The organism is Cryptosporangium phraense, from assembly GCF_006912135.1.
Taxonomy (GTDB): Bacteria; Actinomycetota; Actinomycetes; order Mycobacteriales; family Cryptosporangiaceae; genus Cryptosporangium; species Cryptosporangium phraense.
Window position 1 is genome coordinate 1 of the sequence record NZ_VIRS01000010.1, and the last position, 222,707, is coordinate 222,707.

General features: G+C 72.6%; 223 protein-coding genes, 1 tRNA gene and 5 pseudogenes (1 of these 229 running past the window's edge). 122 read left to right on the forward strand and 107 right to left on the reverse strand.

Annotated elements, in window-relative coordinates:
• Nucleotides 1–953 (forward strand): annotated as a pseudogene (locus tag FL583_RS15645) (IS3 family transposase); the annotation flags it as partial.
• 443 nt (nt 954–1,396) lie between these two features.
• On the opposite strand, the gene FL583_RS15650 reads toward FL583_RS15645, so the two are convergent.
• Nucleotides 1,397–3,811, reverse strand: coding sequence for an excinuclease ABC subunit UvrA (locus tag FL583_RS15650; protein WP_142705385.1), 2,415 nt, complete (start codon nt 3,809–3,811; stop codon nt 1,397–1,399).
• Between the two features lie 10 nt (nt 3,812–3,821).
• Nucleotides 3,822–4,430 (reverse strand): VanZ family protein, encoded by a 609-nt coding sequence (locus FL583_RS15655; protein ID WP_170323669.1) that lies wholly within the window; start codon nt 4,428–4,430, stop codon nt 3,822–3,824.
• A 143-nt stretch (nt 4,431–4,573) separates the two neighbouring features.
• Here FL583_RS15655 and FL583_RS40930 point away from each other — a divergent pair, with 143 nt between their 5' ends.
• The 6 genes and pseudogenes from FL583_RS40930 to FL583_RS15675 form a co-directional block, all read left to right on the forward strand.
• Complete coding sequence (locus tag FL583_RS40930; RefSeq protein ID WP_205752171.1) at nt 4,574–4,807, forward strand: hypothetical protein; 234 nt, start codon at nt 4,574–4,576, stop codon at nt 4,805–4,807.
• The gene (locus tag FL583_RS15660; protein WP_205752172.1) at nt 4,801–6,282 is read left to right on the forward strand and encodes an amidohydrolase family protein; all 1,482 of its coding nucleotides are present in this window, start codon (nt 4,801–4,803) and stop codon (nt 6,280–6,282) included. The genes FL583_RS40930 and FL583_RS15660 overlap by 7 nt, the downstream gene beginning before the upstream one ends.
• Before the next feature lie 62 nt (nt 6,283–6,344).
• Nucleotides 6,345–7,670, forward strand: a complete 1,326-nt coding sequence (gabT, locus tag FL583_RS15665) for a 4-aminobutyrate--2-oxoglutarate transaminase (RefSeq protein WP_142705387.1) — start codon at nt 6,345–6,347, stop codon at nt 7,668–7,670.
• A 46-nt stretch (nt 7,671–7,716) separates the two neighbouring features.
• Nucleotides 7,717–8,220, forward strand: coding sequence for a MarR family winged helix-turn-helix transcriptional regulator (locus tag FL583_RS15670; protein ID WP_142705388.1), 504 nt, complete (start codon nt 7,717–7,719; stop codon nt 8,218–8,220).
• 42 nt (nt 8,221–8,262) lie between these two features.
• Nucleotides 8,263–8,418, forward strand: a complete 156-nt coding sequence (locus tag FL583_RS42940) for a hypothetical protein (protein ID WP_170323667.1) — start codon at nt 8,263–8,265, stop codon at nt 8,416–8,418.
• Nucleotides 8,376–8,720 (forward strand): annotated as a pseudogene (locus FL583_RS15675) (transposase); the annotation flags it as partial. The gene FL583_RS42940 and the pseudogene FL583_RS15675, both read left to right, overlap by 43 nt.
• On the opposite strand, the gene FL583_RS42945 reads toward FL583_RS15675, so the two are convergent.
• Nucleotides 8,621–8,830: a hypothetical protein gene (locus tag FL583_RS42945; protein WP_420843151.1), complete on the reverse strand. Its 210-nt coding sequence runs from the start codon at nt 8,828–8,830 to the stop codon at nt 8,621–8,623. The pseudogene FL583_RS15675 and the gene FL583_RS42945 overlap by 100 nt on opposite strands.
• A gap of 40 nt (nt 8,831–8,870) precedes the next feature.
• Between FL583_RS42945 and FL583_RS15680 the strand changes: the two are divergent.
• Nucleotides 8,871–9,401: pseudogene (locus FL583_RS15680) on the forward strand (transposase); the annotation flags it as partial.
• Nucleotides 9,402–9,510: 109 nt separating this feature from the next.
• Here FL583_RS15680 and FL583_RS15685 read toward each other — a convergent pair.
• Both FL583_RS15685 and FL583_RS15690 read right to left on the reverse strand, forming a co-directional pair.
• Nucleotides 9,511–10,788 carry a cytochrome P450 gene (locus FL583_RS15685; RefSeq protein ID WP_142705389.1) on the reverse strand — a complete coding sequence of 426 codons (1,278 nt, stop codon included), beginning with the start codon at nt 10,786–10,788 and terminating at the stop codon, nt 9,511–9,513.
• A 12-nt stretch (nt 10,789–10,800) separates the two neighbouring features.
• Entirely contained in the window at nt 10,801–12,141 is a 1,341-nt protein-coding gene (locus FL583_RS15690; RefSeq protein ID WP_142705390.1) for a glutamine synthetase family protein, read from the reverse strand.
• 119 nt (nt 12,142–12,260) lie between these two features.
• Between FL583_RS15690 and FL583_RS15695 the strand changes: the two genes are divergently transcribed.
• Nucleotides 12,261–13,052 carry an acetoacetate decarboxylase family protein gene (locus FL583_RS15695; protein ID WP_142705391.1) on the forward strand — a complete coding sequence of 264 codons (792 nt, stop codon included), beginning with the start codon at nt 12,261–12,263 and terminating at the stop codon, nt 13,050–13,052.
• Here the strand turns inward: FL583_RS15695 and FL583_RS15700 are convergent.
• Genes FL583_RS15700 through FL583_RS15715 form a run of 4 tightly spaced genes read right to left on the reverse strand, consistent with a single transcriptional unit; the run spans nt 13,004 to nt 17,012 of the window.
• Nucleotides 13,004–13,711, reverse strand: a complete 708-nt coding sequence (locus tag FL583_RS15700; protein WP_142705392.1) for a gamma-glutamyl-gamma-aminobutyrate hydrolase family protein — start codon at nt 13,709–13,711, stop codon at nt 13,004–13,006. The two genes, FL583_RS15695 and FL583_RS15700, sit on opposite strands and share 49 nt — an antisense overlap.
• Before the next feature lie 13 nt (nt 13,712–13,724).
• Nucleotides 13,725–14,582: a fumarylacetoacetate hydrolase family protein gene (locus FL583_RS15705; RefSeq protein WP_142705393.1), complete on the reverse strand. Its 858-nt coding sequence runs from the start codon at nt 14,580–14,582 to the stop codon at nt 13,725–13,727.
• Between the two features lie 11 nt (nt 14,583–14,593).
• On the reverse strand, nt 14,594–15,547 hold the full coding sequence (locus FL583_RS15710) for a DODA-type extradiol aromatic ring-opening family dioxygenase (RefSeq protein WP_142705394.1): 954 nt from the start codon (nt 15,545–15,547) through the stop codon (nt 14,594–14,596).
• Nucleotides 15,540–17,012: an aldehyde dehydrogenase gene (locus FL583_RS15715; protein WP_142705395.1), complete on the reverse strand. Its 1,473-nt coding sequence runs from the start codon at nt 17,010–17,012 to the stop codon at nt 15,540–15,542. Before FL583_RS15715 ends, FL583_RS15710 begins: the two co-directional genes overlap by 8 nt.
• Nucleotides 17,013–17,187: 175 nt before the next feature.
• On the opposite strand from FL583_RS15715, the gene FL583_RS15720 reads away from it, so the two are divergent.
• From FL583_RS15720 to FL583_RS15730, 3 genes are read left to right on the forward strand one after another with little or no spacing between them, the layout of a single operon-like run.
• Nucleotides 17,188–18,717, forward strand: a complete 1,530-nt coding sequence (locus FL583_RS15720; RefSeq protein ID WP_142705396.1) for an APC family permease — start codon at nt 17,188–17,190, stop codon at nt 18,715–18,717.
• Nucleotides 18,718–18,752: 35 nt separating this feature from the next.
• Nucleotides 18,753–19,079, forward strand: a complete 327-nt coding sequence (locus FL583_RS15725; protein WP_205752173.1) for an RNA polymerase sigma factor — start codon at nt 18,753–18,755, stop codon at nt 19,077–19,079.
• Between the two features lie 10 nt (nt 19,080–19,089).
• Nucleotides 19,090–19,872 (forward strand): hypothetical protein, encoded by a 783-nt coding sequence (locus FL583_RS15730; protein ID WP_142705397.1) that lies wholly within the window; start codon nt 19,090–19,092, stop codon nt 19,870–19,872.
• Between the two features lie 4 nt (nt 19,873–19,876).
• Here FL583_RS15730 and FL583_RS40140 read toward each other — a convergent pair whose 3' ends face one another.
• Nucleotides 19,877–20,314 carry a hypothetical protein gene (locus tag FL583_RS40140; protein ID WP_170323671.1) on the reverse strand — a complete coding sequence of 146 codons (438 nt, stop codon included), beginning with the start codon at nt 20,312–20,314 and terminating at the stop codon, nt 19,877–19,879.
• A gap of 92 nt (nt 20,315–20,406) precedes the next feature.
• Here FL583_RS40140 and FL583_RS15740 point away from each other — a divergent pair, with 92 nt between their 5' ends.
• Both FL583_RS15740 and FL583_RS15745 read left to right on the forward strand, forming a co-directional pair.
• Nucleotides 20,407–21,456 carry an LLM class flavin-dependent oxidoreductase gene (locus tag FL583_RS15740; RefSeq protein ID WP_142705399.1) on the forward strand — a complete coding sequence of 350 codons (1,050 nt, stop codon included), beginning with the start codon at nt 20,407–20,409 and terminating at the stop codon, nt 21,454–21,456.
• On the forward strand, nt 21,453–22,085 hold the full coding sequence (locus tag FL583_RS15745; protein WP_142705400.1) for a cysteine hydrolase family protein: 633 nt from the start codon (nt 21,453–21,455) through the stop codon (nt 22,083–22,085). The genes FL583_RS15740 and FL583_RS15745 overlap by 4 nt, the downstream gene beginning before the upstream one ends.
• Here the strand turns inward: FL583_RS15745 and FL583_RS15750 are convergent.
• Together FL583_RS15750 and FL583_RS15755 are read right to left on the reverse strand one after the other, a co-directional pair.
• Nucleotides 21,989–22,576 carry a GNAT family N-acetyltransferase gene (locus tag FL583_RS15750; RefSeq protein WP_142705401.1) on the reverse strand — a complete coding sequence of 196 codons (588 nt, stop codon included), beginning with the start codon at nt 22,574–22,576 and terminating at the stop codon, nt 21,989–21,991. The genes FL583_RS15745 and FL583_RS15750 overlap by 97 nt on opposite strands.
• 50 nt (nt 22,577–22,626) lie before the next feature.
• Entirely contained in the window at nt 22,627–23,226 is a 600-nt protein-coding gene (locus tag FL583_RS15755; protein ID WP_142705402.1) for a lysoplasmalogenase, read from the reverse strand.
• A 64-nt stretch (nt 23,227–23,290) separates the two neighbouring features.
• Here FL583_RS15755 and FL583_RS15760 point away from each other — a divergent pair, with 64 nt between their 5' ends.
• On the forward strand, nt 23,291–25,582 hold the full coding sequence (locus FL583_RS15760) for a putative bifunctional diguanylate cyclase/phosphodiesterase (RefSeq protein ID WP_205752174.1): 2,292 nt from the start codon (nt 23,291–23,293) through the stop codon (nt 25,580–25,582).
• Between the two features lie 64 nt (nt 25,583–25,646).
• Entirely contained in the window at nt 25,647–27,308 is a 1,662-nt protein-coding gene (locus FL583_RS15765) for an acyl-CoA synthetase (RefSeq protein WP_142705404.1), read from the forward strand.
• Here the strand turns inward: FL583_RS15765 and FL583_RS15770 are convergent.
• Entirely contained in the window at nt 27,283–28,332 is a 1,050-nt protein-coding gene (locus FL583_RS15770) for an FAD-dependent oxidoreductase (protein WP_142705405.1), read from the reverse strand. The genes FL583_RS15765 and FL583_RS15770 overlap by 26 nt on opposite strands.
• An 86-nt stretch (nt 28,333–28,418) precedes the next feature.
• Between FL583_RS15770 and FL583_RS15775 the strand changes: the two genes are divergently transcribed.
• A complete protein-coding gene (locus FL583_RS15775) occupies nt 28,419–29,630 on the forward strand; it encodes an acetyl-CoA C-acetyltransferase (protein ID WP_142705406.1) in 1,212 nt (403 codons plus the stop codon).
• Complete coding sequence (locus tag FL583_RS15780) at nt 29,630–30,844, forward strand: CoA transferase (RefSeq protein WP_142705407.1); 1,215 nt, start codon at nt 29,630–29,632, stop codon at nt 30,842–30,844. The genes FL583_RS15775 and FL583_RS15780 overlap by 1 nt, the downstream gene beginning before the upstream one ends.
• On the opposite strand, the gene FL583_RS15785 is transcribed toward FL583_RS15780, so the two are convergent.
• The gene (locus tag FL583_RS15785; protein WP_142705602.1) at nt 30,841–31,962 is read right to left on the reverse strand and encodes an aminotransferase class I/II-fold pyridoxal phosphate-dependent enzyme; all 1,122 of its coding nucleotides are present in this window, start codon (nt 31,960–31,962) and stop codon (nt 30,841–30,843) included. The two genes, FL583_RS15780 and FL583_RS15785, sit on opposite strands and share 4 nt — an antisense overlap.
• Before the next feature lie 207 nt (nt 31,963–32,169).
• On the opposite strand from FL583_RS15785, the gene FL583_RS15790 reads away from it, so the two are divergent.
• From FL583_RS15790 to FL583_RS15800, 3 genes are read left to right on the forward strand one after another with little or no spacing between them, the layout of a single operon-like run.
• Nucleotides 32,170–32,577, forward strand: coding sequence for a YciI family protein (locus tag FL583_RS15790; protein ID WP_142705408.1), 408 nt, complete (start codon nt 32,170–32,172; stop codon nt 32,575–32,577).
• Nucleotides 32,570–33,709 (forward strand): RNA polymerase sigma factor, encoded by a 1,140-nt coding sequence (locus FL583_RS15795; RefSeq protein WP_142705409.1) that lies wholly within the window; start codon nt 32,570–32,572, stop codon nt 33,707–33,709. The genes FL583_RS15790 and FL583_RS15795 overlap by 8 nt, the downstream gene beginning before the upstream one ends.
• Nucleotides 33,710–33,729: 20 nt before the next feature.
• On the forward strand, nt 33,730–34,794 hold the full coding sequence (locus tag FL583_RS15800) for a phosphotransferase family protein (protein ID WP_142705410.1): 1,065 nt from the start codon (nt 33,730–33,732) through the stop codon (nt 34,792–34,794).
• Nucleotides 34,795–34,798: 4 nt separating this feature from the next.
• Here the strand turns inward: FL583_RS15800 and FL583_RS15805 are convergent, their stop codons facing one another.
• From FL583_RS15805 to FL583_RS15815, 3 genes are read right to left on the reverse strand one after another with little or no spacing between them, the layout of a single operon-like run.
• Entirely contained in the window at nt 34,799–35,458 is a 660-nt protein-coding gene (locus FL583_RS15805; protein WP_142705411.1) for a methionine ABC transporter permease, read from the reverse strand.
• Nucleotides 35,451–36,443, reverse strand: a complete 993-nt coding sequence (locus FL583_RS15810) for a methionine ABC transporter ATP-binding protein (protein WP_142705412.1) — start codon at nt 36,441–36,443, stop codon at nt 35,451–35,453. The genes FL583_RS15805 and FL583_RS15810 overlap by 8 nt, the downstream gene beginning before the upstream one ends.
• Complete coding sequence (locus FL583_RS15815; RefSeq protein ID WP_142705413.1) at nt 36,440–37,387, reverse strand: MetQ/NlpA family ABC transporter substrate-binding protein; 948 nt, start codon at nt 37,385–37,387, stop codon at nt 36,440–36,442. The genes FL583_RS15810 and FL583_RS15815 overlap by 4 nt, the downstream gene beginning before the upstream one ends.
• A 198-nt stretch (nt 37,388–37,585) precedes the next feature.
• Here FL583_RS15815 and FL583_RS15820 point away from each other — a divergent pair, with 198 nt between their 5' ends.
• From FL583_RS15820 to FL583_RS15865, 10 genes are all read left to right on the forward strand, one after another.
• A complete protein-coding gene (locus tag FL583_RS15820) occupies nt 37,586–38,977 on the forward strand; it encodes a DNA-binding protein (protein WP_142705414.1) in 1,392 nt (463 codons plus the stop codon).
• On the forward strand, nt 38,977–41,142 hold the full coding sequence (gene katG / locus FL583_RS15825) for a catalase/peroxidase HPI (protein ID WP_142705415.1): 2,166 nt from the start codon (nt 38,977–38,979) through the stop codon (nt 41,140–41,142). The genes FL583_RS15820 and katG overlap by 1 nt, the downstream gene beginning before the upstream one ends.
• Before the next feature lie 184 nt (nt 41,143–41,326).
• Nucleotides 41,327–41,788, forward strand: coding sequence for an MSMEG_3727 family PQQ-associated protein (locus tag FL583_RS15830; protein WP_142705416.1), 462 nt, complete (start codon nt 41,327–41,329; stop codon nt 41,786–41,788).
• A gap of 9 nt (nt 41,789–41,797) precedes the next feature.
• The gene (locus FL583_RS15835; RefSeq protein WP_142705417.1) at nt 41,798–43,492 is read left to right on the forward strand and encodes a PQQ-dependent dehydrogenase, methanol/ethanol family; all 1,695 of its coding nucleotides are present in this window, start codon (nt 41,798–41,800) and stop codon (nt 43,490–43,492) included.
• Nucleotides 43,493–43,514: 22 nt separating this feature from the next.
• Entirely contained in the window at nt 43,515–43,595 is an 81-nt protein-coding gene (gene pqqA, locus FL583_RS42950; RefSeq protein WP_420843149.1) for a pyrroloquinoline quinone precursor peptide PqqA, read from the forward strand.
• Nucleotide 43,596: 1 nt separating this feature from the next.
• Nucleotides 43,597–44,409: a pyrroloquinoline quinone biosynthesis protein PqqB gene (pqqB, locus tag FL583_RS15845; protein WP_142705418.1), complete on the forward strand. Its 813-nt coding sequence runs from the start codon at nt 43,597–43,599 to the stop codon at nt 44,407–44,409.
• On the forward strand, nt 44,406–45,107 hold the full coding sequence (gene pqqC, locus FL583_RS15850; RefSeq protein ID WP_142705419.1) for a pyrroloquinoline-quinone synthase PqqC: 702 nt from the start codon (nt 44,406–44,408) through the stop codon (nt 45,105–45,107). The genes pqqB and pqqC overlap by 4 nt, the downstream gene beginning before the upstream one ends.
• Nucleotides 45,104–45,364 carry a pyrroloquinoline quinone biosynthesis peptide chaperone PqqD gene (pqqD, locus tag FL583_RS15855; RefSeq protein ID WP_205752175.1) on the forward strand — a complete coding sequence of 87 codons (261 nt, stop codon included), beginning with the start codon at nt 45,104–45,106 and terminating at the stop codon, nt 45,362–45,364. The genes pqqC and pqqD overlap by 4 nt, the downstream gene beginning before the upstream one ends.
• Entirely contained in the window at nt 45,357–46,427 is a 1,071-nt protein-coding gene (pqqE, locus tag FL583_RS15860) for a pyrroloquinoline quinone biosynthesis protein PqqE (protein WP_142705421.1), read from the forward strand. Before pqqD ends, pqqE begins: the two co-directional genes overlap by 8 nt.
• Nucleotides 46,424–47,536 (forward strand): sodium:calcium antiporter, encoded by a 1,113-nt coding sequence (locus tag FL583_RS15865; RefSeq protein WP_142705422.1) that lies wholly within the window; start codon nt 46,424–46,426, stop codon nt 47,534–47,536. The genes pqqE and FL583_RS15865 overlap by 4 nt, the downstream gene beginning before the upstream one ends.
• On the opposite strand, the gene FL583_RS15870 is transcribed toward FL583_RS15865, so the two are convergent.
• The 4 genes from FL583_RS15870 to FL583_RS40145 form a co-directional block, all read right to left on the reverse strand.
• A complete protein-coding gene (locus tag FL583_RS15870; protein WP_276611618.1) occupies nt 47,533–48,957 on the reverse strand; it encodes an IS4 family transposase in 1,425 nt (474 codons plus the stop codon). The genes FL583_RS15865 and FL583_RS15870 overlap by 4 nt on opposite strands.
• 175 nt (nt 48,958–49,132) lie before the next feature.
• Nucleotides 49,133–49,990 (reverse strand): LLM class F420-dependent oxidoreductase, encoded by an 858-nt coding sequence (locus FL583_RS15875; RefSeq protein WP_142705423.1) that lies wholly within the window; start codon nt 49,988–49,990, stop codon nt 49,133–49,135.
• Nucleotides 49,991–50,051: 61 nt separating this feature from the next.
• Nucleotides 50,052–50,435 (reverse strand): TIGR03618 family F420-dependent PPOX class oxidoreductase, encoded by a 384-nt coding sequence (locus tag FL583_RS15880; RefSeq protein WP_142705424.1) that lies wholly within the window; start codon nt 50,433–50,435, stop codon nt 50,052–50,054.
• Between the two features lie 54 nt (nt 50,436–50,489).
• Nucleotides 50,490–50,840: a hypothetical protein gene (locus FL583_RS40145; protein ID WP_170323672.1), complete on the reverse strand. Its 351-nt coding sequence runs from the start codon at nt 50,838–50,840 to the stop codon at nt 50,490–50,492.
• A 125-nt stretch (nt 50,841–50,965) separates the two neighbouring features.
• Here FL583_RS40145 and FL583_RS15885 point away from each other — a divergent pair, with 125 nt between their 5' ends.
• Nucleotides 50,966–51,763, forward strand: coding sequence for an alpha/beta fold hydrolase (locus tag FL583_RS15885; RefSeq protein ID WP_170323673.1), 798 nt, complete (start codon nt 50,966–50,968; stop codon nt 51,761–51,763).
• Here FL583_RS15885 and FL583_RS15890 read toward each other — a convergent pair.
• Nucleotides 51,685–53,070 carry a GH1 family beta-glucosidase gene (locus FL583_RS15890; protein WP_142705426.1) on the reverse strand — a complete coding sequence of 462 codons (1,386 nt, stop codon included), beginning with the start codon at nt 53,068–53,070 and terminating at the stop codon, nt 51,685–51,687. The two genes, FL583_RS15885 and FL583_RS15890, sit on opposite strands and share 79 nt — an antisense overlap.
• A gap of 106 nt (nt 53,071–53,176) precedes the next feature.
• Here FL583_RS15890 and FL583_RS15895 point away from each other — a divergent pair, with 106 nt between their 5' ends.
• Nucleotides 53,177–53,620, forward strand: a complete 444-nt coding sequence (locus FL583_RS15895) for an NUDIX domain-containing protein (RefSeq protein WP_170323674.1) — start codon at nt 53,177–53,179, stop codon at nt 53,618–53,620.
• 344 nt (nt 53,621–53,964) lie between these two features.
• On the opposite strand, the gene FL583_RS15900 is transcribed toward FL583_RS15895, so the two are convergent.
• Nucleotides 53,965–54,651, reverse strand: a complete 687-nt coding sequence (locus FL583_RS15900; protein WP_142705428.1) for a VC0807 family protein — start codon at nt 54,649–54,651, stop codon at nt 53,965–53,967.
• A gap of 39 nt (nt 54,652–54,690) precedes the next feature.
• On the opposite strand from FL583_RS15900, the gene FL583_RS15905 reads away from it, so the two are divergent.
• The gene (locus FL583_RS15905) at nt 54,691–55,485 is read left to right on the forward strand and encodes a PaaX family transcriptional regulator C-terminal domain-containing protein (protein ID WP_142705429.1); all 795 of its coding nucleotides are present in this window, start codon (nt 54,691–54,693) and stop codon (nt 55,483–55,485) included.
• On the opposite strand, the gene FL583_RS15910 is transcribed toward FL583_RS15905, so the two are convergent.
• From FL583_RS15910 to FL583_RS15920, 3 genes are all read right to left on the reverse strand, one after another.
• Nucleotides 55,482–56,813, reverse strand: a complete 1,332-nt coding sequence (locus FL583_RS15910; protein WP_205752177.1) for an ABC transporter substrate-binding protein — start codon at nt 56,811–56,813, stop codon at nt 55,482–55,484. The genes FL583_RS15905 and FL583_RS15910 overlap by 4 nt on opposite strands.
• 81 nt (nt 56,814–56,894) lie before the next feature.
• The gene (locus tag FL583_RS15915) at nt 56,895–57,566 is read right to left on the reverse strand and encodes an EthD domain-containing protein (protein ID WP_142705430.1); all 672 of its coding nucleotides are present in this window, start codon (nt 57,564–57,566) and stop codon (nt 56,895–56,897) included.
• A 76-nt stretch (nt 57,567–57,642) separates the two neighbouring features.
• A complete protein-coding gene (locus FL583_RS15920) occupies nt 57,643–58,818 on the reverse strand; it encodes an FAD-dependent monooxygenase (RefSeq protein ID WP_142705431.1) in 1,176 nt (391 codons plus the stop codon).
• Between the two features lie 66 nt (nt 58,819–58,884).
• Between FL583_RS15920 and FL583_RS15925 the strand changes: the two genes are divergently transcribed.
• The gene (locus tag FL583_RS15925) at nt 58,885–59,358 is read left to right on the forward strand and encodes a MarR family winged helix-turn-helix transcriptional regulator (protein ID WP_142705432.1); all 474 of its coding nucleotides are present in this window, start codon (nt 58,885–58,887) and stop codon (nt 59,356–59,358) included.
• On the opposite strand, the gene FL583_RS15930 is transcribed toward FL583_RS15925, so the two are convergent.
• Nucleotides 59,337–60,224: a LysR family transcriptional regulator gene (locus tag FL583_RS15930; protein ID WP_142705433.1), complete on the reverse strand. Its 888-nt coding sequence runs from the start codon at nt 60,222–60,224 to the stop codon at nt 59,337–59,339. The two genes, FL583_RS15925 and FL583_RS15930, sit on opposite strands and share 22 nt — an antisense overlap.
• A gap of 81 nt (nt 60,225–60,305) precedes the next feature.
• Between FL583_RS15930 and FL583_RS15935 the strand changes: the two genes are divergently transcribed.
• Genes FL583_RS15935 through FL583_RS15945 form a run of 3 tightly spaced genes read left to right on the forward strand, consistent with a single transcriptional unit; the run spans nt 60,306 to nt 64,144 of the window.
• The gene (locus tag FL583_RS15935; protein WP_142705434.1) at nt 60,306–61,766 is read left to right on the forward strand and encodes an NAD-dependent succinate-semialdehyde dehydrogenase; all 1,461 of its coding nucleotides are present in this window, start codon (nt 60,306–60,308) and stop codon (nt 61,764–61,766) included.
• Nucleotides 61,767–61,774: 8 nt separating this feature from the next.
• Nucleotides 61,775–63,166, forward strand: coding sequence for an FAD-dependent monooxygenase (locus tag FL583_RS15940; protein WP_142705435.1), 1,392 nt, complete (start codon nt 61,775–61,777; stop codon nt 63,164–63,166).
• A gap of 18 nt (nt 63,167–63,184) precedes the next feature.
• Nucleotides 63,185–64,144: an NADPH:quinone oxidoreductase family protein gene (locus FL583_RS15945; protein WP_142705436.1), complete on the forward strand. Its 960-nt coding sequence runs from the start codon at nt 63,185–63,187 to the stop codon at nt 64,142–64,144.
• Here FL583_RS15945 and FL583_RS15950 read toward each other — a convergent pair.
• Nucleotides 64,113–65,201, reverse strand: a complete 1,089-nt coding sequence (locus FL583_RS15950) for a PucR family transcriptional regulator (RefSeq protein WP_142705437.1) — start codon at nt 65,199–65,201, stop codon at nt 64,113–64,115. The two genes, FL583_RS15945 and FL583_RS15950, sit on opposite strands and share 32 nt — an antisense overlap.
• A gap of 108 nt (nt 65,202–65,309) precedes the next feature.
• Between FL583_RS15950 and FL583_RS15955 the strand changes: the two genes are divergently transcribed.
• Nucleotides 65,310–65,765, forward strand: coding sequence for a VOC family protein (locus FL583_RS15955; protein ID WP_142705438.1), 456 nt, complete (start codon nt 65,310–65,312; stop codon nt 65,763–65,765).
• On the opposite strand, the gene FL583_RS15960 is transcribed toward FL583_RS15955, so the two are convergent.
• The 3 genes from FL583_RS15960 to FL583_RS41665 form a co-directional block, all read right to left on the reverse strand.
• Nucleotides 65,762–67,237, reverse strand: coding sequence for a carboxylesterase/lipase family protein (locus FL583_RS15960; protein WP_142705439.1), 1,476 nt, complete (start codon nt 67,235–67,237; stop codon nt 65,762–65,764). The genes FL583_RS15955 and FL583_RS15960 overlap by 4 nt on opposite strands.
• 112 nt (nt 67,238–67,349) lie before the next feature.
• Nucleotides 67,350–67,637: a winged helix-turn-helix domain-containing protein gene (locus tag FL583_RS41660; protein WP_240746704.1), complete on the reverse strand. Its 288-nt coding sequence runs from the start codon at nt 67,635–67,637 to the stop codon at nt 67,350–67,352.
• A gap of 62 nt (nt 67,638–67,699) precedes the next feature.
• Nucleotides 67,700–68,161, reverse strand: coding sequence for a hypothetical protein (locus tag FL583_RS41665; protein ID WP_142705441.1), 462 nt, complete (start codon nt 68,159–68,161; stop codon nt 67,700–67,702).
• A 141-nt stretch (nt 68,162–68,302) separates the two neighbouring features.
• Here FL583_RS41665 and FL583_RS15975 point away from each other — a divergent pair, with 141 nt between their 5' ends.
• From FL583_RS15975 to FL583_RS16015, 9 genes are all read left to right on the forward strand, one after another.
• Nucleotides 68,303–68,650 (forward strand): hypothetical protein, encoded by a 348-nt coding sequence (locus tag FL583_RS15975; protein WP_142705442.1) that lies wholly within the window; start codon nt 68,303–68,305, stop codon nt 68,648–68,650.
• 51 nt (nt 68,651–68,701) lie between these two features.
• Nucleotides 68,702–68,995: a GlsB/YeaQ/YmgE family stress response membrane protein gene (locus tag FL583_RS15980; protein WP_142705443.1), complete on the forward strand. Its 294-nt coding sequence runs from the start codon at nt 68,702–68,704 to the stop codon at nt 68,993–68,995.
• Between the two features lie 55 nt (nt 68,996–69,050).
• Complete coding sequence (locus FL583_RS15985; RefSeq protein WP_142705444.1) at nt 69,051–69,920, forward strand: AAA family ATPase; 870 nt, start codon at nt 69,051–69,053, stop codon at nt 69,918–69,920.
• Entirely contained in the window at nt 69,917–71,059 is a 1,143-nt protein-coding gene (locus FL583_RS15990) for a vWA domain-containing protein (RefSeq protein WP_142705445.1), read from the forward strand. Before FL583_RS15985 ends, FL583_RS15990 begins: the two co-directional genes overlap by 4 nt.
• A 72-nt stretch (nt 71,060–71,131) precedes the next feature.
• Nucleotides 71,132–72,367, forward strand: a complete 1,236-nt coding sequence (locus FL583_RS15995) for a helix-turn-helix domain-containing protein (protein ID WP_142705446.1) — start codon at nt 71,132–71,134, stop codon at nt 72,365–72,367.
• A gap of 62 nt (nt 72,368–72,429) precedes the next feature.
• Entirely contained in the window at nt 72,430–72,900 is a 471-nt protein-coding gene (locus tag FL583_RS16000) for a (2Fe-2S)-binding protein (protein ID WP_142705447.1), read from the forward strand.
• Entirely contained in the window at nt 72,897–75,359 is a 2,463-nt protein-coding gene (locus FL583_RS16005; protein ID WP_142705448.1) for a xanthine dehydrogenase family protein molybdopterin-binding subunit, read from the forward strand. The genes FL583_RS16000 and FL583_RS16005 overlap by 4 nt, the downstream gene beginning before the upstream one ends.
• On the forward strand, nt 75,356–76,198 hold the full coding sequence (locus FL583_RS16010; protein ID WP_142705449.1) for an FAD binding domain-containing protein: 843 nt from the start codon (nt 75,356–75,358) through the stop codon (nt 76,196–76,198). Before FL583_RS16005 ends, FL583_RS16010 begins: the two co-directional genes overlap by 4 nt.
• 4 nt (nt 76,199–76,202) lie before the next feature.
• A complete protein-coding gene (locus tag FL583_RS16015) occupies nt 76,203–76,946 on the forward strand; it encodes an SRPBCC family protein (protein ID WP_142705450.1) in 744 nt (247 codons plus the stop codon).
• Nucleotides 76,947–76,973: 27 nt separating this feature from the next.
• Here the strand turns inward: FL583_RS16015 and FL583_RS16020 are convergent, their stop codons facing one another.
• The gene (locus FL583_RS16020) at nt 76,974–77,708 is read right to left on the reverse strand and encodes a LacI family DNA-binding transcriptional regulator (protein ID WP_170323675.1); all 735 of its coding nucleotides are present in this window, start codon (nt 77,706–77,708) and stop codon (nt 76,974–76,976) included.
• Nucleotides 77,709–77,744: 36 nt separating this feature from the next.
• Between FL583_RS16020 and FL583_RS16025 the strand changes: the two genes are divergently transcribed.
• Together FL583_RS16025 and FL583_RS16030 are read left to right on the forward strand one after the other, a co-directional pair.
• Entirely contained in the window at nt 77,745–78,986 is a 1,242-nt protein-coding gene (locus FL583_RS16025; RefSeq protein ID WP_170323676.1) for a multidrug effflux MFS transporter, read from the forward strand.
• On the forward strand, nt 78,983–79,399 hold the full coding sequence (locus FL583_RS16030) for a rhodanese-like domain-containing protein (protein ID WP_142705453.1): 417 nt from the start codon (nt 78,983–78,985) through the stop codon (nt 79,397–79,399). Before FL583_RS16025 ends, FL583_RS16030 begins: the two co-directional genes overlap by 4 nt.
• Before the next feature lie 11 nt (nt 79,400–79,410).
• Here FL583_RS16030 and FL583_RS16035 read toward each other — a convergent pair whose 3' ends face one another.
• The 5 genes from FL583_RS16035 to FL583_RS16055 form a co-directional block, all read right to left on the reverse strand.
• Nucleotides 79,411–79,647: a hypothetical protein gene (locus FL583_RS16035; protein WP_142705454.1), complete on the reverse strand. Its 237-nt coding sequence runs from the start codon at nt 79,645–79,647 to the stop codon at nt 79,411–79,413.
• Between the two features lie 64 nt (nt 79,648–79,711).
• On the reverse strand, nt 79,712–81,508 hold the full coding sequence (gene selB / locus FL583_RS16040) for a selenocysteine-specific translation elongation factor (RefSeq protein ID WP_142705455.1): 1,797 nt from the start codon (nt 81,506–81,508) through the stop codon (nt 79,712–79,714).
• The gene (gene selA / locus FL583_RS16045) at nt 81,496–82,800 is read right to left on the reverse strand and encodes an L-seryl-tRNA(Sec) selenium transferase (RefSeq protein ID WP_142705456.1); all 1,305 of its coding nucleotides are present in this window, start codon (nt 82,798–82,800) and stop codon (nt 81,496–81,498) included. Before selA ends, selB begins: the two co-directional genes overlap by 13 nt.
• Nucleotides 82,801–82,877: 77 nt before the next feature.
• Nucleotides 82,878–82,970: transfer RNA gene (locus FL583_RS16050), tRNA-Sec, on the reverse strand.
• Between the two features lie 18 nt (nt 82,971–82,988).
• Nucleotides 82,989–83,669: an NADPH-dependent F420 reductase gene (locus tag FL583_RS16055; protein ID WP_142705457.1), complete on the reverse strand. Its 681-nt coding sequence runs from the start codon at nt 83,667–83,669 to the stop codon at nt 82,989–82,991.
• Nucleotides 83,670–83,718: 49 nt separating this feature from the next.
• Here FL583_RS16055 and selD point away from each other — a divergent pair, with 49 nt between their 5' ends.
• The gene (gene selD / locus FL583_RS16060) at nt 83,719–84,708 is read left to right on the forward strand and encodes a selenide, water dikinase SelD (RefSeq protein ID WP_142705458.1); all 990 of its coding nucleotides are present in this window, start codon (nt 83,719–83,721) and stop codon (nt 84,706–84,708) included.
• On the opposite strand, the gene nrfD is transcribed toward selD, so the two are convergent.
• The 5 genes from nrfD to FL583_RS16085 all read right to left on the reverse strand — a co-directional run bounded on the left by nrfD (nt 84,667) and on the right by FL583_RS16085 (nt 91,458).
• Nucleotides 84,667–85,653: an NrfD/PsrC family molybdoenzyme membrane anchor subunit gene (gene nrfD, locus FL583_RS16065; RefSeq protein ID WP_205752179.1), complete on the reverse strand. Its 987-nt coding sequence runs from the start codon at nt 85,651–85,653 to the stop codon at nt 84,667–84,669. The genes selD and nrfD overlap by 42 nt on opposite strands.
• 65 nt (nt 85,654–85,718) lie before the next feature.
• The gene (locus FL583_RS16070) at nt 85,719–86,726 is read right to left on the reverse strand and encodes a 4Fe-4S dicluster domain-containing protein (protein ID WP_142705460.1); all 1,008 of its coding nucleotides are present in this window, start codon (nt 86,724–86,726) and stop codon (nt 85,719–85,721) included.
• Nucleotides 86,723–90,013, reverse strand: a complete 3,291-nt coding sequence (gene fdh / locus FL583_RS16075; protein WP_142705461.1) for a formate dehydrogenase — start codon at nt 90,011–90,013, stop codon at nt 86,723–86,725. Before fdh ends, FL583_RS16070 begins: the two co-directional genes overlap by 4 nt.
• An 84-nt stretch (nt 90,014–90,097) precedes the next feature.
• A complete protein-coding gene (locus FL583_RS16080; protein ID WP_142705462.1) occupies nt 90,098–90,850 on the reverse strand; it encodes an SDR family NAD(P)-dependent oxidoreductase in 753 nt (250 codons plus the stop codon).
• Between the two features lie 11 nt (nt 90,851–90,861).
• Nucleotides 90,862–91,458: a TetR/AcrR family transcriptional regulator gene (locus FL583_RS16085; RefSeq protein ID WP_142705463.1), complete on the reverse strand. Its 597-nt coding sequence runs from the start codon at nt 91,456–91,458 to the stop codon at nt 90,862–90,864.
• A 106-nt stretch (nt 91,459–91,564) separates the two neighbouring features.
• On the opposite strand from FL583_RS16085, the gene FL583_RS16090 reads away from it, so the two are divergent.
• The gene (locus FL583_RS16090; protein WP_142705464.1) at nt 91,565–93,178 is read left to right on the forward strand and encodes a methyl-accepting chemotaxis protein; all 1,614 of its coding nucleotides are present in this window, start codon (nt 91,565–91,567) and stop codon (nt 93,176–93,178) included.
• Here the strand turns inward: FL583_RS16090 and FL583_RS16095 are convergent, their stop codons facing one another.
• Nucleotides 93,179–93,997 carry a mycofactocin-coupled SDR family oxidoreductase gene (locus FL583_RS16095; protein WP_142705465.1) on the reverse strand — a complete coding sequence of 273 codons (819 nt, stop codon included), beginning with the start codon at nt 93,995–93,997 and terminating at the stop codon, nt 93,179–93,181.
• Between the two features lie 113 nt (nt 93,998–94,110).
• Between FL583_RS16095 and FL583_RS16100 the strand changes: the two genes are divergently transcribed.
• Both FL583_RS16100 and FL583_RS16105 read left to right on the forward strand, forming a co-directional pair.
• Complete coding sequence (locus FL583_RS16100; RefSeq protein ID WP_170323678.1) at nt 94,111–94,986, forward strand: SMP-30/gluconolactonase/LRE family protein; 876 nt, start codon at nt 94,111–94,113, stop codon at nt 94,984–94,986.
• Between the two features lie 40 nt (nt 94,987–95,026).
• The gene (locus FL583_RS16105) at nt 95,027–95,719 is read left to right on the forward strand and encodes a hypothetical protein (protein ID WP_142705466.1); all 693 of its coding nucleotides are present in this window, start codon (nt 95,027–95,029) and stop codon (nt 95,717–95,719) included.
• Between the two features lie 198 nt (nt 95,720–95,917).
• Here the strand turns inward: FL583_RS16105 and FL583_RS16110 are convergent.
• Nucleotides 95,918–96,253 (reverse strand): annotated as a pseudogene (locus FL583_RS16110) (TetR/AcrR family transcriptional regulator); the annotation flags it as partial.
• Nucleotides 96,254–96,270: 17 nt separating this feature from the next.
• Here FL583_RS16110 and FL583_RS16115 point away from each other — a divergent pair.
• From FL583_RS16115 to FL583_RS16130, 4 genes are all read left to right on the forward strand, one after another.
• Complete coding sequence (locus FL583_RS16115) at nt 96,271–96,924, forward strand: 4a-hydroxytetrahydrobiopterin dehydratase (protein ID WP_142705468.1); 654 nt, start codon at nt 96,271–96,273, stop codon at nt 96,922–96,924.
• 20 nt (nt 96,925–96,944) lie between these two features.
• Entirely contained in the window at nt 96,945–97,676 is a 732-nt protein-coding gene (locus FL583_RS16120; protein ID WP_142705469.1) for an XRE family transcriptional regulator, read from the forward strand.
• A 16-nt stretch (nt 97,677–97,692) separates the two neighbouring features.
• The gene (locus FL583_RS16125; protein WP_142705470.1) at nt 97,693–98,280 is read left to right on the forward strand and encodes an ankyrin repeat domain-containing protein; all 588 of its coding nucleotides are present in this window, start codon (nt 97,693–97,695) and stop codon (nt 98,278–98,280) included.
• Nucleotides 98,281–98,481: 201 nt separating this feature from the next.
• Nucleotides 98,482–99,531: an LD-carboxypeptidase gene (locus tag FL583_RS16130; protein ID WP_142705471.1), complete on the forward strand. Its 1,050-nt coding sequence runs from the start codon at nt 98,482–98,484 to the stop codon at nt 99,529–99,531.
• On the opposite strand, the gene FL583_RS16135 is transcribed toward FL583_RS16130, so the two are convergent.
• Nucleotides 99,522–99,890, reverse strand: a complete 369-nt coding sequence (locus tag FL583_RS16135) for a winged helix-turn-helix transcriptional regulator (protein ID WP_142705607.1) — start codon at nt 99,888–99,890, stop codon at nt 99,522–99,524. The two genes, FL583_RS16130 and FL583_RS16135, sit on opposite strands and share 10 nt — an antisense overlap.
• A 56-nt stretch (nt 99,891–99,946) precedes the next feature.
• On the opposite strand from FL583_RS16135, the gene FL583_RS16140 reads away from it, so the two are divergent.
• Together FL583_RS16140 and FL583_RS16145 are read left to right on the forward strand one after the other, a co-directional pair.
• A complete protein-coding gene (locus FL583_RS16140) occupies nt 99,947–100,543 on the forward strand; it encodes an NADPH-dependent F420 reductase (RefSeq protein WP_142705472.1) in 597 nt (198 codons plus the stop codon).
• Nucleotides 100,544–100,647: 104 nt separating this feature from the next.
• A complete protein-coding gene (locus tag FL583_RS16145; protein ID WP_142705473.1) occupies nt 100,648–101,592 on the forward strand; it encodes an alpha/beta hydrolase in 945 nt (314 codons plus the stop codon).
• A gap of 173 nt (nt 101,593–101,765) precedes the next feature.
• Here the strand turns inward: FL583_RS16145 and FL583_RS16150 are convergent, their stop codons facing one another.
• A complete protein-coding gene (locus FL583_RS16150) occupies nt 101,766–102,242 on the reverse strand; it encodes a universal stress protein (RefSeq protein WP_142705475.1) in 477 nt (158 codons plus the stop codon).
• On the reverse strand, nt 102,242–102,679 hold the full coding sequence (locus FL583_RS16155; RefSeq protein ID WP_142705476.1) for a MarR family winged helix-turn-helix transcriptional regulator: 438 nt from the start codon (nt 102,677–102,679) through the stop codon (nt 102,242–102,244). Before FL583_RS16155 ends, FL583_RS16150 begins: the two co-directional genes overlap by 1 nt.
• 76 nt (nt 102,680–102,755) lie before the next feature.
• On the opposite strand from FL583_RS16155, the gene FL583_RS16160 reads away from it, so the two are divergent.
• The 3 genes from FL583_RS16160 to FL583_RS16170 are packed head-to-tail and all read left to right on the forward strand — an operon-like array spanning nt 102,756 to nt 105,995.
• Nucleotides 102,756–104,045: an MFS transporter gene (locus FL583_RS16160; protein WP_142705477.1), complete on the forward strand. Its 1,290-nt coding sequence runs from the start codon at nt 102,756–102,758 to the stop codon at nt 104,043–104,045.
• Nucleotides 104,046–104,104: 59 nt separating this feature from the next.
• Nucleotides 104,105–105,064: a 5-dehydro-2-deoxygluconokinase gene (gene iolC / locus FL583_RS16165; RefSeq protein WP_142705478.1), complete on the forward strand. Its 960-nt coding sequence runs from the start codon at nt 104,105–104,107 to the stop codon at nt 105,062–105,064.
• Nucleotides 105,057–105,995: a Cgl0159 family (beta/alpha)8-fold protein gene (locus tag FL583_RS16170; protein WP_240746706.1), complete on the forward strand. Its 939-nt coding sequence runs from the start codon at nt 105,057–105,059 to the stop codon at nt 105,993–105,995. The genes iolC and FL583_RS16170 overlap by 8 nt, the downstream gene beginning before the upstream one ends.
• Here the strand turns inward: FL583_RS16170 and FL583_RS16175 are convergent.
• Nucleotides 105,932–106,492 (reverse strand): SRPBCC family protein, encoded by a 561-nt coding sequence (locus tag FL583_RS16175; RefSeq protein WP_142705479.1) that lies wholly within the window; start codon nt 106,490–106,492, stop codon nt 105,932–105,934. The two genes, FL583_RS16170 and FL583_RS16175, sit on opposite strands and share 64 nt — an antisense overlap.
• A gap of 50 nt (nt 106,493–106,542) precedes the next feature.
• On the opposite strand from FL583_RS16175, the gene FL583_RS16180 reads away from it, so the two are divergent.
• The 3 genes from FL583_RS16180 to FL583_RS40155 are packed head-to-tail and all read left to right on the forward strand — an operon-like array spanning nt 106,543 to nt 107,791.
• Nucleotides 106,543–107,103 (forward strand): TetR/AcrR family transcriptional regulator, encoded by a 561-nt coding sequence (locus FL583_RS16180; RefSeq protein ID WP_142705480.1) that lies wholly within the window; start codon nt 106,543–106,545, stop codon nt 107,101–107,103.
• Complete coding sequence (locus tag FL583_RS16185; RefSeq protein WP_142705481.1) at nt 107,100–107,576, forward strand: DUF3237 family protein; 477 nt, start codon at nt 107,100–107,102, stop codon at nt 107,574–107,576. Before FL583_RS16180 ends, FL583_RS16185 begins: the two co-directional genes overlap by 4 nt.
• Nucleotides 107,577–107,626: 50 nt before the next feature.
• Nucleotides 107,627–107,791, forward strand: a complete 165-nt coding sequence (locus FL583_RS40155; protein WP_170323679.1) for a hypothetical protein — start codon at nt 107,627–107,629, stop codon at nt 107,789–107,791.
• On the opposite strand, the gene FL583_RS16190 is transcribed toward FL583_RS40155, so the two are convergent.
• Nucleotides 107,788–108,573 carry a MerR family transcriptional regulator gene (locus FL583_RS16190; protein WP_205752182.1) on the reverse strand — a complete coding sequence of 262 codons (786 nt, stop codon included), beginning with the start codon at nt 108,571–108,573 and terminating at the stop codon, nt 107,788–107,790. The two genes, FL583_RS40155 and FL583_RS16190, sit on opposite strands and share 4 nt — an antisense overlap.
• 13 nt (nt 108,574–108,586) lie before the next feature.
• Nucleotides 108,587–109,927, reverse strand: a complete 1,341-nt coding sequence (locus FL583_RS16195) for a serine hydrolase domain-containing protein (RefSeq protein WP_142705482.1) — start codon at nt 109,925–109,927, stop codon at nt 108,587–108,589.
• A 49-nt stretch (nt 109,928–109,976) separates the two neighbouring features.
• Between FL583_RS16195 and FL583_RS16200 the strand changes: the two genes are divergently transcribed.
• Entirely contained in the window at nt 109,977–110,378 is a 402-nt protein-coding gene (locus FL583_RS16200) for an acyl-CoA thioesterase (RefSeq protein WP_142705483.1), read from the forward strand.
• Between the two features lie 2 nt (nt 110,379–110,380).
• On the opposite strand, the gene FL583_RS16205 is transcribed toward FL583_RS16200, so the two are convergent.
• From FL583_RS16205 to FL583_RS16220, 4 genes and pseudogenes are all read right to left on the reverse strand, one after another.
• Nucleotides 110,381–110,899: a TrmH family RNA methyltransferase gene (locus tag FL583_RS16205; RefSeq protein ID WP_142705484.1), complete on the reverse strand. Its 519-nt coding sequence runs from the start codon at nt 110,897–110,899 to the stop codon at nt 110,381–110,383.
• Nucleotides 110,900–110,988: 89 nt separating this feature from the next.
• Nucleotides 110,989–111,514, reverse strand: a pseudogene (locus FL583_RS42955) (threonine aldolase family protein); the annotation flags it as partial.
• A gap of 169 nt (nt 111,515–111,683) precedes the next feature.
• Entirely contained in the window at nt 111,684–113,171 is a 1,488-nt protein-coding gene (locus FL583_RS16215) for a GGDEF domain-containing protein (RefSeq protein WP_142705485.1), read from the reverse strand.
• Between the two features lie 58 nt (nt 113,172–113,229).
• Complete coding sequence (locus FL583_RS16220; RefSeq protein ID WP_142705486.1) at nt 113,230–114,441, reverse strand: SpoIID/LytB domain-containing protein; 1,212 nt, start codon at nt 114,439–114,441, stop codon at nt 113,230–113,232.
• 215 nt (nt 114,442–114,656) lie between these two features.
• On the opposite strand from FL583_RS16220, the gene FL583_RS16225 reads away from it, so the two are divergent.
• Entirely contained in the window at nt 114,657–115,430 is a 774-nt protein-coding gene (locus FL583_RS16225; RefSeq protein ID WP_142705487.1) for an SGNH/GDSL hydrolase family protein, read from the forward strand.
• 8 nt (nt 115,431–115,438) lie between these two features.
• Here the strand turns inward: FL583_RS16225 and FL583_RS16230 are convergent, their stop codons facing one another.
• The 4 genes from FL583_RS16230 to FL583_RS16245 are packed head-to-tail and all read right to left on the reverse strand — an operon-like array spanning nt 115,439 to nt 119,870.
• Complete coding sequence (locus FL583_RS16230) at nt 115,439–115,894, reverse strand: hypothetical protein (protein ID WP_142705488.1); 456 nt, start codon at nt 115,892–115,894, stop codon at nt 115,439–115,441.
• Entirely contained in the window at nt 115,891–119,190 is a 3,300-nt protein-coding gene (lysX, locus tag FL583_RS16235) for a bifunctional lysylphosphatidylglycerol synthetase/lysine--tRNA ligase LysX (protein WP_142705489.1), read from the reverse strand. The genes FL583_RS16230 and lysX overlap by 4 nt, the downstream gene beginning before the upstream one ends.
• The gene (locus FL583_RS16240; protein WP_142705491.1) at nt 119,187–119,387 is read right to left on the reverse strand and encodes a hypothetical protein; all 201 of its coding nucleotides are present in this window, start codon (nt 119,385–119,387) and stop codon (nt 119,187–119,189) included. Before FL583_RS16240 ends, lysX begins: the two co-directional genes overlap by 4 nt.
• Nucleotides 119,388–119,441: 54 nt before the next feature.
• On the reverse strand, nt 119,442–119,870 hold the full coding sequence (locus FL583_RS16245) for a LysR substrate-binding domain-containing protein (RefSeq protein ID WP_142705492.1): 429 nt from the start codon (nt 119,868–119,870) through the stop codon (nt 119,442–119,444).
• On the opposite strand from FL583_RS16245, the gene FL583_RS16250 reads away from it, so the two are divergent.
• The 4 genes from FL583_RS16250 (at nt 119,862) to FL583_RS16265 (ending at nt 121,560) form a co-directional block, all read left to right on the forward strand.
• Nucleotides 119,862–120,251, forward strand: a complete 390-nt coding sequence (locus FL583_RS16250; RefSeq protein WP_142705493.1) for a CTP synthase — start codon at nt 119,862–119,864, stop codon at nt 120,249–120,251. The genes FL583_RS16245 and FL583_RS16250 overlap by 9 nt on opposite strands.
• 9 nt (nt 120,252–120,260) lie before the next feature.
• On the forward strand, nt 120,261–120,692 hold the full coding sequence (locus FL583_RS16255) for an iron chaperone (protein ID WP_142705495.1): 432 nt from the start codon (nt 120,261–120,263) through the stop codon (nt 120,690–120,692).
• A 33-nt stretch (nt 120,693–120,725) separates the two neighbouring features.
• Nucleotides 120,726–121,019 carry a DUF1330 domain-containing protein gene (locus tag FL583_RS16260; RefSeq protein WP_142705496.1) on the forward strand — a complete coding sequence of 98 codons (294 nt, stop codon included), beginning with the start codon at nt 120,726–120,728 and terminating at the stop codon, nt 121,017–121,019.
• A 79-nt stretch (nt 121,020–121,098) separates the two neighbouring features.
• Nucleotides 121,099–121,560: an RICIN domain-containing protein gene (locus FL583_RS16265; RefSeq protein ID WP_142705498.1), complete on the forward strand. Its 462-nt coding sequence runs from the start codon at nt 121,099–121,101 to the stop codon at nt 121,558–121,560.
• Here the strand turns inward: FL583_RS16265 and FL583_RS16270 are convergent.
• Nucleotides 121,557–122,219, reverse strand: a complete 663-nt coding sequence (locus FL583_RS16270; protein ID WP_142705500.1) for a response regulator — start codon at nt 122,217–122,219, stop codon at nt 121,557–121,559. The two genes, FL583_RS16265 and FL583_RS16270, sit on opposite strands and share 4 nt — an antisense overlap.
• Nucleotides 122,216–123,796 (reverse strand): ATP-binding protein, encoded by a 1,581-nt coding sequence (locus FL583_RS16275; RefSeq protein WP_142705501.1) that lies wholly within the window; start codon nt 123,794–123,796, stop codon nt 122,216–122,218. The genes FL583_RS16270 and FL583_RS16275 overlap by 4 nt, the downstream gene beginning before the upstream one ends.
• Nucleotides 123,797–123,929: 133 nt before the next feature.
• Here FL583_RS16275 and FL583_RS16280 point away from each other — a divergent pair, with 133 nt between their 5' ends.
• The 4 genes from FL583_RS16280 (at nt 123,930) to FL583_RS16295 (ending at nt 127,454) form a co-directional block, all read left to right on the forward strand.
• Nucleotides 123,930–124,745, forward strand: coding sequence for an ABC transporter ATP-binding protein (locus tag FL583_RS16280; RefSeq protein ID WP_142705502.1), 816 nt, complete (start codon nt 123,930–123,932; stop codon nt 124,743–124,745).
• Between the two features lie 130 nt (nt 124,746–124,875).
• Entirely contained in the window at nt 124,876–125,685 is an 810-nt protein-coding gene (locus FL583_RS16285) for an ABC transporter permease (protein ID WP_205752204.1), read from the forward strand.
• An 11-nt stretch (nt 125,686–125,696) separates the two neighbouring features.
• Entirely contained in the window at nt 125,697–126,719 is a 1,023-nt protein-coding gene (locus FL583_RS16290) for an ABC transporter substrate-binding protein (RefSeq protein ID WP_142705503.1), read from the forward strand.
• Nucleotides 126,720–127,001: 282 nt separating this feature from the next.
• Nucleotides 127,002–127,454 (forward strand): SHOCT domain-containing protein, encoded by a 453-nt coding sequence (locus FL583_RS16295; RefSeq protein ID WP_142705504.1) that lies wholly within the window; start codon nt 127,002–127,004, stop codon nt 127,452–127,454.
• Nucleotides 127,455–127,474: 20 nt separating this feature from the next.
• Here FL583_RS16295 and FL583_RS16300 read toward each other — a convergent pair whose 3' ends face one another.
• Nucleotides 127,475–128,653 carry a sugar efflux transporter gene (locus FL583_RS16300; protein WP_205752183.1) on the reverse strand — a complete coding sequence of 393 codons (1,179 nt, stop codon included), beginning with the start codon at nt 128,651–128,653 and terminating at the stop codon, nt 127,475–127,477.
• Between the two features lie 159 nt (nt 128,654–128,812).
• On the opposite strand from FL583_RS16300, the gene FL583_RS16305 reads away from it, so the two are divergent.
• Together FL583_RS16305 and FL583_RS16310 are read left to right on the forward strand one after the other, a co-directional pair.
• Entirely contained in the window at nt 128,813–129,535 is a 723-nt protein-coding gene (locus tag FL583_RS16305) for an STAS domain-containing protein (protein WP_142705505.1), read from the forward strand.
• A 52-nt stretch (nt 129,536–129,587) separates the two neighbouring features.
• Entirely contained in the window at nt 129,588–130,565 is a 978-nt protein-coding gene (locus FL583_RS16310) for a chemotaxis protein CheB (protein WP_142705506.1), read from the forward strand.
• Here the strand turns inward: FL583_RS16310 and FL583_RS16315 are convergent.
• Nucleotides 130,562–130,945, reverse strand: coding sequence for an STAS domain-containing protein (locus FL583_RS16315; protein ID WP_170323680.1), 384 nt, complete (start codon nt 130,943–130,945; stop codon nt 130,562–130,564). The two genes, FL583_RS16310 and FL583_RS16315, sit on opposite strands and share 4 nt — an antisense overlap.
• Before the next feature lie 131 nt (nt 130,946–131,076).
• Here FL583_RS16315 and FL583_RS16320 point away from each other — a divergent pair, with 131 nt between their 5' ends.
• Nucleotides 131,077–131,469 carry an ATP-binding protein gene (locus FL583_RS16320; protein ID WP_142705508.1) on the forward strand — a complete coding sequence of 131 codons (393 nt, stop codon included), beginning with the start codon at nt 131,077–131,079 and terminating at the stop codon, nt 131,467–131,469.
• Between the two features lies 1 nt (nt 131,470).
• Here the strand turns inward: FL583_RS16320 and FL583_RS16325 are convergent, their stop codons facing one another.
• A complete protein-coding gene (locus FL583_RS16325; RefSeq protein ID WP_142705509.1) occupies nt 131,471–133,744 on the reverse strand; it encodes a putative bifunctional diguanylate cyclase/phosphodiesterase in 2,274 nt (757 codons plus the stop codon).
• A gap of 134 nt (nt 133,745–133,878) precedes the next feature.
• Here FL583_RS16325 and FL583_RS16330 point away from each other — a divergent pair, with 134 nt between their 5' ends.
• The gene (locus tag FL583_RS16330; protein WP_142705510.1) at nt 133,879–134,514 is read left to right on the forward strand and encodes a hypothetical protein; all 636 of its coding nucleotides are present in this window, start codon (nt 133,879–133,881) and stop codon (nt 134,512–134,514) included.
• A gap of 79 nt (nt 134,515–134,593) precedes the next feature.
• On the opposite strand, the gene FL583_RS16335 is transcribed toward FL583_RS16330, so the two are convergent.
• Genes FL583_RS16335 through arr form a run of 3 tightly spaced genes read right to left on the reverse strand, consistent with a single transcriptional unit; the run spans nt 134,594 to nt 137,645 of the window.
• Nucleotides 134,594–136,150: an alkaline phosphatase D family protein gene (locus tag FL583_RS16335; protein ID WP_142705511.1), complete on the reverse strand. Its 1,557-nt coding sequence runs from the start codon at nt 136,148–136,150 to the stop codon at nt 134,594–134,596.
• A 53-nt stretch (nt 136,151–136,203) separates the two neighbouring features.
• The gene (locus FL583_RS16340; protein ID WP_142705512.1) at nt 136,204–137,154 is read right to left on the reverse strand and encodes a phosphotransferase; all 951 of its coding nucleotides are present in this window, start codon (nt 137,152–137,154) and stop codon (nt 136,204–136,206) included.
• A 41-nt stretch (nt 137,155–137,195) separates the two neighbouring features.
• Nucleotides 137,196–137,645 carry an NAD(+)--rifampin ADP-ribosyltransferase gene (gene arr, locus FL583_RS16345; RefSeq protein ID WP_142705513.1) on the reverse strand — a complete coding sequence of 150 codons (450 nt, stop codon included), beginning with the start codon at nt 137,643–137,645 and terminating at the stop codon, nt 137,196–137,198.
• A gap of 20 nt (nt 137,646–137,665) precedes the next feature.
• Here arr and FL583_RS16350 point away from each other — a divergent pair, with 20 nt between their 5' ends.
• Complete coding sequence (locus FL583_RS16350) at nt 137,666–138,139, forward strand: HIT family protein (protein ID WP_142705514.1); 474 nt, start codon at nt 137,666–137,668, stop codon at nt 138,137–138,139.
• Here FL583_RS16350 and FL583_RS16355 read toward each other — a convergent pair.
• The 4 genes from FL583_RS16355 to FL583_RS16370 all read right to left on the reverse strand — a co-directional run bounded on the left by FL583_RS16355 (nt 138,118) and on the right by FL583_RS16370 (nt 140,709).
• A complete protein-coding gene (locus FL583_RS16355; RefSeq protein WP_142705515.1) occupies nt 138,118–138,693 on the reverse strand; it encodes a dihydrofolate reductase family protein in 576 nt (191 codons plus the stop codon). The genes FL583_RS16350 and FL583_RS16355 overlap by 22 nt on opposite strands.
• A gap of 51 nt (nt 138,694–138,744) precedes the next feature.
• Nucleotides 138,745–139,803, reverse strand: a complete 1,059-nt coding sequence (locus FL583_RS16360; RefSeq protein ID WP_142705516.1) for a hypothetical protein — start codon at nt 139,801–139,803, stop codon at nt 138,745–138,747.
• On the reverse strand, nt 139,800–140,321 hold the full coding sequence (locus FL583_RS16365; protein WP_142705517.1) for a SigE family RNA polymerase sigma factor: 522 nt from the start codon (nt 140,319–140,321) through the stop codon (nt 139,800–139,802). The genes FL583_RS16360 and FL583_RS16365 overlap by 4 nt, the downstream gene beginning before the upstream one ends.
• 64 nt (nt 140,322–140,385) lie before the next feature.
• The gene (locus FL583_RS16370) at nt 140,386–140,709 is read right to left on the reverse strand and encodes a hypothetical protein (protein WP_142705518.1); all 324 of its coding nucleotides are present in this window, start codon (nt 140,707–140,709) and stop codon (nt 140,386–140,388) included.
• On the opposite strand from FL583_RS16370, the gene FL583_RS16375 reads away from it, so the two are divergent.
• Together FL583_RS16375 and FL583_RS16380 are read left to right on the forward strand one after the other, a co-directional pair.
• Nucleotides 140,708–141,568 (forward strand): helix-turn-helix domain-containing protein, encoded by an 861-nt coding sequence (locus FL583_RS16375; RefSeq protein WP_142705519.1) that lies wholly within the window; start codon nt 140,708–140,710, stop codon nt 141,566–141,568. The two genes, FL583_RS16370 and FL583_RS16375, sit on opposite strands and share 2 nt — an antisense overlap.
• Before the next feature lie 67 nt (nt 141,569–141,635).
• Nucleotides 141,636–142,217, forward strand: coding sequence for a dihydrofolate reductase family protein (locus FL583_RS16380; RefSeq protein ID WP_142705520.1), 582 nt, complete (start codon nt 141,636–141,638; stop codon nt 142,215–142,217).
• Here FL583_RS16380 and FL583_RS16385 read toward each other — a convergent pair whose 3' ends face one another.
• Nucleotides 142,218–142,535, reverse strand: a complete 318-nt coding sequence (locus FL583_RS16385; RefSeq protein WP_142705521.1) for an ArsR/SmtB family transcription factor — start codon at nt 142,533–142,535, stop codon at nt 142,218–142,220. It lies immediately after the preceding gene.
• Between the two features lie 54 nt (nt 142,536–142,589).
• Between FL583_RS16385 and FL583_RS16390 the strand changes: the two genes are divergently transcribed.
• The gene (locus tag FL583_RS16390; protein WP_142705522.1) at nt 142,590–143,756 is read left to right on the forward strand and encodes an MFS transporter; all 1,167 of its coding nucleotides are present in this window, start codon (nt 142,590–142,592) and stop codon (nt 143,754–143,756) included.
• A gap of 430 nt (nt 143,757–144,186) precedes the next feature.
• Complete coding sequence (locus tag FL583_RS16395; RefSeq protein ID WP_142705523.1) at nt 144,187–144,753, forward strand: hypothetical protein; 567 nt, start codon at nt 144,187–144,189, stop codon at nt 144,751–144,753.
• A 70-nt stretch (nt 144,754–144,823) separates the two neighbouring features.
• On the opposite strand, the gene FL583_RS16400 is transcribed toward FL583_RS16395, so the two are convergent.
• The gene (locus tag FL583_RS16400; protein WP_142705524.1) at nt 144,824–145,243 is read right to left on the reverse strand and encodes a PPOX class F420-dependent oxidoreductase; all 420 of its coding nucleotides are present in this window, start codon (nt 145,241–145,243) and stop codon (nt 144,824–144,826) included.
• A 22-nt stretch (nt 145,244–145,265) separates the two neighbouring features.
• Between FL583_RS16400 and FL583_RS16405 the strand changes: the two genes are divergently transcribed.
• Complete coding sequence (locus FL583_RS16405) at nt 145,266–146,135, forward strand: alpha/beta fold hydrolase (protein ID WP_142705525.1); 870 nt, start codon at nt 145,266–145,268, stop codon at nt 146,133–146,135.
• Nucleotides 146,132–147,193: an LLM class flavin-dependent oxidoreductase gene (locus FL583_RS16410; protein WP_142705526.1), complete on the forward strand. Its 1,062-nt coding sequence runs from the start codon at nt 146,132–146,134 to the stop codon at nt 147,191–147,193. Before FL583_RS16405 ends, FL583_RS16410 begins: the two co-directional genes overlap by 4 nt.
• Here FL583_RS16410 and FL583_RS16415 read toward each other — a convergent pair.
• The 11 genes from FL583_RS16415 to FL583_RS16465 form a co-directional block, all read right to left on the reverse strand.
• A complete protein-coding gene (locus FL583_RS16415) occupies nt 147,159–148,151 on the reverse strand; it encodes a transporter substrate-binding domain-containing protein (protein WP_142705527.1) in 993 nt (330 codons plus the stop codon). The two genes, FL583_RS16410 and FL583_RS16415, sit on opposite strands and share 35 nt — an antisense overlap.
• A 29-nt stretch (nt 148,152–148,180) precedes the next feature.
• Complete coding sequence (locus FL583_RS16420) at nt 148,181–148,960, reverse strand: amino acid ABC transporter ATP-binding protein (RefSeq protein WP_142705528.1); 780 nt, start codon at nt 148,958–148,960, stop codon at nt 148,181–148,183.
• Nucleotides 148,957–149,847 carry an amino acid ABC transporter permease gene (locus FL583_RS16425; RefSeq protein ID WP_142705529.1) on the reverse strand — a complete coding sequence of 297 codons (891 nt, stop codon included), beginning with the start codon at nt 149,845–149,847 and terminating at the stop codon, nt 148,957–148,959. The genes FL583_RS16420 and FL583_RS16425 overlap by 4 nt, the downstream gene beginning before the upstream one ends.
• Nucleotides 149,848–149,930: 83 nt before the next feature.
• Complete coding sequence (gap, locus tag FL583_RS16430; RefSeq protein ID WP_142705530.1) at nt 149,931–150,926, reverse strand: type I glyceraldehyde-3-phosphate dehydrogenase; 996 nt, start codon at nt 150,924–150,926, stop codon at nt 149,931–149,933.
• A gap of 491 nt (nt 150,927–151,417) precedes the next feature.
• Entirely contained in the window at nt 151,418–152,368 is a 951-nt protein-coding gene (locus FL583_RS16435) for a GlxA family transcriptional regulator (RefSeq protein WP_142705531.1), read from the reverse strand.
• Nucleotides 152,369–152,400: 32 nt separating this feature from the next.
• A complete protein-coding gene (locus FL583_RS16440; protein ID WP_142705532.1) occupies nt 152,401–153,981 on the reverse strand; it encodes a Na+/H+ antiporter in 1,581 nt (526 codons plus the stop codon).
• A 19-nt stretch (nt 153,982–154,000) separates the two neighbouring features.
• A complete protein-coding gene (atzF, locus tag FL583_RS16445; RefSeq protein WP_142705533.1) occupies nt 154,001–155,671 on the reverse strand; it encodes an allophanate hydrolase in 1,671 nt (556 codons plus the stop codon).
• On the reverse strand, nt 155,668–159,204 hold the full coding sequence (gene uca / locus FL583_RS16450) for an urea carboxylase (RefSeq protein WP_142705534.1): 3,537 nt from the start codon (nt 159,202–159,204) through the stop codon (nt 155,668–155,670). The genes atzF and uca overlap by 4 nt, the downstream gene beginning before the upstream one ends.
• Complete coding sequence (locus tag FL583_RS16455) at nt 159,201–159,827, reverse strand: urea amidolyase associated protein UAAP2 (RefSeq protein ID WP_142705535.1); 627 nt, start codon at nt 159,825–159,827, stop codon at nt 159,201–159,203. The genes uca and FL583_RS16455 overlap by 4 nt, the downstream gene beginning before the upstream one ends.
• A complete protein-coding gene (locus tag FL583_RS16460; RefSeq protein WP_142705536.1) occupies nt 159,824–160,645 on the reverse strand; it encodes an urea amidolyase associated protein UAAP1 in 822 nt (273 codons plus the stop codon). Before FL583_RS16460 ends, FL583_RS16455 begins: the two co-directional genes overlap by 4 nt.
• A 151-nt stretch (nt 160,646–160,796) precedes the next feature.
• Entirely contained in the window at nt 160,797–161,465 is a 669-nt protein-coding gene (locus FL583_RS16465) for a TetR/AcrR family transcriptional regulator (protein WP_142705537.1), read from the reverse strand.
• A 130-nt stretch (nt 161,466–161,595) separates the two neighbouring features.
• Between FL583_RS16465 and FL583_RS16470 the strand changes: the two genes are divergently transcribed.
• Nucleotides 161,596–163,146 (forward strand): APC family permease, encoded by a 1,551-nt coding sequence (locus tag FL583_RS16470; protein ID WP_205752185.1) that lies wholly within the window; start codon nt 161,596–161,598, stop codon nt 163,144–163,146.
• Here the strand turns inward: FL583_RS16470 and FL583_RS16475 are convergent.
• Nucleotides 163,143–163,520 carry a peptidoglycan-binding domain-containing protein gene (locus FL583_RS16475; RefSeq protein WP_142705539.1) on the reverse strand — a complete coding sequence of 126 codons (378 nt, stop codon included), beginning with the start codon at nt 163,518–163,520 and terminating at the stop codon, nt 163,143–163,145. The two genes, FL583_RS16470 and FL583_RS16475, sit on opposite strands and share 4 nt — an antisense overlap.
• 87 nt (nt 163,521–163,607) lie before the next feature.
• Nucleotides 163,608–164,162 (reverse strand): dihydrofolate reductase family protein, encoded by a 555-nt coding sequence (locus FL583_RS16480; RefSeq protein WP_142705540.1) that lies wholly within the window; start codon nt 164,160–164,162, stop codon nt 163,608–163,610.
• A 72-nt stretch (nt 164,163–164,234) separates the two neighbouring features.
• Between FL583_RS16480 and FL583_RS16485 the strand changes: the two genes are divergently transcribed.
• On the forward strand, nt 164,235–165,143 hold the full coding sequence (locus FL583_RS16485; RefSeq protein ID WP_142705541.1) for a sigma-70 family RNA polymerase sigma factor: 909 nt from the start codon (nt 164,235–164,237) through the stop codon (nt 165,141–165,143).
• Between the two features lie 817 nt (nt 165,144–165,960).
• Here FL583_RS16485 and FL583_RS16490 read toward each other — a convergent pair.
• Nucleotides 165,961–166,395 carry a YbhB/YbcL family Raf kinase inhibitor-like protein gene (locus FL583_RS16490; RefSeq protein ID WP_142705612.1) on the reverse strand — a complete coding sequence of 145 codons (435 nt, stop codon included), beginning with the start codon at nt 166,393–166,395 and terminating at the stop codon, nt 165,961–165,963.
• Nucleotides 166,396–166,536: 141 nt separating this feature from the next.
• Between FL583_RS16490 and FL583_RS16495 the strand changes: the two genes are divergently transcribed.
• Nucleotides 166,537–167,160, forward strand: coding sequence for a GntR family transcriptional regulator (locus FL583_RS16495; protein ID WP_142705542.1), 624 nt, complete (start codon nt 166,537–166,539; stop codon nt 167,158–167,160).
• Between the two features lie 31 nt (nt 167,161–167,191).
• Here the strand turns inward: FL583_RS16495 and FL583_RS16500 are convergent, their stop codons facing one another.
• The 3 genes from FL583_RS16500 to FL583_RS16510 are packed head-to-tail and all read right to left on the reverse strand — an operon-like array spanning nt 167,192 to nt 170,635.
• Nucleotides 167,192–167,875 carry a response regulator gene (locus FL583_RS16500; protein WP_205752186.1) on the reverse strand — a complete coding sequence of 228 codons (684 nt, stop codon included), beginning with the start codon at nt 167,873–167,875 and terminating at the stop codon, nt 167,192–167,194.
• The gene (locus tag FL583_RS16505) at nt 167,872–169,941 is read right to left on the reverse strand and encodes a sensor histidine kinase (protein ID WP_142705543.1); all 2,070 of its coding nucleotides are present in this window, start codon (nt 169,939–169,941) and stop codon (nt 167,872–167,874) included. Before FL583_RS16505 ends, FL583_RS16500 begins: the two co-directional genes overlap by 4 nt.
• Before the next feature lie 34 nt (nt 169,942–169,975).
• A complete protein-coding gene (locus FL583_RS16510) occupies nt 169,976–170,635 on the reverse strand; it encodes a hypothetical protein (RefSeq protein WP_142705544.1) in 660 nt (219 codons plus the stop codon).
• Between the two features lie 136 nt (nt 170,636–170,771).
• Here FL583_RS16510 and FL583_RS16515 point away from each other — a divergent pair, with 136 nt between their 5' ends.
• The 5 genes from FL583_RS16515 (at nt 170,772) to FL583_RS16535 (ending at nt 175,314) form a co-directional block, all read left to right on the forward strand.
• Complete coding sequence (locus FL583_RS16515; RefSeq protein WP_170323681.1) at nt 170,772–171,653, forward strand: LysR family transcriptional regulator; 882 nt, start codon at nt 170,772–170,774, stop codon at nt 171,651–171,653.
• 67 nt (nt 171,654–171,720) lie between these two features.
• Nucleotides 171,721–172,206: an MBL fold metallo-hydrolase gene (locus FL583_RS16520; RefSeq protein WP_205752187.1), complete on the forward strand. Its 486-nt coding sequence runs from the start codon at nt 171,721–171,723 to the stop codon at nt 172,204–172,206.
• Nucleotides 172,207–172,416: 210 nt separating this feature from the next.
• Nucleotides 172,417–173,706, forward strand: a complete 1,290-nt coding sequence (locus tag FL583_RS16525) for an ABC transporter substrate-binding protein (RefSeq protein ID WP_205752188.1) — start codon at nt 172,417–172,419, stop codon at nt 173,704–173,706.
• Entirely contained in the window at nt 173,703–174,521 is an 819-nt protein-coding gene (locus tag FL583_RS16530; RefSeq protein WP_142705546.1) for a carbohydrate ABC transporter permease, read from the forward strand. Before FL583_RS16525 ends, FL583_RS16530 begins: the two co-directional genes overlap by 4 nt.
• Nucleotides 174,514–175,314, forward strand: coding sequence for a carbohydrate ABC transporter permease (locus FL583_RS16535; RefSeq protein ID WP_142705547.1), 801 nt, complete (start codon nt 174,514–174,516; stop codon nt 175,312–175,314). Before FL583_RS16530 ends, FL583_RS16535 begins: the two co-directional genes overlap by 8 nt.
• A 3-nt stretch (nt 175,315–175,317) precedes the next feature.
• Here FL583_RS16535 and FL583_RS16540 read toward each other — a convergent pair whose 3' ends face one another.
• Nucleotides 175,318–176,628, reverse strand: a complete 1,311-nt coding sequence (locus FL583_RS16540; RefSeq protein WP_142705548.1) for a citrate synthase — start codon at nt 176,626–176,628, stop codon at nt 175,318–175,320.
• 236 nt (nt 176,629–176,864) lie between these two features.
• Nucleotides 176,865–177,602: an SDR family oxidoreductase gene (locus FL583_RS16545; protein ID WP_142705549.1), complete on the reverse strand. Its 738-nt coding sequence runs from the start codon at nt 177,600–177,602 to the stop codon at nt 176,865–176,867.
• A gap of 88 nt (nt 177,603–177,690) precedes the next feature.
• Between FL583_RS16545 and FL583_RS16550 the strand changes: the two genes are divergently transcribed.
• Nucleotides 177,691–179,289 (forward strand): diguanylate cyclase domain-containing protein, encoded by a 1,599-nt coding sequence (locus FL583_RS16550; protein ID WP_142705550.1) that lies wholly within the window; start codon nt 177,691–177,693, stop codon nt 179,287–179,289.
• Here the strand turns inward: FL583_RS16550 and FL583_RS16555 are convergent.
• Nucleotides 179,274–179,684: an RDD family protein gene (locus FL583_RS16555; protein WP_170323682.1), complete on the reverse strand. Its 411-nt coding sequence runs from the start codon at nt 179,682–179,684 to the stop codon at nt 179,274–179,276. The genes FL583_RS16550 and FL583_RS16555 overlap by 16 nt on opposite strands.
• A gap of 70 nt (nt 179,685–179,754) precedes the next feature.
• On the opposite strand from FL583_RS16555, the gene FL583_RS16560 reads away from it, so the two are divergent.
• The 5 genes from FL583_RS16560 to FL583_RS16580 all read left to right on the forward strand — a co-directional run bounded on the left by FL583_RS16560 (nt 179,755) and on the right by FL583_RS16580 (nt 183,812).
• Nucleotides 179,755–181,521, forward strand: coding sequence for a thiamine pyrophosphate-dependent enzyme (locus tag FL583_RS16560; protein ID WP_142705552.1), 1,767 nt, complete (start codon nt 179,755–179,757; stop codon nt 181,519–181,521).
• Nucleotides 181,522–181,557: 36 nt separating this feature from the next.
• Nucleotides 181,558–181,998, forward strand: coding sequence for a DUF4126 domain-containing protein (locus tag FL583_RS16565; protein WP_142705553.1), 441 nt, complete (start codon nt 181,558–181,560; stop codon nt 181,996–181,998).
• Between the two features lie 130 nt (nt 181,999–182,128).
• Nucleotides 182,129–182,401: a hypothetical protein gene (locus tag FL583_RS16570; RefSeq protein WP_142705554.1), complete on the forward strand. Its 273-nt coding sequence runs from the start codon at nt 182,129–182,131 to the stop codon at nt 182,399–182,401.
• Complete coding sequence (locus tag FL583_RS16575) at nt 182,398–183,171, forward strand: class I SAM-dependent methyltransferase (RefSeq protein ID WP_142705555.1); 774 nt, start codon at nt 182,398–182,400, stop codon at nt 183,169–183,171. The genes FL583_RS16570 and FL583_RS16575 overlap by 4 nt, the downstream gene beginning before the upstream one ends.
• Nucleotides 183,168–183,812 (forward strand): nucleoside/nucleotide kinase family protein, encoded by a 645-nt coding sequence (locus tag FL583_RS16580; protein WP_205752189.1) that lies wholly within the window; start codon nt 183,168–183,170, stop codon nt 183,810–183,812. The genes FL583_RS16575 and FL583_RS16580 overlap by 4 nt, the downstream gene beginning before the upstream one ends.
• Here FL583_RS16580 and FL583_RS16585 read toward each other — a convergent pair.
• Nucleotides 183,793–184,215, reverse strand: a complete 423-nt coding sequence (locus FL583_RS16585; RefSeq protein ID WP_142705556.1) for a TOBE domain-containing protein — start codon at nt 184,213–184,215, stop codon at nt 183,793–183,795. The genes FL583_RS16580 and FL583_RS16585 overlap by 20 nt on opposite strands.
• A gap of 119 nt (nt 184,216–184,334) precedes the next feature.
• On the opposite strand from FL583_RS16585, the gene FL583_RS16590 reads away from it, so the two are divergent.
• The 4 genes from FL583_RS16590 (at nt 184,335) to FL583_RS16605 (ending at nt 189,211) form a co-directional block, all read left to right on the forward strand.
• Nucleotides 184,335–187,184, forward strand: a complete 2,850-nt coding sequence (locus tag FL583_RS16590) for a glycoside hydrolase family 2 TIM barrel-domain containing protein (RefSeq protein WP_142705557.1) — start codon at nt 184,335–184,337, stop codon at nt 187,182–187,184.
• Complete coding sequence (locus FL583_RS16595; protein WP_142705558.1) at nt 187,181–188,068, forward strand: TIGR03854 family LLM class F420-dependent oxidoreductase; 888 nt, start codon at nt 187,181–187,183, stop codon at nt 188,066–188,068. Before FL583_RS16590 ends, FL583_RS16595 begins: the two co-directional genes overlap by 4 nt.
• A gap of 85 nt (nt 188,069–188,153) precedes the next feature.
• Complete coding sequence (locus FL583_RS16600) at nt 188,154–188,390, forward strand: hypothetical protein (protein WP_142705559.1); 237 nt, start codon at nt 188,154–188,156, stop codon at nt 188,388–188,390.
• A 50-nt stretch (nt 188,391–188,440) separates the two neighbouring features.
• Nucleotides 188,441–189,211 (forward strand): response regulator transcription factor, encoded by a 771-nt coding sequence (locus tag FL583_RS16605; protein WP_142705560.1) that lies wholly within the window; start codon nt 188,441–188,443, stop codon nt 189,209–189,211.
• A gap of 19 nt (nt 189,212–189,230) precedes the next feature.
• Here FL583_RS16605 and FL583_RS16610 read toward each other — a convergent pair whose 3' ends face one another.
• Together FL583_RS16610 and FL583_RS16615 are read right to left on the reverse strand one after the other, a co-directional pair.
• Nucleotides 189,231–189,884, reverse strand: a complete 654-nt coding sequence (locus FL583_RS16610; protein WP_142705561.1) for a hypothetical protein — start codon at nt 189,882–189,884, stop codon at nt 189,231–189,233.
• Between the two features lie 86 nt (nt 189,885–189,970).
• A complete protein-coding gene (locus FL583_RS16615; RefSeq protein WP_142705562.1) occupies nt 189,971–191,674 on the reverse strand; it encodes an IlvD/Edd family dehydratase in 1,704 nt (567 codons plus the stop codon).
• A 104-nt stretch (nt 191,675–191,778) separates the two neighbouring features.
• On the opposite strand from FL583_RS16615, the gene FL583_RS16620 reads away from it, so the two are divergent.
• Nucleotides 191,779–192,780, forward strand: a complete 1,002-nt coding sequence (locus tag FL583_RS16620) for a zinc-dependent alcohol dehydrogenase (RefSeq protein ID WP_142705563.1) — start codon at nt 191,779–191,781, stop codon at nt 192,778–192,780.
• Here the strand turns inward: FL583_RS16620 and FL583_RS16625 are convergent.
• Together FL583_RS16625 and FL583_RS16630 are read right to left on the reverse strand one after the other, a co-directional pair.
• On the reverse strand, nt 192,777–193,346 hold the full coding sequence (locus FL583_RS16625) for a carboxymuconolactone decarboxylase family protein (RefSeq protein ID WP_142705564.1): 570 nt from the start codon (nt 193,344–193,346) through the stop codon (nt 192,777–192,779). The two genes, FL583_RS16620 and FL583_RS16625, sit on opposite strands and share 4 nt — an antisense overlap.
• A complete protein-coding gene (locus FL583_RS16630) occupies nt 193,343–194,041 on the reverse strand; it encodes a FadR/GntR family transcriptional regulator (protein WP_142705565.1) in 699 nt (232 codons plus the stop codon). Before FL583_RS16630 ends, FL583_RS16625 begins: the two co-directional genes overlap by 4 nt.
• 145 nt (nt 194,042–194,186) lie before the next feature.
• Between FL583_RS16630 and FL583_RS16635 the strand changes: the two genes are divergently transcribed.
• The 7 genes from FL583_RS16635 to FL583_RS16665 are packed head-to-tail and all read left to right on the forward strand — an operon-like array spanning nt 194,187 to nt 203,016.
• Entirely contained in the window at nt 194,187–195,473 is a 1,287-nt protein-coding gene (locus FL583_RS16635) for an enolase C-terminal domain-like protein (protein WP_240746712.1), read from the forward strand.
• Between the two features lie 36 nt (nt 195,474–195,509).
• On the forward strand, nt 195,510–196,556 hold the full coding sequence (locus FL583_RS16640; protein ID WP_142705566.1) for a sugar ABC transporter substrate-binding protein: 1,047 nt from the start codon (nt 195,510–195,512) through the stop codon (nt 196,554–196,556).
• Nucleotides 196,546–198,024, forward strand: a complete 1,479-nt coding sequence (locus FL583_RS16645; protein WP_142705567.1) for a sugar ABC transporter ATP-binding protein — start codon at nt 196,546–196,548, stop codon at nt 198,022–198,024. The genes FL583_RS16640 and FL583_RS16645 overlap by 11 nt, the downstream gene beginning before the upstream one ends.
• The gene (locus FL583_RS16650) at nt 198,017–199,156 is read left to right on the forward strand and encodes an ABC transporter permease (RefSeq protein ID WP_142705568.1); all 1,140 of its coding nucleotides are present in this window, start codon (nt 198,017–198,019) and stop codon (nt 199,154–199,156) included. The genes FL583_RS16645 and FL583_RS16650 overlap by 8 nt, the downstream gene beginning before the upstream one ends.
• Nucleotides 199,153–200,052 carry an aldo/keto reductase gene (locus tag FL583_RS16655; RefSeq protein ID WP_142705569.1) on the forward strand — a complete coding sequence of 300 codons (900 nt, stop codon included), beginning with the start codon at nt 199,153–199,155 and terminating at the stop codon, nt 200,050–200,052. Before FL583_RS16650 ends, FL583_RS16655 begins: the two co-directional genes overlap by 4 nt.
• The gene (locus tag FL583_RS16660; RefSeq protein WP_142705570.1) at nt 200,049–200,873 is read left to right on the forward strand and encodes an amidohydrolase family protein; all 825 of its coding nucleotides are present in this window, start codon (nt 200,049–200,051) and stop codon (nt 200,871–200,873) included. The genes FL583_RS16655 and FL583_RS16660 overlap by 4 nt, the downstream gene beginning before the upstream one ends.
• Nucleotides 200,874–200,883: 10 nt before the next feature.
• A complete protein-coding gene (locus tag FL583_RS16665) occupies nt 200,884–203,016 on the forward strand; it encodes an acyl-CoA dehydrogenase family protein (protein WP_142705571.1) in 2,133 nt (710 codons plus the stop codon).
• On the opposite strand, the gene FL583_RS16670 is transcribed toward FL583_RS16665, so the two are convergent.
• On the reverse strand, nt 203,006–204,775 hold the full coding sequence (locus FL583_RS16670) for an FtsX-like permease family protein (protein WP_142705572.1): 1,770 nt from the start codon (nt 204,773–204,775) through the stop codon (nt 203,006–203,008). The two genes, FL583_RS16665 and FL583_RS16670, sit on opposite strands and share 11 nt — an antisense overlap.
• 64 nt (nt 204,776–204,839) lie before the next feature.
• Between FL583_RS16670 and FL583_RS16675 the strand changes: the two genes are divergently transcribed.
• Nucleotides 204,840–206,588 (forward strand): sensor histidine kinase, encoded by a 1,749-nt coding sequence (locus tag FL583_RS16675; protein WP_142705573.1) that lies wholly within the window; start codon nt 204,840–204,842, stop codon nt 206,586–206,588.
• A gap of 46 nt (nt 206,589–206,634) precedes the next feature.
• Here FL583_RS16675 and FL583_RS16680 read toward each other — a convergent pair whose 3' ends face one another.
• The 6 genes from FL583_RS16680 to FL583_RS16705 form a co-directional block, all read right to left on the reverse strand.
• Entirely contained in the window at nt 206,635–207,276 is a 642-nt protein-coding gene (locus tag FL583_RS16680) for a response regulator transcription factor (protein WP_142705617.1), read from the reverse strand.
• Nucleotides 207,277–207,278: 2 nt separating this feature from the next.
• Nucleotides 207,279–208,550 carry a sensor histidine kinase gene (locus FL583_RS16685; RefSeq protein ID WP_142705574.1) on the reverse strand — a complete coding sequence of 424 codons (1,272 nt, stop codon included), beginning with the start codon at nt 208,548–208,550 and terminating at the stop codon, nt 207,279–207,281.
• A gap of 42 nt (nt 208,551–208,592) precedes the next feature.
• Nucleotides 208,593–209,315, reverse strand: a complete 723-nt coding sequence (locus tag FL583_RS16690; protein WP_142705575.1) for an aminoglycoside phosphotransferase family protein — start codon at nt 209,313–209,315, stop codon at nt 208,593–208,595.
• 26 nt (nt 209,316–209,341) lie between these two features.
• Nucleotides 209,342–210,592: an endonuclease/exonuclease/phosphatase family protein gene (locus FL583_RS16695; protein WP_142705576.1), complete on the reverse strand. Its 1,251-nt coding sequence runs from the start codon at nt 210,590–210,592 to the stop codon at nt 209,342–209,344.
• Nucleotides 210,593–210,722: 130 nt separating this feature from the next.
• On the reverse strand, nt 210,723–211,388 hold the full coding sequence (locus FL583_RS16700) for a hypothetical protein (protein ID WP_142705577.1): 666 nt from the start codon (nt 211,386–211,388) through the stop codon (nt 210,723–210,725).
• Between the two features lie 57 nt (nt 211,389–211,445).
• Complete coding sequence (locus FL583_RS16705) at nt 211,446–213,809, reverse strand: HelD family protein (RefSeq protein ID WP_205752191.1); 2,364 nt, start codon at nt 213,807–213,809, stop codon at nt 211,446–211,448.
• A 134-nt stretch (nt 213,810–213,943) separates the two neighbouring features.
• Here FL583_RS16705 and FL583_RS16710 point away from each other — a divergent pair, with 134 nt between their 5' ends.
• The 7 genes from FL583_RS16710 to FL583_RS16740 all read left to right on the forward strand — a co-directional run bounded on the left by FL583_RS16710 (nt 213,944) and on the right by FL583_RS16740 (nt 219,942).
• Nucleotides 213,944–214,705: a MerR family transcriptional regulator gene (locus FL583_RS16710; RefSeq protein ID WP_142705578.1), complete on the forward strand. Its 762-nt coding sequence runs from the start codon at nt 213,944–213,946 to the stop codon at nt 214,703–214,705.
• Nucleotides 214,702–215,424, forward strand: a complete 723-nt coding sequence (locus FL583_RS16715; protein ID WP_205752192.1) for a hypothetical protein — start codon at nt 214,702–214,704, stop codon at nt 215,422–215,424. Before FL583_RS16710 ends, FL583_RS16715 begins: the two co-directional genes overlap by 4 nt.
• The gene (locus tag FL583_RS40940; protein ID WP_205752193.1) at nt 215,421–215,765 is read left to right on the forward strand and encodes a GatB/YqeY domain-containing protein; all 345 of its coding nucleotides are present in this window, start codon (nt 215,421–215,423) and stop codon (nt 215,763–215,765) included. Before FL583_RS16715 ends, FL583_RS40940 begins: the two co-directional genes overlap by 4 nt.
• The gene (locus FL583_RS16725; RefSeq protein ID WP_205752194.1) at nt 215,765–216,601 is read left to right on the forward strand and encodes a DUF3626 domain-containing protein; all 837 of its coding nucleotides are present in this window, start codon (nt 215,765–215,767) and stop codon (nt 216,599–216,601) included. Before FL583_RS40940 ends, FL583_RS16725 begins: the two co-directional genes overlap by 1 nt.
• A gap of 112 nt (nt 216,602–216,713) precedes the next feature.
• Nucleotides 216,714–217,724, forward strand: a complete 1,011-nt coding sequence (locus FL583_RS16730) for a glycosyltransferase family 2 protein (protein WP_205752195.1) — start codon at nt 216,714–216,716, stop codon at nt 217,722–217,724.
• On the forward strand, nt 217,721–219,193 hold the full coding sequence (locus FL583_RS16735) for an O-antigen ligase family protein (RefSeq protein WP_142705581.1): 1,473 nt from the start codon (nt 217,721–217,723) through the stop codon (nt 219,191–219,193). The genes FL583_RS16730 and FL583_RS16735 overlap by 4 nt, the downstream gene beginning before the upstream one ends.
• Nucleotides 219,194–219,291: 98 nt before the next feature.
• Entirely contained in the window at nt 219,292–219,942 is a 651-nt protein-coding gene (locus tag FL583_RS16740) for an IS982 family transposase (protein WP_142705582.1), read from the forward strand.
• A 17-nt stretch (nt 219,943–219,959) separates the two neighbouring features.
• Here FL583_RS16740 and FL583_RS16745 read toward each other — a convergent pair whose 3' ends face one another.
• On the reverse strand, nt 219,960–221,030 hold the full coding sequence (locus tag FL583_RS16745) for a radical SAM protein (protein ID WP_205752196.1): 1,071 nt from the start codon (nt 221,028–221,030) through the stop codon (nt 219,960–219,962).
• Complete coding sequence (locus FL583_RS16750) at nt 220,994–221,827, reverse strand: isocitrate lyase/PEP mutase family protein (RefSeq protein WP_240746714.1); 834 nt, start codon at nt 221,825–221,827, stop codon at nt 220,994–220,996. Before FL583_RS16750 ends, FL583_RS16745 begins: the two co-directional genes overlap by 37 nt.
• Before the next feature lie 125 nt (nt 221,828–221,952).
• On the opposite strand from FL583_RS16750, the gene FL583_RS16755 reads away from it, so the two are divergent.
• Entirely contained in the window at nt 221,953–222,432 is a 480-nt protein-coding gene (locus FL583_RS16755) for a MaoC/PaaZ C-terminal domain-containing protein (RefSeq protein ID WP_142705584.1), read from the forward strand.
• A gap of 211 nt (nt 222,433–222,643) precedes the next feature.
• Here FL583_RS16755 and FL583_RS16760 read toward each other — a convergent pair whose 3' ends face one another.
• On the reverse strand, nt 222,644–222,707 hold the 3' portion of the coding sequence (locus FL583_RS16760; protein WP_142705585.1) for a winged helix-turn-helix transcriptional regulator. It continues 383 nt past the right edge of the window; only the last 64 of its 447 coding nucleotides appear in the window; its start codon lies off the right edge, out of view; its stop codon occupies nt 222,644–222,646.

A 222,707-nucleotide genomic window follows, 5' to 3' on the forward strand; every position in this document is an offset into this window, starting at 1 on the left:
GAACGCGACATTCTGCGCAAGGCGGCCCGGTATTTCGCCGGGGAGACGCGCTGGTGACCCGCTTCCAGTTCGTCGACGACCACTCTCAGCACCACAGTGTGAAGCGGTTGTGCCAGGTCATCGGCCTGAACCGGTCGAGTTTCTACTACTGGAAGGCCACCGCGGGTGATCGGGCTCGCCGGGACGCGGCCGACCTGCTTTTGGCCGGGCGGATCCGGGCGGTCCACGCCGAGCACGACACGACCTACGGGGCGCCCCGGATCACCGCCGAGCTGCGCGATCAGGGCACCCGGGTCAATCACGAGCGGGTCGCGCGGGTGATGACCCGGTTCGGTGTCCGCGGGCTGCGGCTGCGCCGCCGGACCCGCACGACGACGATCCCGGACCCGGCCGCGCCGAAGGCCCCGGATCTGATCGGCCGGAACTTCACCGCGGCGGCACCGAATCAGCGTTACGTCGGTGACATCACCTACCTGCCGATCGGCGACCGCGGGTTCCTCTACCTCGCCACCGTCATCGACCTGCACTCCCGCCGCCTGGCCGGATGGGCCATCGCCGATCACATGCGCACCGAACTGGTCCTGGACGCTCTCGAGGCCGCGCGGCGCACCCGAGGCAGCCTGGCCGGAGCGATTCTGCACGTGGACCACGGAGCCCAGTACACGTCCCGGAGCTTCGCCGACGCCTGCGCCGCGGCCGGCGTCAAGCTGTCGATGAGCGCGGTCGGCAGCTCCGCCGACAACGCCGCAGCCGAATCCTTCAATGCCACGCTGAAACGCGAAACCCTGCAAGGACGACGCGTCTTCGCCGACGCCCGCGACGCACGACTGACCTGTTTCCGCTGGCTACACCGCTACAACACCGTCCGACGCCACTCCCGGCTCGGACACCGAGCCCCGATCACCTACGAACACACCCAAACAACCTCGGATAGATTGACCCCGGCCGCATAAATCCCGTGTCCAGGATCAGGGGTCAAGCCCCCCTGAGGCCGGCCTCGTAACTGGTTCGGACGGTCGCGGTGGGGTTGTGCAGGTACGCGATGGCTCGGGCGGCGTGTGCGACGCCGGTGCCGCGGCGAAAGCAGTCGCGGAGGATCGTCCGGTTCTTTATCCGGGCGTGGGGTGCGGGCCGCGGTAGGCGCCGTCGGCGACGACCAACTGAGCGTGAGCAGGCGGCGCGAGCCGGTCGAGGATGCGGTGCACGGCGGCATGTTTGGTCCCGAACAGCGGCGCGACGTCGGCGCGTCGCCAGGGTGGTGCGGTGCTACGCGGCCAGGGGCAGGCGCCACGGCCGCCCGGGTCGTCCGTCCGCCACTACGTCACCGCCCCGCCGGGCACCGTCGTGACCAGACCCCGGAACTGCCGCTCGGAACAGCCGGGGTCTCGAACGAGCCCTAGCCGAAGCGGGACGCTAGCCACGGGCCGGTCACGCTGGACGGATCGGCGGCCACTTCCGCCGGCGTCCCCCGCGCCACGATGCGTCCCCCGTCCGGGCCGCCGGTCGGGCCCAGGTCCAGCACGTGATCGGCCGCGGCCAGGACGTCCAGATCGTGGTCGATGACGACGACGGTCGCGCCGTCGTCCAGGAGGCGGTCGAAGACCGCGACCAGCGTGCGGATGTCGACCGGGTGCAGGCCGGTCGAGGGCTCGTCGAAGACGTAGAGGACGTTCCGCTGGCTGCTGCGCAGGCGCGCCGCGATCCGCAGGCGCTGCGACTCGCCGCCCGACAGCGACGGGGTCGGCTCGCCCAGCCGCAGGTAGTCCAGGCCGACGTCGGCGATCGGCCGCAGTGGCCGGACGACCGCGGGCACGTCCCCGAAGTGGGAAAGTGCCTCCCGGACGGTCAGGTCGAGCACGTCGGCGATCGTCAGCCCGTCCACCCGCACGGCCAGCGTCGCCTCGTTGTACCGGGCGCCGTGGCAGGTCGGACAGTCCACGTTGATGTCGGGCAGGTACTGGACGTCCAGATCGATCGAACCTAGGCCCCGACAGGTGGGGCACTGGCCGTCCTTCGTGTTGAACGAGAAGTGACCGGCCGACCGGCCGGACGCGGCCGCGAAGACCGCGCGGATCGCGTCGAACGCACCCGAGTACGTGCTCGGCGTCGACCGGGCGTTCAACCCGATCGGGGTCGCGTCGATCTCCACCACCTGCCGGATCGACCCCAGGTCCACCGATCGGACGTGCGCGGGCGGCCGTGAACCGGCCAGCTGCGCCCGGGCGGCCGGAACCAGGCTGTCGAGCACGAGCGCGGTCTTCCCGGCCCCGGACGGACCGGCGACCCCGGTGAGGCGGCCGACCGGGAACTCCGCGGTGACGTCCCGCAGGTTGTACAACTCGCGGACGCTGACCGTTATCCACTCGTCCGGCGACGGCCGGGGCTTACGGTGGACTGCCGGTTCCCCGGCCAGGTACGGCCCGATGATCGACGTGCGGTTCTTCCGGAGCTGCGCCGGCGTGCCCTCGGCGACGACGGTCCCGCCCAGGCGGCCCGCGCCCGGGCCCATCTCGATGATCCAGTCGGCCCCGGCGACGAGGTCCAGATCGTGCTCGACCATCACCACCGAGTTGCCGTTCGCGGCCAGCGCGGCGATCGTCCGGCGCAGCCCCTCGACGTTGCTCGGGTGCAGGCCGACCGACGGCTCGTCCAGGACGTACAGCATGCCGGTGGTGCTGGCCCGCACGGTCGACGTCAGCTCGATCCGCTGCCGCTCGCCGGTCGAGAGCGTGGCCCCGGCGCGGTCGAGGCCGAGGTACCCGAGACCGAGATCCAGCAGCGGGGCGATCGCGCGGGTCAGCTCGTCGACCAGGCCGGTCGTCAGCCGGGAGAGCTCGGCCGGCAGCAACGGCGGGAGCTCCTCGGCGAACGCGCGCAGGGACTCCAGGTCGAGCGCGCTGATCTCGGCCAGGTTGCGCCCGGCCAGGTGCGAGCGCAGCGCCTCCGGCCGCAGCCGGGTGCCGTGGCAGACCGAGCACGTCTGCGCGTCCAGATACTTGCTGTTCCCGGACTTCGTCGCGGCCGTGATCGCGTTGTCGTACAGGACCTTGAGCTGCACCGGCCGGCCGTTCTTGCCCGAGACCGTGACCGTCTGGCGCACGGGTTCCCCGTGCAGCACGAGGTCCTTCTCCGCGTCGGTCAGCGTCGCGTAGGGAACGTCCAGACGGACGCCGAGCTCGCCGGCCGCGTACAGGCTCAGACGACGCCCGCCGACGTTCCAGGGCAGCACCGCACCCTCGGCGATCGTCTTGCCCGGGTCGGGCACCAGCGCGGCCGGGTCGACCTCGAACCGGGTCCCGATGCCCTCGCAGGCCGGGCAGGCGCCGTACGAGTTGAACGCGAACGACTCCGCGCCCGGCATCTCGAACCGGGCGCCGCAGGTCGGGCAGGTGATCTCCATCGCCTGGGTCGCGATCGACGGCGGGACGCCGTGGCCGTTCGGGCAGGTGTGGGTGCCCAGCCGCGACATCGTCAGCCGGAGCACGTTGAGGACCTCGCTCATCGTGCCGACCGTGCTCCGCGGGCCGGGAACCGGCGGACGCTGGCGCAGCGCGAGCGCCGGGGGCAGATGGTCGATGCGGTCGGCGTCCGGGCGCTGGGCCTGGGTGAGCCGGCGCCTGCTGTACGTGCTCAGGCCCTCGAGGAAGCGGTGCAGGCCCTCGGCGTATAGCGTGCCCATGGCGAGGGAGGTCTTGCCCGAGCCGGACACGCCGGCGATCGCGACGACCCGCCACAGGGGGACGTCGACGTCGAGGTCGCGCAGGGTGTTGTGGCGGACGCCGCGGGCCTCGATGGCCTGGGGGAGCTGCATGGTTACCGGTCTAGCCGGTGCGGGCCACCGCTGCCGTGGCGGACGTCACACTGCCGGAGCACTCCCACCAGCGGCGGGACGCGGCCGCGGCCAGCGCGGCGCCGACCGCGTTGAGCAGCACGTCGTCGATCGAGGAGACGCGGTCCAGCCGCAGGACGTACTGCGCGGTCTCGATGACGATCGAGCAGCCGGCCGCCAGCGCCAGAATCCGCGGCACCGACGCCAGCGCCCGGAACCGCATCGGCGCGAAGAACCCGAGAGCCGCCAGCACCAGCAGGTTGCCCCCGATCTGGCCCACCGCCGCCGACGACTCCGCGATCGCGATCAGGTCCCGGAACGGCACCAGGCTCACCCGTCCGGGCTCGGCCCCGGCCCGGTAGCCCGGCAGCAGCGTCACCCACACGAACGGCACGGTCCCGTAGACCATCCCGACGTCGGCCAACGCCACCGGAAGACCCCGGCGGCGCCCGATCGCCCACACCAGCACCGCAGCCAGCGGAAACGCCAGCGCGGTCAGCATCACCACCCCGGCCACCGAACCGAACCAGGTGTGCCACCCTCCGTGGATCAGTCCTTCCCAGGGCGACGTCCGGAGCGGGGGCTGTGGTGCGCGGTCCATCCGTCCAGCCAAACGCGCCGGCCGTTGCGCGCGCGTATCCCGTTTTCGATACGCCCGCGATATGTCCGGCCGACCGAGCCGACCGCCCGATCTTCGTCCGGACGACCCAATACACCCCGGTGCTCCGGAACTACTGTCCAGGAATGAGCCAGACCGAGCGCGTGCTGTCGGCCGTCGCGGTCGACGATCCGCGGATCCCGAGCCGGATCTGCGGTCTGCTGGTGCAGCGGGCCGTGCCGGTCACCCGCATCGAGCTCCGCCGCGAGGTGAACACCTGGGCGATCCGGCTCGTCGTCCGCGTCGCCGGGGACGCCGAGGCCCGGCTCGTCGCCGAGCGCCTCAACCGCCTCGTCGGCGTAGTGGAGGTCTCGTGCTGAGCGCCGATCTGGTGCTGCGCGGCGGACGGGTGATCGACCCCGAGACCGGGCTCGACGCGCCCCGCGACGTCGGCATCCGCGGTGACCGCATCGTCGCGGTCACCCAGGACCCGCTGGACGGACGCCGGGTCGTCGACGTCGCCGGGCTGGTCGTCGCGCCCGGTTTCGTCGACCTGCACAGTCACGGCCAGGCCCTGGCCGAGTGCCGTCTGCAGGCGCTCGACGGCGTCACCACCGCGCTCGAGCTGGAGGCGGGCGCCGCGCCGGTGGCGCACGCCTACCGCCGGTCGGCCGAGGAGGGGAGGCCGATCAACTACGGGTTCTCGGCCTCCTGGGCCGCGGCCCGCATGCACGTCGTCGGCGGCGGTCCGCTCTCCGGCTGGCCGTTGGAGCAGATCAGTGCCCGGCTGGGCGCGGACGCCTGGCGGGCGCCGGCGACGCCGGCGCAGACCGACCGCCTGCTCGCGGTCCTGGAACACGAGCTGGCCGACGGCGCGCTCGGCATCGGCCTGCTGATCGGCTACGCCCCGGCCACCGACCCGGCCGAGTACGTGCGCGTCGCCGAGCTGGCGGCGCGCGCCGGAGCACCGACGTTCACCCACGCCCGCCCGCTGGCCGAGCAGGACCCCGGCGTCGCGGTCGACGGAGCCGACGAGATCACCCGGGTCGCGGCCGAGACCGGCGCCCACATGCACTACTGCCACATCAACTCGACGTCGGCCCGGCACCTCGACCGGGTGCAGGCGCTCGTCGAGAAGGTGCGGGCCGAGGGTGCGCGGGTGACGACCGAGGCCTACCCCTACGGCGCCGGGATGACCGCGATCGGCGCGGACTACTTCGCCCCCGACCGGCTGCACGTCCTCGGGGCGACCGGCACCCCGTCCGACGTCGTCTACGTCCGGACGGGCGAGACCGTCGCCTCGGTCGAGCGGCTCGCCGAGCTCCGCGCCGCGGACCCCGGCGGCCTCGCGTTCATCAAGACGTTCGACGAGGACGGCGCGCCGGACCGGCTGGCCGGGCTCGTCGGTCTGCCGGGAGCGGTCGTCGCGTCGGACGCGGTGCCGCTGGTCTGCGAGCCCGGACACGTCTTCGACCCGGCTTCCTGGCCGCTGCCGGATTTCGTCCGGACTCACCCGCGGGGCGCGGGGACGTTCGCCCGCACGCTCCGGATCGCCCGCGAGACCGGCGCGCTCTCGTTGCCCGACGCGATCGCCCGGTGCAGTCTCGAGCCGGCCCGCATCGTCGAGCGGGCCGCGCCCGCCCTGCGCCGGAAGGGCCGGGTACAGGTGGGCTGCGACGCCGACCTGGTCGTGTTCGACCCCTCGGCAGTCACCGACAACGCCACCTACGCGGACACCGTGCGTCCGTCGAGCGGGTTCGCTTGGGTGCTGGTCAACGGGGTGCCCGTGGTGGCCGACGGGGAGCTGGTGCAGTCGGCCCGGCCCGGCCGGGCGATCCGGCGCGATGCCCGATAGGCATGGAGAACATGAAATCCAGGCATTGGACAGCATAGGCGCCGACTCCCCAGGCTGAGAACATGACGACCCCTCTGCCGCAGAGCCGCCACCTCGCCACCGCCGTGCCCGGCCCCCGCTCACAGGAGCTGATGGCCCGCAAGTCCGGCGCCGTCGCCTCCGGCGTCGGCACCACGATGCCGGTGTTCGCGGTCCGCGCGTCCGGCGGCATCGTCGAGGACGTCGACGGCAACCGGTTCATCGACCTCGGCTCCGGCATCGCGGTCACGACCGTCGGCAACAGCGCGCCCCGGGTGGTCGAGGCGGTCACCGCGCAGGCCGCCGCGTTCACCCACACCTGCTTCATGGTGACGCCCTACGAGGGCTACGTCGACGTCGCCGAGGCGCTGAACCGGCTGACGCCGGGGGACCATCCGAAGCGGACCGCGCTGTTCAACTCGGGCGCGGAGGCGGTGGAGAACGCGGTGAAGATCGCGCGGTCGTTCACCAAGCGCCCGGCGGTCGTCGCGTTCGACCACGGCTACCACGGCCGGACCAACCTCACGATGGCCCTGACCGCCAAGAACATGCCGTACAAGCAGGGGTTCGGGCCGTTCGCGCCGGAGATCTACCGGGCGCCGCTCTCGTACCCGTTCCGCGACGGCGGCCTCGACGGGCCGGCCGCCGCCCGGCGCGCGCTGGACATGATCGAGAAGCAGATCGGGGCCTCGAACCTGGCCGCGCTGGTGATCGAGCCGATCCAGGGCGAGGGCGGCTTCGTGGAGCCCGCGCCGGGATTCCTGCCCGCGCTGGCGTCCTGGTGCCGGGACAACGGCGTCGTGTTCGTCGCCGACGAGGTGCAGACCGGCTTCGCCCGCACCGGCGACCTGTTCGCGTGCGCGCACGAGGGAGTGGTTCCCGACCTGATCGTCACGGCCAAGGGCATCGCCGGCGGTCTGCCGCTGTCCGCGGTCACCGGCCGCGCCGAGATCATGGACGCGCCCCACTCCGGTGGCCTCGGCGGCACCTACGGTGGAAACCCGCTCGCCTGCGCGGCCGCGCTCGCCGCGATCGCGACGATCGAGGAGGACGGCCTCGTCGGCCGCGCCCGCGACATCGAACGCCTGATGAAAGCGCGCCTGTCCAAGCTCCAGTCCGACGACGCCCGGCTGGGCGACGTCCGCGGGCGGGGCGCGATGATCGCGGTGGAGCTCGTCGAGCCGGGGACGACGGCACCGGACGCCGGGCTGGCCCGCCGGGTCGCGGCCGCCGCGCACCAGGCCGGCGTGATCGTCCTGACCTGCGGCACCGACGGCAACGTGCTCCGGTTCCTCCCGCCGCTGACGATCTCCGACGAGCTGCTGGAAGACGCCTTGGACGTCCTGGCCGACGCGTTCGCCGCCGCGTAGTCGTCCCGGCTCCGCGCCGTAGAATCAGGTCGGCGAAAGGGGTTCGATGACGGGATCGCACACGCTGCGGGCGACGGAGCAGGCCGTCGAGGAGCGGCTGGCCGGAATGTCGCTGGACACCAGCGCGATGTGGGCGGTCTCCAACATCTACCGCGCCACCACCGCGATCCGCAACCACCTCGAGCAGACCGTCCTGCGTGACACCGGGCTCACCTGGACCGGGTTCGTCGTGCTGTGGGTCGTCTGGATCTGGGGCGAGATCGAGACCGCGCAGGCCGCGGCCGAGGCCGGCATCTCCAAGGGGACGCTGACCGGCGTCGTCAAGACGCTGGAGTCCTACCGGCACATCAAGCGGACCCGCCACGAGACCGACAAGCGCCGGGTGGTGCTGTCGATGAGCCCGTCCGGCCGCAAGCTGATGGAGGGCCTCTTCCCGGCGTTCAACCGGGAGGAGGCGTTCGTCGTCCGAGGGCTCTCCGACGACCGGCGCAAGGAGCTCGCCGACTCGCTGCGCACGATCGTCGAGGAGCTGGAGCAGCCCAAGGCGTGACTCGTCATCCCGGCCGGTGCTGGTCGTTGGCGCGGTGTGGTGGTGTTGTCCGCGTCGCGGTCGGGCTTGTCGGAGCGGCAGTTCCGGCGTCCGGTCACGACGGTGGCCCGGCGGGGCGGTGACGTAGTGGTGGACGGACGACCCGGGCGGCCGTGGTGCCTGCCCCTGGCCGACCGGGCCCTGCCGGTCGCGGTGTAGCACCGCACCACCCTGACGATGCGCCGACGTCGCGCCGCTGTTCGGGATCAAACAGGCCGCCGCGCACCGCATCCTCGACCGGCTCGCGCCGCCTGCTCACGGCCCTTTTAGAGACCGGCCGGAACCCACCTGAGACAGTCCTCATCGTCGACGGCACCCTCGTCCCGGTCCGCGACCAGGCCATCGCCGCCCGGTCGAAGAACTACCGGTACTCGGTGAACATGCGGATCGTCCTCGACGCCGACACCCGGTTGGTCGTCGCCGCCAGCGACCCACGGCCGGGCAACCGCAACGACCGCACCGTCTCCGACGACTCCGGTGCCGCGTGGGCGACCCGCGGCGCGACCGTCACCGCCGACGGCGCCCCCCGCGCCCCCCGCACTGCATTGGCGTGGTCATCCCGCACCGCCACAACCGCTCCTACCGCGGCGTCCGCGCCCGCAACGAACAAGATGACCGCGACATTGGGTGACGTGACCCCGAGGAAGAAGCAGCCCGAACTGACCGCTGAGGCGCAGGCCGCGGCGGAGCGGGTCCGGCTGGCCCAGGAGCAGGGCCTGTCGTCAACGGGCCCGGACGGGCTGCTCAAAGCGCTCACCAAGACCGTCCTGGAGACGGCGCTGAACGAGGAGATGACCGAGCACCTCGGGCATGCGAAGGGTGGCCCGCCCGCGCAGCCGGGCGGGAACGTGCGCAATGGGAGCCGGCCGAAGTCGGTGCTGACGGAGAACACCGGCGAGGTCGAGATCGACGTGCCGCGCGACCGGGCCGGTCGTTCGAGCCGCAGATCGTGAACGAGCGCCAGCGCTGGTTGTGGGGGGTGGACGAGGTGGTGCTGTCGCTCTATGCCAAGGGTCTGACGACCGGTGAGATCACGGCGCATTTCGTGGAGATCTGCGGTGTTCATCGACGCCATCGTGGTGAAGGTCCGCGACGGTCAGGTCGCCAACCGGCCGTTCTCCGCCGCGATCGGCGTCACGTTGTCCGCACCACCTTCCGCCTGGCCGCCCGGGCAGTACTGGGACGAACTCGAACGCAAGTATCCGGCCCACCGCCGGAATCACGTTGGTGAAACAGTCCCCGAGGCAGGCCTCAGGCGGGCGTGATCCGCACCGGGAACTTCTTGATGCCGTTGACGAAGTTGCTGCGGATCCGCGTCACGTCGCCGGTCGGTTCGATCGAGCCGAGCCGAGGGAGCAGCTCCTCGAACATCAGCCGGATCTCCATCCGGGCCAGGTTGTTGCCCATGCACAGGTGCGGGCTGCCCTTGCCGAACGTCATGTGGTCGACGTTCGTCCGGGTGACGTCGATCGCGTAGGGGTTCTCGAAGACGTCCTCGTCGCGGTTGCCGGACGCGAACCACATGACGACCTTGTCGCCGGCCGCGATCTGCTTGCCGCCCAGCTCCAGGTCCCGGGTCGCGGTCCGCCGGAAGTGGTACACCGGCGACGCCCAGCGCAGCAGCTCCTCGACGGCGTTCTTCATCAGGTCGGGCCGCTCGGTCAGCAGGCGCAGCTGCGACGGCTGCTCCATCAGCCCGAGCATCGAGTTGCTGATCGCGTGCCGGGTGGTCTCGTTGCCGGCGATGACCAGCAGCGAGAAGTAGTTGTTGAAGTCCTGCTGGGAGAGCGGGATGCCGTCGTCCGGGAGCCGGTTGGCCAGGATCGTGATCAGGTCGGTGCCGGAGCCGCCGACCCGGTCGGCGCGCAGCCGGTTGCCGTAGTCCCAGACGTCCTGGACGGTCGGCGACCGGAACGGCAGGTGCCGGTACTTCTCCGACTCGGCGGTGTCGGCCCGCACCGTCGCGTAGTCCGGGTCGGTGTTCGCGACCATCTCGTTGCCCCAGGCGATCAGCTGCGGGGTGTCCTCGGCCGGGACGTCGAGCAGCCGGGCCAGCACCTGGATCGGGAAGTCGGCGCTGATCTCGGTCACGAAGTCGATCTCGCCGTCGTGGGCCGCCGCCGTCGCGAACGCCCGGTCGACGGTGTTCTTCGTGAGCTGACGCAGGAACGCCTCGTAGTTGCGCATCAGGTTCCGGGGCGTGAACTCGCGCTGGATCAGCTTGCGCAGCACCCGGTGGCGGCCGCCGTCCATCTCCAGGATCGAGCGCCGGAAGTCGCGCAGGTCGTCGTCGACGTCCTCCAGGCCGACGAACTGGGTCGACGTGAACGACTCGACGTCCCGGCCGACCGCCCAGATGTCGGCGTACCGGGTGACCGCCCAGAACCCGGTGCCGTCCTTCTCGTCGGTCCAGTGCACCGGGTCCTCGGCGCGCAGGGTGTCGAACTGCGAGTAGCCGCGCAGGTCGGCGAAGCCGTCGATGTCGGAGAGGTCGACGTCGCTCAGCGGGACCGGGGCGTGACGGGGCATCGGGGGAGCTCCTCAGATGTGGTACGTGTACTCCTGGAATTCCCAGTCGGTGATCCAGGTGCGGAAGCGCTCGATCTCGTCGCGCTTGTAGGCCAGGAACACGTCGACGAACGGCTTTCCGAGCAGGCCGGCGAACTCGGCGTCGGCCTCCAGCGCGTCCAGCGCCTCGCCCAGGCTCCGCGGCAGCGTGGCCGAGCGTGCGGGGTCGTAGCCGTAGCCGACCAGGGCGTCCGGCGGCTCGATCCGGTTGCGGATGCCCAGCAGCGCGCCGGCCAGCATCCCGGCGATGGCCAGGTACGAGTTGGCGCTGGCGTCACCCAGCCGCAGCTCGAGCCGGGACGCGGCCCCGCGCTCCGGCGGGATGCGCACCATCGCGCTGCGGTTGTCGAGGCCCCAGTCGATCAGCCAGGGGGCCAGCGTGTCCGGGCCGAAGCGCTTGTACGAGTTGATCGTGGGGTTGGCGACCGCGGCGATGGCCGGGGCGTGCTTCAGGATCCCGCCGATCGCGTGGTGGGCGACCGCCGACAGCCCGTCCGGGGAGGACGGATCGTCGAACGAACCGTCGGCCAGCGAGAAGTGCAGGTGGTACCCGGAGCCGCCCTCGTCGTTGAACGGCTTCGGCATGAACGTCGCCAGGTGGCCGTTGCGGCGGGCCAGCTCCTTGACCGCGTCCTTGAAGCGGTGGGCCCGGTCGGCCGCGTCCAGCGCGCCGCCGTGCCAGAGGTTGATCTCGAACTGGCCGGACGAGAACTCGTGGTTGGCCGCCACCACGTCGATGCCGTAGTCGCCGAGCTGGCGCAGCGACTGGAGCAGCACGTTCTCCGGGTCGCCCTTGCGGCCGGCCGTGTAGACGTTGCCGGTCCCCTCGCCGTAGCGCTTCCAGCCCGACGGTGACGCCGCCGACTCGGTAAGCAGGTAGAACTCGAGCTCCGGGCCGACGATCGGCGTCGCCGCCTCGGCCTCGAACTGCTCGCACAGGCTGCGTAACACCTGGCGCGGGCTTTCGGCGGCGGGTGTCCCGTCCGGATTGAAGACGTCGGCGATGCAGTGCGCGACGCCGGGCTCCCAGGGCAGCGGACGCAGCGTCGACAGGTCGGGGAACGCGACGACGTCGGGCAGGCCGGCCGAGAGGCCGCCCTCGAAGTCGACGACCCCGCCGCGCGGGGTCGTGCCGTAGACCGAGCGGCAGAACGCGACGCCGCCGCCGACCGTCCGGGAGAAGTGGTCGACCAAGAGGTCGCGACCGCGGTCGACTCCGATCAGGTCGGCGTAGCCGAGCCGGACGACGTCGATGCCGTCGGCGGTGAGCCGGTCCTGCGCGGGCCGCAGCCCCGAGGTGTCGAAGTGCGCCACGCCGCATCCTCCGGTTCGTTTGGGCCCGAACATTATCCGCGGGCGTCCAGGCTGACAAGACTTTCCAAGCGGGTCGCCACCGCATATCGTACGGATCCAAACGACATGAGGAGGGGCGAATGCCCGCGATGAACGGCTTCCTCTACCCCCGGAGCGCGTCCGGTGTCGCGTCGCTCGTCCCGTCCCCGCCGTGGTTCTACTCCGGCGACCTGCTGACGGTGGAGTACCGCACCGACCCGGCCAACGTCGAGGCGCTGCTGCCCGAGCCGCTGGAGCTCGCGCCCGAGGACCCTGGGGCGGTCGCGTTCATCTGGGCCGACTGGCAGTCGTGCTCGACGAGCCGGGAGGAGCTGCTCGACCCGGCCCGGGCCCAGTACAAGGAGGCGTTCGTCGTCGTCCGGTGTTCGTTCCGGGGCGTGACGTACTCGCGGTGCGTGTTCATCTGGGTCGACAAGGACTTCGCGATCGGCCGGGGCCTGCACCAGGGCTACCCGAAGAAGCTCGGCTCGATGTGGCAGACCCGGCCGCACCCGTTCGCGCAGGCCGCTCCGCGGATCGGGCCGGGCGGGACGTTCGGGGCCACGCTCGCCTCCTACGACCGGCGCCTGGCCGAGGCGGTCGTGACGCTGCGGGAGGAGTCGGAGACCAACGGCTTCGTCAACGGCCACCCGATGGCGCACCACCGCATCCTTCCCGACATCGCCGGGCACGGTGACGCGTTCAGCGAGCTGATCTCGTCCGGCGCGAGCGGGTTCCAGGGTGGGCCGGCCTGGACCGGCGACGCCGAGTTGCGGCTGTTCGAGGCCCCGACCGAGGAGGTCGCGCGGCTCGAGGTCGGCGAGATCATCGGGGGGTATTTCCGTCAGGTCGGCGTCGAGTGGAACGGGGGAGCGACGCTGGCCCGGCTGTGACTCACGAACTCGTGGAACACCGAGGCGTCGGTGTTCCAGAGGTCCTCGGGGTGCCACTGGAGGCCGAGGAACCAGCCGGGTAGATCGTCGATCTCGACGGCCTCGATGACGCCGTCCTCCGAGTGGGCGACCGCGCGCATCCCGTCGCCGAGGCGGTCGATGCACTGGTGGTGGAAGCAGGACACGTCGACGGTCGGGCCGGCCAGCGCGTGCAGCCTGGAGTCTCTCGCGATCGAGACCCGGTGACGGCGGTGGCGGTGGTGGGGGTCCATGTCCTGGACGATCCGGCCGCCCCGGGCCGCGTTCACGACCTGCAGGCCTCGGCAGATGGCCAGGAGCGGCGAGCCGGTGGCCAGGCAGTGCCGGGCGACCGCGAGGTCGAACGCGTCCTGCTCTTCGTCGACGTCGTAGAGGCTCGGGTGCGGGTGCTGGCCGGTCCAGTGGGCGGCCAGGTCGCCACCTCCTGGTAATAACACGCCCTGAGCCCAGGCTACGCGTTCAGGCACGTCCCCCGGCGCCGACGGGTGCATGGTCAGCGGTTCGCCGCCGGCCGCGAACACCGCCTCGGCCAGGGCCCGGGCGGTGACCTCGGCTTCGTACCGCAGGGCCGACGTCTTCGCGGCGAAGCGGCCCGGGATGGCGATCAGCGGTCTGCGCATCCGTGATCCGTCTTCACGAGCCGGCCGGCTGGGGCTTGCGGATGCCGCGGAACTCCCAGTCGCCGCCCTGGGCGGTGGAGAGGACCTCCTCGGACTCGCTCGGCTGGGCCCCGACGTCGGTGCGGATCGAGGTCGGCCCGCTCACGACGTGGTTGCGCAGCGTGCCGAGCCCTTCGACCTCGACCGCGACGACGTCCCCCGGGTACACCGTGCGCGAGATCGCCGGGGTGCCCGAGAGCAGCAGGTCGCCGGGCTGCAGCGTGATCGTCCGGGCGATGTCGGCGACCAGGTAGTGCATGTCCCACTGCATCTCGTCGGTGGTGCCGTCCTGTTTGACCTCGCCGTTGACCAGGGTGCGGATGCGCTTGCCGTGGAAGTCCCAGCCCTCGACGACGCCCGGGCCGATCGGGCACAACGTGTCGGCGCCCTTGACGCGCAGCATCGAGCCGGCGTCGGTGTCGCGGAAGTCGTGCAGCCCGAAGTCGTTGGCGACCGTGTACCCGCGGATGTAGTCGCCGGCCTCGGCCGGGGCGATGTTCCGGGCGGTCCGGCCGATGACGATCGCGATCTCGCCCTCGTAGTTGAGCCATTTGCAGCCCTCGGGGCGCACCACCGCGGCCTCGTGCGCGTTCAGCGCCGACACCGGCTTGTGGAAGTACGTCGGTGCGGGCGGGAGCGTCGTCTGCAGCTCCCGCACCCGGCTGAGGTAGTTCAGGTGGACGCACACGATCTTCGACGGGACGACCGGTGGGAGGTGCTGCGCATCGGCGACCGCCACGGTCCGGCCGTCGCCGGCCACCAGCACTTCCCCGGCGCGGACGACGTCGACCGGGTTACCGTCGAGCAGGATGCGGCGGGTCTCTCGGGTCACGGGGCAGCTCCTCAGCCGGCGGCCGGCAGGTCGGGACCGCCGGTCTGGCGGACGAAGTCGGGATCGGTCGGGGTGGCCTTGGACGGCGGGAAACCCTCGGCCGGGCGGTCGAACCAGAGGTGCACCTGACCGGTGCCGACCGAGTTCTCGTACTCGCCGAACCGGCGGCCCGGTGCCGTGCAACGCTCCTCGCCGATCGCCCCGATCATCATCTGGTAGTGCATGAACTTCGCCTCCGGGCGGAAGCGGAGGAACTCCGGCATCGTATCGATGACGGCCCGGTGGTCACCGGCCTGCAACCACTCGATCCGCTCGAGGTCGGCGGCCAGCGCCCCGGGGGAGTGGATGTGCTCGCGGCCGGCCGCCTCGTGGTCGCGGAGCTGGCGCAGCGGCCAGAACGTGTGCGACATCGCGCCCGAGGCGATCAGCACGACCTTGCGGTCGGACTCGGCGATCGCCTCGCCGAGCGCCCGGCCGAGCCGGTACGAATCCTCGCCGTCGGCGGTCTGGCAGACGCCGATCGAGATCCAGCGCTTGTCGGGCAGGCCCTGGCCGAGGAACTCCCACAGGTTCGTGGTCGCGTAGAAGATCGGGAGCTGGTGGTCGTCGATCGCGGTGATCCAGGTGGAGTGCTCGTCGGCCTTACCCGCGATCGCGTGCGCCAGCGAGGGGTCGCCGGGGAAGTCGTACGGCCGACGCTGCATGCCGCGGGGGAGCTCCTCCGAGGTGAACAGTCCGCTGCGCCGGTCCTGCGCGGTGACGACGAACTCGACCGTGGTGGCCCAGTGGGAGTCGAGGACGACGACCGTGTCGTAGTCGAGCGTGTCGAACACTTCCCGCCGTAGCTGGTGCAGGCCTTCCACGAGGCTGGATTCCCGTCCGTGGTTCAGCTCGCGCCGGGTCTCTTCCGGCAGCACGATCGTGGGGACGTGGGCCAGCAGGCCGGCGCCGACTACCTCACCCATGGGTCGAGTCCTTCCAGCCGACGGGGCTGAACACGCTGTTCTTGACGTCGCAGTAGAAGTCGAACGACCAGGGGCCGCCCTCGCGTCCGATGCCGGACCGGCCGTTGCCCCCGAACGGGGCCTCGAGGTCGCGGACGAAGAAGCAGTTCACCCAGACGGTGCCCGCGTTCAATCGATGGGATACCCGCTCGGCGCGGGACCTGTCGCCGGTGACCAGCGTGGCCGCCAGACCGAAGCGGGTGTCGTTGGCGCGCTCGACGGCCTCGGGCTCGTCGGCGAACGTCTCGATCGTGACGACCGGGCCGAAGACCTCCTCGGTGCGGATCTCCTCGCCGGGATCGGTGAGTACCGTCGGGCGGTAGTAGAGGCCGCCGAGTTCCTCGTTGGGTCCGCCGCCGAGCTTCACCGTGGCGCCGTCCGCGATCGCGCGGCGGACGAACCCGTCGATCCGCTCGAAGTGCCGTCGGGAGACGAGCGCGGACTGGTCGGTCCGTTCGTCGCGGGGGTCGCCCTGCCGCAAGGCCGCGGCCTTCTCCACCAGGCGTGCGGTGAACTCGTCGGCGATCGACGCCTGGACCAGCATCCGGGCCGCCTTCAGGCAGACCTGGCCGGCGTTGTCGAACTGCTCGACCGCGATGTCGACGGCCAGGTCGAGGTCGGCGTCCTCGAACACCAGCAGCGGGGACTTGCCGCCGAGCTCGAACGAGAGCGGGACGATGTTCGGCGCGGCCGCGCGGGCGATGACCCCGGCGGTGGGGACCGAGCCGGTGAACGCGATCCGGTCGACGTCCTCGTGTGCGGTGAGCGGCGCGCCGGCGTCCGCACCTGTGCCCTGCACGACGTTGAAGACCCCGGCCGGGACGCCGGCCTCGTGCAGGACGTCGGCGAGCAGGCTCGCGGTGAGCGGGGCCCACTCCGGCGGCTTGAGGACCACGGTGTCGCCGGCGGCCAGAGCCGGCCCGATCCGCCAGGTGGCCAGCATCAGCGGCGCGTTCCAGGGGGTGATGATCGCGACGACGCCGGCCGGGTCGTAGGTGATCCGTTCGCGGTGGTTGCGCACCGACAGGTCGGGGTGGCCGAGCTGCTTCTCGGCGTAGTCGGCGAACGCCCGGAAGTTCAGCGCGACCCGGGGCATGACCCCGCGCCGGTGGCTGCGGATCAGCGAACCGTTGTCAAGGGTCTCGACCCGGGACAGGTCCTCGATGCGGGCCTCGATGCCGTCGGCGGCACGCCGGAGGATCGCGCTGCGCTCGGCGACCGGCAGCGCCGCCCAGGCCGGGAACGCGGCCCGCGCGGCCGCGACCGCCGCGTCGACATCGTCCGGCCCGCCGGCCGCGACCCGGGCGATCTCCTGCTCGTCGATCGGGGAGACGTCCGCGAAGGTGCGGTCCGACGGGACGCGCCGGCCGCCGATCCAGTGGCGCAGATCGACGCGGACGCCGTCGACCGTGGCGAAGTGGTCCATCGCTGCCCTCCGGGTCGTTTGGTCCCAAACGTAATGCGCGGGCGTGTGCACGGGCAAGAGTCCGAATGATTTGCCGCTGACCTATCGACAAGTCATTCGGCCCCGAATATCTTCTTGTCGCCCAGGTCACATTCGCGGCCGCTGAGCTCCGTGCGTCCGAGGCAGAGAGGCTTCCATGAGCGCTGAACGGACTACCTCGAGAACTCCGGCCGGTTCCGATCAACTTGCGCCGAACCGGCTGGGCATTGCCGGAATTGTCTTCTTCGTTGTCGCGGCGGCGGCGCCTCTGGTCGGCATGACCGGCGCGGTGCCGGTCGCCATCGTGCTCGGCAACGGCGCGGCCGCGCCGGGGGCGTATCTGGTGGCCGGGCTCGTGCTGCTGGTGTTCAGCGTCGGCTACTCGGCGATGAGCCACCGGGTGACGAACACCGGCGCGTTCTTCGCGTTCGTCGGCCGGGGGCTGGGCATCGTCCCCGGGGTCGGGACCGCGTTCGTGTCGTTGCTGGCTTACATCGCGGTGCAGCTGGCCATCTTCGGGTTCTTCGGGGCGGTCGCCCACGAGCAGCTGAAGGCGCACCTCTCGATCGACCTCCCGTGGTGGGCCTGGACGCTGCTGGCCTGGGCCGTCGTGCTGACGTTGTCCCTGCTCCAGGTCGACATCGGAGCGAAGGTGCTCGGCGTGCTGATGGGCGTCGAGGTGCTGTCGCTGCTGCTCGTCGCCGTGGTCGTGCTGGTGCGGGGCGGCGGGCCGGACGGGCTCGGGTTCGCGGACTCGTTCTCGCCCGCGAAGATCTTCAGCGGCGGGTTCGGCGGCTCGGCCGGGATCGCGCTGGCGTTCGCGTTCGCGTCCTACATCGGGTTCGAGGCCACCGCGATCTACGCCGAGGAGACCAAGGACCCGAAGCGGGCGGTTCCGCGGGCCACCTACACCGCGGTCGCGCTGATCGCCGTGCTGTTCGCGCTGACGTCGTGGGCCGTCGTCAGCGGCGTCGGCAGCGCGCACGTCGTCGACGAGGTTGCGAAGCGGTCGTCGATCGACGGGACGCCGCTGGCCGACCCGGCTCAGGTGCTGTTCTCGGTCGCCGAGCAGTACGTCGGCGGGTGGCTCTCGACGCTGCTGAGCTGGCTGGTGCTGAGCAGCCTGTTCGCCGGGTTGTTGGCGTTCCAGAACAGCGCGGCCCGGTACTTCTTCGCGATGGGGCGGGCCGGTGCACTGCCCCGGGCTCTCGACCGGGTCAACGGGCGGGGCGCGCCGGTGCTCGGCTCGATCGCGACGTCGGTGATCACCTTCGTCGTCATCGGGCTGTTCGCGCTGACCGGGAAGGACCCGGTGCTGAACCTGTTCAACTGGTTCAGTGGGCTCGCGGTGCTGGCGATCGTGCTGGTCGAGATCTTGGTGTCCTGCGCGGTGATCGTCCACTTCCGGCGGGAGCCGGCCGGGGGTGCGACCGTGTGGCAGACCGTCGTCGCGCCGGTCGCCGCGATCGTCGGCTTGGCGCTGGCCGGGTACCTGATCATGGCCCGGTTCGGGCTGCTGGCCGGCACGAGCTCGAACCCGGACGATGCGCTGACGGTGTTCTCGCTGTCGGCCACCGGCTGGACGCTGGTGCTCGCGCCGTTCGTCGTGCTGGTGGTCGGGTTGGTGCTGGGAGCGGTGCGTCGGAGCGCCGAGAACGAGGGCGCGGTCGCCGACCTGGTGAGCTGAGAAACACTTCACCCGGTGCCGGACAGGTAGGGAGTGTGGAACGACTGCAGCGTGAACAGTTCCGAGCGTTCTACGCCGACGCCTACGCCCCCGTCCTGCGTTTCGTGCAGCGCCGGGTGCCTGCTTCGCAGGCCGAGGACATCGTCGCCGACGCGTTCCTGATCGCCTGGCGCCGTTTCGACGACGCACCCCCGCAGGCCGACGATCGACGGGCCTGGCTGTTCGGCGTCGCGCGGAACTGCCTGCTGAACGTCAACCGGGGCCAGGAGCCCAGATCCTCGGCATCACCCCGACCGCCTATCGCCTGCGATTACTCCGTGCCCGACGCGCGCTCCGCCGGCACCTCGACGCCACTCCGGTGAGGACACGACCATGACCGAGACCAGGGACCTCCTGCGCCTGCTCGACCCGGCCGACGCCGAGCTCTCCGTCGACCAGCACCAGCGCGCGGCCGCGTCGCTGGAGCGGATCCTGGCGGAGCCGGTGACCCAGCCGCGGCGGAGCCGGAGGCTGCTGGCGGCGGCCGCCGCCGCCTGCGCGCTGGCCGCCGGAGCCGTCACGTTCTTCCACACCGGCGACGACGGTCAGGCCTACGCCTCCTGGACGCCCGCGCCCCGGCCGCTGACCCACGACGAGGCCGGCCGGCTGGGTTCGCAGTGCCGGCGCTGGCTGCGCGGCAGCATGCTCGACGCCCGGCGGGCCCACCTGGCGCTGGCCGAGCGGCGCGGGGAGTTCGTCGTGCTGCTCTACCGCACCGACGTCCCGGACATGTCCGGCGACTGCCTGCTGCGCAACCCGGCCGGCACCGACGACGTCGACCTGATCGGGGCCGGCGCCACCGGCAGCGACGCCCCGGCCCGGCCGGCCCCGCTCGGCGCGCTCGTCGAGGGCGGGTTCAGCCAGTTCCACGAGGCGTCGGTCACCGACGGGGCGGTGGGCCGCGACGTGACCGGGGTGACCGTGCACGCCGGGAAGTTCACGGTCGAGGCCACCGTGCACGACGGCCGGCACGCGGCCTGGTGGCCCGGCCCGGCGTTCGACAGCACCGAACCGCCGGAGAGCGGCCAGTGGGCGCCGACGTCGATCGTGCACTACGACCTCACGCTGACCGACGGCACCGTCCGCCGGGACGTCCACCCGGTGCGCCCGGGCTGAGCGCTCACCAGGCCCGGAACGTCGGCGGCCCGTCCCCGGCCCGGTGCAGGACGTCGAACACCTGCCGGGCCTGTTCGCGGTTCCGGCGGCGCAGCGCGCGCCGCAGCCCGGTGACCGGCCCCAGCATCCGCAGCACCAGCGGCAGCCGCTCGACGACGAACGTCGAGGAGAACACGGTCGTGGTGTCGCCGGCGTCGGTCGCCTCGAGTATCCAGCGGCCTTCCAGGCGCGCCGGAATCAGGTGGTACAGGTAGACCCGCCCGGCCGCGGTACGCAGCTCCAGACGGTGCGACGTCCCGCCCACCTTCTCGTACCGCTGCACCAGCAGGTGCCCGTACGCCGCGGTGATCGTCGTGCGCTGCGGCCACGCATCGGACAGCGTCGCGTCGAGATCGACCCCGGTCACCGGCGTGAACAACGTCGTGGAAAGGCGGAGGCGCATACCCGTCCCGGTCGGTACTGATGGGGCGGCTGCGACGCTGCGGCCTGAACGCTGGAAGCATACGGATCACCCCGTACGGTTGGATGAGCGCCGTGGCTACCAAGGAATACGGGATCTTCCTCCCGATCGGCAGCGGCGGATGGATGCTCTCCACCACCGCTCCGCATCCCGAGGCGACCTACGCGTACAACAAGCGCGCCGCGCTGCACGCCGAGTCGATCGGGCTGGACTTCGTCATGACGATGGCGAAGTGGCGCGGCTTCGGCGGCAGCACCGACCACTGGGGCGAGAGCCTCGAGTCGATGACGATGATGTCCGCGCTGGCCGAGGCCACCGAGCGGGTCAAGATCTGGGCGACCGTGCACGCGAACGTCCACAACCCCGGCATCGCGGCGAAGATGTTCACGACCCTGCAGCAGATCTCCGGCGGCCGGGCCGGCATGAACATCGTCAACGGCGCCTACGCGGCCGAGTTCGAGCAGTTCGGGCTGTGGAGCGACCTGTCCAAAGAGGACCGCTACCGGATGACCGCGGAGTGGACCGACGCCGTCCTCCGGCTCTGGTCCTCCGACCGCGTCACGCTCGACGGTGAGTTCTACACGCTGAAGGACGCCGAGTCCCGGCCCCACCCGGCCACCCGGCCCACGCTGATCAGCGCCGGTCAGTCCCCGGCCGGCCGCGCCTTCCAGGCGAAATACGCCGACGGCGCGTTCCTCTCGGCGAACACGCTGGAGGAGATGCGCGACTTCTCCCGGGACGTCCACCAGAAGGCGACGGACGCCGGACGGGACGTGAAGACGTACTCGATGCTGATGGTCGTCCAGGAGGAGACCGACGCCGAGGCGGCGGAGAAGGTCCGGCAGTGGGGCGAGGGACTCGACCGGGAGGCGCTCGCGACGATGCAGGCGTCCTGGGGTTTTCCGCCCGACCGGGCGCGCGCATGGGCCGAGGGAGCCACCGGGGAGGCCGCGTTCCAGTCACCGTACGTGAGCGGATCGGCCGAGACGGTCGTCGCGCACATCCGGCGGATCGTCGGCGAGGCCGAGCTCGACGGGCTGATGCTGATCTTCCCGGAGTACGACCGGGACATCCTCCGGTTCGGCGAGACCGTGCTGCCCCGCCTCCGTGAGCTGGACCGATGAGCGACCGCAGGCGCGCCGCGCTGGCCGGCCTGGGCCCGGCGCTGCTGGTCGTCGACGTGCAACGGTCGTTCGGGGATCCGGCGTTCCTCGCCGGTCACGGTCTGTCGCCGGCCGCGTCCGCCGCGGTCGAGGCCGCGGTCACCACCACCAAGACCTTGGTGGACGCTGCGCGGGCGCGCGACGTTCCGGTGGTCTGGATCGGGCTCGGGACGGATCCGGCGACGCCGTGGCGGGCCAGCCTGTGGCTGCGCACCGGCGACCCGGACGCGCCCTACGGCCCCGACGAGCCGTGCCTGATCGGGACGCCGGGCGCGGAGTGGTACCGGGTCGCGCCCGCGCCCGGCGAGACCGTGGTCACCAAGCGGGGCTACAGCGGGTTCCTCGGGACCGGCCTGGAGTCCCGGCTGCGCGACGCCGGGATCGGCTGGGTCGCGGTCGCCGGCCTGACCACCGAATGCTGCGTGGCCGCCACCGCGACCGACGCGTTCCAGCTCGGCTGGCCGGTGCTGCTGCCGACCGACGCGGTCGCCGCCTACGACCCGGGCATGCACGAGGCCGCGCTGGCCCAACTAGCCCTCAACGTCGCTGTCCCCACGACGGCCGAGGACCTGACCGCCCTCTGGGGGTAGCCGGAGGCGACGACCCACCGAACCTCACCGTCGGCCAGTTCCGGCGCGCCCCCGAGGCCGCGGAGCAGCTTGCGGGCCCGGACGTTGTCCGGCGCGATCCACGCCACCACCCCGGCGAACCGCAACTGCCCGGCCACCCCGACCAGATACCGCGCGAGCGCCCGCCCGACCCCCGCGTTCTGCCAGTCGTCGCGCAGGAGCAGCGACACCTCGGCCATCCCGGTCGCGGTCACCCGCAGGAGCGTCGCGAAACCGATCACCGCGTCGCGCTCGTCCGGCCCGGCCAGCACGAACGTCCGGCCGCGGGCCGGGTCGACCATCCGTCGCCATTCGCGGTCGAGCAGCGCGCCGCGCCCGGCCGCGTAGCGGCTGATCAGGGTCCGGGGCGAGCAGCGGCCGTGCATTTCGTTGACCGCGGTCAGGTCGTCCGCGGTCGCCGCGCGCACCACGACCGGCACGCCGGACGCGGTCCGGATGATGCGTGAACTCATGCCTCCACGGTGAGCCGCCGGGGTCGGCCGGACGACCCGCTCCCGAACGCCTAGAACGTTCTCGTCCGAACATTCGTTCGTCCGACCCACCCGGTGACGATCAGGTACAGCGCGGCGCTGTACGTCGCCATGACCAGCACGTCCCGGCCGGGGAACCCGGCGTCGGCGGCCCCGAGACCGATCAGCAGGTCGGAGACGAGGAAGAGCGCGCCGCCGGCCGCGGTCCGCCGGGACACCCCGGCGGCGGTGGCCGCCATCGCGCTCAGCGCGAGGCTGTAGACGGCGACCGGGACCGCCAGGTCGCCGAGCCGGTCCCACAGCAGCACGTTGGCCACGACCCAGACCACCGCGTACCCCACGAACGGACGAGGCCGCGCCCACGGCGCGAACGCGACGATCAGGCACACCTGGGTACCCAGGAAGAACCCCATTCCGACGAGAAACGCCAGGTCATCGTCGACCAGGAGCGCGATGTCGCCGGCGGTCGCGAAGGCCAGCGCGGCCGTGACCAGGTCGGGGCGGCCCCGGCGGAGCGCGTACCCGGCCAGCAGCGGCGCGAGCAGCGGCTTGGCCACCCACTGCAGAGCGGTCCAGCCGAGCGCGACCGCGACCAGTTCGACGACCGCGACCACGGCGAACAGCGTCAGCATCGACGGACCCTATCCGGCGCCCGAGGCACTCAGGGCCGGGTTCCGGATGCCGATCGGGACAGATGTGACCCGAGTGCTCGCGGACGAGCGCACCGGCTCCGCGCCCTCGGACCGGCCGGAGCCGGTCCCGAGCGGCACCCGGACCGCCGCCTGGGTCCTCGCCGGCGCCTCGGTGGCGGTGCTGGCCGTGCTGATCGCGGGCCCGCCGGTGCTCCGCGACCCGCTGGGTCTGGCCGGCTCGCTGACCGGCATGGCCGCGGTCGGGTACGGCACGTTCCGGGTCGCGATCCCGGCCGACCGGGCGCCCTGGAGGCTGATGTGCGTCGCCGCCGTGCTGTTCCTGGCCGGGCTCGTCACCCGGGCCGTGGTGCCGGGCGCGGCGGTGTCCCCGCCGACGACCGCGGCGCTGGTCCCGGACGCGTTCGTCGTCCCCGGCTACCTGGTCACCGCGTCCGCGTTCGCCGGGCTGCTCAACCGGCGGCGGGCGAACCGCGACGACCCGGCCTGGGTCGACGCGGTGCTCGTCGGCGTCGCGTCGATGTTCCTGGCCTGGACGTTCCTGGTCGAGCCGTCGCTCGACCAGACCGGCCTGCCGGTCATCCGCCTGGCCAACTCGTTCTTCCCGGTCATCGACGTCGTGCTGATCGTCCTGGTGGCCCAGCTCGCGCTGGCCGGCGGCGTCCGCGCGCCCGCGCTGTGGTTGCTGATCCTCGGCGCGGTCAGCCTGTTCACCGGCGACTTCCTCTACGCGGTCCGCGACGGCGGCCTCGCCGGGGTCCCGCTCGCCTACATCAACGCGCTCTTCACGAGCGCGTACCTGCTGTTCGGCGCGGCCACCCTGCACCCCTCCATGCGGACGTTGACCGAGCCGCAGCCGATCGTCGTCCAGCCGCTCTCGAAGGCCCGGACCGTGCTGATCGGGCTCGTCCTGCTGATCCCGGCGATCGTGATGTCGGTGGGGCCGGCCGGTGGCCTGCTCGGCACGGTCGTCCGGACCGTGCTGTGCGCGCTGCTGGTGCTGGCCGTGCTGTTCCGGGTGGTCCGGTCGAACAACTCCCGGGTCCGGGCCGAGGACGCGATCCGCCGCCGGGCCACCCACGACGCGCTCACCGACCTGCCCAACCGGGAGCTGCTCACCGACACCGTCGCGGCCTGGGGCGACCGCGCGGTCGCCGAGGGGCACGAGATCAGCCTGCTCTTCCTCGACCTCGACCGGTTCAAGCTGGTCAACGACCACTGGGGCCACGGGGTCGGCGACGAGCTGCTCTGCGCGGTCGCCGGACGCCTGTCCGCGCACGTCCGCGGCCACGACCTGGTCTGCCGGATCGGTGGGGACGAGTTCGTCGTCGCGCTGGCCGGCCCGTCGAACGAGGTCCTGGCCGAGGCGGCCGCCGGACGGGTGCTGGACCTGTTCGCCCGGCCGTTCCCGCTCTCGGTCGGCGACGTCGTGGTGTCCGCGTCGATCGGCGTGGCCAGCGCCGCGAGCAGCACCGAGGCGCTGGAGCTGATCCGGGACGCCGACACCGCGATGTACCAGGCCAAGGCGACCGGCCGGAATCGGTACGCCCGGTTCGACACCGAGATGCGCGACGAGGTCCGCGACCGGACGACGCTGGAGCAGGCCCTGCGCGGTGCCCTGGAGCGCGGCGAGCTCTACGCGACCTACCAGCCGATCATCGACCTGAAGACCGGCGAGCTCGACGGCTTCGAGACGCTGATGCGCTGGCAGCACCCCACGCTGGGGGCGGTCTCGCCGCTGCGGTTCATCCCGATCGCCGAGGAGACCGGGCTGATCGTCGGGGCCGGGGCCTGGCTGCTGCGCGAGGCCGCGGCGCAGCTGGCGATCTGGCGCGCGGCCGGGCCACCCCGGCTGCACATCTCGGTGAACGTGTCGGTACGTCAGCTGCGAGACCGCCAGCTGGTCGGAATCGTCCGGGACGTCCTGGCCGAGACCGGGCTGCCGCCCGAGGCGCTCTGGCTGGAGATCACCGAGTCCGGGGTCATGGAGGACCTGGAGACCGCGCTGGCCACGCTCGACGCGCTCCGCGCGCTCGGCGTCACGCTGGCCGTCGACGACTTCGGCACCGGGTACTCGTCGCTCAGCTACCTCAACCGGCTGCCGGTCGGCATCGTCAAGCTCGACCGCTCGTTCGTGTCCGACGTCGGAGCCCACGGCGCCAACGAGTCGATCGTCCGGGCCGTGCTGGCGATGGCGCGGGCCCTCGACCTGCGGGTGGTGGCCGAGGGGGTCGAGACCGCGGTCCAGCGCGACTGGCTGCGTGACCAGGGCTGCGACCTGGTGCAGGGCTGGCTCTACGGCAAACCGCTCCCCGCGTCGGACATCGCCATCGGCTGACGCCGAATCCACCCCGCGCGAATCTTTGTTCACTTAGGATCACGGCACGACGCGAGGAGACGCCGTGGTCACCTTCACCTTGTCGCAGGTCTTCCGGACGGCGGCCGCCGCCGTCCCCGACACCGAGGCCATCGTGTGGCGGGACCGCCGCCTCACCTACCGGAGCGTGGACGAGCGCGCCGACGGCTTCGCCCACTACCTGGCCGGGCGCGGACTCGGGGCCCGGCGCGAACGGGCCGAGCTCCAGGGCCACGAGTCGGGCCAGGACCACGTCGGCCTCTACCTCCGTAACAGCCCGGAGTACATCGAGGCGATGGTCGGCGCCCACCGGGCCCGGTGCGCGCCGTTCAACGTCAACTACCGGTACGTGGCCGAGGAGCTGCTCTACCTGCTCACCGATGCGCACGCCCGGGTGCTCGTGTACCACGCCGAGTTCGCGCCCAGCCTGGCCGCGGTCCGCGACCGGTTACCCGCGCTCGAGGTGCTGATCCAGGTCGCGGACGACAGCGACCACGACCTGCTCGACGGCGCCGTCGACTACGAGACCGTCGTCGCGACGCCCCCGCCCGGCCCGATGCCGACGCCCTCTGGCGACGACCTGCTGATCCTCTACACCGGCGGAACGACCGGGATGCCGAAGGGCGTCCTCTGGCGGCAGGACGACATCTACGTCGCGGCGATGGGCGGCACCCCGTTCGGCTCGACCGAGCCGTACCCGTCCTACGACGCGATCGCCGCCGCCGCGGCCGCGAACCCGGGCGGGCAGCGGGTGCTGATGATCCCGCCGTTCATCCACGGCGCCGCCCAGTGGAGCGCGTTCTACACGTTCACCAACGGCGGCACGGTGTTCCTGCTCGACGACGTCCGGCACCTCGACGCGGCGGCGGCCCTGCGCCTGATCGTCGACGAGCGGGTCGCGTCGATCCCGGTGCTCGGCGACGCGGTCGTGCTGCCGGTCGTCGAAGAGATCGAACGGGCGATCGACGACGGCCGGCCGTACGACCTGAGCAGCCTCGCGGCGATCTCCAACGGCGGCGCACCGCTCTCTCCGGGCATGCGGGAGCGACTGATGCGCGTGCTGCCGGACCTGCTCCTGCTCGACGCCGGGGGCGCGTCGGAGACCGGCATCCAGATGAGCGCGCTCTCGGCGCGCGAGGCGATGACCGAGGCCGGGGTGTTCGACGCGCACGAGCAGACCGCGGTCATCGACGACACGCTCGGCCGGGTCCTCGACGAGGGCGACGGCTGGCTGGCCCGGCGGGGGCGGATCCCGCTCGGCTACCTCGGCGACCCGGACAAGACCGCCCGCACGTTCCCGGTCGTGGCCGGTGAGCGCTGGTCACTGCCCGGCGACCGCGCCACGCGGCTGCCCGACGGGCGGGTCCGGCTGCTCGGCCGGGACAGCGCGACGATCAACACCGGCGGTGAGAAGGTCTTCGCCGAGGAGGTCGAGCGGGCGATGCTCGCGCACCCGGCCGTCCGGGACGTGATCGTCTCGAGTCGGCCGTCCGATCGGTGGGGGAGCGAGGTCGTCGCGATCGTCGAGCTGAACCCGGAGGAGGACGCGACCGACGCCGACCTGGTCGCCGAGGCCGCGCGTCACATCGCCCGCTACAAGCTGCCGAAGGCCGTGGTCCGGGTGCCGGAGATCGTCCGGTCCCCGTCCGGGAAGGCCGACTACCGGTGGGCGAAGAACCTGGTCAGGCCGCGAGATCCGGCGCGCTGAGGTACTTCGAGAGCGCCACCGCGGCGTCGCGGCCGGCCCGGTTCGCGCCGACCGTCGACTGGGACGGTCCGAAACCGATCAGGTGGACGCGCGGCTCGCCGGCGACCTGGGTGCCCTCGATGCGGATGCCGCCGAGCTCGTTGCGCAGGCCGAGCGGGTCCAGGTGCGGGAGCGCGGCCTTGAAGCCGGTGGCCCAGAGGATCGTGTCCAGGGCCGTGAACGTGCCGTCGGCCTCGCGCACGCCGGTCGGCTCGATCGCGGTGAACATCGGGCGCCGGTCCAGCGCACCGCGGGCCCGGGCCGCCAGCGCGTACGGCGTCCAGGCCAGGCCCGTGTAGGAGACGACGCTGCCGGTCGGCCTGCCGGCCTCGGCGTCCGCGGTGACCTTGGCGATCGTCTGACGCCCGGCCTCCGGGTCGAACTCGCCGGCCCGGAAGACCGGCTCGCGCCGGGTGTACCAGAACGTCGTGGCGACCCGGCTGATCTCCTCGAGCTGCTGCACGGCCGAGATCCCGCCCCCGACGACGGCGACGTTCCGGCCGGCGAAGTCGTCGAGTCGGACGTAGTCGGAGGTGTGGAGCTGGCGGCCGGTGAACGTCTCCTGGCCGGGGTAGTGCGGGCGGACGGGGTTGGTCCAGGTGCCGGTCGCGTTGATGACCGCGCGGGTGCGCCAACGGCCGCCGGTGGACTCGACGAGCAGGTCCCGCCCGTCCTCGCGGACCGCCGTGACGGTCACCGGGCGGACGATCGGCAGGTCGTTGGCCTGCTCGAACGCGGCGAAGTAGCGGGGCACCGCGGTGCGGCTCGGCTCGTCCGGGTCGATCGGCGGCTGGGGGAAGCCGGGCAGGTCGAAGATCCCGTTGACGGTCGCCATGCGCAGCGACTCCCAGCGGTGCCGCCACGCACCACCGGCGGCCGGCTCGGCGTCGAGCACGACGAAGTCGACGCCCCGACGCTTCAGGTGGTAGCCCGCCGACAGCCCGGCCTGACCACCGCCGATCACCACGACGTCCGTTCGTTCCACGTTGCCGAAACAACGCCGGAGCGGGCGTATTCCGGGCCCGTTACTGTCGGGAGGATCGGGCCGACCCGGACGAGAGGACACGATCGATGCGTGATGCGGTCATCTGCGAGCCGCTGCGGACTCCGGTGGGCGGGTTCGGCGGCGCCCTGCGGGACGTCCCGCCGCACGAACTGGCCGCGACCGTCATCCGCGCGCTGATCGACCGCACCGGCCTGCCGCCCGAGGCGGTCGACGACGTCCTGCTGGGCAACTGCTACCCGACGATGGACGCGCCGGCGATCGGCCGGGTCGCCGCGCTGGACGCCGGGCTGCCGGTGACCGCGTCCGGGCTGCAGATCGACCGGCGGTGCGGGTCGGGCCTGCAGGCCGTGCTGTACGCGGCGATGCAGGTGCAGTCGGGCGCGTCGGACGTGGTGCTGGCCGGCGGGGCCGAGTCGATGTCGAACGCGCCGTTCTACTCGACCGCGATGCGCTGGGGTGTGAAGGGCGGCCCGGGCGTGCTGCTGAAGGACGCGCTGGCCGCCGGGCGGGTCACCGCGGGCGGTGTCAACTTCCCGGTGCCGGGCGGGATGCTGGAGACGGCCGAGAACCTGCGCCGCGACTACGCGATCCCGCGGGCCGAGCAGGACGAGTACGCGGTGCGCAGTCATCAGCGCGCGGCCGCCGCCGCGGCGTCGGGAGTGTTCGCGGAGGAGATCGTGCCGGTCACCGTCCGCGGCCGGAAGGCCGACGTCGTCGTGGACGCGGACGAGCACATCCGGCCGGACTCGTCGGTCTCGAAGCTGGCGACGCTGCGGCCGGTGCTGGGCCGCGACGACCCCGACGCGACCGTGACCGCGGGCAACGCGTCCGGGCAGAACGACGGGGCCGCGCTCTGCATCGTGACCTCGCCGGAGACGGCGGCCTCGTACGGTCTGACGCCGCTGGTACGGCTGGTGTCCTGGGGCGTCGCCGGGGTGGCGCCGAAGACGATGGGCATCGGGCCGGTGCCGGCCGTGGCCAAGGCGCTGGGCCTGGCCGGGCTCGCGCTCAAGGACCTCGACCTGATCGAGCTGAACGAGGCGTTCGCCTCCCAGGTGCTGGCCTGCACCCGGGAGTGGGGCTTCACGGTTTCGGATTTCGAGCGTCTGAACGTGCACGGCTCCGGCATCTCGCTGGGGCACCCGGTCGGGGCGACCGGCGGCCGGATCCTGGCCACGCTGAGCCGCGAGATGGTCCGCCGCGACGCCCGTTACGGTCTGGAGACCATGTGTATCGGCGGTGGCCAGGGCCTCGCCGCGGTGTTCGAGAGGGTCTGATGCTTCCGCTGTCCGGCTTGCACGTCGTCGACCTGTGCACGTACGTCGCCGGGCCGTCGGCCTGCATGACGCTGGCCCAGCTCGGAGCGGACGTCGTCCGCGTCGATCCGATCGGCGGCGCGACCGACACCCGGCGGCTGCCGCTCGCGCCCGGCGGGCGGAGCCTCTACTGGGCCGGCCTCAACCGGGGCAAACGCTCGATCGAGGTCGACCTGCGCAGCGAGGCCGGGCGGGACGTCGTCCGGGGGCTGCTGGCGGTGCCCGGTGACGGGCACGGGATCCTGGTCACGAACGCGGTCGGCCAGGCCTGGCTGCGCCACGCGGCGCTGCTGGAGGTCCGGCCCGACCTCATCCAGGTGCAGATCGGTGGGCGCGCGGACGGGCGCCCGGCCGTCGACTACACGGTCAACTGCGAGGTCGGGCTGCCCTGGGTCACCGGCCCGGTCGACGCGAGCGCGCCGGTCAACCACGTGCTGCCGGCCTGGGACCTGATCACCGGTGCGCACGCGGCCCTCGCCGTCGTGTCGGCCGAGCGGCTGCGCCGCGCGACCGGTGCGCCGCAGCTCGTCGAGATCAACTTGGCCGACGTCGCGGTCGCGACGATGGCGCACCTGGGTTTCGTGGCCGACGTGGTCGTGAACGGCTCGCAGCGGCTCCGCGAGGGCAACTACCTCTACGGCAGCTACGGCTGCGATTTCCCCACCGCGGACGCCCGGCGAGTCATGGTCGTCGCGCTGACGAACCGGCACTGGAACAACCTGATCCGGCTGACCGGCACCGAGGACGTGCTGGCGGCGATGGAGAAGGCACTCGGCGTCGACTTCGCGGCCGAGGAGGCCCGGTACCGGTACCGGGACGTGATCTCGGCGCTGCTGCGGCCGTGGTTCGAGCAGCGCACGCACGCCGACGTCGTGGCCGCGCTGGAGGGTGCGCACATTCTGTGGGGCGACTACCGGACGATCGAGGAGATGACCCGGTCGGGGGACGGGCTGCTGGCGACGAGTGGGCTGTTCACCGAGGTGGACGACCCGGCACTGGGCCGGTACCCGGTGCCGCTGCCGGTGGCACGCCCGTCCGGGTGGGCGCCGCCGGTGCCCGGGCCGGCGCCGGCCGTGGGCGCGGACACCGGAAACGTGCTGAGCGACTGGCTGGGGCTCTCCGGCTCCGAGGCGGCCGGGCTCGCCGAGACCGGCGCCGTCCGCCTCCCGGTCTAGGAGCGCTTGGCGAGGAACGGGGCCAGGCGGGTGAGGGCCTCTTCGATCGGGGCGGTGGCGCCGGCGAAGGAGAGGCGGACGTAGCGGTGACCGTCGACCGGGTCGAAGTCCACGCCCGGCGCGATCGCCACGCCGGTCTCGCCGAGCAGCTCGTACGTCAGCCGCATCGAGTCGTCGGTCAGGTGACCGACGTCCGCATAGACGTAGAAGGCGCCGTCGGCGGGGGCGAGGCGGTCGATGCCCAGCGCGGGGAGGCCGTCGAGCAGCAGCGAGCGGTTGAGCGCGTAGCGCTCGACGTGCGAGTCGGCCTCGGCGTACGACTCCGGGGTGAACGCGGCGACGGCCGCGTACTGGGGGAGCGCGGGCGGGCAGATCGTCAGGTTGCCGGTCAGCCGGTCGACCGCCCGGCGCAACCCCTCGGGCACCAGCAGCCAGCCGAGCCGCCACCCGGTCATCGAGAAGTACTTCGAGAACGAGTTGACGACGATCGCCTCGCGGGAGGTCTCCCAGGCGCACGCGGTCGCCGGGGCGCCCGGATAGCTCAGCCCGTGGTAGATCTCGTCGCTGACCAGGCGGATCCCGCGCTCCTCGCAGAGGGCGGCGAGCGCGGCGAGCTCGGCCGGGTCGACGACCGTGCCGGTCGGGTTGGCCGGGCTGGCGACGATCAGGCCCTGGACGGGCTGCTCCAGCGCCTCGATCATCGCGACGGTCGGCTGGAACCGGGTCTCGGGCCCGCACGGCAGCTCGACGACCTCGCAGCCCAGCGCGGTCAGGATGTTGCGGTAGCAGGGGTAGCCCGGGCGGGCCATCGCGACGCGGTCACCGGCGTCGAAGGCGGCCAGGAACGCGAGCAGGAAGCCGCCGGACCCGGCCGTCGTGACGACGACGTCGTGCGGCTGGACCGGGACGTCGTAGGTGCGCCGGTAGTGCTCGGCGATGCCCTCGCGCAGCTCCGGGATGCCGAGCGCGACCGTGTACCCGAGCACCTCGCTCTCCAGCGCTTTCGCGGCGGCGGCGCGGACCGGGGCCGGCGCGGGAGTGGACGGCTGGCCGGCCGAGAGGTTGATCAGGTCGCCCCGGGTCTGCTGGCGCTCGGCCGCGGCGGCCCAGATGTCCATGACGTGGAACGGCTCGATGCCCGAGCGCAGCGACGGGCCGTTCACCGCCGGACCCCCGTCAGCGCTGGATCGAGGGGTCCACCCGGCCGGAGGAAGAGTGTCACGAGTTCAGGGGCCACGCCCCCCAGTACATCACCGCAGAATGTCGAGAACGCGGGCGTGGCTCCGTCCCGGGGAAGAACGACACCGACCAGGGAGGAAACCACGATGGCGAAATACCTGCTGCTCAAGCACTACCGCGGAGCTCCGGCGCCGGTCAACGACGTCCCGATGGACCAGTGGACACCGGAGGAGGTCACCGCCCACGTGCGGTTCATGAAGGAGTGGGAGGCCCGGGCCCAGGCCGCGGGCGAGTTCGTGGACGTCGGCGTGCTGGCCCCGGAGGGGACGTTCGTCCGGTACGACGGCGAGGGCCGTCCGCCGGTCACCGACGGGCCGTTCGCCGAGACGAAGGACCTGATCGCGGGCTTCTACGTGATCGACGTCGACTCCTACGCACGGGCACTGGAGCTGGCCGGTGACCTGTCGGCCGCGCCGGGCCAGGGCGGCGAGCCGATCCACGAGTGGCTCGAGCTGCGCCCCTACTACGGGGCGCCCACCACCATCAATGAATGAGGCACTGCTCCGGGAGCTCACGCCGAGCGTCCTCGGGGTCCTCGTCCGCCGCGGAGCCGACTTCGCGGCGGCCGAGGACGCCGTGCAGGACGCGCTGGTGGAAGCGGTCCGGTCCTGGCCGTCCGACCCACCGCGCGACCCCAAGGGCTGGCTGGTCACCGTCGCCTGGCGGAGGTTCCTCGACGCGGCCCGGTCGGACGCGGCCCGCCGCCGACGTGAATTCCCGCCCGAGGAGCCGCCGCCGGTGCCGGAGACCGACGACACGCTGCAGCTCTACTTCCTGTGCGCGCACCCGTCGCTGACCCCGTCGTCGGCGGTCGCGCTCACGCTCCGCGCGGTCGGCGGGCTGACCACCCGCCAGATCGCCCAGGCCTACCTGGTGCCCGAGGCGACGATGGCCCAGCGCATCAGCCGGGCCAAGCGCACGGTCTCCGCGGTGCGGTTCGACCGGCCCGGCGACGTCGGGACCGTGCTGCGGGTGCTGTACCTGGTGTTCAACGAGGGCTACTCGGGTGACGTCGACCTGGCCGCCGAGGCGATCCGGCTCACCCGGGCGCTGCGGCGCGCGGTCGACCACCCCGAGGTCGACGGGCTGCTCGCGCTGATGCTGCTCCACCACGCCCGGCGCGCGGCCCGGACGACGTCCGACGGGTCGTTGGTGCCGCTGGCCGCGCAGGATCGCGCGCGGTGGGACACCGCGCTGATCGCCGAGGGGGTCGAGATCCTGCAGGGCGCGCTGACCTCCGACCGGCTGGGGGAGTTCCAGGCCCAGGCCGCGATCGCGGCCCTGCACGCCGACGCGCCCACCGCCGAGGAGACCGACTGGGTGCAGATCGTCGAGTGGTACGACGAGCTCACCCGGCTGACCGACAGTCCGGTCGTCCGCCTCAACCGCGCGGTCGCGGTCGGTGAGGCCGACGGTCCCCGCGCCGGTCTGGCCGCGCTCGCCCAGGTGGACGCCACCGTGCCGCGATTCGCGGCGGTGGAGGCGCATCTCCGCGAGCGCTCCGGCGACCTGACGACGGCGGCCAGGCTGTACGCCGAGGCGGCGGCCAAGGCCCCCAACCTCCCGGAACGCGACCACCTCCTCCGTCAGGCCGCCCGCCTGAACAATCGCCGACCGGACGGGTAACTCGCTGGTAACCTGACGCGATGACCCAGGCCGCCGCGGCGCCGGTCGCCGTCGTCAGCGACTATCTCGCGACCGAACTCGGCGACCCGGCCTGGCGCGACTGCGAGATCACGCTCATCGCCGGGGGCCGCTCCAACCTCACGTTCCTCGTCACTTCGGCCGCGGGCGAGGTCGTGCTGCGCCGGCCGCCGATGTCGAGCGTGCTGCCCACCGCGCACGACATGGCCCGCGAGCACACGGTGATCAGCCGGCTCGGCGAGGGCCGCTCGCCGGTGCCGGTCCCGCGCACCCGGCTGTTCTGCGCCGACGAGTCGGTGCTCGGGGCGCCGTTCTACGTGATGGACCGGGTGCCCGGGTACGTCGTCACCGACACGCTGCCGGCCGGCTACGCCGAGCGTCCCGAGGAACGGGAAGCGATCGGCCACGCGGTGATCGACGTGCTCGCCGACCTGCACGGCGTCGACCCGGCCGCGGTCGGCCTGGGCGAGTACGGCCGCCCGGACGGATACCTCGAGCGCCAGCTCCGGCGCTGGACCAAGCAGTGGGCCGCCACCCGGCTCCCCGATGACCCGGCCGCCGACGACCTCGACGCGCTGGCCCACCGGCTGGCCGAGACCCGCCCGCACGGCGAGAGCGGCCCCATCGTCCACGGCGACTACCGGATCGGCAACATGATCCTCGACCCCGACCGCCCGGGCCGGGTCGCGGCGCTGCTGGACTGGGAGATGTCGACGCTGGGCGATCCGCTGGCCGACGTCGGCATGCTGCTCATCTACTGGCAGGAGAGCCCGACCGGCGATCCCTGGGCCGCGACCACCCGGTCGGCGCCGTCGGTCACCGCCCTCGACGGGTTCCCCGGCCGTCGCGCGATCGTGCAGCGGTACGCGGAGCGGACCGGCCGGTCGCTGGACCACCTCGACTGGTACCTGGGATTCGCATCGTTCAAGCTCGCGGTCGTGGCCGCGGGCGTCGCGGCCCGCGGCCGGGCCGGCGCGATGATCGGCGACGGGTTCGTCGAAGCCGCCGAGATGGTCGGCCCGCTCGTGGCCGCGGGCGCCCGGGTACTGCGCCACGGCCTCGACTGACGGGTCACCGACGGAGCGCCCGCCGCGCGAGCCAGTTCCCGAGGAACTGACCCGCCTGCACGATGACGACGATCGTCGCGACCGTGAGGTAGACGACCGGCCAGTTGTACCGCTGCGAGCCGTAGGTGATCGCGAAGTCGCCCAGCCCGCCGCCGCCGAACAGCCCGGCCTGCGCGGACATGTCGACGATCGCGATGAAGATGAACGTGTACCCGAGGATCAGCGGCCCGAGTGCCTCCGGGATCAGCACGGTCACCAGGATCCCGATCGGACGTGCTCCCGCGGCCCGGGCCGCCTCGACGACGCCGGGGTCCACGGTCAGCAGGTTCTGCTCGACGATCCGGCTGATCGCGAACGCCGCCGACAACGACAGCGCGAACGTGACCGCGTTGGTGCCGATCGTCGTCCCGATCGTGTGGAGCATCAGCGGCTGGATCGCGGTGATGAAGATGACGAACGGCACCGGCCGGACGACGTTCACCGCGATGTTCAGCCCGACGAACACCGGACGGTTGCTCAGCAGGTTCCCGGGCCGCGTCCCGTACAGCAGCATCCCGAGCACCAGCCCGAGCAGTCCACCGACGAACAGCGAGATGCTGACGATGTAGAACGTCTGCCAGATCGCCTCGCGGTAGACCGGCAGGTTGTCGAGGAACTCACTCATCGTTGACCTCGATTCCCTCGGCTTTCAACGCCGCCAGCGCCGCGTCGACGTCGCCGCCGGTGAGCTCGAACGTGATGCTCCCGACCGACCTCTCCTGCAACTCGCTGATCCCGCCGAACACCACCTCGGCCGCCACCCCGTGTTCCAGGAACGTCCGGGCCAGCCCGGCCTGGTCGCGGACCCGGACCGTGACCAGCCGCCCGGGGTGACGCACCCGCAGCCGGGCCAGCGTCTCGGGCGACGGCCGGTCGCGCAGCGCGGTGCGGACGAACTGCGCGGCCGCGTCGGTCGAGGGCTGCGCGAACACGTCGTACGCGCTGCCGGTCTCGACCACCCGCCCGGAGTCGAGCACCGCCACCCGGTCGGCGACCGACCGGATGACGTCGAGCTCGTGGGTGATGAGCACGATCGTGACGCCGAGGTCGCGATTGACCCGGCGCAACAGGGCCAGCACCTCGCCGGTGGTCTCCGGGTCGAGCGCGCTGGTCGCCTCGTCGGCCAGCAGCAGCGACGGCTCGGTGGCCAGCGCCCGGGCGACGCCGACCCGCTGTTTCTGTCCGCCGGAGAGCTTCTCCGGGTAGTCGTGGGCGCGGTCGAGCAGCCCGACGAAGTCGAGCAGCCGGGCCACCCGCCGGTCGCGTTCGGGCTGCCGCACGCCCGCGACCTTCAGCGGATAGGCCACGTTTCCGGCCACGGTCCGCGACCGGAACAGGTTGAACTGCTGGAAGATCATCCCGATGTCGCGCCGGACCTCCCGGCGCCCCCGCTCCGCGAGCGCCGTCACCTCCTGCGGACCGACGTACAACCGGCCGCTGGTCGGCGTCTCCAGCCCGTTGATCAGCCGGACCAGCGTGCTCTTGCCTGCTCCGGAGTGGCCGATGACGCCGAACACCTCGCCGCGCTCGATGTCCAGAGTGACGTCCGCCAGCGCGGGGCGCCCCGAGAACTCCTTGCTGACGTGCTCGAACCGGACGTGAACGGTCACTTGGCAGCCGCTCGGGCCTGCTCCTCGACGGTCGCCAGCTCCTTCTGAAGCTCGGCCGCAGGCACGGTCCGGAACACCGCGGTGCCGGCGTTGGCGGCCTGCACGGCCTTCTCCACGGTGGGGTCGTGGTACAGCGCGGCGAGCTTCAGGTACGTCTCGTTGTTCACGTCGGCTTTGCGGGCGGTGAAGATGTTGACGTAGGGCGCGGCGCTGGGGCTGGCCGGGTCGTCCTTGAAGATCGCCTGCTCCGGCTTCAGGCCGGCGTTCGTCGCGTAGTTGTTGTTGACGATCGCCGCCGCCACCGAGCCGTTCTGCAGCGCCCCGGCGGTCTGCGAGGCGTCCAGTGTGGTGACGCTGACCTTGTGGGTCTCGACGTCGGCGACGGTGGAGAACGCGCCGCCGCCGCCCTTCAGCGTCACCAGCCCGGCGGCCTGCAGCACCAGCAGGCCGCGGGCCTCGTTGATCGCGTCGTTCGGGATCGCGACCTTCGCGTTCGCCGGGAGTTTCGCCGGGTCGGTGACCTTCAGCGAGTAGAGCGGCAGCGGGTAGACCGCGGTCGCGCCGATCGGCTGCAGGTCGTCGTTCGCGGTGACGTTGTAGTTCGCCAGGTACTGGATGTGCTGGAACTGGTTGAGGTCGACCTGCTTCTCCTTCAGCGCCGGGTTGGGCTGGCTGTAGTCGTTGAAGTTGACGAACTTCAACGTCACGCCCAGCTGCTTCTCGGCCAGCGCGGAGTACGTCTTCCAGTACGGCTGCGACGCGTCGACGACTCCGATGCTGACGGTCTTCTTCGCGGTGCCCGAGTCGTCACCGCCGCGCGTCAACACGACGGCGAGGACAACGACGACGACGACCACGGCGGCCGCCGCGGCGATCCAGATCCCACGGCGTCCGCCGCCGCGGGACGGCAGCTGCGGTTCGTCGGACGGGACTGACTCGGACATGACTAGGACCTCCCAGGCCATAAAGGAACGACCGGACCCTAGCATTCCTAGCGTCTTAGTAGGTAATTGGAAAGTTCCATTGTCGACAGGTGGAACGAAAGGTAGCGAAGCCGCACGAGGGGTACCTAGAGTGGGGACCGCTGGTCTGTGGCAGAGCCGAGACTCAGCGTGATGTTGGACCAAAGGCGGTTCTTCACCATGAGAGACAGAAATCGCCGCGAACCGAGCATCTACGCGGCTTGGGAACGATTCATCCGGGGCGACGACCACGTGTCGGGCGTCCGGCCCGAAGTGGCGATCTCCTGGCACCGCTGCCGGGAGCGGTACCGCGTGGACCCGCACCTCACCGAGGCGCCGATCGCGATCGCCGAGATCGACCACACGCCCGACCACGACGCGGTCTTCGCCGAGCTGGGCTTCCGGGCCGCGGCCCTGGCCCACGACGTGAGCGTGGCCGGCGGCGTCGTCACGATCACCGACGGCACCGGCCGGATCCTGGCCTCCTGGGGCGACCAGGTCACGGTCTCGCGCGCCGAGCAGGCCAACCTCGCGCCCTGGTTCTGCTGGTCGGAGTCGGCGGCCGGGACGAACGGCATGGGCATGGCGCTCGAGGCCCACGGCCCGGTGCTGGTCCGGGGGGCCGAGCACTGGTGCGAGGCGTTCCACAACTGGGTCTGCGCGGGCGTCGCCGTCCGGGACGTCGTCAACCGGGACCCGATCGCGGTCCTCAACATCTCCTGCTGGCGCAGCCAGCTCCCGCCGCTCGCGGTGAGCTGGCTCGGCAACGCGGCCACCAAGACCCAGTGCCTGCTCCGGCGCCGGGCCCGGGACAGCGGCGCCGAGCTGGTCGCGGCCTACACGTTGGCCCGGGCCGGCACGACCGCGGCCCTGGCCGCGCTGGACACCGCGGGCAAGGTCGTGATCGCCGACGAGACCGCGAGCGTGCTGCTGGGCGTCCCGGCCGCGGTCCCGGCCCTGGACCCCACGGTCCGCTGGACGCCCGGCGTGCCCGGGCTGACCGGCGCGGCCCGATACGCGAGCCGCCAGGCGGCCCGCAACCCCGACTGGGTCGGCTCGACCCAGATCTTCACCTACCTCACCGACGAACCGACCCCGATCACGCTCCGCCCGGTCTTCCGGACCGGTCAGCTGATCGGCACGCTGGTCGAGTTCAGCGCCTCCGACGAGGCCCACCTCCCGGCCGCGGCCGACGAGACCCCGCGCGCACCGCAGGACGTCCCCCGGTCCCGGCGGGTCGTGGCGACGCGGGAGAACCGGACAGTGCTGCTGCGGCTGGCCGAGGTCGCGTTCGCCGAGTCGGAGGGGAACGACGTCTGGCTCTCGACCGACCAGGGCCGGTTACGGGCCGCGTCGTCCAGCCTGGACAGCCTGGGCGACGAGCTGTCCGACGCCGGGTTCCTGCGGGTGCACCGGCGGTACGTGGTGAACCTCGGCCGGGTACGCGAGGTCGAGCGGCGCCGGGGCGGCGAGTTGTTCCTGGTCATGGCCGACGCTGACGACCAGGAGGACGGGATGGTGCCGGTCTCGCGCCGGAATGCCCCGGCCGTGCGACGAGCGCTGGAGATCTGATGCCCGACACCGGCAGCGGCGGCGGCCTGGGCCTGCCCGCCCCGCCGCCGGCGTCGGCCTCGGGCGCGGCCTCCGCGTCGGCCTCCGCCTCGGCCGAGTACTACGCGTCGGTGGAGCGGCCGTACTCGGTGTCGCTCGGGAAGGTGTCCGCGACCGCGGACGAGCGGCTCGACCTGCGGGCCCTCCCGAAGTCGCCCCCGCTGGACGACGACTACCCGGCCGCGTTCGCGACGCTCGACCTCGACGAGCTGGCCGCCGACGTCGACGCGGTGCTGACGACGTCGCAGGACTGGTGGCCGGCCGACTTCGGGCACTACGGGCCGCTCGTCCTGCGGATGGTCTGGCACTGCGCCGGGACCTACCGGGTCGCCGACGGGCGGGGCGGAGCCGCCGCCGGCCTGCAGCGGTTCGCGCCGGTCGACAGCTGGCCCGACAACCGCAACCTCGACAAGGCCCGCCGCCTGCTCTGGCCGGTGAAGAGGAAGTACGGCCGCCGGGTCTCCTGGGCCGACCTGATGGTCTTCGCCGGGAACCGCGCGCTGGAGACGATGGGCTTCCGGACGTTCGGCTACGCCGGCGGACGCGTCGACGTGCTCGAGCCCGACGACGTCTACTGGGGACCCGAGCAGGCCTGGCTGGCCGACGAACGGCACCGGGGCGTCCGCGAGCTCGACGAACCGCTCGCCGCCGAACAGCTGGGCCTGATCTACGTCAACCCGGAGGGGCCGAACACCGTCCCCGACCAGTACGCGTCGGCGCGGGACATCCGGGCCACGTTCCGCCGGATGGGGATGAACGACGAGGAGACCGTCGCGCTGATCGCCGGCGGCCACACGTTCGGGAAGACGCACGGGGTGGCCGACCCGCAGCGTCACCTCGGTCCGGAGCCGGCCGCGGCCCGGCTGGAGGACCAGGGGCTGGGCTGGCGCAACACCCACCGCACCGGCGCCGGGCCGGACACGATCACCAGCGGCCTCGACGGCACCTGGACCCCGACGCCCACGAGCTGGGACAACACCTACCTCGAGGCGCTGTTCGGCTACGAGTGGGACGTCGCTCTGAGCCCGGCCGGGCTCTGGCAGTGGGTCCCGCGGGGCGGCGCCGGGGCCGGTACCGTCCCGGACGCGCACGACCCGGCCAAGCGGCACGCGCCGACGTTCCTCACCACCGACCTGGCCCTGCGCTACGACCCCGGTTACGCGCCGATCGCCCGGCGGTTCCTCGAGCACCCCGACCAGCTCGCCGACGCGTTCGCCCGGGCCTGGTTCAAGCTCACCCACCTCGATCTGGGCCCGCGTGAGCGCTATCTGGGCCCGCTGGTTCCGGCCGAGACGCTGCCCTGGCAGGACCCGGTGCCCGCATCTCCGGCCCGGGCGCGGCTCGACCTGGGCGCGTTGAAGAGTCGGATCCTCGGCTCGGGGCTGTCCCGCACCCAGCTGATCGCCGCCGCCTGGGCATCCGCGTCGACCTACCGGAACAGCGACGGACGGGGCGGGTCGAACGGCGGGCGCCTCCGCTTCGAGCCCCAGCGCAGCTGGGCGGTCAACGACCCGGCGTCGCTGGCCCAGGTCCTGGACGTGCTGACCGGCCTGCCCGGCATCTCGGTCGCGGACGCGATCGTGCTCGGCGGCTGCGCCGCGCTGGAGCAGGCGGCGGGCATCCCGGTCCCGTTCACGCCGGGCCGCGGCGACGCGACCGAGGAGGACACCGACCCGGAGTGGTTCGCCCCGCTCGAACCGATCGCCGACGGCTTCCGCAACTACCGCGGCCCGCGCGCCCGGCGCCCCTCGGAACACCTGCTGGTCGACCGGGCGAGCCTGCTGACGCTCACCGCGGCCGAGATGACCGTGCTGGTCGGCGGCCTGCGGGTGCTCGGCGTGGTCCACGACGGGTCCACCGGCGTGCTGACCGCGACCCCCGGCGTCCTGACCAACGACTTCTTCGTCAACCTGCTGGGCACCGCCTGGGCGGCGCGCACCCCGGAGACGTTCGAGGGCGGCGGCTGGACCGCGAGCCGCGTCGATCTGGTCTTCGGCGCCGACGCCCGGCTGCGCGCGATCGCCGAGTACTACGCGGCCGACGACGGGGCCGGGCCGTTCGTCCGCGACTTCGTCCGGGCCTGGGACAAGGTCATGAACCTGGGCGTTCTGAACCTCGGCCGCTGAGCGGTGGCGTTCCGGTGGTGAACGGTCGCCGATCGCGGACGAACGGCATCGGGCCGGAATTCCTTGTCCGTCCTATTTCGCGGGCGTAAAGTCCGGCGTAATAGCTGCTTACGAATCCTCATTGGACGGCGCTATTTCGCGTGCCCAGAAATAGATCGGGAGAATCCGAGGAGAGGATGGGTCGATGGCGACCGCGCAGGACCGCGATTTACTGCTGGAGAAACTCGGGCTCGACGGCCAGAACAAGGCCGCGCTCGGGAAAGTGCTGAACACGGGCAACATCGGGCAGGCCACCGAGCGGGCCGACGGCACGATGGAAGCGACGATCCGGATCCAGCCCGACGAGATCTGCTGGGATCCGTCGATTCTGGTCCTGCCCCACGGTGGCGACGTCGAACTCACGCTGATCAACGACGACCTGAACACGCATTGCGCGTTACTGCCGAGTAATGGCGACCGCAAATTCATTTGGCTGGTCAACCATTCGAAGGGCCGCGCGACGCTCAATCTCGACGGTCCCGGCTACTACTGGTTCAGCTCGCCGACCGGCAACGACGAGGGCCGCGGACTCACCGGCACGATCGTCGTCCTCGGTGACGTACCCCCGGAAGCCCGCCTCGACCGCCCGCCGCAGCCCCGCCCGTAAGGAGGAACCATGACCGTCGAGTACGTGGACGCGGGCGAGGCCGTCGACCAGGGCCGGCTGTCCGGCAAGGTCGCCGGCGGCGAGGTCGCCCCGCCCGTCACCGAGAACGTCACCTACGAGCGCATTCTGGACGCCCGCTCGGAACCCGAGAACTGGCTCACCTACTACGGAGCCCACGACGGCCAGCGGTTCAGCCCGCTCGACCAGATCAACACCGAGAACGTCAAGCGCCTGCTGCCCGCGTGGGTGTTCCAGGCCGGCAGCAGCGGCATCATCGCGGGCGCATCGACGTACTCGTTCGAGGCGACGCCGATCGTCGTCGACGGCATCATGTTCCTGTCCGGCTGGGACGGCTGGGTCTGGGCCCTGGACGCGGCGACCGGCACCGAGATCTGGCGCTACAAGCACGCGATCCCGTTCGACGTCTCGCTGTGCTGCGGGAACGTCAACCGGGGCGTCGCGGTGGCCCGGAACAAGGTCTTCTTCGTCACCGCCAACGCGCACCTGATCGCGCTCGACGCGACGACCGGCAAGAAGGTCTGGGACAAGGTCAAGGGCGACGTCCGGGCCGGGGAGAGCGCCACCAGCGCGCCGATCGTCATCAAGGACATGGTCGTCGTCGGCAGCGCCGGTGGCGAATTCGGCGTCCGCGGGCACCTCGACGCGTTCGACCTGGAGAGCGGCGAACACCGCTGGCGGTCGTACATGGTGCCGAAGCCCGGCGAGCCGGGCGCCGAGACCTGGCCGGCCGACGGCGAGGCCTGGGCCCGCGGCGGCGGCAACCCGTGGCTGGTCGGGACGTTCGACCCGGACACGAACCTGATGTACTGGGGCACCGGCAACCCGGCGCCCGACTTCGACGGCGGCGTCCGCGAGGGCGACAACCTGTACACCGACAGCGTCGTCGCGGTCGACGTCGACTCGGGCGAGATCCGCTGGCACTACCAGTGCACCCCGCACGACGTCTGGGACTACGACAGCATCTCGGAGTGCATCCTGTTCGAGCACGACGGGCGCAAGCTGCTCGGGCACTTCGACAAGAACGGCTACTTCTTCGTCCTCGACCGCACGAACGGCGAGCGGGTCTCGATCACGCCGTTCGTCGACCGGATCACCTGGGGCGCGATCACCCGCGACGGCCAGGTCGCGGCCAAGGTCTATCCCGACGAAGAGGGCGTGCCGGTGCACTTCTACCCGGGCCCGGCCGGGGCCAAGGAGTGGACCCACGCCTCCTACAGCCCGCGCACCGGCCTGTTCTACGTCCCGGTGCAAGACGTCGGGGCCACGGCCACCCGGCGCCGCCGGGAGTTCAAGGAGAGCATCCCGTACTGGGGCGCGGGCGTTCAGGTCGACATCGAGGAGGCGGTCGGCTACGTCAGCGCGTTCGACGCCAACGGCGACGAGAAGTGGCGCTGGCGCAACGAGCTCCCGATGTGCGCGTCGACGCTGGTCACCGGCGGTGACGTCGTGTTCGCGGGCGAGCCGTCGGGCGAGTTCAACGCGCTCGACGCCCGCACCGGGGAGCAGCTGTGGCAGTTCCAGTGCGGCAGCGGCCACCACAGCAGCCCGATCACGTACGCGGTGAACGGACGGCAGTACGTGGCGGTCCCGGTCGGCTGGGGCGGCTGGGCCGAGGGGTTCCTGCCCGGCATGCTCGGCGCCGGCCACGGCAGCGCCCTGTTCGTGTTCGCCCTGCCGGAATAGTCGAGAGGAGGAACAGCCGATGATGGAGTGGGAGACGCCTTCGTTCGAGGAAGTCTCGGTCGCCCCCGAGGTGACCATGTACATGGGCACGCTGGAGCCCTGACGTGAAGGCGCGGGTGCTCGGCTCGGCGGCCGGCGGTGGCTCGCCGCAGTGGAACTGCCACTGCGACGTCTGCACCGCGGTCCGGTCCGGCGCCGGGCACCCGCGCACCCAGTCGTCCCTCGCGGTGACGGTCGACGACCGTCAGTGGTTCCTGTTCAACGCCTCGCCGGACGTCCGGACGCAGGTCGACGGCCTGCGCCTGTCCGCGGTACTTCTCACCGACGCCGAGCTCGACCACACCGCCGGGCTGCTGTTGCTCCGCGAGGCGGACGTCGTCGAGCTGTACGCCACCCCGGCGGTGTACGAGACGCTCCACGACGGCTCGGGGCTGTTGCCGTTGCTCGCGAGGTACTGCCGGGTCGAGTGGCGCCCGGTGGATCTCGGCGTGGAGTTCGTGCTGGCCCCGGGGCTGTCGTGCCGGGCGTTCGACGTCCCGACGACCAAGCGCGACCGGTTCGGGGTGGGCGTCGGGGCCGGCCGGGTGGTCGGGTACCGGATCACCGACACCCACTCCGGCGGGACGCTGGTCTACCTGCCGGGCGCGCAGGCGCTGCCGTCGCTCGACCCCGCCGACGTGCTGCTGTTCGACGGCTCGTTCTTCCGCGACGACGAGATGGGCCCGGCCCGCACCGCCCGGGACATGGGGCACCTCCCGATTCTCGACAGCCTCGAGCCGTTGTCCGGCTTCCGGCGGGTGATCTACGTCCACATCAACAACACGAATCCGATCCTGCTCGACGACTCGCCCGAGCGGCGGGCCGTCGAGGCGCGCGGCCTGGAGGTAGCCATGGACGGCCTGGAGATCGAGCTATGACCGCGGTACTCGGTACGGACTTCGTCGCCACGCTGCGGGCCCACTCCCAGCGCTACCACGACGCCCACCCGTTCCACGTCCGCATGAACGAGGGACGTTGCACCCCGGAGCAGCTGCGCGGGTGGGTGGCCAACCGCTTCTACTACCAGGAAGCCATCCCGCGGAAGGACGCGGCGATCCTCTCCAACTGCCCGGACGTGGACGTCCGACGGCGCTGGATCCGGCGGATCACCGACCACGACGGCAGTGTTCCCGGTAGTGACGGGGAGCCCGGCGACGGCGGGATCGAGGCCTGGCTGCGGCTGGGGGAGGCGGCGGGCCTCACCCGGGAGGAGATCCTCGACCATCGGCACCTGGTGCCGGGCGTGCGCTTCGCGGTCGACGCGTACGTGAACTTCTGCCGGACGCGGCCGTGGGTGGAGGCGGTGGCCTCGTCGCTCACCGAGCTGTTCGCGCCGGACCTGATGGCCTCGCGGTTGGCTGCTTTCGAGCGGTACTACCCGTGGATCGAGCCGTCGGGGCTGGAGTACTTCCGGAACCGGCTGACCCAGGCGCCGCGCGACTGCTCGCACGCGCTGGAGGTCGTGACGACGTACTGCCTCTCGGCCGAGTCCCAGGCTGCGGCCGTCGATGCGCTGTCGTTCAAGTGCGACGTGCTGTGGAGCCAGCTGGACGCGATCGACAAGGCGTACCCGTGAGCCGGCCCCGGTTGGCGCGGCACGTGCGGCTGACGTTCGACACCACCCGGCAGAAGCCGATCCTGCTGCTGCCGGAGACGGTCGTGGTGCTCAACGCGACCGGCGCGGCGATCCTCGAGCAGTGCGACGGGTCGCGGACCGTGGCCGAGATCGAGGAGTCGCTGGCCGTGCGGTACCGGACGGTGCCGGCCGGGGAGGTCCAGCGGTTCGTCGACGGGCTGGTGGCCCGGCGGTGCGTGGAGCTGGCCGATGGCTGAGCCGTTCGGGCTGCTGGCCGAGCTCACGTACCGGTGCCCGCTGGCCTGCGCGTACTGCTCGAATCCGGTGAACCTGGGGGATTACACCGAGGAGCTGTCCACGTCGGACTGGGCGCGGGTGTTCTCCGAGGCCCGCGACCTCGGCGTGCTGCAGTGCCATCTGTCCGGCGGCGAGCCGTTGCTCCGGCGGGATCTGGTTGCGCTGGTGTCGGCCGCTTCGTCGCTCGGTCTGTACACGAACCTGGTGACCAGCGCGGTGGGGCTGTCGCGGGGGACGGCGTCGCGCCTGCGTGACGCCGGGCTGGACCACGTGCAGATCAGCATCCAGGCCGATCAGCCGCTGATCTCCGACCGGCTGGCCGGGATCCCGTCGTTCCACCGCAAAGTCGCCGCGATGCGCGTGGTGAAGGAACTGGGCTGGCCGCTGACCGTCAACGTCGTGCTGCACCGGCAGAACATCGACCGGGTCGGGGAGCTGCTGGAGTTCGCGGCCTCGGTGGGGGCGGACCGGGTCGAGCTGGCGAACACCCAGTACTACGGGTGGGCCTGGCAGAACCGGGACGCGCTGCTGCCGTCGCGCTCGCAGCTCGCCGCGGCCGAGGAGGTGGTGCGGAGCTTCTCGTCGTCGGACCTGGACGTTCTGTACGTGGTGCCGGACTACTACGGCAAGTATCCGAAGCCGTGCATGGGCGGCTGGGCCGCCCGGCAGCTGACCGTGACGCCCAACGGCGACGTGCTGCCGTGCCCGGCGGCCCAGTCGCTGCCGCTGCCGAGGGCGTCGGTGCACTCGGCGTCGCTGGCCTCGATCTGGGCGGACTCGCCGGTGATGAACGCGTTCCGGGGGACGGACTGGATGCCGTCGCCGTGCGCGTCGTGCGATCGGCGGGGCGTGGACTTCGGTGGGTGCCGGTGCCAGGCGTTCCAGCTGACCGGGGACGCCGCGCGGACCGATCCGGTCTGTCACCTCTCGCCGGATCACGCGCTGGTCACCGACGCGGTCGCGGCCGCGAACGAGTCGGTGGACGTACCGTTGATTCCCCGGCCGCACCGGGCCCGGGCATGATGTCGATCCTGGTGTTCGCGCTCGGGGCCGGGGTGCTGGTCTACAGCGCCGAGAAGCTCATCGTGTATCTGGTGGGGGCGGCCAGCGGGCTGCGGATCTCGGTGTTCCTGCTGGCGATCCTGTTCACCGGCATCGAGTTCGACGACGTCGCGCTGGGCGTTGCGCTCAACGTCGAGCACCTGGGCGGGGTGGCGTTGGGGACCGTGTTCGGGACGGCGATCTCGATGACCGGGATCGTCCTGGCGCTGGCCGCGATCGTGTGCCCGACCAGGGTGAACATCCCGGGGAGTTACCTGGCGCTGTTCGCCGCGTCGCCGCTGATGATGATCCCGTTCGTGCTGTCGGCGCCGCTGACGCCCGGGGATGGTGTGGTGTTGCTGGCGCTGTTCGGGGCGTTTCTGGCGTACGTCGCGACGAAGGAGCTGCAGAGCACGACGCCGATCTTCCGCAACGCCGAGATCCTCGAGCGGATCGGCGGGGGACCGGACGACCCACCTGAGCCCCCACGGCCCGGCCGCGGGACGGGGCCGCCGAGCGGCGAGCCGCCGACGGCTCCCGGCGGCGAGGTGTCGACGGCTCGCGGCGGCGAGGCGCCGTTCACGGTGATGATGCCGTTCTCGAAGACCCGGCCGCTGCCGAAGTGGGGCGGCCTGGCGTTGGCGGTCGTCGCCCTGACTGGCCTGATCGCCGGCGCCGCGATCACCAGCTCGGGCATCGGAGGAATCCTCGACGGCTACGGAATCCAGGGCACCCTCTTCGGCGCGACGATCGCCACCCTCGTGCTCTCGCTGGAAGACATCTTCCTCACCGTCGAACCCAACCGCCGCGGTGCCCCGGAGATCGGGATCGGCAACGTCATCGGCAGCGTCGTCTTCGGCGTCACCGCGAAGTTGGGCATCATCCTGCTCACCGGTGGCCGGATCGCCGTGGGCAGCGACGTCCTGGCCTGGCACTTACCGGTGCTGATCGGGATGACGTGGCTCTCGGCGTGCTTCATCCGCACCGGCCGTCTCCGCCGCTGGCACGGTTTCGTACTGCTGGCCCTCTACGTCACGTACTGGGCCGTCAGCTTCACGATCCTCGGCACCGCCCCCATCGACCCCGACTAGCGCCAATGCCGGGTAGTTAAGGGCTGGTCTGGTTTGTCTGTCCCGGTGAGGACGTCGATGGTGACGGTGGTCGGGTAGGTTCGGCGGTCGATGTGGGGGCCGCGGGCGTTGTATTTGGAGATGGCGCGTTTGACGGTGCGGGCGTTGGTCCGGGGCCGCCGGTCGGGTAGAAGGTCGGCGAGGATGGCTCGGCCGATCGCGCCGACCAGGTCGATCGTGGTGTCAGCGATGACGCCGGCGGCGTGGATGACCTGATCGCGGGCGGCGTGCAGGGCGGTGGTGAATCCTGCTCGGTCGGGATCGAGGTCGGGGACGCTGTTGGTGGCGTCGGTCATTGCGGTGCGGATGGCCTGGTAGCAGATCAGCAGCGCCCAGACTTCCTGTTCAACACCGGCTGGGGTGCGGGCGCGCAGCACGCGTCCGCCCAGCAGCCCCGATTTGAGCTCTAGATAGGCGGTCTCGATTTCCCATCGCTGGTGGTAGAGGCCGATCAGCTCTGCGGCGGGGTAGCGGCTGGTGTCGAGCAGGGTGGTGAGCAGCCGGTAGGTCTGGGTCCGGGACCCGGCGGTGGTCCGGACACTGATCCGGGCGTCGATGACCCGAACCGCAACGCCGCCGAACACGGAGCGGAACGATCCGTCGGGGTTGCGGGCCAGGGCGGGCAGCGCCGGGCCTCCGCGCCCGGTCCTGGCCCGGAACAACACCTGCGCGCCGGTGGAGTTGATCGCGGTGATCAGCCCGCCTGCGGTGAAGTTCCGGTCGGCCAGCACCAGCATCCCTGGGCGCAGCGCAGCGAACAGGCCAGGTGCGTAACGGGTCTCTCCGGTGCTGGCGGGCCCGAAGACCGCACTGATCACCGTGCGGGTTCCGCAGGCCAGCAGGGTCACCAGGCGCAGCGTCGGATAGGAGCCGCCGCCGCAGGGTCCACCGGCCTGTTTGCGATAGACACCCAGGTTCGCTGGGCTGTCGGGCACTGAGAGCAGGGTGCCGTCGATCGCGCAGAGCAGTAGTCCCCGCCATCGTGTTCCCGGGACCCTGCCGGTGGCCGCCGGGCCGGCGAGTACCTCGAACAACCTGCGCAACGGGCCCGCGCCCAGCCTCGTCCGGGCCTGGGTCAACGCCGAAGCCGTCGGAATCGGCACCGGTAGGCCTTCCAAGCCGGCGATCAGCCGCGCCCAGACCTGCCGGTATCCGATCCCGGTGAACAGACAGCCTGCCAGCAGCAGATACACCACGACCCGGGCCGGAAGGTTCCGGACCCGGGCCTGAACCGCGCCGGTCTCAGCCAGGACCTCGTCGACCATCTCGAACGGGACCTGCTGAGTCAGCTCACCCAGATGGCCGGCCGCGAACCGGTCAGGGGCCGCACCGACCGACCGGGTGATGACAGAATCCGTGGACAGCGGAGCTCCAGGTGACATGAGGTTGTCTCGGAAGGACAAACCTCTCTACCGGAGCTCCGCTGCCATTACCGCCCCGAACCGGGTCGACAACCTCACCACCAGCACTAACTAACCGGCATTGCGACTAGCGCCCCGGAAACCACCAGCCAGGACACGACGGCCCCGGCCGAGGGAACGTCCCGGCACACCTCATCTACGCGAGCTCGGGGACCGCCGCCGCGAACAGGTCGATGATCGACTGCCGGTCGGTGATGTCGTGCGCGTAGACGTAGGCAACCGTGAACCCCGCGTCCCGGAGCCCACTCGCGGTGCGGACGATGTCGTCGGCGGTGCTGCTCGGGTCGATCGGGAAGATCGTCGTCTTCTCGATCGCGTCGTAGTCCCGCCCGACCTCGTCGCAGTGACGGCGCAGCACACCGAGCTTGTGCTTCACGGTCTCGACGTCGCCGCCGATGTTGCACGCATCCGCGTACTGCGCGACCAGCCGGAGCGTGCGTTTCTCGCCCCCACCCCCGATCATGATCGGCGGCCGGGCCTGCACGTTCTGCGGCGAGTTCAGCGTCCGCCCGAGCCGGTAGTGCTTGCCGTCGTACGGCTCCTCGGACTCCGACCACATTTGCAAACAGATCTGAAGAGCCTCCTCGAGCCGCTCGAACCGCTCGGCGACCGAGGGGAACGCGAACCCGAGGCCCTCCGACTCCTCGTCGTTCCAGGCCGCCCCGATCCCGAGCCCGGCGCGCCCGCCGGTGAGGACGTCCAGCGTCGAGATCTGCTTGGCCAGCAGGGCGGGCTCACGGTAGATCACGCCGGTGACCAGCGTCGACAGCAGCGCCTTCTCGGTGTGCGCGGCGAGGAAGCCGAGCGTCGTGTAGGCCTCGAGCATCTCGTGCTCGGCCGGGCCGACCCCGCGGATCTGCCAGAAGTGGTCCATCACCGTGATCCGGGTGACGCCCGCGGCTTCGGCGTCCCGGACGTGGGTGGCGAGCGCCGTGCGGAGCTGTGCCGGGCCGCCGTCCCAGGTGAAGTCGGCGATGTGCAGACCGAGTTCCATGTACTCGTCTCCTCGATTCTTCGTGGTGCGTCGAACGCTAGGGGTTCGAGCGCGCTCTAAGTCAATGGACGGTCTCGACCTTGACCGTGAGCAGGACCCGCTCGCCGCCACCGCCTCCGAACCCCGGGTACGGACGGCCGAGATACCGCTGGGAGAGTGCGTCGATGTGCTCGCGGGCGCCGTCGGTCGTCATCGAGACGACGCTGCCGCGGACCGCCCAGGACCGCATCGGCGCGGCCGGGTCGCCGATGCCCAGCGAGACCCGCGGGTCGCGGCGGACGTTGCGGGTCTTCTGGTGGGTGTCGACGGTGTTGATCAGGATGTGCTCGCCGTCGGTGTCGGCCCAGGTCTGCGTCGTCTGGGGGGAGCCGTCGGGCATGAGCGTGCTGAAGAAGCAGATCGCGCTGTTCTGGAGCACCGCACGCAGGTCGTCGGGTAGTGGCATAGGGCTGGACATTCCCACCCGCGCGGTGAGCAACCCCAGTCGGGAGCAATCCGGTTACGGCACGTCCGACGCGATGTGGGCCGCGATCAGGCCGCCGAGCAGCGCGAGCACATAGGCGGCGCGGATCAGCCACGGGCGGGCGCGGTGGCCGGCGGCCAGGCTCCCCAGCCCGAGCACCAGCGCGACGGCGGCCGAGCCGACCGGGAGGTATGCGGCCACCTTCAGCCCGAGTCCGGTGCAGATCAGTTCGGTCGACGCGTCGGTGCAACCGGCGCCGGCCGGCAGCGCGCCCATCGGCCACAGCACGGTCAGCGCCAGCCACCCGGCCAGCCCGACCAGCGCGACGGTCGTCAGCGCACGGTCGTCCAGAGCGTTGCGTGAGCGGACGGTTCCGGAGAGCTCCATACCCGAGCCACGACGCCGGACCCGACCCGGTTCAGAAGGAGAGAGGTCAAGGATCGCCGGCGCGGTGGTGCGCGTCACCGTCCGATGAGCCTTGCGGACGCGCCGGAACGGCGCACTGTAGGGGTATGTACCTCGTTGCCCGGGATGGCCTACGGCTCTCGTACGACGTCCTCCCGGCCGACGGCCCGACCGTCGTGCTGCTGCACGGGTTCGCGGGCACGGCCGAGGCGAACTGGGTCCGCACCGGGGTAGCCGGCGCGCTGCACCGCGCCGGGCGGCGGGTCGTGCTGCCGGACGCCCGCGGCCACGGCCACTCCGACCGCCCGCACCAGGACACCGCCTACACCGGCGGGGTGTTCGTCACCGACGTCGAGGACCTGCTCGACCGGCTCGGCACCCCGGTCGACCTCGTCGGCTACTCGATGGGGGCGTTCACCGCCGCGCGGGTCGTGCCGCACCCGCAGGTGCGCAGCGTCGTGCTGGCCGGCGTCGGCGACGCGGTGCTGCACCCACGCGAGTGCCGCAGCCGCGAGGCGATCGCGACCGCGATGCTCGCCGACTCCACCGACCCGCTCGGCCACCGGCTGCGCCGGTACGCGGACCTGCTCGGCGCCGACCGGCAGGCCCTGGCCGCCGCGCAGCGCGGGGCCGCGTTCGACGAGCCGGCCGGAGTCCGGCTCGGCCGCACGCCGGTGCTGGTCCTCGCGGGCGAGGACGACCGCGCCGTCGGCGACCCGGCCGCCCTCGCGGCGGCGATCCCCGGGGCCCGGCTCGCGCTGGTCCCCGGCGACCACATGACCGCGCCCGCCGACCCGGCGTTCGCTGCCGCGCTGCTGGCCTACCTTCAGTCCAACGACCGGTTCCGCACTACGGACGCGTACCAGCGCGCGGAATCCTTCGGGGTCCGTTCCAGGGTCTCGTAGTCGACCCGGACGATGCCGAAGCGCTTCGAGTACCCGTACGACCATTCGAAGTTGTCCAGCAGCGACCACAGGAAGTACCCGCGCACGTCGACGCCCTTCTCGCGGACGTTGAGCACCGCGCGCAGGTGCCGCCGGACGTAGTCGGTGCGGTCGGCGTCGTGGATCCGGCCGTCCTCGGCGACGACGTCCGGGAACGCGGCGCCGTTCTCGGTCACCATCAGCGGCTGGTCCGGGTACCGCTGCCCGAGCTCGACCAGCAGGTCCTCCAGGCCCTGGGGGTCGATGTTCCAGCCCATGTCGGTGTGCGGCGGGTCGGTCGGCAGGAACTCGACGTCGTCCGCGCCGGGCCAGGCGGTCGCCGATGACGCCCCGTGCCCGTCGGCCCGCTGCAGCTCACCGGTGCCGTCCCAGAGCGACACCCGGTTCGTGCTGTAGTAGTTCACCCCGAGGACGTCGATCGGCTGGCGGATCAGCTCCAGGTCGCCGTCCCGGACGAACGACCAGTCGGTGATCGAGCTCGTGACCTCGAGCGACTCGGCGGGGTAGGCCCCCTCGAGCATCGGGCCCAGGAAGACGCCGTTCGCCAACGCGTCGACCTTCGACCGGGCCGCTTCGCCGGACGCGCCCACCGGACGGAAGACGTGCAGGTTGAGCGTCACCGAGAACTGAGCGTCGGGCCGGACGACCTGCCGGAGCTCGCGGAGCGCGAGCCCGTGGGCGAGGTTGAGGTGGTGCACCGCCTGCAGCGCGGCCAGCGGATCCGTGCGCCCGGGGGCGTGGACGCCGGAGCTGTACCCGAGGTAGGCCGAGCACCAGGGCTCGTTCAGCGTCGTCCAGGTGTGGACGCGGTCGCCGAGCGCCTCGCCGACGACGCGGGCGTAGGCCGCGAACGCCTCGGCGGTGCCGCGGACGGTCCAGCCGCCCTCGTCCTCCAGGGCCTGGGGGAGGTCCCAGTGGTACAGCGTCGCGACCGGCCGGATGTTACGGGCCAGCAGGCCGTCGACCAGCCGGGAGTAGAAGTCGAGGCCGGCCTGGTTGACCGCCCCACGGCCGGCCGGGACGATCCGGGGCCAGGCGATCGAGAACCGGTAGGCCTCCAGGCCGAGCTCGGCCATCAGGTCGAGGTCCTCGTCGAGGCGATGGTAGTGATCGTCGGCGACGTCGCCCGTGTCGCCGTCGAGCACCTTGCCCGGCGTGTGGCTGAAAGTATCCCAAATGGACGGGCCGCGTCCGTCCTCGTGGACGGCGCCCTCGATCTGGTACGACGCGGTGGCCGATCCGAACACGAACTCAGCGGGGAACTGCATCGATGGTCCTCGCCTTCAGTGGGACGAAAGAGAGCGCTTCCCGGGATAGCGCTCTCACAGCATCGCACGAGGAATGAGAAGGCGGGCGAGTGGGAACGGAACTGCCGTGACCGAGACCCGAGAACTGCCGATCCAGGAGCGAGCCGGGCAGAAACCCCGCAAGCTCGTGAACGTCGACGTCCTCGTCCGCGACCAGCAGGGCCGAATCCTGCTGGTCGGCAAGCCGGACTGGGCCATGCCCGGCGGAGCCGTCCCGGACGGCGAAGCCCCGCGCGAAGCGGCCCGCCGTCTGTTGCACGACCAGATCGCGCTGGACCGGGCGCCGAGTCGGCTGCTGGTCGTGGATTACGTGACCGGGGAGGACCGGCTCGACCTCGTCTTCGACGGGGGCACGATCCGGGCCGAGGACTATCCACGGTTCGCGTTCTGCGATCCGAGCGAGGCGGGTGAGCGTCTGCCGGAGTCCGGCCGCCCGCGCCTGGCCGCCGCCTGCGAGGGCCTCCGCTTCCAGGTCTCCCGCTATTTGGAGGACGGAACGATGCTCGCGTAGGAGTCGTGCGGGCCGGGTCGTTGGCGGGGTGGCTACCGAGTCCGGTTGAGGGCGCTTCGTGTGTCAGATGGTCGAGCGGGCCGGCCCGTCGCGGGGTGCGACGTTCCATCCGGTCTGCTGGCGGATCGCCCAGCACTGGGCCGAGCGTTGCGCAGCCAGGGTCGCGGCCGGGATGGCCGACCGGTCGTCGCACCGGAACGGCTCGGGGCGTCGCCGCGCCGTTCGCGGTCTGGTCCGTAGCCAGCTGTGGCTCACCGCCCGGGCCACCGGTCACGACGTCGAGAGGGCCGCCCCCGGAGGCCGAGGCCCGCACGGCACCGCCCATTGGCGGTTCCCGGCCAGGACTACGACGTCTCCACCGCGGTCGGTGGCATCGCGTCCGCGGCGCCCCTCCTCCGGGCCCCGGCCTGGGCCCGCCGCCCCACGGTGATCGACAGCCCGATCAACCCGGCGATCACCACATACGGCACCACATTGTTCACTACCACCATCGGCCCCGTACCGAGCTTCCACGTCAACACCGCCCGGATCACCGCCTCACCCAACAGCGCCACCCCCCACGCCGTCGTCAGCGTCCGCTGCACCGACCGGAAATTGGGGTGCGCCCACAGCCCGTCCCACCAGTCCCGCTGCACCTTCGACCCGTCGGTCGCGAACCGGCGGCCGAAGTAGAACGTCAGCGGCTTGCCGGCCAGCAGCGTGGCCAGGAACACCACCCCGAGCACGCCGGTGGTCACCGAGTCCTTGAGGAACACCGCCCGCGCGCTGTCCGAGAACACGGTCGTGGCGACGCCGGCCAGCAGGCCGATGAGCACGAACACGCTGAACTCGTCCACGTGGCGCTGGCGGTGCACGGTCCAGGCCAGCTCGGCGGCCGGCCACAGGCCGGACAGCAGCAGCGCAGGCACCTCGCCCAGGCCGGCGCCGGTGAGCACGAAGTAGGTGACGGTCGGTAACACGATGTTGGCGACGATCGGGATCACCCAGGACTGCAGGGCGGACTGGTCGCTCGCAGGCTTCTCATCGGCCACGGACGGACTCCCCAATAGGTGACGCAGTAGGCTACGACCGTGAGCGAGGTTATCACGCATAGTCGCTCGGCCGGGCTGGTCCCGTTCTTGTTCGGCCTGGCCGGCCGTCCCTCCCTGCCCGGTACCGCGCTGCGCCGGCTGCTCGGTGACCTGGGTATGTCCGACGACGCCGCCCGGGCGCTGCTGTCCCGGCTGACCCGGGCCGGCGAACTCACCGGCGAGCGGCACGGGCGCACGGTCGACTACCGGCTCGCCGGGAACCTCGCCCGCGGCTTCGAGCGCATCCGCACGTCGGACGGCCACCGCCCGCCTGAGTGGGAGGGCTCGTTCGCCGCGGTGCTCTACCAGGTGCCCGAGGAGCACCGTCCGTTCCGCGACGCGCTACGCCGGGCCGCGCTGCTGGCCGGCTACGGCATCCTGCAGCCCGGCGTCCTGATCTCGATGTCCGAGCTCGGCACCCGGCTCGACGGGGTGCTCGCCGACCGGCCGGCCGAGGCCCGGGTCTGGCCCGCGCGCCTGGAACTGAGCGTCGAGGACGCGGCCGCGGCCGCGTCGATCGCCTGGGGCCTGCCCGCCCTGGCCGCCGACTACCGCGCGTACCTCGAGGTGCTGCAGAGCGCCCCGCCGTCGTCGTCCGACCCGGCCGAGGCACTGCGCGCCTACGCCGGCACGCTGACGCCGATCCTGGTCGAGACCCTGCGGGAGCCGCGGCTCCCGCCGGGTCTGATGCCTCCGGACTGGCCCGGCCCCGCCCTCCGCTCGGCCATCGGCCGGTACTCCGCCGCGGCCGTGCCGGCCTTCACTACCTATGTGGACGCTCTGGCGAGCGGTTAGGAGCCCTCGAGTGCCGGCGCCGACTTCACGGCGGCGTCGTCCAGAGCCTGTTGTGGTTTGGCCTGGCCCTTGAGCACCTTGGCGATCGCGGCGCCGACGTACTTCGACATCTCGGCGTAGCCGGGCACGGTCGGGCGGGCCTGGCGGGCGTTCTCGAGGTTGTTGAAGAACTCCCGGCCGCCCGGGTACTCCTGGGCGTAGGCGGCGAACTGCATCGTGGTCTGCTCGACGCCCCGCAGCGGCAGGTTACCGATCGCCAGGTTGAACTTCGCGTCGACGTCCTTGCTGGTCAGCCACTTGATGAAGTCGCGGGACGCGCCGGCCCGGTTCGCGTTGTCGTGGTTGAAGAGCACCCACAGGTCGGGACCGGACACGGTCTGGTGGTCACCGTTGTAGCCCGGGAGCTGGGTGACGCCGTAGTCGATGTTGGTGTCCGAGAGCCCCAGCAGCTCCCACGGACCGGACATCATCATGCCGATCTTCCCGTTCGCGAACATCTGCGGGTACTTCTCGTCGGTCTGGTCGAGGAACATCGACTTGTCGTCGACGGCCATCTGGCGCAGCGTCTCCAGGGCGGCGACGCCGGCCTCGTTGTTGAACGCCGGCTTCTTGCCGTTGAGGATCAGCCCGCCGTGCTGCCAGAGCAGCGGCCACAGGTGCCAGGTCGTGTCCTCGCTGCCGGAGATCGAGTACGCGGTGCCGTAGACGCCCTTCTCCTCGTCGGTGAGCTTCTTCGCCGCGATCCGGAACTGCTCCCAGCTCCAGCGCTTGTTCGGGAGCGCGACCCCGGCCTCCTTGAACAGCGCCTTGTTGTAGATCAGCCCGATGTTGTCGACCAGCGCCGGGATGCCGATCACGACGCCGTTGACCGTCGCGGTCTCCTGGGCGGCCTTGGGGAAGTCCTGGAAGTCGAACTCGGGGTCGCGGACGAAGTCGGCGAGGTCCTGGGTCTTGCCGGTGGCCGCCAGCTGACCGGCCCAGCTGCCGAACGCGTAGGACACGTCGGGGTAGCTGCCGTTGTTGAACGAGCTGGTGAGCTTCGGCAGCAGGTCGTCGGTCACCTGGGCCCCGGCCGACGTCTTGATCGTGACGTTCTTGTGCTTTCGCTGGTACTCGGCGGCCAGGTTCTCGGCCGCCTTCTCCATCTGCGGCTCCTGCTGCCCCGTCCACCAGGTGATCGTCACCTTGGCGTCCGGGTCGTAGCCCTTGGCCGCGTCGCGGGCGTTGTCGTTGTCGGGCCCTCCGCAGGCGGAGAGAACGAGGGCGACGCCGACGGCGGCGGCCAGACCGGCCAGCGCGGGCCGCCTGCGGCCGCGGATCTGCTTCACGAGCTACACCCCTTGTAGAAGTCACAGCCGGCCTCGCCCGCTGTTACACGTGTTCTCTTATTTGTTAGACGGACAGCAGGGTCAGAGTTTCCAGGAGTAACGACTTGTCGGGACCAGATCGAGGCCTTTGTCCGCCCCGAACCGGGACACGCTGGTCATCAACTCGCGTTCCCGGCGGGCACGCTCGGCGTCGTCGCCCGCGCTGCCGTAGAACACGTGCGGATCGGTCAGCGCGGCCATCGGGAAGTGCTCCTCGACGATCGCCGCGACCGGCGGTGACGACGCTGTCAGCACGTCCTCGACGACGTTCTGGACGTAGGCGACCGTGCCCTGCGTCCGGATCGCGATCGGGGTGTGGTGCACGAGCCAGTACTCCAGGTACTCGTCCCGGCTCATCGACTCCGGCCGCCGCAGCAGTGCGATCTGGGCCAGCGCGTCGGTGCGGACGCCGTCGGGCACCGGGGCCAGGTCCAGGCGGACCCGCTCGGTGACCCGGTAGGCGTGCGGTTCGGGCTCCCCGGCGGCGTCGGCGACGACCGGGATCACGTCCGCCGGCTCGCCGTCCGTCCAGATCGAGACCAGCGCGGTGATCGGCGCGCCGGGACCGAAGCGCAGCGCCGGGGCGACGTCCGCGTCGTCGACGTTGAGCGAGACGGCGGTCGCGCCGGACGCCGAGAGCGCATTCCGGACGGCAGGGGAGAGCGTGGCGGAACTGACATCAGGGTGGTGCAGGACAACGACAAACTTCTGCACGAGGACGAAAAGTAGCAGTGAAGCCCGTTCACTGGAACGGGTTCCACTGAACGCCCGAGGCAGGTGTGGCGGGACGTCAGCGAGTGAAGTCGGGAAGCACGAGGGCCGAATGGGCGACCTCGGCGTCGGACGGGATCTCGGTGAGCTGCGTGAGCATCGCGTTGCGGCGGGCCAGGGCCTCGGGCGTGGACGGGAACATCGTCGCCTCGCCCGCGCCGACCAGGGCCTGGTTGAGCTCGACGAACTCGCGGGTGTGCTTCTCGTAGGCCTCGAACGCGCTCCGGTGGTCGTCGTGCGAGGCCAGTTCGCCGGCCAGCATGTACGCGCCGACCAGGGCCAGGCTGGTGCCCTGCCCGGTGAGGAACGACGGGGCGTGGGCGGCGTCGCCGACCAGCGCGACCCGCCCGGACGACCACCGGGGCAGGCGGATCTGGCTGACGACGTCGAAGAAGATGTCGTCGGCCTGCTGCATCGTCGCGATCAGCCCGGGGATCTCCCAGGATTCGTCGCCGCCGAACGCCGAGGCGACGATGCGGCGCTGTTCGGCCGGGTTGCGGTGGGCGTCGAGCGGCGGTTCGGCCAGGCTGACGTTGAGGAACGCGTGGATGCGCTCGGGCCGGTCGCCGACCGCGTAGAGCGCGGCGGTGCGGCCGGGGACGTTCCACATCACGCCTTCGCGGGAGAGCCCCAGGTGGTTGGGTGCGCCGAAGCCGGCGAACGAGTAGCCGAGGTAGCGGTGGTACGGCGCCTCCGGCCCGAGGATGAGGCCGCGGGTGCGCGAGTGCAGGCCGTCGGCCCCGACGACGAGGTCGAACGTCCGGTGCTCGCCGCCGGTGAACGTGACGTCGACGCCGGTGTCGTGCTCGGTGAGGGCCTCGATCGAGTCGTCGAAGATCATCTCGACGTCGTCGCGGATCGTGCCGAACAGCGCGGCGGCGAGGTCGCCGCGACGGATCTCCAGGTCGTGGTCGGTGCCGGCGTCGAGGAGGTGCGGTCGCAGGGAGGTCAGGACGGATCCGTCGGGCTCGAGGAACGTGATCTGCCGGGTGTCGACGTGCTGGGCGGCCAGTGCGGGGTAGAGGCCCATCCGGCCGACGACGTCGAGCGCGGTGCCGCGGACGTCGATCGGGTAGCCGCCGCCGCGCAGCGCGCCGGCCTTCTCGACGATCGTCACGTCGAAGGAGTACCGGCGCAGCCAGTAGGCGAGGGCCGGCCCGGCGATGCTCGCTCCGGAGATGAGGACAGAGGTCATTTCGATTACCTAACTTAGGTACGCTTCTCCGACGGGGGCAACTATATACCTAAGTAAGGCATCTATATGGCGGACGAGGACGACGAGCTGCGGTCGGTGCTGGCCGGGTTCACGAGGGTGGGGAACGCGATCCGGCGGGGACGCCTGGAAGAGCGGGCGATGGTGCGGGCCGGGATCGAGGTCGAGCGGCCGGCGCTGACGATCCTGATCACGCTGCAGACGGCCGGTCAGCCGCTGCGGATCGGCGAGATCGCGAACCGGATGCAGGTGGTCGGGCCGCACGTCACGCGTCACCTGCCGGAGTTGGAGCGGCGCGGACTCGTGCAGCGGGTCGTCGATCCGGACGACTCCCGGGCCCGGTTGATCGAGGTGACCGAGGCCGGGTCGGCGACGGTCGGCGAGTATCTGGGCACGGTGCTCGGGTGGATCCGGGAGGTGCTCGACGGGTGGACGCCGGACGACCGGGCCGCGTTCCTGACGCTGGTGCAGCGGTTCGCCGGCGACTTCGCGGATCGGATTCAGAAGCTGGAGGAGGAGTAGCGCTCGGTGACGAAGACGCCCAGGCGGTGGGCCATTCCCTCGAGCAGCCCGGCGGCCGGGTGGGCCCGGTCCCAGGCGCAGTGCAGACGGACCTCCAGGAACGTCCGCTCGTCGAGCGCGATCCGGATCGCGTGCAGGCCGAAGCGGGGATCGTCCGAGACCACCGCGATGCCCCGGCCGGCCGCGGCCAGCGCCTGGGCGACGGTCCCGTTGCTGGCCTCGAGCAGTGCCGCCGGGGTCGCCCCGGCCGTCACCATCGCCGCGTCCAGCACCCGGCGGGCCGAGTGGCCCGGCGGCAGGCCGATGAGCTCCTCGTCCAGCAGCTCGGCCAGCGGCACCGACGGACGGCCGTGCCACGGGTGCCCGGCCGGGACGTACGCCAGCACCGGCAGCGGCGGCAGCGAGTGCACGCCGAACGGAGGCCGGGGGCGCATCGTGGTCAGCACCAGATCGGCGCCGCGCCGCCGGGCGTCCGCCGGGGTGAGCGCGTCGGACTCGAAGACGGCGGGAACCGGGTCGTCGGGCCGGAGGGTGGCCAGGAACGGCGAGACGACGTCGGTGAGCGTGGTCGTCGGCGCGGCGATCGTGATCCGCTCCAGCCGTCCGTGGGCCTCCAGCGCGGCCGCCGTGCGCAGGTCGTCGGCTCGGGCGAGCAGGTCGCGGACCCGGGGCAGCAGCTGACGGCCGGCCGGGGAGAGCGTCAGCCGGCCGTGGCCGCGCTCGAAGAGCGCGACCCCCAGGTCGCGCTCCAGGCCGCGCAGCTGACGGGAGAGCGACGGCTGCGTGACCCGGACGACCTCGGCGGCCGCCGACACCGTGCCGGCGTCGGCGACCGCGACCAGATAGCGCAGCGTGTGCAGGTCCATGGGCCCATCATGCCTCCGAGGCATACGGCTCATCAGACATGAGCATTGGACGGCATAGCCGGCCCGCACAACGCTGGAACCATGACAGACATCGCGAGCCTCGACCCTGGGCACGGGCTGGTGATCGCCGGTCAGCGGCGCAAGGGCGGCTCCGGGCTCTTCGACGTCGACGACCCGGCGACCGGCGCCCCCCTGGCCTCGGTGGCCGACGGCGACCAGGACGACGCCACCGCCGCGGTCGACGCGGCCGCGGCCGCGTTCCCGGCCTGGCGCCGGACACCCGGGCGCGTTCGATCGGAGATCCTGCGCCGCACCTACGAGCTGATGATCTCCGACGCCGACCGGCTGACCGGGCTGATCGCGGCCGAGAACGGCAAGTCGCGCAGCGACGCCCGGGGCGAGGTGGTCTACGCGGCCGAGTTCTTCCGCTGGTTCGCCGAGGAGGCCGCGCGCAGCGGCGGCAGCTACGGACCGTCGCCGGCCGGCGGCACCCGCACGCTGGTCACCGAGCACCCGGTGGGGGTGGCCGCGCTCGTGACGCCGTGGAACTTCCCGGCCGCGATGGCCACCCGGAAGATCGCGCCCGCGCTGGCCGCCGGGTGCACGGTCGTGCTCAAGCCGGCGGCCGAGACCCCGCTCACCGCGATCGCGCTGCTCGACCTGCTGGCCGAGGCCGGGGTGCCGGACGGCGTCGTCAACCTGGTGCCGACGACCGACGCCGGCGGCGTCGTGGGGACGTGGCTGGCCGACCCGCGCGTCCGCAAGATCTCGTTCACCGGCTCGACCCGGGTCGGCCGGCTGCTGCTGCGTCAGGCCGCCGACCGGGTCGTGAACAGCTCGATGGAGCTGGGCGGCAACGCGCCGTTCATCGTCACCGAGGACGCCGATCTCGAGGCCGCGGTGGACGGCGCGATGATCGCGAAGTTCCGGGGCGGCGGCCAGGCGTGCACGGCGGCCAACCGGTTCTACGTCCACCGGAACGTCGTCGAGGAATTCACGGCGCGGTTCGGCGTGCGCCTGGAGGCGCTGACCGTCGGACCGGCGGCGGACTCCTCCGACGTCGGACCGCTGATCTCTCCGACGGCGGTGCAGACGGTCACCGGGCTGGTCGACCGGGCCGTGGCCGCGGGCGCACGGGTCGTGGCCCGGGCGGAGGTCCCGGCGAACGGCGGGTACTTCTACCCGCCGACCGCCCTCCGCCTGCCGGACGATGCCCGGCTCGCGACCAGCGAGATCCTCGACGCCGAGATCTTCGGGCCGGTCGCGACGATCGTCGCCTGGACCGACGAGGACGCGATGCTCGCGGACGCGAACGCCTCCGAGATGGGTTTGGCCGCCTACGTGTACGCCGGTGACCTCGGTCGCGCGGTGCGGATCGGCGAGGCGCTCGAGGCCGGGATGGTCGGCGTCAACCGCGGCCTGGTGTCGGACCCGGCCGCGCCGTTCGGCGGGATGAAGCAGTCCGGGCTCGGCCGCGAAGGCGCCCGGGCCGGGCTGGAGGAGTTCACCGAGACGCAGTACCTGTCGGTCGACTGGCCATAATCGCCGGTATGACCGACGTGCTGATCATCGGCGGCGGGCCGACCGGGTTGCTGCTCGCCGCCGAGCTCCGGCTACATGGCGTCGACGTCGTCGTGCTGGAGAAGGAGGCGGAGCCGACGCCGTTCGTGCGGTCGCTCGGGCTGCACGTCCGCAGCATCGAGATCCTCGACCAGCGCGGGCTGCTCGACCGGTTCCTCGCGCACGGCACCGAGTACCGCGGCGGCGGGCTGTTCGCGGGCATTCCGCTGCGGTGGCCGGAGGCGATCGACACGGAGCACGGCTACGTGCTCGGGATCCCGCAGACGACCACCGACCGGCTCCTGGAGGAGCACGCGGTCGAGGTCGGGGCGGTCGTCCGGCGCGGGTCGGCCGTGGTGGGGGTCACCCAGAGCGACACCGAGGTGGTCGCGGAGCTCGCCGGCGGGACCGCACTGCGGGCGCAATTCCTGATCGGGTGCGACGGCGGGCGCAGCACGGTCCGCAAGCTGCTCGGCATCGGGTTCCCCGGCGACCCGACCACCGTCGAGACGCTGACCGGCGAGATGGAGGCCACCGACGACCCGGAGACGATCGCCGCCGTCGTGGCCGAGGTCCGGAAGACCCAGCGCGGCTTCGGCGTCGGCCCGGTCGGGGGTGGCGCGTTCCGGGTCGTGGTTCCCTCGGACGAGGTGCGCGACGCGCCCCCGACGATCGACGACATCCGACGGCGGTTGCGCGCGGTCGCCGGAACCGACTTCGGCGTGCACTCGCCGCGCTGGCTGTCCCGCTTCGGCAACGCGACCCGGCTGGCCGACGCCTACCGGGCGGGCCGGGTGTTCCTGGCCGGCGACGCGGCCCACGTCCACCCGCCGGTGGGCGGGCAGGGGCTCAACCTCGGCCTCCAGGATGCGTTCAACCTGGGCTGGAAGCTGGCCGGCGCGGTCGCCGGCTGGGCCCCGCCCGGGCTGCTCGACACGTACGAGGCCGAGCGGCGGCCGGTCGCGGCCGACGTGCTGGACTTCACCCGGGCCCAGAGCGAACTGCTGCGCACCGAGCCCGGCCCGCTGGCGCTGCGGTCGCTGATCGGCGACCTGATGGCGTTCGAGGACGTGAACCGGTACCTGATCGAGCGGCTGACCGCGATCGGCGTCCGGTATCCGCTCGGTCCCGGGCTGGGTGCGCGGCTGCGTGACGTGGCGCTCCCGCAGGGCCGCCTGTACGCGCTGATGCGCAGCGGGCGCGGAATGCTGCTCGACGCGGCCGGGACGCTGTCGGTGGCCGGATGGGCGGACCGCGTCGACTACGTGGCCGGCGGCGACCGGACCGTGCTGCTCCGGCCGGACGGATACGTCGCCTGGACCGGCGATTCTGCCGAAGACCTGCGGGACGCGTTGGCGCGATGGTTCGGTACTGGTCGGTAACTAGTTGAGGGAGCTCTCGTGCGCGCTGTGCAGATCACCGGTCTCGACGGTCCGTCGGCCCTGCAGGTGGTGGACGTCGACGAGCCGGTCGCCGACGGCTCGGCGGTCGTCGTCGACGTGCACGTGGCCGGCGTGACGTTCCCCGAGGTGCTGCAGAGCCGGGGCGAGTACCAGATCAAGCCGCCGCTGCCGTTCGTGCCGGGGTCGGAGGTCGCCGGCGTCGTGCGGTCCGGCCCGGGGTTCACGCCCGGCCAGCGGGTCGCCGCGTTCCCCGGGCTGGGCGGGTTCGCCGAGGTCGCGGCCGTGAGCCCGGGCGCGGTGTTCCCGCTGCCCGACGCGGTGTCGTTCGAGGCCGGGGCCGCGCTGCCGATGAACTACCTGACCGTGCACTTCGGACTCGTCCGCCGGGGGCAGCTGCGGAAGGGCGAGACGGTGCTGGTGCACGGCGCGGCCGGTGGCGTCGGAACCGCGGCCGTGCAGCTCGCGTCGGCGCTCGGGGCGCGGGTGATCGCGGTAGTGTCGTCGGACGACAAGATCGCGACCGCGAAGGCGGCCGGGGCCGACGAGGTCGTCCTGGCCGACGGGTTCAAGGACGCGGTGAAGGGGCTGACCGGCGGGCGGGGCGTCGACCTGGTCGTCGACCCGGTCGGCGGCGACCGGTTCACCGACTCGCTGCGCAGCCTGGCCGTCGAGGGCCGGCTGCTGGTCATCGGGTTCACCGGCGGGGAGATCCCGCAGGTGAAGGTCAACCGGCTGCTGCTGAACAACATCAGCGTGGTGGGCGTCGGGTGGGGCGCGTTCTGGATGGGCCGGCCGGAGTACCTGCAGGAGCAGTGGGCCGACCTGCTGCCGCTGCTCGAGGCCGGGAAGCTGGCCCCGGTGCTCGGCCGGTCGTTCGCGCTGGAGGACGCCTCGGCCGCCCTGCTCGAGCTCGACGAGCGGCGGGCTACCGGAAAGGTGCTGCTCCGCGTCCGCTGAGTGGCCGGTTCTCCAGCGCGAAGCTGACCTCGACGATCGTCTCGGTGGAGTCGAGCGAGCAGCCGGTGAGCTCCTCGAACCGGCGCAGACGGTAGCGCAGCGTGTTGACGTGCACCGGGATCGCCCGGGCGGCCCGCGGGACGTTGCGGTCCTCGGCCAGGTAGGCGGCGACCGCCTCGAGGATCAGCTCGCCGAACGGGCCCTGCCCGGCGAGCGGCGCCAGGTACCGCTCGTGGAATATCCGGTTCACCTCGACGGCCCCGGCCGCGGCGGCCCGCCAGCTCAGCCCGGGCAGCGTCCGGACGCCGGTGAGGCCGAGCGCGGTGGCGGCGGTGAGCACGGTCCGGGCGGTGCGGAACGACCGGGGCAGCTCGGCCGGCGGCACCGCCGGGCCCAGCGCGATCAGCAGGTCGTCGCCCACGGTCTCCGGGACGAACGACACCACCCCGACGCACTGGGCGCCGATCACCGTGAGCACGCCGGAATGCCGGGCCGCCTGACGCTGCAGCTCGCGCAGGTGCGCGGCCTCGGCGGGCAGGGCCCGGAGCGCGCGGTACTGGGCCGCCGGGTCGAGCAGCAGCGTCGAGGCGGCGGTGACCAGCTCGGTGCCCTCGAGCGTCCCGTCGAGGAGCCCGAGCAGGAACGACTGGGCCCGCCGGGCCTGCTCCAGCGCGCCCTCGATGTCCGACTGCCGGTAGATCTCGACGACGTTCGCGGTGTAGGCGTCGCTGTACGACCAGAGCAGGGTCAGCGCGTCGACGCCGGCCCCGGCCTCGAGCACGGCGTCCCGGACCGCGCCCATCGTGAACCGGAACGCGTGCATGATGTCGTGGATCGGGACGCCCTGCTTGGCCCGGGCCCGGGACGACTCCTCGGCCTGGGTGATGTCGGCCGGGGGCGGGACGACGCCGGTGCGCAGCAAGACGCCGACGTCCGCGACGATCTCGCGCACCGAGGCCTCGACGTCGGCCCGCCGGACGCGCTCGTACGTCGGGATCGAGGCAGAGATCTCCCGGTACACCTGCTCGGCGATCGCGTCCGCCCGGTCTTCCAGCACGGTTCCGAGCGTAGGTCGTCGGCGGTTGTCCGTGGATCCAATTGTTCTGGGGCAGAGATGTAGTGCGGGACGATGAGTTCTCCGGCCGGGATTCCTAGCGTTCTCGGCATGCCACTTCCTGCGAATCCTCCCCGCGATCCGAGCTCGCCGTTCGCGTCGATGCGGGCTCACCACACGGGCATCCGCTATCCCGACTTCGAGGACGCCCGGTCGTTCTGGGTCGACAAGCTCGACTGGCGGATCCTCCAGACCTGGCCCTACGGCGACCTGACCCTCGCCTACGTCATGCCGCCCGACCAGGACGACTTCCACCTGGAGATCCTGGCCGGGCCGGGTGCGGGCCCGCAGCCGATGTTCGCCGACGTCGACGAGAGCCTGAGCGTCGGTGGGTTGAACCACGTCTGCATCGAGGTCGTCAGCGTCGACAAGACCCTGGAGGAGCTGCGGGCCCGGGGCGTCGACATCGTCGACGAGCCGTTCGAGATCGAGGCCATCAGCGCGCGGCTGGCGTTCTTCCGCGATCCCTGGGGCAACATGTTCGAGCTGTCGGAACGTCTGCCTTAGAGCAGACCGTCCCAGACCGCGCGTTCGGCCGAACGGGGGTCGTCGACCGGCGTCACGGTCTCGGTGAGGATGCCGGTCGTACGCCGGTCGACGGTGTACGGAGCCCAGCCCGGATCACCGTCGGTGATGAACCGGACCCAGACCGCGTGGGTCGAGTCCGCGACCGCCCGCGAGGGCGCGCCACCGAGGATCGGGACGATCGACGGATCGTCGATCGTGTCGAAGACGAACGGGATCTCGACCGCGTGCGCGCTGCCGTAGCCGTGGTTCTCCTCCGGGAACGGCCGGTCGAAGACGTACGCGAACGTGGTGCCCTGGTGCGCCTCGGCCAGCCGGATCGCCGGGACGCCGAAGTACCAGTCGCTGACCACCTGGGCCAGCAGGTCGCCGGGGGAGGCGTCGGGCTCGGCGCGGCGGTAGGGCTCCAGCCCCTCCGGCCCGAGGCCGTAGGCCGCGGCCCCGGCGACCAGCTCGGCTTCGCCGATCAGGTCGAGCGTCCCGCCCGCCACCAGGAACAGCCGGGCCTCCTGCCGGTTGCTGCCCAGCAGAATGCGGACGTTTCTCGAGGCGCCGGCTCTGACCGCGTCCAGTGGGTGCTGGGGAAGAACGACCCCGTCGACGACCGGCGCGAACACCAGGACGCGGGCGGCCAGGGCGCCGTACTTCTCCGGGTCGGGCACCGCCTGGGCGTCGTTGTGGAACTCCTCGGCCGCCTTGACCAGGACGTCCAGTTCGACGGCGGCGATCGCCTCGCGGGTCGCGTCGACCCCGAGCCGCTCGGCCAGCGAGCGGGAGACGGTCAGGCCGACCTTGGGCGGGAGCGTGTGGGCGGTCGCGCCGGACTCGGTGATCGCCTGGGCGAACAGCCCGGCCGCGCTCGGGAGCGCGAGGAGCGTCGAGACGCTCATCGCACCGGCCGACTCGCCCGCGACCGTGACGCGGTCCGGATCGCCGCCGAACGCGGCGATGTTGTCACGGACCCAGCGCAGGGCGGCGACCTGGTCCTGGAGGCCGAGGTTGGCGTTGTTCTCGTCGTTCTCGAAGTAGAGCGAGCCGTCGGGGCCGAGCCGGTAGTTGATCGTCACGGTCACGACGCCGTCGCGGGCGAAGGCCGTGCCGTCGTAGGCCGAGACCGAGCCGGAGCCGTTGACGAACGCGCCGCCGTGGATCCAGACCAGGACCGGTAGGCCCTGCGCGCCGGTCGGCGTCCAGACGTTGAGGTTCAGGCACTCGTCGCCGGGGATGACGACCTCGGGGAACAGCGGCGCGTACTGCTCGGGGTAGTCGCCCTTGGGGACGGTGGGCCCGTACGCGGTGGCGTCGCGGACGCCGTCCCAGCCGACGACCGCCGCGGGCGGGCGCATCCGGTTGGCGCCGAACGGCGGCGCCGCGTAGGGCACGCCCAGGAAGCGGGACACGCCGTCGTCGGTGGCCCCCCGAATCACGCCGCCTGTCACCCGAACCTCGACCATGACAGCTCCTTTGCTCCACGTCACCGGTTCGTCCAGTGTCGGCCTCGGGGGTCGGGTTCGGTGGGCGAATGGGCGCGCCCTCTTCCGCGAGGCCGGAGAGGGTCCTGTGGCTCTACTGAGGACTGGGCTGGGTCGCGGCCTGGGTGGCTATGTGTTGCAGGGCGGCGATGTGGGCGGTCAGGCGGGTGCGGCCGGGTGGGGAGAGCTTGAGCCAGGTGCGCGGGCGCTTGCCGACGTAGCCTTTGCGGACCTCGACGTAGCCGGCGTCGCTGAGCTGGGAGACTCGCTTCGAGAGGGTGGAATCGCTGAGCTTGGCGGCGTCGCGGACGAAGCCGAACTCCGCCCACTCCGCCCCGGCCAGCAACGCCACGATCGACAACCGGACCGGATCGAGCAACAACGAATCGATCTCCGCCCCCGGGTCCGCACCCGGGCCTGGGTCTCCGGGTTTCGGGGCATCGGTCACTTCGTCGCCCGACGGGTCAGGACGCGGTCCTGCCACCACGGTCCACCCACCGCGAGCACCACCCCGCCGACCACCCCGGCGATCGCGGCCAGGTGCGGCACGTCCAGCCGCCCCACCGCCAGCGTCACCCCCACGATCAGCAGCGCCCCGACGATCGCCACGATCCACCGCCCCGGCCCGGCGGCCTGTCGCGCCCGCAGCGGACGCCCGATCGCCGCGCTGCCCCACCGCGTCGTGCTCACCACCGCCGCGACGAGCAGCACCGCCGGGATCACCGAGCTCCACGCCCCACCCGGGGCCAGGTCGACCGCGACGCCGTACGCGGCGACGATCACGCCCGCGCCGATCCACCAGCCTCGGTGCCACCCCGCGGCGTCCGCGGTCCGGCGGCGGTGCTCCTCGAGGTCCTGAAGCGTCCGGCGGGCCTCGTCCGGAGTCGGGGTCGGGGTGGTAGCCATCGGCGGCCTCCGTTCGTCGGTGTGGAAAGTACTTTCTCCAATGGAAAGTAACCCGGGAAACCCGACCCCGCAACCGGGGCTGCGGCGCCGCCGGGCGATCCATACCCTGAGGAGGAACCACGTCCGGGGGGACACGCATCAATGGGATCCAAAGGGTTCTCGCTCGTCGGGGTGGGGGCGATGTTCCTGCTCGCCGCGCTCGACCTGGCCGGCGCCTACTGCGCGGTCCGGTACTTACGCACCGGGCACTGGGGCTGGTACACGACCGGCGTGCTCGGCGAGATCGGCCTCTTCGCGGTCTACACGGCGAGCCTCGAATACGCCGAACTCGCCACGGTCACGCTCGGCTGGATCGTCATCCTGCAGGTCGGCGTCGTCGTCTTCGACCGGGTCGCCAACGGCGTCGTGCTTCCGCCGGGCAAATGGCTCGCGATGGCCGTCATTCTCGCCCTGATGACGTACCTGCTCCTCGCCCCGAACCGCGAGTAGGCGATTGCGGCCGCGCGGCACACTGCGGAGGAGACCCCAGGAGGCACTCCCATGGACTACCTCACCGCGATCGTGTTCGGCGCGATCATCGGCATCGTCGCGCGCATCCTGCTGCCGGGACGGCAGCCGATCGGCATCATCCTCACCGTGCTGATCGGTATGGGCGCCGCCGTCGCCGGCACCTGGGCCGCCGACCGCTGGGACATCCACGGCAGCGGCTCCCTCATCGTGCGCGGCCACCACTACGACTGGCTGGTCCTCGGCGTCCAGGTCGGCATCGCCGTCGTCGGGGTCGCGATCGCCGCCCTGCTGGCCAAGGCGTTCAGCACCGACGACGAGCGCTAGGCCCGACGGCGGAGTCCCAACCGCGCGCCAACGCCCGTATGCGTAGCCTCGTCGAATGGAGTTCCGTTCCGCGGCCGACGTCGCTACCCGCCTGGGCGAGACCGGCTACCTGTGTGACGACGCGCTCGCCACGGTCACGTTCCTCGCGCTCGGCATGCGCCGCCCGCTCCTCCTCGAGGGCGAGCCCGGCACCGGCAAGACCGCGCTGGCCGAGGCGATCGCGCAGACCCTCGACCTCCCGCTGATCCGCCTGCAGTGCTACGAGGGCATCGACGCCACCCAGGCGCTCTACGACTGGGACTTCCCGCGCCAGATCCTGCACCTGCGCGCGCTCGAGGCGTCCGGTGGCGTCGACGCCGAGCAGGCCGAGAAGTCGCTCTACGACGAGCGGTTCCTGCTCGCCCGCCCGGTGCTGGCCGCCCTCCGCCAGGCGCCCGCCGTCCTGCTGGTCGACGAGGTCGACCGCGCCGACGACGAGTTCGAGGCGTTCCTGCTCGAAGTGCTCTCCACCTACCAGGTCAGCATCCCCGAGTTCGGCACGGTCACCGCCGAGACGCCCCCGGTCGTCCTGCTCACCTCCAACCGCACCCGCGAACTCCACGACGCGCTCAAGCGCCGCTGCCTCTACCACTGGATCGACCACCCCGGGCTGGAGCGCGAGATCGAGATCGTCCGCTCCCGCGCCCCGGAGGTCTCGGCCGCGCTGAACCGCCAGGTCGTCACCGTCGTCCAGACGCTGCGCGACGCCGACCTGCAGAAGCCGCCCGGCGTCGCCGAGACCCTCGACTGGGCCCGCGCCCTGCACCTGCTCGGCGTGGCCGCGCTCGACCTCGAGTCGGCCGCCGCCACCGTCGGCGCCCTGGTCAAGTACCGCGAGGACGCCGAGAAGGTCCGGCACGCGCTGGACCGCCTGCTCACGGCATGACCGAACTGTCGGCGTTCGCCGATGCGACCAGACCGGCCCGGCCGGGCGAGGAGATCCTGCTCGGCTTCACGGTCGCGCTGCGCGCCGCCGGGGTCGCGGTCACCCACGACCGCGCCCAGGCCTACCTCGAGGCCGTCGCGCTGGCCGGGATCGCGAACGCCCGCGCGGCCTACTACGCCGGCCGGGCCACGCTCTGCGGCTCCCCGGCCGACCTCGAGCGCTACGACCAGGTCTACGAGGCCTACTTCGACCCCCGCGCCGGGCTGCCCCGCCGTCGTCAGGCCCCGCCGGGCGTCCCCACCGCGTCGACGTCGATCCTGCCCGAGTCGGAGGCCGGCGGGGCCGGCGAGGCCGACGACGAGGAGATCGTGCGCGCGCGGGCGAGCGCGGCCGAGGTCCTGCGTCAGCGGGACATCGCGACGCTGACCGCCAACGAGAAGGCTCGCCTGGCCGAGATGTTCGCGACGCTGTCGGTCCGTCCGCCGCTGCGGCGCTCCGGCCGCCTGCGCCCCTGGCACCGCGGCTCGCTCGACGCCTCCCGCACGCTCCGCGCCTCGCTGCGCCGGATGGGCGAGCCCGCCCGGCTCGAGTTCCGCCGCCGCGCCCTGCGGGCCCGTCCGGTGGTGCTGCTCGTCGACGTCTCCGGCTCCATGAGCTCCTATGCGGACGCTCTGCTGCGCCTCGCCCACCGCCTGGGGACGTCCGGCGGGCCGGTCGAGACGTTCGCGCTCGGTACCCGGCTGACGCGGCTGACCCGGGCGCTGGCCGCGCGGGACGCCGAGCGGGCGCTGATCGCGGCCGGGGAGACGGTGCCGGACTGGTCGGGCGGCACCCGGCTGGGCGAGACGCTCCAGGCGTTCGTCGACCGCTGGGGCCGGCGCGGTCTGGCCCGGGGCGCGGTCGTCGTCGTGTTCTCCGACGGCTGGGAACGCGGGGACGCCTCGCTGCTGGCCGAGCAGATGGCCCGCCTGCACCGGATCGCCCACTCCGTCGTCTGGGTCAACCCGCACCGCGGGAAGGCGAACTACGAGCCGGTCCAGCTCGGCATCCGGGCCGTGCTCCCGCACGTGGACGCGTTCGTCGCGGGCCATTCTCTCGCCGCATTTGCGGAGCTGCTGGACGTCATTTCCCGCGCCTGAGTGCCTGTGACCGCAGTCACTTCTTCGGTGTTAACGTTCGCCGATTGCACCGGAGGAACACTGGAGTTCCGGATGGCCGACGAGGATCTGCAGGCGCGTCGCGTCGACGTGATGTGCGCCTGGACGACGTTCATCGAGCACGGCGACGTCGCCGCGGCCGTACGTCCGGAGATCCTCCTCAGCTGGGGACGCGCCCGGAAGGCGCGGGTCTCCACCGAGGTGGAGGCCGCGCCGATGGCCGACGAGTCGGAGACCGACGCGGTCTGGCGCGGCAGCCCCCTGCAGGCCGCGGTCGAGGCGGTCGGGTCCGAACTACGACGGACGGCCGAGGACGGCGACCTCGTCGTCGCGGTCACCGACCCCAACAGCCGCATCCTCTGGACGTACGGCGGGCGGGTGATGCGGAACAAGGCCGAGTCCGTGGCCTTCCTCCCGGGCGGGCGCTGGGACGACGAGTCGGTCGGCACCAACGCGCTCGACCTGGCCAACCGCCTGGACGCCCCCTCGATGGTGTTCAGCGCCGAGCACTACGCCCGGGGCCTGGGCAACTGGGTGTGCTGGGCGGCTCCGGTGCACGACCCGGTGTCGGGCCGGCGGCTCGGCGTCCTCGACCTGTCGACGACCTGGGACCGCACGCACCCGATCGGGCTGGCCACCGCCCGGGTGATGGCCCGGCTGATCGAGACGGCCATCCCGTACTCGCACGAGCACCCGTCGGTGCGGGCCGAGGGCACCGGCGAGCCCGGCCTGGTGATGACGCTGCTGGGCACGGCCGAGACCTGGCTCGACGGTGCCCGGCTGCTGCTCAACCGGCGGCAGACCGAGATCCTCGCGCTGCTGGCCCTGCACCCCGAGGGGCTGTCGCTCGAGCAGCTGCACGCGATGGTCTACGGCGACCAGGCGGTCACGTTCTCCACGCTCAAGGCCGAGGTCAGCCACTTGCGCCGGGCGCTCGGCGGCCAGCTCGCCTCGCGTCCCTACCGGCTGTTGATGCCGACCGCGACCGACGTCCAACAGGTACTGGCCCTGATCCGGGGCGGCCACGTGGTGGCCGCGGTCGAGGCCTACGGCGGGGACCTGCTGCCGGGGACGAACTCGCCCGCGCTGTCGGAACTGGCCGACTACGTCGCGGTCGCGCTGCGCGAAGCGCTGCTGGCCGACCCGCAGCCGGACGCCGTCCTGCGCTACAGCCAGGAGCTCGCGCCGTACGACCGGGAGGTCGTGGAGTCCTGCCTGTCCCGGCTCGACGGCGCCCCGCACCCGACGATCCCGCTACTCAAAGGCCGCCTCGCGGTCGCGGACAGGTAGCCCAACCGTCCGCCAACCCTCGCGCTCCTACGGTGACCTGACTCACACCGGAGGGGAGTGTCATGACCCGGATCAGCCTCACCGTCGACGGCGCGAAGGTCTCCGACGACGTCGAACCCCGCACGCTGCTGGTGCACTACCTGCGCGAACAGCTCGGGAAGACCGGCACCGTCGTCGGCTGCGACACCAGCAACTGCGGCGCCTGCACCGTCCACCTCGACGGGCGCAGCGTGAAGTCGTGCAACGTGCTGGCGGTCCAAGCCGACGGCGCCGAGGTGACGACGATCGAAGGACTCGCGAACAACGGTCAGCTGCACCCGGTGCAGGAGGCCTTCCGGGAGTGCCACGGTCTGCAGTGCGGCTACTGCACGCCGGGGATGATCATGCAGTCGGTCGACCTGCTGAAGGAGAACCCGAACCCGAGCGAGGAGGAGATCCGGCTCGGGCTCGAGGGCAACCTCTGCCGCTGCACCGGCTACCACAACATCGTGAAGGCCGTGCAGTACGCCTCGGAACACGGGGGTGCGCAGTGACCGCCCTCGACGACCGGCCCGCCGCCGAGATCGGGCGCGACCGGCGTCGCAAGGAGGACCAGCGGCTGATCACCGGCCGCACCCGCTGGACCGACAACATCGTGCTGCCGGGCATGCTGCACCTGGCGATGGTGCGCAGCCCGTTCGCCCACGCGCGGATCGTCAGCATCGACACGTCGGCCGCGAAGGACGCGCCGAACGTCGTCGCGGTCGTCACCGGGAACGACGTCGCGGAAGAGCAGGGCGGGCTGCCGAACGCCTGGCCGATCACCCCGGACCAGGTCGCGCCGGTGCACCCGCCGATCGCCGTCGACCGGGCCACGTTCGCCGGGGAGATCGTCGCGGTGGTCGCCGCGCGCAGCGCGGCCGAGGCCCGCGACGCGGCCGAGCTGGTCGACGTGGAGTACGAGGAGCTGCCGGCCGCGCTCGACCTGAAGGAGGCCGCGGCCGACACCGTGCTGGCCCACCCCGACCTGGGGACGAACAAGTCCGCGCTCTGGGTGTTCGACTCGGGCGAGGCCGGCACCGGCAGCCCGATCGAGGAGGCCATCACCAAGGCCCGCACCGACGGGATCGTGATCGAGCGGGAGTACCGGCAGCAGCGGCTGATCCCGGCGTTCATGGAGCCGCGCTCGTGCGTGGTCGACCCGACCAGCGAACAGATCACGATGTGGTCGGCCACCCAGATCCCGCACATCCTGCGGTTCCTGCTGGCCGCGGTGACCGGCACGCCGGAGTCCAAGATCCGGGTCATCGCGCCGGACGTCGGCGGTGGCTTCGGCGGCAAGCTGCAGTCGACGCCCGAGGAGTTCATCGTCTTCCTGCTGGCCAAGCGGCTGGGCAAGCCGGTGAAGTACACCGAGACCCGGTCGGAGTCGCTGGTCTCCGCGCACCACGGCCGCGACCAGTGGCAGAAGCTGACGCTCTCGGCCGAGCGCGACGGCACGGTGACCGGGCTCAAGGTCGAGCTGCTGGCCGACCTGGGCGCGTACGTGGCGCTGGTCGGCGGCGGGGTGCCGGTGCTGGGTGCGTTCATGTTCAACGCGATCTACAAGTTCCCCGCGTACCACTTCGCCTGCCAGACCGTGCTGACCAACAAGACCTGGACCGACGCCTACCGCGGCGCCGGCCGGCCCGAGGCCACGTTCGGCATCGAGCGGATCATGGACGAGCTGGCGGCCGAGGTCGGCGTCGACCCGCTGGCGATCCGGGAGAAGAACTGGATCAAGCACGAGGAGTTCCCGTTCACGACCGTGGCCGGGCTGACGTACGACTCGGGCAACTACGAGGCCGCGACCGCACGGGCGCGCGAGATGTTCGAGTACGACGCGCTCCGGGCCGAGCAGCAGAAGCGCCGGGAGTCCGGTGACCCGGTGCAGCTCGGGATCGGCATCTCGACGTTCACCGAGATGTGCGGGCTGGCGCCGTCGCGGGTGCTCGGCACGCTGGACTACGGGGCCGGGGGCTGGGAGGCCGCGTCGGTGCGGATGCTGCCGACCGGCAAGGTCGAGGTCGTCACCGGCGCGTCGCCGCACGGCCAGGGCCACGAGACCGCGTTCTCGCAGATCGCCGCCGACCGGCTCGGCGTCCCGTTCGAGGACGTCGAGGTGCTGCACGGCGACACCCAGGTGTCGGTGAAGGGGCTGGACACCTACGGGTCGCGGTCGCTGGTCGTCGGCGGTGAGGCCGTCGTGCGGGCCGCCGACAAGGTGATCGAGAAGGCCAAGGTGATCGCCGCGCACCTGCTGGAGGCGTCCGAGGGCGACATCGAGTTCTCGGCCGGCCGGTTCTCGGTCCGCGGGACCGACAGCGGGGTCGGGATCGCCGAGGTCGCGCTGGCGACGTTCGCCGCGCACAACCTGCCCGACGGCGTGGAGCCGTCGCTGGATTCGGACGCGACCTACGACCCGGTGAACTTCAGCTTCCCGCACGGGACGCACCTGTGCGCGATCGAGGTCGACACCGAGACCGGGGCGCTGCGGATGCGCAAGTACGTGGCCTGCGACGACATCGGGAACATCATCAACCCGCTGATCGTGTCCGGGCAGGTGCACGGCGGGCTGGTGCAGGGGATCGCCCAGGCGCTGTGGGAAGAGGCGGTGTACGACGAGTCGGGGACGCTGGTGAGCGGGTCGTTCGTCGACTACCTGCTGCCGACGGCGGCCGACACGATCAGCTTCGACCTCGACCACACGACGAGCCCGGCCACCAGCAACACGCTGGGGACGAAGGGCGTCGGGGAAGCCGGCACGATCGCGTCGACGCCCGCGGTCGTGAACGCGGTGGTGGACGCGGTGCGGCACCTGGGGGTGCACGACATCCAGATGCCGTGCACTCCGGAGCGGGTCTGGAAGGCGATCAACGGAGCGTCGGCCCACACGGAGACCGAGGGCGCGGCGATGCCGCACTTCGACTCCTCGGAACCCGGTGAGGACAGCACGGAAGGGGCGGGCCAGTGATTCCGGCGCAGTTCGACTACGTGGCTCCGGCCACTCTGGACGAGGCCGTGGCCGCGCTGTCGCAGCACGGCGACGACGCGAAGATCCTGGCCGGTGGGCAGAGCCTGCTCCCGGTGCTGCGGATGCGGCTCAACGCCCCGGAGATCGTCATCGACCTGGGCCGGATCCCGTCGCTGCAGGGCATCCGCGACGACGGCGACGCGATCGTGATCGGCGCGATGACGCCGCACCACGTCGTCGGGTCCGACCCGCTGGTGGCCGAGCACGCGGCGCTGATCTCGAAGGCGGTGACGCACCTGGCCGACGCCCAGGTGCGTCACCGGGGGACGTTCGGCGGGGCGCTGGCCCACGCCGACCCGGCCGGTGACCTCGGTGCGCCGGTGCTGGCGCTGGACGGGCAGTTCGTGATCACCGGCCCGGGTGGTACCCGGACGGTGCCGGCGTCCGAGTTCTTCGTCGGGCTGTTCGAGACGGCGATCCAGGACGACGAGATCCTCACCGAGGTGCGGATCCCCAAGCACACCGGCTGGGGAGCGCACTACGAGAAGTTCGTGCGGATCGCGCACCAGTGGCCGATCGTGGCGGTGGCGGCGACGGTCCGGTCCGACGGGGGTTCGCTCGCGGAGGCGAAGATCGGGCTGACGAACATGGGGTCGACGCCGTTGCGGGCCTCGGCGGTGGAGGCCGCTCTGGCCGGAGGTTCTGACGCCTCTTCGGCGGCTGCCCTGGCCGCCGAGGGGACCAGCCCGCCCTCGGACCTGAACGGGGACGCCTCCTACCGGCAGCACCTGGCCCGGGTGCTCACCCGGCGGGCCGTGCTCGCGGCGGCGGGAGCGTGAGCGTATGGAGCTGACCCACCACTTCCACGTCCCGTCCGGCGTCGACGAGACCTGGACGCGGTTCCAGGACGTCGCCGGGCTGGCCGGGTGTTTCCCGGGGGCGTCGGTGACGTCGGTGGAGGGGGACGAGTTCACCGGGTCGTGCAAGGTGAAGCTCGGGCCGATCGCGCTGGTCTACAACGGGACCGGGACGTTCACCGGACGGGACGAGTCGGCGCATCGGCTGGTGGTCGAGGCCAAGGGGCGGGACAAGCGCGGGAACGGGACGGCGTCGGCGACGGCCGCGGTGACGATGTCGGCGGGGTCCGAGGGTGGGACCGACGTCGACGTGGTGACGGATCTGACCGTGACCGGGAAACCGGCGCAGTTCGGGCGGGGGTTGATCCAGGACGTCTCGGACAAGCTCCTGGGCCAGTTCGTGACGTGCCTCGAACAGCAGCTGGCCTCGGACGGGGCCGGCCCCGAGGCGGGGCCGGCCCCGCCGGGGCCCGAGGATGCGTCGGACGGGTCGGCCTCGTCGGACGGGTCGGCCTCGTCGGGCGAGTCGGCCTCGGCGGGCGCGGCCGGCGGCGGGGCGGTTCGTCCGAGCGTCGCCACCGGAACGGCGGGGCGGCCGCCGGACGACGCGTTGGACCTCGGGGCCACCGTGCTCCCGGTCCTGGCCCGGAACTACTGGAAGCAGGCGCTGGCCGGCGTCGTCGCCGTGCTGCTCCTCATCCGGCTCGTCCGCCGCCGCACCCGCGGCTGAAAGACCAGGCTCCGGCCACGCTCCGAGTCACGTCGAGGCACGCACGACGAGCGTGGCCGGCCCGGTCACCGACTCCGGCGACTCCCCGGCGATCACCCGGGCCAGCAGCGACACCGCGGCCTCGGCCTGCTCGTCGAACGCGATCCGCACGGTCGTGAGCGGCGGATCCGACCGCTGGGCGAGCCCGGAGTCGTCGAACCCGCCCAGCGCGACGTCGGCCGGCACCCGCAGACCGGCCTCGCGCAGCGCGAGCAACGCGCCGGACGCGAGGACGTCGGACGCGGCGAACACCGCGTCCGGCCGCCCTTCCCGGAGGAGCGACCGCATGGCCGCGTGCCCGTCGAGCGTCGAGTACGCGGACGCCGAGACGGCGGGCCGGTCCGCGCCGAGCACGTCCCGGAAGCCCGCGAGCCGGTTGCGGGCGCTCGCCGTGTCGAGCGGGCCGGTGATCAGCGCGATCTCCCGGTAGCCGCGTTCGGTCAGGTGCCGGGCCATGGTGCGGGCCCCGGCCCGGTCGTCGACCTTCACGTGCGGGAGTTTCCGCCCGGCCCCGAGCGGCTCCCCGAACACGACCGCCGGCGTCCCGGCCGCCAGCAGACCCCGGAACAAGGGGTCGTCCCCATGGGTGGAGCGCAGGATGACGCCGTCGAGCAGGCCCCCGGAGGCGTGCGCGAGCACCGCGTCGCGGGCGGCGTCGGTCGTCACCAGCGTCAGGTAGAGCGTCTGCCCCCGGGCGGTCACCCGGTCGCTGAGCGCGGCCACCGTCGCGGCGAGCCCGGGGTCGTAGGGTGGGAGGACGTGACGCGTCGTCCGTGGTTCCCGGCTCTGCTGCTCGTCACGGGCGTCGGCCCGTTCGGCCTCGACACGTATCTGGCCGCGCTGTCGTCGCTGGCCGGATCCCTGCACACCGGCGCGACCGGCGCCCAGCTCACCGTGACGACCTACATCGTCGGGCTGGCCGTCGGGCAACTCGCCGGCGGGCCGGTCAGCGACAGCACCGGCCGGCGTCCGGTGCTGCTCGCCTCGTCGGCCGCTTTCACCGTGCTGTCGCTGGTCTGCGCGGTGCTCTCCAACGCGCCGGTGTTCATCGCGGCCCGGTTCGTCCAGGGGCTCGTCGCCGGGGCCGGGGTGGCCTGCGGACGGGCCGTGCTGAGCGACGGCTTCCGCGGCTCGGCCGGCGACACGAAGTTCGGCACGCTGGCCGCGGTCAACCTCCTGAGCCCGGTGGTCGCGCCGGCGGTCGGCACGCTGTTCCTCGGCGTCGGCGGCTGGCGCGCGGTCTTCGTCTTCATGGGCGTCCTCGGGCTGCTGATGACGCTCGCGATCGCGTTCGGCGTGCCCGAGTCGCTGCCGCCGGCCGAGCGCCACGCGGGCGGCCTGACCGCGACCCTGGTCCGGATGGCCGACCTCGGCCGGGACTTCGGGTTCCTCCGGCACGTGATCATCGCCTGCCTGGCCACCGCGAGCTTCTTCACGTACATCGGTGGCTCGTCCTACGCGCTGCAGACCGTCTACGACCTCGACTCGCGCGGCTACGCCGCCGTCTTCACGGTCAACGCGGTCTTCATGGTCGTCGGCAGCGTCGCGTTCCGGCTGCTGGTCGGGCGCGTCGGTCCGACCCGCCTGCGGACGGCCGGCCTCGTCGTCGGTGTCCTCTCGACGTCCGGGCTGCTGGCCGGCGTGCTCGCTATCCACCAGCACCCCGGGACGCTGGCGCTGCCCTGGGTGTGCCTGAGCGGGGTCACGTTCGCGATGGGGCTGATGATCCCGGCCGCGATGACGCTCGCCCAGACCGCCGGCGACCGGGCCCGCGGAACCGCGTCGGCGCTGCAGGGCGGCGGGATGTTCCTGGTCGGCTCGCTGTCCACGCCGCTGGTCGGCATCCTCGGCTACACCAGCGTCGTCCCGATGGCCGCGGCGATGGCGGTCCTGATGGCCGCGGCCGCGCTGGCTGCGGTGCTGACCCGCTCGGCCGGGTCCCGCGCGGGAGGGGTCCAGCTCGAGACGGCCACGGCGAATCCGACAGAATCGCACTCGTGACCCGAACGCACCTCCATCGCGGCGTCGACCGCCTGCTCGCCGAAGCCCGCGCCGGATCGAATCGGCTGACGCCGGCCGAGGCCCGCGCCGCCCAGGAGCGCGGGGCCCTGCTGGTCGACACGCGCACCGAGACCCAGCGCGCCGAGCAGGGCGAACTGCCGGGCGCGATCGTGATCGACCGGACCGTGCTCGAGTGGCGCCTCGACCCGGCCAGCGGTGTCAACATCCCGGAGGCCGTCGGCTACGACGTCGAAATCGTCGTGGTCTGCCGGCAGGGGTACAGCTCGGGCCTGGCCGCGGCGAGCCTGCGGGCCGTAGGCCTGTGGCGGGCCACCGACATGGTCGGGGGCGTGGAGGCGTGGATCGCCGACGGTCTCCCGGTGCACCAGGGCCCGGCCGACGTCCGCCGCTGACCGCGGCCGCGCTACAGGCTGCGCAGACGCAGGACGAACCAGGTGATCGTGCACATGAAGACGAACGTCGTCGCGCCGGAGACCGCGCCGAGGAGTAACGCCTCGGGGACGTTCGCGGTCGCGGAGTAGGTGTCGGCGGCCTTCGAGCCGCCGAGCACGATCGCGACCGAGTAGAGCAGCGGCGTGCGTTGGTCGAAGATCTCGCGCACGAACTGGGCGACCGTGAGGCGGCCGGAACGAGGAGCCATGTCACTCACGGTAAGCGGGTCTCGGGCGCGCCGGGGTGGTCCGTGAACAACGTCTCGACACGTATCAAATCGTGCTCTCGATGATCTCCCGGCGATCGTCGGGGAGGCGGCGGGTGCGCAGCGTGCGGTCGAGGTGCGCCAGCAGGGGCAGCACCACCCGCCGGCTGGTGCCGAGCGCCTGACGGGCCTGGCTGGTGGTGAACGGCTGGTCGAGACCGGCCAGCACCTCGACGGCCCGGTCGTCGGCGCCGGGAAGCAGGACGACGGTGTCGGCCACCCGGAGGATCGCGCCGGCCCGTTCGGCGGCCGCGAGCTCGCGCGGGCCGAGGCCGAGCTGGGTGAGCCGGCCCGCCTCCGGAGCCCGGAAGGGGACGTCGGTGAGCTCGTCGGCCAGCGCGTCGACGGCCGCGGCGACGGGCCGGGGGAGCGGCGGAGGGGCGTCCCGGTCGACGACCCTACCGTCACGGACGGTGAGCGGAGCGGCGATCAGAGCCAGCACCACGCTGCGGTCCGGGAGCTCGAGCGCGGCCCGGGCCTCGTCGATCGTCGGGCCGGCCTCCAGCGTGCCGGTCGCGCGGTGCTCGGCGAGCTGTTTCCGGAGACGTTCGCGCAGTTCGGCCGCGTGGTCGGCGTCGACCAGCCAGTCACCGGCGCGGAGCGCGCCGGCCGGGGGCATGGCGCCCAGCCCGGCGAGCTCGGCCGCGCGGACGAGCTTGCGCTGCCGGAGCAGGTGCTCGCCGAAGCCGCTGCCGACGGTCGGGCCGAGCTCGGCCAGCTCGGCCGCGCGGGCCGCGGCCGCACCGCGCCGGGCGAGCGCCGGGGGATCCGTGTCGAGCACGGTGACCCGCCCGATCACCCGGTGCGCGCCCGGATCGCGCAGCAACGCGCGGTCGCGGGCGGCCAGCGGCAGCGCCGTCCCGAGCGTCAGCCGTGCGTGTTGGAGTCCGTCCCCGTGGTTCGCGTCGTCCCGGAGGGGGCGGACCCGGACCGGGACGGCGGCCGAGCCGAGGTGGAGGACGAGTTCGGCCGGGGCGTCGCCCAGGTCGTCGCCGTCGACCCGCACGTCGATCAGCGCGGTGGACGTCCACCGGCCCGGCGTCAGCAGCGCGTCGCCCCGGTGGACGTCGTCCTTGTCGACGTTGCGCAGGTTGACGGCCACCCGGGCGACCGCGCTCACCGACTCGTGCGCCACCCCGAGCGCCTGGAGCCCGCGGACGACCGCGCTCCGCCCGTTGAGCGTGAGCTCGTCGCCGACCCGCATCGTGCCCGCGGTGAGCGTGCCGGTCACCACGGTGCCGCTGCCCCGGATCGTGAACGAGCGGTCGACCCAGAGCCGCACCGGCGCGGTCACGTCCGGCTCCGGCAGTCCGCCGACCAGCTCGGCGAGCCGCGCCCGCAGCGAGTCGAGGCCCTCGCCGGTCGCGCCGCTCACCGCGACCGCGGGCAGGCCGGCCAGCGAGGTGCCGCGCAGCCGCGAAGCGACCTCGGCCACGACCGGCGCCGGGGGAGCCAGGTCGCTGCGGGTCACGGCCAGCACCGCGTGCGACACCCCGAGCGCGTCCAGCGCCGCCACGTGCTCCGCGGTCTGCGGCATCCACCCCGAATCCGCCGCCACCACCAGCAGCACGGCCGGGACCGGGCCCACGCCGGCCAGCATGTTCGGCACGAACCGCTCGTGCCCGGGCACGTCGACGAACGCCACGTCGGCGCCGCCGGGCAGCGTCGTCCAGGCGAACCCGAGGTCGATCGTCATGCCCCGGCGCCGTTCCTCGGCCCAGCGGTCCGGCTCCATCCCGGTCAGCGCGCGGACCAGCGTCGACTTCCCGTGGTCGACGTGCCCGGCCGTCGCTAGGACGTGCATCCGTCCTCCGCGACCGCACGGACGGCGGCGAGCAGAGCGTCGTCCGACGAAGGAGGGATGCAGCGCAGGTCGAGCAGGAGAGCACCGCGCTCGACGCGGCCGACCACCGGCGGGTCACCCGCCCGCAGGGCCCCGGCCCAGGCCGCGGGGAGCGCGACCGCGGCCGACGGGAGCACGACGCCGGGCGCGCCCCCGCCGCCGACGACGCCGTCGCTCGGCCCGGCCTCGGCCGGGATCCCGTCGGCGCGCAGCGCGGCGGCCAGCGCCTCCGACCGGGACCGGAGCTCGGCCGGGTCCGCGTGCAGGGCCAGGTGGGTGGGGGTCGACGGGCCGGTCAGCGTGGCCTCCAGCGCGGCGAGCGTGAGCTTGTCGACGCGCAGCGCCCGGGCCAGCGGGTGGCGGCGCAGTCGCTCCACGATCGGTTCGGTGCCGAGCAGCAGGCCGGCCTGCGGGCCGCCGAGCAGCTTGTCGCCGCTCGCGGTCACCAGCGCGGCGCCTTTCCGGAGCGCGGTGGTCGCGTCGGGCTCGGCCGGCAGCAGCGCGTCCGGGGCCAGCAGACCCGACCCGATGTCGACGACGACCGGCACGTCCAGCGAGGCCAGCGCCTCGACGTCCACATCGGCGGTGAAGCCGGTGACCACGAAGTTCGACGGGTGGACCTTGAGCACGAAGCCGGTGTCGGGACCGATCGCGGCCCGGTAGTCGGCCAACGTCGTCCGGTTGGTCGTGCCGACCTCGCGGAGCCGTGCGCCGGTGGATTCCAGCAGGTCGGGCAGGCGGAACCCGTCGCCGATCTCGACCAACTCGCCCCGGCTGACGATGATCTCCCGGCCCGCGGCCAGCGCGGTCGCGGCCAGCACGAGCGCGGCCGCGCCGTTGTTCACCACGTGCACCGCGCCCGCGTCCGGCACGGCCGCGGCGAGCGCGGCCAGGGTGGCGCGCCCGCGCCGCGCCCGCCGTCCGGTCTCGAGGTCCAGTTCGACGTCGGTCGCGCCGGCCGCCGCCCGGAGCGCCTCGACCGCGGCCTCGGACAGGACGGCCCGGCCGAGGTTCGTGTGGAGGACGACGCCGGTCGCGTTGAGGACCGGCCGCAGGGAGGTCGCGCGGTGGGGGAGGCTCGCGGCGGCGGCGGGGACCACGTCCTCGGGGGAGAGGTCGCCGGCCCGGGCCCGGGACTGGGCGTCGACGACGGCGGCTTTGACCCGGTCGCGTCCCAGGCGGGTGACGGCGGGGGCCAGCCGAGGGTCGGCCAGCGCCGCGTCGGTGCGGGGGATGAGGCGGCGAGGGTCCATAGGCGAACTCTAGGCCCAGGAGTGGGGACCGGCCCGCTGACGCGGGCCGCGGTGGGCGCGCACGGAGAACGGGTCGGCGGAGGCGGACGGGAATCGAACCCGCCTGACCGAGATCCTCGGCCACTACGGTTTTGAAGACCGCGGGGGGCACCAGCCACCCGAACGCCTCCCTGCCGACCCCGGGAACGCTACCGGTCCCGGTACCGCACCGCCTCACCGAGCCGCGCCTTCAGCGAATCGACCCCCACCCGCTCACCGGCCCCGTCGAAGTCCTTCGACGGCCCGGCGTACGGCATCACGTACGCTGCGGTGTCCCGCTGGAACCGCCAGCCCTCGGCCAGCGGCCCCGCGTCGTACGCGTCGTACCCGATCGAGTCGAGGAACTCCGTCACCGCGACCTTCGCGCCCGGATTGTCCCCGGCGATCGGCAGCACCGACCGGTCCTCCTCGCCCACCTGCCCGGCCAGGTGCCGGAAGAAGATGTTGTTGAACGCCTTGACCACGTACGACTCGGGCAGATGCGCCTGCAGCAGCTCGCTCGTCGTCGTCGACTCGTCGTCGAGGGCCTCGATCTGACCGTCGCGCTCCGGGTAGTAGTTCATCGTGTCGATGACGACCTTCCCGACCAGCGGCTCGACCGGCACCTCCGGATACCGGCCGAGCGGGATCGTCACGACGACGATGTCACCGACCGCCGCGGCCTGGATCGCGGACGCCGCCCGGGCCCGCGGACCGAGCTCGCGGACCAGCTCGGAGAGCGTCTCCGGCCCGCGACTGTTGCTCAGTACGACGTGGTGACCCGCGCCGACCGCCAGCCGGGCGATGGTGCTGCCGATGTTCCCGCTACCGATGAGTCCGATCGTCGTCATGTCTTCGGCCAACTCGCCGGATCCGGAAACGATTCCCTAGGCTGGAAAAATGACGACCTATCGGTTGACCCAGTACGCGCACGGCGGCGGCTGCGCGTGCAAGATCCCGCCCGGCGAGCTGGAAGACACCGTCAAGGGACTCATCGGAACCCCGGTCGACTCCGACCACGAGCTGCTGGTCGGCCTCGACGACGGTGACGACGCCGCGGTCGTCCGCACTCCGGCCGGCGCGGTCGTCGCGACCGCCGACTTCTTCACCCCGGTCGTCGACGACCCCTACGACTGGGGCCGCATCGCGGCCACGAACGCGCTGTCGGACGTCTACGCGATGGGCGGCCGCCCGGTCGTCGCGGTGAACCTCCTCGGCTGGCCGCGGGACGTGCTGCCGTTCGACCTGGTCCGCGAGGTCCTCCGCGGCGGTCTCGACGTCGGACGCGCGGCCGGCTGCCACGTCGCCGGCGGGCACAGCGTCGACGACCCGGAGCCCAAGTACGGCATGGCGGTCACCGGCCTGATCGACCCCGACCGGATCCTGCGCAACGACGCCGGCGCGCCCGGCGTCCCCCTCACGCTCACCAAACCGCTGGGGATCGGCGTCCTCAACTCCCGCCACAAGCAGACCGGCGACGTCTTCCCGCAGGCCGTCGAGGCCATGACGACGCTGAACGACAAGGCGTCGGAGGCCGCGCTGGAGGCCGGGGCGACCGCCGCCACCGACGTCACCGGGTTCGGGCTGCTCGGCCACCTACACAAACTGGCCCGGGCCAGCGGCGTCACCGCGGAGATCGAGGCCTCGGCGGTGCCGTACCTCGACGGTGCCCGGGACGCGCTGCGCGACGGCTATGTCAGCGGCGGCACCCGGCGCAACCTCGACTGGGTCCGCCCGCACCTGGAGTCCGGTCTGTCCGAGGACGAGCTGCTCCTGCTCGCCGACGCCCAGACCTCCGGCGGCCTGCTGGTGGCCGGTGAGCTGCCCGGCTACCCGGTCGTCGGCCGGCTAGTGCCCGCCGAGGCCGGCGTCACCGTGCGCGTCCGGTGAGGTCTTCGGCCCGAGCCCCTCACCGGGGCTGACGGGGCGGCGCTCCCGCTCGGCCAGCTGCTGCCGCTGCGGGCCGACGACGTACTTCGGGTCTTCGGTGGACACCACGCCGGCATGGAAGACGCCGAGCCGCTGCGCGAGGCTGCCGGCCAGCAGCGCGGCCCCCGACAGCACGGCCGCGGTGCGGGAGCGGCGCGCGAAGAGCGCGGCCCCGACCGCGCCGCCGATCGTCAGGGCCCGGGCCGCGGTGAAGAACTTCTTCGGCGTCGGCTCCTCGATCGCCCCGCGCACCAGCCCGAGCCGGCCCTCCATGCGCTGCGACGCGGCCAGTTCCAGCCCGGCGCCGAGCACGGCCAGCCTCCGCGCCGGACCGGCCTGGTCGCGCGGCGCGACGATCAGGCCGAGACCCGCGCCGCTGGCGGCCGCGCTGCCGACGAAGACGAACGGCAGCTCGTCCTTGGCGGTGTTCCAGAACGGCACCGCGGTGTGCGAGATCAGCACGGCCGTGTACGAGGCCACCGCGGGCGCGACCGCCGCCGCGGCCACCCCGGCCGCCGACCCCAGCCCGCGCACGACCCGCCAGCGCTCCGGCACGAACTCGGTGGCCGCCGCCGCGCCCAGCGCGCCACCGAACACCGAGAGCGCCCACGTGCCCATGCTCATCGGCGACGTCGGCTTGGCCACCCGCAGCATGTGGTGGAACCGGTCCGGACGGCCCAGATCGACGATCAGGTAGTACGTGCCGCCGATCAGCGCGGCCAGACCGCCGAGCCGCCCGCCGCGGCGCAGCGCCGGGCGGCCGGTGAGGTCACCCCCGGCGGCCAGCAGCGCCGACCCGGCCGACAGCCCGCCGAGGAAGAAGTAGTAGGCGATGTCCTCTTTCCACACCGGCGGCTTGAGCACCGGCCGGCCGTAGTACGACGTGAAGTCGGCCCGCGGAACCATCGACTGTTCCCGCCCGCCGTCGGCCCCCCGCCCGCCTCCACGGCGCCGCCGGCCGTCGGGCGCGCTCATCGGCGTCCGCCCAGGAACGACGCGGCCGCGCCGGCCACCAGCGCGAGCCCGGCCAGCCCGGCCGCCTTCCACATCCGGCCCGCGTCCCGGGTCGGCACGTGCGGGTCCGGCGGCAGGCCGTACACCTCGGGCTCGTCGAGCAGCAGGAAGAACGCGCCGTCGCCGCCGACCCCGTCGTCGGGGTTCTCGCCGTACAACCGCGCTTCGCTGACGCCGTCGGAGTGCAGTTTCTCCACCCGCTCGGCCGCGCGGGCTCGCAATTCGTCCAGATCACCGAACTGGATCGAGTCGGTCGGGCAGGCCTTCGCACAGGCGGGCTCCTGCCCGTCGCGCAGGCGGTCGTAGCAGAGCGTGCACTTCCAGGCCCGGCCGTCGTCCTCGCGGCGGTCGATGACCCCGTAGGGGCAGGCGGAGACGCAGTAGCCGCAGCCGTTGCAGATGTCCTGCTGGACGACGACCGTGCCGAACTCGGTGCGGAACAGCGCGCCGGTCGGGCAGACGTCGAGGCAGCCGGCGTGGGTGCAGTGCTTGCAGACGTCCGACGCCATCAGCCAGCGGAAGTCCTGACGAGTCTCGGCCCCGGACCCCGCCCCGGGCAGCTGCGTCGACGGCATCCCGAGGTCCACCGGAGCGGTGCCCAGCTCGGCCCCGGCCGACGGCAGGTCGGAGAGGTTCCCGGCCACCGCGGCGGCGATCGCGTCCGCGGCCGGGGGACCGGTGGGCCGGTGCGCCATCCCGGAGTCGTGGGCGTGCAGCACGCGGTCCTGCTCGATGAACGCGACGTGCCGCCAGGAGTTCGCGCCGAGGTTCCCGGTGTTGTCGAACGACATCCCGAGCAGGTTGAACCCGTCGTCGGGGACCCCGTTCCACTCCTTGCAGGCGACCTCGCAGGCCTTGCAGCCGATGCAGACCGACGTGTCGGTGAAGAAGCCCTTGCGGGCCGGCGGCTCGGCGTAACCGGCGTCGGCGGCCGGGCTCTCCAGCGGACCGTAGAAGCTGTTCACTCGTCGCCTTCCACGTGCGCCGGGCCGCCCGTCTGCACGTGGGTGCCGGTCTCGGTGGTGATGCCTGCCCGGTCACGGTAGTCCTGCACGTAGGTCAGCAACGCCGGCCCGCGCGGACGCCGTCCGGGCCGGACGTCGCAGGTGGCCACCTTGGACTCCTGGATCAGCACGTTCGGGTCGAGCGCCACGCCGAACAGGTCGTTCGCGACGTCGCCGGTCACCAGCCCGGTCGCCCCCCAGTGATAGGGCAGCCAGACCTGGTGCACGGTCCGGTTCATCACCCGCAGCGGCGTCATCCGGTCGGTGACCATCACCCGCGCCTCGATCGCCGTGCGCGCGGTGACGATCGTCGCCCAGCCCAGGTGCTCGAGCCCGCGCAGGCGGGCCAGCTCGGGGGAGACCTCGAGCGTCAGCGCCGGCTGTAGCTCCGAGAGGTAGGGCAGCGTGCGGCTCATCCCGCCCGCCGTGTGGTGCTCGGTCAGCCGCGAGGTCGTGAGCACGAACGGGAACACCTCGGAGTGCTGCTCCGGCGGCGACGGGTCGGACAGGTTGTCGGACCGGCCGTACACCTTCCGGGTCGGGTTCCCGGCCTGCTTGTACAGCGCGTTCGGGAACGGCGACTCGTGCGGCTCGTAGTGCGTCGGCAGCGGCCCGTCCTGCAGCCCGCTCGGCGCGAACAGCCAGCCCTTCCCGTCGGCCTGCATGATGAACGGGTCGTCGCCGCGGAGCGCGGCGACGCCGGTCGCGTCCGGGTCGGGGACGTACGACGGCGGCTTGGTCTTCTCGAAGTCGGGGACGTCCCTACCGGTCCATTCGCCCTTCTCCTCGTCCCACCAGACGTACTTCTTGCGCTCGCTCCACGGCCGGCCCTGCGGGTCGGCGGACGCGCGGTTGTAGAGGATGCGCCGGTTGTACGGCCAGGCCCAGCCCCACTCGGCCGCGGTCTCGTCCTGCTCGCCGCGGGGCTTGCGGCGGTCGGCCTGGTTGACGCCGTCGGCGAAGACGCCCGAGTAGATCCAGCAGCCGCAGGCGGTCGACCCGTCGGCCTTGAGCTGCATGTAGCCCGGCAGCAGCTCGCCGGTCGTCAGGTCGTAGCCGTTGATCGCCTTGAGCACCGACGCGCCGTCGGGCTCGTCGCCTCGCTCGGGGTCGGGGGTGAAGCCGTAGCTCCAGTCCAGGTCCTGGATCGGCCGGTCGCGCGGGTCGGTCGAACCGGCCAGCGCGGCCTTGAGGCGGCGGCCCAGGTGGTAGAAGAACCAGAGCTCGGACCGCTGGTCGCCCTTCGGCTCGGTCGCCTTCTCGCGCCACTGAAGCATCCGCTGGGTCTGGGTGAACGTGCCCTCCTTCTCGGTGTGCGCGGCGGCCGGGAAGAAGAACACCTCGGTCTTGCACTGCTCCGGGACGATCTCGCCGGTCTCGATCTCGGGCGAGTCCTTCCAGAACGTGGCGCTCTCGATCATCGCCAGGTCGCGGACGACCAGCCAGTCGAGGTTGGCCATCCCCAGCCGCTGGAGCTTGCCGTGCGCCGACCCGACGGCCGGGTTCTGGCCGAGCAGGAAGTAGCCGCTGACCTTGCCGTCGACCATGTCCATGACCGTGCGGTAGGTGCCGTGGTCGCCGGTCAGCCGGGGCAGGTAGTCGTAGCAGAAGTCGTTGTCTTTCGTGGCTTTCGAGCCCCAGTACTCCTTCAGCAGCGACACCGTGTACGCGTCGGCGTTGGCCCAGAAACCCTTCTGCTTGTCGCCGACGATGCCGTCGATGTAGCTCTTCAGGTCCTTGTGCGTCGACGCGCTGGGCATCGGCAGGTACCCGGGCAGCAGGTTGAACAGCGTCGGGATGTCGGTGGAGCCTTGGATGCTGGCGTGACCGCGCATCGCCATGATGCCGCCGCCGGGCCGGCCCATGTTGCCGAGCAGCAGCTGGATGATCGCCGCGGTGCGGATGAACTGCACGCCGGTCGTGTGCTGGGTCCAGCCCACCGCGTAGACGACCGCCGACGTCCGCTCGCGACCGGAGTTGGCCGTCCAGGCCTCGCAGACCTGGAGGAAGTCCTCGGGCGCGACCCCGCACACCTCCTGGACCATCTCCGGCGTGTACCGGGCGAAGTGCCGCTTGAGGATCTGGAACACGCAATTCGGGTCCTGCAGCGTCGGGTCGGTCGGCGGGTGCGTCGGCCCGTGCAGCGGGGGACCGCCGGACTCGTGCTGCAGCCCGGTGGCCTGCTCCTTGGCCTCGGAGCTGCTCTGCCCCTCGGCCTCGGTGTCCTTCTCGGCGCCCCGGTACTGCCAGGACGTCTGGTCGTAGCTGGCCGTCTCCGGGTCGTAGCCGCTGAACAGGCCGTCGAGCTCGTCGGTGTCCTGGAACTGGTCGCTGACCAGCGTCGCCGCGTTCGTGTAGGCGCAGACGTACTCGCGGAAGTCCTTGTCGTTGCTGAGGATGTAGTTGACCACGCCGCCCAGGAAGACGACGTCGCTACCGGCCCGCAGCGAGACGTACTGGTGCGCCAGTGCGCTCGTCCGGGTGAACCGCGGGTCGACGTGGATGATCCGCGCGCCCCGGTTCTTGGCCTCGATCACCCACTGGAAGCCCACCGGGTGGGCCTCGGCCATGTTCGAGCCCATGATGACGATGCAGTCGGCGTTGGCCAGGTCCTGCTGCGTGTTGGTCGCGCCGCCGCGCCCGAACGAGGTCCCCAGACCGGGGACCGTGGCGGAGTGTCAAATACGGGCCTGGTTCTCGATCTGGATCGCGCCGGCCGCCGTGAACAGCTTCTTGATCAGGTAGTTCTCTTCGTTGTCGAGCGTGGCCCCGCCCAGGCTGGCCAGCCCCAGCGTCCTCCGGACGACGTTGCCGTGCTCGTCGGTGTCTTGCCAGCCGCGCTTCCGGGCGTCCAGGAACCGGTCGGTGACCATGTCCATGGCCTTCTCGAGCTCGAGCTCGGTCCACTCGGTCGCGTACGGCGCCCGGTAGAGGACCTTCTGCTCGCGCTGCGGCCCGGTGACCAGCTGCTTGCTGGCCGAACCCTTGGGGCACAGGCGCCCGCGGCTGTGCGGCGAGTCGGGGTTGCCCTCGATCTGCACGACCTCGTCGTCGGTGACGTACACGTTCTGCGCGCAGCCGACCGCGCAGTACGGGCAGACCGAGTGCGCGACCCGGTCGGCTTCCGCGGTGCGCGGGACGAGGGACTTCGAGCGGGGCGACTGCGTCGCGGCTCCGCGGCCCAGCGGGTCGGTACCGGTCAGCTGCCGGTAGACCGGCCAGCTCTCGATCCAGGTACGCACGCCCACGGCGTCCAGAATGCCACTGGTTGGCCGACTCAAACACTCGGGGTCCGGTCTTTCTCGGGCGGCTGTTTGTCAGGCGGCTGTTTGTCAGGCGGCGGCGCCGCCGTCGACCACCAGGTCGGTGCCGACCGCGTACCCGCTCTCGGCCGAGGCCAGGTAGAGGACCGCGGAGGCGATCTCGTCCAGGCCGCCGACCCGGCCGATCGGCGAGTGCGCGCGCAACCGGGCGTCGCGGTCGGACGGTCCCTCCCCGGGCCGCAGCGACATCGCGGTGTCGGCCGGCCCCGGGCTGACCGCGTTGATCCGGATTCCCTCCCGGATGTGGTCCAGCGCCGCCGCCCTGGTCAGCGCGCTGACCGCGGCCTTGGAGGCCGCGTACGCGCCCAGTCCGGCCATCCGCCGGTGCGCGCCGAGGTTCGACGCCACGTTGACGATGGTGCCGCCCGTGCGGCCTGGACCGCGCATCGCCGCGATCTCGTACTGCATCGAGACGAGGACGCCGGTCAGGTTGACGTCGAGCAGCCGCTGCCACTCGGCCCGGTCGACGTCGCCGACGGGACCGGCCGCCCCGATCGTGCCCGCGCTGTTCACGGCCGTGTCGAGCCGTCCGTACTCGTCGGCGATGCGGGCGAACAGCGCGTCCATCGCGTCCGGATCGGTGACGTCGGCCGGAACCGCGAGAGCGGGACCGTCGATCAGGGCGACGGTCTCCCGCAGCCCGGCGGACGACCGGCCGGTCACGACGACGGACGCACCCTCGTGGGCCAGGGCGACCGCGACGGCGCGGCCGATGCCGCTGCCTCCACCGGTCACCAGCGCGACACGGTCGGCAAAGCGCATCCGGACTCCATTCAAGATCGATCGTTCCCGAAACTGAGCAAAGTGAGGATCTGGTCGACCGCGTCGGCGAGCCGCTCGGGCTCGGTCGCGGCCCGGCCGGCGACGCGCAGGCCCTGCAGGAAGACCAGCAGGCAGCGGGCCAGCGCGACCGGGTCGCGCCCGGGCAGCTCGTCTTGGGCCGCGGCGCGGGTCAGCGCGGCCGCGAGCACGGCCTCGAGGTGGTCCCAACTGGCCTGGACCCGCCGGGTGGCGGCCTCGTCGTGCGGCGCGAGCTCGACCGCGGTGTTCACCACGAAGCAGCCCCGGCCGGCGTCGGGACCGGCCGCTTCGGCGGCGTACCGCCGGACCAGCGCGCGGACCGCGGGCAGGACCGGGCCGGGCCGGGACAGCTCGGCCAGCACGACCGGGTCGGTCAGCCCGCGGTACCGGTCGAGCGCGGCCAGGTAGAGCGCGTGCTTGCCGCCGAACGTCGCGTACAGGCTGGCCCGGGCGACGCCGAGGCGCTCGACCAGGTCGGCCATCGAGGTGGCCTCGTAGCCGCGCTCCCAGAACAGCATCAGCGCCGCGTCCAGCGCGGTGTCGGGGTCGAACTCCTTGGCTCTGGCCATGGTGGCAATTTAGCAGAACGATCGATCTAGAATTGGCGTTTCCACTTGGACTTCGAGGGCGGGTGCCGATCCGACAGAAAACTGCCTCACCGGGAGGGCTGGCGCGATGTCCGAGGCCACGGGGACCGCACGACGACGTCTCTTCGCCGACCTGCCGGTGTCCCGGAAGATGCTGCTCGTCGTCTCGGTGGTGTGCGTGCTGCTGCTGGTCGTCGGCGTGGTCGGCCTGTTGCGGCTGCGCGACACCCAGGACCGGCTCGAGGGCATGTACCGCGACTCGCTGCAGGCCGTGTTCGACCTCGGTTCGGTCGACGCCGACGTCCGGGAGTCCCGGATCCAGCTGCTCAACATGCTTATCGCGTCGGACGCCGCCGGTATCACGAAGGCGCGGACCGCGATGGCGGCCGCGGACGCCGATCTGGACCGGAACTGGCAGGCCTACATCGCGACCGACATGACCGGCCGGGAGCGGGCGCGCGACGCGTTCGCGGCCGCGCTGACGTCGTTCCGGCAGCTCCGGAACACCGAGCTGGTGCCGCTCGCGCTGGCCAACCGGGACGACCAGTTCATCGCCGTCCGCGAAGCCAAGGCGACGCCGCTGACGACCGCGATGCAGTCCGCGCTCGGCGACCTGCGCCGCATCGAGGACGCCGCCGCGGTGTCGTCGATGAAGACGGCCCAGAGCGCCTACACGGCGGCCCGGATGCTGATCATCGGGCTGATCGTGCTCGGGATCCTGGCCGGCACCGCGCTGGCGATGCTCGTCGGCCGGTCGATCGCGCGCGCTCTCGGGCGGACGGTCGCGGTGCTCGAAGGCATGGCCCAGGGGCGGCTCGACCAGCGCGTCGAGGTGACCAGCCGGGACGAGGTCGGACGGATGAGCGTCGCGCTCAACGTCGCCACCGACCGGCTGGCCGCGGTGCTGCGTGACGTCGACGGAAACGTCGCCGCGCTGGTCGGCGCGTCCGACGAGCTCACGACCACCGCCACCCAGCTGCGCGGCAACGCCGACGAGTCGGCTGCCCGGGCCGAGTCGGCGTCCTCGGCGTCGGAGACGATCACCCAGAACATCCTCACGGTGGCCAGCGGCTCGGACGAGATCGGCGCGTCGATCGCCGAGATCGCCCGCAACACCAGCGAGGCCGCGTCGGTGGCCTCCTCGGCCGTGCAGTCCACCGCGCACACGGAGTCGGTGCTGCGTCAGCTCGGGGAGTCGTCCGAGGAGATCAACACGGTCGTCCGGCAGATCACCGCGATCGCCGAGCAGACGAACCTGCTGGCGCTGAACGCGACGATCGAGGCGGCCCGGGCCGGGGAGAGCGGCAAGGGGTTCGCGGTCGTCGCGAACGAGGTGAAGGACCTGGCCCAGGAGACCGCGCGGGCGACCGAGGACATCGCCGGGCGGGTGGCGGCGATCCAGCGCGACTCGACCGCGGCCGTCTCGGCGATCGGCGAGATCACCGACGTCATCAACCGGATCAACGACGCGCAGAGCACGATCGCGGCCGCGGTCGAGGAGCAGTCGGCGACGACGACCGAGATGAGCCGGAACGTGAACGAGGTCGCGACCCGGTCGCGCGACATCAGCGACAACGTGTCGGGGGTCGCCGACATCGCCGCGCAGACCACCCGCGGGGCCGCCACGGCCGCCGACACCGCGACCCGGTTGACCGGGATCGCGTCGGCGGTCCGCAGCAGCCTGGCGAGCCTGCAGTACTAGCTACTTGGCGTTGAATCCCGCATCGACGGGCAGGGTGACGCCGGTGACGTAGCGGGCCTCGTCGCTGACCAGCCAGGCGATCGCGTTGCTGACGTCGATCGCCTCGACCATCGGCACCGGCATCAGGTTGCTGACCGCGTCGTTCATCGCGGTCGGGTCCGCGAACATCGCGGCCATCACGTCGTTGACGATCATCGGGGTGTTGACGCCGGTCGGGTGGATCGAGTTGACCCGGATGCCCAGCGGGCCGAGCCAGTTGGTGAACGTCCGCATGAGCCCGACGACCCCGTGCTTGGCGGCGGCGTAGGCCGAGCCGCCCGGGTCGCCGTTGCCGCCGGTGCCCTTGAGGCCCTGGGTGGAGCTGGTCAGCACGACCGACCCGGCGCCCTTCTCGATCAGGCTCGGCACCGCGGCGGTCACCGTGTTCCAGACGCCGACGAGGTTGATGTCGATGACGTCGCGGAACGTCTGCTCGTCGGTGGCCCCGGTCTCGCCGAAGGCGGCGATGCCGGCGTTCGCGATGATGATGTCGATCGGCCCGAGCTGCGCCTGCCCGTCGGCCACGGCCGTCGTGAGCGCGCCGAGGTCACGGACGTCGGCCCGGACCGCGTGGATCCGCCGGTCGAGGGCCTCGACCTGGGCGACGGTCTCCCGCAGGTCGTCCGGGGTCGCCATCGGGTAGGCGACGGTGTCGAGCTGAGCGCACAGATCGACGGCGATGATGTCGGCGCCTTCGCGGGCCAGCCGGACGGCGTGGCTGCGGCCCTGGCCGCGAGCGGCGCCGGTGATGAAGGCGACTTTGCCCTCGAGTGTTCCCATGGGGGTGCTCTCCTCAGTTTCGGCCCGGCCGGTCGTGGCGGCTACCGGAGCATTGGACCAGGTGCCGCCGGGAATTGGTCGACATCGAGCTGAGCGTCAGCTTTCATCATCGGATGACCACGGTGGACGAGTTGATCGCGCCCGGCGCCGAGCTGGAGCAGGTCTGGACCGGCGGCAGCTGGGGCGAGGGCCCGGTCTGGCTGCCCGAGACCCAGAGCGTGCGGTGGAGCGAGATCCACGGCAACACGATCTACGAGTACGACTCCCGGTCCGGGCGCACCCACGTCCACCGGGCGAACGTCGAGTTCACCAACGGACGGACGCTCGACCGGGCCGGACGGGTTCTCCAGTGCTCGCACGGGCGTCGCGCCGTCGAGATGGAGATCGACGGAGAGCCGACGACGCTCGTCGACCACTGGGGCGAGCACCGCCTCAACTCGCCCAACGACATCGTCGTGGCCTCCGACGGGGCGATCTGGTTCACCGACCCGCCCTACGGGATCACCGAGCCCGACGAGGGCCATCCGGGCACGATGGAGTACGGCGGGTGCTGGGTCTTCCGTTACCGGCCCGACTCCGGCGTCCTCGAGCCCGCGATCACCGATCTGCAGCGCCCCAACGGGCTGGCGTTCTCGCCGGACGAGAGCCTGCTGTACGTGTCCGACACGGTGGACACGGCGCGCGGACTGATCCGGGTCTACGACGTGTCCGACGGAACGGCGAGCAACGGGCGCGATTTCGCCACCGTGCTGCCGGGCTGCTCCGACGGCTTCCGCGTCGACGTGGCCGGCCGGATCTGGACGTCGAGCCTGGACGCGGTGCAGGTGCTCTCGCCCGGGGGCCGGCTCCTGGGCCGGATCCCGGTGCCGGAGAAGGTCTCGAACGTGTGCTTCGGCGGCCCGGACGGCACCGATCTGTACATCACCGCGTCCACCAGCCTGTACCGGATCCGGACGCTCACGACCGGCGCCACCTGGGTCCGGAGCTAGCTCTCGGAAATACGGGTGACTGCGTTGCGACGATGAGGCCATGGACGCGGAAGAGGTGGTGGCCTGGGCGCCCGGTCTGCGGGTGCTGGCCGAGGCGGGCCCGGCGGCCTGGATCGAGACGACGCTCGCCGCCGCTCCGCCCGGCACGGTCGCGGCGATGGTGCCGTCGGTCTTCGCCGCCTACGCCCGGGTGTTGCCGCCGACCTACGCCCCGGACGACGAGGCCCGCCACCGGTGGTCCGAGATCGCGGCGAGCCGGGGCGTCACGCTCGGGGAAGACGTCCGCTTCGACGACCTGGTGGCCGGAGACGGCCGGTGGGGCCGTCCCTCGGACGGCGGACTGGACGCCCGGGAGACCGCCCTGCTCAGCGATGTGCTCGCACGCTTCACGGACACTCCGGAGGAAGCGTTCTTCTGCCTGTGGGAGGGCTTCGGGCTGGACGAGACCGAAGCCTGGAAGGACCGCTCGACCCGGGTGCGCGCGCCCCACCGCAACTATCACCTGCTCAGCGGCCCGGTGTCGGCCGCGGCCTCGCTGCCCGACCCGATCGAGTGGCGGTGCGCGAGCCTCTGGTGGCCGGCCGATCGCTCCTGGCTGGTCGCGACCGACATCGACGGCTATCTCACTTACGTCGGGGGCCCTGGCGCCGCGATCGAGGCGCTGGTCGAGCACGAGGACCTCGACGTAGTTCCCGTGCACGAGTGGACGCCGCTGGACCCCAGCTACGGCTGACGGTCCACGCCAGCACTCCGGAGGCGCTCGCCGATGCGCGCGGACGGGAGTCATCGGGAAACTGCGTGCTCGATCATCGCGACCGTCGTGGTCGGCTCGGCGACGTCGACGACCAAGCGGGCGTAGCGCTCGTCGGCGAGCTCGATGACGACGGCGCAGGCACCGTCGCGGACGTTCCAGAAGACGCGCTCACCGTCCTGCCTGATCCAGCGCCCGCCAGGCCTCGGCCACCAGGGCCGCCCCCTCGGTGTCGACGGGGGCCCGCTCGACCGCCGCCAGCAGCAGCAGATCGAGCGCCGGATCGTCGGCGGTGTCTTCCCCGGCGGCGAGCCGCTCGGCCAGCGCCGGGACCTGGTGCTCGAAGTGCCAGCGGAGCGCGGCGAGGTACAGCCCGCGCTTGCTGCCGAACGTCTTGTACAGGCCGTTGCGGTGCACCCCCAGCTGCTGAATGAGGTCGTCGACGGACACCCCGTCGTAGACCCGATCGGCGAACAGTGCCGCGGCCGCCGACCGCGCGGATTCTGTCGGGGGTATCCGTCAGGATGGGGCCCATGACAATCCTGACCGGCCAGCAGATCGCCGGAGAGGGCCTGACCGGGTGGGCCTTCTTCTACAACAGCCTGGAGACGAGGATCGCCACCCCGAATTTCGCCGCCGGGCTGGCGCTCGTGGCCGCCATCGGGGGCGCCGCCGAGCAGGCCGACCACCACCCGGACGTCGATCTGCGCTACTCCTACGTCGACATCAGGCTGACCAGCCACGACGAACATGGCGTGACCGCCCGCGACGTGCGGATGGCCCGCACCATCACCGCGTTGGCCGCCGACGACGGCCTGCAGCCCGCGAGCGACGCGGTCTCCCGTCTGGACCTCGCCCTGGACACCCCGGACCGCACGCGGGTGCTGCCGTTCTGGGAGGCGGTGCTCGGGCTGGTCCCGGCCGACGAGGCCGACGTGGGCCTCGACCTGATCGATCCGGCCGACCGGCTGCCGGACCTGTGGTTCCAGCCGTCCGGCGACCAGGAGCCGCGTCAGCGCTGGCACCACGACGTGTGGATCGACCCGGCCGAGGTGCAGCCCCGCCTCGACGCGGCGGTCGCGGCGGGTGGCCGCGTGGTCAGCGACGAGCACGCCCCGGCGTACTGGGTCCTGGCCGATCCGGACGGCAACAACGTGTGCCTGTGCACCTGGGAGGGCCGCGACTAGCCGCCGTCTACAGTAGAGTCGTGCCGACGTTCGGTGAGCAGTTACGGCGGCTGGCCGAGATCCGTGGCCTGCGGCTGAGCGGGCCGGATGCCGGTCTCGCCTCGGTGCTCGACGGCGCCGTGCCGAGCCCGGCCCAGCTCATCCGCCTGGCGTCCGTGCTCGGCCTGCACCGCAGTGACCTGTTCGTCGTGGCCGGCCTGCCGGTGCCCGAGGACCTCGCACCCCGGGACGCGGCCGCCGGCGACGCGCTCCAGACGCTGGCCTGGCCGTTGGTGTTCGTGCCGGGCGCTGTTCCGGAGCTGCACCGGCTCGTCCGGTCTCTGCCCCGGCTGGCCCGCCCGCCCGGGCCGGCGCCGGTCGAGCGGTCCTATCCGGACGGTCCGGCGGGCCTGGTGCTGCGGTTGCTGCACAACCGCAACCTCGACTGGGCGAGCATCGCGCTGTACCTCCGGGGTCTGGGCGGCGGTCCGATGCTGGCGGTCTCGTCGATCCGTCGGATCGGACACGGCGCGCGGCCACTGACGCCGGATCTCCTGGCCGCCTTCGGCGCCGTCCTGGATCTCTCCTCCGTCGACCTGAGCGCGCTGACCGGCATCGACCTCCGGTCGATCAACACCCGAGCCCATCCGGACGCGGACGAAGCGGCCGAGCTGATCTGGAGTGCCCGGGCGTTGACGGCCGCCCAGCTGAGCGTGGTCGTGAACCGGGCCCAGGAGCTCCGCCAGGAATGGGCCGGCGAGTCCCGGGCGTAGCGGCGAGGCGGTGGTCGTGGACGACACCGAGCGGTTCGGCCTGGCCGCCGAGCGCGGTGAGGTGGCCGAGGTCATTCGGCTTCTCGACCAGGGCGTGCCGGTCGACGTTCTGACGCCGACCGAGCGGTCGCGGCCACGAACGGCCCTGGACCGGGCGATCTGGGCCCAGCAGACACTCGTTGTCAGTGCCCTCATCGAGGGCGGCGCGGACCTTCACCAGGTGGTCGGCGAGTACGCCGAGGCCACGCCGGTCTGGGCGGCCACCCACCTGGGAAACCGGTCGATCCTCCAGATATTGCTGCGCGCCGGAGCCGACCCGGACAGCCGGAGGCACGTCGCGGCTCTCCCGCCGTTGTACCTGGCCCGCGCGCAGCATCGCGACGACCTGGAGCACCTGCTTCTCGCCCACGGCGCACGAGAGGAGGAGATCGAAGTGGCGTCGCGAGCGCATCTGATCAGCATCGCGGCCGCTGGGTTCCCTGATCAGGTGCGGCTGCTGCTGGACCGGGGAGCGGTCTTCCCGCCGGGAACCGTGGAGGCGGTGGAACGGGAACGCGACCGGCACCGGGCCGACCCTGCCGCGTACGAAGATTTCCAAAAGTGATCGAACTGCTCACCCGGCCCACGGCGACGGCGTAACCGTCGTCGTAGGAATTTGCCTGTGCGAGGGGTACACCGGGACGGTAGGTCTCCCGCCGGGTCAGCCCTGCCTTCCAGAGAAACCACACATGTTCCCGATGTCGGCCACCTTGCCGCCAGCGGGAATTCGGATGCGGGGCTGGGGGCGGTTTGTTTGGATCTCGGGATGCCGCGGGAAATCGTCCATCCGCCCAAGGCTGAGCCCGGCGATCGGATCGCGGTCCTCTCTCCGTCGTTCGCGGCTCCCGGCCGGTTCCCGGCCGTGCACGAGCAGGCGATGCGACGACTGACCGAGATCACCGGGCTCGTTCCCGTGGAATACCCGACCACCCGGCAGATCGGCGCCACCCCGCAGGCCCGGGCGGCCGACCTCGACGCCGCGTTCGCGGATCCGAGCATCCGCGCGATCCTGGCCACCATCGGCGGCGAGGACCAGATCACCGTGATCCCGCACCTCGACCCCGACCGCGCCCGGGCCGACCCCAAACCATTTCTCGGCACCAGCGACAACACGAACCTGCACCACTGGCTGTGGGACGTCGGCATCGCGAGTATCTACGGCGGGTCGTCCCAGGTGCACCTGGGTCCGGGCCCGGCCGTCGACGACCTGCACGCGCGCTCCCTGCGGGCAGCACTGCTGACCGGCGGGACCCTGGAGATCACCGACCCCGGCGAGTCGGAGGACGTCGGCATCGACTGGGCCGATCCGCGTGCCCTCACGACGTTCGGCGACCGTGAAGCGACCGAGCCGTGGAGCTGGTCCGGCCCGGCCCGGTCGGTGACCGGGCCCACCTGGGGTGGGTGCCTGGAAGTGATCGAGTGGATCCTGACCGCGGGGCGCTTCCGGTTTTCCCCGGACGCTCTGGCCGGCGGCGTCGTGCTCATCGAGACCTCCGAGGAGCTGCTCCCGGCGCGCCAGGTCGGATGGATCGTCCGCTCGTTGGGCGAGCGGGGGCTTCTCGGCGCGGCGGCGGCGATCCTGGTCGCGCGGCCACCGGTCTCCGATCACCAACGCCGGCCACCCGCGCCGGAACGGGCCCGACTGCGACGCGAGCAGCGCGACACGATCCTCGGCCTGATCGACCGCTACAACCCGGACGCGGTGGTGTGCGTGGGCGTGCCGTTCGGCCACACCCGGCCGCAATGGATCCTCCCGCACGGCGGAACGATCACCGTCGACGGCGCCCGCCGCCGCGTTCACGCCGACTACCGATAGCCCTCTTGCAATTCGGACAACTCGTCGCCGTACTCGGTGACCCACGTGCCCAGGGCGCGCATCGGCCCGTCGGCGAAGCTCCGGCCCAGCGCGGTCAGCGCGTAGTCGACTCTCGGCGGCGCCTCAGCGAGATGTCGACGTTCGATCAACCCGGTGCTCAGCAGTCGGTTCAGTGCGTCGGTCAGCACCTTGTCGCTGATCCCGCCGATACTCCGACGCAACGCCCGGCGCCGTCGCGGGCCGGCGTCCAAGGCCGCGAGTACCACCACGTCCCAGGTGTGCCGGAAGATGTCCGTCGCCAGGCGCAGCCGGCAATCGGCCACCAGTTCGCCGTCGTCGCCGGATCGCATGGCCACCATGGTGGCAGGCGCGACGCGCACCGGATGGTGCATCTCGATCTGCCTATCGTCCCGGCATGCGAATCGGAATTCTCGGCACCGGCGCCCTCGCGACCGCCCTCGCGACGGGCTGGGCGCGCGCCGGGCACGTTCTCACGATCGGTGGCCGCTCGCTCGACAAGGCCACCGCGATCGCCGCCGCGGTCGGCGGGACCGCCCGTCCGCTCCACGACGTGGCCGCCGACGCCGACGCGGTCCTGCTCGCGGTCTCCTGGACCGGCGTCACCGAAACGCTCCGCGCGGCCGGACCGCTCGACGGCCTCCCGCTGATCGATCCGATCAACGCCGTCGATCACGGCGTCGGCATCGTCCGGGCATCACCCGCCGAACACCTCGCCGCGGCGGTACCGGGAGCCCACGTGGTGAAGGCGTTCCACCTCTTCCCGGCCGGCACCTGGGCCGAGCCCCGCACCGACCCCGTGACCGTCGCCATGTGCGGCGACGATCCGCGCGCCCTGGAGCTCGTCGGCCGGCTGGTCACGGACGTCGGAGGCACGCCCGCCGTGCTGGGCGGACTCGATCGGGTGCGTCAGCTCGAAGAGGTCGCGGGTTTCGTCATCGGGCTCGCCTTCTCCGGCGTCGATCCGCGGTCCGCGGTCCCGTCCGCGTCGTAGGCCGGTGCCTCGGTCCGGCACAGCGGGATCGGTGATCGGCCGGTCCGCGCCGAACCCCTGAGGGCCGATCGAGGATCGCGCACGGGCTCCTGGATCATCGGTGAATGACCTCTCCCGTGCCGTTCGATCCCGAGTTGCAGGCCGCGTACGCGGCCGCCGGCGGTTATCCCGGTCCGATGAGCGCCGACCGGCTCGCGGCGATCCGGGCCGAGGACGCGGCCGAGGTGCCGTCTCTCGACGAGCTGACCCGCGGCGGCCGGTTCACCGTGACCGAGCGGACGGTGGACACCGACGTGCGGCTGGTGATCTGCACGCCGGTCGCGTCGGACGGGCCGCGGCCGTGGATCTACCACACGCACGGCGGAGGGATGTTCAGCGGCGACCACCGGATCGGTCTGGAGGTGCTCCTCGACGAGGCCGATTCGCTCGGTGCGGCGCTGGTGTCGGTCGGCTACCGGCTGGCGCCCGAGCATCCGCACCCGGCCCCGATCGACGACGTCTACGCCGGTCTGCTGTGGACCGCCGGCCGGGCCGGGGAGCTCGGCCTCGACCCGGATCGGGTCGTGATCGCCGGGACCAGCGCCGGTGGTGGTCTGACCGCGGCGCTCGCGCTGACCGTGCGCGACCGGGGTGGCCCGCGGGTCCTCGGCCAGCTGCTGATGTGCCCGATGCTCGACGACCGCAACGACAGTGCGTCCGTGCGCCAGATGGTGGGCGTCGACATGTGGGACCGCAGCTGGAACGGCTTCGGCTGGTCGGCCCTGCTCGGTGATCGGCGCGGTGGCCCGGACGTGCCGCCGTACGCCGCGCCGGCCCGGGCGGCCGACCTGTCCGGCCTGCCGCCGGCCTTCATCGACGTCGGCTCGGCCGAGTCCCTGCGCGACGAGGCCGTCGACTACGCCAACCGGCTGTGGCAGGCCGGTGGGGTCGCCGAGCTGCACGTCTGGGCCGGCGGCTTCCACGTGTTCGACTGGATCGCGCCCGAGGCGCGGATCACCCGCGCCACCCTCGCGGCCCGCCGGTCCTGGCTCCAGCGCGTACTCGCCTAGGGTCTCACGGTCGATGCACACCCCCGGCCGGCGAGGGTGGGCGGGCCACCACCCCCGGCGGAGCGGGACGTCGCCCGCGCAACCACCCGCACGTCCGGACCGACGCCCGAGGCCTCAGCCCGGCAGGCGTAATAAAAGAGGCCTCAGCCCGGCAGGCGTAATAGAAAGGCCGATCACGGGACGATCGTCACCGGCCAGTTCCGCTGGCGGACCAGCCGGACCGCCAACGAACCCGCCAGCCGAGACCCCAACCGCGCCGACGCCCCCACGATCAGCGCGTCCGCATGATGGTCATCGGCCACCGCGGCCAACTCCCTCAACCGATCACCCTCCCGGACGACCAACCGCACCCGCACCCCCCACTGGGACGCGAGCTGCCCCACCTCGGCCTCCAGCGTGGCCTCGACCGCGTCCCGGGCCTCGTACGCGGCCTGCGTGAGCAGGCTCGTCGCGTCGATGCCCGCGCACGCGCTCCACCCGATACCCGCGGATCGGACGTGCACCGCGACCAGCGTGCTGCCGTTCCGACGGGCCAGGCCGGCGGCGTAGGCCAGCGCCCGTAACGCGGAGGGGGAGTCGTCGATGCCGACGACGATCGTGCCCGGGCCATCGGTGCCGAGCTCGAACCGCTCCGACTTCCACGATCCCATCAGCCGCCCCCGGCCCCGGCCGGAACCGCGGCCAGGCGGCGCAGCGCCGGGATCGCGGCCGCCACCGCGGCTCGGTCGTCGGCGTCGAGGCGGCTGAGCAGGGCGTCCAGCGTGGCCGCGTAGCCCGCGGCGGTGCGGGCCAGCTGTTCGCGCCCGCCGTCGGTCAGTTCGACCAGCACCCCGCGGCCGTCGTGCGGATCCGGGATCCGGCGCACGAGGTCGGCCCGCTCCAGGCGGCCGACCAGCTGGGTCATCCCGGGCTGCGAGGCCCGCTCGACGCGGGCCAGTTCGCTGATCCGCCCCGGCCCCTCCGACTCCAGGCGACGCAGGACGGCCAGCGCCACCAGGCTGACGCCGTCCGACGGGTCGGTCTGCCGGATGATCCGGATCAGCTGCCCCAGAACCGGCATCAACTGGGCACCCGGAGTCACATCCATAACGTGATTATGCACATCCGCGAAGACGGATTACAGTTGCGTGAGGCAACCGAATCTGCGCGGTGGAGGTGGACCGGTGAGCGGTGCTTCCGGTGGCACGTTGTTCAAACAGCCGAAGGCCGTCTACGCGGTGGCCTTCGCCTGCGTCGTCAGTTTCATGGGCATCGGCTTGGTCGACCCGATCCTGCCCGCGCTCTCGGAGAAGCTGCACGCCTCGCCGAGCCAGGTCAGCCTGCTGTTCACCAGCTACCTGCTGGTGACGGCGGTCGCGATGCTGTTCACCGGCTGGGTGGCCAGCCGGATCGGCGCGAAGAAGACGCTGATCGCCGGTCTGGTGCTCATCGTCGTGTTCTCGGCGCTGGCCGGGCTGTCCGGCTCGATCAGCGGCATCGTCGGGTTCCGGGCCGGCTGGGGGCTGGGCAACGCGCTGTTCATCGCGACCTCGTTGGCGGTGATCGTCGCGTCCGCGTCCGGCGGGTTCGCCGGGGCGATCGTGCTGTACGAGGCCGCGCTCGGGCTCGGCATCGCGGCCGGGCCGCTGATCGGCGGCCTGCTGGGTGACATCAGCTGGCGCGGCCCGTTCTTCGGCGTCGCCGTGCTGATGGCGATCGCGCTGCTGGCGACCGTCACGATGGTCGAGGACACGCCCCGGCCGGCGCACAAGACCGAACTGCTCGCGCCGCTCAAGGCGCTGCGCCACCGCAGCCTGCTGACGATGTCGCTGACCGCGGTGCTCTACAACTGGGGCTTCTTCACGATGCTCGGGTACGCGCCGTACCCGATGGAGCTCGACGCGATCCACCTCGGCTTCGTCTTCTTCGGCTGGGGTCTGCTGCTCGCGTTCTTCGCGGTCACCGGCGCGCCCTGGCTGCAGCGCCGGTTCGGCACCGCGCCGTCGTTGTACGGCGCGCTCACCGCGTTCGCGGTGCTCATCCTCCTGATCGGACTTTTCACCGACGTCCGGTGGGTGGTGATCGTCTGCGTGATCGCGTCCGGCATCGTCGCCGGGATGAACAACACGCTGACGACGCAAGCCGTGATGCTCGTGTCGCCGGTGGAGCGGCCGGTCGCGTCGGCGGCGTACGGGTTCGTGCGGTTCATCGGCGGTGGCCTGGCGCCGTACGTCGCCGGGAAGATGGTCGACCACTGGAACATCCACGTGCCGTTCGTCGTCGGCGCGGTGGCGGTGCTGGCCGGCGTCGCGGTGCTGGCGACCGGCCACCGCACGCTGGCCCGGGCCGACGCCCAGCTGGTGGCCGGGCACGCCGGAGCCTCGGACGACGTCGCCGGAGAGGTCGCCGACGAGTTCGGCGGCGCTCCGGACGCGATCGACCACGAGCTGGAGGTCGAGCGCGGCGTCCGGTGAGCCTCTTGTCCTGACAAACTCCCGTTGTTAGTTTGTCAGGACAAAGGGAGGCGGCATCCATGGGCACTCCGTTCGACCTCGTCACGATCGGCCGGATCGGCGTCGACCTGTATCCGCTGCAGGACGACGTCGGTCTCGAAGACGTCGAGACGTTCGGCAAGTACCTCGGCGGGAGCGCGACGAACGTCGCGGTCGCGGCCGCCCGGCACGGGCGGCGCAGCGCGGTCGTGACCGGCGTCGGCGACGACCCGTTCGGCCGTTACGCCCGGCGCGAGCTGGCCCGGCTCGGGGTCGACAACGGGTTCGTCGCGACGATCGCCGACCTGAACACGCCGGTGACGTTCTGCGAGATCTTCCCGCCCGACCACTTCCCGCTGTACTTCTACCGCGAGCCGATCGCGCCCGACCTGATGCTCACCCCGTCCGATCTCGACCTCGGCGCGATCGTCGAGGCGCGGATCTACTGGTCGACGGTCACCGGGCTCTCCCGGGAGCCGAGTCGGGACACCCACCACGCGGCCTGGGAGGCCCGGGGCCGGGCCCCACTGACGGTCCTCGACCTCGACTACCGGCCGATGTTCTGGTCGTCGCCGGAGGTGGCGACCGCCGAGGTCGGCGAGGCTCTGCGGCACGTGACGGTCGCGGTCGGCAACCGGGAGGAGTGCGAGGTCGCGGTCGGGGAGACCGACCCCCACCGGGCGGCGGACGCGTTGCTCGAGCGCGGTCTCGAGCTGGCGATCGTGAAGCAGGGGCCGCGCGGGGTGCTGGCCAAGACCCGCGAGGAGACCGTCGAGGTGCCGCCCTACCCGGTCGACGTCGTGAACGGGCTCGGGGCCGGCGACGGGTTCGGCGGGGCGCTGTGCCACGGGTTGCTGGCGGGCTGGCCGCTGCTGAAGACCGTGCAGTTCGCGAACATCGCCGGGGCGATCGTGGCCGGCCGGCGGGAGTGCTCCACCGCGATGCCGACGACCGGCGAGGTCGACGCGATCATGGCCGAGGTCGGCCGGGTCGATGCCTGAGGACTCCGCCGGACCGATCCTCTCCGGCTCGGCCTCGGCCGGCCTCGGCTCGGTCGCCGCCGACGCGTTCGACGCGTTGCGCCGGGCCCGGCACGCCGACCCCGGAGCGGTGGCGTCCGCGTACGCGGCGCGGGTCCGTCGCCCGCTGGTGGCCGGGGACGGGCGGTTGTTCATCGTCGCGGCCGACCACCCGGCCCGGGGCGCGCTCGGCGCCGGTGGTGACCCGATGGCGATGGCCAACCGCTACGACCTGCTGCGACGGTTGGTGCTCGCCCTGTCCCGGCCCGGGGTCGACGGCGTCCTCGGGACCCCGGACATCCTCGACGACCTCGCGCTGCTCGGCGCGCTCGACGGCAAGATCGCGGTCGGCTCGATGAACCGCGGCGGGCTGCACGGCGCCGTGTTCGAGATGGACGACCGGTTCACCGGCCACGACGTCGACTCGATGGTGGCGTCGCAGGTGGACGCGGCGAAGCTCCTCGTCCGGATCAACCTCCAGGACGCGGCGACGGCGCGGACGCTCGAATCGACGGCGCAGGCCGTCACCGCGGCGGCCCGGGCACGGCTGCCGATCATGCTCGAGCCGTTCCTGAGCCGGTGGGCCGGCCGGCGGGTCGTCAACGACCTGTCGGCCGAGGCGGTCGTCACCTCGGTCGCGATCGCGTCCGGGCTCGGCGGGTCGTCGGCCTACACCTGGCTCAAGCTGCCGGTGGTGCCGGACATGGACCGGGTGCTCGACGCGACCACGCTCCCGACGCTCCTGCTCGGCGGCGACGGCGGGGGAGAGCCGGCCGACACCTACGCCGCCTGGCGGTCGGCGTTGGCGCTGCCCGGCGTGCACGGCCTGGTGGTCGGCCGCACGCTGCTCTACCCCCGCGACGACGACGTCCGGCAGGCGGTGGACATCGCGGCCGGGCTCGTCCACGACTGATCCGCTACACCATGGCGACGGCCCGACCGACCCCTCATCACGCGCACCCAGAGTGACCAGCGGTTCGGCGTCCGAACCACGCCGGTCGTCGCGCGCTCGACGTTGTCGAGCGCGTCCTCGACCAGCGCGTCGTGCAGCCAGCGGATCGCCAGCGGCCAGGCCAGGCGCATCGATCCACGCGGGTGGACGGTCATGTCGTGGACGACGCGGCACCGGTCACCGGTGATCGGCTCGACGCGGAACTCGTGCCAGCCGGTGGACGCGAAGCGCGGTCCGAACTCGAACCGGACGCGCCGGCCCGGCTCGTACTCGGCCACCGTGTAGCGGATCGGGCCGTGGCCGCCGGCCGCTCCGACGCCCAGCGGGCGGTCGAGCTTCATCGGCGGCCACTGCGGGCTGGGCCAGACCGCGTCGTCGGGACCGGCCAGCGTGTCGAGGACGGCGCCCGCCGCCGGGGCGGGGCAGTCGAGCGTGCGGACGTGGGTGTTCCTGATCATGGCAACCTTCATACGGTTCCGTATGGAAAACCATACGCTACCGTACGGGGATGGCGAAAGGTGTCCGGCTCACGGCCGACGACTGGGCCGACGAGGCGCTGCGGATCCTGGCCGAGCGCGGTCTGGCCGGCATTGCCGTGGAGCCGCTCGCGGTCCGGCTCGGCACGACCAAGGGCAGCTTCTACTGGCACTTCGCCAACCGCGACGCGCTGGTCGAGGCGACGCTGGCCCGGTGGGAGAGCCGGCACACCGCGGCCATGATCGCCGATGTCGACACCGAGGCCGAGCCGGTCGCGAAGCTCCGCCGGCTGTTCACCGAAGTGATGACGGCCGGGGCCCGCCACCGGATCGAGCTCGCGCTGCTGGCCTCGATCGACGACCCGCGGGTGTCGTCGGCGTTCGAGCGGGTGACCGCGCGGCGGCTGGCCTACATCGCGTCGGTGCTGGAGACGACCGGGTTTCCCGGGGACGAGGCCCGGCGGCGGGCGCAGCTGGCGTACTCCGTGTACCTGGGCCATCTGCAACTGCGGCACACGGCTCCGGGCCAGATCGTCGACGACAGCGCCTATCGTGAGCTCGTCCTCGCGGCCCTCCTCAAGGAGCACGGATGACCCTCCCGTCGCTGCCGGAACCGACCCTGACGCTGCTGTTCCGTCTGGATGCGACGCTCGGGCCGCCGCTCGAGCTGGGGGAGATCCCGCCCGGCCGGGCCCGGGTCATCGCGCTCACCGGTGGGACGTGCACCGGGCCCGACCTGGACGGCACGCTGCTTCCGGAGGGGTCGGCCGACCACCAGACCGTCCTGCCGGACGGCACCGCTCTCGGTGACATCCGGTACACGCTCCGGACGTCCGGCGGCGACCTGCTCGACGTGCGGTCGGAGTCGGTCCGGCACGGACCGGCCGACGTGCTGGCCCGGCTGGCTCGGGGGGAGGCCGTCGAGCCGAGCGAGTACGTGTTCCGGGCGGCGACCCGGATCCGGACGTCGTCGGTGGCGCTGGATCACCTGAACCGGGGGGTGTTCGTGACCGTCGGGGGGCGGAGCCCGTCCGGCGTGAGCTATGCGACGTACCTGGTCGGCTGAACGGTGGGCGAGTGGGTATGGCTTCGTTCGAGAGGTTGGGAGGGGGCATCATGCGTGTCTTGCTGATCGCCGTGGGCGTCGTCGCTGTCGTGTTGATCGTGCTCGGTCTGGTGATCAAGGCGGTGAAGTGGCTGCTGATCATCGGGGCGATCGCGTTGGTCGTGGCGATCGTGATGGGCTTCGTCGAGGCGCGCCGGGCGGCGCGGCGGCTCTAGACTCGGCGCGGTTCCGCCTGGCGGAGGAGTTCGGCGAGGCGGAGCCACGCCGGTGACTCCGCGCCCGACGAGACCGCGGCCAGGCGCGCCACCACCGGGTCGGGTCTCTCGCCCGCTCCGCGGGCGGCGGCGCCCAACGGGGGATCGGGTGGGTGGGCGGCCAGCCAGTGGCCGGTCCGGGTGGCCAGCGCGGGGAGGCGCGGATCGTCCGGAAACCAGTCGTACGCCTCGTCGTAGGCCACGTAGATCGCCCGGAACTCCGGGTCCTCCAGCGCCGCGCGCTTGTCGGCGGCCCAGCCGTCGGCCTCGCGCGGCGAGACCGCGTGCATCAGGATCCAGACGTCCCGCTCCAGGTCGACGCCCCGGTCGCTGACGCCGAGCTCGCGCAGCCGGTCGAGGTACCCGGCGACCGCCGACGAGACGAACATCCGGTCACCGGCCCGCAGCGCCGCGACGCGCTGTCGGGACCGCTCGATCCGCGCGGCGCGGTCCCGCAGGTCGGCGTCGATCTCGGCGATCGCGGCCCGGAACTCGTCCTCGCCGGCCGCGAGCAGCTCCCCGACCCGGGCCAGCGGCACACCGGCGTCGGCCAGCGTCTTGATCTTGACCAGCGTGATCGCGTGCCGCGCGGTGTACCGGCGGTACCCGGACGAGTCCCGGTCGGGCTCGGGCAGCAGCCCCCGCTCGTGGTAGTGCCGGACCGCCTTGATCGTGACCCCGGCGTACTCCGCCAGCCGGCCGATCGTCAGCAACTGCCGTCCGCCGGCTCGCGTAGCGTCCACGGGGTTCATCGTGTCAGCCGACGCGGCGGGTCAGCCGGCCACCGGCGCAGCGGTGGGTCGGACCGTCCCCGTGGTAGGAGATCAACAGGTACCCCGGCACGTCGGTCAGCGGCCGGCCGGCCGGCGCGAAGAGGTCCCTCCCGACCGGAACGTACCGCTGCGGGGGGAACGAGAACGACCCACCGGCGAAGCCGGTGAAGATGCGCTCCTGGGACGCGTCCGCCGGTTCGTAGGTGACGGTCTCCTCCAGGCCGCCGTCCACCATGCGGACGTCGACCCGCAGCTGGTCGGAGCGGTAGGTACCGGCGTACCGGGTGAGGTCCGTGGACTGCTCGGCCAGCGCGAGCCGCTCGCGGGAGCCGCCGAGCAGCGCCGGCAGCAGGTCGTCGTGGAGGGTGAGCGCCCGGGGGTCGTTGCCGTAGGCGGCGAAGACGAGGTCGTGCTCGGGAGCGACGGCGAGCAGCGCGACGCCGCCGGGCGACGCGCCGGTCATCGCCAGCACCGTGGTTCCGGCGTGCTGCTGGATGGTCCAGCCCAGTCCGACCGGTGACGAGTTCGGCGTCCCCAGGTCGCCGGTGACCGTCCGCATCCGGGCGATCGACTCCGCGGACAGCAGGCGGGGGAGGCTCCGGCCGAAGGCCAGCAGATCGGCGACCGTGCCGATCGGGGTGCCGCCGGCCGGGCCCCAGGTGTCCGGCAGCATGAAGAAGTCGGTCGGCCGGGGCGCGCCGGTCTCCGGGTCGGGGAAGTGGCCGATCGCGGTGCTGCGCAGGATCGCGTCCTTCGCCGACGTGACCGCGGTGGTCATTCCGGCTGGGGCGAAGACGTCCCGGGCGAGCAGGTCCGGGTACGGCCTGCCGGTGACGACCTCGAGGAGCCGGCCCGCGACGATCATCCCGCCGTTGGAGTAACTGACCAGCTCGCCCGGCGCGAAGAGCGTGCCGCAGCGGCGGCCCAGCGCGTCGACGTAGGCCGCGAGCGCCCCCGGCCCGGTGGCGTCCGGAAAGAAGAGGTCGGCGTCGATGCCGCTGCTGTGGGCCAGCAGGTGGCGGACGCGGATCGTCTCGGCCGCGCCCGGCGCGGTGAGCCGGAACTCCGGCAGGTAGCGCACGACGGGTGCGTCGAGGTCGAGCGCTCCGCGCTCGACCTGCCGGAGGACGAGCGCGGTGGTCATGATCTTGGTGACGGATCCGAACAGGAACCCGGTGTCGGTGCGCATCGGGGCGCCGGTCCGGAGGTTCGCGACGCCGTGGGCGGCGGTCTCGACGTCGCCGTCCCGGGAGACGCCGGCCACGTAGCCGGGGACGCCGGTGGCGTCGCAGAAGGCGGTGATTCGTTCGCTCAGGAAGGTCATGCCGGTAGCTTCGGAGCCTGCCCCTGGGTCAAGGTCAAGGAGTGCGCGCATGCCGGCTGAGTTCGTCGTCCCGTGGCGGGCCCGGTACTACGAGGTGGACCAGCAGGGGGTCGTGTTCAACGGCTGGTACCTGTCGTGGTTCGACGAGGCGATCTCGCGGTTCCTGGAGGCCGGTGGGCTGGACACGGCTGGAATGGCGGCGGCCGCGTTCGACCTCCAGCTGGTCCGGTCGGAGATCGACTGGCGGGCGGGGGTGCGGTGGGAGGAGCCGGTCGAGATCGTGGTGAGGCCCGGACGGATCGGGACGACGAGCTTCGACGTCCACTTCACGGTGAGGCGGAACGGCGAGGAGACGTGCGCCGCGAAGACGGTGTACGTGGCTATTGCCCCGGACGGCTCGGGCAAGACTCCGGTGCCGCCGGCCCTGCGTGCCCTGCTGACCGGCGAGTAGGTTCAGAGGAGACCGGCGAGCCGGTACAGCACCAGGGACCCCGCCACGGCGACGTTCAGGCTCGCTCCCGTCCCCGTCATCGGGATCTCGACCGCGAGGTCGAGCAGGTCGAGCGCCTCGGGCGGGATGCCGGTCTGCTCGTGCCCGAGCACGGCCACGGTCCGGCGCCTCGCCGCGGTCAGGTCGCCGAGCCGAATCGCCTCGTCGGCGAGCTCGACCCCGACGATCGCCGACCCGGCGGCCCGCTGCGCGACGAGCCAGCCGCGGACGTCGTGCCCCACCCAGTGCACACAGGCCGGCCGCCGGAGCGTGTTGCCGCGGGCGAGGGCCTCCGGCACCCACGGCAGCCGGGGGACCGCGAGACACGCGCCGACCGCGTCACACGTCCGGAGCAGCGTCCCGAGGTTGGCGCCGTGCAGCGGCCAGAGCGGCGCGGCGATCAGGTGGTTCCAGCAGGAGTGCGAACGGCGGCGGCGTTCGCGGCGCAGGTCTTGACGGCTGCGTACTCGCGGAGAAGTCATGCGGAGGTGCTTCGCGGCGCACCCGGGCCATCACCGAGGAAACCTCAGCGTAGCGCGGCCCGCACCGCCGTGGCGAAGCGGTCGACGTGCTCGCGCACCCGCGCGTGGAGCAGCGCCGCCATCTCGTTGGCGTGCCTTGCGTTCCGGAGCCAGAGGTCGCCCTCGAGCAACGCCAGGAACTGCGCCGCCACGAACCGCATCTTCGACGCCGGCTGCATCGCCGACTTGCGCAGGTAGTCCATTCCCCGGGTCAGCGTGGGGTCCAGCACCACGACCGCCTCACCTAGCAGCGCCCCGTTCTTCGTGCCGCCGAACGAGAGGACGTCCACTCCCACGTCGGTCGTGAATGCCCGCAGCGTGGACGCGCATTCCGTGCCCATGGGCGAACTCGACGATCGCCCCGATCTCGTCCGGGGTGTACACCGTGCCCAGCTCGGTCGACTGCGTCAGCGACACGACCTGCGGCTGCGCCCGGTGCTCGTCGTCGAACCCGCGGGCCTCGCCGGCGATCGCGTCCACGGTCAGCTTCCCGTGCTCACCCGGCACCGGCAGCAGCTTGATCCCGGCCACCTTCTCGGGCGCTCCGCACTCGTCCACGTGGATGTGGGCGGTGTCGGGCTAGGCCCTGTCCTGCGAATCCGTGCTCGGCTGCGGCTCCGCTCAGCCGCCGCCAGGCCGCGTTGTTGGGATGTCCGGATACAACAGCGGTATCCGGACATCCCTCCGCCTTGCCTGACGACGGCTGAGCGGTGCCTCGCTGCGAGCGAGATTCGCAGGACAGGGCCTAGGCCGAGACGAGCTTGGTGGGGGACCCCGGGGGTAGGGCGGCTCGGCGGCGGAGGCTCTTGTGGGCGTACATGCGGCGATCGGCGGCGGCGAGCAGCCCGTCGGCGTCCGCATGGTCGAAATCACCGGCGGCGGCGACGCCGACGCTGACGCCGATCCGGAAGGAACGGTCGGCGTCGACGACCGGCTCGGCCGTCAGACCGCGGAGGCGCTCGGCGAGCGCCTCGGCTTCCTCGGCGTTCGCGATGTCCTCGGCCAGGACGACGAACTCGTCGCCGCCGAGCCGGGCCGCGACGTCGCCGGAGCGCAGCTCGGCGGAGAGCCGGCGGGCGAACTCGGCCAGCACCAGGTCGCCGGCCGCGTGCCCGTGCTGGTCGTTGACCTGCTTGAACCCGTTGAGGTCCATGTACAGGATCACCGGCCCGTAGCCCGAGCCGTCGTCGGCCGCCCGGTTCAGCGCCAGGTCGAGCGCCGCGTGCAGGGCCTGCCGGTTGGCCAGGCCGGTGAGCTGGTCGTGGTGGGCCTGATGGGCGAGCATCGCCCGGATCGTCTCCTGCTCCCGGACGACCAGCAGGAACCGGAACAGCACCAGCCCGGTCAGCACCGCGATCGAGACGAGCAGCGAGACCCGGCTGACCAGCGAGTGGAACGGCTGGAGCCCGGCGAAGATCGGCAGCGCGACCAGCGAGATGCCCAGGAACACCACCCGGGCCGGGTGCAGCCGGTCTTCGTGCGTGGTGTCGGGCTCGGCGATGCGGGCCGCGTCGCGGTGCACCAGCGCGGCGACGAACAGGCTGTTCGCGGTGAGCAGCACCCCGTCGTAGCGGTCGGCCTGGGCCGCTCGGGACAGGTCGCTGAACAGCGCCGGGGTCATCGAGATCCAGATGTCGCCGATCAGCGAGATCGCGAGCGCGGCGACCAGGTACCGGATCGGGCCCCGCTTCGACCCCGGCGCCAGCACCAGGATCGCCGCGGCCGCGAAGAACACCACGTCACCCAGCGGGTAGAAGACCGCGAACACGGTCTTGAGCGAGAGATCCTCGGCCTCGACCGCGGGCAGGATGAAGAACTGCCAGCACATCCAGCCCAGCACGGTCGTCATCGCCGCCGCGTCGAGCCAGCCCTCGCGGAGCCGGGCCGGGGCCCGCAGCCGGACCAGCTTGATCAGCCCGAACCCCAGCAGCGGATACCCGCTGACCCACAGCACGTCCGACGGCGTCACGTCACCGAGCGGGCCGATCAGCCATTCCAGCACGTCGTGCAGCAGATCGCCGGCCAGCCAGACGGTGAGCGCGACGACGATGTAGCCGTACCCCCGCCGGGACGGACCGGGTATTTGCCGTAACCGACCCCAGCTGAGACCAACCAGGACGCTGAAACCGATCAAGTAGGACACATGAGCGAAGATGCTCCCCGGCAGAAACGCGCCGGGCGCACCGCAGATCGCGGCGAATACCGGGACGAGTACAGCCGGGATGCGTCTCATGCGGCAATCATCGGTCTCCCGTAGTCACAGTGACTCAGGTTAATGGACGGTAGCGAAATTACTGGGCGAACCCGAGATAGTTGCTCTTGAGGTCGAGCTTGACCCGGAACGAGGTCGCGGTCATCGAGACCGTCGCCGGCTTCCCGCCCGCGACGGTGCCGGTGAGCTGCACGGTCTCCGCGCGTCCGCCCCATCGGCCGCCGCCGCTGCGCTTGGTCACCTTCACCGACGTCACGGTGGTCAGGCCCTGCGGGCCGTCGAGCGACGCCAGCGTCGCCGGGGTGACGACCCTGGTCCAGACGGTCGACGCCGTGTACGGGTCGGCCTTCGAGACGAGGTAGCCGACGCCTCCCGGCGCGGTGAAGCCGCCGTTGCTGGACGAGAACTCGGCGCTGATCGCCTTGCCCTTGACCGTGAGGACCTTGCCCGCGGTGGCCTTGATCGCCGCGTTGGTGGACGCCTTCTCCGACGTCTGGCCGTCCCAGCACTGGTTGGCCTGGGTGTCGATCACGTCGTAGTAGCGGGACGCGGAGATCTTGGCGGTGGCGTACGTGCGGGCCGCGATCGTCTGGGCCTGCAGGGCGGCCGGCGCCCAGCTCGACGGCATCTCGGACGCGACGACGCCCCGGAGGTACGTGTCGATCGGCATCTTCGCGACGTACCGGGCCGCGCCGTCGGAGATCACGGCCTGCAGCGAGCCGGCGAACGCGACGCTGCCGCCGCCCCGGCAGTCGGTCTTGGCCTTGCTGTAGGCGATGTTCAGCGTCGACGGCCCGCTGAACGTGACCGGCGCGCGCAGCGTGTACTTCGTCCGCCAGGTGGTGGCCGTGACCGGCTCCTGGACGAGGTAGCTGGCGCCGCTGCGGGCGACGTGCCACTTGGCCCGGGCCGGGAGCGTGACCTTCGCGCCCCCGGACGCCGTGGCGACCACCCCGGAGACCGTCGAGCCGGTGGTCGGGAGCAGCGTGAAGTGGCCGTTGTCGATCGCCGAGAGGCGGACCCGCAGCGACGGGTTGCCCTTGGCGGCCAGCGTCGTGCCCGGGTAGTAGAACGCGACGATCTGGGCCGACGTGAGGCCCTTCTTGGCCGCGCCCTGGGCGCCGTACTGGCTCAGCCCGCGGCCGTGGCCGTAACCGGCGCCGTATATCGTGATGCCCTGGGCCGAGGCCGGGGCGGCGTTCGCGGTGGCGACCCCGGCGTCGGCCGGAGCGCCGACGGCGAGCGCACCGGCGACCGCCGCGGCGGTGACGAGAGCGGGCAGGAGACGCATGGTTACCTCACGTCGGTCGGGAAACGGCCAGGCGTGGAAACAGGCGTCCACGAGAGAGATGTCGGCGTGTTCGGTTGCGAAATGAGACGGTGGCCGACCGCGCAACCGGCCCCCTCCGGGGCCGCACCCGTCGAGCACCCGACCGGCCCGTCCGGGGCCGCACCCGACCGGCCCCTGCGGGGCCGTGGCCGTCGCGCACCTGATCAGATAGGCGTATGACCTACCGGCACGTCGTCGCACTCGGGAGCTCGTTCGCGGCCGGGCCCGGGATCCCCCCGGTCGTCGACGCGGCCGCGGGCCGCTCCGGCGCCAACTACGCGCACCTGTTCGCGGACGCGATCGGCGCGCGGCTGACCGACCTGACCGTGTCCGGCGCGACGACCGCGACCGTGCTCGACCAGCCGCAGCGGGTCGGCCGCACCACGTTCCCGCCCCAGCTGAGCGGCGTCCCCGAGGACGCGGACCTGGTCACGGTCACGGTCGGCGGCAACGACCTCGGGTATCTCCAGACGATGCTGCGGCTGGCCTGGGCGAACCAGTTCCAGCGCCGGTGGTGGACCCGTGCGGCCGGCAACCGGCTGGCCCGTGGGCCGGTCCCGGTGGCCGACCCGGACATCGTCGTCGGTGGGCTCACGGCGATCGTCGACGCGGTGCACGAGCGGGCCCCGGGCGCGCGGGTGGTGCTCGTCGACTACCTGACCCTGCTCGAGGAGAAGACCGTGCCGCCGTTCACCGACGTCCAGCACCGGGCGCTGCGCGCGCTCGGACGGCGGGTGTCGGGCGCGTTCGCGGTGGCCGCGCAGGCGACCGGGGCCGGTCTGGTGCAGGCGTCGGTGCTCAGCGCCGGGCACGGCGTCGGGACGGCCGAGCCCTGGGTCAACGGCTTCGTCCCGAGCACGCGGCGGGCCACGTCGGCGTTCCATCCCAATGCGGCCGGCATGCGGGCGATCGCCGACGAGCTGGTCCGCACGCTCGGCGCGCGCACGTAAGGGTGTCGTCAGCTCCGCTCGTCGGTCGTGGCGGCCACGGGGATCGCGGAGAGGCGGGCTCGGCGGCGCTCGGCCGGCGGGCCCGGCCGCGCCGTCCGGAGGAGCACCCGGCGGGCTCCGTAGAACAGAAAGACGGCCAGCGGCACTTCGGCCACCGCCGCCTCCAGGATGCTCGCCGCGAGCTCGTCACCCGTCGCGGTCGTGATGTCGAACCACGCGTCGCAGAGCAGCAGCGTCCCGGTGAGCATCGCCCAGAGCACGACGGCCAGCCGGTGCCGGTATGCCATCCACGCGGTCGTCGCCAGGCAGGCGATCAGCGCGACGTCGAACCCGACCCAGGTCAGCGGCCAGCGCCGGGCGGTGTGCTCGTCGGGCAGCGTCAGCCCGAGCAGCACCGTCCACGGAATCAGCACCAGGCAGGCCAGCGTCAACACGACCAGGAACCGCAGCCGCGGCCCCTTCACGACGACGGCACCGGTCTGGAGAACGGGAACGCCAGCGTCGCCCGGATGTTCGTGCCGGTCAGGAACATCACCAGCCGGTCGACGCCGAGGCCCAGCCCGCCGGTCGGGGGCATCGCGTACTCCAGCGCGGTCAGGAACGACTCGTCGATCTGCATCGCCTCGGGATCGCCCGCGGCGGCCTTGATCGACTGCGCGGTGAGCCGTTCCCGCTGGTCGACCGGGTCGACGAGCTCGGAATAGGCAGTGCCCAGCTCGGCCCCGTAGGCGACCAGGTCCCAGCGTTCGGCCAGCCGGCGGTCGTCGCGGTGGGCCCGGGTCAGTGGCGAGGTGTCGAGCGGGAAGTCGGTGTAGAACGTCGGATAGGTGGTGTTCTTCTCCACCAGAGCGTCGTACAGCTCGACCGCGAGCTCGCCCGGCGTCGCGTCCGCCGGAGCATGGACGGAGTGCCGGGCGCAGACCTCCCGGAAGACGCGGAGCGGGGTGTCCGGAGCCAGAGCGGTGCCGGTGGCCGCGCTGATCGCGTCGTGGACGGTCACGACCGGCCAGGATCCACTCAGATCGACCGGCCCGGAGGGGCGCACAGCGATCGGCGCGCCGTGCACCGCGGTCGCGACCTCGAGGATCAGCGCGCGGGTCAGCTCACGCATGTCGGTGTAGTCCGCGTAGGCCTGATACGCCTCCAGCGACGTGAACTCCGGGTTGTGGGTCGCGTCGACACCCTCGTTGCGGAAGTTGCGGTTGAGCTCGAAGACCCTCGGCATCCCGGCCACGCACAGCCGCTTGAGGTACAGCTCGGGGGCGATCCGCAGGTACAGGTCGGTGTCGTAGGCGTTGATGTGCGTCCGGAACGGCCGGGCGGCCGCGCCGCCGTGCACGGCCTGCAGCATCGGCGTCTCCACCTCGGTGAACCCCCGCTGGGCGAACGCGTCCCGCAGGGCCCGGACGGCCACGCTGCGCTGCTGCAGCACCTGCATCGCGTCCGCGTTGACCAGGAGGTCGAGGTAGCGCTGCCGGACCCGCGCCTCCGGGTCGGAGAACCCGGCGTGCGCGTCCGGCAGCGGCCGGAGGCACTTGGCCGCCATCGTCCAGTCGTCCGCCAGCACCGACAGCTCACCTCGTTCCGAGGTGACGACCTCCCCGGTGACGCCGACGTGGTCGCCGAGGTCGACGGTCTGCTTCCACAATTCGCGGACGCTTCGCGGCGTGCCGTCGGCGGTCAGCATGACCTGGAGGGTGACCCCGTCGTCCTGAAGTACACCGAAGCTGACGCCGCCGAGGTCGCGAAGTGCCCGGACCCGGCCGGTGACGCTGGTGGTGACGCCGGTGCGATGGTTCGGCGGGAGGCCCGGGTGGGCGGCGCGGATCTCGGCCAGCGTCGCGGTGCGCGGGACGGTGACCGGGTACGGGTCGTGGCCGTTCCGGGCGAGCAGCTCGGCCTTGGCCCGCCGGGCGCTCTGCTGCTGGTTGAGCCGGTACTGCGGGTGGGCCGGGCGGAGCAGTTCGTCGTCCTGCTTGCGGACCTCGTCGGCGAACCCGTCCTCGAGCGCGCGGGTCCGCGGCGGGATGCCGGGCAGGAACCCCTCGGCGATGCCGGCCGCGATCGCCGCGCGGGTCAGCGTCAGGCTGGAGTCGAAGCAGACGAACCGGGGCAGCCAGGTCGGCAGGTACTTCGCGTTCGAGCGGTACAGCGACTCCAACTGCCAGAACCGCGACGCGACCGAGAGCACCGCGTCGGTGAGCCGGGTGACCGGGCCGGCGCCGATCTGGTCGCCCGCGCTGAACACCGCCCGGAACATCGCGAAGTTCAGCGAGATCCGGCGGACGGCCAGGCTCGGAGCGGCCTCGATCAGGCCCGCGACCATGAACTCGTTGAGCCCGTTCTCGGCGGTGCGGTCGCGGCGCATCAGGTCGAGCGAGAGCCCGCGGGCGCCCCAGGGCACGAAGCTGAGCAGCCCGCGGACCTCGCCGCCGGCGTCGTGCGCGGTGACCAGCACGCAGCGGTCGTCGCTGGGGTCGCCGAACCGGCCGAGCGCCATCGAGAAGCCGCGCTCGGGCGCGTCCCCGCGCCAGGCGTGGGCCCGCAGCTCCAGGTGCGGCCACTCCTCCGGAGCGACCTCGCTGTGACGGCGGGCGGTGAGCGTGTAGCCGGCCCGCCGGATCCGGGTGACGGCCTGCCGGACCGGCCGCATCGTCCGGCCCTCGAGCGTGAAGTCCTCGACCTCGACGATCGCCTCGTCCCCGAGGCTCAACGCCTTCAGACCTCGTCCGACGTAGGCCGCGGCCCCGTTCTCGCTGGCACTGAGGACGGCCGGGAACCAGCCGTGCGCGCGGGCGTCGGCCAGCCAGGCGTCGATCGCGGCCGGCCAGGACGCCGGGTGGCCGATCGGGTCGGCGCTGGCCAGGCTGACCGACGCGACGACCCGGTAGGTGATCGCGGCCCGGCCGTCGGGCGAGAAGATCACCGACTTGTCGCGCCGGGTCGCGAAGTAGCCCAGCGAGTCGCGGTCGCCGCTCTCCAGCAGCAGCCGACGGACGGTCAGCTCGTCGTCGGCGCCCAGGAACTGGGCCGCGCGGGCCGCGCGGAGGAACACCGCGACGGCGGCGAGCAGCGCGATCGCCGACAGCGTGCCGCCGAGCGCGGCCACCCAGTGGTGACCGAGGTGGCCGTTGAGGCCGGCCCGGTCGCCGGCCGCGGTGAAGCCGAACGCCGAGCGGTTGGCCCAGGTCAGCTTCTCCCGGGTGCCGTGCAGGGTGCGGGGGAAGAGCTCGGTGAGGCCGAACGTCAGGGCCCAGGACGCGATCAGGCCGCTGGCCAGGACGGCCAGCGCGGCCCGGCGGGAGAACGGGGCCAGGTGGGCCGGGAACGCGCTGCGGGCCCGCCAGAGGAGCACCGCCAGCGCCAGTCCGACGGCCGCCGCGACGCCGGTCAGCACGACCTCGAGCCGGGTCAGGTCGAGGTCGGTGGCGTCGAGGTCGTCCCAGTTCGCGGCCGCGATGCCGACGACCAGCACCTGCGTCGGGGCGGCGATGAGCTGGGCCGCGATCGCCAGCCAGAGCGCGGCCCGCAGGCGGCGGCGCAGCGCGCTGCCGAGGAGCAGCAGCCCGACGATGACGAACAGGCTCCGGGTGGTCGGGACGTTCAGCAGGCCGAACGCGTAGTCGACCCAGTGGGCCCAGCGCATCCGTCGCAGCGGCAGGCTGAGGAGCAGCCACACCCCCGCGATCGTGACCAGCCGCCCGGACCACGCCGCCACCCGATCCGGCCAGTGCCGCGATCCGGAACTCTCCGCACTCACCGGAGCAGTGTGCCACCCGCGAGCGCGCGGACTAGGGGAGCGAAGGAATCGGCGCGGGCCCGGGGCACCAGGAGTTCGGTGCGGTGGACGACGTCGGGGGTGTGCAGGGGGAGGGCCGTCACGCCGGGGACGGCAGGGACGCGGCCGGTCGGGACCAGCGCGAGGCCTTGGTTGTCGGCGACCAGGCGGGCCAGCACGGCGACGTCGGTGCCGCGGTAGCGGAAGCGGCCGGTGGAGTTCGGGCCGGCCGCTCAGGGGATGCGGCCGGGGTCGCAGCGGAGGTCGGGAGCGTCGATCCAGCGGGCGTCGCGGATCGATTCGAGGTCGAGGCGGCCGAGCGTCGCCAGCGGGTGGTCGGCGGGAAGCAGCACGAGCAGCCGGACCTCGCTGACCAGGCACCGGGTGAGCACGCCGGGCTCGGTCACGCCCAGCGGCCCGTTCGGCGCGGTCACCCCGTCGACCGCGGCCGCGTCCACGGTGCCCGAGGCCAGTCGTCCGACCGCGTCGTCGGCCGGGGTGAGGATCAGTTCGACGTCGGGGAGCGCGCGCAGGCCGGTGAGCAACCGCTCGCCGGCCGCGAGCGGCGTGGCCGCGACGACCAGCGGCCGCCCGGCGCCCGCCCGGAGGATCTCCTGGCGGGCGACGTCCGCGCGGAGCAGCAGGTGCTGGGCGTGGGTCATCAGGCCGACGCCCTCGGCGGTGAGCCGGACCGGGCGCCGGTGCAGCAGGCGCCGGCCGAGGTGGACGTGGTCGCCGGCACCCGGGCGGCGGAGATCCTCGGGGCCGGGCGGCGCACCGAGCGGTTCTTCTGCAGCTACGGGCTCGACGACCGGTTCCGGGCCCGGCTGGAGGCGGCCGGGCTGGTGTTCTCGGCCGCCGACGACCAGGGGACGAGCCGGATGGTCGAGCTGCCCGGTCATCCGTTCTTCCTCGCGTCGCTGTTCCAGCCCGAGCTGTCGTCGGACGTGTCCTGGGTCCACCCGCTGATCCGGGCGTTCGCCGACGCGGCGGCGGAGCAGTCGGTCAGGAATCGAGAAGCGTCGGCGATCCGGCGTTCCTAGCCTGGAGACATGACTGAGAGCGACGGATTTTCCGCTGAAGAGCGCGCGGCGATGAAGCAGCGCGCGGCCGAGCTGCGCGCCGAGGGCAAGAAGGGCGCGAAGAAGGCCGACGGCCTGCAGCAGCTGCTCGACGCGATCGCGGCGATGGGCCCCGACGACCGGGCGCTGGCCGAGCGGGTGCACGTGACGGTCACCGCGGCGGCCCCGCAGCTCATGCCGAAGACCTGGTACGGGTTCCCCGCGTACACCGACGCGGCCGGCAAGGTCGTGGTGTTCTTCCAGCACGCGGGCAAGTTCAAGTACCGCTACGCGACGCTCGGTTTCCAGGACTCGGCCGCGCTCGACGACGGCGAGATGTGGCCGGTCGCGTACGCGTTGACCGCGTGGTCGCCGGACGTCGAGAAGCGAATCACCGACCTGGTCCGCACGGCCGCGTCGTAGCGTTTAGCTGTTCCTGCGTCTCGCGGAGGTTTCATGGCCAAGGGCTACTGGGTCAGCGTCTATCGCACCATTTCGGACCCCGACAAACTCGCTGCCTACAACGCGCTGGCCGGGCCGGCCGTCCGGGCCGCGGGTGGCCGCACCCTGGTCCGGGGCGGCCGGGTCGAGGCGCGCGACGCAGGCATCGCCGAGCGCACCGTGCTGGTCGAGTTCGACAGCTTCGAGCACGCGGTCGCGGCCTACGAGAGTGCGGCCTACCGCGAGGCGCTGGCCGCCCTCGCCGACGGCGTCGAACGCGACTTCCGCATCGTCGAGGGCATCGACTGAAGCGGGGCCGCGACCGCACCCGCGTCGGTGCCATACTCGTCCCGTTTGTGGCATATCGCACACATGCGGGGGAATCATCATGCGCATTCGAACCCTGGTCACCGGCGCCCTCCTGGGCGCGGCGGTCGCCGTCAGTCAGCTGATCCCGGGCACCGCGCTCGCCGGGACCTTCAACACCTACACGAACCTCGCGACCGGCTTCTGTCTCGACAGCAACGGTCAGGGCCGCGTCTACACGCTCGGCTGCAACGGCGGCAGCTTCCAGAAATGGATCCTGCACCGGGTCGACGGCGGCTATACGCTCCGCAACCTCGCCACCGGCTTCTGCCTCGACAGCAACACCGAGGGCAGGGCCTACACGCTGGGCTGCAACGGTGGGAACTACCAGGTCTGGCAGCGCGAGGTCCACGGCAGCCAGCGCACCTGGCGCAACCTCTCCACCGGCTTCTGCCTGGACAGCAACACCGACGGCAAGGTCTACACGCTCGGCTGCAACGGCGGCAGCTACCAGCGCTGGACCCCGGCCAGCGGCACGTACTAACCCCGCCACGCGTAGCGGTGCTCCGGCCGCCCGGTCGAGCCGTAGCGCAGCGTCATGACGATGCGCCCGTCGGCGGCCAGATCGGACAGGTAGCGCTGTGCGGTCGCGCGGGAGATACCGGTCTCGGTCGCCACGTCGGCGGCCGAGACCGGGACCCCGGCCTCCCGGACCGCCGTGGTCACCAGCCGGGCCGTGTGCTCGGAGCGGCCCTTGGGCAGGCCCGCGTCGAGGCGGTCGCCGCCGCGCATCAGCCGGACCGCCCGGTCGATCTCGCGCTGGTCGAGCGTCCGGTCGCCGCGCAGGTGGTCGCGGTAGCGCGCGTACGCGCGCAGGCGCTCGGCCAGCGCGGCCTGGGTGAACGGCTTCACCAGGTAGTTGACGACGCCCCGGGTGAGCGCCTCGCGGACCGTGGCCACGTCGCCGGCCGCGGTGAGCATCAGGACGTCACAGCCGAGGTCGGCGACCAGCCGGGTACCGAACGCGTCCGGCAGGTACTGGTCGAGCAGCACCAGGTGGGGGCGCGCCCCGGGCACCGCGGCCAGCGCTTCGGCACCGCTGTGCGCCACCCCGACCACTCCGAACCCCGGCGTCTCCCGCACGTAGCGTGCGTGCAGCTCGGCCACCCGGTAGTCGTCGTCGACCACCAGCACCCGGATCATCCGACCTCCACCACTCCCGGTAGCCGCGCCTCGAACACCGCGCCGCAGTCCAGTCCCGACGCCCGGGCCAGCGTGACGTCCCCGCCGTGCCGCCGGGCCGCCCGCCGGGCCAGCACCAGCCCGAGGCCGTGCGGCCGGTCCCGATCCGCGCCCGCCGTCGTGTACCCGTCCTCGAAGACACGCTCCCCGGTGTCGCCGGGGACGCCGTCGCCACTGTCGACGGTCACCATCCGTAGCGTGTCCCGCTCCGACACGACGGTCAGCTCCACCCAGCCCGGCTGCCGCCGGCCCAGCCGGGCCGCCCGCACCGCGTTGTCGGTCAGGTTCCCGAGCACGGTGATGACGTCCAGCGGCGCGTGCACCCGGGCCGGCAGGTACGTCTCCTCCGAGAGCCGCAGTACGACGCCGGCCTCGGCGGCGACGACGGTCTTGGCCGACAGGACCCCACGCAGGTAGGGGTCCCGGATCGGGCCGTCGGAGCCGGTGTCGCCGGCCAACTCGCCCAGGTACGTCCGGGCCTCGTCGTGCTCGCCGATGTGCAGCAGCCCGGCCAGCGTGTGCAGCCGGTTCGTGTGCTCGTGGGCCTGGGCCCGCAGGGCGTCCGAGAGCGTCCGGACCATGTCGAGCTCGCGGGCCAGAGCGTCGGCCTCGGTGCGGTCACGCAGGGTCAGGACCCGGCCGAGGTCCCGGCTGCCGTGCCGCACCGGCCCGGCCGTGACGACCAGCAGCCGTTCGCCCGCGACCACGAGTGCTCCGCGGGCGTCCGTCCCGCTCAGGAGCGTCCGCATGCGTGGGGGAAGGGACGCGGCCGACAGCGGGGTGCCGGGCGCGATCGGGCCGCCGAGCAGGTCGGCCGCCGTGCCGTTGCAGACCGTGATGCGGTCGGCGCGGTCGACCGCGAGGACGCCCTCGGCGATGCCGTGCATCACCGCCTCCCGCTCCCGGAGGAGGTCGGCCAGGTCGGTGGGTTCCAGGCCGAGGGTCTGGCGGCGCAGCCGCTGCGCGAGGGCGACGGTGCCGAGGATGCCGGCCAGCAGCGCGACCCCGGTGACGATCCCCGCCGTCCGGAACAGCACGGCGGTCGCCCGCGTCACCTCGGTCAGGGCGATGCCGACGCTCACCTCGCCGACGATCGTGCCGCCGGGCTCGGAGTAGAGCGGGACCTTGCCCCGGGCCGAGAGCCCCAGCGTGCCGCGCTCGACGTTCACGACCTCGCGTCCGGACAGCGGCCCGCTCGGATCGGTGCTGACCCGCTCGCCGATGCGCTCCGGGTCGGTGTGCGAGTAGCGGATCCCACGGTCGTCGGTGATGACGACGAACAGCGCGCCGGTGCGGGTGCGGACGTCGTCGGCGAGCGCCTGGACGCGGGTCGGGTCGTGCGCCGCCACGTGGGCCGCGATCGACGGATCGGACGCCACCGACTGGGCGATCGCTAGCGCCCGGGCCTCGTACTGGTGCTCGAGCGTCCGTCGTAACAGGACCGCGACCAGCGCCGAGCCGGCCCCGACCACCAGCAGCAGAATCGCGACCTGGAGCAGCAGCACCTGAGTTGCGAAGCGTGGGACTCGCCTCACCATGCCGGAACCTTACGGCCGCCGGGCCCGCGCCGGGCCCGTGAGCAGAACGCGCAGAACGCGACTTGTGCGCCGTTGGCCGCGCAACGCGCACAAGGATGTTCACGCGCCGGAAACATCTTTACGGTCCCGGCCCATGACCCAGCTCACAGAGCCAGTGATTGCGCTACGGGCCGCCACGAAAGTCTTTACGAATCGGGACGGCGAGAGGCACACCGCGATCCGGGACGTCACGTTCGACGTCCACGCGGGGGAGTTCGTCAGCGTCGTCGGCCCGACCGGGTGCGGGAAGTCGACGACGCTCGGGCTGATCTCCGGGCTCGCTCCGGCGACGTCCGGGACCGTCGAAGTGGCCGGGGCTCCGGTGCGGGAGATCCCGTCCGGGCTCGGGTACATGTTCCAGCAGGACGCCGTGCTGCCCTGGCGGACCGTGCTCGACAACGTGGCGGCCGGGCCGCGGTACCGGGGTGCGTCGCGGGCTTCGGCCCGGTCGGCGGCGGGCGAGTGGGTGGCCAAGGTCGGGCTGGCCGGTTTCGAGAAGTACTACCCGCACCAGTTGTCGGGCGGGATGCGCAAGCGGGTCGCGCTGGCCCAGACGCTGGTGAACGAGCCCGGGATCCTGCTGATGGACGAGCCGTTCGGGGCGCTCGACGTCCAGACCCGGGAGCACATGCAGGACCTGCTGCTCTCGCTGTGGGCCGAGAACCGGGCCGCGGTGGTGTTCGTGACCCACGACCTGACCGAGGCGATCGCGCTGGCCGATCGGGTAGTCGTGATGACGGCCGGGCCGGCGACGGTGAAGGACGTCGTGCCGGTGGGGCTGGAGCGGCCGCGGACGGTCGAAGAGATCCGGCTCGAGGAGTCGTTCCTCGAGGTGTACCGCCGGGTGTGGGACTCGCTGCGTGAAGAGGTCGAGATCACCCGGGCGAGGGGAGCGGCTCGTGTCGCCTGAGACGAGTGCGTCGGCCGGTGCTCCCTCGCCGGCGAAGGCTTCCTCGGCCGGTGCCTCCTCGGCGGCGGGCGCTTCCTCGGGGGCGCCGGACGCCGCCACCGGTGCGGGTCCCGCGTCCGCCACCGGGGCGGTGCCCGGGGCCGCGCGGCGGCGGCACGCCGTGCGGGTCTGGGGGACGCGCGCCGGGCTGATCGCCGCCTGGCTGCTGAGCTGGGAGCTGTCGGCCCGGTACCTGATCGATCCGTTCTACTACTCGCAGCCCTCGGCGATCTGGCGCCGGCTGGTCGAGTGGTTCACCGACGGGACCGCGTTCGGCTCGATCTGGCTGCAGATCTGGGTCACGCTCCAGGAGTCGGTGGCCGGGTTCGTGATCGGCGCGGTCGCCGGTGTCGTGCTCGGCGTCCTGCTCGGACGGAGCCGGTTCCTGGCCGAGGTCTGCGCGCCGTTCATCAAGGCGGCCAACGCGATCCCCCGGATCGTGCTCGCGTCGCTGTTCGTGATCTGGTTCGGGCTCGGGCTCTCGTCCAAGGTCGCGACCGCGGTCGTGCTGGTGTTCTTCGCGGTGTTCTTCAACGCGTTCCAGGGCGCCCGCGAGGTCGACAGGACGCTGGTCGACAACGCCCGGATCCTCGGCGCGTCCCCGCGGGCGGTGCTGCTCACGATCGTGCTGCCGTCCGCGACCTCGTGGATCCTCGCGTCGCTGCACGTCGCGTTCGGGTTCGCGCTGATCGGCGCGGTGGTCGGCGAGTACACCGGCGCCGACAAGGGCCTCGGCCTGCTGATCAACAACGCCCAGGGCACGTTCGACGCCGCCGGCATCTACGCCGGAATGGTCGTCATCACGGTGATCGCGCTGCTCGCCGAGTGGCTGCTCACCCGGTTGGAGAGCCGGCTGCTGGCCTGGCGTCCGCCGTCCACCAACGTCGAAACGATCGCGTGAGGGAGCTCGGGATGCGTCGAATCATGGCAGTGGCACTGGTGGCGGTCTGCGCGCTGGCCGGGTGCCGGGACTCCCGGGGCGACACCGGTGAATCCGGAGGCCAGGAGCAGGTCACGATCATGGTGGGCGGGATAGACAAGGTGATCTACCTGCCGGCCAAGCTCACCGAGTCGCTCGGCTACTTCTCCGACGAGAAGATCGCGGTGAAACTGCTGACCGAACCGGCCGGGGCCCAGGCCGAGAACGTGCTGATCGCCGGCGACGTGCAGGGCGTCGTCGGGTTCTACGACCACACGGTGGACCTGCAGACCAAGGGCAAGTGCGTGCAGAGCGTCGTCCAGTTCGCGGACGTCCCGGGCGAGGCCGAGGTGGCCGCGGCCGACCAGACGCTGACGACGCCGGCCGACTTCAAGGGCAAGCGGCTCGGCGTCACCAGCCCCGGGTCCTCGACCGACTTCCTCACCCAGGCCCTGGCCGCCCGGGCGAAGCTGACGAAGTCCGACTACACGACCGTGAAGGCCGGCGCCGGCCAGACGTTCATCGCCGCGATCGAGAACGGCGGGATCGACGCCGGCATGACCACCGACCCGACGATCGCCCGGCTGGTGACCAGCGGCAAGGGCAAGGTCGTGCTCGACATGCGGACGGAGGAGGGCACCCGGGCCGCGCTCGGCGGTCTCTACCCGGCCAGCTCGCTGTACATGGACTGCGCGTACGTGTCGGCGCACAAGCCGACCGTACAGAAGCTGGCCAACGCATTCGTGAAGACGCTGAAGTGGATCGACACGCACTCGGCCGAGGAGATCGCGGCGAAGATGCCGAAGCAGTACGCGGCCGACGACCCGACGCTCTACGCGAAGTCGATCAACGACAGCAAGGGCATGTTCACCGCCGACGGCGTGATGGACGCGGACGGGGCGAAGAACGTGCTCGAGGTGCTGGCGACGTTCTCGCCGAACGTCCAGGGAAAGAAGGACTCGATCGACCTGTCGAAGACGTACACGACGGAGTTCGTCGAGAAGGCCGCCTCGTAGGCAGGTGCCTGCTCCTCGGTGCGCTCCCGCGCATCGAGGAGCAGCCGTCCGTCAAAGGACGTGGGCCAGATGTGACTCCGAGGCGGCGGAGTCCATATAGTTACCTCCGGACGGAGCCTTTCGGTCACGGTAGGGTCGCGTTGCGTATACCCGGAGTTGCGCTTGGTGCGCAAGCGACTAACGGGTCGTCTGTGCAGGCGGTGTGGCCTGCGCTTTTCCGCTGTTCGTCCAATGTCCTGGGAATCCCGCCGGGGCCGCGACGACCCCCTTACTCTCGGCTGCGTGACGGGTCCTTCGCCGCTATCGCCCACTCCCCAGCACCCCCTCGTGGTGCAGGGACGGTCCGAGCAGATCACGTACGACGGCGCCTGGGTCACGATCCAAGACCCCGGCCAGCCGAGCCGGCCCGGTGACCGGCGCGCACCGATCGAAGACATCACCGACGTCGAGATCAAGGCCGCGCGCTTCGGTGGACGCCAGGTCCGCATCGAGTACGCCCGCGGGAGCGACCGGCCGTCGCTGACGGTCGCGTTCAAGGGCAACCAGCAGGAGTCGCTGGCCGTGCTCGTGGCCGCGATCAACGCGGCCCGGGACGCGATCCACTCGCCGCGCCCGCCGGTCTCGCCCGCCCCGGCCGACGCCGGGGACGAGCTCCGCCGGCTCTGGCAGCTGGTCCAGCGCGGCGAGATCAGCCGCGAGCAGTTCGAGGACGCCAAGGGCCGTCTGTTCCGGTGACGGGCGCCGCGGCTCGCGCCTCAGGTGACGGGCACCGCGGCGCGCGGGCTCACCGACGTCGGACGCATGGCGAGCAGTAGCCCGAGCCCGGCGACGCAGAGCACCGCGCAGACGGCGTAGCCGACGCGGTAACCGACCTGCTGGGAGAGCCCGAGCAGCGGTGCGGCCAGCGTCGACCCGATCGGGAACGCGTTGTTGAACAGCGTGGACGCCCGGCCCGGCTGGCTGGGCAGCAGGTCCTGGAAGTACGTGATGCCGATGCCGCCGAGCAGCGCGATCCCGGCCGCGTTCAGCACCTGAGCGACCGCGACCTGGCCGGTGCCGGTGGAGATCGCGACCGTCGCGAAGTAGGCGAACGACACGACCGGCCCGGCCAGGAACAGCGTCCGGACGCCGAGGCGCGACGCCAGCACGCCGAACCCGAGGATCAGCGGCACCTCGAGCAACGCGCAGAGGCCGAGCAGCAGACCGGTGTCGCGGACGTCGCCGTGCAGGTCGTGGGCGACGAAGAGCGGCAGCGCCTGCACCGCGAACGTCGCCGCCGCCTGCACCAGGATCAGCGCGACGACGCTCACCCAGACCACCCGGCCGGACTGATCGGCGCCGGTCGGGGCGTCCGGGTCGTGGGCCGGCGCCGGCCGCGGCTCGGGCAGCCCGAACGCCGCCACGAGCCCGGCGGCCAGGTAGATCAGCGTCGAGACCCCGAAGATCAGCGTGAAGCCGCCCGCGTCGATGAGCAGCGCGGCGACGAACGGCCCGGCCACCCACGACACGGAGAGCATCGTCCGGAGCATGCTCGTCGTCATCGCGGCGCGCTCGCCGCGGCCGAACGCGGTGCGCGCGTACGCGAAGAGCTGCGGGAGCAGCGCGGTGGAGAGCGCGATCGCGGTCGCGGTGACCAGCAGCAGCACCCAGTAGTTCCGGACGATTGCGCTGATGCCGCAGCCGGCCGCTCCGGCGGCCGACGTCCCGAGGATCAGCAGGCGACGGACCGGGAACCGGTCGGAGACGCGTCCGAGCAGGCTGGACGCCAGCACGCCGGCGATCGGGACGACTAGCAGGAACACCGTGACCAGGGCCGGGGTGGCGTGCACGGCGTCGGTGAGGAACAGTGCCCGGAACGGGAGCGTCATGGCCATCGCGAGGCCGATCGCGAGGAAGGCGAGGACGAGTGCAGAGAGACGTGGCTGCCGGGTCACCGTGCGACCGCTGAGAGTGATAACGGATTCCCAGTAGGACTAGCGACAAAAAGATCGGGCACGTCACCATGATGCCGTAGGGGTGACCGAGCGTTCGAACGGCGTACGCCACACCCGTGGACGCTTGCGCTTTCCGGACGAGCGAGGTGCGATTGAGTCGTGGGCGTTTTGTCCTGGACGGTGGAACAGGCCGACCGGCGGACGGTCGTCCGGCTGGACGGCTTCTTCGCGCTGCCCGACGTGCCCTCGGTACGCGGTGTGCTGCTCAAATGCCTGGCCGAGTGCCCGTCGGCGGTGGTCGTCGACCTCTCCGGCCTGACGGTGAGCGGGCCGACCGTCCTGACCGTGTTCTCGGCCGTTGTGCGCAGCACGGCGGCCTGGCCGGCCGTGCCGCTCCTGCTGGCCGGGGCCACCGACGAGGTGGCGGCCGCGCTCCGGCGGTCGGGCGCGGGCGCCGAGCTGCCGATCTTCGGTAGCCTGGCCGACGCGCTGGAGTCCGACGGCGTGCACCTCCGGGCCCGCCTCCGGCTGCACCTGGAGCCCACTGCGGACGCCCCGGCCGAGGCCCGTCGCCTGGCCATGGACGCCTGCGCGGCCTGGAATCTCGAGCGGCTCAGCCCGGCCGCGGCCGTGGTCGTCACCGAGCTGGTCGACAACGCGGCCCGGCACGCGGGCACCGCCCTGGAGGTGACGATCGCCTACCGCGGGGCGTATCTGCACCTGTCGGTGACCGACGGGTCGCCCGAGCCGCCGCGGCTGTCCGCCGAGCCCACCGCCGAGGGCGGCCGGGGTCTGCTGCTGGTCGACTCGTTCGCGTCCGGGTGGGGCGTGCTGCCGGTCCCCGACGGCAAGGCGATCTGGGCGACGCTCCCCACCCGCTGAGCCCGGGCCGACATCCGGGAGTGTTTCCGGGTTCGGGGGGCATAGCAGGGCGGTGAACTCGACCCTGATCGTGATCGGAGCCTCGGCCGGCGGAGTGGAGGCGCTGGAGAGCCTCGTCGCCGGCCTGCCCGCCGACCTCGACGCGTCCGTGCTGGTCACGGTGCACCTGATGCCGACCGTCCGCAGCGCGCTGCCGCAGATCCTCAGCCGGGCCGGCCCGCTGGCCGCCTCACCCGCGGTCGACGGGGCGCCGGTACGGCGGGGCGAGATCCTGGTGGCGCCGCCGGACCGGCATCTGCTGCTCGAGGGCGGCCACGTCCGGCTGGGCCGCGGGCCCCGGGTGAACCGGCACCGCCCGTCGATCGACGTGCTGTTCAGCAGCGCGGCCCGGTGGGCGGACGGCGCGGTCGTGGCCGTCGTACTGTCCGGCGCGCTCGACGACGGAGCCGTGGGCTCGGCGATCGTCGCCCGGGCCGGCGGGAAGGTGCTGGTGCAGGACCCGGCGGACGCGCGGTTCCCGGAAATGCCACGGGCCGCGCTGGCCGCCGCCCCGTCCGCGACCACCGTGCCGCTCGCCGGGTTGGCGGCCGCGCTCGCGTCGGCCGCGGCGAGCCGGCCGAAGCCCCGGCCGTCGACGAACGGAGAGGAGCCGGCGATGGCGAGAACCATGTCGGAGAGTGACGACCCGCATTTCCTCGCCGCCGACGAGACCCACCTCACCCGGCTCGTCTGCCCGGACTGCCGGGGCTCGCTGGCCGAGATCGACCTGCCCACGGTGACGTTCTACCGGTGTCACGTCGGACACCAGTGGTCACCGCAGACGCTCGCGGCCGCGCAGTCGGAGTCGACCGAGGCGTTGCTCTGGAGCGCGGTGGCCGCGCTGGAGGAGCAGGCCGCGCTGGGCCGTCACCTGGCCGGCGCGAACGGCGACGACGAACTGTCGGCCGATCACCACCGCTCGGCCGACCGGGCTACCCAGCTGGTCGCGTTGCTCCGCGGCCAGCTCACCGCCGTACCGGGTCCCCGCTAGTGCGACGCGGGCCCGCGTCCGGCGCGATCGGGCGTCACCACCGGCATCTCCGGGAGCGCGCCGGTCAGCGAGGTCGCCGACAGGATCCGCCGGAGCGCGTCCGACGGGTTCGCGACGCCGAGCTCGACGCCGTGGTCGGCGAGCGTCGACCGGGCCCGGAGCAGCGTGGCCAGCCCGCGGGCGTCGACGAAGCGGAGCGCGGCGCAGTCGAGCACCACCAGCCGGGCCGGGCTCGGCAGCAGCCAATCGACCGCGCTCAGCAGCAACGGGCCGCTCTGCAGGTCGAGCTCGCCGTCGAGCTCCAGGTGAGCACCGTTTCCGGACGTGCGGACCGTCACGGTGAACGGGGTGAACGCGTCGGAGAAGGAAGCTTCGGGCATCGGGATCTCCGGTCTGTCGCGGAGGCGCTGTGCCGGGCGGAGTTGCTGTGCCGAGCGGAGGCGCTGTGCCGGGCTGTTGGCCGAACCCATCGAACAGCGTACGCCTCCGGCGGGCGAGCCTCCAGGCAGCGATGACCGGTCCTCTGCGGGCCTGCCTGCGCCAGCACCTGCGGCCCACCGCGGACGCCGGGGCCGAGGCCCGTCACCTGGTGCAGGACGCCTGCGTGGCCTGGCACCTGCCGGACGTCAGCGCGGCCGCGGCCGTGGTCGTCACCGAGCTGGTCGACAACGCGGCCCGGCACGCGGGCACCGACCTGATCGTGACGATCGCCTATCGCGGTGCGTACCTGCACCTGTCGGTGGAGGACCGATCGCCGGACCTGCCTCGCCTGGGCCGGGGGTCCCCGGGGTTCGCGGCCGACCGGGGGCGGGGCCTGCTGCTGGTGGACTCGTTCGCCTGCGGGTGGGGCGTGGTGACCGCGCCGGACGGCAAGACGGTCTGGGCGAGTCTGTCGGCCCGCTGAGTCAGTCTTCCTTCGGTGGCGCGAAGCGCCGTTCGAGGTCGGCGGCCGGCATCGGGCACCCGAACAGGTAGCCCTGGCCGAGGCGGTAGCCGGCCCGGCGGAGCCAGGCCGCCTGCACCCGGGTCTCGATGCCTTCGGCCACGGCCTCGATGCCGAAGTCGTTGACGAACCCGATCAGGTTCCGGGTGATGATCGCGCCCGCTCCGTCCGCGGTCGGTCCGCTCACGAAGGACTTGTCGACCTTGAGGACGTCGACCGGGCAGTCGATGAGCAGGCTGAGCGACGAGTGCCCGGTGCCGAAGTCGTCCAGCGCGACCTTGAGGCCCAGCTTCCGGAGCGCGGTCAGCTGCGGGATCGCCACGTCGGTGCTGAACACCGCGGTCTCGGTGACCTCGAGAACGAGCGCCCGCGCGTCCACCGTGGTCTCCCGGACGACCTTCTCGACCCGCTCGACGAAGTCCGGCTGGGCCAGCTGCCGGGCCGACACGTTGATGCTGATCTTGGTCGGGGCGCGGTCGCCGTAGCGGACCTGCCAGGCGGCGGCGTGCCGGCAGGCGTGCTCGAGCACCCAGTAGCCGAGCTCGACGATCACCCCGTTGCGCTCGGCCAGCGGCACGAAGACGTCCGGGGAGACCAGCCCGCGCTCCGGGTGCTGCCAGCGCACGAGCACCTCGGCGCCGACCGTCGCCTCGGTCCGCAGGTCGACGATCGGCTGGAACAGCACGAGCATCTCCTCCTGGGCCAGCGCGCGGCGCAGGTCGGCGGACAGGTGGGCGGTCTCGTCGGCGGCCCGGTCGAGCGCCGGGTCGAACCAGTGCCGACGGCCGCCGCCCGCGGCCTTGGCCGCGTACATGGCGACGTCGGCGCGGCGCAGCAGCTCGGGCGGGTCGTCGCCGGTGCGGCTGGTCGCGAGGCCGATGCTGGTGCCGCTCAGCACGGTCTGCTCGGCGACCTCGACCGGTTCGCGCGTCGCCGCCAGCACCCGCGCGACCAGCGCCTCGACGTCCGGGGCGCCGTCGGCGTCCTCGGGCACGGCGATCGCGAACTCGTCTCCGCCGAGCCGGGCGACCAGGCCGTGCCCGCCGACGACGTCGGTCAGCCGGGTGCTGAGCACGGTCAGCAGCGCGTCGCCGACGCTGTGCCCGAGCCGGTCGTTGACGGTCTTGAAGTCGTCGACGTCGAGCAGGACCAGGTGGAACCGGCGCTGCGCGGCCAGCAGCCCGTCGAGGTGACGCTCGAGCAGGGCGCGGTTGGCGATCCCGGTGAGCCCGTCGTGGGTGGCCTGGTACTCGACGGTGGCCAGCAGCCGGTTGTTGTCGCGGAGCGCGAGCACCTGGCGGGCGACCACGACCAGGGTAAGCGTCACGGTGACGACCTGCATGATCGTCGTCTCGACCGGGTCGGTGGTGCCGGTGGCCAGCAGCACCGCGGCGGCGGCGGCGACGGCCAGGTAGGGGAGCAGGCTGACGCGGGGGGAGGGCCGCCGCGGGGCCGCCGCGAGCGGATCCGCCTGTCTTTGACGCACGGCGGCGAGGTGGATGCCGAACGCGGCCACCGGGGCCGCCACCATGCTGGTCGACAGGTAGGGCCGGGAGATCAGCAGCGGGGCCAGCGCGCCGACCACCGCGCTGATCGCGGTGCCGGCGGCCAGCGCGTGCAGGGCCCGCCGGTCGAGGCAGCCCGCGCCCGCGAACGCCACCTTGACGAACGTCGCCACCGACAGCCAGGTGAGCACGAGGATCGCCAGCATCGCGCCGCCGGAGCCGGTCTCGGTCGCCCAGTCGTCGTGGTTGCGGATCGAGAAGTGCCAGACCAGCGCGGCCACCGTGACCAGCACCATGCAGGCGTCGAGGCCGAACCGGATCCAGTCGGCCCGGGTCCGCTGCCAGGGCGGCAGCCGCAGCAGCGCCCACAGGGCCAGCCCGAGCACGGCCAGGTAGAGCGCGAGCGTGATCGGCCCGAGGCGCTGTGAGGGGGTGCCGGACCCGAGCGCGTCGACGGCGTTGGACAGCGTCGCGGCCGTGAACAGCCCGCAGGCGAGCGTGAGCTGACGCCAGAACCGCCTGGTCGCGGCGTCGAGCGTGGGGTGATCGGCGAGTCGCCAGCAGGCGTAGCCGGCGAGCAGCGTGGTGACCGGGAGTGCGATCCAGCCGGCCAGGGGCCGCGTCCAGACGTGGAACAGCCCGGTCGTCACCCAGGCCACGTTGACCGCGACGAGCACGCCGGCCGCGCGCAGCGGCCAGCGCCCGTCGGGCGGATGCTCCACGTCGGGCACGAACCCCTCCTCGCGCTGGTGGCAGCGTCCGTGACGCTAGTGGACGCTCGGTGGTCGCGGGGGCCGATGGACGCAGGAGAATGGACGGGCCGAAGAGGGTCAGACCCTTCGGGGGAGGCGCAACCATTGGGCTGGTGGGCGGTTCGCACCCGGGGGCGCCGGTCGTGGGCGCTCAGTTCCACGGCACCTGGGAGATGTACTGGAACGGCACCGCGCCGAACGCGATGTTCACCAAGCACCTGGACACGCTGGCCGCGCAGGGCGTCCAGATGATCCGCACCGACGTCGGCTGGTCGTCGGGCCAGCTCACGAACGTCGCGCCGGACGCGAACCAGTGGTACCACAAGCCCTGGCTGACGTTCCTGGCCCGCACGTACGGCGCGCAGCTGGCCGCGATCGAGGTCTGGAACGAGCCGAACCTGGCCGAGTTCTGCGGCATCGCCGACGCCCACCAGCGGGCGGTCAAGTACGTGCCGATCCTCCAGGCGTCGTACGCGGCGATCAAGGCCGGCCGGGCCTCGCTGCCGGTGATCTTCGCCGGGCCGAGCCAGACCGACGACGGCTTCATCCGCGACTGCTACGACCTCGGGGTCAAGGGCTCCTTCATGCCGGCGATCATCTCGCTGATGGCCGCCCGCGGCGACGGCGCGAAGCCGATCTGGTGGACCGAGTTCGGGTTCAGCGTCCACTCCAACGAGGGCATCCCGGCCGGCCAGGTCTGGCTGTTCGGCGTCCCCACAGCTACGGGCACCAGTACGGCTTCCGGATGATCGAGCCCGACGGCACGCCCAAGGCCCAGCTCAAGGCCCTGGGCGAGATCCGTCGTCAGTTCGGCGCGAAGCAGAAACTCTAACGGCGGTGCGGGTCCAGGGTCGTGGACCAGAGGACCGCGCCGGAGTTGTCGCGGAGGTTCACGGTGAGCTTCCGCGTGTCGGCGGCGATCTTCACCTCGCCGAAGAACTGGAACTCGGTGCTCGGCGCGGCGTTGGCGACGGTCGGGGCCTTGACGAAGACCTGCTGGGCGCCGAACGTCGTGTCGACCGCGCTGGCCGGGAACGCCCCGGCGTGCAGCGGGCCGGACGTGAACTGCCAGAACGGGTTGAAGTCGGAATACGCCGCGCGAGCCGGGTCGAAGTAGTGCGCGGCCGTGTAGTGCACGTCGGTCGTGAGCCAGACGACGTTGCGGATGTCGTGCCGCTTGAGGAACGTCAGGATGTCGGCGAACTGGATCTCCCGGCCGAGCGGCTTGCCGTTGTCACCCTGGGCGATCGCCTCGAAGTTGGCCTGCCCCTGGGTGGTGTCGGTGACCACCTCGGTCAGCGGCATGTCGTTCGAGATGACCTTCCAGGTCGCCGTCGACGCGGCCAGCTCCCGCTTGAGCCACTCGGCCTGCCTGCGGCCGAGGATCCCGCCGTCGTTGGCCGCCTGCTTGTTCGCCGAGTTCGCGTCCCGGTACCAGCGAGCGTCGAGCACGAAGACGTCGAGCAGCGGGCCCTGGTGCAGCACGCGGTAGATCCGGCCCTCGTCGTCGTACTTCGGCGAGATCGGCATGTACTCGTGCCAGGCCTGCCTGGCCCGCCCCTTGAGGACGTCGACCCGCTTCTCGGTGTACGCCTCGTCGGTCAGGATCTCGCCCGGGTACCAGTTGTTGTGCGTCTCGTGATCGTCCCACTGGGTGATCAGTGCGACGTCGGCGTAGAACGCGCGCAGGGCGTCGTCCAAGAGGTTGTATTTGTAGTTGCCGCGGTACTCGGCGAGCGTCTCCGCGACCTTCGCCTTCTCGGGCGTGGTGACGTTGTGCCAGAGGCTGCCGTCCGGCAGCGCCTGGGTCTCCTTGATCGGCCCGTCGCTGTAGATGTTGTCGCCGTTGTGGACGAAGAAGTCGGGCTCGAGGGCGCGCATCGCGGAGAAGATGCGGTAGCCACCGCGGGCCTTGTCGATGCCCCAGCCCTGGCCGGCGAGGTCGCCGGACCACAGGAAGCTGATGTCCCGCGGCCGGGCCGGAGCGGTGCGGAAGTGGCCGACCAGCGGCGCGCTCGCGACCGAGTCGTCGACCGCGGTGACGCGGTAGTAGATGTCCTGGCCGGAGGGCAGGCCGTGGAGCACGGTCTTGCCGGTGAAGTCGGCCGATCGGCCGAGCGCGGCGCCGGAGATGCGCCGGGCGCGCCGGAACGACGGATCGCCGGCGATCTCGACGACCATCCGCGAGGCGCGGTCGGCGCGCGTCCAGATCGTGGCCGAGGACGCGGTGACGTCGCCGGCCTGGAGACCGTGGGTCAGCGTCGGCCGGGAGGAGTGGACCAGCGCGGCCGCGCGACGGGGGAACCCGAGAACCGGGATCGCGGCCAGCGCCGCACCGCCGAGGAGGACCGAACGCCGGGGGAGAGCATTCTCGAGGGGAGACACCGGACCTTCGTACCGATCCGGGGCGAACGTTGTATGGCTCCACTATGTCGTCTTCAGGACATTCGCGGGACGGTCTCGGCCAGGATCGACCAGGTCTCCCGGTCGTCGTCGGTGTCGCCGTGGGGGTCGCGGAAGCGGGCCGTGCAGACCGCGATCTCGGCGAGGTCCCAGCGCAGGCGGTAGAGGTCGAGCAGTTCCGGGCGGAGGACCGTGCCGGTGGCCGCGGCGTACGCGGGGTGCAGCGGTTCGAGGTTCCACAGGTCGCGCTCGGGCGGGGCGGCGAGCGCGGTGTCCCAGTCGATGAGCAGCCACTGGTCGGTGCGCATCGTGTTGCCGGGGTGGGGTTCGCCGTGGGTGAGCACGGTCCCCGCGTCCCGGGCCGGCTCGACGAGCGCGTCGTAGCGGGCGAAGGCGCGCCGGATCCCGTCCGCATGGGTCGTGAGCAGGTCGGCGCTCGCGCGCGCGTACGGGCCGGCGTCCGGATCGATCGGCGCGGTCACCGCGTCGCGGAACGGGATCGCGAAGTCGTCGGTGCGCGCGAGCGCGCGGACCTCGGGCGGGGCGCGGTGGACCTGCACCAGCAGGTCGAGCACCGCGTCGCGGTGCGCCGGGGTGAACGGGCCCCAGTCGAAGCGCTCGCCGTCGACGAACGGGTAGACCGCGACCGCGAACGGGTCCCCGGCCCGGGTCAGTGGCCCGCCGTCGGACGACGGCTGCGGCGCGACGACGAAGTCCCGCCCGGCGGCGCGCAGCGCCCGCGCGGCCGAGAGCGCCGCCCGCAGGCGGTCGTAGGCCAGGTCGAGCGGCTCGCCGGTCCGCATCCGGCGGGTGCGGAGGTCGTCGACCGTGACGAAGAGTCGGACGCCGTCGGCGCCGGCCGCTTCCCAGTGGTGGCTGCCGAAGCCGACCGGGCGGTAGGCCAGGGTGACCGGGGTGACGCCCCAGCCGGTGCGGAGGGCCGCGCGCAGCGTGGGCTCGGACAGATCACGGGGCGGGGTGAGCATGGGACGACGCTAGGGTCAGGGCGTGGACTTGGCCGGTCGGTTCAGTCCTCGATGACGTCCAGGCCCTGTTCCCGTAGGCGGGCCAGGCTGTCGAGCATCCCCTTCAGCACCTCGGGTGAGTGGCCCTCCCACTCCTCCAGCTCACGCACCACCCGCAGCGGATCGCGGGTCCGGTACGACTGCGTCGGGTTGCCCGGGAAGCGCTTGTTGGTCACGTTCGGGTCGTCCTCGAACGGGCCGAGCGGCTCGACGACGTAGATGTGCCCGCGCTCGCCGGTCCCGGCCAGCGCGCTGGCCAGCTCCGCTCCCCAGGCCGCGGTCTCCACCACGGCGGTGAAGTAGATGTTGTTGGAGATCCGGCCGTCCTGGAAGTTCGAGCCGTACCCGGGCACGAGCTCCGCGCCGGGCTCCAGCACGGCCTTGGTGCCGTGGTAGAACGGCCCATCGACGTGGGCGTAGTGGTCGTACGTGACCGGCGAATACGTGGACACGGGGTGAGAGCGTACCGCCCATGGACTGCTACGCCTGCGCGCACAACGCCGGGTTCGACTCGTTGCCGCCCCGGGAACTGATCGCCGCGGACGAGTGGTGGCGGGTGGCCCACGACTTCTCCGGCGCGCTGCTCGGCTGGCTGGTGCTGGTGCCGCGGCGTCACGTCACGTCGATCGGCGCGCTGACCGACGACGAGGCCCGCACGCTCGGGACGTGGCAGGTGCGGCTGTCGCGGGCGTTGTCCGAGGTCACCGGGTGCGAGAAGACGTACGTGATGCAGTTCGCGGAGAAGCCGGGGTTCGCACACGTGCACTTCCACGTCGTTCCGCGCCGGCCGGACCTGCCGCCGGACCGGCGCGGGCCGGCGGTGTTGCGGTACGCCGACCCGGCGGCGAACGCGCCGCTCACCGACGTCCAGCGCGACGACTGCGCGCTCGCCGTCCGGGCCGCGCTCGGGGTGGCGGGACCCGGTCAGTGGCGGGTCGGGCGGTAGACGAGCTCCTGCGTCCGGCCGTCCAGCGTGCGCTGTTCGAGCAGCTCCAGGTCGAAGTCGTCCCACCCGCCGAACACCGGATCCACTCCGGACGCCCCGGTGATCACCGGGAACACCGTCACCTGGATGCGATCGACCAGACCGGCCGCCACCAGCGCCCGGTTCATCGCCAGGCTGCCGTGCGACCGCAGCGGAACCGGCGACTCCTCCTTGAGCCGGGCGACGACCTCGACCGCGTCGCCGGGCGCGACGGTCGCGTCCGGCCAGTCGAGCGGACCCTCCAGGGTGCTCGACACGACGGTCGCCGGCAGGTTCCGCATCCGGGTGACCCACGGGTCGCGGACGTCGGAGTCCTCGGTGCTCTCGGCCAGCATCTGCGCGAACGCCCGGTAGGTGGTGGCGCCGAGCACGATCCGCTGCTCCGGCTCGTACTGCGCGAGCCGGTGGGCCAGCAGCTCGGGGCCCTGCTTGCCCCAGTAGCCGGTCCAGTCCCCGGTGGCGGCGCCGAAGCCGTCGAGGCTGGTGAAGACGTCGAACGTGTAGGTGGTGGTCATGTCGGCCTCCTTGTCGGTCTCTTCATTACCCCTACGAAGAGACCGGGCCGACTACGACACCGGAGCCGTACTCCAGGTCGACGGGTCGCTCAGCGTGCCCACCGGCCGGGCGCTCGCGGTGACCCGTCGGCACTCGGCCCGGTTCGCCGCCTTGGCCGCCGGGGTGTCGGCCGCCGACGAACACTGCACCCCGAGTTCCTGGCCGGTCCCCAGCGGGATCTGCCACAGGACGGTGTCGGCGAGCACTTCTTCCCGCGCCGGAACCCCGTCGAGCGTCGTGTTCGGCCGGAGCCGGGCGTTCGCGGTGCCCAGCGAGACCAGGACCGACGGCCGTTCACCGAACACCTTCCCGAACTCGACGACCGCGCTCTGCCCGCGGTCGGGCTGGGAGCCGGTCGTCCGGCGAGTGTCGACGCCTGCGGTACGCAGGGCGCGCATCCCGGCCGGGTGGCTGATCGTCATCGGCATCGCGAACGGCGTCGGCCGGTCGAGGCGGACCGATCGGGCTATCCGGGCGGCGACGCCCTGCGGATCGTCGACGCCCTGCACCCTGACCTGCGCGTACGCGCCTTCCGCCCACTCCCAGCGCAGGACGCCGGCCCCGGCCAGCGCGGTTTTTCGTCCTCCGGGGCTCGCGACCGGCCACCACCGGCCGGGTCGCCCGTCGACGTCCGGCCCGGCGACGCCCTGGCCGATCAGGTCGCCCCAGGCCGGGAAACCCCCCTTGCGGGGAAGGACGTACACCTCGAAGCCCTGCTTGCCGTCGGCCGAGCCGCCGTCCACGAACTCGGCGGTGACCGCGGCGTTGCGCAGCTGCTCGGTGAACCCGTCCGGGAGCCAGTCGACCCGCAGCCGGGGCCGGAGCGGATCGAAGTAGGCCGGGGCGGGGGCGAGGGGCGGCGCGGGGCGAGGCGGGTCGGGGCGGAGCAGCGTCACCAGCCCGAGCGTCAGGATCAGCACGACGGCGGCCGCGGCCGCGGCGGTCAGCCACCGTCCACGCCGGCGCTGCCGGAGCGCGGTGGCGATGGCCTCGTCGACGTCGACGGACGAGGTCGGCGCCGGTTCGGTCGCGAGCAGGGCGAGCATCGACCGGGTTCGTGCTTCGTTCATCGTTCGCCTCCCGGGCGTACGGAGGCGGGTTCGTCGTCCGGAAGTGCCCGGCGCAGCGCGGCGAGGGCCCGGGAGGTGTGGCTCTTGACGGTTCCGGCCGAGCAGCCGAGGGCGTCCGCCGTCTGCTCGACCGACAGGTCGGAGTAGTACCGCAGTACGAGCACCGCGCGCTGCCGTGCCGGCAGCGCGGCGAGCGCCGTGCGCACGGCCACCGCCGAGGCGGCGTCCGGGTCGACGGTCGCGGTCGTGTCGACCGCCGAGTCGACCAGCACCACCCGGCGGGCCCAGCCGGTCCGTCGCTCGCTGAGGAACACGCGGACGAGTACCGCGCGGGCGTAGGCGTCGCGGTCGGTGGCGGCCGCGACGCGCTCCCAGCGGAGATAGAGCCGGACCATCGTGCTCTGCACCAGGTCGTCGGCGCGGTGCCAGTCCTGGCTTAGGAGGTGGGCCAGCCGCCGCAGCATCGGCAGGCGTTCCGCGATGTACGCGCGGTAGGCCTGGTCCGGTTCGTCGGTCACCCGTGGCCCTTCGTCGACGGAAGCAACTTCTCCCCTCAGAGGGCGTCGGGTGCCGGTTCGGTTGTCACGTTTTTCCGACGGGTTCCCGCTCGCCGAGGAAGGCGTCGAGGAGCGCGAACAGCGTGGTGATCGCGTGCCGGTCCTGGCCGGGGGCCAGGTCGGCGGTCCAGCCTTCGGGGAGCGCGAGGTGCAGGACCTTCCCCGGCCAGGCGTGGTCGCAGTCGCGCCCGCGCCGGGCGGTGAGCCAGTCGTCCCAGCCGGCCAGGACGCGGTGGCCGGAGTGGGCGTCGTAGCCGAGGAGGAACGCGGTGACGGTGAAGTACGTGACGCGCCCGACGAACATCCCGGGCCGCTTCCCGACCTCGGCGAGGTACGCGCGGTCGCTCATGTCGACGAGACTAGGGCCCGTGGAGTACCTGTCCCGAGTGCCCCGGCCGCCGTTGAACGCGCTGATCGACGACCTCTACTACCTCGACGGCTCGCCGCCGTACGCGCGGCTGATGCTGCCGCCGATGCCGGCCGCGTTGCTCATCGTCAACCTCGGCGCGCCGTTCCGGATCCGGGCCGGCACCGAGGACGAGGCCGCCGAGTACGCCGACGGGTGCGTCATCACCACCCCCACCCGGGCGGTGGACTTCGGCTACCCGGCGCGGACCCGGTCCGTCGGCGTGCACGTCAGGCCGTGGGGGCTGGCGCCGCTCCTGCCGCTGCCCGCGGCCGAGCTGCGCGACCGGCCGGTGACGCTCGAGCAGGTGTGGGGCCGTCCGGCCGTGGCCGCGCTGCGCGACCGCCTGGCCGAGGCGGACGGGCCGTCCGCGATGCTCACCGTGCTCGAGGACGAGCTGAGACGCCGGCTGCACCGCACCGACGGCCTCGGGCTGGTCGGCCACGCGAGCCGGGTCATCGCGGCCACGAGCGGCTCGGTGGCGATCGGCGACCTGACCACGGCCGCCGGGGTCAGCAGCACCCACCTGGCCCAGCGGTTCAAGGAGCTCGTCGGCGTGACGCCGAAGCGGCTGGCCCGCACCTACCGCTTCGCCGCCGCCGTGTTCGCGCTCGATCCGGCCGGGCCGGTCGACTGGGGCGCGCTGGCCGGCGCCGCCGGGTACTTCGACCAGGCCCACTTCGGACACGAGTTCCGCGACTTCACCGGGCTCACGCCGACCCGGTACGTCGAGGTCCGGCGGCGGTTCCTCCGCGAGCACCCCGGCCACGTCTTCGACGGCTGGCCGCTGCCGGTCGATTGATTTCCTACAAGAGCGCCGTCACCCGGCCCGCTAGTTTCGGGGCATCCCCGAAACGAAGGAGAGCTCCGTGGGCACGGTGGTCCTGTACGGCTCGGTGTCGGTCGACGGCTTCATCGCCGACGAGGACGACCAGCCCGGCCCGTTGTTCGACTGGCTGTCCCGCGGCACGATTCCCCTGGACGACAGCGGCTACGTGACCGTGTCGCAGGCCTCCTACGACTACGTCCGGCCGTACTGGGACGGGATCGGCGTGACGATCACCGGCCGGCACGTCTTCGACCTCACCGACGGCTGGGACGGCAAGCCGCCGAGCGGCATCGACCACGTGGTCGTCGTGACCCACCGGCCGGCTCCCGAGGGCTGGAATCCGGAAGCGCCGTTCCACTTCGTCGACGGCGTCGAGGCGGCGGTCGCCCTGGCCCAGGAGCTCGCCGGGGACCGGCTGGTCGAGATCGCGGCCGGAGACGTCGGTGGCCAGGCGCTGGCCGCGGGCCTGGTCGACGAGGTGCGCATGGACGTCGCGCCGGTCGTGTTCGGCTCCGGCAAGCGCTTCTTCGGCGCGGTCGACGCCCAGCACCTGCTGGACGACCCGGACGTGGCGATCCCGGCCGACCGCGTGCTGCACCTGCGCTACCGCGTGCGCCGCTGATCAGTCCCGGCCGAGGACCGCCGAGAGCAGGCCCGGGAAGCGCTTCTCCAGATCCTCGCGCCGGACCGTGATCGTGCGGCCCCGGCCCTCGACCACGGTCCTGGTCAGGCCGGCTTCGCGGAGCATCCGGAAGTGGTGGGAGACGGTCGGCGGCGTGATGTCGAGGTCGGCGCACCACGTGTTCGCGCTGCAGTCGAACGGCTCCGGGCCCCGGTACATCGCGGTCATCATCGTCCGCCGGGCCGGGTCGGCCAGCGCGCCCAGGATCGCGGTCAGGTCGAGGTCGTCCACCGACGGCTCCGGCAGCGTCCGAGACATGCACCCTCCGCTAAGACTTTGACGTCCGTCGAAGTCCAGCCTAGCGTAGCCCCCATGATTCGACCGTCATCGAATTCCGGGCTGACGCTGCGGCTCGCCCTGCTGGCCGTCGGCACGTTCGTCCTCGGCATGGACGGGTTCGTGCTCGCCGGCCTGCTGCCCGACGTCGCCCGGGATCTGGACGTCAGCGTGGCCCAGGCGGGTCAGCTGACCACGGCCTTCGCCGTCACCTACGCGATCGGGTCACCGGTGATAGCGACCGCGACCGGTCGCCTCGACCGGCGCATCGTGCTGGGCGCCGGGATGGCGGTCTTCCTGGTCGGGATGGCCGCGCAAGCGGCCGGGCCGAACTATCCGGTCGTGCTGGCCGGGCGGATCCTCTCCGGCCTCGGGGCGGCCGGTTTCCAGGCGAACGCGTTCGCGGTCGCCGGCGTGCTGTCGCCGCCGGAACGGCGGGCCCGGTCGCTGGCGGTCGTGGGCGCCGGGGCGAGCCTGGCGACGGTGGCCGGGGTGCCGTTCGGGGTGCTCGTCGGGCAGCAGGTCGGCTGGCGGGCGGCGATGTGGGTGATCGCCGGGCTGGCCGCGGTGGCGGCGCTGCTGACCGCGCTGCTCCCGGCCGTGCGGTTGCCGTCGGCGACGCTGGGCGAGCGGGTCCGGTTGCTGGCCACCCCGGCGATGCTGTTTCTGCTGCTCGGTACCTCGCTGCAGCTGGTGCCGCAGTTCATGGTGATCAGCTACGTCGCGCCGATCCTGGGAGCGTCGGGCTCGTCGGTGGTGGTGGCGCTGGTCGTGTTCGGGGTGGCGTTCTTCGCCGGGAACCGGGTGGTGGGGGCGCTGGCCGATCGGTGGGGCGGGTTGCGGGTGATCGCGGCCGGGTTGAGCGTGACCGCGTTGTCGACGGTCGGGCTGTGGGCGGCCCGGCCGCACCTGGCCGCGGCGATGGTCGCGCTGGTGGCGCTGGGGCTGGTCGGGTCGTGGCAGGTCACCCCGCAGCAGACCCGGGTGTTCGCGGCCGGTGGGCCGGCCGCGACCGTGGCGCTGGGGCTGAACGGGTCGATGATCTACGTCGGGAGTGGGGTCGGGGCGGCGCTGGGCGGGGGAGTCGTGGCGTCGGCCGGCGTGTCGTGGGTGCCGCTGGTGGCGGCCGCCGTCGCCGTGCTCGCGCTCATGTTCACCCTGGTGACGGCCCCGGAGCGGCAGCCCGCGCTCGCGTCAGCCTGACCGTTCGAGCGCGTGTTTCCGGGCCGCGGCGGCCTGCTGCTCGTCGTCGGCCGCCTGGGCTGCCGCCTGCGCGGCGCTGAGGCGCTCGTCCGCGTCGCGGACGCGCTGCAACCTCGCATGCACCTCCGCGCGCGAGAAGCGCGCTGCCGCGTGCTCCCGCGCGATCCGCGTCTCGATCTCCGGCCCGCGTTCGTCACCGCCGCCCGGGCCGACGCTGCCGCCCGGGCCGCCTCGCGAAACGCCGGACCGCCTCCGCGTACTCGCTCATCCGAACATCCCTGCCCTCGGGCCCGGTCTCCGGGCGTCGGCGACCATCCGGATGATCCCGCCCCCGACGTCCCTCCCCGTAGCCTCGGGCCCGGGGGAGGCGATGATGCTGAGCGATCATCAACGGCTGGTACTCCGTGCGTGGTACCGCGCGCGTTTTCGCGTGCCGGCGACCCATTCCACGCCCAACTTCGCCGACGTGTCCGCGGCGCTGGAGCGATTGCTGGACGCCGGTCGCGCCCGGATGGACGGCGACACTCTCGTCGTCGACAGCGACGCCGTCTCCGACATCCCTCCGCCCGGCACCTACGGCGAACCCGGTCGTTGGCGCGCGGGCGAGCTCCTTCCCCGAGCCTTCGTCGACGTACCCGGGCTGGCGGCGATCGACGAACAGGTCGCCCGGGCGGTGCTCTCGCCGGTGCAGGCCGAGCAGGTCATCGCCGACCTTCTCGATCTGAATCCCGAGGCGACCCGCCGACTCTCGCGCGAGACCCGCCAGGCGCTGCCGCGCCCGACCCGGCTGGCCACGCCACCGGCGCCGGACACCGTGCTGATCCGGGTGCCCGCCTCCGGGCCGGTCGGCTACCACACCGACGGCGCCGACGGGCTCATCGGGCGCACCCTGAACTTCGACGGCGTCAGCGGTGTGATCCTGCGGGCGACGCCGGCCGCCTTCGGCGACGCCATCGACCTGACCGTGCAATTCCCCCGAACGATCACGTTCGCCTGAATGAGCGACCGACCGGGAGTCCAGCACCGCCGCCGAGGGCCGCGGGTCACGCCCTCGGCGGCGCGAAACGTCACCCCGCGACCCACGGGCCGACGCCGGTGACCCGCTCCACCCGGTACCTCACGAGGTACCCCGGTCCCCGCGGCGCCGGGAACGTCGACGTCGGTGACATGTAGATCTTCGTCAGCCGGTCGAGCAGCTCCCACGCCTCGTCGCCGTGCTCGATCGACGCCCGGGCCTTCACCACCGCATACGGGTTGAGGAACGTGGCCGGGTCCCGCGGCGCGGTGAACGACAGCGTCACGCGCGGGTCGCGGTCGATGTTGCGCAGCTTGGCGTACCAGGACATGTGCCCGCTCACGACGTCGTCGCCGTCGAGGCCGATCCAGATGACGCTGACCTGCGGACTGCCGTCGGCGTTGATCGTCGCGAGGTGGGTCAGCGGCCCGGACTCGATCAGGCCGCGCAATTCGGGCGGGAGAGCGCTCATGCGCTCAGCGTAAATTCACGGTATGACGATCCTGTCACTACCCGACGGCCGCTCCCTCGAGTACCTCGTCGACGGTCCCGCGGACGGCCTCCCGCTCGTGCTCCACAACGGCACGCCCTCGGCCGCCTCCCTCTACCCGCCGATCGTCACGGCCGCCGCCCGGCACGGCCTGCGCGTCGTGACGACGAGCCGCCCCGGCTACGCCGGGTCCACGCCCCAGCCCGGCCGCACGGTCGCGTCGGTCGCCGCCGACGTGACCGCGCTGCTCGACGCGCTCGGCGCCGACCGCTTCCTGACCGTCGGCTGGTCCGGCGGCGGTCCGCACGCGCTGGCCTGCGCGACGCTCCTGCCCGGACGCTGCGCGGCCGCCGCGACGATCGCCGGCGTCGCACCGTACGACGCCGAGGGCCTGGACTGGTCGGCCGGCATGGGCGCGGAGAACGTCGAGGAGTTCGGGGCGGCCGTCGCCGGACCCGAGCCCCTGTCCGCCTACCTCGAGTCCCAGGTGCCCGCGCTGGCCGGCGTCCGCGGCGACCAGGTCGCGGCCGCGCTCGGCGACCTGGTCAGCGAGGTCGACACGAACGCCCTCACCGACGCGTTCGCCGACTACACGGCGGGCATGTTCCGCGCCGCGGTGTCGAGCGGCATCGCCGGCTGGCGCGACGACGACCTCGCGTTCGTCCGGGACTGGGGCTTCGACCTGGCGGACGTCGAGACGCCGGTCGCGATCTGGCAGGGCGCCCAGGACCGGATGGTCCCGTTCGACCACGGCCGCTGGCTCGCCGCCCACGTCCCCGGCGCGACCGTCCACCTCGACGAGGCCGAGGGGCACCTCTCGCTGGTGATCACCGCGTTCGACGACATCGTGGCCGACCTGGCCACCCACCGATGACCCACCTCTGGTACGTCCCGAACGAGGCCGACGCCGGTCACCGCGGCGACGAGAAGACCGCGGACCACAACAGCCTCGACACGCTCACCGAGCACGCCCGGCTGATCGAGGACACCGGCTGGGACGGCGCGCTGATCGGCACCGGCTGGGGCCGGCCCGACACGTTCACGGTCGCCACCGCGCTGGCCGCCCGCACGACGACGTTCCGCCCGCTGATCGCGGTCCGGCCCGGCTACTGGCACCCGGCCCGGTTCGCGTCGGCCGCCGCGACGCTCGATCACCTCTCGGGCGGCCGGGTGCTCGTCAACGTCGTCTCCGGAGAAGACAGTCCGGCGGCCTACGGGGATCAACCGGTCGACCGGGCGGCGCGCTACGCGCGCACGGGCGAGTTCCTCCGGATCGTGCGGAAGCTCTGGACCGAGGAGGACGTGACGGTGACCGGGGAGCACTACCGGGTCACCGGCTCCACCCTGGCCCAGCGTCCGGCCGCACCCCCGCCGTTCTTCTTCGGCGGCGCGTCCCCGGAGGCCGAGCGGGTCGCGGCGGCGGAGGCCGACGTGCAGCTGTTCTGGGGTGAGCCGCTCGACGACGTCCGCGACCGCATCGCCCGGCTGCGCCGCCTGTCCGACGAGGTCGGCCGCCGGCACGCCCCGCTGGAGTTCGGTCTCCGGGTCACGACGGTCGTCCGCGACACGTCCGACGAGGCCTGGGCCGACGCGCACGCGCGGGTCGACGCGATGGCCGCGGGCACCGTGGCCCGGGACAAGGACTGGCAGGCCGCCGTGGGCCAGCAGCGGCTGCTCGGCCTGGCCGAGCGCGGCGAGGTCCTCGACGGGAACCTCTACACCGCGCCCGGCCGCTACGGCGCCGCCGGCGCCGGCACGACCTGGCTGGTCGGCTCGGCCGACGAGGTCGCCCGGTCGCTGCGCCGCTACCAGGACCTGGGCATCCGGCACTTCATCCTGTCCGACACCCCGTACCGGCGCGAGGTGCGTCGCCAGGGCCGAAACCTGTTGCCGCTGCTCAGGCGTTCGTCAGCGGCAGCCCCGGCGGGTTGATCTCGGCCTTGGTCACCGACTCGTCGGTGAGGTTCCAGGCCGCCAGCAGCTTCTGGTACTGGCCGTTGTCGATCAGGTAGTTGATCGCCGCGGCGATCGGTTTGATCAGCCCGTTGTCCTTCTTCGTCGTCGCGCAGATCAACCCCTGCAGGGTTTCGCCGGCGCCGGAGAACTGGCCGGCGCTGCGGGTCGCGGTGGGGCTGCCCTTGGACTGCGTGGCCCGGTAGGCGACCGACGGGTTCGGCGCGAAGTACGCGTCGATCTTGCCGGACTTCAGCGCCAGCGCGACCGCGTTGTGGTCGGCGAACCGCTTCACGGTCAGCGTCTTGCCCTGGGCCTTCAGCTTGTTCTGCCACTCCAGCAGGATCTTCTCCTGGTTGGTGCCGGAGTCGACGGCGACGATCAGCCCGGCCAGGTTCTGGTACTTGCCGTCGAAGTTCCAGGTGCTCTTGGCCTGCACCTCGAACGCCAGGTTGTCCTTGCGGTAGCAGGCGAAGTCGTACTTCTCCTTGCGCTTCTCGGTGTCGGTGATGTTCGAGAAGCCCGCGGTGTTCTTCCCGCTGTCGATGCCGACGAACAGGTTGTCCCAGGTGGCGTTGGCCAGCTGCGGCTTCAGGCCGAGAACGGCGGCGACCAGGCGTCCGAGGTCGGGTTCGGAGCCGGTCGGCGTCTTCTGGTCCGAGCCGATGTAGCCGAGCGGCGGCGACCCGGACGGCAGGAACCCGAGGCCGATCGTGAACGTCCCGCCGTCCCGGATCGCCGCCGGGAGTTGGGCGCGGATCGCGTCGACCTGCGGCACGGACAGCGTGACCTCCTGGGCCGCTCCGTTGGAGAGCGCCCCGATGGCGACCTTGCCGGGGCCGACGTCTGCGGTTTCGGAGCCGGCGGTGCTGGAGCAGGCGGTCAGAACGGCGGCGGCGAGCACCGCGACGACGGCCAGGCGGCTGATTTTGGGCATGCGTCTCCTCAGGAACGACGTGGGCGCGCTTACAGGACCCGGCTCAGGAATTCCCGGGTGCGGGGATGACGGGGGGCGTCGAGCACCTCGGCCGGTGGGCCCTGCTCGACGATCCGTCCGTGGTCGAGCAGGACGACGACGTCGGCGACCTCGCGGGCGAACCCGATCTCGTGGGTGACGACGATCATCGTGGTGCCGGTCGCGGCGAGGTCCTTGATCACCGCGAGCACCTCGCCGACCAGCTCCGGGTCGAGCGCCGACGTCGGTTCGTCGAACAGCAGGACGCCCGGCCGCAGGGCCAGCGCCCGGGCGATCGCGACCCGCTGCTGCTGCCCGCCGGAGAGTTGGCGCGGGTAGGCGTCGGCCTTGTCGGAGAGGCCGACCCGGGCCAGCAGGTCGCGGGCCAGCGCGTCCGCCTCGGTCTTGGACAGCGCGCCGGTCGCGACCGGCGCGGAGGCGACGTTGTGCCGGACGGTCAGGTTCGGGAACAGGTTGAAGTTCTGGAACACGAACCCGATCCGGCGGCGCTGCCGCCGGATCTCCCTCTCCGGCAGCTCGCGCAGGCGGTCCCGGTGCCGGCCGTCGGGAATGCGGCGGACGCCGATCAGCTCGCCGTTCAGGCTGACGTGACCGACGTCGAGTTTCTCCAGGTGGTTGATCGCCCGGAGCAACGTGGACTTGCCCGACCCCGACGGCCCGAGGATGACCGCGACCTGACCGGGCTCGACGGTCAGATCGACGCCGTCGAGGACGTGGTGGGTGCCGTACCACTTGTGGGCGTCGACGATCTCGACACCGGCCGCGGTCATCGGGTGGCCCCGCGGGCGTAGAACCGCTCGACGTAGTACTGCACGATCGAGATGAGGCTGATCAGGATCAGGTACCAGACGGTCGCGACCATCAGCAGCGGGACGATGTCGCCGGGGTAGGTGCTGCCCAGCGACTCGACCGAGCCGAACAGGTCGAGCAGCGACACGTAGTAGACCAGCGACGTGCCCTTGACCAGCCCGATCAGCAGGTTCACGTAGGGCGGGACGATCGCGCGCAGGGCCTGCGGGAACACGATGCGCCGGAACTGGTAGTGGCGTGGGAGCCCGAGCGCCGACGCGGCCTCGTGCTGGCCCTGGTCGACCGAGAGGAAGCCGCCGCGGACCACCTCGGCGGCGAACGCGGACTCGTTCAGGCTGATGCCGACGATCGCGATCACGATGTCGGTGGCCAGTCGCTGCCCGTCGAAGCTGACCAGGGCCGGTCCGAACGGGACGCCGAGGCTGAGCGTCCGGTAGAGCGCGCCGACGTTGTAGAGGAGCAGCAGCAGCACGATCAGCGGGATCGAGCGGAACAGCCAGATGTAGGCCCAGCTCACGGCCTTGAGCACGGGGTTGCCCGACAGCCGCATCAGCGCCAGCACGATGCCGAAGGCCAGCGCGATCACCGCGCTCCAGGCCGAGACCTCGAGCGTGATCACCAGCCCGTCGAGGATGACCGGCCGGAAGAACCAGTAGCCGAAGCGGTCCCACTGGAAGAACTCGTTGGTGGCCAGCCCGTGCAGCACCTGCGCGACCACGACCAGCACGATCGCGGTGAGGACCCACCGGCCCGGCCGCCGGTACGGCAGCACGCGCTGCGCGGCCGGTGGCCGGGGATCGGCGGCGGCGGACGGATCGGCCACCGATGTGGACAGTATTTCGGGCATGGCGCCTGCTCTCCGGGCGTCGACTGAGGATTAGTCATAGCCAGGAGAGGTGATACCTGTCAATACCTACCGGATAACTAGGGTTAGTGTGCCAGTAGTTCCAGTGTGTCGATGACGCGGTTGGAGAAGCCCCACTCGTTGTCGTACCAGGCGACGACCTTGACGTGCCGTCCGTCCACCCGGGTGAGCGCGGAGTCGAAGATCGACGACGCCGGGTTGCCGGTGATGTCGGAGGAGACCAGCGCGTCCTCGGAGTACTCGAGGATCCCGGCGAGCGGGCCGGCCGCTGCGTTCCGATACGCCGCCAGCACCTCGTCGCGCGTGACGTCGGCGCGGACCACCGTGTTCAGCTCGACGATCGACCCGACCGGTACCGGCACCCGGATCGAGTCGCCGGACAGCTTGCCGTCCAGGCCCGGCAGCACGAGCCCGATCGCCTTCGCGGCTCCGGTCGTCGTCGGCACGATGTTGATCCCGGCCGCGCGGGCCCGGCGCGGGTCGCGGTGCGGGCCGTCCTGCAGGTTCTGCTCCTGTGTGTACGCGTGCACGGTGGTCATGAATCCGTGCTCGATACCGGCCAGGTCGTCGAGGACCTTGGCCAGCGGGGCGAGCGCGTTCGTCGTGCAGGAGGCGTTCGAGATGATCGTGTGCGCGGTCGGGTCGTACGCGTCGGTGTTCACGCCGTAGGCCAGCGTCACGTCGGCGCCGTCGGAGGGGGCGCCGACCAGCACGCGCCTGGCTCCGGCGTCCAGGTGGGCGCGGGCCGCCTTCGCGGACGTGAACCGGCCGGTGGCCTCGAGGACCACGTCGACCTGTAGGTCCTTCCAGGGGAGAAGGGCCGGGTCGCGCTCGGCCAGGACCGTGATGCGGCGGCCGTCGACGACGAGGGCGTCGCCCTCGGCCTCGACCGGCCGGCCCAGCCGGCCCGCGGTCGAGTCGAAGGCGAGCAGCCGCGCCAGCGCGGCCGGTTCGGTCAGATCGTTCACGGCGACGACGTCGAGCTTGCTGTCGCGCTCCAGCAGGGCGCGGAGGACGTTGCGGCCGATCCGCCCGAATCCGTTGATCGCGATTTTCGTCATGGCACCAGCGTCGGTGGTTCGGGGTTCGCCCGGCAGTGGCGAGAGCGCCACGGTTCGAAAGGATCTCGCCTGGGGTCTGTTCCGTGACTCGGTGACCGGCGCGGTGGGATGCGGATACGGCTCGTGGGAGCCGCGCCTGAGCGGCGGCGGCACCCGCCGCTGGGCCCGGGGGCTCCACGTGTCCGGGGCGTTCAGATCGCTGCGGTCGCGGGTGAGGCGCCCCGGGAACGCCCTGAGCGGGTGGTCGCGGAGGAGGCTCGTGGGCCTCTGTCGACGGACCGCGCTGCGGCGCCGCGGACTCGCGGCGACGGTTCCGGAGCGCTCTGACCAGGTAGCGCGGCCAGCGCCGCACGAACCCGGTGCGGCGAGGTCATCGAGCATCTCGATCACCAGCGTCCACGTCGGCCGGTGACCTTCCGCGTCCGGAACAACCGGCCCCGCCACCGGACCGCACCGGGCGCTCGGCGGCGGTTCCGGCCGGCGGGCGGGGGCTACGTCTTGAAGGTGCGGCGGTATTCGCTGGGGGTGGTGCCGAGGATCTGGCGGAAGTGCAGGCGGAGGTTGGTGCCGGTTCCGAGGCCGACGTCGGCGGCGATCTGCTCGATGCCCCGCTCCGAGCGTTCGAGCAGCTCACGAGCGAGATCGACGCGAGCGCGCAGCACCCACTGCATCGGCGTGTACCCGGTCTCCTCGAGGAACCGGCGGGAGAACGTGCGAGCCGACACCTTCGCGTTCGCGGCCAGCCGATCCAGCGTGAGGTCGTCACCCAGGTGGTGCAGCGCCCACTCGCGGGTCGCCGCGAACTGCTCCCCGCGCGCCTGGGGCACCGACCGCGGCACGTACTGGGCCTGGCCACCGCTGCGGTAGGGCGCCGCGACCAGCCGCCGGGCCGTGTGGTTGGACGCGGCGACCCCGAGGTCGCTGCGCAGCACGTGCAGGCACAGGTCGATCCCGGAAGCGGCTCCGGCCGACGTCAGCACGGTCTTCTCGTCGACGAACAGCACGTTCTCGTCGACTTTGATCCGTGGGTACTTCGTGGCCAGCGCCCGGGTGTAGTGCCAGTGGGTCGTCGCGCGCCTACCGTCGAGCAGGCCGGTCGCGGCGAGCGCGAACGCGCCGGTGGAGATCGCGGCCAGCCGGGCCCCGCGGTCGTGGGCCGCCCGGAGCGCGTCGAGCACGGAAGCCGGCGGGACCTCCTGGTCGGGCCGCCGGTAACCGGGGACGAAGACGATGTCGGCCCAGGTCAGCGCCTCCAGGCCGTGGGCCACGTGGTACGAGAGCCCGTCGCCGCCGGTGATTGGCCCCGGCCGGACGCCGCAGACCCGGACCTCGTACGGCATGCTCGGCCGGGTCGAGAACACCTGCGCCGGGATGCCGACGTCGAGCGGCTTCGCGCCGTCGAGCACGAGCACCGCGACCCGGCGGTGGCGAGAGGCGGACACCAGCCCACCCTACGAGCGCCCTCGCCCGACGCTCAGGACGGGCGGCGGCGGCTGACGTGCGACTTCTCGACGTCCAGGTCGGCCTGGATCTGACGCAGGACGTCGTCGTCGATCTCGTTCTCGTCGCGGAGCCGGACGATCATCGCGTGCTTCTCGGCCACCAGCGCCAGCCGCAGGTCGACGTACTGGGCCTGGGCGTCCGAGGCGGAGCGGTCGTCGGCGTCGTCGGTCTGGCCGGCCCGCAGGGCCCGCAGGTGGCGGTCGTATTCCGTGCGGACCTCGTCGACGACCGCATCCGACGTGTGCAGACGGGCCACCACCTGCGGAAACGCATCCAAGGCGGCCTGTACCGCGGCGATCTCGGCCCGGCGGAGCTCGCCGGCGCCGTCCGGGGTCAGCCCCGACCAGCGGACGACGCCGGGCAGCAGCGGCGCCTGCACGAGCAGCGTCACCGCGATCACCCCGGCGGTGGCGAACACGATCAGATCCCGGTCGGGGAACGGCGAGCCGTTGGTGAGCGTCTCCGGGACGGCCAGCGCCGCGGCCAGCGACACCGCGCCCCGGAAGCCGGCGGCGGCCAGGACGGTCCGCGGGCGGGCGGTCATCCGCAGCCGGCGCTGCTTCGGCCGGTGGTCGAGCAGCCGGATCACGTACGGGCTGGTGAAGAAGAACGCGAACCGGGCCAGCACCACGGCCGCCGACACGGCCAGCACCGCGATCAGCCCCCGGGCCAGCCCGGTGCTGGTCAGGCCGCTCACCGCGCCGTGGATCTCGATGCCGATCAGCACGAACAGCGCACCGTTGAGCAGCGAGGTCACGAACGTCATCACGGTGTGCACGTGCTCCCGGGCGTCGGCCGGGAACGAGCGGGGAGAGACCTGGCTGACCCACAGGCCACTGACGACGACGGCCAGCACGCCGGAGGCGTGCACCTGCTCGGCCAGCAGGTACGCCCCCAGGGGCGTGACGAGGGCCAGCAGGTTGTGCTGGGCCGGATCGCGCAGACGGCGGCGGACCAGCAGGCTGACCCAGGTCACCAGCGCACCGACGGCGATGCCGCCGCCGTAGGCGAGGCCGAACATCTCGCCGAGCCGGGGGACGCTGAAGTGCTCCTCGCCGACCGTCACCGCGACCGCGAGCGCGTAGATGACCAGCGCGGTGCCGTCGTTGACCAGGCTCTCGGCCCGCATCATCGTCGCAACCCGCCGGGGCAGCCCGCGGCCGAGGACGCCGACCGCGGTCGCGTCGGTCGGGGCGACGGCGGCGCCGAGCACCCAGGCCGGGCCCCAGGGCACGCCGAACAGGTGGGCGGTCACCGCGACCAGGGCCGCGGTCGCGGCGACCAGCACCGTGCTGGTCAGCACGATGATCCGCTGGTTGACCCGGATCTCGCGGAGCGAGGAGGTGAACGCCTCCCAGTACAGCAGCACCGGCAGGAACAGCAGCAGGACGACGTCCGGCGGCAGCTCGATCTCGCGCAGCGGAGGCAGGAAACCGAGCAGCACCCCGCCGACGAGCAGCACGGCGGGCGGGGCCACCCGGATCCGGCGGGCCACGTAGTTGCAGACCAGGATCGCCAGGCCGACCGCGACGAGAAGCTCCAGGGCAGTCATCAGGTCGGGAGGCTACCGGTCAGCCGGGGGAGAGCGCCGGGTCGACCGTCCTCGCGGCCAGAGCGGACGGCCAGGACCCGTGCGCGGTGATGTCCTCGGCGGTCTCCGTCGCGATCGCCTCGGTGAGGAAGCCGCGGACGGTCCGGCCGTCGGCCAGCGTCACCGTGCCGATCGTCATCGGCCGGGGGAGCCCGGCGACGAACGCGCCGAAGCCGGACGCCGAGAGCCGCCAGACCTCGCCGGCGATCGACGCGCCACCGGCCGCGCGGAGCAGGCCGGGCTTCGGGGGGACCGTGTCCAGCGCGTAGAGCCGGTAGTCGGGGGTGGTCTCGGCCCGGCCGACGCACGAGCCGCCGGCCGCGACCAGCTCGTGGTTCAGCGGATGACCCGACAGGTGGGCGCCCACGACGAACAGCTCCACCGGCGGGTCGGCCAGCAGCTGCGCGAGCGACGCCAGCGTGCGGTCGCTGAACGCCGGTCCGGTGAGCATGACGCCGAACGGCAGCCCGTCTACCACGCCGGCCGGGACGGCCAGCGAGGCCAGGTCCAGCAGGTTCGCGAAGTTCGTGTAGCGGCCCATCCGGGCGTTCGCGCCGACCGGGTCCTCGGCGACCTGGGCCAGCGTCGGGTGCCAGGTCGTGGTCGGGGTCAGCAGCGCGGTGGTGCCGGCCAGGGCGGCCCGGCCGGCCGCGCCCAGTTCGTCCAGGCGCTGCTGGTCGCGGAAGACGTCGGCGGCGGTGAAGCGGGTGCCGCCGAGGATGATGCCGGCGACGGTCGGGTCGAGGTCGGTGCCGATGAGGTGTTGGTGGGCGGTGATGTGGTCGCCGACTCCGGCGGTCCGTTCGGCGACGAACGCGCCCTCGTAGAGCAGCGCGGCCGCCCGCAGGAGCGGGGTGACGTCCACCTCGACGATCTCGACGCCGGCGGCCCGGAACCGGCCGACGACGTCCGCGAACGCCGAGGCCCACCCGTCGGCCAGCCCCTCGAGATGCTCGGCGGTCGGGATCGCGAGCCGATGAACTCCCTCGACGGACGACGGCGGGGAGTCCGGGCGGGCCAGCGGGTCCAGGCCGTCCGGGCCGCTGAGCAGCTCGATCGTCCGCCGGGCCAGGCGCAGGTCCCGGGCGAACACCGTGACGCAGTCCAGGCTCCGGCAGGCCGGGACGACCCCGGTCGTCGGGATCAGGCCCTTCGTGGGCTTCACGCCGACCAGCCCGTTCAGCGCGGCCGGCACCCGGCCGCTGCCCGCGGTGTCGGTGCCCAGCGCCAGGTCGACCAGCCCCAGTGCGACGGCCACCGCCGACCCCGAGCTCGATCCGCCGGAGATCCGGGAGGCGTCGAACGCGTTGCGCACCGCCCCGTACGGGCTGCGGGTGCCGACCAGACCGGTCGCGAACTGGTCGAGGTTCGTCACGCCGAGGATCAGCGCCCCGGCCGCCCGCAGCCGCGCGACCGCGGTCGCGTCCACCGCCGGGGTGTAGGCGTAGGACGGCGCGGCCGCGGTGGTCGGCAGCCCGGCGACGTCGATGTTGCCCTTGACCGCGGCGAGCAACCCGGCCAGCGGCAGCGACGGATCGATCGTCGCCGCCTCGGCCAGCACCTCGTCCAGCGGACGCAGCGCGATCCACACCTCCGGACGATCGACCTCGGCGATCCGCGCGTACGCGGCCCGGACTCGATCGCCGATCACGCCGCCACCTCCGAGTGCACCCGCACCGCGAACAGCACCTGACCGGCCGACACCGAGTCACCGGGCGTCACGTAGATGTCCACGACCTCACCGTCCGACGGTGCCATCACCGGCGTCTCCATCTTCATCGCCTCCAGCGCCAGGATCCGTTCCCCATCGTGGACGACGTCGCCGGGCCGGGCCGAGACCTGCCAGACCGTCGCGCCGAACGGTGCGGTGACCGCGATCGCCCCCTCCGGAACCGTGACCGGGGCGACCGCCGCCGCCGGAGCCGGTTCCGGCCGCACGTCGAACTCCCCGGACGCGTGCCAGCGCGCCTTCTCGGCCGCGAACGCCTCCGCTTGCCGGGCCCGGAACCCGGCGATGGAGTCCGCGTGAGCGTCCAGAAAGGCCTGGTGGGAAGCGAGGGAGAACGAGCCGTCGGAGGTCTCGAACGAGCCCCGGCCGGCGTCGGTCTCGGCCCGCAGGTCGAGCAGTTCCTCGGCCGTCACCGGATACCACTCGATGCGGTCGAAGAACCGCAGCGCCCAGGGCCGGTCGGTGAACAGGCCGCCGCGCCGGAAGCGGTTCCAGACCTGCACCGTGCGGCCGACGAACTGGTAGCCGCCCGGCCCCTCCATGCCGTAGATGCACAGGTAGGCGCCGCCGATGCCGACCGAGTTCTCGGCCGTCCAGGTGCGGGCCGGGTTGTACTTGGTCGTGACCAGCCGGTGCCGGGGGTCCAGCGGCGTGGCGACCGGCGCGCCCAGGTAGACGTCGCCGAGCCCGAGCACCAGGTACTGCGCGTCGAACACGGTCCGGTACACGTCGTCGACCGAGGACAGGCCGTTGATCCGGCGGATGAACTCGATGTTCCAGGGCGTCCAGGGCGCGTCGTCGCGGACCCCCGCCATGTACCGCTCGATCGCCAGCCGGGTGGCCGGGTCGTCCCAGGACAGCGGCAGGCGCACCCGCCGGGACGGCACGACGAGGTCTTCCGGCAGCCCGTCGTCCAGCTCCTGCAGCAGGCCGGTCAACCGGCTCGCGCGCCCCTCGGTGTGGACCTGGAGCGACCGGATCCCGGGCGTGAGGTCGAGGATCCCTTCCGGCCGGGCCGCCTCCAGCGCGGTCATCAGCGCGTGCACCCGCATCCGGAGGCCGAGGTCGAGGACCTGGTCGCCGTACTCGATCAGCAGGTTGTCGTCGCCGTCGCGCCGGTAGGTGACCGACGGCCGGCCCGGCTGCGCCGGGACCCGCGCCAGAACTCCGTCGTCCCCGTCCCCGGTCGCTCCGACCAGCGTCGGGGCCGCCGCAACCGCTTCGCGGACGCGGACGAAACGGACGGTGTCCCCGGGGCGCAGCTGGCCGACCTTCCACAGCTCCCCGCTGGCGACGACGGCCGGGCAGACGAATCCGCCCAGGCTGGGACCGTCGGGCCCGAGGATGATCGGGGTGTCGCCGGTGAAGTCGATCGCGCCCACCGCGTAGGGCGTGTCGTGGATGTTCGACGGGTGCAGACCGGCCTCGCCGCCGTCGCTGCGGGCCCACTCCGGCCGGGGTCCGAGCAGGCGGACGCCGGTCCGTGCCGAGTTGAGGTGGACCTCGTAGTCGGTGGCGTAGAACGTGTCGAGAGCCGCGCGGGTGAAGAACTCGGGCGCCGCGTGCGGGCCCTCGGTGACGCCGATCCGCCAGGTGTGGGTGTAGTCCGGGGGACGGATCCTGGGTTCGGCCGGTCCGGCCGCCAGCGTGCCGATCCGCAGCACGTCGCCGGCGTTCAGCGCGCGTCCGCCGTGGCCGCCGAAGCCGCCGAGCGTGAACGTCGAGGCGCTGCCCAGGTAGTCCGGGACGTCGATCCCGCCGCGGACGGCGACGGCCAGGCGCAGCCCCGGCCCGGGAGCGGTTCCGATGGCCAGCACCCCTCCGGCGGGCATCGGAACCGGCTCCCACATCGGCACCGGTGCGCCGTCGAGCGTCACCGGGGCCGGCGCGCCGGCGACGCAGACGGTCGTCTCCACCGAGAACCGCAGCGTCGGGCCGGTGGCCGTCACCTCCAGTCCGGGCGCCCCCTCGGGGTTGCCGACGGCCCGGTTCGCGGCCCGCAGCGACACCGGGTCGAACGGCCCCGACGGCGGCACCCCGACCTGCCAATACCCGAGCCGGCCGGGCAGGTCCTGCACGGTGGTGAGCGCGCCGGGCTGGAGCACGTCGATCCGGGGCTCGGGGTCGGCGGTGACGTCCAGGGTGGACGTCGAGTGGGTGGCCGCGCGCAGCGGGGTGCCGTCGGCGAGGGCCCGGAGCAGGCCCAGGTTGGTGACGACCCCGTCGATGCGGGTGCCGCCGAGCGCGCGCGAGAGCCGGTCGAGGGCCGCGTCGCGGTCGGGTCCGGCGGCGACGATCTTCGCGAGCATCGGGTCGTAGTGCGGCGTCACCTCCAGGCCGGTCTCGATCCAGCCGTCGACCCGCACGTCGTCCGGGAACTGTGCCCGCGTGACCAGGCCGGTGGAGGGCGCGTTGTTCTTGTCCGGGTCCTCGGCGTACACCCGGGCCTCCACCGCGACCCCGGCCGGCTCCCACGTCCGCGCGAAGAGCTCGTCCAGCGCGTCGCCCCGGGCCAGGCGCAGCATCGCGTCCACCAGATCGACGCCGTAGGCGAGTTCGGTCACCGGGTGCTCGACCTGCAGCCGGGTGTTGACCTCGAGGAACGAGGCCTCCTCCCGGACCGGGTCGTAGACGAACTCGACGGTCCCGGCCGACCGGTACCGGACGGACGCGGCCAGGGCCGCGGCGCTGTCCGCGATCGACGCGCGGACCGCGTCCGGGAGCGACGGCGCCGGAGCCTCCTCGATCACCTTCTGGTTGCGCCGCTGGAGCGAGCAGTCGCGGTCGCCGATCACCGCGATCCGCCCGGCCCCGTCGCCGAACAGCTGCACCTCGACGTGGCGGGCCGGTCGCACCAGGCGCTCCAGGAACACCCCGGCGCTGCCGAACGCGGCCGCGGCCTGCCGGGCCACCCGGTCGTAGGCCGCGCGCACCTCGGGCAGCGTGGTGCAGGCCTGCATCCCGATCCCGCCGCCACCTCCGGTGGCCTTCACCATGACCGGCAGCCCGATCGTCTCGGCCGCGGCCACGGCCTCCTCGGCCGACGCCAGCAGCCCGGTTCCCGCCATCAGGGGGACGCCCGCCCGCGCGGCCAGTTCGCGGGCGGTGTGTTTGCGGCCGAAGACCTCGATCTGCTCCGGGGTCGGGCCGACGAACGCGAGCCCGGCGTCCTCGCAGGCCCGGGCGAACGAGACGTTCTCGGAGAGGAAGCCGTAGCCGGGGTGGATCGCGGTCGCGCCGGTCGCCGCGGCGGCCTCGAGGATCGCGTCGGTGCGCAGGTAGGAGTCGCGCGCCGGGGCCGGGCCGAGCCGGACCGCACGGTCGGCCTCCCGGACGTGCGGGGCGGCCCGGTCGGCGTCGGAGTAGACCGCGACCGTGCTGAGGCCCAGCGCGTGGGCCGACCGGATGATCCGCCGGGCGATCTCGCCCCGGTTGGCGATCAGCAGCGTGCTCACGGCGCGGTGACGATCATGCGCAGGGGGGTGGGATCGAAGTCGTTGCACGGGTTGTTCATCTGGGGGCAGTTGCTCACCAGCACGAGCACGTCCACGTCGGCCCGGATCGCGACCCGCTTGCCGGGCCCGGAGATCCCGTCGACGATGCCCAGCGTGCCGTCGGCCTCGACCGGAACGTTCATGAACCAGTTCAGGTTCGAGACGACGTCCCGGGCGCCGAGGCCGTGCCGGGCCGCCTCGGCCAGGAAGTTCTCCCGGCAGCCGTGCTGGTGGGCGGTGTGGTGGCCGTACCGGAGCGTGTTCGACTCCTTGCCGCAGGCCCCGCCGATCGTGTCCTGCCGGGCCACCTCGTTGCCGACCACGGTCATCAGCGGGTTGCCGTACTGGCTGCGCAGCACCGTGCCCTCCCGCACGTAGGCGTTGCCCTGCCAGGTCAGCGTGTCCGGGACGCTGTACCGCTCGGTGCGGTCGGCGTCGGCGTAGATCAGGCAGTCGGCGGACTGGTTGCCGCCGACGTCGACGATCGTCAGCACGTGCCCGGCGGCGACGACGGCCGACCACGGGGCGCGGGGCTCGACGTGGTCGTCGCGGACGAGTTCTCCGGGGATGAGCGCGCCGGTCATAGTCCTCGGGCCTCCGCGTAGTCGACCGTGTTCAGGTAGGCCCGGTGCGTCTCCGGGGTGGTGGCGTCGTCCGGGCGGGTCGGCGTCGCTCTCCAGGCGTGCACGCGCAACGGGCCGACCGTGAACGCCGCGCGCGGGTCGAGCGGGTGGGCCGTGTTGGCGATCAGGACGATCAGCGGCAGCTCGGCGAGCAGGTCGACCTCGGCCGGTCCGGCGCTGCCGAGCCAGCGGAAGCTCCCGTCCTCCTCGACCCGGACGCCCTGGAAGAACGAGACGCTCGGCGGGAGGTCCCGCGGGGTCAGGTCGTGCTTGGCCGCGGCCAGCGTGAACAGTGCCCGTCCGGACGGGCTGGGCCCCTCGGGTGCGGCGTCGCCGTACTTCCGCTCGTTCCAGGCGTCGGACGACGTCCCGCAGAACGCGTCGTGCCGGGCGGACGTGTCGGCGACGATCGTGGCCAGCACGCGGCCGTCGCCGGAGAGCAGTGGGTGCCCGGCGCCGAGGTAGGCCTGCCAGGGGATCTTCTGGGTGTCGGCGACGTTGAGCCGTTCCCACGGGGCGACCGCGGAGTGGACGAGGACGTGCGCGCAGGCGTCGCCGGTGACGTCGGTGAGCCGGATCCGGGTGCCGCGGGCCACGACCTTCGACGTGTAGCCGCCCGGCGCGACGGTCTCGGCCCAGGTGAGCGTGGTGGGGTCGATGCCCGGCGGGACGAACGGCGAGGTCGAGGCGGGCAGGTAGGGCATCCAGTCCGCGCTCGTGCCGCCCTGGGCGCGGGCGTCGTCGCGGGCGGCGAACACAGTGGACGTATCGCGGGTCATGCGGCGCCCCCAGGTGATTTCTGTCGACTGACAGAAATCACCCTGCGGTCCGGTCGTTTCGCGGGCGTTTCCCGGTTGCTACGTTCCCGGGCCCGCGGTTGGTGGGTGGGCGCGCGGTTTCGCGGTTCGGCGGGCGCGGGGCGGCGCCGGGTCAGACGGGGGTGGCCGCTGGGGTGAGGGCGGCCAGCAGGGCCGCGCCGTCGGCGGCGGCGTCGGCGGCGGCCGGGCCGGTGAGGCCGGCGATGCCCAGGCAGGTGCGGGCGATCTCGTCGGCCAGGCCGGGCCGCGGTGCCAGCGTGGTCACCATCTCGACGACGTGCAGGCACGCGGAGCCCAGGACGTCGGCCCCGGCCGGGGCGGTGGCTGAGGCGGCTCCGGCCAGCTCCGAGTACGTGGTGAGCAACTGGGCGCGGTGCGCGCGGAACGACGCGAAAGCGGGCGCCGTCCGCACTTCCGGAGCCATGTAGAGCGTGGCCACTCCCAGCGGCCCGGCCTGCAGCGTGCCGACGTCCCGGACCGCCAGCGCGTACAGCGCCCCCGCCGCCGACGGAGCCGCGGCCCGGATCGCGTCGACCAGGTCGAGCGTCGGACGCACCGAGGCCTCGAGCAGCTCCAGCAGGATCTCGTCCTTGCCCGGGAAGTAGTAGTACAGCGAGGCCTGCCGGACGCCGACCCGCTCGGCGATCGCCCGGGTGGACGTCGCCGCGAACCCGGACTCGCCGAACAGCGCCGCGGCCGCGTCGAGGATTTCCTGCCGGGGCGTCCGGCCGGAGTCCTGGGACCCGCGCGCCCGCGGACGCCCGGCGCGGTTGGTACTCACAGGGGGAATGCTGCCACGGGCCCCCGGTCATCGGGATTTAACCGGCCGGGGACGTCGCGTGGAACACACCCGCCCCACGCTCAGGGCCAAATACCTGTCGCCCGACAGAAATCGGCCCGGAGGTGGAGTCGTGAGCACTACCACGACGACGAGAAGCTCGACCGGCTACGAGCAGGAGCTGCACCGGGGAGTCGGCACGTTCGCGTCGTTCGCCGCCGGCTTCTCGTTCGTCTCGATCCTGACCACGGTGTTCCAGCTGTTCGGCCTGGGCTTCCTGCTCGGTGGCGCGTCGTTCTTCTGGGCCTGGCCGGCGGTGTTCGTCGGCCAGTTGTTCGTCGCGCTGTGCTTCGCCGAGCTGGCCGGGCGATGGCCGGTGTCGGGCGCGATCTTCCAGTGGTCGAGCCGGTTGGCCGGTACGTCCTGGGGCTGGTTCACCGGCTGGATCATGATCGTCGGACAGATCCTGACCGTGGCCGTCGCCGCGATCGCGATCCAGGCCGTGCTGCCGGCCATCTGGTCGGGCTTCCAGCTGGTGGGCGGCTCGGACGCCGACCCGTCGATCCTGTCGGAGACCGGCGCGAAGAACGCGGTCGTGCTCGGCATCATCCTGCTGGCGATCACGACGCTGGTGAACATCCTCGGGATCCGGCAGATGGCCGCGACGACCAGCGTCGGCGTCGCGGTCGAGATCGTCGGGGTGGTGATCCTGATCGGAGTGTTGTTCGCGCTGTCCGAGCGTGGCCCGTCGGTGGTGCTGCACACCACCGGCTGGGAGGGGACCGGCAACTACTTCTTCGCCTGGCTGGCGTCGTCGCTGATGGCCGCGTACGTGATGGTCGGGTTCGACTCGGCCGGCGAGCTGGCCGAGGAGACCCACTCGCCGCGCAAGACGACCCCGAAGACGATCATCCGGGCGTTGACCACGTCGGGCCTGGGCGGCGGGCTGCTGATCCTGGGCGCGCTGATGGCCGCGCCGAGCCTCACCGACGGCAACCTGTCGTCGCTCGGCCTGTCGTGGGTGATCACCGAGCGGCTCGGCGACGTGTTCGGCCGCCTGCTGCTGTGCTGCGTCGCGGTCGCGGTCTTCGCCTGCACGCTCGCGGTGCAGACGTCCGGCGCCCGGATGACGTACTCGATGGCCCGCGAGGGCGCGCTGCCGTTCTCGAAGGCGCTGGCCCGGGTCTCACCCCGCACCGGCACGCCGGTGATCACGTCGATCGTGGTCGGCGTGGGCGCGGCCGTGGCGCTCGCGGTCAACGTCAACTCGACGACGATCTTCACCGCGCTCTCCAGCATCTGCATCGCGATGCTCTACATCGCCTATCTCGGCGTCACGCTGCCGCTGCTCGTCGTCCGGATCAAGCACCGGAACACCGACCACTTCCCGGCCGGCCACGACGAGGACGGCAAGCCGCTGTTCTCGATGGGCCGCTTCGGCATCCCGGTGAACGTCGCCGCGGTGATCTACCAGGCGATCATGATCGTCAACCTGATGTGGCCGCGGCCGGAGATCTACGACCTGTCCACCGACGGGAACTGGCTGCTCCAGTACAGCGCGGTGCTGTTCGTCGGGGCGGTCGTCGCGGTGGGAGCCGCCTACTTCGGCTGGAAGCGACTGCACCACCGCATCGACCTGCCGCACATCCCGCACACCCACCTGGTGGCGGAGGACGCCGCCTAGGGCTGGACCCGCAGCGGCGGCCACGACTCCGGGCCGATCTTGCCGTCGACGTCCAGGTCGTAGCCCCAGCCGCTGTTCATGTCGGCCTGGAACCGCCGGGCCGCGGACTGCGAGTTGGGGCCGAAGACGCCGTCGATCGTGCCGGGGTTGTAGCCGTAGTGCTTGAGCAGGCACTGGGCCTCGATCCCGGCCGACGACACCCCGGTCGTCGAGGGCTGCACGGTCGTGCCGGAGTAGTAGCCGGCCTGCCAGTAGCCGAACGTGTTACGCGAGTAGTGGCAGGTGTAGGCGGCCGCGGCCGGGCTCGCGGGCAGCACGGCGATCCCCCCGCCGAGGGCGAGGGTCAGGGCGGCTACAGCGATGCGCTTACGCATGAGGTGTCACTCCAGCTCTGTTCCGCCGCGTCGAGTGACGCGGCGGGACGAGCCTCCGATATCGGTCTTGCGTAAATCTTGCGGGTTTCAGACGGCTCGCTGCAGGACCGTCAGCGTCGTCACGTCGGTCAGTTCGGCGGAGGTGAACCGGAAGTCGGCCGGTTTGCCCTCGGCAAACAGACGGTCGCCGGTCCCGGCGACGGTCGGGAACGTGAGCAGGCGGTACTCGTCGACGAGGTCCGCGGCGGCGAGCGCGTGCACCAGGCTCAGGCTCCCGATCACGACGACGTTCCGGCGCGCGCGTTCGGCGGCGGCCCAGGCGATCGCGTCGCCCTCGATCGCCTCGGAGTTCGACCAGGCGGACGCGTCGATGCCGGTCCGGGTGGCGACGCCTTTGGGGGTGGCGTTCATGACCTTGGCGAAGTCGCTGTCCCGGGACGGCCAGAGCCGGGCGAACGCCTCCCAGGTGCGCCGCCCGTAGAGCTGGACGTCGGTGCGGTCGGCGACGCGGAACTTGTCGTCGCTGACCGGGCCCTGGCCGAACTTGAACGCCCAGCCGCCGTAGCTGGTGCCCTCGAGGCCGGCCGGGTCGGAGGCCACGCCGTCGAGCGTGACGAACGAGACAACGATGATGGCGCCCATCGCGGGCTCCTTTCGGTAGTCGCTGTCCCCACATACCGGCGGCGGACGGGAAACTCATCTACGCTCCGCCGCGTGGATCAGTTCGAGCCCTACCGGGGTGACCTGCTGGCGCACTGCTACCGGATGCTCGGGTCGTTCCACGAGGCCGAAGACCTGGTGCAGGAGACGCTGCTGCGGGCCTGGAAGTCGGCCGACCGGTACGACCCGGCGAAGGCGTCGGTGCGCACGTGGCTGCACCGGATCGCCACCAACGTCTGCCTGACCGCGCTCGAGGGGCGGGCCCGGCGTCCACTCCCGAGCGGGCTCGGGCCGGCCGGCGACGACCCCCAGGTCCCGCTCACCCCGAGCGTCGACGTGCCGTGGTTGCAGCCGTTCCCGGACGTCCGCCTGGGGGACCCGGCCGACGCGGCGGTGCAGCGGGCCGGGCTGCGGCTGGCGCTGGTCGCGGCGCTGCAGGTGCTGCCGGCCAGGCAGCGCGCGGCGCTCGTGCTGCGGGAGGTGCTCCAGTTGCCCGCGGCCGAGGTCGCGGACGCGCTCGACACGTCGGTGGCGTCGGTGAACAGCAGCCTGCAGCGGGCCCGGGCCGCCTTGGCCGCGGCCGGTCCCTCGATCGAGCGGCTGCGCGAGCCGGCCGATCCGGACGAGCGGGCCGTCGTGGAGCGGTACCTGACCGCGTTCGAGGACGCCGACGTCCCGGCGCTGACCCGGCTGCTCGCCGATGACGTGGTGCTGGAGATGCCGCCGGTGGCGCTGTGGCTGCGTGGGCGGGTGCACTTCGGCGAGTTCATGGAGCGGGTGTTCGCGATGCGCGGGAATGGGTGGCGGGCGGTGCCGGTGGGGGCCAATGGGGGGCCGGGGTTCGTGGCGTACGCGCCGGGCGGTGGGGCGCATTCGGTTCAGGTGTTCGAGGTGCGGGGTGGGTTGATCCGGTCGTGCGTGACGTTCGTCGATCCGTCGTTGGTCGGGATGTTCGGGCTGTGAGGTGTTGGCGGCGGAGCTTGCTGCTCTGGGTGAAGATCGGGCGTTGAGCAGCGAACATGATCTCGCCCCCGGCTGGGTAGGGGTCCGACATTGGCGCCGAGGCCGGGAGCTTCTCCTGCGGCGACTTGGCCTCGGTGGCCGCCTCCTCGGCGGCGTATCGGAGCGCGCCGTCCGGCCCAGGGAGCGGCGGAAGCCTGCCGACCCCGCCGCCCGCGGGCAGTATGGACACTGGAGCGACACCCGGTCGAGCTGCCCTCTGCGGCCCAGAGAAACCAACCTCCGGCGGCGGAGACGGGGCGACCGGTCGCGGAGACCGTGACCTCGCCGAAGACGGCCGGGCGAGCGGCGACGCACCTACCCGGCCGAGCCGGCAGGCGCCCGCCCGCCCCGACGGGCAGGCGCCCGCCCGCCCCGACGGGCGGGCTGGCTGGTCGCGGATGACCGCCGGATCGGTCCGCGCATCGCGGCCAACACCCGTGGATCGGCCAGTTCGGCAAAGTCGTACCGCGCGGGTGCCGACCCCCGCACACCTACCGGCGCCGCGACCGGCGCCGCGACCGCCGCGACCGCCGCTGCGGCCGGCGCCGGGGTCGGCGCACGGCAACGGCGGTCACCCGCCGAGATCCCTCCGCAACCGGCGCCAGCACTCGGAGCCACCCGCCGACGCGGCGCCGTCCCGGCTCCGGACATGCCGGGCAGCGCATGCGGCTCGCCTCGGCGGCGAGCAAGCAGTCGCCGGCCGAGGTCGCCGGCGGTGAGCCGGGGCGGCGCGCGGCCGGGCTCACCGGGGAGACCGGCCGCGCGGAGGAGAATCAGGTCAGGCTGGGTTCTCCGCGGTGGCGGTGAGGACCGCTCGGCCGAGGATGTGACCGGCGATCGTGAAGCCGAGCAGCGCCGGGGTGGCGTCGGCCGGGACGCCGATGTGCTCGACGTCCAAGGCGTGCACCACGACGAAGTAGCGGTGCGGCCCGTGCCCGGCCGGCGGCGCGGCCCCGACGAACTGCGCCAGCCGGGCATCGTTCGGCAACTGGTAGGCGCCGGCCGGGAGCGCCGAGCCGGTCTCGTCGCCCGCGCCCTCGGGCAGGGACGTCACCGAGGCCGGCACGTCGGCCACGGCCCAGTGCCAGAACCCGGAGCCGGTCGGCGCGTCCGGGTCGTACATCGTGACCGCGTAGCTCTTCGTGCCGTCCGGGGCTCCGGACCAGCTCAGCTCCGGCGACACGTTGTGCTCGAGCGGGAGCTCGGCGCCCATCGTCGAGCTGGTGACGGTGAAAGTGGCCGCCTCGGGGAGGCGGGCGAAGGGGTCGTTCACGTCGGATCCTTCCAGGGGTGCGATGCGATCGACTGTAACACTAATAATCGATTATCAGCTCCATGGTCTATTGTGAGGACCATGACGCTGTCGGGCCGGGTGTACGCCGCACTGCGGGACGCGATCCTGCTGGGCGACTTCGCCCCCGAGGAGGCACTCAAGCCGCAAGAGCTCGCGCACCGGCACGGCGTCAGCCTCGCGGTGGTGCGCGAGGCCCTCGTCCGGCTGGTCGGGGACGGTCTCGCGGACCGGCTGCCGAATCGCGGCTTCGCGGTCCCGAGCCAGTCCGACCGGCGCTGGCAGGAGATCGCCGAAGCCCGCCGCACGATCGAACCGGCCGCGTTCCGGCTGGCCATCGAGCGGGGCGACCTCGACTGGGAGACGCGGGTCCGCGCGACCCACCACCGGCTGACCCGCACGCCGACGTTCGACGGCGACCGGGTGAGCGTCGAGTGGTCCGACGCCCACCGCGAGTTCCACCGCGCGCTGCTCGAGGGCTGCGGCAACACCGTGCTGCTGGACGCGTTCGACCGGCTCTGGCTGGCCGCCGAGCTGGCCCGGCGCTGGTCGGCCCACGGCAACCCGCGCCGGGACGCCGACGCGGAGCACCGGGCCCTGGAAGAGGCCGCGCTGGCCCGGGACGCCGACACCGCCGCCCGCCTACTGAACCAGCACCTGGCCGCAACTGCCGCCGCCCTGACCTAGGGCCTCTCCGCGATTCGCTGAGAAACGGGGCTCATTCCGAGCCCCACGAGCCCGGAAAGCCGTCGAACTGTGCGCCGGGCCGGGCGCCCAGCCCCGCCTCCCGGGCCCGGACGATCGCGGACGGCCGGTCCGCCACCCGGAGCTTGGCCAGGATCGCCGACACGTTGTTCCGGACCGTCTTCTCGGACAGGCCCAACCGCCGGGCGATGTCCGGATTGGCCCGGCCCTGGGCCAGCAGGTCGAGGACGTCCCGCTCGCGGGCGCTGAGCTCCGGGAACGGGTGCGGCTCCTGCCTGGTCGCGGCGAGCAGGCCGGTCAGCCGGTCGGCGATGCCCGCACCGAACAGCACCTGCCCGGACGCGGCCGCCTTGACCGCGGTGGCGATCTCGTCCGGAGCCGCGCCCTTGAGCAGGTAGCCGCGGGCCCCGGCGCGGAGCGTCGCCAGCAGAGACGTGTCGTCCTCGACCATCGTCAGTACGAGCACGGCGACGCCGGGCATCTCGGCGACGATCCGCCGGGTCGCGTCGACGCCGGTCAGGCCGGGCATCCGCAGGTCCATCAGCAGGACGTCGGGCGCGATCGACCGGCAGAGCTCGACCGCCGCGGCGCCGTCGCTCGCCTCGCCGGCGAACTCGAGGCCGGCGCTGTCCTCGATCAGCCCGCGGAGACCGGCCCGGAACATCGGGTGGTCGTCCGCGACCGCGACCCGGATCACGGCGGCCCGCCGACCGGGAGAACCGCCCGGACGGTCGTCCCGGACGGCTCCCGCCTGCTCAGCGTGAGCGCACCACCCAGCTCGGCCGCCCGCTCCCGCATCGACGTGATCCCGATCCCGGCCCGGTAGCCGTCGGGCAGGCCGGCCCCCTCGTCCTCGACCACCACGTGCAGCGCGCCGTTGAGCTCGAGGCTCACCCGGCAGGTCCGGGCACCCGAGTGGCGGAGCGCGTTCGTCATCGCCTCCAGCGCGATCCGGTAAGCCGCGACCTCGACCGCGGCCGGCAGGTCACCGTCCACCGTGCCCACGACCCGGACGTCGCCCAGCGCCCGGGCGTGCTCGCCGATCGCGGCGACCAGGCCGAGCTCGTCGAGCGCGGGCGGGCGGAGCCCGTAGACCAGCCGTCGCACGTCGTCGACCGCGTCCCGGACCTGGGCCGTGAGCTGCTCGAGCTGCGCGCTCGCGGCGTCCGGATCGGCGGCGACCTTGCCGCGGGCGCGGTGCAGCCCGAGCGCCACCCCGGCCAGCGCCGGGCCCAGGCCGTCGTGCAGGTCGTTGCGCAGCCGGCGGCGCTCCTCCTCGGTGGCGGCGACCAGCCGCTCCCGGGAACGGCTCAGCTCCTCGCCCAGCCGGACCGCGTGGGCCACCGACGCGACCTGCCGGGAGACCTCGGTCAGCAGCTCCCGCTCGGACAGCGTCAGGTGGCGCTCCGGCCCGCTGGTGATCCGCAGCCGCCCGATCGCCTCCCCGGCGAACACGAGCGGCAACTCCAGCACTTCGTCCGCGTCCGAATTCCCGTCCGAATTCCCGTCCGGACTCCCGTCCGAATTCCCGTCCGGACTCCCGTCCGAATTCCCGTCCGGATCCGCGACCGCGGCCGTCGGCCTCCGGCCGGCCTCGGCCACGCGGCGGCCGTGGACCTCGACCGCGACGTGCTGCAGCCGCAGCACGTCGCGCACGACCTGCGCTGCCCCGGACAGCATCTGCGCCGCGTCCGCCGCGCCCGCGAGGCGTTCGCCGAGGCGGCGCAGCGCGCCGCCGGGATCGTCGCGGTACCCGAAGACCAGCCGGTTGACGACGTGCTGGAGCAGCTGCCGCCCGGGCAGCGCCACCAGCACCGCGATCCCGACCGCGAGCGGTCCCGCGGCCGGTTCCGCGACGGTCCCGACGACCGCCGCCACCCCGACGTAGACGAGCACGACGACGATCGTGAGCCCGGCGTAGACGGCGGCCCGCCCGACGACGGTCCGGACGTCGAGCAGCCCGTACCGCCGGATCGCGATCCAGCAGGTGATCGCCACCGCGAGCATCCCGCCCGACTCCAGCGGCGCCGCGTACACGTCGGCGCCGTCCCCGCCGACGCTGACGAAGACGATGCAGGCCCACCAGGCCGCCGCGCAGGCCCAGGCGGCCGGCAGCACCAGCCCGATCGCCGGGTCCCGCCGGGCCCGGTACCGCAGCGTCACCGCGATCGCCGAGAGCGTCGACAGCGGCGCGACCAGGACGATCGCCACCACGAACGCCTCCGCGACCGCCCCGGCCGCGCCGGGCAGCGCGGTCGGATTGGCGTGCCCGGGAAAGTCGATCAGCTCGGTGCCGAACACCGTCCAGATCGTCAGCGAGACCAGCACGCCGACGTCGGCCACCAGCACCGGCCACCACCACCGCGACGGCAGCCGCCCGGTCGGGAACAGCAGCAGCCCGACGGTCGGGATCAGCGCCACCCCGGGCACCCAGGGCCACCCGTCGAGCCACCCGGCCCACGGCGCCCACTGTGCCCACGGTGCGCCGGTCGCGAACCCGGCCGACGCCCACCGGTACGCCCCGGTGGCCAGCGGCAGGCACACGCCGGACGCGAGCAGCACCCACCCGAGGCCGTGCCGGGCCCGCACCGCCGCCGCGCCGACCAGCGCCACCGGCACGAACGTCGCCGCGATCAGCCCACTGGCCACGGTCAGCGGCGTCGGGTGCCAGGCCAGCGTCAGCAGCAGGGCGGCCGCGCCGAACACGGCGCTGCCGCCCACCGCGAGGCGGGCGGCGGCGTTACGCAGATCGAGGGCCCCCACGCCCGCTGATTCTCCGCCGGACGCGGACGCCACGTCAGCGTCCGGACGACGGAACCGCAGCGACGTCCGGCGTGCTGACCAGGCCCGTCCGGTCAGGACGCACCCGGGTCAGCGCCCGGGCGCAGGCCCCGAACGCGGCCAGGAGCAGCAGGTAGCCGACGATCGTCACCGCTTTCACGCCGGCCGCGGTGCCGGCGACCTCGAGGAACGGGTACAGCGCGAGGCAGGCTCCGGCCCACCGGGGAACCTGCCCGGCCCGCCACAGCGCGATGCCCAGCACCAGCAGGCCCAGGACGTGCCCGAGCAGGAACACCGCCGTGCTCGCGGCCACCACCGGAGCCTCGGTGTAGGCCTGGATCGACGCCCCCGGAATCCCGGCCGCGTACATCGCGTCCGGCGCCAGCACGTAGGCGATCCCCAGCACGGTGGTGCCCGCGGTGACCGCCGTCGCGATCCGGCCGAGCCGCGACCCGGCGAAGCTCCCGGCGACCAGCACGGCCGGCACGAAGAACAGGATCAGCAGGTCGAGCCAGGCGGCCGCGTCCATCCGCCCCGGCGCCGCGGCCGCCGCGGCCACGTTGTCGGTCACCGAGCCGCCGCTGTTCACCGGCGTCACGACGAACTGCACCAGCTGGCCGAGCGATCCCAGGGCCAGGTACACCACCCCGGCGACGACGATCCGTCCGCGCTCCATGTCTGTCTCCTCTTCCGTTCGGATGGGGACGAGACTCCGGGCGGGACGTCCCGGTCACCAGACGCAGATGTCCCGGCCCGGCCGGGATTCACCTTCCGTTGGTTCGTGGGGCACACCCACCCGCGAGGCTGGGATCGTGGAATTGCGTCAGGTCTCGTCGTTCCTCGCCCTGGCCGAGGAGCTGCACTTCGGACGGGCGGCCGAGAAGCTGCACCTCTCTCAGCCGTCGCTCAGCCAGCACCTGCAGAAGCTCGAGCGACATGTCGGCGTCCAGCTCGTCGCGCGCAGCTCGCACAGCGTCCGGCTGACCCCGGCCGGGGAGGCGTTCCGGCGGGAGTGCGTGCGGCTGCTCGCGCAGGCCGACCTCGCGGTCGAGGCGGCTCGCTGGGCCGGGTCGGGCGCCACCGGGCACCTCCGGATCAGCTTCAACTACCCGGCCGGCCAGCGGATCCTGGCCCCGACGCTCACGCTGCTGCGCGAGCGCCATCCCGCGGTGCGCACCTCGCTGCTCCCGCGGGGCAGCCTTGCGCAGCTCTCCGAGCTGCGCGAGGGGCGCGTCGACCTCGCGCTGGTGTTCGGCGCCGTCGACGAGGACGGCCTCCAGCAGCGGCCGATCTTCACGCTGCCGGTGGTCGGTATCTGCGCGAGCGACCATCCGCTGGCCACCGGCGCACCGGTCCGCTGGCCCGAGCTGTCGCGGTACCGCTGCCTGCTACCGAGCCGGGCCGTGAGCCCGGCGATGCACGACGCGATCCTCTCGGCGGCCCGGCTGAACGGCATCGACCTCTCCGGCACCGAGGTCTTCGACGACGGCGACGCCGCGGTGGTGCTGGTCGCGAGCCAGCCGCTGGTGATCTTCACGTCCGAGGCCCGGGCCGAGTCGGTGGCCGTGACCGGGCTTTCCACGCTGTCGTTCGTCGACCCGGTCCCGCAGGTCACCGTGCACGCGATCTGGCGTGACGACAATCCCAATCCGGCCGTCTCGCTGTTCCTGGAACTGCTCGACCTCGCGCGATAACGGACGCCGATCGCGCGATCGGCAGATCGTCGTTGCCGCCCCCGGACGGCCGCACCACGGTGAACCCGTGAACCTCACGATCCTCGGCAACCGGGCGGGCATGCCGGCCAACGGCCAGCCCAGCTCCGGTTACCTGGTCACCACCGACGACGCGATGGTGCTGCTCGACTGCGGTCCCGGCGTCGCGACCGCGCTGAGCGCGATCACGACCCCCGATCAGCTCTCCGCGATCGTCGTCAGCCACCTCCACCTCGACCACTGCTACGACGTGCTCCCGCTCGGGAAGTCGCTGCTGGCCCGGGCCTTGCCGTCCCCGGACGTCGAAATACCGAGCGTTCCGCTGTACGTACCGGTCGGGGCCACCGACGTGCTGAGGACGCTCGCGGACCTGTTCCGGATCCCGACGCTGCCGATCCTCGACCGGGCCTTCGACCTCGCGTTCGACGTCCGGGAGTACCGCCCGGGCGACCGGATGACGGTCGCCGACCTCGAGATCAGCCTGACCGGACTCCGGCACAGCGCGCCGAACTGCTGGCCGAGGCCTCGCTGCTGACCCCCGACCGGACGGCCCACGGTCACCTGTGCGCGACCGACGCGGCCCAGGCCGCCCAGACCGCCGGCGCGAAGTCGCTGGTGCTGACCCACTTCCCGACGGCCGACCCGGCCTGGTTGCACGCCCGCTGCGACGAGGCGCGGGCGGTCTTCTCCGGTGACGTCCACCTGGCCCAGCCGGGCCAGACCCTCGCGATCTGAGAGGCTGACCGTGAAGCGCTTGCTCTCGGTTGCGGTGACCGCCTGCCTGCTCGCCACCGTCGGCGCGTGCGGCAACTCCGACGACTCCTCCGACGGTCCGATCACGCTGTCGTTCCTCTCCTACAACTACGGCACTCCGGACGTCGGGGGAGAAGGCACCCAGCAGCTGATCGACGCGTTCGAGAAGTCCCACCCGGACATCACGATCGCCCCCCAGGGCGTCCCGGTCGCGGACACGCTCACCCGGGTCCGGTCGCGCACCGCGGCCGGCGACCCGCCGGACGTCGCCCAGATCGGGTGGAGCAAGGTCGCGGCGGCCTACCGCGGCCTGCCGCTCACCCCCGTACAGGACATTCCGACGGCGGACGAGTGGCGGAGCGCGACCGCGGGCCTGTCCCAGCCGCTCCTCCGAGCGGTCGAGCACGAGGGCAAGGTCGCCGCGATGCCGTACACGTTGTCGACGCCGACGCTGTTCTACAACGCGGACCTGTTCCGGAAGGCCGGGCTCGATCCCGCGAAGCCGCCCGCGACGATCGCCGAGGCACAGCGCGCCGGCCTGGCCCTCGTCCGGATCGGGGCGTCCGGGGTCTACTTCGACATCGCCGGGGCGTCCAAGTCGGATTTTCTGACGCAATCGGTGGTCGCCGCCAACGGCGGGAGCGTGGCGACGCCCGACGGACGCGTGACGTTCGACCAGCCGGCCGCGGTCGAGGCGCTGACCGCGGTGCAGCAACTCACGACGTCGGGGGCGCAGCCAGCGGTGGCCGAGGCGGACGCGATCGCCGCATTCAAGGCCGGGAAGCTCGGCGCGCTCGTGACCAGCACCGCGCTGCTGGCCGGCCTCGAAGAGGCGGCGAACGGCCACTTCGAGCTACGGACCGGCGGAATGCCGGGGTTCGCCGGCAAGCCGGTCCGGACGACGTTCTCCGGCGCGGGCCTGGTCGTGCTGGCGAAGGACGACGCGCACAAACAGGCCGCCTGGGAGTTCATCAAGTTCCTGACCAGCGCCGAGGGCTACACGATCATCACGTCGAAGATCGGCTATCTGCCGCTGCGCCCGGACCTGGTGAAGGATCCGAGGTACCTGGGCCCGTACTTCGCGAAGGACCCGCGGATCGGGCCGGCGCTCGATCAGCTCGAGACCGTCCGCCCGTACACGTTCTTCGACGGACCGCAGGCCGACCGGGCCGTGGCCACGCTGCAGGACGACGCGGTCGCGCCGATCGTGCTGCGGGGCGCCGACCCGGCGAGCACGCTGGCCGAGGTCGCGGCCCAGGTGCGATCGATGACCGGCCGGTGAGAGACCGGCTGTACCTGGTCCCGTTCGGCGCGGCGATGCTGATCTGGGTCTACGGGCCACTGGTCGCGACCGTCGTGATCTCGTTCCTGACCTGGGACCTGTCGTCGGGGCCGCAGGAGTTCGCAGGGGCGGCGAACTACCGGGCCCTGCTCGGGGACGCCGACTTCGGCACCGCGGCCGGCCAGACCGTGCTGTACGCGGCCGGTCTCCTGGTGACCTCGATCGTGCTGCCGCTGTATCTGGCCGTCGCCCTGTGGCGGCGGCCGGGCCGGGCGGCGTTCGTCTACCGGTGCCTGCTGTTCGTGCCGATGGTGCTGGCGCCGGTGGCGACCGCGATCTCCTGGCAGTTCGTGCTGAACCCGCTGGTCGGGATCCTGGGCTTCCGGAACTGGCTGGGCGATCCGTCGACTGCGCTGGCGACGATCGTCGTGATCACCTCCGGCAAGCTGATCGCGCTGAACACGCTGCTGCTCAGCGCGGCGCTGACGTCCGTGGACGGCGACACGGTGGAGGCGGCCCGGATCGACGGGGCGTCGGAGGGGCGGATCACCCGGCGGATCGTCGTGCCGCAGGTGGGGCGGACGCTGGTGCTGCTCGGGATGCTCACCGTGGTGTACGCGGGGCAGTGGTCGTTCACGAACATCGCGGTGCTGACCCAGGGCGGGCCGTCGCACTCGACCGACAACGTCTACTACCGGCTGTACACGTACGGGTTTCAGTACTTCGACCTGGGTGGGGCGTCGGCCGGGTCGGTGCTGGTGGTCTGCGCGCTGGCCATTCCGCTCGCGGTCGGGGCGGTGGTACGCCGTGGGTAGGAGAGCGGCCTGGCACGCCGCGCTGATCGCGGCGAGCGTCGTGCTGCTCGGGCCAGTGGTCCTGGCCGTGCTGGCCTCGTTCAAGACCCCGTCGTCGCTGTTCGAGGCGAACCCGCTGCCGGTGCACCCGACGCTGGGCAACTACACCGCCGCGGTCGCGCGGTTCCCGCTCGGCCGGCTGCTGGTGAACACGGCCGTGACGTCGGCCGGGGTGATGCTGGCCCAGCTCGTCGTGGCCGTGCCGGCGGCGTACGGGGTGGTCCGTTTCTCCGGGCGCGCCGGCCGGCTCGTCCTCGCGGCGGGGTCGCTCTCGGTCGTCGTGCCGGTGCAGGCGTACCTCGTGCCCCAGTTCCTGATGGTCTCGGAGCTGGGGTGGCAGAACACGTTCGCCGGGATGATCGTGCCGCAGCTCTCCGGCGCCGGAATCGCGCTGCTGCTCCTGCACCAGCACCTGCGGGCGATTCCCCCGTCGCTCGGGGAGGCGGCCGCGCTCGACGGGGCGAGCAGCCTGCAGACGCTCTGGTACGTGGTGCTGCCCCTGCTGCGGCCGACGCTCGTCGCGGTCGGGATCCTGGTGTTCATCACGACGTGGAACGAGTACCTGTGGCCGTTGCTGAGCGCGCCGGGGCTCGGCACCGTGCAGACCGGGCTGGCGCTGTTCGGGAACACCGAGGGGGCGAACCCCGGGCCGTTGCTGGCCGCGGCGACGCTCGCCACGCTGCCGGTGCTGGCCGGGTACGTGGTGGCGGCCCGGCGTGTCACGAACGCGTTCATGCACGCCGGGCTGCACTGACGGCTAGCGCTTCTCCAGCGGGAGGTACTCGCGCTCGGTCGCGCCCGTGTAGACCTGCCGGGGACGGCCGATCTTCGTCGCCGGGTCGTTGATCATCTCGCGCCACTGGGCGATCCAGCCCGGCAGCCGCCCGAGCGCGAACAGCACGGTGAACATGCGCGTCGGGAAGCCCATCGCCTTGTAGATGAGCCCGGTGTAGAAGTCGACGTTCGGGTACAGCTTGCGCTCGACGAAGTAGTCGTCGGAGAGCGCGATCTCCTCCAGCTGCATCGCGATGTCGAGCAGCGGGTCGGCCCGGTGCATCTGCTCCAGCACGTCCCGGGCGGCGTTCTTGACGATCGCCGCCCGCGGGTCGTAGTTGCGGTACACGCGGTGGCCGAAGCCCATCAGGCGGGTGCCGGCCGACTTGTCCTTGACCGCCCGGACGAACGCGTTGACGTCGCCGCCGTCGGCGTTGATGCGGTTGAGCATCGTCAGCACGGCCTCGTTGGCGCCGCCGTGCAGCGGGCCGAACAGCGCGTTGACGCCGGCCGACACCGACGCGAACAAGTTCGCCTGGCTCGAACCGACCAGCCGCACGGTCGACGTGGAGCAGTTCTGCTCGTGGTCGGCGTGCAGGACGAACAGCATGTCGAGGACCTTCGCCTGGACCGGGTCGATCTCGTACGGGGTCGTCGGCAGGCCGAACGTCATCCGGAGGAAGTTCTCGACGTACGAGAGCGAGTTGTCCGGGTAGAGCGTCGGGTGGCCGATCGAATTCTTGTACGAGTGCGCGGCGATCGTGGGCAGCTTCGCGAGCAGCCGGACCGTCGAGATCTCGACCTGATCCTGGTCGAACGGGTCCAGCGCGTCCTGGTAGAACGTCGAGAGCGCGCTGACGCCGGACGAGAGCACGGCCATCGGGTGCGCGTCCCGGGGGAACCCGTCGAAGAAGCGGCGCATCTCCTCGCGGATGAGCGTGTGCTCCTTGATCGAGTCGGTGAACTCGTTCAGCTCGGCCTCGGCCGGCAGCTCGCCGTGAATGAGCAGGTACGCGACCTCGAGGAACGAGGACTTCTCGGCCAGCTGCTCGATCGGGTACCCGCGGTAGCGCAGGATGCCGGCGTCGCCGTCGATGTACGTGATCGCGGACGTGCAGGACGCGGTGTTCACGAACCCGGTGTCGAGGGTGACCTTGCCGGTCTTCGAGAGGAGCTTGCCGATGTCGAGGCCATCGGCGCCCTCGGAGGCCTCGCGCACGTCCAGGGGAAGGCGGTCCTCGCCGAACTCCAGCGTGTATGCGGGCTCGGGCTGCGGCGATCGAGCGTCCGTCATGGGTCCTCCCGGAAGATGGTGTCGAGCGGGCCGGCGCCGAACACCGGACTAATCGACGATCGGTGTCCAGAGTTGCAGGTCGGGGGCGGACCGGGCCATATCCGGGTGCTCAGGTGTGATCGGCGCCGCATTCGGGAACTCGCGGCGGTCTACTGTGGTCGGTCAAGGCCGCGCGCTTTCCGTCCGTAAATATCCCGGCGCGACCGAATTCGGCCGCGCCGGGTCTGGCACCGGGATCACCTCGACGCGAGCCACTCCCGGTACGTCGTCTTCGCGATCACCGCGTCGGCCGGAGCGACGATCGCGTCGCCCCGGACGGCCGCGAACAGGCCCGCGGTGTCGTCGGTCACCACGGTGCGGGCGTCGCCGCGCGCGGCCAGCGTGATCCGGCCCAGCTCGTCCAGGCCGAACACCTCCGGACCGGCGACGTTCCGGACGCCGTTCAGCGGAGCGCCCTCGCTGACGTCGGCCACCGCGGCGGCGACGTCGGCCGAGGCCATCGGCTGGATCCGGGTGGCCGGGAGCCGTACGGTCGTCTCGTCCGACGTCCACGACATCGTCGGCTCGACGAACTCGAAGAACTGCGTCGCACGCACGATCGAATACGGCACCGGCCCGGCCGCCAGGAGCTCCTCCTGCAGCACCTTGGCCCGGTAGTAGACCAGGTCCGGCACCAGGTCGACGCCCACGATCGAGAGGATCACCGCGTGCCCGACGCCCGCGGTGCCCGCGGCCGCCAGCAGGTTCTCCATCGTCGTCCGGAAGAACGCCGGGGACGCGTCGTCGAACGTCGGCGAGTTGGTGAGGTTGACGACGACGTCGGCGCCGGTCAGCGCCTCGGCCGGCCCCTGCCCGGTGAGCAGGTCGACCCCGCTGGACGGCGACAGCGGCACGGCCTCGTGCCCGCGGGTGGTCAACAGCGCCACGACCTGCGACCCGATCAGCCCGGTCCCGCCGACAACTGCGATCTTCATGATTCCGGCCTTCCGTGAGTAGAGCTTCCGGGAACGAGGACCGGACACCGGCCCCGGTTGTGACAGATCCGTCAACGTCGGCCTGCCGGTGCCGATCAGGGAGCACGTGGGGAAGCGCGGACGGGCCGGGGTGGCGCTGGTCGCTGCCGTGCTCCTGGCCGGGTGCCTCGTCACCTACGCGGCCTTCGACGCCGTCGACCGGGCCGAGAACCGGTACGCCGGGCAGGTCATGGACCGCTACGCCGACGAGGTGTCGGCCGCGGTCGACGACCGGGTCCAGCGCTACTCCGAGACGCTGCAGGGCCTCGCGTCGGCGGTCGGGGCCCAGTCCGACCTGCGCCGCGAGGACTACACCAAGATCACCGCCGGCCTGGACAGCTGGCTGTCGGGCGCGGCCGGCATCGGGTTCGCGGTGCCCGCCACCGCCGCCGACCTACCCGCCGTGCAGCGGACCTGGCGGGCCCATGGCGCCACCGGGCTCACGCTCCGGCCGTCGCCCGGCGTCGACCGGCACGTCTTCGTCGTCTTCGAACGTACGCTCGACGGACGCTCGGACATCGCCGGCCTCGACCTGGCCCAGCGGGCCGAGCCGGCCGAGGCGCTGCGCGAAGCGCAGCAGACCTCCGGGTTCACGATCAGCCCGGCCTACCACCTGCTCCGCGACCGGGCCCTCCCGGCCCGGGTCCAGCAGAACTCGCTGCTGTTCTGCGTGCCGGTCTACCGCGGGCTGGGCTCCGACGATCCGGACGTGTTCGTCGGCTGGATCACGATGCCGGTCCGCGGACAGGACTTCCTGACCAAGACGCTCAGCGACCGCGGCCAGGGCGCCGTCCAGGCCCGGCTCGCCCAGGTCGGGGCCGGCTCGCCGGTGCTCGCGAGCGTGTCCCCGGGCGTCCGCGTGCACGACGACGACCTCGTCCGACGTCGGACCGTCGTCGTCGGTCAACAGCGGTGGGAGCTGACGACGTGGCCGACCTCCCGGCTGCTGGCCGCCACCGACCGGGGCATGAGCCGGTTCACGCTCGCCGCGGGAGCGGCGCTGACGCTCATGCTGGCGGTCATGACCGGCGTACTGGCCGGTAGCCGGAGCCGGGCGCTGCAGCAGGTCGACCAGGCCACCGCGGCGCTGCGCCTCGACATCACCCGGCGCAAGCACGTCGAAGCTCAGCTGCGCGAACGCGAGCGGGAGCTGCACCACCTGGCGTTCCACGACCCGCTGACCGGCCTGGCCAACCGGACGCTGTTCTACGACCGGCTCATCCACGCGCTGGACACCCATGCCCGCAACGGCGGCCTGGTCGGGGTGCTGTTCGTCGACCTCGACGGGTTCAAGCAGGTCAACGACCGGCTCGGGCATGCGGCCGGCGACGTCGTGCTGCTCGAGGTGGCCGAGCGCCTGCGGACCGGCCTGCGGGCCGTCGACACGGTCGCCCGGTTCGGCGGCGACGAGTTCGCGATCCTGCTCGAGGGCCTGACGACGCCGGTCAACGCGCGGACGGCGGCCGAGCGCGTGATCGCCGACGTCCAGGCGCCGATCCTGATCGACGGGGCCCCGGCGCACGTCTCGGCCAGCATCGGGATCGCGATCGGCGGCCCCGGAGACGACGCCGACGACCTGATCCGGGAGGCCGACGCGGCGATGTACGAGGCCAAGAGCGCCGGCAAGAACTGCTACGTCGAGGCGTGAAGCAGCGTATCGGCGACCTTGTCGTGCAGGCCCTGGCGGCGCGGGTCGTTGACCATGACGAGGACCACCAGCACCAGGATCATCGGGATCACGATGCTGACGAGCAAAAACGCCTCGCGGGTGAACGCGCGCCCGACGGTGAGCGGGGTGCCGTCGGCCCGGGTGACGCGCAGGCCGAACAGCCGCTTGCCGGCCGTGGCGCCACGGGGGAGCACCAGCCAGCCGACGGTCCAGGCGGCCAGCAGGGCCGCTTCGATCCAGGACCCGGTGAGCCGGGTGATCGCCAACGTCACGCCGAGCCACACCCCGAGGTCGACGGCCCGGGCTCCGGCCCGGCGCACCAGGGGGACCGGCTGGTGGGCCGGGACGACCTCGACCCATTCGATTTGGTGCACACGACCCACACGACCGCGACCCCGCGTCGGTTCAGGTTTGCCCGGCGGCAGGATCGGTATTCGAACACCCATGGGACGGATCGCTGCCGAAGTGCTCATCGAACGACTGGCCGAGTGGGGCGTGGACACGGTCTACGGGCTGCCCGGCGACGGGATCAACGGGATCATGGAGGGGCTGCGGCGCCACTCCGACCGGATCCGGTTCGTGCTGGTGCACCACGAGGAGGCGGCGGCGTTCATGGCCACCGCCCACGCCAAGGCGACCGGCAAGCTCGGCGTGTGTCTGGCCACGTCCGGCCCGGGCGGGATCCACCTGCTCAACGGCCTCTACGACGCCAAGCTCGACCATGCGCCGGTGCTGGCGATCACCGGGCTGCAGGAGACCAGCGTGCTGGGCAGCGGCTACCAGCAGGAGGTCGCGCTCGACCAGCTCTACACCGACGTCGCCGAGTACAACCTCGTCGTCAACAACCCGGCCCAGCTGCCCGGCGTGGTCGACAACGCGATCCGGGCCGCGTACGCGCGCCGGGGCGTCGCGCACCTGACGTTCCCGAACGACGTCCAGGTGGCCGACGCGGACGCGGACCCGTACGCGCACGTGGCCCCGGCGAACCCGCCGGCGTCGGCGCCGATCTTCCTGCCGTCCCCCGGGCATCCCCGCGACGCCGACCTGAAAGCGGCGGCCGAGGTGCTCAACGCGGCGGCGAAGCCGGCGATCCTGGCCGGCGCGGGTGCGCTGCACGCCCGGGCCGAGGTCCTCGCAGTCGCGGACGCGCTCGGCGCCCCGGTGATCAAGACGCTGCCCGGCAAGGCCGTGATCCCGGACGACTCGGAGTACGCGGTCGGCGGCATCGGCCTGCTCGGCACCCGGCCCGGCGAGGAGCTGGTCGAGGACTGCGACACGCTGCTGATGGTCGGCACGAACTTCCCGTACACCAAGCACCTGCCCGAACCCGGCAAGGTTCGCGTCGTCCAGATCGAGGCGGACCCGATGCGGGCCGGAGCCCGCCTCCCGACCGAGGTGCCGATGATCGGCGACGCGGCCGAGGGGCTGGCCGCGCTCCTCCCGCTGCTGTCCCGCCGGGAGGACCGCGGGCACCTGGAGAAGTACCGCAGGAAGATGGACTCCTGGCGGGAGGACATGGCCGCGCTGGAGAACCCGGAGCGCTCGCCGATCGCCCCGCAGTACGCGGTCGGGGTGATCGACGACCTGGCGACCGACGACGCGATCCTGACCTGCGACTCCGGCACGGTCGCGACCTGGGCGGCCCGGCACTGGACGATCCGCGACCGGCGCGAGTTCTACCTCTCCGGCAACCTCGCGACGATGGCGGTCGGCCTGCCGTACGCGAACGCGCTGCAGCACGCCTACCCGGGACGGCAGGTCATCGCCTACGTCGGCGACGGCGGGTTCGCGATGCTGATGGCCGAGTTCCTCACCGCCGTGCAGCACCGGCTGCCGGTCAAGGTCGTGATCAACAACAACAACGCGCTCGGCCAGATCCTCTGGGAGCAGATGATCCTCGGCTTCCCCGAGCACGGCGTCCGGTACCCGCGTCCGGAGGGCGACTTCGCCGCCTGGGCCTCCGCCTGCGGCGGCTACGGCCGGAAGGTGACGGCCGGTTCCGACCTCCGCGAGGCGGTCGCGGAGGCTTTCGCGTTCGACGGTCCGGCCCTGGTCGATGTGGACGTCAACCCGGACGAGCCTCCGCTGCCGGGCAAGGTGGGGTACGAGCAGGCGTCGAAGTTCGCGCAGGCCTGGCTCAAGGGGCAGCCGAACAAGATCGCGACCGCCACGACGCTGTTCAAGGACAAGATCAGTCAGCTGGGGAAATAGCTGGCGGATGCCGCTCGGCGAGGCGAGGGAGACATCGTGGTGGTGTTGCGGTCGTTCGTAGTCGGGGTGGTGACCGGGGGGCGGTCGATGACCGGGCTGGCGGCCGCGGCCGGGTCCGGCGGGGACGGGCTGCCGAAGCCCCTGGCCTGGCTGGCCGGCGGCGGGCGCAGGGCGGTGCTGCTCGGGGCGCTGGGGGAGATCGTCGCGGACAAGCTGCCGGGAACGCCGAGCCGGCTGGCCCCGCCGGCGCTGGCCGGGCGGGTCGTGGTCGGGGCGGTCGCCGGGTTGCTGGTGGCGTCGCGGGCCGGGCGGAACCCGGTGGTGCCGGTGCTGGTCGCCGGGGCCGGTGCGGTCGCGGGCAGCGTGGCGGGGGCTCGGTGGCGCGCGTATGCCGCCGACCGGGGCTGGCCCGCGGTGCCGGCCGCGCTGGCCGAGGATCTCGCCGTCGTGACCCTGGCCGCCACCGTCCGCCGCTGACTCTCCTCTCGCCGAGCCGAGCCGAGCCGAGCCGAGCCGAGCCGCGCCGCGGCCGCGGGCCACCCCGCGGCTCGGCCGCGGGCGACGCGGGTCGGGGTTATCGGGTGGCGGGCGTGGCTAGGGTCGGGGCATGGGCGAATTCGTTCCGGCCGGTTTCGATCCTCCGTCCGCGCTCGTCACCGACGACTTCCGCCTCGAGCCACTCGACGACCAGCACAACGAACGCGACTACGACGCCTGGACGTCCAGCGTGGACTTCATCCACGCCCTTCCCGGCTTCGAGACCTGGAAATGGCCGAAGCCGATGAGCCGCGCCGAACTCGATCGGCCACTGTACGAGGCCGTGGCCCGCTGGCTCGAACAGTCCTGGCCGTTCGCCGAACTCGTCTACGCGCCCCGATGAGCCCCCGGACAGCCGACGGCAGCGCCGGGGACGCCGACTACGGACGCATCGGCGGCGCGTACTCCACCTACCGACGCCCCGACCCGAGGATCGCCGCCGCGATCGAGCACGCGCTCGGCCCGGCCCGGACCGTCCTCAACGTGGGCGCGGGCGCCGGGTCGTACGAGCCGGCCGGCCGGAGCGTCACGCCGGTCGAGCCGTCGGCCTCGATGCGCGCCCAGCGGCCGCCGACGCTGGCCCCGGCGATCGACGCGGTCGCCGAGCACCTCCCGTTCGCCGACGACGCGTTCGACGCGGCGATGACCACGTTCAGCGTCCACCAGTGGAGCGACCCGGCGGCCGGCCTCCGCGAGCTGCGCCGGGTCACCCGCGGTCCGGTCGCGGTCCTGACCAGCGACCCGGCCCTCCTCGACCGCTTCTGGCTGGCCGACTACGCCCCCGAGGTGATCCGGACCGAGGCCCGGCGGTACCCGCCGATCGACACGTTCCGGTCCGTGCTGGGCGACGTCGAGGTCGTGCCGGTCCCCATCCCGCTCGACTGCACCGACGGCTTCAACGAGGCCTACTACGGACGTCCGGAGATGCTGCTCGACCCGCTGGCCCGCTCGTCCTGCTCGGCCTGGGGTTTCGTGGACGACGTGACCGCGGGCGGATACGTGGCTCGTCTGACGTCGGCCTTGGAGGAGGGGACGTGGGACCGCGACCTCGGCCACCTACGGACCCAGCCGACGTTCGAGGGCTCGCTCGTCCTCGTCCTGAGCCCGGCTTGAGGTCGCAGGTCCTCGCAGAGGTCGCGGCCGACCTGGCCGCGCAGCACCCCGGCCACCCACTGCGAGTCGGCATCGACGGCGTCTGCGGCGCGGGCAAGACGACGTTCGCTCGGGAACTCCGGGACGCGGTCGAGACGGCCGGCCGCCCGGCGGTGCACGTCGACTCGGACGGGTTCCACCATGTGCGCGCACGCCGCTACCGACAGGGCCGGACCTCGGCGCGCGGCTATTACGAGGACGCCTACGACTTCGACGGTCTCGTGGCCCGGGTGCTCGAACCGCTCGGGCCGGGCGGCTCGCGGGAGTACGCGACCAGGATCCACGACCTGCGGTCGGACGAGGTCGTCACCGGCGAGACCGCGCGCTGCCCGGTGGACGCCGTTGTGCTGTTCGACGCGACCTTCCTCCAGCGCGACGGGCTGCGCGCATGCTGGGACGAGGTGATCTACCTGCAGTCCGACGAGGCTGCGGCGACCGCCCGGGGCATCGCGCGCGACGGGTTGCCGGCCGAGGCCTACGCGACCCGGTACCTGGCCGCGTGCCGTCTCTACCTGGCCGAACAGCGGCCGGCCGAGCGGGCGTCGATCGTCGTCGAGCACACCGACCCGGCCGCGCCGAGGATCACGGTACGGCGACGCTGACCTCGGTCGACTTCACCAGGGCGGTCACGCTCGCGCCGGCGGTCAGGGCGAGGTCCTCGGCGCCGTCGCGGGTGATCGCGGCGGTCAGCAGGCTGCCGTCGCCGAGCGTGATCTTCACGGTCGTCATCACCGCGCCGTGGTCGACGTCGGCGACGACGCCGGGCAGCTGGTTGCGGATGCTGATGCCGGACACCGGCCCGGTGGCCACCGCGACCTCGGTCGACTTGATCAGGACGTGCACGTCGGCGCCCTCGGCCAGGCCCAGCTCCTCGACCGCCTCGCCGGTGATCGCGGCCGTGATCTCGGGTCCGGACGCGAGCCGGACCTTGACCGTGCTCATGACCTCGCCCACGGCGACGGCGCTGACCGTCCCGGCGAACTGATTCCGAATGCTCAGACGCATACCGGATGCTAACCCGACCTTCGCCCGAGACTCCGGACCTCGCTGCCGAGGCGACTCGCCAGGTATGTGAGGCTTACTGACCGGAACGCCGAAACGCCACCCCGGGGGAGAACGACGCCATGGACATCGCCCGCAAAGGTCCCGGGGTCGGGGCCCTGATCCCGCGCGCCCGCCTCACCACCACCGCGCCCCGCCAGAGCCTCAACGGCACCTGGCAGTTCCGCGTCCACCCGGCCCTCGCGGTCGCCCCGGACGACTACTGGAGCGGCACCGGCGAGTGGGGCTCGATCCCGGTCCCGGCCCACTGGGTCCTCGAGGGCCACGGCGCCCCCGCCTACACGAACGTCCGCTTCCCGTTCCCGATCGACCCGCCGAACCCGCCGGACGAGAACCCGATCGGCGACTACCGGCTGGTCTTCGACGCCGACCCGGCCCTGGCCGGAAAAGCCGCGGTCCTGCGCTTCGACGGCATCGAGTCGGCCGCCGAGGTCCGCCTCAACGGCCACGTCCTCGGCGAGACCCGCGGCAGCCGGCTGACCCACGAGTTCGACGTCACCGGGAAGCTCACCGCGACCGGCAACGTGCTGGCCGTCCGCGTCGCGCAGTTCTCCGACGCGAGCTACCTCGAAGACCAGGACATGTGGTGGCTGCCCGGCATCTTCCGCGACGTCGAGCTGGTCGCGATCCCGGAGCACGGCCTGTACGACGTCTTCGTGGTGGCCGACTACGACCCGGCCGCGGCGACCGGCTCGGTCCGCCTCACGCTCACGGCCAACGACGGGACGCCCGGCCGGGCCACGCTCGAGGTCCCCGAGCTGAGCCTCCGCGCCGAGATCGACGGCGAGGCCACGCTCGACGCGGGCTCGGTCGAACCCTGGTCGGCCGAGAACCCCCGCCTCTACGACGCCACGCTCACCACCCCGGACGAGCGGGTCAGCCTCCGCCTGGGCTTCCGCCGGGTCGAGGTGCGCGACTCCGTGCTGCTGATCAACGGCGCGCCGCTGCAGTTCCGCGGGGTCAACCGGCACGAGCACGACCCCTCGCGCGGGCGCGCGGTGCCGCTCGAGACCGCCCGGGCCGAGCTCGAGCTGATGAAGCGGCACAACATCAACGCGGTGCGGACCTCGCACTACCCGCCGCACCCGGGCCTGCTCGACCTCACCGACGAGCTCGGCCTCTACGTCATCCTCGAGTGCGACCTGGAGACCCACGGTTTCGTCGAGGTCGGCTGGCGCGACAACCCCAGCGACGACCCGGCCTGGGAGTCCGCCTACCTCGACCGCATGCAGCGCACCGTGCACCGCGACAAGAACCACGCCAGCATCGTGTTCTGGTCGCTGGGCAACGAGGCCGGGCACGGTGCGAACCTCGAGGCCATGTCGGCCTGGACCAAGGCGTTCGACCCGTCCCGGCTCGTCCACTACGAGCACGACTGGGACTCGACCTACGTCGACGTGTACTCGCGGATGTACGCCACCCACGACGAGGTGAAGAACATCGGCGAGGAGGTCCTGAGCCCGGCGCCGTACGGCGCCACCCCGGCCGAGCTCCACCGTCGCAGCCTGCCGTTCATCCAGTGCGAGTACGCGCACGCGATGGGCAACGGGCCCGGCGGGCTCGAGGAGTACCAGGAGCTCTTCGACCGCTACCCGCGGCTGGCCGGCGGCTTCATCTGGGAGTGGATCGAGCACGCGATCGCGGTCGTCGAGAACGGGCAGCGCCGGCTGCTGTACGGCGGTGACTTCGGCGAACAGACGCACGACGGCAACTTCGTCACCGACGGACTGGTCAGCGCCGACCGTGAGCCCCGCCCCGGCCTCACCGCGCTCGCGCACTGGTTCGCGCCGGTCCGGATCGAGGTGACCGAGGACGCCATCCGGATCGAGAACCGGTACGCGCTCGTCGGCCTCGACCACCTGCGGTTCGTCTGGCGGGACGCCGACGGGGCCGAGGGCACGCTGAAGGTGCCCACGGTCGGCCCGGGCGAGACCGTCGAGGTCCCCGCACCGGACGGGAACGCCACGCTCACGGTCGAGGCCGTGCTCGCCGAGGCGACGGCCTGGGCCGGGGCCGGCCACGTCGTCGCCCGCGGTCAGTTCGTCCGGCTCGCGCCGGCCGCGCGCCCGCGCGAGACGACCGTCCCCGACCGGGCCGCGTTCGACCCGATCTCGATGCGCCTGCGGACGCTCGGCGGGCTGAGCTTCGAGGGCCCGGTCCCGAGCCTGTGGCGCGCGCCCACCGACAACGACCGCTACCCCGGCCGCGACGAACCCGACCTCCCGCCGTACGCCGAACGCTGGGCCGAGGCCGGGATCGACCGCGTCCGTACGCGGCTGGTCACGGCCATGAACGAAACGACCTTCCTGCGGACGCTCCACCGCACCGCGCCCCCCGGCCGGGACTTCGCGGTCGACGCCGACCTGCACTGGCGCCAGGTGCGTCCGGACGTGGTGCTGGTCGACGTCACGCTGACCCCGCGCGGGCCGTGGCCGACCGAGTGGGCGCGGCTGGGGCTCGACCTGGTGCTGCCGGGGCGTCCGACCGGTCTGGACTGGGACGGGCTCGGCCCCGGGCCGGCCTACCCCGACCTGGCCGCCGGTACGTACCACGGACGGCACCACGCGGACGCGGACGAGCTGTTCACGAACTACGTGCGGCCGCAGGAGAGCGGCGCCCGGCGCGGGGTGCGATCGGCGGCGATCGCGACGTCGGCGGGCGGGCTGCGGGTCACGGTCGTCGAGGGCGGAGCCGAGGAGATCGCGGTGACCGTGTCGCCGTGGAGCCGGACGGCGCTCGCGACGACGCTGCACCACCACGACCTGGTCGCCGACGGGAACACGCACGTCTCGCTCGACCTCGCGCAGTCCGGGCTCGGCACCGCGACCTGCGGGGTCGGCGTGCTGCCGCGGTACCGGTTGCCCGCGCGGCCTGGCCGGGTGTCGTTGTTGCTGGAAGCCTGGACGGTGTGAAGGTACGGATCGGGGTAGGTACCGGGTCGCTTCCGGCCGCCGAGCTGGCGCCGCTGGCGGCCCGGCTCGAGGAATTGGACGTCGACTCGCTCTGGCTGTCCGAGCAGGTCTCGGCGCGGTCGGTCGACCCGATGGCCGGGATGGCGTTCGCGCTGGCCCGGACGTCGCGGTTGAAGGTGGGCACGGGCGTGGTCGTGCTGCCCGGGCGCAACCCGGTGCTGTTCGCCAAGGAGCTGGCGTCGCTCGCGCTGCTGGCCCCTCGCCGGGTGTTGCCCGCGGTGGGGCTGGGCCCGGCGCGGGCGGCCGAGCGCGGGGCGTTCCCGGTGCCGGCCGGTCGCCGCGGCGCGGTGTTCGACGAGGCCCTGACCGTCGTGCGCCGGCTGCTGACGTCGGACTCGGTGACGTTCGCGGGCGAGTTCTTCGCGTTCGAGAACCTGAGCATCGGCGAGCGCCCGGCCCGGGCACCGGATCTCTGGCTGGGCGGGGCGGTGCCGGCCGCCCTCGAGCGCGTCGGCCGCTTCGGCGACGGCTGGCTGGCCAGCCGCCTCACGGTCGACGAATGCGCGGCCGGCATCGAGGCGATCAACGCGGCGGCCGCGCGGGCCGGACGCGAGATCGAGCAGGACCACTTCGGTCTGAGCCTGCCGGTGGCCTTCGACGCGCTCCCGGACGCGTTCGTCGAGGCTCTGCGAAGCCGCCGCCCGGGGGTGGATCCGGCCTCTCTGGTTCCGATCGGCTGGCCGGCGATCCGCGAGCTGATCACCCGCTACGTCGAGGCCGGCGTCACGAAGTTCGTCCTCTACCCGATCCTCGGCCCGGGCGGCTGGGACGCCTTCCTCGACGAATTCCTCGAGCACGCCCGCCCGCTGGAGACGCCCGCCTGACGCCGTCGGTCGTACGTAGCAGTGCGTATTTCGGCCCGCCCGCCGCACCCCGATCCTGGCCTGGACACAGGGAGCGGGGGAAGCCATGACCAGGGTGATCACGATCGTGATCGGGCTCGTAGTGGCGGGCGTCGTCGCGTACAGCCTGATCGGAATCATCGTCGAGAGCGTCGACCCGAGCGCGCCCTCGTGCGGCTCGGAGCAGCCGTGCCCGAATCCGTCGATCGATGACGGTGCCGGCAGCTGGAATCCCGACGACCGGAATCAGGACGACCGGGAGCGCGGGCCGGTCGATCGGGTGCCGGAGCGCGGGCGTCCGTGACGGGGGCCGCGTAGGGTGGTCCGATCGTCGACGGCAGGCGGTGGCCGATCATGTACCGCAGCGCTACGGACCTGGCTCTGGACTTCAGCTGGCGGCTGGCCGGTGCGTCGACCCCGGTGGATCTGGAGAGCTCGGCCAGCGAGTGGCTCTCTCGGACACTGGGCGTCGACTACGCGGGCTTCACCGATCTCCGCCGGGCATCGATGTGGACGGTCCGGCTCCGGCTCCATCCGCGGGACCGGATGACGTCGGCCGCCGAGACGGCGGTCAACGCGCTGTTGCGCGAGGAGGGAATCGCCGGGTATCCGCTCTTCACGCACTACCTGCGACAGCCCGCGGACCGAGCGCCGCGGCGGACGAGCGATCTGGTGTCCGATCGGAACTGGACCCGCACCCGTACCTACGAGGTGCTGAAGCCGGTCGGCGGCCGACGGGTGCTCGCGCTGCTCGTCGGTACCCGCGCCGGAGGCCTGGACGCGTTCATGGCCAGCCGCAGCGGGCGCGACTTCAGCGACGACGCGATGGACGTCGCCCGGGCGGTGCAGCCGGTGCTCGTGGCCGCGCACCACCTCGTGCGCGGCCCGCGGATCTCCGCCGTGGCGGCCGAGCGGGCCCGGCTGACCCCGGCGGAGTCGCAGATCGTGGCCCTCCTGACGGCCGGCCTGACCGCCGAGGCGATCGCCCGGGTCCGTCGGGTGAGCCCCCGGACCGTGCACAAGCAGCTCGAGCACCTCTACGCCAAGCTCGGCCTGCACGACCGTCTCCAGGTAGCGGCCTACGCCCGCCGGACCGGCCTGGTCGAGGAACCCGCCCCGCCGTGACCCGAACCCCCGCGGCCGGTCAGCTACCGATGGCCGAGACGATCTGCTGATAGTCCTTGGCGACCCCGGCCGCGTCGTCGGCCAGCTGTTTCACGCTGCCACCCGCGGTGACCCACTTGTTGAGGATCGTCTGGAACGAGTCGGGGCTCGGCGTGTGGAACAGATGGACGTGCGTGGCCCGCACGATGTCGGCCGCCGCGTAGGTGGTCGACCAGGGATCGTGCCGGTCGGAGGTGCCGATCCACCGTCCGTCGACGCCGTAACGGTGCAGGTACGGCTGGGTCGGCGGGCTCGGCACGATCGGGTTGTCGGCGGCGTCGGCCAGCACCGCGGTCACGGCCCCGTGGAAACCGCCGAGGTCGGTCACCGTGAACGTGCGGGTGATCGCCGACAGCACCCCACCCGACACGGTGACCCCGCCGACGGTCTGCATGTAGTGGCCGGCGCCGAGGAACTGGTCGCCGGAGTCGAAGTGGGCCGCCGGCAGCGACTGCTCCGGCGCCACCCCCTCCGCGACCGTTCCCTCCGGCAGACCGGCGAGGTCCGCCTCGGACACGTCCATGACGTCGTTGGCCTGATCGAGCCGGTACCGCCTCCCGTTCGCCACCACGTACAACGTCCCGTCCGGCCCGCGGAGGTACTGGCCGGTCGTTAAGCCCAGTGTTGCGGTCATCAGTCGTCCTTCCCTCGTGACTCGGAACGACGATCAGCCTCGTGGCCGGCGGGCCCGGGGTGAATACGCAGTCGTGCGTACGCCCGTCAGTGCGACTCGCGGAGGACCTCGGCTCCGCTGCTGCCCCTCAGGAAGTCCAGGTCGGCCCCCTGGTCGGCCTGTTGGACGTGGTCGATGTAGAGGCGTTCCCAGCCCCTCGCCGGGGCGGCGAAGTTCTGCGTGTCCGGTGCCCGGCGGGCCAGCTCGTCCGGCGGCACGTCGACGTCGATGCGCCGGGCTTCCACGTCCAGAGTGATCCAGTCACCGGTCCGGACCAGGGCCAGCGGGCCGCCGGCGGCGGCCTCCGGCGCCACGTGCAGCACGACGGTGCCGTAGGCGGTACCGCTCATCCGGCCGTCGCAGACGCGCACCATGTCCCGCACGCCCTCCGCGAGCAGCTTCTTCGGCAGCGGCATGTTCGCGACCTCGGGCATCCCCGGGTAGCCCCGCGGCCCGCACCCGCGCAGGACCAGCACCGACGACGCGTCCACGTCCAGCGACGGGTCGTCGATGCGGGCCTGGAAGTCCTCGATCGAGTCGAACACCACGGCCCGGCCGCGGTGCCGGAGCAGGTGCGCCGAGGCCGCGGCCGGCTTGATCAGCGCCCCGGACGGCGCCAGGTTGCCCCGCAGCACCGCGATACCTCCCTCGGCCACCAGCGGCGCGTCGCGCGGCCGGATCACTTCCGGATCCCAGATCGGGGCGTCGTCCAGGTAGTCGACGAGGGGCTTGCCGGTGATGGTCAGCGCGTCGGCGTCGAGAAGGTCGCGGACCTCGCGCAGGACGGCCCGCAGCCCACCGGCGCGGTGGAAGTCCTCCATCAGGAAACGGCCGGCCGGCAGCAGGTCGACCAGCACCGGGACGCGGGACCCGATCCGGTCGAAGTCGTCCAGCGTGAGGTCGAGGCCGAGACGGCCGGCGATCGCGAGGAGGTGCACCACCGCGTTGGTGGAGCCGCCGATCGCGGCCAGCGCCACGATCGCGTTCCGGAAGCTTCCCGCGGTGAGGAACGTCGACGGCCGGCGGTCTTCGGCGACGAGGGAGACGGCCAGCCGGCCGGTGCCGTGGGCGGCCTCCAGCAGACGGCTGTCCGGCGCCGGGGTGCCGGCGACGCCCGGGACGACCGTGCCGAGCGCCTCCGCGACCAGCGCCATCGTCGACGCGGTGCCCATCGTGTTGCAGTGGCCGCGGCTGCGGATCATCGCGGACTCCGACCGGATGAAGTCGGACTGCGAGAGCGTGCCCGCGCGGACCTCCTCGGACAGCCGCCAGACGTCGGTGCCACAGCCCAGCGGGACGCCCCGGAACGTGCCGTTGAGCATCGGCCCGCCCGGCACGACGACGGCCGGGATGTCGACCGACGCGGCCGCCATGAGCAGCGACGGGATCGTCTTGTCGCACCCGCCGAGCAGCACGACGCCGTCGATCGGGTTGGCCCGGAGCATCTCCTCGGTGGCCATCGCGGCCAGGTTGCGCCAGAGCATCGCGGTGGGGCGGACGTTGGTCTCCCCGAGCGAGACGACGGGCAGCTCGAGCGGGATGCCCCCGGCCTCGTAGACGCCGTTCTTGACCGACGCGGCGACCTCGGTGAGGTGGGCGTTGCACGGGGTCAGGTCGGACGCGGTGTTGGCGATCGCGATCTGCGGACGGCCCTCGAACGCGTCGGACGGAACCCCGCGGCGCATCCAGGCGCGGTGGATGTAGGAGTTGCGGCTCTCGCCGGCGTACCAGTCAGCACTGCGGAGCTTCATCGCTGCCGTTCCTTCCCGAGCGGACGCTGTCCTCAGTCTCGCCGGTCCGCCCGATCTGTGCAGGCGTTACCAGCCCAGTGTCGGTGTGGGTGGATGATCCGTGCATGAGAGCGTTCGTGCTGGCGGGGCCGGGCCAGGGTTCGGTGGAGGACGTGCCGCCTCCGGTGGCCGGGCCCGGCGAGGCGGTGATCGACGTCGAGCGGGTGGGGGTGTGTGGCACCGACGTCGAGTTCTTCAGCGGGGAGATGGCGTACCTGCACCAGGGGCACGCGGTCTACCCGATGCGGCTGGGGCACGAGTGGTGCGGGGTCGTGTCGTCGGTGGGTCCCGGCGTCGAGGACGCCTGGGTCGGACGGCGGGTCATGGGCGACACGATGCTGGGGTGCGGGTCGTGCCGCCGGTGCGTCCGAGGGCATCAGCACACGTGCGAGGCCCGGCAGGAGGTCGGGATCCGCGGCGGGCGGGCCGGGGCGCTGGCCGAGCAGCTGGCGGTGCCCGTATCGTCGCTGCACGGGCTGCCGGACAGCGTGGACCCGGTGGCCGGGGCGCTGGTCGAGCCGGGCGGGAACAGCCTGCGGGCGGCCCGGGCGACGCAGGCCGGGCCGGGGGACCGGGTGCTGGTGCTGGGGCCCGGCGCGATCGGGCTGCTCGTCGCGATGTTCCTGCGGGCGGCCGGGGCCGAGGTGCACCTGCTCGGGCGTCCGGGCGACGATTTCGCCGGCCGGCTGGGGTTCGGGGACGTCTGGACCGAGGCGACGCTGCCGTCGATGCCGTTCGACGCGGTCGTGGACGCGTCGAACGCGGCGCATCTGCCGGCGCTGGCGCTGGACGTGGTGGAGCCGGGTGGGCGGCTGGTGTACATCGGGCTGTCCGGGGCGCCGAGCCTGCTCGACACCCGCACGCTGGTGCTGAAGGACGTGACCGCGGTCGGGATCCTGTCGGCGTCGCCCGGGCTGGCGGACTGCATCGACGCGTACGCCCGGGGCGCGGTCGATCCGCGGCCGCTGGTGGCCGCGACGGTCGGGCTCGACGGGGTGGCCGAGGTGCTGGCCGGGGTTCGTCCGGCCGGCGGCGGGCCCAAGATCCACGTGGACCCCTCCCGCTAGGGGACGTCGTCGGCGCGGAAGACGCGGAGCTGGAGGGCGAGCGTCGAGTAGTAGCCGACGAGCGTGGTCAGCTCGAACACGGCGGGTTCGCCGAGGACCCGCTTCGCCCGGGCGTAGGCGTCGTCGTCCAGGTCTTTCGTGGTGAGCAGGGTGGTGCTCAGGTCGAGGACGGCCTGTTCGACGGGGTCGTCGAGGGCGGCCGGGGTGTGGTCGCGGATCGCGGTGACGACCTCGTGGGGGAGTCCGGCGTGGGAGGCGACCGCCTCGTGGGCGTAGCGCTCGAAGCGGCTGTCCCAGTGCGCGGCGACGGCCAGGATCGCGATCTCCCGGGCCCGGTCGGACAGCTCGCCGCCGTAGCGGATACCGGCGCCGAGGGCTTGGAGCTTCTCCCCGATCGATGGCGACAACAGCATCGCGTTGAACGGGCCGAGCAGGCCGCCGTCGTCGTCGGTGAGGCGGAACAGCGCCGGCCCCTGGGCCCGGGGACCGCCGACGATCTCGTCGTAGAGGCGCCGCTCCTCGCCGGCGAGCTCCTCCGGAGCCCGCCGGGGAATCCGGCCGCTCACCTGCGGCCCCCGCCGCTCTCCTCCAGCGCGTGACGCAGCCACCGGGCCGACGAGCTCACGTGGAGTAACGCGGCGGCCCGGGCCAGCTCGGGATCGCCGCTGGCCAGCGCGTCGTAGATGGCCTGGTGCTCGGCGAGCGTCGTCGCCGAGGCGTCGGCCATGAGCAGACCTCGCCACACGCGGGCGCGCGCCGTCCGGCCGGACAGGCCGTCGAGCACCGAGGTGAGCGACTGATTCCCGGTGGCCGCCACCACCGTCCGGTGGAAGTCCATGTCGTAGCGGACGAGTTCCTCGGCGTCGGCGGCGGCCGCGCGCATCCGGCCGAGCAGGAACTCCAGCTCGGCGAGCCCGTCCGGCGTGATTCGGAGCGCTGCGACCGACGTCGCGGCCGGCTCGAGCATCGAGCGGATCTCCATCACCTCGAGCAGCGTGTCGTCGCGCAGCAGGTCGACGGCCGAGCCGAGGCCGGCCAGCAGCAGCCCGGGCGCCAGGCTCGTGACGTACGTGCCGTCGCCCGGGCGGGCGTCGAGCACCCGCGCGAACTGCAGCGCCTTCACCGCCTCGCGCATCGAGTTGCGGGAGATCCCGAGCTCGGCGGCGAGCTGGTTCTCCGGAGGCAGCCTGCTCCCGGGCACGAGCTCCCCGGATTGGATCAGCCCGCGGATCCGGGCGATCGCGTCATCGGTCAGCGACAAAGAACCCACCTCCAGACACGAAAACATCCTAGGTCTAGCGAGAGCGCCTGCGAGAGGTGTAAACATCGGATGTCTCGTCGCCGGATGAGACGCCGGTCACGGTTAAACGCCCGGAGTATCCCCAGATCGATCGGAGGATTGCTCAGTGACGAGCACGATCGTCGGCCTGGAAACGCGCGATGTGCGGTTCCCGACCTCCCGTTCTCTCGACGGCTCGGACGCGATGAACCCGCAGCCCGACTACTCCGCCGCCTACGTGGTGCTGCGCACCAGCGACGGAGACGAGGGCCATTCGCTGGTGTTCACGATCGGCCGGGGCAACGACGTGCAGGTCGCGGCGATCCAAGCACTGGAGCCGCTGGTCGTCGGGCTGCCGGTCGACCCGACGCTGGCAGACCTCGGAGGGTTCGCCCGCCGGATCTCGGGCGACAGCCAGTTCCGGTGGCTCGGCCCGGACAAGGGCGTGATCGCGATGGCGTCCGGAGCGATCGTCAACGCGGCCTGGGACCTGCGGGCCCGCCGCGAGAACAAGCCGCTCTGGCGGCTGCTGGCCGAGATGAGCCCGGAGCAGATCGTCGACCTCGTCGACTTCCGGTACCTCCGCGATGCGCTGACGCCGGCCGAGGCGCTGGAGATCCTGCGGGCCGACGGCCGGGACGTCCGGCAGCAACGGCTGCTCGACAGCGGCTACCCGGCCTACACGACGACGCCCGGCTGGCTCGGCTACGACGACGAGAAGCTGGCCCGCCTCTCCAAGGAAGCCGTGGCCGACGGCTTCGGGATGATCAAGCTCAAGGTGGGCGGCGACCTCGACGACGACCGGCGGCGACTCCGGATCGCCCGCGAGGCGGTGGGCCCCGACCTGCCGATCGCGGTCGACGCCAACCAGGTCTGGGGCGTCGGCGAGGCGATCGAGTGGATGACCGCCCTCGCGCCCCACGGCCCGTACTGGATCGAGGAGCCGACGTCACCGGACGACGTGCTCGGCCACGCCCGGATCCGCGAGGCCGTGACGCCGATCAAGGTCGCGACCGGCGAGCACGGCGCCAACCCGGTGCTGTTCAAGCAACTGCTCCAGGCCCAGGCGGTCGACGTCGTCCAGATCGACGCGACCCGGGTCGGCGGCATCAACGACAACGTCGCGATCCTGCTGCTGGCCGCGAAGTTCGGCGTCCCGGTGTGCCCGCACGCCGGCGGCGTCGGCCTGTGCGAGATGGTGCAGCACCTGGCGATGTTCGACTACGTCGCGGTCTCCGGGACGCAGGCCGACCGCCGCATCGAGTACGTCGACCACCTGCACGAACACTTCGTCGACCCGGTCGTGGTACGCGGCGGACGGTACCTCACCCCGACCGCGCCCGGAGCCGGCGCCCGCATGCACGCGTCCTCACTGGCGCAGTTCACGTATCCCGACGGCCCCGCCTGGGCCTAGAAACATTTCCGCACCGACGAAGGAGTCCCCGTGCGAATGCTTCGATTAGTGGCCGTCGCGCTCGCGGCGACCGTGCTGGCCGCCTGTAACTCGTCCACCGGGAGCTCGGGCAGCAGCTCCGACCCGGTCATCGGCTCCGACTACCCCCGGTCGGACACCGACTTCTGGAACGCCTACGTGCGGTACAGCCCGCAGGAGGCCAAGGAACTCGGCATCAAGAACCTCAAGACGACGAACTCCGAGAACGACATCGCCAAGCTCACCGCGAACGTCCAGACGCTGCTCAGCCAGGGCGCGAAGGGCATCGTGATGGCGCCCCAGGACACCGCGGCCGTCGCGCCGACGCTGCAGCAGCTGGAGTCGAAGAAGGTCCCGGTCGTCACGATCGACACCCGGCCCGACACCGGCAACGTGTTCATGGTCGTCCGGGCCGACAACCGGGCCTACGGCGAGAAGGCCTGTCAGTTCCTCGGGACGAAGCTGCAGGGCAAGGGCAAGGTCGTCGAGCTGATGGGCGACGTCGCGTCGATCAACGGCCGCGACCGCACCGAGGCGTTCAACGAGTGCATGAAGAAGAACTTCCCCGGCATCCAGGTCTTCGCCGAACCGTCCAAGTGGGACGGCGCGACCGCGGCGAACCAGCTGCAGACCCGGCTGGCCGCGCACCCGGACATCAAGGGCGTCTACATGCAGGCGAGCTTCGCGCTCTCCGGAACCCTGCAGGTGCTCAAACAGCGCGGGCTCCTGGTCGAGCCGGAGGACCCGAAGCACGTCTTCATCGTCTCCAACGACGGGATCCCCGAGGAGCTCAAGGACATCGAAGCGGGCCAGATCGACGCGACGGTCTCCCAGCCGGCCGACCTGTACGCGAAGTACGGCCTGTACTACGTGCAGCAGGCCATCGCCGGCAAGACGTTCAAGCCCGGCCCGACCGACCACGACAGCACGATCATCAAGGTCCGCGACGGGGTGCTCGAGGACCAGTTGGCCGCGCCGCTCGTGACCAGGGACGGCGCGACGATCGGCGGCGAGAAGACGCTCAAGTTCGACGACAAATCACTCTGGGGCAACAGTGTTAGTTGAGGCCTCGGGCATCACGAAGCGCTACGGGTCCACCGTCGCGCTGCGGGACGCCGGGCTCGTCGTGCGGGCCGGCGCCACCCACGCCCTGGTGGGGCGGAACGGCGCCGGCAAGTCGACGCTGGTCAGCATCCTGACCGGACTGCAGGCCCCGGACGAGGGCACGGTGACCTTCGAGGGCGTGCCGGCCCCGCCGCTGGCCGACCGCAACGCCTGGCGGCGTCACGTCGCCTGCGTCTACCAGAAGTCGACGATCATCCCGTCGCTGACCGTGGCCGAGAACCTGTTCCTCAACCGGCAGAGCCGGTTGATCAAGTGGTCGGCTCTCCGCCGGTCGGCGGCTGAGCTCCTGGCCACCTGGGACGTGGACGTCGACGTCACCCGGCCGGCCGGCGAGCTGACCGTGGAGCAGCGGCAACTGGTCGAGATCGCCCGGGCCCTCTCGTACGACGCCCGGTTCATCATCCTCGACGAGCCGACCGCGCAGCTGGACGGGCCGGCGATCAACCGGCTGTTCGACCGGATGCGCGGCCTGCAGGAGAAGGGCATCACGTTCCTGTTCATCAGCCACCACCTGGAGGAGATCTACCGGGTGTGCGACGAGGTGACGGTGTTCCGGGACGCCCGGCACATCGTCACCGGGCCGGTCGCCGACCTGCCGGCCACCGAGCTGGTGAAGGCCATGACCGGCGACGCGACGACGCTCACCGACCGGCCGGCCCGGACGCCGGTCCCGGCCGGGACCCCGGCCGTGCTGGAGGTCCGCGACCTGCGGACGTCCGACGGGCCGCCGGTCTCGTTCCGGGTCGCGGCCGGCGAGGTCGTCGGGCTGGCCGGCGGCGGCGGGAGCGGGAAGCGGGAGATCGCCGAGGCCGTGGTCGGCCTGCGGCGGGCCCGGGCCGGGACCGTGTCGGTGGGCGGCCGGGTGCTGAAGCCGGGCAGCGTCCCGGCGTCGCTGGCCGCCGGGGTCGGGTTCGTGCCGCAGGACCGGCACGCGTCCGGCTTCGTGGCCGATCTGTCGATCGGCGAGAACCTGACGATGACGGTCCCGGAGCGGCTCGGCCGGTTCGGGACGATCTCGACGGCCCGCCGCGACCGGCTGGCCGAGACGTTGATCGACGACCTGGCCGTGAAGACGCCGGGGCCGTCGCTGCCGGTGTCGGCGCTGTCCGGCGGCAACCAGCAGAAGGTCGTGATGGGACGGGCGCTGGCCAACGACCCGAAGCTGCTGGTGCTGATCCAGCCGACGGCCGGGGTCGACGTCCGGTCGAAGGAGACGCTGCTCGGCGTCGTCGACCGGGTGCGCTCGGGCGGGACGGGCGTGCTGGTGGCGTCGGACGAACTGGACGACCTGCGGACCTGCGACCGGGTGCTGGTGCTGTTCCAGGGCCGGCAGGTGGCCGAGTTCGGCAACGAGTGGAACGACCACGACCTGGTCGCGGCGATGGAAGGGGTTGGCCTTGATGAGTGACGCCTCGACCGGCAACGCCAGGTCCGCAGCGACCGACGCGTCGGTGCGGCCCGCGCCCGGGAGCGGCGCCGAAGCGCCCGCGAGCGGCGACGAAGCGCTCGCGCCCGCGAGCGGGGGCGGAGCGGCTGAGCCCGCGAGCGGGGGCGGAGCGGCCGCGGTGGGCGGGCGGCGGCTCGCGCTCGCCCGGCTGCGCGACCTGGCCCTCGTGCCCGCGATCATCGGCATCGCGATCGTGGGCTACTTCGTCAACCCGGTCTTCCTCAGCTCCGACAACCTCATCAACATCCTCCAGACCATGGCCGAGATCGGCCTGCTCGTCCTGGCCCAGACCCTGGTCCTGATCGCCGGGAAGATGGACCTCTCGCTCGAGTCGACGTTCGGCCTCGCGCCGGGCCTGGCCGCCTGGCTGATCGTCGAACCGGGCGTGACCCACGGCCTCGGCGCGGCCCCGGGCTGGGCCGGCGTGCCGATCACGCTGGCCGCCGGCGCGGTCATCGGCCTGATCAACGGGCTGCTCATCGTGCGGTTCCGGCTGAACGGGTTCGTCGTCACGCTGGGCATGCTGATCGTCCTGCGCGGGCTGCTGACCGGCATCTCCGGCGGCCAGACGTTCTTCGGCCTCCCGCCGTCGATGATGTACCTCGGGTCCACGGTCTGGCTCGGCGTGCCGGTCTCCGTCTACGTGTGCTTCGCGCTGTTCGCGCTGGGGATCGTCGCCCTGGGCTACACCCGGGCCGGACGGTCGCTGTACGCGATCGGCGGGAACCCCGACGCGGCCCGGGCCGCGGGCATCCGGACCGACCGGATCCTCTGGGCGGTGCTGGTGCTCGCGAGCATGCTGGCCGCGCTGGGCGGGCTGATGCTCTCCGGGCGGCTCGCGTCGGTCGCCGCGGCCCAGGGCAACGGCGCGATCTTCACCGTGTTCGCGGCCGCGGTCATCGGCGGGGTGAGCCTCAACGGCGGCAAGGGCACGGTATTCGGCGCGTTCACCGGCATCCTGCTGCTGTACGTGATCCAGAACGTGCTGACGCTGGCCGGCGTGCCGGCCCAGTGGATCGCCGCGCTCAACGGCGCGATCATCCTGTGCGCGCTGATCGTCTCCCGGATCACCAGCGGGCAGGCCCAGGAATGATCAGTGCGCTCGGGCTGGGCGCCGCCGAACTCGGGGGCGAGTACGGACCGATGGCGCCGGCCACCGCGCAGGAGATCGTGCGTACGGCGCTGGACTGCGGGATCACGTTCATCGACGTCTCGCCGTACTACGGCCGGACCCGCGCGGAGACCGTCCTCGGCGATGCGCTGCGCGGGGTGCCCCGCGACTCGTACGTCCTCGCGACCAAGGTCGGCCGCTACGACGTCGACGAGTTCGACTTCTCGGCCGCGCGGGTCGTGCGGAGCGTCGAGGAGAGCCTGCGCCGGCTGCGCACCGACCACATCGACCTGATCCAGTGCCACGACATCGAGTTCGGCTCACTCGACCAGGTCGTCTCCGAGACGCTGCCCGCGCTTCGCGGGCTGCGGGAGAAAGGCCTGGTCGGAGCCGTCGGCATCACCGGCTTCCCGCTCTCCGCGCTGGTTTCGGTCGCCGGGCGGGCGCCCGTCGACACGGTCCTCTCCTACTGCCACTACAACCTGCTCATCCGGACGCTCGGCGAGCGCGTGCCGTTCTTCGCCGACCGGAAGATCGGGGTCCTGAACGCGTCGCCGCTGGGGATGGGGCTGCTCACCGAGGCCGGTCCGCCGGGCTGGCACCCGGCGTCGGACGAGATGCGGGCGGCGTGCCGTCGGGCGGCCGAGTTCTGCCGTCGGCAGGGCGCGTCGATCGTCCGCCTGGCCTTGCAGTTCGCGATGACGCTGCCCGGCGTGACGTCGACGATCGTCGGAGCGTCGGACGCGGAATCCGTCCGGCGGAACGCGGAGTGGGCCGCGGAGCCGGTCGACGCGGACCTGCTGGAGGCGGTGGAGAACATCCTCGCGGACGTGCGGGACGCGGAGTGGCCGGTGGGGCGGCCGGAGAACCGCACGTGATCGTCGACGCGCACCAGCACCTGTGGGATCCGCGCACGGCGGACTACCCGTGGCTGGAGCCCGGGGTGCTCGACCGGGTCTACACGCAGGCCGACGTCGCGGAGGAGCTGCGTGCGGCCGGCGTCGAGAAGACCGTGCTGGTGCAGGCGGCGGACAACGTCGAGGACACCGGGAACATGCTCCGCGAAGCGGAGCGCGACCCGACGATCGCCGGCGTCGTCGTCTGGCTGCCGCTGACCCGGCCGGCCGAGGCCGGCGCGCTCCTCGACCGCTGGGCCGGGGCGCCGATCGTCGGCGCCCGGCACCTGATCCACCGCGATCCGGACCCGGAGTGGCTCCTGCGTCCGGACGTGGCCGACGGGCTGGAGCTGCTGGCCGACCGGGGGCTGACGTTCGACGCCTGCGCGGAGAGCCCGGCGCTGCTGGCCCAGGTGCCGGTGGTGGCGGCCGCCCACCCGCGGCTGCGGCTGGTGCTGGATCACCTGGGAAAGCCGCCGATCGCGGCCCGGGGGTGGGAGCCCTGGGCCGGGCTGCTGGCCGACGCGGCGGCGGCGCCGAACGTGGTCGCGAAGGTGTCGGGGCTGAACACGGCCGGGCCGGCCGAGGCGTTCGGGCCGTACGTCTCGTACGCGCTGGAGGTGTTCGGGCCGGAGCGGCTGATGTACGGCGGCGACTGGCCGTTCGCGCTGCTGGCGGCCGGGTCGTACGCCGAGATCCACGCCGGTCTGGTGAACGCGATCCCGGCGCAGGCCCGCCCGGCCGTGCTCGGCGGTACCGCGGAACGGGTCTACCGGCTGGCGGGAAAAGAGAACGCGTTCTAGTGTGCGGGCCATGCCTCTCGCGTTGACCGAAGACCACCGGCAGCTGGCCGACGTCGTTCGCTCGTTCGCCGATGCGCAGGGTCTGCGCCGGGCGACCCGCGAGGCGCTGACGTCGCCGGCCGCGCCGAACACCGCGTGGAAGCAGATGGCCGACCTCGGGTGGATCGGGCTGCACCTCCCGGAGGCGCACGGCGGGTCCGACGGCGGGTTGCCGGAGCTCGCGGTCATCGCCGAGCAGCTCGGGGCGGTGCCGGCGCCCGGGCCGTTCCTGCCCGCGGTGGCGGCCGGGGCGGTGCTGGCCGCGGTGGCGCCGGAGTCGGAGCTGCTGCCCGGGGTGGCCGACGGGTCGCGGATCGTCGTGCTGGGGCTGGCCGGGGCGTTGACCGACGAGAACGGCACGGTGTCGGGGTCGGTCGGGCCGGTACCCGGGGCTCGTTGGGCCGAGGCGGCGCTGGTGCGGGTGGGGGAGGAGGATCTCGCGCTGGTGCCGCTGGCCGAGGCGACGGCGGAGCCGACCCCCGGCCTCGACCCGTCCCTGGGCGCAGCTCGCCTGCACGTGGCCGGCGCGGGGGTTGTCGTTTTTCCCGGGGCTGCGCGGGTTGCGGTGCGGGTGGGGCGGGCGTTGGCCGCGGCCGAGGCGGCCGGTGGCGCGCAGGCCACGCTGGCGATGGCGCTCGAGTACGCGAAGGTGCGCGAACAGTTCGGCCGCGTCATCGGCAGCTTCCAGGCGGTGAAGCACCACCTCGCGAACATGCTCGTCGACGCCGAGACCGCCACCGCCACCGCCTGGGACGCGGCCCGCGCCGCCGGGGGAGACCCCGACCAGGCCGACCTGGCCGCCGCCGTGGCCGCCGCCACCGCCCTCCGCGCCTACCAGTCCAACGCCCAGAAGGCGATCCAGATCCTCGGCGGCATCGGGTTCACGTTCGAGCACGACGCCCACCTCTACCTGCGCCGCGCGGTCACGCTCGCCGCCCTCTGGGGCCCGGTCGCTCAGGCCGAGGACGACGTCACGGCCGCGGCCCGGGCCGGCGTCCAGCGCGTCTACGCCGTCGACCTGCCGCCCGAGGCGGAGGAGTACCGGTCCGAGGCGCGGGCGTTCCTCGAGACGTTCCACGCCGCTCCGGCCGACGGACGGCGCCGGCTGCTCGTCGAATCCGGGTACCTCGTGCCGCACTGGCCGAAGCCCTGGGGTCGGGCCGCCCGTGCGGTCGAGCAACTGGTCATCGAGGAGGAGTTCGCGGACGTCGACGTCCCGCAGCTGGGCATCGGCGGCTGGGTCACGCTGACGATCAGCCAGCACGCCGACCCCGAGCAGATCGACCGCTGGATCCCGGCCAGCCTGGCCGGTGACCTGGTCTGGTGCCAGCTGTTCAGCGAGCCCGGGGCCGGCTCGGACGCCGCCGCCGTACAGACTCGCGGGATCAAGGTCGAGGGTGGCTGGCGCGTCACGGGCCAGAAGGTCTGGACGAGCGGGGCCCAGTACTGCAACCGCGGGCTGGCGACCGTCCGCACCGACCCGGAGGCGCCGAAGCATCAGGGCATCACCGCGATGGTCGTGGACCTGAAGGCGCCCGGCGTCGAGGTGCGTCCGCTGCGCGAGATCACCGGCGCCGCGATGTTCAACGAGGTGTTCTTCACCGACGTCTTCGTGCCCGACGAGGACGTCGTGGGGGAGGTCGACGCCGGGTGGACCGTCGCCCGCGCGACGCTCGGGAACGAGCGGGTGTCGATCGGCAGCGAGCGCAGCATCAGCGCCGGGGCCGCGTCTCTGCTGCGGGTGGTCGAGAAGTACGACGTCGGCGACGTCGCCGAGCTGCGCGAACTGGGCCGCTTGATCGCGGTCGAGCAGGCCGCCCGGCTGCTGAACCTGCGGATGGTCGTGCGGGCGGTCTCCGGGAGCACCGAGCCGAGCATCGAGGGGGCGCTCACCAAGCTGATCGCGGCCGAACTCGCGCAGTCGATCGGCGAGCTCGGCCTGCGGCTGGCCGGCCCGGCCGCGGTCGACGGCTCGAACGCGGCGATCTCCACCGGCTACCTCTACTCCCGGGCCATGACGATCGCCGGCGGCACCTCCGAGATCAGCCGCAACGTCATCAGCGAACGCCTCCTCGGCCTCCCCCGAGACCCGCTCAACCGCTGAGCGACTCGGCTACCGGGCGGCGGGCCGCGGCCAGGGCCGGAAGGACGGTCAACCCGGCCATCACCACCAACACCCCACCCCCGATCCCGGCCAGCGCCGCCCCCGACGCGTACCGCACCGCCCCGTCGTCATTCAGCAGATACAGCGCCTGCCCGGCGAACAACCCCACCACCACCCCCGGCACCGCAGGCAGCAACTGGGCCACCGCCATGCCGATCCCGGCCTGCCGTGGGGTCGCGCCGAGCGTGCGGGCGACGGCCAGCGGCTGCCGGGCGTCGAGGACCGCGCTCCACGTGCTGACGGCCGCGTTGAGCAGCGCGAGCCCGCACAGCACGGCCGCGACGACGAACAGCGCCTCGTGCAGCCGCTCGGTCCGGGGATCCGCGAGCACGGTCGGACCGAGATGGTCGAGCACCCGGCGCTGGGCGTGCACGGCGAGCACGGCCGCGAGCCCCGTCGTCGTGATGAACGCGTTGATCGTGACCAGGCCGGCCCGGCGCGGGCGGCGCGCGTTGATCCGGACGCCGAGCAGCACCGGCGTCGGCAACCGCCGGGACACCCGGACCCGCCAGCCCCGGCGCCGCGGCGCGGCCGGGGCGTCCGCCAGAGCACGAAGCGTGCTGGTGAACGCGGCCCGCACCACCGGGACCATGGTCGCGGCGACCGCGATCGCGACCGCGAGCAGCACCGCCGCGACGGCGGCGCGCAGCGGCGGCGGATGGACACCGACCGTACCGACGACGCCCGCGCCCGGGCTGGTCAGCGCGGGCGCGGCGAACCAGCCGGCCAGCAGGCCGAGACCGGCCGCGGCCAGCCCGATGACCAGGTACTCGGCCAGGTGCACGACCGCGACCGTGCCCGGACCGGCCCCGACCGCCTTCAGCAGCCCGACCCGGCGGCGCTGCCCGACGACCCGCCCCGCGACGATGCCCGCGACCCCGGCCACCGCGAGCCCGGCGAGCAGCCAGCTCCCGATCAGCAGCGCGGTCCGCACCGGCTCGGCCACCCGCTGGAAGCGGTCGGCGAAGAATTCTGCCGAGAAGTAGTCGATCCGGTCCTCCTCCGGGCGGGGCAGCGTCTCGTACACCGACGGATCGCGGAGCGTCAGGTTCAGCGTGTACGAGAGCGGCTGGTCGCCGGCGAGCGCGGCGAGATCGCTCCGGTCGGCCCAGATCGCGCCGCCGGACTCGCCCTGGATCGTCCACGGCTCGTGCCATCCGGCGTTCGGGAACGGCGGCCGGGCCGCGGTGATCCCGATTCCCTCCACGCGCACCGAGTGGCCCCCGATCAGCACGGACTCGCCCGGCTTCACCCTCAGCGCGTCCGCGAACGCCCGCTCGACCACCACCCCGCCGGGGCGTACCCACCCGCCGTCGGTCACCGCGGGCCGGTCGACGGCGGCCGGCCGCCGGTCCCGGCCCTCGACGACCGCGTGGACGGTCTTCCCGTGCGCCCGAAGCAGCAGGAACGCGACCGGGAACGGCCCGCTGGAGCCGGTGACGCCGTCCGCGTAGGCCACCCTCTCGAGGGCGTCGAGCGCCGCCGGGCCGACGCCCTGGGTCCGCGCGACGACGTCCGGACCCGCGGTCGCCGCGGCCGTCTGCGCGTAGGCGTCGGTGACGACCACGTTCGACGCGATGCCCAGCGTCAGCGTCGCGGTCGCGGCCGTGATCGCGGTCAGGAGCAGCAGCGATTCGGTCCGGCGGCGGCGCAGATCGCGCCCGAGTAAGCGGATCACGAGCATCAGGCGTCCCAGCACGGGTCCATGGATAACGGTTATCCCCTGATGGTGTCAACCGGCCCTGGCGGGCCAGAATCACTCCATGCGCGAGCATCCGGCACTCAGGGCGGTCCTCACCGGACTGCTCGCCGGACTGCTCGCCTACGCGTTCGGCTACCCCTACTGGACCGACTACCAGCTCTGGGGCCTGATCGTCGCGGCCGAGTGCGCGCTGACCGCGGGCGCCGGGATGATCCTGCGCACGTCCTCGACCAGCGCGTCCAGCGGCGACCTGATAACGCTGGCCGGGTTCGCCTGGGCGCTCAACTGGTCCAGCGCCTGGGACGCCGGGTGGTTCCCGGTCGCCTCCGACTTCGCCCAGGCGTCGTTCTTCCTGCTGCTGTCGGTCGGCGTCCTGCTGTACCCGACCGGCCGGCTGCAGACCCGCGCCGAGCGCGTCTGGGTCGCGGCCGCCGTCGTCGTCCTGATCGGCGGCGAGTTGATCTACACGCTGCTGACCCGTCCGGAGTGGATCGGCTACGACTCCGACGTCGTCTGGCCGACGTTCTTCGCCGACCGGCCCGCGTTCGACGTCGCCCAGCAGGTGATCGCGGTCGGCTACATCGTGCTGGCGGCCGGGTACGCGGTGGTGCTGATCCTGCGGGCCCGGCGCACCACCCGCGGTCCGCAGCGGGTGATCATCCCGGCGCTGCTGGGCGTGGCCGCGATGGGCGTCGTCGCGGCGATCGTCGAGCTGGGCGCGGCGATGACCGACACCCAGGTCGCGGTCGTCGCCGGGCTCGTGCAGGGCACCGCGTCGCTGGTCATCCCGGTCGCGCTGCTGGGCGTCGGCGTGTACCGGCAGTGGCTGGTCGCGCAGGTCGCGCACAAGCTGGTCCGGCTGGCCCGTCCGGCGTCGGTGGCGCAGGTCCGGGCCGCGCTGCGCATCGTGCTCGACGACCCGACGCTCGACCTGCTGCTCTGGGCGCCCGGTCCGCAGCGCTGGGTCGACGCCGAGGGCCGGGTCCGGGTCCCGTCGCTCACCGGCGCACCGCCCCAGCCGTCCGACGACGACCGCTGGCTGGTGCCGGTGATGTCGGCGGCCGGGCGTCCGCTCGCGGTCGTCGACGCCCACCCGACGCAGCGCCTGCACGAGCCGCTGGTGCGGGCCGCGATCGTGGCCGGCACGCCCGCGCTCGAGACCGCCCAGCTGCAGGCCGTCGTCCAGGCCCAGCTCGAACAGACGCGCGTCGCGCAGGCGGCGACGCTGGTCGCCGAGGCCAAGGCGAGGCGGCAGATGGAGCGCGACCTGCACGACGGGGTCCAGACCGGGCTGTCGGCGCTGGCCATGCAGCTCGCCGCCGCCCACGCGCTGTCCGGCGACGACACGCTCCGGGCCTGTCGCGACCTGCTCGACGGGGTCCTCGGTGACCTGCGGATGTTCGTCCGCGGCATCAACCCCGCGGTGCTGGAGGCCGACGGCCTCGGCGGCGCGCTCCGGGCCGTCGCCGAACGCTTCCCCGGCCTGGTCGACGTCGAGGCCGACGACGTGCGCTACCGGCCGCAGGTCGAGCAGGCGCTGTTCTTCACGCTCAACGAGGCGGTGGCCAACGCGGTCCGGCACGCCGGTGCGTCCCGGATCCTGGTCCGGGTCGACGCCGAGCCCGACTGGCTCACCGGCAGCGTGTCCGACGACGGCAGTGGCACCGCGCAGTGGTCGCCGACCGGCGGGCTGGCCGGTATCCGCGACCGCATCGAGCTGGTGGGCGGCACGGTCGAACTCGACAGCGCCCCCAGGTCCGGCACGCGGGTCTGCGTGCGGGTGCCGATGCAGATGGCCGCGGCCGAGTAAACGGATCCGCCCGCCCGGCGCGGGTCGGTCGAGGTCCATGGGCCGACTACGAACCGCCGACGTTCAGGTAGGCGAGAACCGCGCGGACCCGGCGGTGCTGGGCGTCGTCGGGCGGGAGGCCGAGCTTGGCGAAGATGTTCCCGATGTGCTTCTCGACCGCGCTCGCCGAGAGCACGAGCCGCCCGGCGATCGCGGTGTTCGAGTGGCCCTCGGCCATCAGCCCGAGCAGCTCGCGCTCACGCCCGGTGAGCGCGTCGAGCGGGTTGGTGTGCAGAAGCTGCGCGACGACCTGCGGGTCCAGCACCGTCCCGCCGGCCGCGACCCGGCGCACCGCGTCGAGAAACTCGGCGACCTTCGCCACCCGGTCCTTCAGGAGATACCCGATGGCGTCCTTCCCGTCGGCCAGCAGGTCCTTCGCGTAGGCGGCCTCGACGTACTGGCTCAGCACGAGCACGGGGGAGCCCGGGACCTGCGCGCGGGCCGACAGGGCGGCGCGCAGCCCCTCATCGGTATGGGACGGAGGCATCCGCACGTCGACCACCGATACGTCCGGACGGTGGGTCACCACCGCCGCGACCAGTGACGGACCGTCACCGACCGCGGCCACCACCTCGTGGCCGTCCTCGGCCAGGAGCCGCACCAGGCCCTCGCGCAGCAGCACCGCGTCGTCGGCCACGACGATCCGCAGGGTCACCGGAGTTCCGCGGTGATCGTCGTCGGGCCCCCGGCCGGGCTCTCGACCCGCAGCCGGCCGCCGGCCGCGCGGACGCGGTCGTCGAGCCCGCGCAGGCCGTGACCCTTGTCGATCGCGGCCCCGCCGACGCCGTCGTCGGTGACCGTGATCCGGCCCGGGCGCAGGACCACCGTGCAGTGGCGGGCGCCGCTGTGCTTGGCCACGTTGGTCAGGGCCTCGGCGACCACGAAGTACGCGGTCGTCTCGACCGCCGGGTCCACGCGTCCGTCCGCGTCGACCTCGACCGGGACCGTCGAGCGCGCGGCCAGCGCGGTCACCGCCTCGCGGAGCCCGCGGTCGACGAGGATCGGCGGGGCGATCCCGCGCGAGAGCGCGCGCAGCTCCTCGAGCGCCTCCTGGGCCTGGACGACGGCGTCGGCCAGCGCCTCCCGGACCGTCTCCGGCCGGGTGCCGAGATGGTGCTGCGCCCGTCCGAGCTCCAGGGCCAGGCGGACGAGACGCTGCTGCGGGCCGTCGTGGATGTCGCGTTCGAGGCCTCGGAGTGCGGTGGCCTCGGCCGAGACGGCGGCGGCGGTCTGGGCGCGGGCCGTGTCGCGTTCCTGTTCGAGGCCGCGGATCCGGCCGTGCCGGGCCGAGGCGTCGGACAGCAGCGCCCGGCCCAGCCCGGCTTGGACGACGACGCAGACGCGGGTGAGCAGCGGCAGCGTGGCCAGCAGGACGAGGCCGAGGCAGAGGCCGAAGAGCATCCGGCGGTCGGGGGAGGGCAGGCCGAGGCTCAGGTCGACGTGGGAGTCGGTGCTGCCGGCCCGGACCGTCATCGGCGGGAGCGGCCCGTCGGCGTAGGCGTTGCGGATCGGCGCGGTCGCGGTGCCGAGCGCGACGAACCACCAGAGGGCGGTGAGCGGGGCCGTGACGAGCGCGATCGGCAGCACGATGGCCGGGTGGGCGGCGTCGAGCCAGCGCGCTGGGCCTGGTCGGTCGGGGAGGGCGCCGGAGGCCGGCCGGCGGTTCGGGACGGCGGGCGGCCGGACGAGGCCGATCCGGCGGCGCTCGACGTCGCCGATCCACCGGGCCGGGGCGAAGAACAGCGCGCCGATCGGCCGGCCGCCGCGCAGCAGCGACCCGAGCACCCCGGCGACCAGGCCGCCGACCGCCAGCACCAGCCCGGCGACCGCGACCGCCGGCCCGGTCAGCAGATAGAGCGACTCGAGCACGGTCCGGCGCACGGTCCGGACGACCGGAGCGCTCACGACGACCAACGCGGACACGCCACGACGATAGTCAGCCCCCGCACGCCCCGAGCCGAAGCGTCAGGCGAAGAGGGCCCGGTGGGAGCGGGACCAGGCGAGGTGGGCCGCGGATCGGGCCAGGACGCCGGTCTGCTGCCAGGTCACGTGGGGCTGGTGGCCGGCCGCGGCCAGGCGCTCGACCCGGCGCAGCACCAGCTCCTGGGCCGCGATCACCTCGTCGGCCAGGCCCGCGGTGCTCGAGAGGCCGTAGGCCTCGGCGAAGATCTCCAGCCGGCGCCGGCGGTCGGGCGGCTCGCGGTGGTGCAGCGAATCCCGGGCGAAGTCGTCGTCGCGGAACGGCGCCACGTACTCGAGCGCGTAGGCGACGTCGTGGAGCGGCGGGGCCGGCCAGACGTAGTCCCAGTCGAGGATACCGATCGGCGTCGTGCCGCGCCAGACCAGGTTCCACGGGCCGAAGTCGCCGTGGGCGAGGAACTCACCGGCGCCGAACGTCCCGTCGTGGGCGGCCCACGCCGTCGCCGGGCGGTGGTCGCGGACCGCGTCGTGGAAGTCGCGAAGCAGCCGCGCCATCGCCCGCAGCCCGGCCTCGCCGGCGACCTTGGTCCAACCCGTTCCCCCGGACTCGCCCTCGAGGTAGGTGAGCACCTCCCGGCCCTCGTCGTCGAGGCCGAGGAACCGGGGCGAGTACGGGAAGCCGATCCGTTCCAGGTGGAGCAGCAGGTCGTGGACGGACGGCGACCACGGGTAGAGCGGTCGGCGAACCGTGTCGCCGACGCGCTCCACTCGTCGGAAAGGGTCGTCCTGGAGGATCAGAACTTCAGGTCCGCCCAGACGAGCCGGTGGTCGGACGTCGGGAATCCGTTGACCGCCGACCACTCGGTGCCGAACACGCCGGTCAGCCGGAACAGCGGGTCGGCCTGCACCGGCCAGAACACGCCCGAGCGGACGACCTTCGTGCCGGCCCGGGGGAGCACGTAGTCGGCGTGCAGGTTGCCCGGCGCGGTGTCGGCGAAGTCCGCGGTGTCGAACTTCGGATCGCCCTTGTGAGTCGCGTTCGCGCCGCCCTGGAGCTTCGCCGCCTCGACCGCGCCCGCGCTGATCGGGAACGACTTCGCGTTGATCAGCGGGTTGTCGGTGAGCTGCCGGATCGCGTTCTGGTACGAGTCGCCGTCATTGGGGTCCGCGTTCTCGTCACCGGCGATCACGAAGCTCTGCCCCGGCTTCAGGCCGCCGCGCCTGCCCTTGTCGTCGTAGATGTAGCCGGACTTCTTCGGCGCGATGTAGTCGGCCCAGAACCGGATCTCGTCGTGGTTGCGCCGGCCGTTGCGGTCCTCGGGGCCGTCGAAGGTCGGCGGGGTCGGGTGCGAGACCAGGAAGTGGACGGTCTTGCGGCCGAGCTCGATCGGCAGGTCCCAGTGCGACTTCGACGACAGCCGCAGCACCTTCTGCTCGTCGGCCGAGTAGAAGTCGGTCGGGATCGCGTTGCCGGGCATGTCCTTCCACTTGAACAGCTGGAAGGTGCGGGCCGCGCGCACGTCGATCGGGTACTTGGAGTAGACGACCAGCCCGTACTGGCCCGGGAAGACGCCGAAGCCGAACGAGTCGTTGCCGTAGGGCTGGTCGCCGGGCGTGGTGTCGACGGTGCCGTCGTTGTCCAGGTCGAACCCGGACGCGATGCCGGTGTTCGACGGGGCGACGAAGCGGTACGGGTAGCGCTGGGCCGGAGCGCCGTTCTGCGACTTGGCCAGGAAGTTGTCGGCGAACAGCCGGGCGGCCTCGGGGTCGTAGTCGAACTCGTTGATCAGGACGACGTCCGGGTGGGCCCGCTGGATGACCTCGGCGACGTTGTGCGCCTGGCGGCGGTAGACGTCGTCGACGTCGGGGTTGGCCAGCTGCTCGCGGAGGAGACCCTGGGTGGGCCGGTTCAGCGAGAGGTTGTAGGTCGCGAAGCGGACTTCGCGGTCGGGATGGGCCGGGGCGGCGGGTGCGGCGGCGGCGGGCGTGGCGGCCAGCGCGGAGGCGCCGATCATCAGCGCGGCGGTCAGCAGAGCTCGCTTCATCACGCACTCTCGATACCGAAGTGGGCCAAGAGGCGCAATAGGGGCTACTCGTTCGTCGCCCACCGTTCAATGAGCGCGTGCTGATCCTGAGTGCCCCGGGACGCTCGACGGCGTCCCGGGGCTCACGGGCTCAGCGCGGCGCGACGTCCGCCTCGGGGTGGAACGGGAGCGGACGGTTCGCGATCAGGCCGCGCCGCGGGTGCCACCGGAACGTCCGGTGCACGGTCACCCCGCGCTTCCCCCGCACCCACTGCGTCACGTCGACCGCGCCGGTCCGGACGCGAATGTCCAGCACCGCCCACTTCGCGCTGGCCGCGAAGTCCGCCGACGTCACGTAGTCCCGCACGAACGGCCGGAAGCTGTAGTGCGTGCGGTACAGGTGCTTCCCCGTGAAGCTGTACACGTAGTAGTAGTTGAACCCGACGTCGGTGCCGGTCTTCGAGCAGGCGAACTCCACCAGCTGGTCCACCGACCCGTCCCGGTTCACGTCGGCGAACCCGAGTCCGCGGACCTCGTACGTGAAGCGGCCCCTGGTCGCGCTGCCCCAGCTCGTGTCGTCCAGCCCGATCGGCGCGAACGTCAGCCGCCCGCCGCCGCAGCGACTGCCGTCGGGCAGCCGGGCCGCGGTCCACGGCACATCGAGCGTCGCGGAGTTCCAGTGGAAGTTCGTGGGCCGCGACGAGCTGGAGAGCGGCGGCTGAGGCGAGGCCGCCGCCGGGGCCGCGACCGCGCCGAGCGACGCCGCCACGACCACGAGCACGACCGCCAACCGGGCGCGCAGTGTCCTGAGTGCCATGTGAACTGATCCCCGTTCTCACCGGCCGGTCCGGTGGTGAAGCGAGGGTGCGCACGGTCACAGTCCATCTGCCACCTGTGGTCCGCTTGCCGACAGCGGTGCAACAGCGTCTGTGCTCGCTGCGTCGAGGGCGTCCGGCAACGGCCGGGAGTGCAGCACGACCAGGCTCGCCACGGCCCTGGTCAGCACCACGTACAGCCGGTTGAGCCCGCGCGGCTCGGCCGCGACGATGTCGGCCGGCTCGACGACGATCACGTGGTCGTACTCGAGCCCCTTGACCAGGCTCGCGGGCACGACGTCGACCCCCGGGGCGGTGAAACCGTCGGCCGCGACGACCGCGACCGTTCCGTCGCCCTTCGCCGCGCGCAGCGCGTCGGCCAGCGCACGGTGCAGGTCATCGACGGACCGGACCAACAGCGTGCCGCCCGGGCGGTACGACCGGGTCGGCGGGACGCCGGGCGGGAGCAGCCGCGCGGCGTAGTCCGCGATGACCCGCGGGACGCGGTAGCCGGTGCGCAGCTCCAGGGTCCGGACCTCGCGCCGGCCAAGCCGCCGGATCAGCTCCGGCCAGGACCCGGAGGCCAGCGGATGGGTCGCCTGGCCGAGGTCGCCGACGACGGTCATCGAGGCGTACTCGGCCCGCCGGGCGAGCATCCGGCACTCCATCGGCGAGAGGTCCTGGGCCTCGTCGAGGATCACGTGCCGGTAGGGGTCGGGCGCCGGCTCGTCGTCGTCCTCCGGGACCGGGAGCGGATCCTTCAGCTCCGGGACGTAGCCCTCCTCGCCGTAGGGATCGAACCCGTCGGTCCAGCCGACGACCGTGTGGCCCTCCCGCAGGATGACCGCGGCCGCCCACTGCTGAGCCGCGCCGAGCGCCTGGCTGTCGATCCGCTGGGCGCCGGCCGAGGCGAACGGCGTCGGATGGCCCGGCCCGTACACCTCCCAGCCGTTGTGCATCCCGTAGCTCAGCACGAACGTGGTCACGACCCGGGTTCCGGTCGTCAGTTCGCGCGCCCGCCATTCGGGCTCGGGCGCCTGCGGCGCCGCCGGTGGCTCGCCGAGGACGACGCTCAACTCGTCCACCAGGGGGACGTCGTCCAGCGACCGATCCTCGGGCGGACGGGTGGCGGCTCGGTACGTCTCGGCCAGGAGGCCGGCGTCGGCGGCCGAGAGGCCCGCCGCGGCGCCCCGGGCCGGGTCGGCGAGCCGGGCGAGCACGGCCGCGGGCTCGAGAACCGGCCACCAGGCGGCGGCGAAGCGGCGGAACTCGGTGCGCGCTCCGACCTCCTCGGCGAACGTGGCCCGGCCAACGGCCGCCCGGCCCGGAGTGACCAGCGAGCCGGCCCGGACCGCGTCGGCCCAGAGCGCCTCGGCGAGCACCTCGGCGGCGATCGGCCCGGCGCCGTTGACCGGCGTCCTCCCCGCCTCGGCCCGGGACCGGACCAGGCGACGGGCCGCGGCCAGCGCCTCGGCCCCGAGTGTCAGGACCTGACCGGCGTACACGAGCCGCAGCCGGTCGGGCGCCGACGGCGGCGCCTGCCAGGCGAGTTCACGCAGCACCGCGGCCATGCGCTCGCTGCCCTTGACCGCCCCGATCCCGGCCGGGTCACGGCGGGTCGCGGTCACCCCGTCGACGAGCTCGCCGAGCGACCGCAGGTGCACGCTGTCCTCACCCAGCGACGGGAGCACCCGCGAGATGTAGGTCGTGAACACGGTCGACGGGCCGACGACGAGGATCCGGCCCTCGGCGAACCGGCCCCGGTCGGTGTAGAGCAGGTACGCGGCCCGGTGCAGCGCGACCTGCGTCTTGCCGGTGCCGGGGCCGCCGCTGATCAGCGTGACGCCCCGGGCCGGAGCCCGGATCGCCTCGTCCTGCTCGCGCTGGATCGTCGTGACGATGTCGCGCATCTGCGGCCCGCGGGATCGCTCCAGCGCCGCCAGCAACGCGCCCTCGCCGAGAACCCGCAGGTCACCGGCACCGTCCGGCGAGAGCACGTCGTCGTCCAGATCGACGACGGCGCGGCCGCGGGAGATCAGGACCCGGCGGCGGACGACGCCGAGCGGGTCACCGGCGGTCGCGCGGTAGAACGGCGCGGCAGCCGGCGCGCGCCAGTCGATGAGCAGGGGCTCCAGCCCGTCCCGGACGCCGAGCCGGCCGATGTGGTAGCTCTCGTCGTCGGCGTAGTCGAGGCGGCCGAAGACCAGGCCCTCCTCCTCGGCGCCGAGCGTCTGCAGGCGGGTGGAGGCCGCCTGGACCAGCACGTCCCGCTCGACGAGCCCGGCCGCGGAACCGCCCGCCGCGCGTCCGTGCCCCTCCCGGTCGAGGGCTCTCGCGCGCTCCCTGGCCTCCTCGACGTGTTGGTGAACCCGGTCGACGACCTGTTGCTCGGCGGCGATCTCCTGCGTACGCACATCTGGCACGGTGCGAGCGTAGGTGCTGGTCAGCGCGCTGAAATCGTCTTCCGTCACGATGTGTGACGGGTTGACGCGGCCATATGATGAAAGTGGCGAGAGGGTGTTGACCTTGTCGCGGCGTCAACGTTTCTACTGGTCTCATGCGTATCGGAGAGCTGGCGAGCCTGGTCGGCGTCACGACCCGGGCCGTCCGGCATTATCACCGCATCGGGCTGCTCGCCGAGCCGGTGCGGCAGCCGAACGGGTACCGCGAGTACTCGCTGCGCGACGCCGTCGAGCTGGCCCGGATCCGGCGCCTGTCCGAGCTCGGGCTGAGCCTCGACGAGGTGGGCGACGTCCTGGCCGAGGATGCCGGGCGGGATCTCGTCGACGTGCTCGAAGAGCTGGACGCGGACCTCGCGCGCCAGGAGGAGGCGATCCGGCAGCGCCGGGCGCGGCTGGCGCAGCTGCTGGCGCTGGACGGCCTGTCGGCCGAGGCGCCGGTCTCGCCGGAGCTGGCCGCGGTGTTCGCGGAGATGGCGCGGACGGCGGCGTCGCGGCCGGGGCCGGAGCCGGCGATGGCGGCCAGGGAGCGCGAGTTGCTCGCTCTGCTCGAGACCGGCGCGCCGGCCGAGCACCAGGAGTGGGCGGCCGGGCTGCAACAGGCGTTGAGCGCGTCGCCGCAGGCGATGGAGCGGGCGTACGCGGTGTACGGGCTGCTGGACGCGCTGGCGTCGGCCGACGTGGACGATCCGCGGGTGGAGGAGGCGGCGGTGGCGATCGCCGAGTCGATGCCGGCCGAGCTGCTCGGCGACTCGTCGTCGCTGGACCACGGGTTTGCCCGGGTGCTTCTCGCGGATTTCGCACCGGCCCAGGTGGCTGCCGTGCGTCGGGCGTTGGAGCTGTTGGGAGGGCGATCATGATCGGGCGGCTGATCCGGCACGAGTTCGCGCTCGGGACGAGTTTCCTGCGGTGGGTCGCCCGGCGGGGGCCGCACGGGGTGCGGTCCGGTGACGTCGTGGTGCCGTACGCGTCCGGGCAGGTCGCGATCATGTTCGGGCTGCTGTTCGCGTCGGTGGTCGAGACCGTGGTGCTCGCGCTGATCATCCCGTGGCCGATCGTGCACGCGATCACGCTGGGGCTCGATGTCTGGGGCGTCTACTTCGTGATCGCGCTGCACGCCTCGTGCGCGGTGCGGCCGCACGTGATCGGGGCGGACGGGTCGCTGCGGCTGCGGTACGGGGCGCTGCTCGACGTGCGGATCCCGGCGTCGTCGATCGGGGCGGTGCGGGCGCAGCGGAAGTACGTCGGGAGCCGGTTCGGCGCGGTGGACGACGAGGGCGTGGCGGCGATCGCGGTGGCCGGGGAGACGACCGTGGTCGTCGAGCTGACCGCTCCGGTGCGGTTCGTGCGGGTCCTGGGGAAGCCGGCCGAGGCCCGGGCCTTCCGCTTCTACGCCGACGACGCGGCGGCCGCGGTGGCCGCTCTGGCTGCGGCGGCCGCTCTGGCTGCGGCGGCCGCTCTGGCTGCGGCGGCCGGCGCGGCCGGCGCGGCCCGCCCGGCCGGCCCGGCCGCGCTCCGCGGGCGGGTGGGAAATGCGGTGGAGTCCGGTGGCGATTCTCCGGTTCACTCGGGGCCGTGACTACGGACGTTCGGGCCGCCCTGCAGGACGCGGTCAAGTCGGCGATGAAGTCGCGCGACCGCGCGGCCCTCTCGGTCTACCGCACCGCGCTGGCCGCGATCGCCAACGCCGAGGCGCTCCCGGTGGAGGCCGCCCCCAAGGCCGGTGCGATCGAGGCGTCGGCCGTGGGGGTGGGGGCGGTCGAGGCCCCGCGCCGGGAACTGTCCGAGGAGGACGTGGCCGCGATCGTCCGCCGCGAGGCGACCGACCGCCTGACGACGGCCTCGTCGCTGGAGAGCGCCGATCCGGACGCGGCCACCCGCCTGCGCGCCGAAGCCGCCCTGCTCGCCCGGTTCGTGTAGTGGAACCGTACGAGCGGGCGCTCGCGTACGTCCGGGGGCTGGTGGACGGGCCGCCGGTCGGGGACTTCGACGTCACCGTCCACTTCCATCCCGACCGCCCGGTCGGCGAGCTCCTGCTGCTGCGTCACCTCGTCGAGGACGGCGTCTACCGGTCGCAGTTCGAGACCGGCACCAGCAACGGCGGGCTGACCGCGCACCCCGGCGGCGACCGCTGGCAGTGGGAGCACCGGATGTTCGCCGGCGCCTACGACGACGCCCCGCCGTCGCACCGGCCGCTCTACGGCGCGCTCAACGTCCGCCGGTACCCGGTCGGTGGCGCGGTCCGCTTCGGATCCGCGCACCTCCGGCTCCGCCCGGCGGTGCTGGCCCGCACGACGTTCTGCTACCCCGACAGCGTCCTCGAACCCACGGACTTCGGCACCGCCGAGCACCTCCCGCTCGTCGCGCTGGCCGAGGCCGACGGTGCCGACGGTGCCGACGTCCTCGACGACTACATCGAGGCCCACGTCCACGGCGGGCTGAGCCTGTCCGACGACGTCGAGGCCGTCGTCCTCGACCCGTCGTACCGCACTACCGACGTCGAGGACGCGGCCGGGGAACTGCCGTGCGCGGTGGAGTGGCACGCCGGTTTCCGCCTGCCGGTGGACGAGCTGGCCCGGCACGGCGACTACCGCGGGGAGGACGTCGTCGCGGCCGGGACCGCCCTCGCGGAGGACGGGTGGCTCGACCCGCGGATCATCGGCGACGCGGCCCGGGCCGGGCGGTTCGACCCACAGACCGTGAAGCGGGTCTGGCACTGCACGGCGCGCTTCGGCTACGCCTGGCCGGAGGCCTGACGTCCCCCTGCTGTTCACCTGGCGCCCACCTTCACGTGGCGATTTCGTCCCCTTGATTCACGACGGTGACGGTGTTACCGCCAGCTCTCTGGCTCGATTGAGATTGGGCGTCGTGCGTAGTCCCCAGGTGAGTGTCGTCATCCCCACCCGCAACCGGCCCGACCTCGTTGTGCGAGCGGTCCGCAGCGCGTTGGAACAGACACTCCGGGACCTCGAGGTCATCGTCGTCGTCGACGGCCCCGATCCGTCGACCCGGGAGGCGCTCGCCCTCGTCCGGGACTCGCGGTTAAGGACGATCGAGCTGGAGGAGTCCGGGGGCGCCCAGAACGCCCGCAACGTCGGCGCCCAGCGCGCCGCGGGGGAGTGGACCGCGTTCCTCGACGACGACGACGAGTGGCTCCCGGAGAAGCTCACCCGCCAGCTGGAGGCGGCCGAGGCGTCGCCCTACGAGCTGCCGGTCGTCGCCTGCCGGTTGTACCTGCGCACCCCGCGCGCCGACACGGTGCTGCCCCGTCGTCTGCCTCGCGAGGGCGAGCCCCCGAGCGAGTACCTGACGGTCCGCCGCGGGCTCTTCCACGGCGAGGGCTTCATCCAGACGTCGACGATCATGGCGCCGACGTCGTTGCTGCGCCGCGTGCCGTTCACGCTCGGCGTGCGCCGGGCCCAGGAGCTCGACTGGAGCCTGCGCTGCCTGGAGCTCCCCGGCAGCGGTCTGGTGTACGCCGATCAACCGCTGGTCATCTGGTACGCGGACGAGAACCGGAAGCGGGTCAGCTCGGAGGCGCCGTGGCGGCAGTCGATCGAGTGGCTCAAGGAGACCCGCCAGCGCGTCACGCCCCGGGCCTACGCCGCGCTGGCGATGAGCGTCGTCGCGTCGATGGCCGCGACGAGCCGGAGCCCGCGGGTATTCTTCGGCCTGCTCGGTGAGGCGATAAAGCACGGAAGGCCCGGAGTGATCGACTTCGTCACGTATTTCCAAGTGTGGTTGCTGCCGGCCGGGCTGCGGCGGGTGCTGCGCGACCGGGCCATCGGTCGTCCGCCGGCCGTCGGCGAACCGGGTGTTCTGGGGGCGGACACCGTCGGTGAACCGCGGGGCGCGAACGGACGGGCCACGGCCCGATGATCCACACGCTCTCCGCCCGGATCGGGGCGCTGGTCGCGGCTGTCCTCGTCGTGGCGGCCGCCGTCGTCGAATACGTCCGCGTCGACAGCGTCCCCGAGGCCCTGGAGGCGGCGGTCGCCGCGGTGATCGCCCTCGCCGTCGCCTGTCTCGCGATCTCCCTTCCGGGCACGACGGCGCGCAGCGCCGTGGTCGGGGGCACGTTCGTCGCGGCCGGCATCCTGACCTGGACGTCGACCGACCGACCGATCTTCATCTGGGGCGTGCTGGCCGCCGGCGGCCTGTGTTTCCTGCTGTGGAGCCGGCCGTGGCTCGAGGGGTTGCGGCAGCTGCCGCGGGTCGGCGCGGCCTGGACCGGCATCGCGTACTGGCCGCTCGGGGTGGTCGGGGCGCTGCTGGTGGGACATTGGACGGTCGGCATCCAGCGCCTGGCCTACGCGGGCATCTTCGTGCTGGCCGCGCTGGTGCTGATCGCGATCGTGCGCGCCGGCGACCGGGATCCGAGCGTCGGCATCGCGGCCGCGGTGCTGGTCGCGATCGCGGTGCTGCTGCTGGCCGGGTCGGGGTCGCTGTTCGACTCGGTGCGTCAGATCCCGCCGGGCAGCGGCTCGGCGCAGCTGATGCGCGACCGGTTCTGGGGCGGCCTGGGCGTCTACTACCAGCCGAATGCGCTGGCCGGGCTGGCCGTGATCTCGGCGATCCGGGTCGCGCCCGACCGCGCGTTCGCGCTCTGGCAGCGGCTGTCGGTGCTGGCCGTGGCCGGGGTGCTGCTGGGGATGAGCAACTCCCGCACCGGGCTGATCTTCGCGTTCGGCGCGGCCTGCCTGCACGGCCTGCTGACGCTCTGGCGCCTGCGGCCCGACCTGCCTTCCTACCGGCGACGGTGGCTCGCGGTGCTGACGCCGTTCCTGGTGATCGGGCTGGTCGTCGTGTACTCGCAGGCGTCCGGGAAGTTGACCAGGAATCGCTTCGAGGATTCGGCGAAGCCGCCCTCGAGCACGGCGGCCGCGGTCACCAGCGGGCGGACCGACACGTGGAAGCAGGTCTGGGTCGACTGGGAGAACGCCGGTGTGGCCGAGAAGCTGTTCGGGGATGCGCGGACGTCCCGGGCGGTGGTGACCAGGCTGAACGACGGTGCGCCGGTGAACGGGCCGCGGGTGCAGTTGAACACCGACAACGCGTTCGTGGGCGCGTTCCGGCGCGGTGGGGTGTTCGGGGCGCTGGCGTTCGTCGCGGGGGTGTTGCTGCTGCTGTGGCACGCGCTGCGCCGCCGCCGGGACGGTGTCCTCCCGGCCGCGTGGTGGACGATCGGCGCGATCGCCGTGATCCCGACGATCATGAGCGAGGATTGGCTGCTCGGTGGCACTAATGGTGCGGTGTGGCTGACGCTGCTGGCCGGGGAGATCTACGTGGTGTTCCGGGCGGCGCCGCGTCGGGTGGAGGCCGAGCCGGAGCCGGCCGTCAGCGTCTAGATGAGTGATTCCTAACGGCGTGGCGGCGCGTTCTGGCCCGTGACATGCGGCGGAGGGTGCCGTTGGTCTGCGTGTGAGCCCAGACCTCGACACCCCTCCTGACCGCACTGTACGTATGGATCGACGATCGTGTGCCCCGCCGTCGCGCGACCGGACGCCCGCCGGTGCTCTCCGACGCGGAACTGCTGACCGCCGCCGTCGCGCAGGCCCTCCTGCAGGTCGTCTCCGAACGTCGCTGGCTGCGGCTGATCACCAAGCGCCTGCCCGGCATGTTCCCCGCCCTGCCCCGCCAACCCGGCTACAACAAACGCCTGCGCGCCGCCGGAGCACTGCTGACCCGCGTCATGCGTGACCTGGCCCGTGACACCACGTTCTGGCACGACGACGTGTGGCTGGCCGACTCCACTCCGGTCGGCTGCGGCACCTCCCGCGAGACCGTCCACCGCTCCGACCTAGCCGGCTACGCCCAATACGGCTACTGCGCGTCACATTCCCGCTGGTTCTGGGGCCTGCGCCTGCACCTGATCTGCACCCCGGCCGGCCTGCCGGGACAGTGGATCCTGGCCGACAAGGGCTACCAACGCCGCGAGTTCGCACACCAACTCACCGACCACGGCCTCCAGCTGCTGATCCCGGCCGGCGTCTGCGTCCGCGTCGCCCAACGCCTCCTCGCGCTGACCGCCGCGATCTGGCACAACGACCACACCGGCCAACCGGTCACCCGATCCCTGATCGCCTACGACCACTGAACTTCGGAATCACTCATCTAGAACAGCGTGGATTGGGCCGGCGGGGGTGGGGCCGCCCGCTTGCCCAGCAGCGCGAACTTGTCCTCGGTGGACTCGTCCGGGACCGGCAGGCCGTGCCGGCGCAGGGCCCGCTCGACCCGGGCCCGGACGAGCTCGCGGTAGGCCGGGGGCGTCCGCGAGCCGCGCGCGTACAGCTCCTCGTACGTGCCGACCAGGTCGGGATGCGTGCGGGCCAGCCAGCTCAGGAACAGCTCCTTGACCCCGCGGATCAGGTACAGCGGCGTCGGCAGGACGTGCGCCGCGCCGGCCTCCGCGAGCGCGCCGACCATCGCGTCGAGCTGGTCGTCGCCGTCGGTGAGGTGCGGCAGGATCGGCGCCAGGAACACGGTCGGGGCGAACCCCGCGTCGCGCATCGCCCGCAGCGTCGCCAGCCGCGCCACGGTCGGCGGCGCGCCCGGCTCCAACGTCTCGTCGAGGAACGGGATCGACAGGCCCAGCTCGACGTTCAGCCGTTCGGCCGCGGCGGCCAGCCGGTCGAGGTCGCGCCGGACGACGGCCCCCTTGGTCAGGATCGAGAACGGGATCCGGGCCCCGGCCAGCGCGTCGATCAGCGACGGCATCAGCGCGTAGCGGCCTTCGGCCCGCTGGTACGGATCCGTGCTGGTCCCGAACGCGACCCGTTCGGGCAGCACCCGCTTCGTCGCGAGTTCCCGCCGCAGCACCTCGCCGACGTTGATCTTGACGACGAGCTGCCGCTCGAAATCGGCGCCGAGATTCAGGCCGAGGTGCTCGTGCGACGGGCGCGCGAAGCAGTACGTGCAGGCGTGCGTGCAGCCCCGGTACGGGTTGATCGTCCACTCGCCGGGCAGCATCGAGGCCGTGGCCGGGACGTGGTTGAGCGCGCTCTTGGTGAGCACCTCGTGGAACGTCACGCCCTCGAACTCGGGGGTCCGGACGCTGCGGACCAGGTTGTTCAGGCCGGCCAGACCGGGCAGCGTGCCGGGCGCGATCGCGTCGACGCGCTGGCCGGCCCACCGCAGGTCGCCGTCGGTCACCGGCTGGGGAAGCCGCCGTTGATCACGGTCCACGGCTCCACCTCACTCAGTGCCTCGTAGGTGCCCTCGTGAAGGACCTCGCGGGTCGCCCGCACGACGAGCGAGTAGGCCGCGAACGCGACCGACGCCCCCAGGCTTACCCGGCGGACCCCGGCCTTCGCCAGCTCCCCGACGCTCGGCGCGCCCGGCCCGGCCATCACATTCACCGGGATCGGGGCGTCGGCCACCAGCGTCGCGATCACGTCCAGGTCGGTGAGGCCCGGCACGAAGAGCGTGTCCGCGCCCGCGTCGGCGTAGGCCCGCGCCCGGCGCAGCGTCTCGTCGTACCGGCCCTCGGGCGCGCCGATGCCGGCCAGGTACACGTCGGTCCGGGCGTTGATCTGCAGATTCGGGAGTCCGGCGGCGGCCGCCGCCTCCCGCGCGGCCCGGATCCGGGCGGCCTGCGCGCCGTCGTCGAACAGCCCGCCGTCGGGGTTCCCGCTGTCCTCGAGGTTGATCCCGACGGCCCCGGCCGCGACGACCCCGCGGGCGGTCTCGGCGACGTCGGACGGGCCCGGGCCGTACCCGCTCTCGACGTCCGCGCTCACCGGAAGGTCGACCGCCGCGGCGATGTCCCGGACGACGTCCAGGGCGGCTTCGCGGGTCAGGTGCTGCCCGTCGGGGACTCCCCGGCCCCACGACACCCCGGCGCTCGTCGTCGCGATGACGAGCGCGCCGGTGTTCGCGGTCAGGACCGCGCTCCCGACGTCCCACGCGTTCGGCAGCACGTAGGTGCCGGCCCGGTTCAGGGCGGCCAACTCGTCGGCCTTCTGCTGCTGCGTCTTGCTCACCGTGCGCCTCCTCACTTCGGCGCGACGAAAGCTAGCCGTAATTGTCGGGGGCTTCAAATAACAATGAGCGAATATGTCTGACATGGATTTATGAAGCCAGCGGAGCGGGGGTGCATTATTGGCCGGTGAGTTCCAGCGCACCCGGCCCGACCCGCCCCGACGGCCTCTGGCTGAACGATTTGTCGGTCGGCCAGACGTTTCGTAGTGACGATTACTCGCTGACCGAATCGGAGATCGTCGAATTCGCGTCCCGCTACGACCCGCAGTTGTTTCACGTGGATCCGGAACGGGCGCGAGACACGTTCTTCGGCGGGCTGGCGTCGAGCGGATGGCTGACCGCGGCCGTGACGATGCGGCTCTTCACCGAGTCGGTGCCGCTGGCCTGCGGGGTGATCGGTTCGACGATCACGCTGGCCTGGCCCACGGCCACCCGCCCCGGAGATCGCCTCCGAGCCGAGTCCAGGATCGACGAGATCACGCCGTCGTCCTCGAGGCCCGACCGCGCCGCCGTGCTGTTCTCGTACCGGACGCTCACGGCTGACGACGAGATCCGCCAGCAGACGTCCGGCCGGGTGCTGTCGTGGAACCGCCCGACCGACGCGTAGGTCCGCTGATGTCAGCCTCCGGGCACCCGGCTCGCGAGCGCCGCCGATGGCGGCCCGGCCGTTCCTGCCGTCGGCGTTGGGCGCCCTCGGGCGCGCCCAACGATGCGATGACTGCCGCCGGTGGCGCGGCGGCCGGTTATCCAGACCCTGGAGGTGTTCCTACGAGTCCGCGCGGCCCGCGCCCGGCGCGCTGCGCCCGGCGCCGGGGGCGTCAAACCGAGTAGCGGTACTCGATCTTCTCCGGGTCCACGACATCCCCCACGTCATCCACGAAC

Coding starts and splice junctions, on each gene's coding strand:
- FL583_RS15650 (WP_142705385.1), bottom strand. CDS start 3,811: ATGCAGCTCCCCCAGGCCATCGAGGCCCGCGGCGTCCGCCACAACACC.
- FL583_RS15655 (WP_170323669.1), bottom strand. CDS start 4,430: ATGGACCGCGCACCACAGCCCCCGCTCCGGACGTCGCCCTGGGAAGGA.
- FL583_RS40930 (WP_205752171.1), top strand. CDS start 4,574: ATGAGCCAGACCGAGCGCGTGCTGTCGGCCGTCGCGGTCGACGATCCG.
- gabT (WP_142705387.1), top strand. CDS start 6,345: ATGACGACCCCTCTGCCGCAGAGCCGCCACCTCGCCACCGCCGTGCCC.
- FL583_RS15670 (WP_142705388.1), top strand. CDS start 7,717: ATGACGGGATCGCACACGCTGCGGGCGACGGAGCAGGCCGTCGAGGAG.
- FL583_RS15685 (WP_142705389.1), bottom strand. CDS start 10,788: ATGCCCCGTCACGCCCCGGTCCCGCTGAGCGACGTCGACCTCTCCGAC.
- FL583_RS15695 (WP_142705391.1), top strand. CDS start 12,261: ATGCCCGCGATGAACGGCTTCCTCTACCCCCGGAGCGCGTCCGGTGTC.
- FL583_RS15700 (WP_142705392.1), bottom strand. CDS start 13,711: ATGCGCAGACCGCTGATCGCCATCCCGGGCCGCTTCGCCGCGAAGACG.
- FL583_RS15710 (WP_142705394.1), bottom strand. CDS start 15,547: ATGGGTGAGGTAGTCGGCGCCGGCCTGCTGGCCCACGTCCCCACGATC.
- FL583_RS15715 (WP_142705395.1), bottom strand. CDS start 17,012: ATGGACCACTTCGCCACGGTCGACGGCGTCCGCGTCGATCTGCGCCAC.
- FL583_RS15720 (WP_142705396.1), top strand. CDS start 17,188: ATGAGCGCTGAACGGACTACCTCGAGAACTCCGGCCGGTTCCGATCAA.
- FL583_RS15730 (WP_142705397.1), top strand. CDS start 19,090: ATGACCGAGACCAGGGACCTCCTGCGCCTGCTCGACCCGGCCGACGCC.
- FL583_RS40140 (WP_170323671.1), bottom strand. CDS start 20,314: ATGCGCCTCCGCCTTTCCACGACGTTGTTCACGCCGGTGACCGGGGTC.
- FL583_RS15745 (WP_142705400.1), top strand. CDS start 21,453: ATGAGCGACCGCAGGCGCGCCGCGCTGGCCGGCCTGGGCCCGGCGCTG.
- FL583_RS15750 (WP_142705401.1), bottom strand. CDS start 22,576: ATGAGTTCACGCATCATCCGGACCGCGTCCGGCGTGCCGGTCGTGGTG.
- FL583_RS15755 (WP_142705402.1), bottom strand. CDS start 23,226: ATGCTGACGCTGTTCGCCGTGGTCGCGGTCGTCGAACTGGTCGCGGTC.
- FL583_RS15775 (WP_142705406.1), top strand. CDS start 28,419: ATGCGTGATGCGGTCATCTGCGAGCCGCTGCGGACTCCGGTGGGCGGG.
- FL583_RS15780 (WP_142705407.1), top strand. CDS start 29,630: ATGCTTCCGCTGTCCGGCTTGCACGTCGTCGACCTGTGCACGTACGTC.
- FL583_RS15785 (WP_142705602.1), bottom strand. CDS start 31,962: ATGGACATCTGGGCCGCCGCGGCCGAGCGCCAGCAGACCCGGGGCGAC.
- FL583_RS15790 (WP_142705408.1), top strand. CDS start 32,170: ATGGCGAAATACCTGCTGCTCAAGCACTACCGCGGAGCTCCGGCGCCG.
- FL583_RS15795 (WP_142705409.1), top strand. CDS start 32,570: ATGAATGAGGCACTGCTCCGGGAGCTCACGCCGAGCGTCCTCGGGGTC.
- FL583_RS15800 (WP_142705410.1), top strand. CDS start 33,730: ATGACCCAGGCCGCCGCGGCGCCGGTCGCCGTCGTCAGCGACTATCTC.
- FL583_RS15805 (WP_142705411.1), bottom strand. CDS start 35,458: ATGAGTGAGTTCCTCGACAACCTGCCGGTCTACCGCGAGGCGATCTGG.
- FL583_RS15815 (WP_142705413.1), bottom strand. CDS start 37,387: ATGTCCGAGTCAGTCCCGTCCGACGAACCGCAGCTGCCGTCCCGCGGC.
- FL583_RS15820 (WP_142705414.1), top strand. CDS start 37,586: ATGAGAGACAGAAATCGCCGCGAACCGAGCATCTACGCGGCTTGGGAA.
- katG (WP_142705415.1), top strand. CDS start 38,977: ATGCCCGACACCGGCAGCGGCGGCGGCCTGGGCCTGCCCGCCCCGCCG.
- FL583_RS15830 (WP_142705416.1), top strand. CDS start 41,327: ATGGCGACCGCGCAGGACCGCGATTTACTGCTGGAGAAACTCGGGCTC.
- FL583_RS15835 (WP_142705417.1), top strand. CDS start 41,798: ATGACCGTCGAGTACGTGGACGCGGGCGAGGCCGTCGACCAGGGCCGG.
- pqqA (WP_420843149.1), top strand. CDS start 43,515: ATGGAGTGGGAGACGCCTTCGTTCGAGGAAGTCTCGGTCGCCCCCGAG.
- pqqC (WP_142705419.1), top strand. CDS start 44,406: ATGACCGCGGTACTCGGTACGGACTTCGTCGCCACGCTGCGGGCCCAC.
- pqqE (WP_142705421.1), top strand. CDS start 45,357: ATGGCTGAGCCGTTCGGGCTGCTGGCCGAGCTCACGTACCGGTGCCCG.
- FL583_RS15865 (WP_142705422.1), top strand. CDS start 46,424: ATGATGTCGATCCTGGTGTTCGCGCTCGGGGCCGGGGTGCTGGTCTAC.
- FL583_RS15870 (WP_276611618.1), bottom strand. CDS start 48,957: ATGTCACCTGGAGCTCCGCTGTCCACGGATTCTGTCATCACCCGGTCG.
- FL583_RS15875 (WP_142705423.1), bottom strand. CDS start 49,990: ATGGAACTCGGTCTGCACATCGCCGACTTCACCTGGGACGGCGGCCCG.
- FL583_RS15880 (WP_142705424.1), bottom strand. CDS start 50,435: ATGCCACTACCCGACGACCTGCGTGCGGTGCTCCAGAACAGCGCGATC.
- FL583_RS40145 (WP_170323672.1), bottom strand. CDS start 50,840: ATGGAGCTCTCCGGAACCGTCCGCTCACGCAACGCTCTGGACGACCGT.
- FL583_RS15885 (WP_170323673.1), top strand. CDS start 50,966: ATGTACCTCGTTGCCCGGGATGGCCTACGGCTCTCGTACGACGTCCTC.
- FL583_RS15890 (WP_142705426.1), bottom strand. CDS start 53,070: ATGCAGTTCCCCGCTGAGTTCGTGTTCGGATCGGCCACCGCGTCGTAC.
- FL583_RS15920 (WP_142705431.1), bottom strand. CDS start 58,818: ATGACCTCTGTCCTCATCTCCGGAGCGAGCATCGCCGGGCCGGCCCTC.
- FL583_RS15925 (WP_142705432.1), top strand. CDS start 58,885: ATGGCGGACGAGGACGACGAGCTGCGGTCGGTGCTGGCCGGGTTCACG.
- FL583_RS15930 (WP_142705433.1), bottom strand. CDS start 60,224: ATGGACCTGCACACGCTGCGCTATCTGGTCGCGGTCGCCGACGCCGGC.
- FL583_RS15935 (WP_142705434.1), top strand. CDS start 60,306: ATGACAGACATCGCGAGCCTCGACCCTGGGCACGGGCTGGTGATCGCC.
- FL583_RS15940 (WP_142705435.1), top strand. CDS start 61,775: ATGACCGACGTGCTGATCATCGGCGGCGGGCCGACCGGGTTGCTGCTC.
- FL583_RS15955 (WP_142705438.1), top strand. CDS start 65,310: ATGCCACTTCCTGCGAATCCTCCCCGCGATCCGAGCTCGCCGTTCGCG.
- FL583_RS15960 (WP_142705439.1), bottom strand. CDS start 67,237: ATGGTCGAGGTTCGGGTGACAGGCGGCGTGATTCGGGGGGCCACCGAC.
- FL583_RS41665 (WP_142705441.1), bottom strand. CDS start 68,161: ATGGCTACCACCCCGACCCCGACTCCGGACGAGGCCCGCCGGACGCTT.
- FL583_RS15975 (WP_142705442.1), top strand. CDS start 68,303: ATGGGATCCAAAGGGTTCTCGCTCGTCGGGGTGGGGGCGATGTTCCTG.
- FL583_RS15980 (WP_142705443.1), top strand. CDS start 68,702: ATGGACTACCTCACCGCGATCGTGTTCGGCGCGATCATCGGCATCGTC.
- FL583_RS15985 (WP_142705444.1), top strand. CDS start 69,051: ATGGAGTTCCGTTCCGCGGCCGACGTCGCTACCCGCCTGGGCGAGACC.
- FL583_RS15990 (WP_142705445.1), top strand. CDS start 69,917: ATGACCGAACTGTCGGCGTTCGCCGATGCGACCAGACCGGCCCGGCCG.
- FL583_RS15995 (WP_142705446.1), top strand. CDS start 71,132: ATGGCCGACGAGGATCTGCAGGCGCGTCGCGTCGACGTGATGTGCGCC.
- FL583_RS16000 (WP_142705447.1), top strand. CDS start 72,430: ATGACCCGGATCAGCCTCACCGTCGACGGCGCGAAGGTCTCCGACGAC.
- FL583_RS16015 (WP_142705450.1), top strand. CDS start 76,203: ATGGAGCTGACCCACCACTTCCACGTCCCGTCCGGCGTCGACGAGACC.
- FL583_RS16035 (WP_142705454.1), bottom strand. CDS start 79,647: ATGGCTCCTCGTTCCGGCCGCCTCACGGTCGCCCAGTTCGTGCGCGAG.
- selB (WP_142705455.1), bottom strand. CDS start 81,508: ATGCACGTCCTAGCGACGGCCGGGCACGTCGACCACGGGAAGTCGACG.
- selA (WP_142705456.1), bottom strand. CDS start 82,800: ATGGACCCTCGCCGCCTCATCCCCCGCACCGACGCGGCGCTGGCCGAC.
- FL583_RS16055 (WP_142705457.1), bottom strand. CDS start 83,669: ATGACGACGATCGGACTCATCGGTAGCGGGAACATCGGCAGCACCATC.
- selD (WP_142705458.1), top strand. CDS start 83,719: ATGACGACCTATCGGTTGACCCAGTACGCGCACGGCGGCGGCTGCGCG.
- nrfD (WP_205752179.1), bottom strand. CDS start 85,653: ATGGTTCCGCGGGCCGACTTCACGTCGTACTACGGCCGGCCGGTGCTC.
- FL583_RS16080 (WP_142705462.1), bottom strand. CDS start 90,850: ATGCGCTTTGCCGACCGTGTCGCGCTGGTGACCGGTGGAGGCAGCGGC.
- FL583_RS16085 (WP_142705463.1), bottom strand. CDS start 91,458: ATGGCCAGAGCCAAGGAGTTCGACCCCGACACCGCGCTGGACGCGGCG.
- FL583_RS16090 (WP_142705464.1), top strand. CDS start 91,565: ATGTCCGAGGCCACGGGGACCGCACGACGACGTCTCTTCGCCGACCTG.
- FL583_RS16095 (WP_142705465.1), bottom strand. CDS start 93,997: ATGGGAACACTCGAGGGCAAAGTCGCCTTCATCACCGGCGCCGCTCGC.
- FL583_RS16100 (WP_170323678.1), top strand. CDS start 94,111: ATGACCACGGTGGACGAGTTGATCGCGCCCGGCGCCGAGCTGGAGCAG.
- FL583_RS16105 (WP_142705466.1), top strand. CDS start 95,027: ATGGACGCGGAAGAGGTGGTGGCCTGGGCGCCCGGTCTGCGGGTGCTG.
- FL583_RS16115 (WP_142705468.1), top strand. CDS start 96,271: ATGACAATCCTGACCGGCCAGCAGATCGCCGGAGAGGGCCTGACCGGG.
- FL583_RS16130 (WP_142705471.1), top strand. CDS start 98,482: ATGCCGCGGGAAATCGTCCATCCGCCCAAGGCTGAGCCCGGCGATCGG.
- FL583_RS16135 (WP_142705607.1), bottom strand. CDS start 99,890: ATGGTGGCCATGCGATCCGGCGACGACGGCGAACTGGTGGCCGATTGC.
- FL583_RS16140 (WP_142705472.1), top strand. CDS start 99,947: ATGCGAATCGGAATTCTCGGCACCGGCGCCCTCGCGACCGCCCTCGCG.
- FL583_RS16145 (WP_142705473.1), top strand. CDS start 100,648: ATGACCTCTCCCGTGCCGTTCGATCCCGAGTTGCAGGCCGCGTACGCG.
- FL583_RS16150 (WP_142705475.1), bottom strand. CDS start 102,242: ATGGGATCGTGGAAGTCGGAGCGGTTCGAGCTCGGCACCGATGGCCCG.
- FL583_RS16155 (WP_142705476.1), bottom strand. CDS start 102,679: ATGGATGTGACTCCGGGTGCCCAGTTGATGCCGGTTCTGGGGCAGCTG.
- iolC (WP_142705478.1), top strand. CDS start 104,105: ATGGGCACTCCGTTCGACCTCGTCACGATCGGCCGGATCGGCGTCGAC.
- FL583_RS16170 (WP_240746706.1), top strand. CDS start 105,057: ATGCCTGAGGACTCCGCCGGACCGATCCTCTCCGGCTCGGCCTCGGCC.
- FL583_RS16175 (WP_142705479.1), bottom strand. CDS start 106,492: ATGATCAGGAACACCCACGTCCGCACGCTCGACTGCCCCGCCCCGGCG.
- FL583_RS16180 (WP_142705480.1), top strand. CDS start 106,543: ATGGCGAAAGGTGTCCGGCTCACGGCCGACGACTGGGCCGACGAGGCG.
- FL583_RS16185 (WP_142705481.1), top strand. CDS start 107,100: ATGACCCTCCCGTCGCTGCCGGAACCGACCCTGACGCTGCTGTTCCGT.
- FL583_RS40155 (WP_170323679.1), top strand. CDS start 107,627: ATGCGTGTCTTGCTGATCGCCGTGGGCGTCGTCGCTGTCGTGTTGATC.
- FL583_RS16195 (WP_142705482.1), bottom strand. CDS start 109,927: ATGACCTTCCTGAGCGAACGAATCACCGCCTTCTGCGACGCCACCGGC.
- FL583_RS16200 (WP_142705483.1), top strand. CDS start 109,977: ATGCCGGCTGAGTTCGTCGTCCCGTGGCGGGCCCGGTACTACGAGGTG.
- FL583_RS16205 (WP_142705484.1), bottom strand. CDS start 110,899: ATGACTTCTCCGCGAGTACGCAGCCGTCAAGACCTGCGCCGCGAACGC.
- FL583_RS16215 (WP_142705485.1), bottom strand. CDS start 113,171: ATGAGACGCATCCCGGCTGTACTCGTCCCGGTATTCGCCGCGATCTGC.
- FL583_RS16220 (WP_142705486.1), bottom strand. CDS start 114,441: ATGCGTCTCCTGCCCGCTCTCGTCACCGCCGCGGCGGTCGCCGGTGCG.
- FL583_RS16225 (WP_142705487.1), top strand. CDS start 114,657: ATGACCTACCGGCACGTCGTCGCACTCGGGAGCTCGTTCGCGGCCGGG.
- FL583_RS16245 (WP_142705492.1), bottom strand. CDS start 119,870: ATGACCCACGCCCAGCACCTGCTGCTCCGCGCGGACGTCGCCCGCCAG.
- FL583_RS16255 (WP_142705495.1), top strand. CDS start 120,261: ATGACTGAGAGCGACGGATTTTCCGCTGAAGAGCGCGCGGCGATGAAG.
- FL583_RS16260 (WP_142705496.1), top strand. CDS start 120,726: ATGGCCAAGGGCTACTGGGTCAGCGTCTATCGCACCATTTCGGACCCC.
- FL583_RS16265 (WP_142705498.1), top strand. CDS start 121,099: ATGCGCATTCGAACCCTGGTCACCGGCGCCCTCCTGGGCGCGGCGGTC.
- FL583_RS16270 (WP_142705500.1), bottom strand. CDS start 122,219: ATGATCCGGGTGCTGGTGGTCGACGACGACTACCGGGTGGCCGAGCTG.
- FL583_RS16275 (WP_142705501.1), bottom strand. CDS start 123,796: ATGGTGAGGCGAGTCCCACGCTTCGCAACTCAGGTGCTGCTGCTCCAG.
- FL583_RS16280 (WP_142705502.1), top strand. CDS start 123,930: ATGACCCAGCTCACAGAGCCAGTGATTGCGCTACGGGCCGCCACGAAA.
- FL583_RS16290 (WP_142705503.1), top strand. CDS start 125,697: ATGCGTCGAATCATGGCAGTGGCACTGGTGGCGGTCTGCGCGCTGGCC.
- FL583_RS16315 (WP_170323680.1), bottom strand. CDS start 130,945: ATGCCCGAAGCTTCCTTCTCCGACGCGTTCACCCCGTTCACCGTGACG.
- FL583_RS16320 (WP_142705508.1), top strand. CDS start 131,077: ATGACCGGTCCTCTGCGGGCCTGCCTGCGCCAGCACCTGCGGCCCACC.
- FL583_RS16340 (WP_142705512.1), bottom strand. CDS start 137,154: ATGCTCACCCCGCCCCGTGATCTGTCCGAGCCCACGCTGCGCGCGGCC.
- FL583_RS16350 (WP_142705514.1), top strand. CDS start 137,666: ATGGACTGCTACGCCTGCGCGCACAACGCCGGGTTCGACTCGTTGCCG.
- FL583_RS16355 (WP_142705515.1), bottom strand. CDS start 138,693: ATGACCACCACCTACACGTTCGACGTCTTCACCAGCCTCGACGGCTTC.
- FL583_RS16360 (WP_142705516.1), bottom strand. CDS start 139,803: ATGAACGAAGCACGAACCCGGTCGATGCTCGCCCTGCTCGCGACCGAA.
- FL583_RS16375 (WP_142705519.1), top strand. CDS start 140,708: ATGTCGACGAGACTAGGGCCCGTGGAGTACCTGTCCCGAGTGCCCCGG.
- FL583_RS16370 (WP_142705518.1), bottom strand. CDS start 140,709: ATGAGCGACCGCGCGTACCTCGCCGAGGTCGGGAAGCGGCCCGGGATG.
- FL583_RS16385 (WP_142705521.1), bottom strand. CDS start 142,535: ATGTCTCGGACGCTGCCGGAGCCGTCGGTGGACGACCTCGACCTGACC.
- FL583_RS16390 (WP_142705522.1), top strand. CDS start 142,590: ATGATTCGACCGTCATCGAATTCCGGGCTGACGCTGCGGCTCGCCCTG.
- FL583_RS16400 (WP_142705524.1), bottom strand. CDS start 145,243: ATGAGCGCTCTCCCGCCCGAATTGCGCGGCCTGATCGAGTCCGGGCCG.
- FL583_RS16405 (WP_142705525.1), top strand. CDS start 145,266: ATGACGATCCTGTCACTACCCGACGGCCGCTCCCTCGAGTACCTCGTC.
- FL583_RS16410 (WP_142705526.1), top strand. CDS start 146,132: ATGACCCACCTCTGGTACGTCCCGAACGAGGCCGACGCCGGTCACCGC.
- FL583_RS16415 (WP_142705527.1), bottom strand. CDS start 148,151: ATGCCCAAAATCAGCCGCCTGGCCGTCGTCGCGGTGCTCGCCGCCGCC.
- FL583_RS16420 (WP_142705528.1), bottom strand. CDS start 148,960: ATGACCGCGGCCGGTGTCGAGATCGTCGACGCCCACAAGTGGTACGGC.
- FL583_RS16425 (WP_142705529.1), bottom strand. CDS start 149,847: ATGCCCGAAATACTGTCCACATCGGTGGCCGATCCGTCCGCCGCCGCC.
- gap (WP_142705530.1), bottom strand. CDS start 150,926: ATGACGAAAATCGCGATCAACGGATTCGGGCGGATCGGCCGCAACGTC.
- FL583_RS16440 (WP_142705532.1), bottom strand. CDS start 153,981: ATGACTGCCCTGGAGCTTCTCGTCGCGGTCGGCCTGGCGATCCTGGTC.
- FL583_RS16455 (WP_142705535.1), bottom strand. CDS start 159,827: ATGACCGGCGCGCTCATCCCCGGAGAACTCGTCCGCGACGACCACGTC.
- FL583_RS16460 (WP_142705536.1), bottom strand. CDS start 160,645: ATGACCCGCGATACGTCCACTGTGTTCGCCGCCCGCGACGACGCCCGC.
- FL583_RS16475 (WP_142705539.1), bottom strand. CDS start 163,520: ATGCGTAAGCGCATCGCTGTAGCCGCCCTGACCCTCGCCCTCGGCGGG.
- FL583_RS16480 (WP_142705540.1), bottom strand. CDS start 164,162: ATGGGCGCCATCATCGTTGTCTCGTTCGTCACGCTCGACGGCGTGGCC.
- FL583_RS16490 (WP_142705612.1), bottom strand. CDS start 166,395: ATGGGCGCCGAGCTCCCGCTCGAGCACAACGTGTCGCCGGAGCTGAGC.
- FL583_RS16495 (WP_142705542.1), top strand. CDS start 166,537: ATGACGCTGTCGGGCCGGGTGTACGCCGCACTGCGGGACGCGATCCTG.
- FL583_RS16510 (WP_142705544.1), bottom strand. CDS start 170,635: ATGGAGCGCGGACGGATCGTCGTCGCCGGGGTGGTGTACCTGGCCCTG.
- FL583_RS16540 (WP_142705548.1), bottom strand. CDS start 176,628: ATGACGGACGCTCGATCGCCGCAGCCCGAGCCCGCATACACGCTGGAG.
- FL583_RS16545 (WP_142705549.1), bottom strand. CDS start 177,602: ATGAAGATCGCAGTTGTCGGCGGGACCGGGCTGATCGGGTCGCAGGTC.
- FL583_RS16560 (WP_142705552.1), top strand. CDS start 179,755: ATGGGACGGATCGCTGCCGAAGTGCTCATCGAACGACTGGCCGAGTGG.
- FL583_RS16570 (WP_142705554.1), top strand. CDS start 182,129: ATGGGCGAATTCGTTCCGGCCGGTTTCGATCCTCCGTCCGCGCTCGTC.
- FL583_RS16575 (WP_142705555.1), top strand. CDS start 182,398: ATGAGCCCCCGGACAGCCGACGGCAGCGCCGGGGACGCCGACTACGGA.
- FL583_RS16585 (WP_142705556.1), bottom strand. CDS start 184,215: ATGCGTCTGAGCATTCGGAATCAGTTCGCCGGGACGGTCAGCGCCGTC.
- FL583_RS16590 (WP_142705557.1), top strand. CDS start 184,335: ATGGACATCGCCCGCAAAGGTCCCGGGGTCGGGGCCCTGATCCCGCGC.
- FL583_RS16600 (WP_142705559.1), top strand. CDS start 188,154: ATGACCAGGGTGATCACGATCGTGATCGGGCTCGTAGTGGCGGGCGTC.
- FL583_RS16605 (WP_142705560.1), top strand. CDS start 188,441: ATGTACCGCAGCGCTACGGACCTGGCTCTGGACTTCAGCTGGCGGCTG.
- FL583_RS16610 (WP_142705561.1), bottom strand. CDS start 189,884: ATGACCGCAACACTGGGCTTAACGACCGGCCAGTACCTCCGCGGGCCG.
- FL583_RS16615 (WP_142705562.1), bottom strand. CDS start 191,674: ATGAAGCTCCGCAGTGCTGACTGGTACGCCGGCGAGAGCCGCAACTCC.
- FL583_RS16620 (WP_142705563.1), top strand. CDS start 191,779: ATGAGAGCGTTCGTGCTGGCGGGGCCGGGCCAGGGTTCGGTGGAGGAC.
- FL583_RS16640 (WP_142705566.1), top strand. CDS start 195,510: ATGCTTCGATTAGTGGCCGTCGCGCTCGCGGCGACCGTGCTGGCCGCC.
- FL583_RS16650 (WP_142705568.1), top strand. CDS start 198,017: ATGAGTGACGCCTCGACCGGCAACGCCAGGTCCGCAGCGACCGACGCG.
- FL583_RS16655 (WP_142705569.1), top strand. CDS start 199,153: ATGATCAGTGCGCTCGGGCTGGGCGCCGCCGAACTCGGGGGCGAGTAC.
- FL583_RS16665 (WP_142705571.1), top strand. CDS start 200,884: ATGCCTCTCGCGTTGACCGAAGACCACCGGCAGCTGGCCGACGTCGTT.
- FL583_RS16675 (WP_142705573.1), top strand. CDS start 204,840: ATGCGCGAGCATCCGGCACTCAGGGCGGTCCTCACCGGACTGCTCGCC.
- FL583_RS16695 (WP_142705576.1), bottom strand. CDS start 210,592: ATGAAGCGAGCTCTGCTGACCGCCGCGCTGATGATCGGCGCCTCCGCG.
- FL583_RS16700 (WP_142705577.1), bottom strand. CDS start 211,388: ATGGCACTCAGGACACTGCGCGCCCGGTTGGCGGTCGTGCTCGTGGTC.
- FL583_RS16710 (WP_142705578.1), top strand. CDS start 213,944: ATGCGTATCGGAGAGCTGGCGAGCCTGGTCGGCGTCACGACCCGGGCC.
- FL583_RS16715 (WP_205752192.1), top strand. CDS start 214,702: ATGATCGGGCGGCTGATCCGGCACGAGTTCGCGCTCGGGACGAGTTTC.
- FL583_RS16735 (WP_142705581.1), top strand. CDS start 217,721: ATGATCCACACGCTCTCCGCCCGGATCGGGGCGCTGGTCGCGGCTGTC.